Annotated in this window: 225 protein-coding genes, 2 tRNA genes and 2 pseudogenes (2 of these 229 cut by a window edge); 101 read left to right on the top strand and 128 right to left on the bottom strand. The window is 73.4% G+C overall.

Going from position 1 to position 227,689, the window contains the following annotated elements:
* From EV383_RS04915 to EV383_RS04890, 6 genes are all read right to left on the bottom strand, one after another.
* Positions 1–1,322, bottom strand: the 5' portion of a protein-coding gene (locus EV383_RS04915; RefSeq protein WP_242622900.1) for a M16 family metallopeptidase. It extends 10 nt beyond the left edge of the window; only the first 1,322 of its 1,332 coding nucleotides appear in the window; it begins with the start codon at positions 1,320–1,322; the stop codon falls past the left edge of the window.
* Between the two features lie 64 nt (positions 1,323–1,386).
* Positions 1,387–2,658 (bottom strand): aldehyde dehydrogenase family protein, encoded by a 1,272-nt coding sequence (locus EV383_RS04910; protein ID WP_130288800.1) that lies wholly within the window; start codon positions 2,656–2,658, stop codon positions 1,387–1,389.
* A gap of 172 nt (positions 2,659–2,830) precedes the next feature.
* Entirely contained in the window at positions 2,831–4,012 is a 1,182-nt protein-coding gene (locus EV383_RS04905; RefSeq protein WP_165438236.1) for a class F sortase, read from the bottom strand.
* Entirely contained in the window at positions 4,009–4,935 is a 927-nt protein-coding gene (locus tag EV383_RS04900) for a DUF4142 domain-containing protein (RefSeq protein WP_130288798.1), read from the bottom strand. Before EV383_RS04900 ends, EV383_RS04905 begins: the two co-directional genes overlap by 4 nt.
* Positions 4,936–5,047: 112 nt before the next feature.
* A complete protein-coding gene (locus EV383_RS04895; RefSeq protein WP_130288797.1) occupies positions 5,048–5,893 on the bottom strand; it encodes an exodeoxyribonuclease III in 846 nt (281 codons plus the stop codon).
* A 66-nt stretch (positions 5,894–5,959) separates the two neighbouring features.
* The gene (locus EV383_RS04890) at positions 5,960–6,865 is read right to left on the bottom strand and encodes a hypothetical protein (protein ID WP_130288796.1); all 906 of its coding nucleotides are present in this window, start codon (positions 6,863–6,865) and stop codon (positions 5,960–5,962) included.
* Between the two features lie 133 nt (positions 6,866–6,998).
* On the opposite strand from EV383_RS04890, the gene EV383_RS04885 reads away from it, so the two are divergent.
* Together EV383_RS04885 and EV383_RS04880 are read left to right on the top strand one after the other, a co-directional pair.
* Positions 6,999–7,664, top strand: a complete 666-nt coding sequence (locus tag EV383_RS04885; protein WP_130288795.1) for a response regulator transcription factor — start codon at positions 6,999–7,001, stop codon at positions 7,662–7,664.
* Positions 7,661–9,115: a sensor histidine kinase gene (locus tag EV383_RS04880; protein ID WP_242622899.1), complete on the top strand. Its 1,455-nt coding sequence runs from the start codon at positions 7,661–7,663 to the stop codon at positions 9,113–9,115. Before EV383_RS04885 ends, EV383_RS04880 begins: the two co-directional genes overlap by 4 nt.
* A 9-nt stretch (positions 9,116–9,124) precedes the next feature.
* On the opposite strand, the gene EV383_RS04875 is transcribed toward EV383_RS04880, so the two are convergent.
* The 4 genes from EV383_RS04875 to EV383_RS04860 all read right to left on the bottom strand — a co-directional run bounded on the left by EV383_RS04875 (position 9,125) and on the right by EV383_RS04860 (position 13,041).
* A complete protein-coding gene (locus EV383_RS04875) occupies positions 9,125–10,066 on the bottom strand; it encodes a transketolase family protein (protein ID WP_130288794.1) in 942 nt (313 codons plus the stop codon).
* Positions 10,066–10,758, bottom strand: coding sequence for a thiamine pyrophosphate-dependent enzyme (locus EV383_RS04870; RefSeq protein ID WP_130288793.1), 693 nt, complete (start codon positions 10,756–10,758; stop codon positions 10,066–10,068). Before EV383_RS04870 ends, EV383_RS04875 begins: the two co-directional genes overlap by 1 nt.
* A gap of 57 nt (positions 10,759–10,815) precedes the next feature.
* Positions 10,816–11,814 (bottom strand): potassium channel family protein, encoded by a 999-nt coding sequence (locus tag EV383_RS04865; RefSeq protein ID WP_130293903.1) that lies wholly within the window; start codon positions 11,812–11,814, stop codon positions 10,816–10,818.
* Between the two features lie 66 nt (positions 11,815–11,880).
* A complete protein-coding gene (locus EV383_RS04860) occupies positions 11,881–13,041 on the bottom strand; it encodes a saccharopine dehydrogenase family protein (protein WP_130288792.1) in 1,161 nt (386 codons plus the stop codon).
* Positions 13,042–13,247: 206 nt separating this feature from the next.
* On the opposite strand from EV383_RS04860, the gene EV383_RS04855 reads away from it, so the two are divergent.
* From EV383_RS04855 to EV383_RS04830, 6 genes are all read left to right on the top strand, one after another.
* Positions 13,248–14,249, top strand: coding sequence for a sensor histidine kinase (locus EV383_RS04855; protein ID WP_130293901.1), 1,002 nt, complete (start codon positions 13,248–13,250; stop codon positions 14,247–14,249).
* Positions 14,246–15,139 carry a LytR/AlgR family response regulator transcription factor gene (locus EV383_RS04850; RefSeq protein WP_207223437.1) on the top strand — a complete coding sequence of 298 codons (894 nt, stop codon included), beginning with the start codon at positions 14,246–14,248 and terminating at the stop codon, positions 15,137–15,139. The genes EV383_RS04855 and EV383_RS04850 overlap by 4 nt, the downstream gene beginning before the upstream one ends.
* On the top strand, positions 15,136–15,555 hold the full coding sequence (locus EV383_RS04845; protein ID WP_130288791.1) for a hypothetical protein: 420 nt from the start codon (positions 15,136–15,138) through the stop codon (positions 15,553–15,555). The genes EV383_RS04850 and EV383_RS04845 overlap by 4 nt, the downstream gene beginning before the upstream one ends.
* Positions 15,552–17,234, top strand: coding sequence for a sodium/solute symporter (locus EV383_RS04840; protein ID WP_242622897.1), 1,683 nt, complete (start codon positions 15,552–15,554; stop codon positions 17,232–17,234). The genes EV383_RS04845 and EV383_RS04840 overlap by 4 nt, the downstream gene beginning before the upstream one ends.
* A gap of 173 nt (positions 17,235–17,407) precedes the next feature.
* Positions 17,408–17,761 carry a DUF485 domain-containing protein gene (locus EV383_RS04835; protein ID WP_130288790.1) on the top strand — a complete coding sequence of 118 codons (354 nt, stop codon included), beginning with the start codon at positions 17,408–17,410 and terminating at the stop codon, positions 17,759–17,761.
* Positions 17,758–19,380, top strand: a complete 1,623-nt coding sequence (locus tag EV383_RS04830; RefSeq protein ID WP_130288789.1) for a solute symporter family protein — start codon at positions 17,758–17,760, stop codon at positions 19,378–19,380. The genes EV383_RS04835 and EV383_RS04830 overlap by 4 nt, the downstream gene beginning before the upstream one ends.
* 267 nt (positions 19,381–19,647) lie before the next feature.
* On the opposite strand, the gene EV383_RS04825 is transcribed toward EV383_RS04830, so the two are convergent.
* From EV383_RS04825 to EV383_RS04805, 5 genes are all read right to left on the bottom strand, one after another.
* Positions 19,648–23,025, bottom strand: a complete 3,378-nt coding sequence (locus EV383_RS04825; RefSeq protein WP_242622896.1) for an ATP-dependent helicase — start codon at positions 23,023–23,025, stop codon at positions 19,648–19,650.
* Between the two features lie 43 nt (positions 23,026–23,068).
* Positions 23,069–23,899 carry a glycoside hydrolase family 16 protein gene (locus EV383_RS04820; protein ID WP_165438235.1) on the bottom strand — a complete coding sequence of 277 codons (831 nt, stop codon included), beginning with the start codon at positions 23,897–23,899 and terminating at the stop codon, positions 23,069–23,071.
* Between the two features lie 761 nt (positions 23,900–24,660).
* Entirely contained in the window at positions 24,661–25,416 is a 756-nt protein-coding gene (locus EV383_RS04815; protein ID WP_165438234.1) for a glycoside hydrolase family 16 protein, read from the bottom strand.
* 218 nt (positions 25,417–25,634) lie between these two features.
* A complete protein-coding gene (locus EV383_RS04810) occupies positions 25,635–26,138 on the bottom strand; it encodes a hypothetical protein (RefSeq protein ID WP_130288786.1) in 504 nt (167 codons plus the stop codon).
* Positions 26,139–26,172: 34 nt separating this feature from the next.
* Positions 26,173–26,433, bottom strand: a complete 261-nt coding sequence (locus EV383_RS04805) for a helix-turn-helix transcriptional regulator (protein WP_130288785.1) — start codon at positions 26,431–26,433, stop codon at positions 26,173–26,175.
* A gap of 99 nt (positions 26,434–26,532) precedes the next feature.
* Between EV383_RS04805 and EV383_RS04800 the strand changes: the two genes are divergently transcribed.
* Positions 26,533–27,372 carry an LLM class F420-dependent oxidoreductase gene (locus EV383_RS04800; protein ID WP_130288784.1) on the top strand — a complete coding sequence of 280 codons (840 nt, stop codon included), beginning with the start codon at positions 26,533–26,535 and terminating at the stop codon, positions 27,370–27,372.
* A gap of 113 nt (positions 27,373–27,485) precedes the next feature.
* On the top strand, positions 27,486–28,178 hold the full coding sequence (locus EV383_RS04795; protein WP_130288783.1) for a phosphatase PAP2 family protein: 693 nt from the start codon (positions 27,486–27,488) through the stop codon (positions 28,176–28,178).
* A gap of 43 nt (positions 28,179–28,221) precedes the next feature.
* Here the strand turns inward: EV383_RS04795 and EV383_RS31985 are convergent, their stop codons facing one another.
* Positions 28,222–32,145 carry an ATP-dependent helicase gene (locus EV383_RS31985; protein WP_242622895.1) on the bottom strand — a complete coding sequence of 1,308 codons (3,924 nt, stop codon included), beginning with the start codon at positions 32,143–32,145 and terminating at the stop codon, positions 28,222–28,224.
* 497 nt (positions 32,146–32,642) lie between these two features.
* Between EV383_RS31985 and EV383_RS04780 the strand changes: the two genes are divergently transcribed.
* On the top strand, positions 32,643–32,996 hold the full coding sequence (locus tag EV383_RS04780) for an MGMT family protein (protein ID WP_130288782.1): 354 nt from the start codon (positions 32,643–32,645) through the stop codon (positions 32,994–32,996).
* 633 nt (positions 32,997–33,629) lie between these two features.
* Here the strand turns inward: EV383_RS04780 and EV383_RS33245 are convergent.
* The 15 genes and pseudogenes from EV383_RS33245 to EV383_RS04710 form a co-directional block, all read right to left on the bottom strand.
* Positions 33,630–34,088 (bottom strand): annotated as a pseudogene (locus EV383_RS33245) (class I SAM-dependent methyltransferase); the annotation flags it as partial.
* Positions 34,089–34,403: 315 nt separating this feature from the next.
* Positions 34,404–34,823: pseudogene (locus tag EV383_RS31600) on the bottom strand (class I SAM-dependent methyltransferase); the annotation flags it as partial.
* 49 nt (positions 34,824–34,872) lie between these two features.
* The gene (locus tag EV383_RS04770) at positions 34,873–35,895 is read right to left on the bottom strand and encodes an ArsR/SmtB family transcription factor (protein ID WP_130288780.1); all 1,023 of its coding nucleotides are present in this window, start codon (positions 35,893–35,895) and stop codon (positions 34,873–34,875) included.
* A gap of 109 nt (positions 35,896–36,004) precedes the next feature.
* Positions 36,005–36,718 carry a sirohydrochlorin chelatase gene (locus EV383_RS04765; RefSeq protein WP_130288779.1) on the bottom strand — a complete coding sequence of 238 codons (714 nt, stop codon included), beginning with the start codon at positions 36,716–36,718 and terminating at the stop codon, positions 36,005–36,007.
* Positions 36,715–37,881: a uroporphyrinogen-III synthase gene (locus tag EV383_RS04760; RefSeq protein WP_423213684.1), complete on the bottom strand. Its 1,167-nt coding sequence runs from the start codon at positions 37,879–37,881 to the stop codon at positions 36,715–36,717. Before EV383_RS04760 ends, EV383_RS04765 begins: the two co-directional genes overlap by 4 nt.
* Positions 37,882–38,015: 134 nt before the next feature.
* Positions 38,016–38,450: a nitrite reductase small subunit NirD gene (gene nirD / locus EV383_RS04755; protein WP_130288778.1), complete on the bottom strand. Its 435-nt coding sequence runs from the start codon at positions 38,448–38,450 to the stop codon at positions 38,016–38,018.
* Positions 38,447–40,984, bottom strand: coding sequence for a nitrite reductase large subunit NirB (nirB, locus tag EV383_RS04750; RefSeq protein ID WP_130288777.1), 2,538 nt, complete (start codon positions 40,982–40,984; stop codon positions 38,447–38,449). Before nirB ends, nirD begins: the two co-directional genes overlap by 4 nt.
* A 137-nt stretch (positions 40,985–41,121) precedes the next feature.
* Complete coding sequence (locus EV383_RS04745) at positions 41,122–42,003, bottom strand: helix-turn-helix transcriptional regulator (protein ID WP_130288776.1); 882 nt, start codon at positions 42,001–42,003, stop codon at positions 41,122–41,124.
* A gap of 206 nt (positions 42,004–42,209) precedes the next feature.
* On the bottom strand, positions 42,210–42,680 hold the full coding sequence (locus tag EV383_RS04740; protein ID WP_130288775.1) for a (2Fe-2S)-binding protein: 471 nt from the start codon (positions 42,678–42,680) through the stop codon (positions 42,210–42,212).
* Positions 42,681–42,717: 37 nt separating this feature from the next.
* Positions 42,718–45,081, bottom strand: a complete 2,364-nt coding sequence (locus tag EV383_RS04735) for a molybdopterin cofactor-binding domain-containing protein (protein ID WP_130288774.1) — start codon at positions 45,079–45,081, stop codon at positions 42,718–42,720.
* Positions 45,082–45,391: 310 nt separating this feature from the next.
* Complete coding sequence (locus EV383_RS04730) at positions 45,392–46,768, bottom strand: nitrate/nitrite transporter (protein ID WP_130288773.1); 1,377 nt, start codon at positions 46,766–46,768, stop codon at positions 45,392–45,394.
* Between the two features lie 138 nt (positions 46,769–46,906).
* Complete coding sequence (locus tag EV383_RS04725; protein ID WP_130288772.1) at positions 46,907–47,734, bottom strand: TIGR02569 family protein; 828 nt, start codon at positions 47,732–47,734, stop codon at positions 46,907–46,909.
* 80 nt (positions 47,735–47,814) lie between these two features.
* A complete protein-coding gene (locus EV383_RS04720) occupies positions 47,815–50,601 on the bottom strand; it encodes a hypothetical protein (protein ID WP_130288771.1) in 2,787 nt (928 codons plus the stop codon).
* Positions 50,602–50,879: 278 nt separating this feature from the next.
* Positions 50,880–52,052 carry an adenylyltransferase/sulfurtransferase MoeZ gene (gene moeZ, locus EV383_RS04715; protein WP_130288770.1) on the bottom strand — a complete coding sequence of 391 codons (1,173 nt, stop codon included), beginning with the start codon at positions 52,050–52,052 and terminating at the stop codon, positions 50,880–50,882.
* A gap of 78 nt (positions 52,053–52,130) precedes the next feature.
* Positions 52,131–53,201 (bottom strand): alpha/beta fold hydrolase, encoded by a 1,071-nt coding sequence (locus tag EV383_RS04710; RefSeq protein ID WP_130288769.1) that lies wholly within the window; start codon positions 53,199–53,201, stop codon positions 52,131–52,133.
* A gap of 241 nt (positions 53,202–53,442) precedes the next feature.
* Between EV383_RS04710 and EV383_RS04705 the strand changes: the two genes are divergently transcribed.
* From EV383_RS04705 to EV383_RS04695, 3 genes are all read left to right on the top strand, one after another.
* Positions 53,443–54,432, top strand: coding sequence for a hypothetical protein (locus tag EV383_RS04705; RefSeq protein WP_130288768.1), 990 nt, complete (start codon positions 53,443–53,445; stop codon positions 54,430–54,432).
* 2 nt (positions 54,433–54,434) lie between these two features.
* Positions 54,435–56,804, top strand: coding sequence for a heavy metal translocating P-type ATPase (locus tag EV383_RS04700; protein WP_130288767.1), 2,370 nt, complete (start codon positions 54,435–54,437; stop codon positions 56,802–56,804).
* 208 nt (positions 56,805–57,012) lie between these two features.
* Complete coding sequence (locus tag EV383_RS04695) at positions 57,013–57,654, top strand: TetR/AcrR family transcriptional regulator (RefSeq protein ID WP_130288766.1); 642 nt, start codon at positions 57,013–57,015, stop codon at positions 57,652–57,654.
* Positions 57,655–57,744: 90 nt separating this feature from the next.
* Here EV383_RS04695 and EV383_RS04690 read toward each other — a convergent pair whose 3' ends face one another.
* The 3 genes from EV383_RS04690 to EV383_RS04680 are packed head-to-tail and all read right to left on the bottom strand — an operon-like array spanning position 57,745 to position 60,543.
* Positions 57,745–58,665 (bottom strand): alpha/beta fold hydrolase, encoded by a 921-nt coding sequence (locus EV383_RS04690; RefSeq protein ID WP_130288765.1) that lies wholly within the window; start codon positions 58,663–58,665, stop codon positions 57,745–57,747.
* Positions 58,666–58,694: 29 nt separating this feature from the next.
* Positions 58,695–59,618, bottom strand: coding sequence for an AurF N-oxygenase family protein (locus EV383_RS04685; RefSeq protein WP_130288764.1), 924 nt, complete (start codon positions 59,616–59,618; stop codon positions 58,695–58,697).
* A 1-nt stretch (position 59,619) separates the two neighbouring features.
* Positions 59,620–60,543 carry an SDR family NAD(P)-dependent oxidoreductase gene (locus tag EV383_RS04680; RefSeq protein ID WP_130288763.1) on the bottom strand — a complete coding sequence of 308 codons (924 nt, stop codon included), beginning with the start codon at positions 60,541–60,543 and terminating at the stop codon, positions 59,620–59,622.
* Between the two features lie 46 nt (positions 60,544–60,589).
* On the opposite strand from EV383_RS04680, the gene EV383_RS04675 reads away from it, so the two are divergent.
* Both EV383_RS04675 and EV383_RS04670 read left to right on the top strand, forming a co-directional pair.
* Complete coding sequence (locus EV383_RS04675; RefSeq protein ID WP_242622894.1) at positions 60,590–61,318, top strand: TetR family transcriptional regulator; 729 nt, start codon at positions 60,590–60,592, stop codon at positions 61,316–61,318.
* Positions 61,311–61,658, top strand: a complete 348-nt coding sequence (locus tag EV383_RS04670; RefSeq protein WP_130288762.1) for a DUF4873 domain-containing protein — start codon at positions 61,311–61,313, stop codon at positions 61,656–61,658. The genes EV383_RS04675 and EV383_RS04670 overlap by 8 nt, the downstream gene beginning before the upstream one ends.
* A 75-nt stretch (positions 61,659–61,733) precedes the next feature.
* Here the strand turns inward: EV383_RS04670 and EV383_RS04665 are convergent, their stop codons facing one another.
* Positions 61,734–61,961: a DUF3107 domain-containing protein gene (locus tag EV383_RS04665; protein ID WP_130288761.1), complete on the bottom strand. Its 228-nt coding sequence runs from the start codon at positions 61,959–61,961 to the stop codon at positions 61,734–61,736.
* Positions 61,962–62,065: 104 nt separating this feature from the next.
* Positions 62,066–62,740 carry a ferritin-like fold-containing protein gene (locus EV383_RS04660; protein WP_130288760.1) on the bottom strand — a complete coding sequence of 225 codons (675 nt, stop codon included), beginning with the start codon at positions 62,738–62,740 and terminating at the stop codon, positions 62,066–62,068.
* Between the two features lie 464 nt (positions 62,741–63,204).
* Between EV383_RS04660 and EV383_RS04655 the strand changes: the two genes are divergently transcribed.
* The gene (locus EV383_RS04655; RefSeq protein ID WP_130293883.1) at positions 63,205–64,944 is read left to right on the top strand and encodes a DEAD/DEAH box helicase; all 1,740 of its coding nucleotides are present in this window, start codon (positions 63,205–63,207) and stop codon (positions 64,942–64,944) included.
* 23 nt (positions 64,945–64,967) lie between these two features.
* Positions 64,968–66,191, top strand: coding sequence for an Rv3212 family protein (locus tag EV383_RS04650; RefSeq protein WP_130288759.1), 1,224 nt, complete (start codon positions 64,968–64,970; stop codon positions 66,189–66,191).
* A 10-nt stretch (positions 66,192–66,201) separates the two neighbouring features.
* Here the strand turns inward: EV383_RS04650 and EV383_RS04645 are convergent, their stop codons facing one another.
* The 4 genes from EV383_RS04645 to EV383_RS04630 form a co-directional block, all read right to left on the bottom strand.
* The gene (locus EV383_RS04645; protein ID WP_130288758.1) at positions 66,202–66,492 is read right to left on the bottom strand and encodes a hypothetical protein; all 291 of its coding nucleotides are present in this window, start codon (positions 66,490–66,492) and stop codon (positions 66,202–66,204) included.
* 461 nt (positions 66,493–66,953) lie between these two features.
* On the bottom strand, positions 66,954–67,811 hold the full coding sequence (locus tag EV383_RS04640; RefSeq protein ID WP_423213631.1) for a RecB family exonuclease: 858 nt from the start codon (positions 67,809–67,811) through the stop codon (positions 66,954–66,956).
* A gap of 110 nt (positions 67,812–67,921) precedes the next feature.
* Positions 67,922–68,821 (bottom strand): PHP domain-containing protein, encoded by a 900-nt coding sequence (locus tag EV383_RS04635; protein WP_130288757.1) that lies wholly within the window; start codon positions 68,819–68,821, stop codon positions 67,922–67,924.
* 28 nt (positions 68,822–68,849) lie between these two features.
* A complete protein-coding gene (locus tag EV383_RS04630; protein ID WP_130288756.1) occupies positions 68,850–69,404 on the bottom strand; it encodes a PH domain-containing protein in 555 nt (184 codons plus the stop codon).
* Positions 69,405–69,663: 259 nt separating this feature from the next.
* Between EV383_RS04630 and EV383_RS04625 the strand changes: the two genes are divergently transcribed.
* A complete protein-coding gene (locus EV383_RS04625; protein WP_130288755.1) occupies positions 69,664–70,077 on the top strand; it encodes an NUDIX hydrolase in 414 nt (137 codons plus the stop codon).
* Between the two features lie 13 nt (positions 70,078–70,090).
* On the opposite strand, the gene EV383_RS04620 is transcribed toward EV383_RS04625, so the two are convergent.
* A complete protein-coding gene (locus EV383_RS04620; protein ID WP_130293876.1) occupies positions 70,091–70,594 on the bottom strand; it encodes a MaoC family dehydratase in 504 nt (167 codons plus the stop codon).
* 307 nt (positions 70,595–70,901) lie between these two features.
* On the opposite strand from EV383_RS04620, the gene corA reads away from it, so the two are divergent.
* Positions 70,902–72,008, top strand: coding sequence for a magnesium/cobalt transporter CorA (gene corA / locus EV383_RS04615; RefSeq protein ID WP_130288754.1), 1,107 nt, complete (start codon positions 70,902–70,904; stop codon positions 72,006–72,008).
* On the opposite strand, the gene EV383_RS04610 is transcribed toward corA, so the two are convergent.
* From EV383_RS04610 to EV383_RS04585, 6 genes are all read right to left on the bottom strand, one after another.
* Entirely contained in the window at positions 72,005–73,027 is a 1,023-nt protein-coding gene (locus tag EV383_RS04610) for a class I SAM-dependent methyltransferase (RefSeq protein WP_207223436.1), read from the bottom strand. The genes corA and EV383_RS04610 overlap by 4 nt on opposite strands.
* An 89-nt stretch (positions 73,028–73,116) precedes the next feature.
* Positions 73,117–73,644: a general stress protein gene (locus EV383_RS04605; protein ID WP_130288753.1), complete on the bottom strand. Its 528-nt coding sequence runs from the start codon at positions 73,642–73,644 to the stop codon at positions 73,117–73,119.
* Positions 73,645–73,905: 261 nt separating this feature from the next.
* Positions 73,906–75,099, bottom strand: a complete 1,194-nt coding sequence (locus EV383_RS04600) for an acyl-CoA dehydrogenase family protein (protein ID WP_130288752.1) — start codon at positions 75,097–75,099, stop codon at positions 73,906–73,908.
* 231 nt (positions 75,100–75,330) lie between these two features.
* The gene (locus EV383_RS04595; RefSeq protein WP_130288751.1) at positions 75,331–76,242 is read right to left on the bottom strand and encodes a hypothetical protein; all 912 of its coding nucleotides are present in this window, start codon (positions 76,240–76,242) and stop codon (positions 75,331–75,333) included.
* A 172-nt stretch (positions 76,243–76,414) separates the two neighbouring features.
* Complete coding sequence (locus EV383_RS04590) at positions 76,415–77,374, bottom strand: HpcH/HpaI aldolase/citrate lyase family protein (RefSeq protein WP_130288750.1); 960 nt, start codon at positions 77,372–77,374, stop codon at positions 76,415–76,417.
* 156 nt (positions 77,375–77,530) lie between these two features.
* Complete coding sequence (locus EV383_RS04585; protein WP_130288749.1) at positions 77,531–78,427, bottom strand: PhzF family phenazine biosynthesis protein; 897 nt, start codon at positions 78,425–78,427, stop codon at positions 77,531–77,533.
* Positions 78,428–78,492: 65 nt separating this feature from the next.
* On the opposite strand from EV383_RS04585, the gene EV383_RS04580 reads away from it, so the two are divergent.
* Complete coding sequence (locus EV383_RS04580; RefSeq protein WP_130288748.1) at positions 78,493–79,785, top strand: magnesium transporter MgtE N-terminal domain-containing protein; 1,293 nt, start codon at positions 78,493–78,495, stop codon at positions 79,783–79,785.
* Positions 79,778–80,407, top strand: coding sequence for a DUF1003 domain-containing protein (locus tag EV383_RS04575; protein ID WP_130288747.1), 630 nt, complete (start codon positions 79,778–79,780; stop codon positions 80,405–80,407). The genes EV383_RS04580 and EV383_RS04575 overlap by 8 nt, the downstream gene beginning before the upstream one ends.
* On the opposite strand, the gene EV383_RS04570 is transcribed toward EV383_RS04575, so the two are convergent.
* The gene (locus EV383_RS04570; protein ID WP_242623409.1) at positions 80,385–80,795 is read right to left on the bottom strand and encodes a MarR family winged helix-turn-helix transcriptional regulator; all 411 of its coding nucleotides are present in this window, start codon (positions 80,793–80,795) and stop codon (positions 80,385–80,387) included. The two genes, EV383_RS04575 and EV383_RS04570, sit on opposite strands and share 23 nt — an antisense overlap.
* 238 nt (positions 80,796–81,033) lie before the next feature.
* Between EV383_RS04570 and EV383_RS04565 the strand changes: the two genes are divergently transcribed.
* Positions 81,034–82,188 carry an Mrp/NBP35 family ATP-binding protein gene (locus EV383_RS04565; protein WP_130288745.1) on the top strand — a complete coding sequence of 385 codons (1,155 nt, stop codon included), beginning with the start codon at positions 81,034–81,036 and terminating at the stop codon, positions 82,186–82,188.
* A gap of 88 nt (positions 82,189–82,276) precedes the next feature.
* Here EV383_RS04565 and EV383_RS04560 read toward each other — a convergent pair whose 3' ends face one another.
* From EV383_RS04560 to EV383_RS04535, 6 genes are all read right to left on the bottom strand, one after another.
* Positions 82,277–83,533: an aspartate aminotransferase family protein gene (locus EV383_RS04560; RefSeq protein ID WP_130288744.1), complete on the bottom strand. Its 1,257-nt coding sequence runs from the start codon at positions 83,531–83,533 to the stop codon at positions 82,277–82,279.
* A gap of 137 nt (positions 83,534–83,670) precedes the next feature.
* Positions 83,671–84,600 (bottom strand): AEC family transporter, encoded by a 930-nt coding sequence (locus EV383_RS04555; protein ID WP_130288743.1) that lies wholly within the window; start codon positions 84,598–84,600, stop codon positions 83,671–83,673.
* 93 nt (positions 84,601–84,693) lie between these two features.
* Complete coding sequence (locus tag EV383_RS04550; RefSeq protein ID WP_130288742.1) at positions 84,694–85,404, bottom strand: GntR family transcriptional regulator; 711 nt, start codon at positions 85,402–85,404, stop codon at positions 84,694–84,696.
* Between the two features lie 13 nt (positions 85,405–85,417).
* Entirely contained in the window at positions 85,418–86,158 is a 741-nt protein-coding gene (locus EV383_RS04545) for a maleate cis-trans isomerase family protein (RefSeq protein ID WP_130288741.1), read from the bottom strand.
* Positions 86,155–87,000, bottom strand: coding sequence for a maleate cis-trans isomerase family protein (locus tag EV383_RS04540; RefSeq protein WP_423213630.1), 846 nt, complete (start codon positions 86,998–87,000; stop codon positions 86,155–86,157). The genes EV383_RS04545 and EV383_RS04540 overlap by 4 nt, the downstream gene beginning before the upstream one ends.
* 3 nt (positions 87,001–87,003) lie before the next feature.
* Positions 87,004–87,504, bottom strand: a complete 501-nt coding sequence (locus tag EV383_RS04535) for a DUF3830 family protein (protein WP_207223435.1) — start codon at positions 87,502–87,504, stop codon at positions 87,004–87,006.
* Positions 87,505–87,711: 207 nt separating this feature from the next.
* Between EV383_RS04535 and EV383_RS04530 the strand changes: the two genes are divergently transcribed.
* Complete coding sequence (locus tag EV383_RS04530; protein ID WP_130293871.1) at positions 87,712–88,635, top strand: D-2-hydroxyacid dehydrogenase; 924 nt, start codon at positions 87,712–87,714, stop codon at positions 88,633–88,635.
* Positions 88,632–90,041 carry an amidase gene (locus EV383_RS04525; protein ID WP_130288740.1) on the top strand — a complete coding sequence of 470 codons (1,410 nt, stop codon included), beginning with the start codon at positions 88,632–88,634 and terminating at the stop codon, positions 90,039–90,041. The genes EV383_RS04530 and EV383_RS04525 overlap by 4 nt, the downstream gene beginning before the upstream one ends.
* Positions 90,042–90,135: 94 nt before the next feature.
* On the opposite strand, the gene tatB is transcribed toward EV383_RS04525, so the two are convergent.
* The 4 genes from tatB to sigE form a co-directional block, all read right to left on the bottom strand.
* Positions 90,136–90,579 carry a Sec-independent protein translocase protein TatB gene (gene tatB / locus EV383_RS04520; protein ID WP_130288739.1) on the bottom strand — a complete coding sequence of 148 codons (444 nt, stop codon included), beginning with the start codon at positions 90,577–90,579 and terminating at the stop codon, positions 90,136–90,138.
* A gap of 33 nt (positions 90,580–90,612) precedes the next feature.
* Positions 90,613–92,196 (bottom strand): trypsin-like peptidase domain-containing protein, encoded by a 1,584-nt coding sequence (locus EV383_RS04515; protein WP_130288738.1) that lies wholly within the window; start codon positions 92,194–92,196, stop codon positions 90,613–90,615.
* A 115-nt stretch (positions 92,197–92,311) separates the two neighbouring features.
* Positions 92,312–92,959, bottom strand: a complete 648-nt coding sequence (locus EV383_RS04510; protein WP_242622892.1) for an anti-sigma factor family protein — start codon at positions 92,957–92,959, stop codon at positions 92,312–92,314.
* Complete coding sequence (gene sigE, locus EV383_RS04505) at positions 92,956–93,606, bottom strand: RNA polymerase sigma factor SigE (protein ID WP_130288737.1); 651 nt, start codon at positions 93,604–93,606, stop codon at positions 92,956–92,958. The genes EV383_RS04510 and sigE overlap by 4 nt, the downstream gene beginning before the upstream one ends.
* Positions 93,607–93,805: 199 nt before the next feature.
* Between sigE and EV383_RS04500 the strand changes: the two genes are divergently transcribed.
* Entirely contained in the window at positions 93,806–94,432 is a 627-nt protein-coding gene (locus EV383_RS04500) for an O-methyltransferase (protein WP_130288736.1), read from the top strand.
* 19 nt (positions 94,433–94,451) lie between these two features.
* Here EV383_RS04500 and glgC read toward each other — a convergent pair whose 3' ends face one another.
* Positions 94,452–95,708, bottom strand: a complete 1,257-nt coding sequence (gene glgC, locus EV383_RS04495; protein ID WP_242622891.1) for a glucose-1-phosphate adenylyltransferase — start codon at positions 95,706–95,708, stop codon at positions 94,452–94,454.
* Between the two features lie 204 nt (positions 95,709–95,912).
* Between glgC and glgA the strand changes: the two genes are divergently transcribed.
* Positions 95,913–97,073 carry a glycogen synthase gene (glgA, locus tag EV383_RS04490; RefSeq protein WP_130288735.1) on the top strand — a complete coding sequence of 387 codons (1,161 nt, stop codon included), beginning with the start codon at positions 95,913–95,915 and terminating at the stop codon, positions 97,071–97,073.
* A gap of 50 nt (positions 97,074–97,123) precedes the next feature.
* On the opposite strand, the gene EV383_RS04485 is transcribed toward glgA, so the two are convergent.
* From EV383_RS04485 to dapE, 7 genes are all read right to left on the bottom strand, one after another.
* A complete protein-coding gene (locus EV383_RS04485) occupies positions 97,124–97,291 on the bottom strand; it encodes a DUF3117 domain-containing protein (RefSeq protein ID WP_130288734.1) in 168 nt (55 codons plus the stop codon).
* 212 nt (positions 97,292–97,503) lie between these two features.
* Complete coding sequence (locus EV383_RS04480) at positions 97,504–98,097, bottom strand: DNA-3-methyladenine glycosylase I (RefSeq protein WP_130288733.1); 594 nt, start codon at positions 98,095–98,097, stop codon at positions 97,504–97,506.
* Position 98,098: 1 nt separating this feature from the next.
* Positions 98,099–98,608: an SRPBCC family protein gene (locus tag EV383_RS04475; RefSeq protein WP_130288732.1), complete on the bottom strand. Its 510-nt coding sequence runs from the start codon at positions 98,606–98,608 to the stop codon at positions 98,099–98,101.
* Positions 98,601–98,945, bottom strand: coding sequence for a DivIVA domain-containing protein (locus EV383_RS04470; RefSeq protein WP_130288731.1), 345 nt, complete (start codon positions 98,943–98,945; stop codon positions 98,601–98,603). The genes EV383_RS04475 and EV383_RS04470 overlap by 8 nt, the downstream gene beginning before the upstream one ends.
* A 52-nt stretch (positions 98,946–98,997) precedes the next feature.
* Positions 98,998–99,585, bottom strand: coding sequence for an LOG family protein (locus EV383_RS04465; RefSeq protein WP_242622890.1), 588 nt, complete (start codon positions 99,583–99,585; stop codon positions 98,998–99,000).
* Entirely contained in the window at positions 99,582–100,340 is a 759-nt protein-coding gene (locus EV383_RS04460) for an LOG family protein (RefSeq protein ID WP_130288729.1), read from the bottom strand. The genes EV383_RS04465 and EV383_RS04460 overlap by 4 nt, the downstream gene beginning before the upstream one ends.
* Before the next feature lie 5 nt (positions 100,341–100,345).
* A complete protein-coding gene (gene dapE, locus EV383_RS04455; protein WP_207223740.1) occupies positions 100,346–101,440 on the bottom strand; it encodes a succinyl-diaminopimelate desuccinylase in 1,095 nt (364 codons plus the stop codon).
* A gap of 589 nt (positions 101,441–102,029) precedes the next feature.
* Between dapE and EV383_RS04450 the strand changes: the two genes are divergently transcribed.
* Genes EV383_RS04450 through EV383_RS04440 form a run of 3 tightly spaced genes read left to right on the top strand, consistent with a single transcriptional unit; the run spans position 102,030 to position 104,657 of the window.
* Positions 102,030–102,620, top strand: coding sequence for a helix-turn-helix domain-containing protein (locus EV383_RS04450; RefSeq protein WP_130288727.1), 591 nt, complete (start codon positions 102,030–102,032; stop codon positions 102,618–102,620).
* A gap of 53 nt (positions 102,621–102,673) precedes the next feature.
* Entirely contained in the window at positions 102,674–103,618 is a 945-nt protein-coding gene (gene dapD, locus EV383_RS04445) for a 2,3,4,5-tetrahydropyridine-2,6-dicarboxylate N-succinyltransferase (protein WP_130288726.1), read from the top strand.
* A 7-nt stretch (positions 103,619–103,625) separates the two neighbouring features.
* Positions 103,626–104,657 (top strand): CHAD domain-containing protein, encoded by a 1,032-nt coding sequence (locus EV383_RS04440; protein ID WP_242622889.1) that lies wholly within the window; start codon positions 103,626–103,628, stop codon positions 104,655–104,657.
* On the opposite strand, the gene EV383_RS04435 is transcribed toward EV383_RS04440, so the two are convergent.
* The 3 genes from EV383_RS04435 to fdxA are packed head-to-tail and all read right to left on the bottom strand — an operon-like array spanning position 104,654 to position 107,389.
* Complete coding sequence (locus tag EV383_RS04435) at positions 104,654–105,949, bottom strand: MFS transporter (protein ID WP_242622888.1); 1,296 nt, start codon at positions 105,947–105,949, stop codon at positions 104,654–104,656. The genes EV383_RS04440 and EV383_RS04435 overlap by 4 nt on opposite strands.
* On the bottom strand, positions 105,946–107,049 hold the full coding sequence (dapC, locus tag EV383_RS04430) for a succinyldiaminopimelate transaminase (protein WP_130288725.1): 1,104 nt from the start codon (positions 107,047–107,049) through the stop codon (positions 105,946–105,948). The genes EV383_RS04435 and dapC overlap by 4 nt, the downstream gene beginning before the upstream one ends.
* 13 nt (positions 107,050–107,062) lie before the next feature.
* Complete coding sequence (fdxA, locus tag EV383_RS04425; RefSeq protein WP_130288724.1) at positions 107,063–107,389, bottom strand: ferredoxin; 327 nt, start codon at positions 107,387–107,389, stop codon at positions 107,063–107,065.
* 127 nt (positions 107,390–107,516) lie between these two features.
* Between fdxA and EV383_RS04420 the strand changes: the two genes are divergently transcribed.
* A complete protein-coding gene (locus tag EV383_RS04420) occupies positions 107,517–108,539 on the top strand; it encodes a GNAT family N-acetyltransferase (protein WP_242622887.1) in 1,023 nt (340 codons plus the stop codon).
* Between the two features lie 27 nt (positions 108,540–108,566).
* On the opposite strand, the gene EV383_RS04415 is transcribed toward EV383_RS04420, so the two are convergent.
* From EV383_RS04415 to tsaD, 4 genes are read right to left on the bottom strand one after another with little or no spacing between them, the layout of a single operon-like run.
* Positions 108,567–109,394, bottom strand: a complete 828-nt coding sequence (locus EV383_RS04415) for a hypothetical protein (RefSeq protein ID WP_242622886.1) — start codon at positions 109,392–109,394, stop codon at positions 108,567–108,569.
* Positions 109,391–109,828 (bottom strand): hypothetical protein, encoded by a 438-nt coding sequence (locus EV383_RS04410; protein WP_207223434.1) that lies wholly within the window; start codon positions 109,826–109,828, stop codon positions 109,391–109,393. The genes EV383_RS04415 and EV383_RS04410 overlap by 4 nt, the downstream gene beginning before the upstream one ends.
* Positions 109,825–110,730, bottom strand: coding sequence for an N-acetyl-1-D-myo-inositol-2-amino-2-deoxy-alpha-D-glucopyranoside deacetylase (gene mshB / locus EV383_RS04405; RefSeq protein ID WP_130288723.1), 906 nt, complete (start codon positions 110,728–110,730; stop codon positions 109,825–109,827). The genes EV383_RS04410 and mshB overlap by 4 nt, the downstream gene beginning before the upstream one ends.
* Before the next feature lie 51 nt (positions 110,731–110,781).
* Positions 110,782–111,831, bottom strand: coding sequence for a tRNA (adenosine(37)-N6)-threonylcarbamoyltransferase complex transferase subunit TsaD (gene tsaD, locus EV383_RS04400; protein WP_130288722.1), 1,050 nt, complete (start codon positions 111,829–111,831; stop codon positions 110,782–110,784).
* 80 nt (positions 111,832–111,911) lie between these two features.
* Here tsaD and EV383_RS04395 point away from each other — a divergent pair, with 80 nt between their 5' ends.
* Entirely contained in the window at positions 111,912–112,409 is a 498-nt protein-coding gene (locus EV383_RS04395; RefSeq protein ID WP_207223433.1) for a MarR family winged helix-turn-helix transcriptional regulator, read from the top strand.
* On the top strand, positions 112,406–113,707 hold the full coding sequence (locus tag EV383_RS04390) for an MFS transporter (RefSeq protein ID WP_130288721.1): 1,302 nt from the start codon (positions 112,406–112,408) through the stop codon (positions 113,705–113,707). Before EV383_RS04395 ends, EV383_RS04390 begins: the two co-directional genes overlap by 4 nt.
* Positions 113,708–113,773: 66 nt before the next feature.
* Here the strand turns inward: EV383_RS04390 and EV383_RS04385 are convergent, their stop codons facing one another.
* The 7 genes from EV383_RS04385 to typA all read right to left on the bottom strand — a co-directional run bounded on the left by EV383_RS04385 (position 113,774) and on the right by typA (position 123,782).
* Positions 113,774–114,811, bottom strand: a complete 1,038-nt coding sequence (locus tag EV383_RS04385; RefSeq protein WP_130288720.1) for an ABC transporter ATP-binding protein — start codon at positions 114,809–114,811, stop codon at positions 113,774–113,776.
* Positions 114,808–115,893: an ABC transporter ATP-binding protein gene (locus EV383_RS04380; protein ID WP_242622885.1), complete on the bottom strand. Its 1,086-nt coding sequence runs from the start codon at positions 115,891–115,893 to the stop codon at positions 114,808–114,810. The genes EV383_RS04385 and EV383_RS04380 overlap by 4 nt, the downstream gene beginning before the upstream one ends.
* Positions 115,890–116,840, bottom strand: a complete 951-nt coding sequence (locus EV383_RS04375) for an ABC transporter permease (protein WP_130288719.1) — start codon at positions 116,838–116,840, stop codon at positions 115,890–115,892. Before EV383_RS04375 ends, EV383_RS04380 begins: the two co-directional genes overlap by 4 nt.
* Positions 116,833–117,813: an ABC transporter permease gene (locus EV383_RS04370; protein WP_130288718.1), complete on the bottom strand. Its 981-nt coding sequence runs from the start codon at positions 117,811–117,813 to the stop codon at positions 116,833–116,835. Before EV383_RS04370 ends, EV383_RS04375 begins: the two co-directional genes overlap by 8 nt.
* A 138-nt stretch (positions 117,814–117,951) precedes the next feature.
* Positions 117,952–119,685, bottom strand: a complete 1,734-nt coding sequence (locus EV383_RS04365; protein WP_130288717.1) for an ABC transporter family substrate-binding protein — start codon at positions 119,683–119,685, stop codon at positions 117,952–117,954.
* Between the two features lie 262 nt (positions 119,686–119,947).
* Entirely contained in the window at positions 119,948–121,771 is a 1,824-nt protein-coding gene (locus tag EV383_RS04360) for an ABC transporter substrate-binding protein (protein ID WP_130288716.1), read from the bottom strand.
* Between the two features lie 82 nt (positions 121,772–121,853).
* Entirely contained in the window at positions 121,854–123,782 is a 1,929-nt protein-coding gene (gene typA / locus EV383_RS04355) for a translational GTPase TypA (protein ID WP_130293850.1), read from the bottom strand.
* Between the two features lie 87 nt (positions 123,783–123,869).
* Between typA and EV383_RS31035 the strand changes: the two genes are divergently transcribed.
* Complete coding sequence (locus tag EV383_RS31035; protein ID WP_165438233.1) at positions 123,870–124,019, top strand: hypothetical protein; 150 nt, start codon at positions 123,870–123,872, stop codon at positions 124,017–124,019.
* A gap of 299 nt (positions 124,020–124,318) precedes the next feature.
* On the opposite strand, the gene EV383_RS04350 is transcribed toward EV383_RS31035, so the two are convergent.
* Both EV383_RS04350 and EV383_RS32580 read right to left on the bottom strand, forming a co-directional pair.
* Entirely contained in the window at positions 124,319–125,230 is a 912-nt protein-coding gene (locus EV383_RS04350; RefSeq protein ID WP_130288715.1) for a hypothetical protein, read from the bottom strand.
* A gap of 96 nt (positions 125,231–125,326) precedes the next feature.
* Complete coding sequence (locus EV383_RS32580; RefSeq protein WP_278044809.1) at positions 125,327–126,157, bottom strand: NUDIX domain-containing protein; 831 nt, start codon at positions 126,155–126,157, stop codon at positions 125,327–125,329.
* A 115-nt stretch (positions 126,158–126,272) separates the two neighbouring features.
* Here EV383_RS32580 and EV383_RS04340 point away from each other — a divergent pair, with 115 nt between their 5' ends.
* Together EV383_RS04340 and EV383_RS04335 are read left to right on the top strand one after the other, a co-directional pair.
* Complete coding sequence (locus tag EV383_RS04340) at positions 126,273–127,271, top strand: ABC transporter ATP-binding protein (protein ID WP_130288714.1); 999 nt, start codon at positions 126,273–126,275, stop codon at positions 127,269–127,271.
* Entirely contained in the window at positions 127,268–128,053 is a 786-nt protein-coding gene (locus tag EV383_RS04335) for a hypothetical protein (RefSeq protein WP_130288713.1), read from the top strand. The genes EV383_RS04340 and EV383_RS04335 overlap by 4 nt, the downstream gene beginning before the upstream one ends.
* A 700-nt stretch (positions 128,054–128,753) precedes the next feature.
* On the opposite strand, the gene EV383_RS04330 is transcribed toward EV383_RS04335, so the two are convergent.
* On the bottom strand, positions 128,754–128,942 hold the full coding sequence (locus EV383_RS04330; RefSeq protein ID WP_130288712.1) for a hypothetical protein: 189 nt from the start codon (positions 128,940–128,942) through the stop codon (positions 128,754–128,756).
* A gap of 225 nt (positions 128,943–129,167) precedes the next feature.
* On the opposite strand from EV383_RS04330, the gene EV383_RS04325 reads away from it, so the two are divergent.
* Positions 129,168–129,464 carry a 4a-hydroxytetrahydrobiopterin dehydratase gene (locus EV383_RS04325; protein ID WP_130288711.1) on the top strand — a complete coding sequence of 99 codons (297 nt, stop codon included), beginning with the start codon at positions 129,168–129,170 and terminating at the stop codon, positions 129,462–129,464.
* A gap of 14 nt (positions 129,465–129,478) precedes the next feature.
* Here EV383_RS04325 and EV383_RS04320 read toward each other — a convergent pair whose 3' ends face one another.
* Positions 129,479–130,267, bottom strand: coding sequence for a carbon-nitrogen hydrolase family protein (locus tag EV383_RS04320; protein ID WP_130288710.1), 789 nt, complete (start codon positions 130,265–130,267; stop codon positions 129,479–129,481).
* 225 nt (positions 130,268–130,492) lie between these two features.
* Here EV383_RS04320 and EV383_RS04315 point away from each other — a divergent pair, with 225 nt between their 5' ends.
* Entirely contained in the window at positions 130,493–131,599 is a 1,107-nt protein-coding gene (locus EV383_RS04315; RefSeq protein ID WP_130288709.1) for a 3-deoxy-7-phosphoheptulonate synthase, read from the top strand.
* A gap of 81 nt (positions 131,600–131,680) precedes the next feature.
* Positions 131,681–132,079, top strand: coding sequence for a large conductance mechanosensitive channel protein MscL (gene mscL / locus EV383_RS04310; RefSeq protein WP_130288708.1), 399 nt, complete (start codon positions 131,681–131,683; stop codon positions 132,077–132,079).
* Here mscL and EV383_RS04305 read toward each other — a convergent pair.
* Positions 132,076–132,501 carry a PaaI family thioesterase gene (locus EV383_RS04305; protein WP_130288707.1) on the bottom strand — a complete coding sequence of 142 codons (426 nt, stop codon included), beginning with the start codon at positions 132,499–132,501 and terminating at the stop codon, positions 132,076–132,078. The genes mscL and EV383_RS04305 overlap by 4 nt on opposite strands.
* 105 nt (positions 132,502–132,606) lie before the next feature.
* On the opposite strand from EV383_RS04305, the gene EV383_RS04300 reads away from it, so the two are divergent.
* The 3 genes from EV383_RS04300 to EV383_RS04280 are packed head-to-tail and all read left to right on the top strand — an operon-like array spanning position 132,607 to position 135,925.
* Positions 132,607–133,233 (top strand): hypothetical protein, encoded by a 627-nt coding sequence (locus tag EV383_RS04300; RefSeq protein WP_207223432.1) that lies wholly within the window; start codon positions 132,607–132,609, stop codon positions 133,231–133,233.
* The gene (locus tag EV383_RS32575; protein ID WP_207223431.1) at positions 133,230–134,981 is read left to right on the top strand and encodes a hypothetical protein; all 1,752 of its coding nucleotides are present in this window, start codon (positions 133,230–133,232) and stop codon (positions 134,979–134,981) included. Before EV383_RS04300 ends, EV383_RS32575 begins: the two co-directional genes overlap by 4 nt.
* Positions 134,982–135,040: 59 nt before the next feature.
* The gene (locus tag EV383_RS04280; protein ID WP_207223430.1) at positions 135,041–135,925 is read left to right on the top strand and encodes an SAM-dependent methyltransferase; all 885 of its coding nucleotides are present in this window, start codon (positions 135,041–135,043) and stop codon (positions 135,923–135,925) included.
* Positions 135,926–135,932: 7 nt separating this feature from the next.
* On the opposite strand, the gene EV383_RS04275 is transcribed toward EV383_RS04280, so the two are convergent.
* Both EV383_RS04275 and EV383_RS04270 read right to left on the bottom strand, forming a co-directional pair.
* Positions 135,933–136,355 (bottom strand): YunG family protein, encoded by a 423-nt coding sequence (locus EV383_RS04275; protein ID WP_130288705.1) that lies wholly within the window; start codon positions 136,353–136,355, stop codon positions 135,933–135,935.
* Between the two features lie 47 nt (positions 136,356–136,402).
* Positions 136,403–137,872, bottom strand: coding sequence for a ketol-acid reductoisomerase (locus tag EV383_RS04270; protein ID WP_130288704.1), 1,470 nt, complete (start codon positions 137,870–137,872; stop codon positions 136,403–136,405).
* A gap of 89 nt (positions 137,873–137,961) precedes the next feature.
* On the opposite strand from EV383_RS04270, the gene ilvY reads away from it, so the two are divergent.
* Entirely contained in the window at positions 137,962–138,813 is an 852-nt protein-coding gene (ilvY, locus tag EV383_RS04265) for an HTH-type transcriptional activator IlvY (protein ID WP_130288703.1), read from the top strand.
* A gap of 15 nt (positions 138,814–138,828) precedes the next feature.
* Here ilvY and EV383_RS04260 read toward each other — a convergent pair whose 3' ends face one another.
* From EV383_RS04260 to EV383_RS04240, 5 genes are all read right to left on the bottom strand, one after another.
* The gene (locus EV383_RS04260) at positions 138,829–139,326 is read right to left on the bottom strand and encodes a GNAT family N-acetyltransferase (RefSeq protein WP_130288702.1); all 498 of its coding nucleotides are present in this window, start codon (positions 139,324–139,326) and stop codon (positions 138,829–138,831) included.
* Positions 139,327–139,380: 54 nt separating this feature from the next.
* Positions 139,381–139,719: a hypothetical protein gene (locus EV383_RS04255; protein ID WP_130288701.1), complete on the bottom strand. Its 339-nt coding sequence runs from the start codon at positions 139,717–139,719 to the stop codon at positions 139,381–139,383.
* A gap of 101 nt (positions 139,720–139,820) precedes the next feature.
* Positions 139,821–140,426, bottom strand: a complete 606-nt coding sequence (locus EV383_RS04250; protein ID WP_130288700.1) for a hypothetical protein — start codon at positions 140,424–140,426, stop codon at positions 139,821–139,823.
* 87 nt (positions 140,427–140,513) lie between these two features.
* A complete protein-coding gene (locus EV383_RS04245) occupies positions 140,514–140,897 on the bottom strand; it encodes a hypothetical protein (RefSeq protein WP_130288699.1) in 384 nt (127 codons plus the stop codon).
* Between the two features lie 85 nt (positions 140,898–140,982).
* Positions 140,983–142,329, bottom strand: coding sequence for a carboxylesterase family protein (locus EV383_RS04240; RefSeq protein ID WP_207223429.1), 1,347 nt, complete (start codon positions 142,327–142,329; stop codon positions 140,983–140,985).
* Positions 142,330–142,492: 163 nt separating this feature from the next.
* On the opposite strand from EV383_RS04240, the gene EV383_RS04235 reads away from it, so the two are divergent.
* Positions 142,493–143,326, top strand: a complete 834-nt coding sequence (locus EV383_RS04235; protein WP_242622883.1) for an SCO6745 family protein — start codon at positions 142,493–142,495, stop codon at positions 143,324–143,326.
* Here EV383_RS04235 and ychF read toward each other — a convergent pair whose 3' ends face one another.
* The 3 genes from ychF to EV383_RS04220 form a co-directional block, all read right to left on the bottom strand.
* Positions 143,327–144,400: a redox-regulated ATPase YchF gene (gene ychF, locus EV383_RS04230; RefSeq protein ID WP_130288698.1), complete on the bottom strand. Its 1,074-nt coding sequence runs from the start codon at positions 144,398–144,400 to the stop codon at positions 143,327–143,329.
* Between the two features lie 141 nt (positions 144,401–144,541).
* Positions 144,542–145,204, bottom strand: coding sequence for a response regulator transcription factor (locus tag EV383_RS04225; protein ID WP_130288697.1), 663 nt, complete (start codon positions 145,202–145,204; stop codon positions 144,542–144,544).
* Entirely contained in the window at positions 145,201–146,637 is a 1,437-nt protein-coding gene (locus EV383_RS04220) for a sensor histidine kinase (RefSeq protein ID WP_130288696.1), read from the bottom strand. Before EV383_RS04220 ends, EV383_RS04225 begins: the two co-directional genes overlap by 4 nt.
* Positions 146,638–146,923: 286 nt before the next feature.
* Here EV383_RS04220 and EV383_RS04215 point away from each other — a divergent pair, with 286 nt between their 5' ends.
* The 3 genes from EV383_RS04215 to EV383_RS04205 all read left to right on the top strand — a co-directional run bounded on the left by EV383_RS04215 (position 146,924) and on the right by EV383_RS04205 (position 149,814).
* Positions 146,924–147,346: a hypothetical protein gene (locus tag EV383_RS04215; protein WP_130288695.1), complete on the top strand. Its 423-nt coding sequence runs from the start codon at positions 146,924–146,926 to the stop codon at positions 147,344–147,346.
* Between the two features lie 37 nt (positions 147,347–147,383).
* Positions 147,384–148,085, top strand: coding sequence for a GntR family transcriptional regulator (locus EV383_RS04210; protein ID WP_242622882.1), 702 nt, complete (start codon positions 147,384–147,386; stop codon positions 148,083–148,085).
* A gap of 70 nt (positions 148,086–148,155) precedes the next feature.
* Positions 148,156–149,814 carry a long-chain-fatty-acid--CoA ligase gene (locus EV383_RS04205; RefSeq protein ID WP_130288694.1) on the top strand — a complete coding sequence of 553 codons (1,659 nt, stop codon included), beginning with the start codon at positions 148,156–148,158 and terminating at the stop codon, positions 149,812–149,814.
* A gap of 2 nt (positions 149,815–149,816) precedes the next feature.
* Here EV383_RS04205 and EV383_RS04200 read toward each other — a convergent pair whose 3' ends face one another.
* The gene (locus EV383_RS04200) at positions 149,817–150,593 is read right to left on the bottom strand and encodes an enoyl-CoA hydratase/isomerase family protein (protein WP_165438232.1); all 777 of its coding nucleotides are present in this window, start codon (positions 150,591–150,593) and stop codon (positions 149,817–149,819) included.
* 112 nt (positions 150,594–150,705) lie between these two features.
* Between EV383_RS04200 and EV383_RS04195 the strand changes: the two genes are divergently transcribed.
* The 3 genes from EV383_RS04195 to EV383_RS04185 all read left to right on the top strand — a co-directional run bounded on the left by EV383_RS04195 (position 150,706) and on the right by EV383_RS04185 (position 154,076).
* On the top strand, positions 150,706–151,872 hold the full coding sequence (locus EV383_RS04195) for an acyl-CoA dehydrogenase family protein (protein WP_130288693.1): 1,167 nt from the start codon (positions 150,706–150,708) through the stop codon (positions 151,870–151,872).
* A 105-nt stretch (positions 151,873–151,977) separates the two neighbouring features.
* On the top strand, positions 151,978–153,501 hold the full coding sequence (locus tag EV383_RS04190) for a DNA-3-methyladenine glycosylase 2 family protein (protein WP_130288692.1): 1,524 nt from the start codon (positions 151,978–151,980) through the stop codon (positions 153,499–153,501).
* Positions 153,498–154,076 carry a methylated-DNA--[protein]-cysteine S-methyltransferase gene (locus EV383_RS04185; RefSeq protein WP_130288691.1) on the top strand — a complete coding sequence of 193 codons (579 nt, stop codon included), beginning with the start codon at positions 153,498–153,500 and terminating at the stop codon, positions 154,074–154,076. The genes EV383_RS04190 and EV383_RS04185 overlap by 4 nt, the downstream gene beginning before the upstream one ends.
* A 59-nt stretch (positions 154,077–154,135) precedes the next feature.
* Here EV383_RS04185 and EV383_RS04180 read toward each other — a convergent pair whose 3' ends face one another.
* Positions 154,136–154,693, bottom strand: coding sequence for a DUF4232 domain-containing protein (locus tag EV383_RS04180; protein ID WP_130288690.1), 558 nt, complete (start codon positions 154,691–154,693; stop codon positions 154,136–154,138).
* A 275-nt stretch (positions 154,694–154,968) separates the two neighbouring features.
* Between EV383_RS04180 and EV383_RS04175 the strand changes: the two genes are divergently transcribed.
* The 3 genes from EV383_RS04175 to EV383_RS04165 all read left to right on the top strand — a co-directional run bounded on the left by EV383_RS04175 (position 154,969) and on the right by EV383_RS04165 (position 158,162).
* Positions 154,969–156,516, top strand: coding sequence for a DNA recombination protein RmuC (locus EV383_RS04175; RefSeq protein ID WP_242622881.1), 1,548 nt, complete (start codon positions 154,969–154,971; stop codon positions 156,514–156,516).
* A complete protein-coding gene (locus EV383_RS31025) occupies positions 156,513–157,394 on the top strand; it encodes a DUF6542 domain-containing protein (RefSeq protein WP_165438231.1) in 882 nt (293 codons plus the stop codon). The genes EV383_RS04175 and EV383_RS31025 overlap by 4 nt, the downstream gene beginning before the upstream one ends.
* 222 nt (positions 157,395–157,616) lie before the next feature.
* Positions 157,617–158,162, top strand: a complete 546-nt coding sequence (locus EV383_RS04165) for a L,D-transpeptidase (RefSeq protein WP_130288688.1) — start codon at positions 157,617–157,619, stop codon at positions 158,160–158,162.
* An 88-nt stretch (positions 158,163–158,250) separates the two neighbouring features.
* Here the strand turns inward: EV383_RS04165 and EV383_RS04160 are convergent, their stop codons facing one another.
* Positions 158,251–159,213 (bottom strand): 4-hydroxy-3-methylbut-2-enyl diphosphate reductase, encoded by a 963-nt coding sequence (locus EV383_RS04160; protein ID WP_130288687.1) that lies wholly within the window; start codon positions 159,211–159,213, stop codon positions 158,251–158,253.
* Positions 159,214–159,325: 112 nt separating this feature from the next.
* Here EV383_RS04160 and EV383_RS04155 point away from each other — a divergent pair, with 112 nt between their 5' ends.
* The 3 genes from EV383_RS04155 to EV383_RS04145 are packed head-to-tail and all read left to right on the top strand — an operon-like array spanning position 159,326 to position 161,592.
* Entirely contained in the window at positions 159,326–159,889 is a 564-nt protein-coding gene (locus tag EV383_RS04155; RefSeq protein ID WP_130288686.1) for a lipid droplet-associated protein, read from the top strand.
* Between the two features lie 9 nt (positions 159,890–159,898).
* A complete protein-coding gene (gene xseA, locus EV383_RS04150; RefSeq protein ID WP_423213629.1) occupies positions 159,899–161,365 on the top strand; it encodes an exodeoxyribonuclease VII large subunit in 1,467 nt (488 codons plus the stop codon).
* Entirely contained in the window at positions 161,362–161,592 is a 231-nt protein-coding gene (locus tag EV383_RS04145; protein ID WP_130288685.1) for an exodeoxyribonuclease VII small subunit, read from the top strand. The genes xseA and EV383_RS04145 overlap by 4 nt, the downstream gene beginning before the upstream one ends.
* 78 nt (positions 161,593–161,670) lie before the next feature.
* Here EV383_RS04145 and EV383_RS04140 read toward each other — a convergent pair whose 3' ends face one another.
* Together EV383_RS04140 and EV383_RS04135 are read right to left on the bottom strand one after the other, a co-directional pair.
* On the bottom strand, positions 161,671–162,603 hold the full coding sequence (locus tag EV383_RS04140; RefSeq protein WP_165438230.1) for a type IV toxin-antitoxin system AbiEi family antitoxin domain-containing protein: 933 nt from the start codon (positions 162,601–162,603) through the stop codon (positions 161,671–161,673).
* Positions 162,604–162,773: 170 nt separating this feature from the next.
* Positions 162,774–163,673, bottom strand: a complete 900-nt coding sequence (locus tag EV383_RS04135; RefSeq protein WP_130288683.1) for a DUF4245 domain-containing protein — start codon at positions 163,671–163,673, stop codon at positions 162,774–162,776.
* Positions 163,674–163,871: 198 nt separating this feature from the next.
* Here EV383_RS04135 and glpX point away from each other — a divergent pair, with 198 nt between their 5' ends.
* The 4 genes from glpX (at position 163,872) to EV383_RS04115 (ending at position 169,481) form a co-directional block, all read left to right on the top strand.
* Positions 163,872–164,861 carry a class II fructose-bisphosphatase gene (gene glpX, locus EV383_RS04130; RefSeq protein WP_130293834.1) on the top strand — a complete coding sequence of 330 codons (990 nt, stop codon included), beginning with the start codon at positions 163,872–163,874 and terminating at the stop codon, positions 164,859–164,861.
* 65 nt (positions 164,862–164,926) lie between these two features.
* Positions 164,927–166,327 carry a class II fumarate hydratase gene (locus EV383_RS04125; protein ID WP_130288682.1) on the top strand — a complete coding sequence of 467 codons (1,401 nt, stop codon included), beginning with the start codon at positions 164,927–164,929 and terminating at the stop codon, positions 166,325–166,327.
* Positions 166,328–166,477: 150 nt separating this feature from the next.
* The gene (locus EV383_RS04120; RefSeq protein WP_130288681.1) at positions 166,478–167,800 is read left to right on the top strand and encodes an EAL domain-containing protein; all 1,323 of its coding nucleotides are present in this window, start codon (positions 166,478–166,480) and stop codon (positions 167,798–167,800) included.
* A 124-nt stretch (positions 167,801–167,924) separates the two neighbouring features.
* Positions 167,925–169,481, top strand: a complete 1,557-nt coding sequence (locus tag EV383_RS04115; protein WP_130288680.1) for an ATP-dependent DNA ligase — start codon at positions 167,925–167,927, stop codon at positions 169,479–169,481.
* A gap of 26 nt (positions 169,482–169,507) precedes the next feature.
* On the opposite strand, the gene EV383_RS04110 is transcribed toward EV383_RS04115, so the two are convergent.
* A complete protein-coding gene (locus EV383_RS04110; RefSeq protein WP_130288679.1) occupies positions 169,508–170,248 on the bottom strand; it encodes a GntR family transcriptional regulator in 741 nt (246 codons plus the stop codon).
* 154 nt (positions 170,249–170,402) lie between these two features.
* On the opposite strand from EV383_RS04110, the gene EV383_RS04105 reads away from it, so the two are divergent.
* Positions 170,403–171,857, top strand: a complete 1,455-nt coding sequence (locus EV383_RS04105) for a GuaB1 family IMP dehydrogenase-related protein (RefSeq protein WP_130288678.1) — start codon at positions 170,403–170,405, stop codon at positions 171,855–171,857.
* A 214-nt stretch (positions 171,858–172,071) separates the two neighbouring features.
* Here EV383_RS04105 and EV383_RS04100 read toward each other — a convergent pair whose 3' ends face one another.
* Together EV383_RS04100 and EV383_RS04095 are read right to left on the bottom strand one after the other, a co-directional pair.
* Entirely contained in the window at positions 172,072–173,337 is a 1,266-nt protein-coding gene (locus tag EV383_RS04100) for an RNA 5'-3' helicase PhoH2 (RefSeq protein ID WP_242623407.1), read from the bottom strand.
* A gap of 482 nt (positions 173,338–173,819) precedes the next feature.
* Positions 173,820–175,073 (bottom strand): DUF885 domain-containing protein, encoded by a 1,254-nt coding sequence (locus EV383_RS04095; RefSeq protein WP_130288676.1) that lies wholly within the window; start codon positions 175,071–175,073, stop codon positions 173,820–173,822.
* 350 nt (positions 175,074–175,423) lie between these two features.
* On the opposite strand from EV383_RS04095, the gene EV383_RS04090 reads away from it, so the two are divergent.
* Together EV383_RS04090 and EV383_RS04085 are read left to right on the top strand one after the other, a co-directional pair.
* The gene (locus EV383_RS04090) at positions 175,424–175,813 is read left to right on the top strand and encodes a hypothetical protein (protein WP_130288675.1); all 390 of its coding nucleotides are present in this window, start codon (positions 175,424–175,426) and stop codon (positions 175,811–175,813) included.
* A 659-nt stretch (positions 175,814–176,472) separates the two neighbouring features.
* Complete coding sequence (locus EV383_RS04085) at positions 176,473–176,853, top strand: hypothetical protein (RefSeq protein WP_130288674.1); 381 nt, start codon at positions 176,473–176,475, stop codon at positions 176,851–176,853.
* Between the two features lie 126 nt (positions 176,854–176,979).
* Here EV383_RS04085 and EV383_RS04080 read toward each other — a convergent pair whose 3' ends face one another.
* Entirely contained in the window at positions 176,980–177,747 is a 768-nt protein-coding gene (locus tag EV383_RS04080) for an isoprenyl transferase (RefSeq protein WP_130288673.1), read from the bottom strand.
* Positions 177,748–177,882: 135 nt separating this feature from the next.
* Here EV383_RS04080 and trhA point away from each other — a divergent pair, with 135 nt between their 5' ends.
* Complete coding sequence (trhA, locus tag EV383_RS04075; RefSeq protein WP_423213628.1) at positions 177,883–178,551, top strand: PAQR family membrane homeostasis protein TrhA; 669 nt, start codon at positions 177,883–177,885, stop codon at positions 178,549–178,551.
* 19 nt (positions 178,552–178,570) lie between these two features.
* Here the strand turns inward: trhA and EV383_RS04070 are convergent, their stop codons facing one another.
* The 4 genes from EV383_RS04070 to mca form a co-directional block, all read right to left on the bottom strand.
* Positions 178,571–179,176: a hypothetical protein gene (locus EV383_RS04070; protein ID WP_130293830.1), complete on the bottom strand. Its 606-nt coding sequence runs from the start codon at positions 179,174–179,176 to the stop codon at positions 178,571–178,573.
* Positions 179,177–179,292: 116 nt separating this feature from the next.
* Positions 179,293–181,299: a thioredoxin domain-containing protein gene (locus EV383_RS04065; protein WP_130288672.1), complete on the bottom strand. Its 2,007-nt coding sequence runs from the start codon at positions 181,297–181,299 to the stop codon at positions 179,293–179,295.
* A gap of 55 nt (positions 181,300–181,354) precedes the next feature.
* Positions 181,355–181,624: a hypothetical protein gene (locus EV383_RS04060; RefSeq protein ID WP_207223428.1), complete on the bottom strand. Its 270-nt coding sequence runs from the start codon at positions 181,622–181,624 to the stop codon at positions 181,355–181,357.
* A gap of 81 nt (positions 181,625–181,705) precedes the next feature.
* The gene (gene mca / locus EV383_RS04055; protein ID WP_130288671.1) at positions 181,706–182,623 is read right to left on the bottom strand and encodes a mycothiol conjugate amidase Mca; all 918 of its coding nucleotides are present in this window, start codon (positions 182,621–182,623) and stop codon (positions 181,706–181,708) included.
* 459 nt (positions 182,624–183,082) lie between these two features.
* Between mca and greA the strand changes: the two genes are divergently transcribed.
* Positions 183,083–183,568 (top strand): transcription elongation factor GreA, encoded by a 486-nt coding sequence (gene greA / locus EV383_RS04050; RefSeq protein WP_207223427.1) that lies wholly within the window; start codon positions 183,083–183,085, stop codon positions 183,566–183,568.
* Between the two features lie 3 nt (positions 183,569–183,571).
* On the opposite strand, the gene ilvA is transcribed toward greA, so the two are convergent.
* Positions 183,572–184,852: a threonine ammonia-lyase gene (gene ilvA, locus EV383_RS04045; protein ID WP_242622880.1), complete on the bottom strand. Its 1,281-nt coding sequence runs from the start codon at positions 184,850–184,852 to the stop codon at positions 183,572–183,574.
* A 157-nt stretch (positions 184,853–185,009) separates the two neighbouring features.
* Between ilvA and EV383_RS04040 the strand changes: the two genes are divergently transcribed.
* The gene (locus EV383_RS04040) at positions 185,010–185,240 is read left to right on the top strand and encodes a hypothetical protein (protein ID WP_130288668.1); all 231 of its coding nucleotides are present in this window, start codon (positions 185,010–185,012) and stop codon (positions 185,238–185,240) included.
* Positions 185,241–185,266: 26 nt separating this feature from the next.
* Here EV383_RS04040 and EV383_RS04035 read toward each other — a convergent pair whose 3' ends face one another.
* Both EV383_RS04035 and EV383_RS04030 read right to left on the bottom strand, forming a co-directional pair.
* A complete protein-coding gene (locus EV383_RS04035) occupies positions 185,267–186,415 on the bottom strand; it encodes a cystathionine gamma-synthase (protein ID WP_130288667.1) in 1,149 nt (382 codons plus the stop codon).
* Between the two features lie 84 nt (positions 186,416–186,499).
* The gene (locus EV383_RS04030; protein ID WP_130288666.1) at positions 186,500–187,867 is read right to left on the bottom strand and encodes a cystathionine beta-synthase; all 1,368 of its coding nucleotides are present in this window, start codon (positions 187,865–187,867) and stop codon (positions 186,500–186,502) included.
* Between the two features lie 216 nt (positions 187,868–188,083).
* Here EV383_RS04030 and shbA point away from each other — a divergent pair, with 216 nt between their 5' ends.
* Together shbA and EV383_RS04020 are read left to right on the top strand one after the other, a co-directional pair.
* Positions 188,084–188,653 (top strand): RNA polymerase sigma factor ShbA, encoded by a 570-nt coding sequence (gene shbA, locus EV383_RS04025; protein WP_130293826.1) that lies wholly within the window; start codon positions 188,084–188,086, stop codon positions 188,651–188,653.
* A gap of 105 nt (positions 188,654–188,758) precedes the next feature.
* The gene (locus EV383_RS04020; protein ID WP_130288665.1) at positions 188,759–189,979 is read left to right on the top strand and encodes an acetyl-CoA C-acetyltransferase; all 1,221 of its coding nucleotides are present in this window, start codon (positions 188,759–188,761) and stop codon (positions 189,977–189,979) included.
* Positions 189,980–190,044: 65 nt separating this feature from the next.
* Here the strand turns inward: EV383_RS04020 and EV383_RS04015 are convergent, their stop codons facing one another.
* The 4 genes from EV383_RS04015 to EV383_RS04000 all read right to left on the bottom strand — a co-directional run bounded on the left by EV383_RS04015 (position 190,045) and on the right by EV383_RS04000 (position 193,442).
* Positions 190,045–190,485, bottom strand: a complete 441-nt coding sequence (locus EV383_RS04015) for a hypothetical protein (protein WP_130288664.1) — start codon at positions 190,483–190,485, stop codon at positions 190,045–190,047.
* A 45-nt stretch (positions 190,486–190,530) separates the two neighbouring features.
* Positions 190,531–191,943: an MFS transporter gene (locus EV383_RS04010; RefSeq protein ID WP_341273700.1), complete on the bottom strand. Its 1,413-nt coding sequence runs from the start codon at positions 191,941–191,943 to the stop codon at positions 190,531–190,533.
* Positions 191,944–192,189: 246 nt separating this feature from the next.
* The gene (locus EV383_RS04005; RefSeq protein WP_130288663.1) at positions 192,190–193,005 is read right to left on the bottom strand and encodes a Bax inhibitor-1/YccA family protein; all 816 of its coding nucleotides are present in this window, start codon (positions 193,003–193,005) and stop codon (positions 192,190–192,192) included.
* 146 nt (positions 193,006–193,151) lie between these two features.
* The gene (locus tag EV383_RS04000; protein WP_130288662.1) at positions 193,152–193,442 is read right to left on the bottom strand and encodes a hypothetical protein; all 291 of its coding nucleotides are present in this window, start codon (positions 193,440–193,442) and stop codon (positions 193,152–193,154) included.
* Between the two features lie 192 nt (positions 193,443–193,634).
* Here EV383_RS04000 and EV383_RS03995 point away from each other — a divergent pair, with 192 nt between their 5' ends.
* A complete protein-coding gene (locus EV383_RS03995) occupies positions 193,635–193,856 on the top strand; it encodes a hypothetical protein (RefSeq protein ID WP_130288661.1) in 222 nt (73 codons plus the stop codon).
* Positions 193,857–193,904: 48 nt separating this feature from the next.
* On the opposite strand, the gene EV383_RS03990 is transcribed toward EV383_RS03995, so the two are convergent.
* Positions 193,905–194,195, bottom strand: a complete 291-nt coding sequence (locus EV383_RS03990; RefSeq protein ID WP_130288660.1) for a hypothetical protein — start codon at positions 194,193–194,195, stop codon at positions 193,905–193,907.
* Between the two features lie 188 nt (positions 194,196–194,383).
* Between EV383_RS03990 and EV383_RS03985 the strand changes: the two genes are divergently transcribed.
* Together EV383_RS03985 and EV383_RS03980 are read left to right on the top strand one after the other, a co-directional pair.
* The gene (locus EV383_RS03985; RefSeq protein ID WP_130288659.1) at positions 194,384–194,632 is read left to right on the top strand and encodes a DUF397 domain-containing protein; all 249 of its coding nucleotides are present in this window, start codon (positions 194,384–194,386) and stop codon (positions 194,630–194,632) included.
* 27 nt (positions 194,633–194,659) lie between these two features.
* Positions 194,660–195,163 carry a GNAT family N-acetyltransferase gene (locus tag EV383_RS03980; RefSeq protein WP_165438229.1) on the top strand — a complete coding sequence of 168 codons (504 nt, stop codon included), beginning with the start codon at positions 194,660–194,662 and terminating at the stop codon, positions 195,161–195,163.
* A gap of 9 nt (positions 195,164–195,172) precedes the next feature.
* On the opposite strand, the gene EV383_RS03975 is transcribed toward EV383_RS03980, so the two are convergent.
* Positions 195,173–196,234 carry an NAD(P)H-dependent flavin oxidoreductase gene (locus tag EV383_RS03975; protein ID WP_242622879.1) on the bottom strand — a complete coding sequence of 354 codons (1,062 nt, stop codon included), beginning with the start codon at positions 196,232–196,234 and terminating at the stop codon, positions 195,173–195,175.
* Positions 196,235–196,368: 134 nt separating this feature from the next.
* Between EV383_RS03975 and prcB the strand changes: the two genes are divergently transcribed.
* The 8 genes from prcB (at position 196,369) to EV383_RS03935 (ending at position 201,581) form a co-directional block, all read left to right on the top strand.
* The gene (gene prcB, locus EV383_RS03970) at positions 196,369–197,163 is read left to right on the top strand and encodes a proteasome subunit beta (protein ID WP_130288657.1); all 795 of its coding nucleotides are present in this window, start codon (positions 196,369–196,371) and stop codon (positions 197,161–197,163) included.
* 16 nt (positions 197,164–197,179) lie between these two features.
* Positions 197,180–197,695, top strand: a complete 516-nt coding sequence (locus EV383_RS03965) for a protein-tyrosine phosphatase family protein (protein WP_130288656.1) — start codon at positions 197,180–197,182, stop codon at positions 197,693–197,695.
* A 68-nt stretch (positions 197,696–197,763) separates the two neighbouring features.
* On the top strand, positions 197,764–198,234 hold the full coding sequence (locus EV383_RS03960; protein ID WP_130288655.1) for a hypothetical protein: 471 nt from the start codon (positions 197,764–197,766) through the stop codon (positions 198,232–198,234).
* Complete coding sequence (locus tag EV383_RS31020) at positions 198,228–198,407, top strand: hypothetical protein (protein WP_165438228.1); 180 nt, start codon at positions 198,228–198,230, stop codon at positions 198,405–198,407. Before EV383_RS03960 ends, EV383_RS31020 begins: the two co-directional genes overlap by 7 nt.
* A gap of 323 nt (positions 198,408–198,730) precedes the next feature.
* Positions 198,731–199,729: an LLM class flavin-dependent oxidoreductase gene (locus EV383_RS03950; protein ID WP_130288654.1), complete on the top strand. Its 999-nt coding sequence runs from the start codon at positions 198,731–198,733 to the stop codon at positions 199,727–199,729.
* Positions 199,730–199,969: 240 nt separating this feature from the next.
* A complete protein-coding gene (locus tag EV383_RS03945; protein WP_130288653.1) occupies positions 199,970–200,224 on the top strand; it encodes a hypothetical protein in 255 nt (84 codons plus the stop codon).
* Positions 200,225–200,322: 98 nt separating this feature from the next.
* Positions 200,323–200,865, top strand: a complete 543-nt coding sequence (locus EV383_RS03940; RefSeq protein ID WP_130288652.1) for a dihydrofolate reductase family protein — start codon at positions 200,323–200,325, stop codon at positions 200,863–200,865.
* 167 nt (positions 200,866–201,032) lie between these two features.
* Entirely contained in the window at positions 201,033–201,581 is a 549-nt protein-coding gene (locus tag EV383_RS03935; RefSeq protein WP_130288651.1) for a dihydrofolate reductase family protein, read from the top strand.
* A gap of 249 nt (positions 201,582–201,830) precedes the next feature.
* Here EV383_RS03935 and EV383_RS03930 read toward each other — a convergent pair whose 3' ends face one another.
* A complete protein-coding gene (locus tag EV383_RS03930; protein ID WP_130288650.1) occupies positions 201,831–202,610 on the bottom strand; it encodes a methylenetetrahydrofolate reductase in 780 nt (259 codons plus the stop codon).
* A gap of 184 nt (positions 202,611–202,794) precedes the next feature.
* On the opposite strand from EV383_RS03930, the gene EV383_RS03925 reads away from it, so the two are divergent.
* Positions 202,795–203,202, top strand: coding sequence for an ArsR/SmtB family transcription factor (locus EV383_RS03925; RefSeq protein WP_130288649.1), 408 nt, complete (start codon positions 202,795–202,797; stop codon positions 203,200–203,202).
* A 2-nt stretch (positions 203,203–203,204) separates the two neighbouring features.
* Complete coding sequence (locus EV383_RS03920; RefSeq protein WP_207223426.1) at positions 203,205–203,882, top strand: SRPBCC family protein; 678 nt, start codon at positions 203,205–203,207, stop codon at positions 203,880–203,882.
* 260 nt (positions 203,883–204,142) lie between these two features.
* Here EV383_RS03920 and EV383_RS31015 read toward each other — a convergent pair.
* Positions 204,143–204,219: transfer RNA gene (locus EV383_RS31015), tRNA-Leu, on the bottom strand.
* A 91-nt stretch (positions 204,220–204,310) separates the two neighbouring features.
* On the bottom strand, positions 204,311–204,679 hold the full coding sequence (locus tag EV383_RS03915) for a hypothetical protein (protein ID WP_130288647.1): 369 nt from the start codon (positions 204,677–204,679) through the stop codon (positions 204,311–204,313).
* 328 nt (positions 204,680–205,007) lie between these two features.
* Between EV383_RS03915 and EV383_RS03910 the strand changes: the two genes are divergently transcribed.
* From EV383_RS03910 to EV383_RS03895, 4 genes are all read left to right on the top strand, one after another.
* Positions 205,008–205,493, top strand: a complete 486-nt coding sequence (locus EV383_RS03910; RefSeq protein ID WP_130288646.1) for a VOC family protein — start codon at positions 205,008–205,010, stop codon at positions 205,491–205,493.
* A 50-nt stretch (positions 205,494–205,543) separates the two neighbouring features.
* Positions 205,544–205,849, top strand: a complete 306-nt coding sequence (locus tag EV383_RS03905; protein WP_130288645.1) for a hypothetical protein — start codon at positions 205,544–205,546, stop codon at positions 205,847–205,849.
* A 275-nt stretch (positions 205,850–206,124) separates the two neighbouring features.
* Entirely contained in the window at positions 206,125–206,685 is a 561-nt protein-coding gene (locus EV383_RS03900; RefSeq protein WP_130288644.1) for a DUF6932 family protein, read from the top strand.
* Positions 206,686–206,744: 59 nt separating this feature from the next.
* On the top strand, positions 206,745–207,671 hold the full coding sequence (locus EV383_RS03895) for a hypothetical protein (protein ID WP_130288643.1): 927 nt from the start codon (positions 206,745–206,747) through the stop codon (positions 207,669–207,671).
* Positions 207,672–207,750: 79 nt separating this feature from the next.
* Here EV383_RS03895 and cutA read toward each other — a convergent pair whose 3' ends face one another.
* Complete coding sequence (gene cutA / locus EV383_RS33040) at positions 207,751–208,089, bottom strand: divalent-cation tolerance protein CutA (protein WP_130288642.1); 339 nt, start codon at positions 208,087–208,089, stop codon at positions 207,751–207,753.
* A complete protein-coding gene (locus EV383_RS03885; protein WP_130293819.1) occupies positions 208,086–208,691 on the bottom strand; it encodes a helix-turn-helix transcriptional regulator in 606 nt (201 codons plus the stop codon). The genes cutA and EV383_RS03885 overlap by 4 nt, the downstream gene beginning before the upstream one ends.
* A 166-nt stretch (positions 208,692–208,857) precedes the next feature.
* Here EV383_RS03885 and EV383_RS03880 point away from each other — a divergent pair, with 166 nt between their 5' ends.
* From EV383_RS03880 to EV383_RS31960, 8 genes are all read left to right on the top strand, one after another.
* Complete coding sequence (locus tag EV383_RS03880; RefSeq protein ID WP_130288641.1) at positions 208,858–209,280, top strand: plasmid replication, integration and excision activator; 423 nt, start codon at positions 208,858–208,860, stop codon at positions 209,278–209,280.
* Positions 209,281–209,400: 120 nt separating this feature from the next.
* The gene (locus EV383_RS03875) at positions 209,401–209,856 is read left to right on the top strand and encodes a hypothetical protein (protein WP_130288640.1); all 456 of its coding nucleotides are present in this window, start codon (positions 209,401–209,403) and stop codon (positions 209,854–209,856) included.
* A complete protein-coding gene (locus EV383_RS03870; RefSeq protein WP_130288639.1) occupies positions 209,853–210,197 on the top strand; it encodes a WhiB family transcriptional regulator in 345 nt (114 codons plus the stop codon). Before EV383_RS03875 ends, EV383_RS03870 begins: the two co-directional genes overlap by 4 nt.
* Positions 210,198–210,357: 160 nt before the next feature.
* Positions 210,358–211,986: an FtsK/SpoIIIE domain-containing protein gene (locus EV383_RS03865; protein WP_423213627.1), complete on the top strand. Its 1,629-nt coding sequence runs from the start codon at positions 210,358–210,360 to the stop codon at positions 211,984–211,986.
* A 59-nt stretch (positions 211,987–212,045) separates the two neighbouring features.
* The gene (locus EV383_RS03860) at positions 212,046–213,641 is read left to right on the top strand and encodes a replication initiator (protein WP_130293815.1); all 1,596 of its coding nucleotides are present in this window, start codon (positions 212,046–212,048) and stop codon (positions 213,639–213,641) included.
* On the top strand, positions 213,638–213,826 hold the full coding sequence (locus EV383_RS03855) for a helix-turn-helix transcriptional regulator (protein ID WP_130288638.1): 189 nt from the start codon (positions 213,638–213,640) through the stop codon (positions 213,824–213,826). The genes EV383_RS03860 and EV383_RS03855 overlap by 4 nt, the downstream gene beginning before the upstream one ends.
* Complete coding sequence (locus tag EV383_RS31965) at positions 213,826–214,497, top strand: hypothetical protein (protein WP_242622878.1); 672 nt, start codon at positions 213,826–213,828, stop codon at positions 214,495–214,497. The genes EV383_RS03855 and EV383_RS31965 overlap by 1 nt, the downstream gene beginning before the upstream one ends.
* Positions 214,498–214,521: 24 nt before the next feature.
* A complete protein-coding gene (locus tag EV383_RS31960) occupies positions 214,522–215,193 on the top strand; it encodes a tyrosine-type recombinase/integrase (RefSeq protein ID WP_242622877.1) in 672 nt (223 codons plus the stop codon).
* 137 nt (positions 215,194–215,330) lie between these two features.
* On the opposite strand, the gene EV383_RS03845 is transcribed toward EV383_RS31960, so the two are convergent.
* A tRNA-Leu gene (locus tag EV383_RS03845) sits at positions 215,331–215,403 on the bottom strand.
* 89 nt (positions 215,404–215,492) lie between these two features.
* Here EV383_RS03845 and EV383_RS03840 point away from each other — a divergent pair.
* The 3 genes from EV383_RS03840 (at position 215,493) to EV383_RS03830 (ending at position 218,047) form a co-directional block, all read left to right on the top strand.
* A complete protein-coding gene (locus EV383_RS03840) occupies positions 215,493–216,311 on the top strand; it encodes a class I SAM-dependent methyltransferase (protein ID WP_130288637.1) in 819 nt (272 codons plus the stop codon).
* A gap of 153 nt (positions 216,312–216,464) precedes the next feature.
* The gene (locus tag EV383_RS03835; protein ID WP_130288636.1) at positions 216,465–216,830 is read left to right on the top strand and encodes a YciI family protein; all 366 of its coding nucleotides are present in this window, start codon (positions 216,465–216,467) and stop codon (positions 216,828–216,830) included.
* Complete coding sequence (locus tag EV383_RS03830) at positions 216,827–218,047, top strand: RNA polymerase sigma factor (protein WP_130288635.1); 1,221 nt, start codon at positions 216,827–216,829, stop codon at positions 218,045–218,047. The genes EV383_RS03835 and EV383_RS03830 overlap by 4 nt, the downstream gene beginning before the upstream one ends.
* Positions 218,048–218,136: 89 nt before the next feature.
* On the opposite strand, the gene EV383_RS03825 is transcribed toward EV383_RS03830, so the two are convergent.
* Together EV383_RS03825 and EV383_RS03820 are read right to left on the bottom strand one after the other, a co-directional pair.
* Positions 218,137–218,883 (bottom strand): uracil-DNA glycosylase, encoded by a 747-nt coding sequence (locus tag EV383_RS03825; protein ID WP_130288634.1) that lies wholly within the window; start codon positions 218,881–218,883, stop codon positions 218,137–218,139.
* Positions 218,884–218,899: 16 nt separating this feature from the next.
* Positions 218,900–219,853, bottom strand: a complete 954-nt coding sequence (locus EV383_RS03820) for a Ppx/GppA phosphatase family protein (RefSeq protein WP_130288633.1) — start codon at positions 219,851–219,853, stop codon at positions 218,900–218,902.
* A 193-nt stretch (positions 219,854–220,046) separates the two neighbouring features.
* Here EV383_RS03820 and EV383_RS03815 point away from each other — a divergent pair, with 193 nt between their 5' ends.
* Positions 220,047–221,723, top strand: coding sequence for an acyl-CoA dehydrogenase family protein (locus EV383_RS03815; protein WP_130288632.1), 1,677 nt, complete (start codon positions 220,047–220,049; stop codon positions 221,721–221,723).
* A 52-nt stretch (positions 221,724–221,775) separates the two neighbouring features.
* Here EV383_RS03815 and EV383_RS03810 read toward each other — a convergent pair whose 3' ends face one another.
* The 3 genes from EV383_RS03810 to eno form a co-directional block, all read right to left on the bottom strand.
* Entirely contained in the window at positions 221,776–222,288 is a 513-nt protein-coding gene (locus EV383_RS03810) for a DUF501 domain-containing protein (RefSeq protein ID WP_130288631.1), read from the bottom strand.
* Positions 222,285–222,677 carry an FtsB family cell division protein gene (locus EV383_RS03805; RefSeq protein ID WP_242622876.1) on the bottom strand — a complete coding sequence of 131 codons (393 nt, stop codon included), beginning with the start codon at positions 222,675–222,677 and terminating at the stop codon, positions 222,285–222,287. Before EV383_RS03805 ends, EV383_RS03810 begins: the two co-directional genes overlap by 4 nt.
* Positions 222,678–222,819: 142 nt before the next feature.
* The gene (eno, locus tag EV383_RS03800) at positions 222,820–224,115 is read right to left on the bottom strand and encodes a phosphopyruvate hydratase (RefSeq protein WP_130288629.1); all 1,296 of its coding nucleotides are present in this window, start codon (positions 224,113–224,115) and stop codon (positions 222,820–222,822) included.
* 142 nt (positions 224,116–224,257) lie between these two features.
* Between eno and EV383_RS03795 the strand changes: the two genes are divergently transcribed.
* From EV383_RS03795 to efeB, 4 genes are all read left to right on the top strand, one after another.
* Positions 224,258–224,647, top strand: coding sequence for a tetratricopeptide repeat protein (locus EV383_RS03795; RefSeq protein ID WP_130288628.1), 390 nt, complete (start codon positions 224,258–224,260; stop codon positions 224,645–224,647).
* A 208-nt stretch (positions 224,648–224,855) separates the two neighbouring features.
* Entirely contained in the window at positions 224,856–225,689 is an 834-nt protein-coding gene (efeU, locus tag EV383_RS03790) for an iron uptake transporter permease EfeU (protein WP_130288627.1), read from the top strand.
* Between the two features lie 23 nt (positions 225,690–225,712).
* A complete protein-coding gene (efeO, locus tag EV383_RS03785) occupies positions 225,713–226,852 on the top strand; it encodes an iron uptake system protein EfeO (protein WP_130288626.1) in 1,140 nt (379 codons plus the stop codon).
* Positions 226,849–227,689, top strand: partial view of an iron uptake transporter deferrochelatase/peroxidase subunit gene (gene efeB, locus EV383_RS03780; protein WP_130288625.1) — the 5' portion only. The gene runs 473 nt beyond the window's last position; only the first 841 of its 1,314 coding nucleotides appear in the window; the start codon lies at positions 226,849–226,851; its stop codon lies beyond the right edge, outside the window. The genes efeO and efeB overlap by 4 nt, the downstream gene beginning before the upstream one ends.

The raw sequence follows: 227,689 nt of genomic DNA, 5'->3' as shown, positions 1-227,689 counted from the left end.
TCCTCCTGGTCGGGCTGGGCGGCCGGCTCGACGAGCAGGACGGCGCGGCCGGCGCCGCGCAGGCGTCCGGCGGCCCCGGCGATCTGCTCGGGACGCAGTGCGGCGAGCCGTTCCGGCAGCTCGAGTGCGAGCTCGGCGCGGCCGTAGAGCAGCTCGCGGGCACCGAGGCCGAGCATCCGGAACATCACCCGGTCGTCCTCGCGGTGCAGGGCCGAGGCCCAGCGCGCGGACTGGCGCGACAGCTCCTCGGCGCTCGGGCCCTGCGCGGCGAGGCGGTCCAGCTCGTCGTCGACGGCACCGAGCACGCGGTCCGGCTCGACGTCGGCGGGGTGTACCGCGGTGATCGTGAACGTGTCCGGGTCGCGGGCGTCGAGCGGTCCGCCCATCAGCCCGTTCGACGCCGAGACGTCGGTGACCAGGCCGTCGGCGTGCACCAGACGTCGCTGCAGTCGCGCCGCCTCGCCGTCGGTGAGCACCGAGGCGAGCATCGCGTGGGCGAGGTAGGCGTCGGGCTCGGTCGTGGGGTCGGGCACCCGGTAGCCGATCGCCATCGCCGGCAGCGGGGCGTGCGCGTCGGGCACCGACTGCCGCCGCTCGGAGCCGGGAACGGGCTCGGCGAAGCTCGGGCGCTGCGGGGTCGGGCGGAACGGGATGTCGCCGAAGTGCCGCTCGACCAGCGCGAGCACGCCGTCGACGCCGTGCTCGGCGACGTCACCGTGGATCGTCAGCAGCGCGTTGCCGGGGGCGTAGAACGTGTCGAAGAACGACGCCGCGTCCTCCAGGGTGGCCTGTTCCAGCTCGGAGAAGTCGCCGTAGCCGTTGTGCGCGTTCGGGAACGTGTCGTAGAGGACCGGCGGCAGCAGGATCCAGGGGAAGCCGCCGTAGGGGCGGTTCTGGACGTTGAGCCGGATCTCCTCCTTGACGACGTCGACCTGGTTGCGCAGGTTCTCCACCGTGAGCTTCGGCGCGCGCAGCCGGTCGGCCTCCAGGAACAGCGCCCGCTCCAGCGCCGCACCGGGCAGCACCTCGAAGTAGTCGGTGTAGTCCTGGTGGGTGGAGCCGTTGAAGACGCCGCCGGAGGCCTGGACGTGCCGGAAGTGCGCCAGCTTCTCCAGGCTCTCGCTGCCCTGGAACATCAGGTGCTCGAACAGGTGCGCGAAGCCGGTGCGCCCCTCCGGTTCGGAGCGGAACCCGACGTCGACGTGCACGGACACCCCGACCACGGGGGTGGTCGGGTCGGGCGCGATCAGCACCCGCAGCCCGTTGGACAGGGTCGCCCTGTGGAGTTCCAGAGCGGCGGGTTCGACATCGGTCACGGACACGATCTCGACCCTAGCCCGGGGGTCCGACAGCGCGCCGCGCGGAACCGCGCAGGTCCGGGCGCGGCTACTCCGGTGGCAGCACCACGAACTGGCGCAGGCCCAGGTCCTGGTAGGTCACCGGTCCGCGGGGCCCGGGCGTGTGGTCGACGTTGATCCCGGTCTCGGGGAGCCCGAGCAGCTTGTAGCCGTCGAGCAGGCGCGAGGTGGCGTTCCAGAACACACCGGTTCCGGTGTAGCTGTCGATGAACGCCTCGGCGACGGCCGCGTCCGTGGTGCAGATCGTCGCGGCCAGGCCGGAGGTCTCCCGCGCGGCGGTCTGCGCGGCGTCCACCGCACCGTCGACGGGCGCGACGGTCACGTGCGCCTCGGAGCCGGAGTCCAGGGCCCACTCGTGCCCGAGAGGGTGCGCGTGGGGCGGCTCGGACAGGGTGATGCCGCGCTCGTCGAGGACCTTCCGGGCGACCGGGAGCAGCGTGTCCCAGGACGAACGGTCGATCAGCAGCAGGTTGAGACGGTTGCAGACGCCGAGACGGTCGGTGCTCTCGTGCACCAGGCGGGCGGCGGCGTCCGGGTCGGCGGCGCCGTCGAGGTAGAGCACCCCTCCCCCGTCGGCGTGGGCGAGGATCCGGGTGCCGGCGGTCGCGCCGAGCACGGAGAGCTTGCGGGTCACCTCGCCGCTGCCGCGCACCACCACGAGCGGCACCAGGTCGGGCAGCCCGACCAGCGCCTCGGCGCCGGCGTGCCCGGGCAGCGGGACGAGCTGCACGGCCGCGGCCGGGATGCCGGCCGACTCCAGGGCGGGCGCGAGCACCTGCTCGACCAGGGCCGTCGCGGTACCGAGGGCGGCCGCGCCGGTGCGCAGGACGGCGGCGCTGCGGGCCTTGAGCACCTGGGAGGCGACGTCGACGGTCACGTTCGGCCGGGCCTCGAACACCGCGCCGATGACGCCGACCGGGATCCGCCGCTCGAACACCCGCTCGCCGGTCTCCAGCGTCCGGACCGGCCACTGCACGGGCGGCTCCGGGGTGTCGGCGAGCACCTCGAGCTGGGTCGCGATGCCGGTCAGCCGCTCCTCGGTCAGCCGTAGCCGGTCCAGCAGGCCCGGGGCCATACCGTTCTGCTCGGCGGCGGTGACATCGGTGTGGTTGACCTCGAGCAGCGTCGCCTTACGCTCCCGGATCAGCGTCGCCGCGGCGCGGAGTGCGGCGTCGACGGCGGCACCCCCGGCCGCGCGCACGGCCGGGGCGGCGGCGCGGGCCCGCTCGGCGGCGGCCCGGACGGCCGCGAACTCCGGGGCCTCGGTGCTGGCGGGGGACGACGTGGTGCCGGTACTCACGGTCGCTGAGCCTACCGACCCCGGCCACGGGTCCGGGTCCCACAGCCGGTCACCGCACCACGACCGCGAGGGCTCGCCGGGACCAGCTCGTCCACCCGGCGGCACACACCGTCGGCGCACCGCACACACCGTGCACGCTGTGTGCCGTGGACCGGCGGTGTGTGCGGCCGGGTCAGGGTGCGGGGGTGGGGGCCGGAGCGGGCGGTGCGGCGGGGGCCGGGTCCGGGACGGCGTAGACGACGATGTTCGACTCGTAGCTGCGGGCGGCCGGGTCGAAGCGGCCGCCGCAGGTGATCAGGACCAGTTGCGGGGCGCCGTCGCGGCGGAAGACGTCGCGCGGGAGGTCGTACTTGCCGTACTCGCGCCGCGCCGCGACCCGGAACGCCGCGGTGCGGCCGGTCGCGTCGCGGATCAGGACGGGTTCGCCCTCGGTCAGCTGCGGCAGGATCGACAGGACGCCGACGCCCTGGGTGCGGGAGTCGACGTGCCCGGCGATCACCGCGCTGCCGCTCGCGCCCCCGGGCAGCACCCCGGGCGCCCACCAGCCGACGGTGCGGACCTCCTCGGGCACGACCATCCCGCCGGACGGATCGGTGCCGACGGCGTCGACGGGCGCGGTGACGGCGCGGGCCGGGAGCTCCAGGGCGGCCGGCAGCACAGGCGTCGGCGCCGGTCGGGCGTCGGCGGGCTCGGGCAGCGGGTAGACCGGGCCGAGCAGGCCGGGCTGTGCCGGGGCCAGCGGAGACGGGGGCTGCGGCAGGGCAGCCGGGACCGGGCGTCGGGGCACCGGTGCAGGCGTCGGGTCGTCCAGCACGGACCTCTCGTCCGCAGCCTGTGCACGCGCCGACGGGTCGGTTCCGGGAGCCGGGAGGGCGGGGACCGGGCCACCGCCGGGGATCGGACTGCCAGGTATCGAGCTGCCGGGGACGGCCGGGCCGGTGGCGGCTCCCGCAGCGGGAGCGACCGCACCGGGCGGTCTCCCGCCGGGAGCCTCGCCACCCGGGGCGGCGTCGGTGCGTGTGACGGGGAGGCCGGAGCCTGCGGGGCCGCCGGGCGGGCCGCCGGACCCGGAGCCGTCGAAGCCGCCGTTCAGTCCGGCGACGCCGGTGACCGGCGGTGCGCTCCCCGGGCGCACCAGGAGCTCGTCCAGTCCGGAGAGGACCGGGATGTCCTCGGCCAGGGGCCGGGAGGCGGTGGTCGTCGTCCCGGGGAGGGAGCCGACGTCCTGTGCGACGACCTCGCGGTCGTCGGAACCGTACAGATGGAGCAGGACGCCGGCGCCCAGGAAGATCACGCCGAGGAGCAGCAGGAACAGCGCTCCCCGGTTCCCCGGGCGCCGGCGTCGGTCGCTCACGCCTTGGAGCGGCGCAGCCACATCCCGGCGGCGGCGATCAGCGCCAGGCCGAGGCCCCCGAACGCGATCGGCAGGACCGGGGCGCCGGAGTCGGCGGCCTGGCCACCGGTGCCGGCGTTCACGGCCGGGCCGCCCTTGCCGTCGGACGAGCCGGAACCGGCCGCACCGGAACCACCCTGACCGGCGCCCGCGCCACCCTGACCGGCGGCACCGTTCTCGCCACCCGCACCGGCGGCGCCGTTCTCGCCACCCGCGCCCGCGGCCCCACCGGCGGCGGCGTCGCCACCGGCCTGGTCGCCCCCGGCGGCGGCGTCGCCACCCGGGGTCGCCGCACCGGCCGCGGCCGCGGCCTCGTCGAGCTTCTTCCCGAGCTGGTCCAGGTTGGCCAGCTGCTGCTGGGCCTGGGCCTTCTGGTCCTCGGGCAGGCCCGGGATGTTCAGCAGGCCGGTCGCCTGCTCCTTGAGCTTCGCCTGCTCGGCCTGGGCGGCCTGCAACCAGCCCTGGTCGAACTGCTCGCCCGTGCGGCCCTTGATGTCGTCGAGCTGCGCCTGCTGCTCCGGGGAGAGCTGGTCGGGCAGCGAGACGCCGACGGCGGACGCGAGCCCGCGCAGCTTCTGGTCGATGCCCTGGCCCTCGGACTGCACCTGCGGCGCGAGCTCCTTGACCTTGTCGCCGACACCCTGGGCGACCCCGAGGCCACCGAGACCGGCCAGCCCGAGCGCGGACTGGTGGGCGTTGCCGAAGGCGGCCTTCGGGTCACCGACGCCCGGGATCGACGGCAGGTCGGTCGGCAGGTTCGGGACGGCCGGCGCTCCACCCGAGCAGGCGGTGACGCCCACGAGCGCGAAAGCGGCCACGGCGGCACCGGCCGCATAACGGCCGTTCTTCTTGGTCATCTGGTTCCCCCGACGGTTGCGATCCACGGCCGGTGACTATCAGCGTTAGCCCATACGGTGCAACTTCAGTCCCACGACCGTAGACCGGAAGGCGGCAGGCGGGCTGTTCGGTCGCGCGAGCGGCGTCAAGGCCGACCGCTCACCGCTTGCGCGGAGCGGGCGCGCTCGGGGGCGGGACGACCGGGCCGATGTCGCCGTCCGGGGCCTCGTCGAGGTCCAGCATCACCGGCGCGTGGTCGCTGGGACCGCTGCCCTTGCGGGCCAGCCGGTCCACCCACACCGCGGCGCGGCGCTCCGCAGGGCCGGAGCCGGCGAGGATGAGGTCGATCCGCATGCCCTGGTCCTTGTGGAACCGCCCGGCGCGGTAGTCCCAGTAGCTGAACGCGCGTTCGTCGGGCCAGCGCTCGCGCATCACGTCGCGCAGCCCGGGCTCGCACAGCGCGGCCAGGGCGGCGCGCTCGTCCGGGGTGACGTGGGTGGCGCCGTCGAAGGCGGGGCGGTCCCAGACGTCGTCGTCGGTGGGGGCGATGTTCATGTCGCCGGCCACGACCGTCGACGACGGGTCCCCCGCCACGACGAGGTCGCGCAGCGCGGCCAGCCAGCGCAGCTTGTAGGCGTAGTGCGGGTCCGACGGCTCGCGCCCGTTCGGCACGTAGACCGAGGTGACGCGCAGCCCGCCGCAGGTCGCGGTGACGGCACGGGCCTCGGCGACGCCACCGAACTCGGGCTCGTCGGGCAGCCCGCGCACGACGTCGTCGAGACCGACCCGCGACAGCAGCGCGACCCCGTTCCAGCGGCCCTGGCCGTGGTGGGCGACCTCGTAGCCGCGCTCGGCCAGCGGCCCGCCGAGCTCCTCGGCGAAGTCGTGGTCGCCGAGCTTGGTCTCCTGCAGGCAGACGACGTCCGGTGCCCGCTGGTCGAGCCAGGGCAGCAGGCGGGGCAGCCGGGACTTCGCGGAGTTGACGTTCCAGGTGGCCAGACGCACGCCCGCGACCCTACGGACACCGCTCCGACCGGTCCCGGCGGGCGGGACCGGCCGTCGGGACCGAGCTCAGCGCCCCGGCTCGGGCAGCGTCTGCATCTGGTCGGCCCGCAGGACGGTGCCGTTCGCGGTCGCGACGCCGGTGAACTCGGCCCGGGTGCCGACCGAGGGCTTGGTGGTCAGGCCGGTGGTGTCCACTGCGGTCGTCAGGCCCGAGGACCCGACGACGGTGGCCCGCGCGCCGACGAGCAACGTGACGGTGCCGCTCACCCGGGCCCGCGGCGTCTCCACCGAGGCGGCGACGGCGTCCGCGCCGGTCCCGGAGACGCGCACGACGACGCGCTCCCCCGGCGTCAGCGCGGTGAGCTCGGTGGTGACGCCGCGCACACGGGTGCGGTCGTCGGTGCGGATCGGGACGTCACCGGCCCCGTCCCGGGCGACGACCAGGGTGCCGGCGCCGACCGACCGGACGGCGCCGACGACCGCTCCGGCGTCGTCCCCGCGCCCGGCTCCTCCGGGACCGCGGTCGCCCCGGCCCTCACCCCCACGGCCCTCGCCCCCGCGACCCTCGCCGCCACCACCGGGACCGCCACCACCGGGACCGCCGCGACCACCCGGGCCGCCGTCGAGTCCGCGCTGCTCGGAGGCGAGACCCGGACCGCCGCGCCCCGGCCCGCCGTCCCGGCCACCTCCGTCGCGACCACCGCCGGGGATCAGCAGCAGCGCCAGGACGCCGCCGACCACGAGCAGGGCGAGCACCAGACCGGCCCCGATCAGCCGTCGTCCGGTGACCCGCGGGACCCGGCGCCACCGGCTCCGAGGGGCGGCCGACACGGGCGTCGCGGCGGGGGTCGCAGTCGTGGGGGCGTCGGCACCGGCGGCCGTCGTCGGGGTGTCCGGTCCGGCGGGCGGGGCCGGGGTGGGGTCGACCGGCCCGGTGGCGCGGTCGTCGGGTCCGGGGGTGGGCGTGCTCACGAGATCCTCCGTCGTTCCTCGGACGCCACTGCGTCCTCGTCGGAGACCGAGACTGGCGCGCCCGGCTGAGCGGAACCTGAAGCTCCCGCGGGCCTTCAGGTGATCTTCAGGCCGGTCGGCGGAGAATGGGGACGTGGGTGCACGGGTGCTGGTGGTGGAGGACGCGGAGACGATCCGCGCCGCCGTCCTGGCCGGGCTCAGCGGGGCCGGGATGGAGGCCACCGGGCGCCCGGACGGGACGACGCTGGAACGCGACCTCGCCGACTTCCGCCCGGACATCGTCGTGCTGGACGTGATGCTCCCCGGCCGCGACGGGTTCGCCCTGCTCGAGGTGATCCGCCGGACCGGCACCGCGGGCGTGGTCATGCTGACCGCCCGCGACGAGGTCGACGACCGGTTGCGTGGCCTGCACGGCGGCGCCGACGACTACGTCGTCAAACCGTTCGCCCTCGCCGAGCTGACCGCCCGGGTGACCGCGGTGCTGCGCCGCACCGGAGCCGCGCCGGGGGTCGTCGAGATCGACGACCTGGTGGTGGACGTGCCGGCCGGGGTCGTACGCCGCGGCGGCGAGCCGGTCGAGCTGACGGCCACCGAGCTGCGGCTGCTGGACTACCTGGTCGCCCAGCGCGGGCGGGTGGTGAGCAAGGCGCAGATCCTGAACCGGGTCTGGGGCTGGACCGACTACGACCCGAACCTGGTCGAGGTGCACGTCTCCGCGCTGCGCCGCAAGCTCGGCGAACCGCGGCTGCTGCACACGGTGCGCGGCATCGGCTACGTGCTGCGTGCGGACCCGCCGTGACGTCGCTCCCGGACGGGTTCCGGCGCGCGGCGCGTACCCGGACCGAGACCCTGCGCGCCGGGTCGTTGCGGACCGTGTCGCTGCGCCGCCGGGTCACCGCGTCCAGCCTGCTGGTGCTGGCGGCGGTGCTCCTGGCGGTCGGCGTGCTGACCGACGTCCTGGTCGCCGCGCAGACCCGGTCGGACCTGCAGTCCCGGCTGGAGGGACGGGCGGCGACGGCCGTGCAGCTGGCCGGGCAGGGCGTCCGCGGTGCGGAGCTGGTCCGACGCGTCGACGGGCCCGGCGTACGCGTCACGCTGACGACGACCACCGGCGCGGTCTACACCTCGTCCGGGCAGGGCGTCGGCCCCGGACCGGACCGCGACGGCCCGCCCTCGCGGCGCGGCGGGAACGGTGCCGGCGGGGACGGCCCGAACGGAGGCGGGGCGAGCGGGGGCGGCCGGGAGGCCGACCGGGTGGTGCGGGCGACCCTGGCCGACGGCTCCGTGATCGTCCTGAGCGCCGACTCCGACCAGATCTCGTCGGCCCAGCAGCGGCTGCGCCGGATCCTGCTCGCGCTCGGTGTGGCCGGACTGGTCGCGGCCGGGCTGGTCACGCTGCTCACCACACGGCTCGCACTCGCTCCGCTGGACGACATGACCGGGCTGGCCCGCTCGATCACCCGCGGCGACCGCGGCGCCCGGCTCGCCCCCGCCCGCACCGACACCGAGCTGGGCCGCGCCGCCGCCGCGTTCGACGACATGCTCGACGAGCTGGAGGGCGCCGAGTCGACCGCGCGGGCGTCCGAGGCGCGGACCCGGCAGTTCGTTGCCGACGCCGCGCACGAGCTGCGCACGCCGCTGGCCGGCGTGCGTGCCGCCGCCGAGGCCGCGCTCGACCCGGAGCTCCCGGCCGCCGACCGCGACCGGCTGCACCTGTTGCTGCTGCGCGACACCCAGCGCGCCGCCCGCCTCGTCGACGACCTGCTGGCGCTGGCCCGGATCGACGCCGGCATCGAGCTGCACCCGGTGCCGGTGGACCTGCTTGACCTCGCCCGCGGCGAGGTCGAGCGGGCCGGGCTGCTCGCGCCGGGTCTGGACGTGCGGGCCACCGGTGACGCGGTCCTCGTCCCCGGTGACCCGCAACGTCTCGGCCAGGTACTGGCCAACCTGCTCGACAACGCCCGCCGCCACACCCCCGACGGCGGCACGATCACCGTCGCGGTGACCGGGCCCGGCTCGGTGACCGTGACCGACACCGGCGCGGGCGTGCCCGAGGCCGACCGGGAGCGGATCTTCGAACGCCTCGTCCGGCTCGACGACGCCCGCTCCGCCGACGCCGGCGGCGCCGGTCTCGGGCTCGCCATCGCCCGCGGCATCGCCCGTGCGCACGGCGGGGAGCTGACCTGCGTCGACCCTCCGCCGGGCGCCGGGGCCGCGTTCCGCCTCACTCTCCCGGCCGGCCCCTCGTGAGCCGGAGGCTCACGGGTGCAGGAAGTCGATGACCGAGCGGCGGATGCCCTCGACGTCGATGCCGTGCGCGGCGTCGTGCTGCTCGCGGGTGCCGTAGCGACGCAGCTCGTCCGGCCCGACGCCGAGGCCCAGCGTGCGGTGCCGGATCCCGCCCAGCGCCCGGGAGACCTCCGCGGTGGAGGTGTCGCGCAGGTACGGCTCGACCAGCACGACGTCCGGTGCGCCCAGCGTGCGGCGCAGCGTCCCGGCGTCGAACGGGCGGACCGTCGAGGCGTAGAGCACGGTGACGTCGAGGCCGTCGACGGCGGCGAGCGTGCGGTCGGCCATCGGCCCGACCGCGACGACCGTGCCGCGGCTCCCCCGTCGCAGCACCGACATCCTCCCGTCGACCGGTCCGGGGGCGGCGTTGGAGAGCCCGTCGAGCCGGATGTAGATCCGGTCGTCGCGGCGTAGCGCGTCGCGCAGCATCTCCTCGGCCTCGTCGGCGTGCCCGGGCACGTGCACCGTCCAGCCGGACAACGTGTCCAGCAGGGCGACATCGCGCTGCCCGAAGTGCGTCTCGCCGCCGGCCGGCCAGCCGTAGGACCCGCCGGCCGAGACCAGCACCGCGCCGACGTCCTGGTGCCCCAGATCGAGCTTGACCTGCTCGTACGGGCGCTCCAGCAGGAACGGCGCGAACGTGTGGACGATCGGGCGCAGCCCGGCCAGGGCGAGCCCGCCGGCCGTCGAGATCAGCAGCTGCTCCCGGATCCCCAGGTTGATCACGCGGTCGCGCACCGGCGCGACCTTCTCCGGGTCCAGGTAGGAGGCGCCGATCTCGGCCAGCACCACCGCGACCCGCGGGTCGGCGGCGACGAGCTCGGGCAGCAGGCCGTAGAACCGGTCCCGCGCGTCCGGCGGCGGGCCGTCGTCGAGGTGCGCGTCGGTCTGTTCGATGGTCGCGGTGCTCATCAGGACTCCTTCGGCTCGACATGGGCGACGACGGCGTGCGGCCGGTCGCCGGGAGGATCGCTCGTGAACGCGCGGTACAGGGCGTCGTGGTCGCGACCGTCGACGTCGGTCGTCGACCAGCCCTCGACGGCGAAGCGGGCGGCGATCCCGCCCGGCCAGCCCTGCGAGGCCGACGCGTTGTCGATCACCACCGCGGAGAGCCGGTCCAGCCCGGCCCGTCCGGCGTACTGGACGGCCTCGATGTTCGAGCCCTCGTCGAGCTCGGCGTCACCGACCAGGACGACGGTGCGCGCGTCGCGCCCGGTGGCCCGCAGCCCCAGCGCGGTGCCCACGGCCAGGCCGAGGCCGTGCCCGAGCGAGCCGGAGCCGATCTCCACACCGGGCACCAGCACCCGGTCCGGGTGGTGCCCGAGGCGCGAGTCCCACTCGCCGAACGTGTCCAGCTGCGCGTCGTCGAGGAACCCGGCCGCGGCGAGCACCGCGTAGTAGGCCATCGGGCCGTGGCCCTTGGACAGCAGGAACCGGTCGCGGTCCGGGTCGTCCGGTGCCCGCGGGTCGATCCGCAGCACTCGGTCGTAGAGCACCCACAGGACGTCGAGTGTGGACGTCGCGCTGTGGTCGTGCTTCTCGTCGCCGGTCATCCGGGTCATCAGGCCGGCGAGGTCGTCGTAGGGGCGTCTCGTGGTCGTCATGGGACCACCCTGTGAGCTGAACCCGGCTTCAGGTCAAGAGCCCCGGACGGGTGGTCGTCAGTCGTCCTCGACCGGGGAGGCGCGGCGCACGTAGAGCAGCTGGTCCCCGCGCTCGAGGGAGTCGACGGTCGGTGCGTCCACCCGGTGCAGGGTGTCGCCGCGGACGACGCCGAGCACGATGTCGGGCAGGTGCCGCGGCGAGCCGCCCACCTCGTTCGGCTCCACCGAGCGCTGGCTGATCGCGAACCCGGCGTCCGGGGTCAGCAGGTCCTCCACGACCTCGACGACGGCCGGGGACCGCGTCGCGACGCCGAGCAGGCGACCGGCCGTCTCGTCGGAGACGATCACTGAGTTGGCGCCGGACTGGCGCAGCAGGTGCACGTTCTCCGACTCCCGCACCGCGGCCACGATCGCCGCGGTCTCGGACAGCTCGCGGGCGGTGAGCGTGACCAGGACCGCGGTGTCGTCGCGGTCCAGGGCGACGATCAACGTCGTCGCCTGGTGCACGCCGGCGATCCGCAGGACCTGCGAGCGGGTGGCGTTGCCGGAGACGGTGACCAGCCCCAGCCCGGACGCCACGTCGAGCCGGGCCCGGTCGGTGTCGACCACGACGATCTTCTCGGGGTCCACCCCGTCGCCGAGCATCGTCTCCACGGCGGCCCGGCCCTTCGTGCCGTAGCCGACGACGACGGTGTGCTCGCGCACGCGCGACCTCCAACGCTGGATCCGGAACGACTGCCGGGAGCGCTCGGTGAGCAGCTCCACGGTCGTACCGACGAGGACGATCAGGAACAGGACCCGCAACGGGGTGACGACCAGGATGTTGATCCCGCGGGCCACCGGGGAGACCGGGACGATGTCGCCGTACCCGGTCGTGGACAGCGACACCGTCGCGTAGTAGAGAGCGTCGAGCAACGAGATCGGCCCGGCACCGTTGTTGTCCAGGTAGCCGTCACGCCCGAAGTAGACGATCAGGGTGGTGGCCCCGAGCGCGCCGAGCGCGATGACGAGGCGGTTGACCAGCGAGCGGACCGGCCCGGCCCGCTGGTCGGGCATCTTCAGCGCCCCCGTGACCTGCGGGTCGAGGGTCGTGAAGCGTGAGGAGCCCAGCACCGGCGAAGGCTAACGCCCGGTCGGTCCGGGCGTGGCACCCGAGTCCGAACCGTTGCCGGCTCCCGTCTCCACGATGCCCGCGGTCGCCGCCCCGGCCGTGAGCTCGTCCAGACCGAAGGCGCACACCGGGTCCAGCGCGCCGGTCCCGCGCACTCCGTGCTCCGCGGCGCGGGTCGCGCCCCAGGCCAGCAGGTCGGCGGTGATCGCGTAGGCGTCCGGGGAGACGAGCCGGGTGCGGGCGAGCAGGGTGCCCGCGTCGTCGAAGGCCTCGGCGACGAAGTGCGACGTGCTGCGCGCCAGGTTCTCCGCGTCCGGCGCCTCGGACGCCCGCCCGGCCGCGAGCCCCGCCAGCCCGGTGACCGCCCTGCCGAGCGCGGGCACCCGGGACAGCCACGGGGTGAGGCCGCTGGCGGCGTGCACGACGCCGCTGGCCTGGCCGAACCAGCCGAGGTAGACGTCGACGACCCGCAGGCCCGGCTCGAACCGCGGCAGCGCGAACTGCTCGGCACCACCGATGGTCACGCCCGGGCGCGGACGGCCGTTGACGTCGAACGTCCGCATCCGGACGCCGGCGGCCTCGCTGCGCAGCTCGCCGTCGCGCCAGGCGTAGACGGGCTCGGCCGCGACCCCCACCAGCGAGTTCAGGGTGCCGCGGGAGAACGGCTGGCCGCCTCCACCGCCCGAGATGAAGTAGCCGACGTCGACCCGCGCCGGGGTCCCGGCCCTGCGGGCGTCCCGTACGGCGAGGGCTCCGGCCAGCACGCCGGGGACGTAGTCGTTGCCGAAGGCGGTGAGCAGCGCCGCGCCGGAGCGTTCCGCGGCCGGGCCGTACTGCTCGAAGACCCGGCGGATGAACGGCGGCTCGCCGGTGGAGTCGAGGTAGACGGCACCGGCCGCGACCGCGGCGTCGACGGCCGCCCCGCCGAACCGGGTGAACGGCCCGACCGTGCTGACCAGCACGTCCCCCGCCCCGACCAGGGACCGGACCGACGCCGGGTCACCGACGTCGGCGACCGCCGTCTCCAGGCCGCCGAGGCGGGCGGACAGGGCGTCGAGCTTCCCCCGGCTGCGCCCGGCCAGTACCGGCGTTGCTCCACGTGCGACCAGCGACTCCGCCACCCGGGCGCCGGTGTATCCGGTGGCTCCCAGCAGGACGATCCGTACCGTCATCCGCGCGAGGCTAGTGGTCGGGGTCGCGCCCGAGGAGGACACGTGGCGTGTCACACCGGCGGCTCTAGAGTGAGGGGGTGCCGACGGTGGACGACGAGGACGGCGTGCGCACCGCGCCCGCGGACCCCGCACCCGCGGGCCGTCGTCCCCGGGGCCGGTTGACCCGCCGCGCCCGGGCCGCGCTGCCGCTGCACCGCCCGGATCCGATGGACGTCCTCGACGCCGGCGTCGCGATCACCACGGGGCTCGCCGACGGACCCGCCGGCGACGGCGCCCCCGCCGCCCTGCACAGGCTGGGCACCCTCGTCGGGGCCACCGCGGTGGGGCTCACCGGCCCGGACGGGCCACCGGCCTGGTGGGGTCCCGGACAGGACGACGGCACCGAGCTCGCTGCCCGCGCCGCCGCGACCGGGCGCCGGGCCACCGACCGCGACCGGGTCGCGCTGCCGCTGCGGGTGGCCGGCGCACCGGGCGGGGTGCTGGTGCTCGGCGGGCCGGTCTCGTCGGGCACCGCGCGCCGCGCCGCGGCCTGGGTCACCGACGCCCTGGAACGCGCGCACCTGCAGGCCGGGGCCGCCGAGGCCGACCGCGCCCGGCTGCGCACGCTGCGCGCGGAGATCTCCCCGCACTTCGTCTACAACGCCCTGACCACGATCGCCTCGTTCGTGCGCTCCGACCCGGCCCGGGCCCGCGACCTGCTGCAGAGCTTCGCCGAGTTCACCCGGCACTCGCTGGCCGCCCGCGGCGACTACACGACGCTGGCCGGGGAGTTCCGCTCCGTCGAGGCGTACCTGACGCTGGCCCGCGCGGTGCTCGGCGACCGCCTGAAGGTGCAGGTCCGGGTCGCGCCGGAGGTGCTGCCGGTACCGATCCCGGTGCTCGCGCTGCAGCCGCTGGTGGAGAACGCCGTGCAGCACGGCGTCGAGCGCGCCGAGGGCGGCGGCACCGTCCTCGTCAGCGGCGAGGCCGAGGGCGGGGTCTGCGTGATCGCCGTCGAGGACGACGGCCCGGGGATGGCGCCCGAGCACGCCCGCGCGGTGCTGGCCGGGACCGCCGAGGGGGCGGGGCTGGCGCTGGTGAACGTGGACCGGCGGCTGCGCGCCGTCTACGGGGCGGGGCACGGCCTCGTCGTCGAGACGGCGGAGGGCGCCGGCACCCGGATCGTGCTGCGGATCCCCCGCTTCCAGCCCGGGGTGGTGGTCCCGTGAGCCCGTCCGATCCGGGTGCCGCGCCGCTGCGCGTGCTCGCCGTCGACGACGTCGCCCCCGCCCTCGACGAGCTGTGCGCGATGCTCGGCGACTCCCCCGACGTCGGTGAGGTCGCCCGCGCCGGGGACGCCGTCGCCGCGCTGCGGCTGCTGCCGACCGGACGCTTCGACGCGGTGTTCCTCGACATCACGATGCCCGGGATGAACGGCCTGGAGCTGGCCCGGGTGCTCTCGGCGATGGCCGAGCCGCCGGAGGTCGTGTTCGTGACGGCGTTCGAGGAGCACGCGCTGGCCGCCTACGGGCTGGGCGCGGTGGACTACCTGCTCAAGCCGGTCGGGCAGGACCGGCTCACCGAGGCGCTGGCCCGGGTCCGGCGGCTCGGCGGATCGCGCGGGCCCCGCCCGGCGCCCGCGGCACCGGCCGCTCCCCCGGCGCGGCCCGCGCCCCCGGCGCCGCGGGTGGACGAGCTCGCGGTGGTCCCGGTCGAGCTCGGCGGGCGCACCCGCTACCTGCGCCGCGACGACGTCCGGTTCGTGGAGGCGCACGGCGACTACGTGCGGCTGACCACGCCGTCCGGGTCGCACCTGGTGCGGATCCCGCTGTCGCGGCTGGAGGAGCACTGGTCGCCGCACGAGTTCGTCCGGGTACACCGCAGCTACCTGCTCGCGCTGCCCGCCGTCGTCGAGCTGCGCAGCGACGCCGGCGGCGGGCTGCTCGCCCACACCGACGCCGGTGACGTGCCGGTCAGCCGTCGCCATGCCCGTGAGCTGCGGGAGCTGCTGCTCGACGCCGCCGCCCGCGGCACCCTGGGCTCGCACGTCTCCGGCGGGCCGCACACCGGCGGGCCCGCCGGGCAACCCGCCGGCGGGCACCCCGGAGCGGACCGGTGAGCCGGCCGCGGCGGGTCTCGGTCACCGCCCCGGACGGCCCGTCCCCGGCGCCCACCCCCACCCGGCCGGTCGATCCGCTCGCCGCCGACCCCGCCGCCCTGCAGACCGCCCGCCGGATCCGGCGGGCCCAGCTCCGCCGCGCCGCGACCACCGTCGCGCTGGGAGCGGTGCTGCTGTTCGGCGTGCCGGTGCTGCTGCGACTCGCCCCCGACCTGGCCGCCGTCCGCCTGTTCGGCCTGCCCGGCGGCTGGCTGGTCGTCGCGATCGCGCCCTACCCACTGCTCGCGGCCCTGGCCTGGTGGCAGATGGCCGGCGCGGAACGCGACGAGCGGAGCCCCGGACCGGTCCCCGGCGACGGGTCTCCGGCACGGGGCGACGGGGCGGGCGGGGCCGACGAGGTGGGTCGGGCCCGGTGACCGGCGCCGCCGTCGTCGCACTGGTGCTCGTCACCGTGCTGATCGGTGCACGCGGCGTGGCCGCGATGCGGACGACGTCGGACTTCCTGGTCGCCTCGCGGCAGACGTCGCCGCTGCTCAACGCGGCCGCCGTGTCCGGGGAGTACCTGTCCGCGGCGTCGTTCCTGGGCGTCGCCGGGCTGGTCATCAAGGAGGGCACCGGCGCGCTCTGGTACCCGGTCGGCTTCACCGCCGGTTACCTGCTGATGCTCGCGCTGGTCGCGGCGCCGATGCGGCGTACCGGAGCGCTGACCGTGCCCGGGTTCGCCGAGGCCCGGCTCGGCTCGCCGCGGCTGCGCCGGTTCAGCGCGATCGTCGTCGTCGTGATCGCCGGGCTCTACCTGGTGCCGCAGTTCGTGGCCGCCGGGCAGCTGCTCACGCTCGTCTCGGACGTGCCGTACTGGGTCGGCGTGGTCGTCGCCGGGGCCGCGGTGTCGATCACCCTGGCGCTGGGCGGGATGCGCGCGGCCACCTACGTCCAGGCGTTCCAGTTCGTGCTCAAGCTCCTGCTCTTCGCCGGTCCGGCGATCTGGCTGCTGATCGTGGCCGGGCCGGAGCTGCGCGGGCAGATGGCCGCGCCGCCGGAATTCACGACGTTCACCCGCGACACCGACGTCGACTTCCGCCTGGACACGACGCTGGTGCTCCCGTCCCCGCTGGCCGTCGTCGTCGACGGCGAGCCGCGCGCCCTGGGCGCCGGGCCGCACCCCGCCACCGCCGACACGGTCTGGACGTTCCCGGCCGGGGCCCCGGTCCCCTACGTGGCCGGAGCGGCCGAGGACCTGCCGGTGCCGGGCAGCGCCGCCTGGGGGGTGCCGCTGCTGGGCACCGGGAGCGACTCCCCGCTGCTGGCGACCTGGTCGGTCCTGGTGGCCACCGCGCTGGGCACGATGGGCCTGCCGCACATCATCGTCCGCTTCCACACCGCACCGGACGGGCGCGCAGCCCGCCGGACCGCGGCGATCACGGTCGGCCTGCTCGGCACGTTCTACCTGTTCCCGATCGTCTACGGGCTGCTCGGCACCGTCCTGACCCCGGAGCTCTACCTCTCCGAGGGCACCGACACCGCGGTGGTGATGCTGCCCGGACGGGTCGCCGGGGACGGGCTCGCGTCGTCGATCGTGACGGCGCTGCTGGCCGCCGGGGCGTTCGCGGCGTTCCTGGCCACCTCGCTCGGGCTGCTCCTCGCGCTGGCCGGGGCGCTCGCGCACGACCTGATGCCCTCGGGCCTGCGCCGGCTGCGCCTGTCCGCGCTGGCCGCCGCCGCGGTGGTCGTCACCGCGGCGTTGTTCGCCTCGCGGGTCGACGTCAGCGCGGCCGTCACGTCGTCGTTCGCGGTGGCGGCCTCGACGTTCTGCCCGCTGCTGGTGCTCGGCATCTGGTGGCGGCGGCTCACCGCGCGCGGGGCCCTGGCCGGGATGACGGCGGGGCTGCTCGGCTCGCTCGGCGCGATGGCACTGGCGGCCGTTCCGGGGTCACCGGTCCCCGCGGGGGGTACGGTCGCCCTGCTGCTGTCCCAGCCCGCGCTGTGGTCGGTACCGCTCGCGTTCGTGATCATGATCTCGGTGTCACTGACCGATCACGCTCCGCCATGGGCGGAGGCTACGATGCTCCGGCTGCACCTCGCAGACCGGCGTTAGTCGAATCGTGTCAAGACCGTTGGTCGCGCAACGTTGCGATCGACGCCACTCTGGTCCACCGTTCGTCTCAATCGCCGGTTGTGTGGCGTGAGCCGCTTTCGCGGCGACCGATCGAGGCCTTTTCCTGAGCGCACCCGCGCGGTGAGAAGCCCGGGAGATGCAAGGAGGCATACGTGAGTACCACCGAGTCCACCGACGATCCGCCGGCGCCGTCCGGCTCCACGGACTGGACGGCCGTCCAGGCGAGCCCGGACTTCCAGCAGCTGCGCAAGCGCCTGCGCGGGTTCGTCTTCCCGGTCACCGCCGGCTTCCTGGCCTGGTACCTGCTCTACGTCCTGCTCGCGAGCTACGCGCCGGACTTCATGGCGACCCCGGTCCTGGGCAACATCAACATCGGACTGATCTTCGGACTGCTGCAGTTCGTCTCGACGTTCGCGATCACGATCACCTACATCCGCTTCGCCGACCGGAAGCTCGACCCGCTGTCGTCGAAGATCCGTGACGAGATCGAGGGAGGTTCCCGATGACGCTCGCCCAGTCCTCCCTCGAGCAGGCCAGCCCGGTCCTCAACATCTCGATCTTCATCGCGTTCGTGGTGATCACGCTCGGGATCGTGATCTACGTGAACCGTCGCGCGTCGTCGACGGCGTCGGACTTCTACACCGCCGGCGGCGGCTTCTCCGGGCCGCAGAACGGCACCGCGATCGCCGGTGACTACCTGTCCGCGGCGTCGTTCCTCGGCATCGCCGGCGCGATCGCGCTCAACGGCTACGACGGCTTCCTCTACTCGATCGGCTTCCTGGTCGCCTGGCTCGTCGCGCTGCTGCTGGTCGCCGAGCTGATGCGCAACACCGGCCGTTTCACCATGGGTGACGTGCTGGCGTTCCGGATGAAGCAGCGGCCGATCCGGGCCGCCGCGGCGACGTCGACGCTCGTCGTGTCGTTCTTCTACCTGCTGGCCCAGATGGCCGGTGCCGGTGGCCTCGTGTCGCTGCTCCTCGACATCAAGGGCGGCCTCGGGCAGTCCATCGTGATCGCGGTCGTGGGTGCGGTCATGATCGCCTACGTGCTGATCGGCGGCATGCGCGGCACGACCTGGGTCCAGATGATCAAGGCGGTGCTGCTCATCCTCGGCGCCCTGATCATGACGATCTGGGTGCTGGCGCTGTTCGGCTTCAACTTCTCCGCGCTGCTCGGCGGAGCGGTGGACCGGGCCGGTGCGGCCGGCGAGGCGCTCCTCGCGCCCGGCAAGCAGTACACGAACAAGATCGACTTCATCTCGCTCGGCCTCGCCCTGGTGCTCGGTACCGCGGGCCTGCCGCACGTGCTGATGCGCTTCTACACGGTGCCGACGGCCAAGGAGGCCCGGAAGTCGGTCGAGTGGGCGATCTGGCTGATCGGCCTGTTCTACCTGTTCACGCTCGTGATCGGCTACGGCGCGGGCGCGCTGGTCGGCCCGGAGGAGATCCGGGGCGCACCGGGTGGTGTGAACTCCGCGGCCCCGCTGCTCGCCCTCGAGCTGGGCGGTCCGGTGCTGCTGGGCATCATCTCCGCGGTCGCCTTCGCCACGATCCTCGCGGTCGTGGCCGGCCTGACGATCACGGCGTCGGCGTCGTTCGCGCACGACGTCTACATCAACGTGATCAAGAAGGGCCAGGTCCAGGACGAGCAGAAGACCGAGGTCCGGGTCGCCCGGATCACCACGGTCGTGATCGGCATCGTGGCGATCGTCGGCGGCATCGCGGCCAACGGGCAGAACGTCGCCTTCCTGGTGGCGCTGGCCTTCGCCGTCGCGGCCTCGGCCAACCTGCCGACGATCCTGTACTCGCTGTTCTGGAAGCGGTTCAACACCACCGGTGCGCTGTTCAGCATCTACGGCGGTCTGGCGAGTGCGATCATCCTGATCGTGTTCTCCCCCGCCGTGTCCGGCAAGCCGCCGACAGCCTCGACGAAGTCCATGATCCAGGGCGTCGACTTCTCCTGGTTCCCGCTGGAGAACCCGGGCATCGTCTCGATCCCGCTGTCGTTCGTCCTCGGCATCGTGGGCACCTACGTCGGGCAGAAGCGCCACGACGGCAGCAAGTTCGCCGAGATGGAGGTCCGGTCCCTGACCGGCGCCAACATCGCCAAGGTGTCCTCGCACTAGGCACGCACGCGGCGCTGCTCGTCCGAGCCCGCGTCCCGCCCCGGTCCACCGGGTGCGGGGCGCGGGCTCGCTGCGTGTCGGAGCCGGCCGGCGCGTCGCCCGCCGAGCGTCACGTTCCGGTCCCCGCGGCCGCCATGTCGTGACACTCGGCGTGGCGGTGCCGAACGAGCGTCACGATGTGGTCGTAGCGATCGCCATCTCGTGACTCCCGACGAGACGGAGCTCGACGACGGGCCGCGCACCGGGCCGCGCCGGAACCCGATCGACCTAGCTCGCGACGCGGGGCACCGAGTTCAGGAGCGCGTGCAGGCCCTCGGCGTCGAGGAGGTCCGCCGGGCGGAGCGTGACGTCCGGGCGCACGTAGTGGAACGCCGCGCGGACCCGTTCCGGCGGCACGCCCTGCAACGCGGCCCAGGCCAGGCGGTAGGCGGCGAGCTGCACGCCCACGGCGCGTTCGCGATCACCCTCGGGCGGGACGCCGGTCTTCCAGTCGACGACCGTCCAGCCACCGTCCGGGTCGGCGAACACGGCGTCCATCCGGCCGCGCACGGCGACCCCCGCCACCACCGACTCGAACGACACCTCCACCTCGATCGGCACCCGGTCGGCCCACTCCGATCGCAGGAACGCCTCCTGCAGCTCGATCAGCGCGTCGTCCCCGGCACCGTTGTCGTCCGCGGCACCGGGCAGCTCGTCGAGGTCGAGCAGCTGGACCGCGCCGAAGCGCTGCTCGAGCCAGGCGTGGAACGCCGTGCCGCGGCGGGTGTGCGGGTTCGGCGGGAGCGGCACCGGGCGGCGCAGGCGGATCGCGAGCGCGTCCGGGTCGTCGGCCAGCTCGACGAGCTGGCTCACCGAGACCCGCCCGGGCAGCAGGACGGTGGGACGCCGGGCGGCCGCGGCGCGCTCGGCGAGCAGCACGTCGACGTCGGCCGCCCAGCCCTCCGGATCCTCCTCGACGACGTCCACCGGCTCGGCGGGCATGTCGAGGCTGAGCTGGTCGGGCGAGGTCCTGCGCCCGCGCCGGGGCGGGGCGGGGCGGGCGCGGCGGCGCAGTGCCTCGCGGACCAGGTCGGCGCCGGCGCGGACGTCGGTGCCGCGGTCGCCGAACGGGTCGGGCGGCCAGGGCGCGGTGTGCGTCGTGCCCAGGGCCGGGTTGCCCGAGTCGGGGTCCGGCGGCGGGGCCCAGTGCTCCAGCAGGCCGACCTCGGAGCCGCCCGGACCCTCCAGGGTCTCGGCGATCTCGGTGAGGAACACCGAGGGCTCCTTGGGCTTCTCCCCGGTCGCCGGCCAGCGGTGCCCGGAGACCAGCAGCGTGTGCTCGGAGCGCGTGAGCGCGACGTAGAACAGCCGTCGCTCCTCGGCCAGGCGACGGTCGTCGAGGGCCTCGTCGTGCCCCTTCATCGCCAGCTCCATCTGCTTGCGGTCACCGCCCGGGGGCAGGTACAGACCGGGCAGGTCGTCGGCGTCGCCACGGAGCGGGACCGGCAGGTCGGACGGGTCCTTGAGCCAGCTGCCGGACATCTTGCGGCCCGGGAACACCTGCGAGACCAGATGCGGGACGGCCACGATCTCCCACTCCAGTCCCTTGGCCGCGTGCACGGTCAGGATCTGCACCCGGTCCGGCGCGACCTCGATCTCGCCCGGGGTCAGCCCGTCCTCGGCCTTCTCCGCGGTCTCCAGGAAGTCCAGCAGCGCCGGCAGCGTGGCGACCTGCGCGCCGGACGAGAAGTCCGCGACGACGTCGGCGAACGCGTCGAGGTGCGCCCGACCGGCCGGGCCCGGCCTGGCCGCGGTCTCCACGTCGAGCAGCAGCACCCGCTCGGTGTCGGCGACGAGGTCCGTCAGCGGCGCCGAGGCCCGCGCGCGCAGCAGCGACAGCTCCCGGCCCAGACGGCGGATCCGGTCGAAGCCGGCCTCGGAGTAGCGCGAGGGCTCCCCCGGGTCGTCGAGCGCGTCGACCAGACCGGCCTGCTCGGCGTGCTCCCCCGGCAGCGCCCCCAGGGCGAGCTCCTGCGGGCTCAGCGGCCCGGGCTTCGACGCCGGCCGCGGGACGAGCTCGCGGGCGCGGGTCCACAGCGCGGCGAGGTCGGCGACGCCGAGCCGCCAGCGCACGCCGGTCAGCAGCCGCACCGCGGACGGTCCGGCCAGCGGGTCGGCCACCACCCGCAGCGCGCTGACCAGGTCCCGCACCTCCGGGGTGTCGAGCAGCCCGCCCAGGCCGACGACCTCGACCGGCAGCCGACGCGCACGCAGCGCCGCGGCCAGGGCGTCCATGTCGGCGCGGCGGCGCACCAGGACCGCCGCCGTCGGGGGCTTGTCCCGCTCCTCGGCGAGAGAGTGCCAGCGCGACGCGACGCCGTCGGCGACCCACTCCACCTCCGCCGCGACGTCGGGCAGGAGCGCGGCCCGGACGTCACCGGGCCCGGCCTTCGGCGCCGCCCGGAGCTCGCCGACCTCGATCGCGCCCGGGCCGGTGCGCAGCTCCTCGGAGACCCGGTTGGCCAGGGTGAGCACCTCGGCCGGGTTCCGGAAGCTGGTGAGCAGGCCGTAGACGTCGGCCGGGTCGCCGTGGCGCGTCGGGAAGTCGGTGCGGAAGCGGGCCAGGTTGCCCGCGCTCGCCCCGCGCCAGCCGTAGATCGACTGGCAGGGGTCACCGACCGCGGTGACCGAGCAGCCGTCCTGCGGGCTCGGGCCCTCCCCCGGGACCGTCCCGAACAGCGCGCGCAGCAGCACCCGCTGGGCGTGCCCGGTGTCCTGGTACTCGTCGAGCAGCACGGCGCGGAACTGGCCGCGCTCGATCCGCCCCACCTCGGGATCCGCCTCGGCGATCCGGGCGGCCAGCGCCATCTGGTCGGCGAAGTCCATCGCCTGCTCGGACTGCTTGCGCGCGGCGAACTCCTCGACCAGCGGCAGCAGCTCGCAGCGCATGTTCTGGGCGGCGATCCAGCCCTTGTAGGTCGCCGACGGCTCGGCCCGCTGGCCCTTCCCGCGCGGCGCCCGCTCCAGCGCGGCGATCATGTCCTGCGCCAGCCGGCGCACGTCGCGCGGCTCGGCCAGGTGCTCGCCGAGCTCGCCGGACAGGGCCAGCAGGTAGCCGGTGACGGTGGCCGGGACGCGGTCGATCTCCAGGTCCGCCGCCCAGCTCGAGACGACCCGGTGCGCGAGCTGCCAGACCGCCGTCGGCCCGAGCAGCCGCGACGCCGGTTCGGCCGGCAGCCGCAGCGCGTGCTCGGAGACCAGGCGTCCGGCATAGGCGTGGTAGGTCGACACGGTCGGTTCCCCGGCCAGCAACGCCGCCCGGCGTCCCCCTCCGGGATCGATGTCGTCGAGCAGACGAGAACTCGCGAGGCGGCGCAGGCGGGACCGCACCCGGGTACCGAGCTGCTGGGCGGCCTTGCGGGTGAAGGTCAGGCCAAGGACCTCCTCGGGCATCGCCTGACCGGTCGCGACCAGCCACACGACCCGGGCCGCCATCGTCTCCGTCTTGCCCGCACCGGCGCCGGCCACGACGAGCGCGGGCCCGATCGGGGCGGCGATGACGGCGGCCTGCTCCTCGGTGGGTGCCGGAAGCCCGAGCGCGGCCGACAGCGCCGCGGGGGTCAGTCCCCCCGGCGCCGGGACCAGGACGTCGGTGCTCGATGTCACGCGAGGTTTGTACCCCCCGGCACCGACAGTTCCGTCCCCGGGACTACCGGTCGACCCGGTAGACCCGCGCCCAGTCGACCTGCAGCCGCACCTGGTCCGGCGTCGTCGCGTCCGGGCCGGGGATCCACTTCTGCGCGGGCCCCTGGTCGAGCTGGATGCACAGGTGCATGGGCTTGGTCGGGATCGCGCGGCGGTCGGTGATCTCCCACTTCTTCACGCCGTCGACATACCAGGTGATCCGGTTCGGCAGCCACTCCATCGCGAACGTGTGCCACTGCGTGAAGTCGCCGACCGTCTCGGTGGACAGGATGTTGTTCGCCTTTCCCCAGTGCACGAACGCGGTCGCCGCGCGACGGTCGTCGTAGGGGATCTCCATCATGTCCAGCTCCCCGTCGTCGGGGAACCGCTCGGAGTCCGGCCAGAGCAGGATCGCCGGGCTGTACCCGCGGCCGACATCGGTGCGGGCGCGGAACTCCCAGCGCCCGTAGCGCTGGCCGGGGCGCATCGAGATGCCACCGGACGTCCCGCCGTTCAGACGGGGCTTGGCCGTGATCGTCAGCAGGCCGTCGCGCTGGGCGACCGCGGACGGGCGGCGCAGGCCGTTGCCGAACGCGCCGATCGAGTTGTAGGTGCTCCACCGGCGGCCGTCGACGCGCCCGGCGTCGAACTCGTCGCCGCCGGTCCGCTTCCACTTCACCGGCGGCGGGCCGGGTGGCGCGGGGGCGGGCCGGGCGGCGACCGGGGCCGCGAACGGGGTCTCGGCCTGGTCCGGGGGCACGGCCACCGTCCACGCGAGCCCGGCCAGGGCGCTGAGCACCAACGCCGTCGCACCGGCACTGCGGGCGACCAGCCGTCGACGACGGCCGCGGGTCACGGGGGCGGGCGCGGGCCGCGCCGGGGAGACCAGGCCCGACGGCCGCCGTGGGGCGGGCGGCGGTTCCACCCGACCGGCGCGGGCCGGGGACGGCGTGGACGGGAACGCTACGGCGGGGGACGGCGCAGCAAGGCTCCGGGACGGAGACGCCGGCCGCAGGGCGACGGTCGCCACCGATGACGACGGAGCCGCCTCCGGGACGGCGGCGGGCGACCGGACCGGCCCCCGCGGCTCCGGCGCCGCGTCCGATACGGGACGCGGTGAGACAGGACCCAGTACGCCAGGACTCGGTTCGACCGGCTGCGGCCCGGCCGGGCGCGACTCCGCCGAGCGCGACTCCGCCGGGCGCGACTCGGCGGAGCGGGGCTCGGCCGGGCGAGGCTCTGCGAGGCGGGGCTCGCCCGCCGGCGGCTCAACAGGACGGGACCCGGAAGGACGGGACCGGGCCGACACGGCGGTGGCCGCGACGATCGGGGAGGACAGCAGGAGACCGGGACCGGGGGCGTGGCCCTCGGGGACGGAATCGTCGGTCGCACGCGCGGACCGGGCCGGGAGTCGCTGTGTCGCCACCGACGAGCCGGTCGGCTCGGGAGCACCGCGGTCGGACGCGGTACCGACGGGTGCAGGTCGGCCCGGCAACCGGGTGGTGAGCTCGTCCCGCATCACCGGTGACGATACCGAGTTGACGATCTTGCTCGGTCACCCCGTCGGACGACCCCGGACCGGCCCGTCTGCTACCCGGAGTCAGGACGGCCCCGGGATCAGCCCCGCTTCGAGATGCGCGCCCAGTCGACCTGCAACGTCACCTTGTCCGGGGTGCTCGCGTCCGGCGCCGGCATCCAGTTCGTCGCCGGGCCCTGGTCGAGCTGGATGCACAGGTGCATCGGCGTGGTCGGGATGACCTTCTTGTCGGTCGTCTCCCACGCCTTCACGCCGTCGACGTACCAGGTGATGCGGTCGGGCAGCCACTCCATGGCGAAGTCGTGCCACTTCGTGAAGTCCCCGGCCCGGCTGGTGCCGACGATCCGGTTGTCCGCGCCGTAGTGCACGAACGCGGTCGCGGCGGTCCGCTTCTCGCTGGGGACCTCCATCATGTCCAGCTCCCCGTCCTCCGGGAACTTCTCGGAGTCCGGCCACAGCAGGATCGCCGAGCTGTAGCCCTTGCCCGCCGAGGTGCGGGCGCGGAACTCCCAGCGGCCGTAGAGCTGACCGGCGCCCATCGCCATCCCGCCGGACGTGCCGCCGTTCAGGCGCGGCTGCGCGGTGATCGTCAGCAGGCCGTTCCCCTGGCTGATCGCGGACGGGCGGCGCAGGCCGTTGCCGAACGCGCCGACCGAGTCGTAGGTCTTCCACGTCGACGTGTTCAGCGCCGGGGCGTTGAACTCGTCGCCGCCGGCCGGGACCCAGCCGGTGGGCGCGGCCTGGGCGGTCGGGGCGAGCACCGCCAGTGCGGCGAGCGCGGCGGCGGCGATCACCCCCGCTCCGGTACGACGGGAACGCAGCGGACGAGGGCGCACGACGGACTCCTTCGCACACCGGGTGGGGGCGACGCGCCCGGGTCGGGGAGGTGGGCGCGATGGGGAGAGCGGCCGGTGGCGAGGGAGAAGATACCGCGACCCGATCTCGTCCCCATCACGGCGAACCACTATTACTGCAGGTCACGGTCATAACGCCGACGGTCACGGAACGATATCTCTGTGACCGCCGAACGGACTTGCTGAATGGACTGAACGGCCTATCGGGCCGCGATGTCGTCCACGGCGGACTCACGGCGGCGCGTGCGGATCTCCGTCCAGCCCATCAGTCCGAGGACGAGTACGGCGCCCGCCACCGCGCCCCAGAGCGTCGAGGCACCGAACCCGTCGTCGCTCCCGCGCACCAGCAGCCCGGCGGCCATCGTGAGGACCAGGACCAGGTAGGGCACCATCCGCCACCGCGCCATCCGCGTCCCCTCGGTGCCGCGGACCCCGAGCTTCTCCGCGTAGACGATGCAGACCAGCGACGGCAGACCGACGATCCCGATCACGACCATGACGTAGGGCAGCGCCGGCGGTCCGCCGATCCAGATCATCGCCGCCGCGGCCGCCAGCCCGAGCCACAGCATCAGCTGGAACCCCACGGCCGACGCCTCGTTCCAGACGTCGCGGCGGCGCTCCTCGCGGTAGAACGGGTTGCCCAGGTCGCCCACCGCACCGGCCGCCCGGACGAACCACCCGTCGCGCTGCATCTCGTCCTCCATCACACGTCCTCCCCTGCCACGCCTCGGCGCGGCCTCACTCCGATGACCCGGCCGCGTTCCCCGCGGTCCGGCCGACCTCCGCCTCGGACCCGAACAACCCCTCGACGGTGCCGCCGAGCGCCCCGGCGACGGCCAGGGCGAGATAGACCGACGGCGCGTAGTCGCCCGCCTCGACGGCCACGACGGTCTGACGGGTCACGCCGACGTGCCCGGCCAGCTCGGCCTGTGTCATGCCGGCCGCCGTCCGGGCCGCTCGGACGGCGTTGCGCCGTCCCCTCGCCGATGTCCGTCCCACGCCGTCGAGTGTCAAGGTTACCGGACATCATGTCAAGTACACCGGACATCAGCACGGCTCCCAGGGAATACGGGCGGGCCTGCGAGCGTCCTAGGGATCATGAGTGTGGAACTGGGCCGCTACGGCATCTGGCAGCACGCGGGAGTCCTGACCCCGGAGCTCGCGCGCGAGATCGAGTCCCTCGGGTTCGGCGCGATCTGGCTCGGCGGGTCGCCTCCCGGCGACCTGTCGATCGCGGAGTCGCTGCTCGACGCGACCGACCGCATCGCCGTCGCGACCGGCATCGTCAACATGTGGTCGACGCCGGCGGACGAGGTCGCGTCCTCCTACCACCGGATCGAGGCGAAGCACCCCGGCCGTTTCCTGCTGGGCGTGGGCGTCGGGCACCCGGAGGCGACCAGTGACTACACGCGTCCGTACGCCACGGTCGTCGAGTACCTGGACGCGCTCGACGCCGCCGACGTCCCGGTCGCCGGACGGGCGCTCGCCGCGCTCGGCCCGAAGGTCCTCAAGCTCTCCGCCGAGCGGACCGCGGGCGCACACCCCTACCTGACGACGCCGGAGCACACCCGCGAGGCGCGCGGGATCCTCGGCGACGGCGTGCTGCTCGCCCCCGAGCACAAGGTCGTCCTGAACTCCGACCCGGCGGCGGCCCGCGAGATCGGCCGTCCGGCCGTGCAGAAGCCCTACCTGGGCCTGCGCAACTACGTCAGCAACCTCAAGCGTCTCGGCTGGGCCGACTCCGACATCGCCGACGGCGGCAGCGACGCCCTGATCGACGCGCTCGTCGCGCACGGCGAGCCGGACGCGGTCGCGGCCCGGCTCGACGAGCACCTCGCCGCCGGCGCCGACCACGTCTGCGCGCAGATCCTCACCCCGAAGGGTGCCGACCTGACGCCGGACCTGCGTCGTCTCGCCGGGGCCCTCGGCCTGGGCTGAGCCCGCACCGGTCACCCGGCCCGGCGCCGTCCGGTCACGAAGGTTGATGAAACCCGTGTGACGGTCGGCGTTGGGCCGTCTGGGGCGTCCCGGTTCTCGGTAGCCTCGTCCCGGTGCGCCACGCCCCGGTCCCCCTGCTCGGACCGCTGCGTCGTCCCGCGCCGTTCGTGGCCGGAATCGCGTTCGTCGTCTTCGCCGCGCTCGGCCTCTGGTACTCCGGTGATGCGGACGCGGGGCGGGTCGACACCCATACCGAGAACGCCGTCGACGCGGTCACCGGGTCGCACTGGCGGTTCTTCGGCCGGGTGATCGAGTTCGGGTCACCGCAGTTCGTGGTGCTCGCGGGCGGCCTCCTCGCCGGGCTGTGCCTCCTGCTCGGACGACGCCGCCTGGCCGTGCTGGCGATCGTCGGCCCCGGGCTGACCGGTCTGGCGACGACGTTCTTCAAGCCCCTGTTCGGCCGCACGATCGGCGACACCGCCGGGTTCGCCTACCCGAGCGGGCACACCGGCGGCGCGACGTCGATCGCGCTGGTCGCGGCGTTGCTCCTGGTCAGCCTGATCCCGGCCGGGCGCGGGGCCGCGCTGACGCTGGTCGGGGCGGCGGCGCTGGTGGCCGGCGGCGCGGTCGGCGCCGGGATGGTGACGATCGGGGCGCACTACCCCACCGACACCGTCGGCGGGTTCTGTGTCGCCCTCGCGCTCGGGCTGGGCTCGGCGCTGGTGATCGACGTGGTCGCGGACCGCCGCGCCGAGCGGAACCGGCCGATCCGGATCAACCCCGGGCCGCCCACTCCCGCACTGTGACTCCCCGGTCCCCTCTCCGCACGCCCCTCGACGGCCGCCCCGTTCAGTCCGAGAGCACCGAGCGGCCGGGTTCGACGGCCGGACAGCTGGTCCGCACCGGGCAGCGGTCGCAGTCGGGCCCGACCCGGGCGACGAACACCGCGCCGGACGCGTCGTCGGCGCACTGCAGGACGACGTCACGCCACTGCTGAGCGGCCTCGGTGTCGAGCGGCTCCTGCGAGGGTTCCTTGGGCGCGCCGGTGGCCTTGCGGTCGGCCAGGAACACCAGACGCGCCCCGCCCGGCTGCACGCCCGACCCGACCAGGTCGTCGAACGCACCCAGTGACGCAGCGAGCTGGTAGACCGCGAGCTGCGGGTGCTCGGCCGCCTGCTTGGCCGGGGTGGCGGTCTTGCCCGTCTTCACGTCGACGACGACCGGGCGCCCCTGCGCGTCGGTCTCCAGCCGGTCCACCCGGCCCCGCAGGCGGACGCGTCGGGCGGCGGTGGCGGCTTCCTCCGGGTCCGGGTCGTCGGGGTGGTCGCCGTCCAGGTCGAGCTGCATCGGCTGCTCGACCGCGACGAGCGAGAGACCCTGCTCGCGGCTGTCGCGCACCCACTCGTCGAACGCGGCGAGCATCGCGCGCACCCGCTCCAGCTCGCGACGGCCGAACCAGGGCGCCCCCGCGTCGAGCCGCGCCCACGCCGAGCGCAGCGCCGACTCCAGCTCGGACGGGTCCGCGCCGGCCGCCTTGGCCTGCACGAGCGCGTGCACCAGCGACCCGGTCACGGCGGACAGCGCGCTGGTCTCGTCACCGCCGTGGCGCTGCAGCACCCAGCGCAGCGGGCAGGACGCGATCGTCTCGACGTCCGAGGGCGAGACCGGGACGAGCTCGCCGGGCGCGCGCAGCGGCTCACCGCTGGAGAGATCGGCGAGGCCGTACCAGTCGTCCGGGTGCGCGCCGGGCACGCCGTCCGCGGCGAGACGGGCCAGCTGCGTCGCCGCCCGCCGGCGCCGCGCCGCCAGGTCGGGCACCCCGTGGTCGGGGACGGCGACGACCCGGCGCAGCTCGCCGACCAGCTCGGGGAGCACCAGCGACCTCCCCGGGCGGTGCACGGCACGGGCCTCGGTCGCGTCGGCCGGGCGCGGGTCGAGCTCGTCGAGGAAGCGCGAGGGCTGCTCGTCCTCACCCTGGATGCCGCTGACCAGCAACGACTCCTTCGCCCGCGTGCAGGCGACGTAGAAGAGCCTGCGTTCCTCGGCGAGCAGCGGCGCCACCCGGGACACCGTCGCGTCCGGCTCGGCGACGCCCGCGACGAGGTCGACGAGCTGCTCGTTGCCGAGCAGGCTGCCCCGCAGGCGCAGGTCCGGCCACTGGCCCTCCTGCACGCTCGGCACGGCGACCACGCGCCACTCCCGTCCGCGCGCGGAGTGCGCGGTGGTCAGCTCGACGGCGGTGTCGCGCGGGGCCTGGTCGGCGAGCGTGTCGCCGGGGAGCTGCTGGTCGGCGATGTAGTCCAGGAACCCGGCGACGTCGGCGCCGGGCAGCCGGTCGGTGTAGCGCGCGGCGGCGTCGAACAGCGCCATGACGGCGTCCAGGTCACGGTCCGCCGCGGCTCCGGCCGGACCGCCCCGGGCGCTGGCCTCGCTCCACCGCCTCGCCAGCGTGGTGCGCCGCCACACCCGCCAGAGCACCTCCTCGACGCTCTGACCCTCGGCGATCGTGCGGGCGGCGGTGTCGAGCAGCGCACCGATGTCGCGCAGCGGCGCGGTCTCGGCCGCGGGCAGCGCTACGAGCGGGTCCGGACTCCCGGACGCGGCGGCGCGCAACGCCTCGACCAGCAGCGGATCGCTGCTCGCGGCCTCGACGTCACTGCCGTCGAAGGGGGTGACGGCGGCGAGGACCCGTGCCGTGGGCGACGCCGGACCGGCGTCGGTGTCCCGGTCGACCGGGACCACCCCGTCGACGGAGCCGGTGGCCCGGCCGGGGGCGCCGCCGGGTCCGACGACCGAGGCCGAGCCGTCACCGGCGCCGACAGGCCGACCCTCGGCCGAGCCGTCGCCGATCCCGGCGGCCGGGCCAGAGCCGTCGCCGGTCCCGGCGGCCGGGCCGAAGCCGTCGCCGGTCCCGGGGGCGCGGCCGTCGCCGGGCGAAGGCTCGTCTCCTGAGCCGGGCGAGTCCTCCGGCGCGGTCGTGGCGCGGGATCCCGCGGCGTGCAGACGCAGCAGCCCACGTCGCAGGCGGCGCATCCGCATCGGGTCCCCCGACCCGAGCGGAGAGGTCAGCAACGCGACGGCCAGGTCGGCGTCGATCGCCGACGGCCGGCCCGCCCCGCGCAGGATCAGCAGCAGCGGGACGACGGCGGGCTGGCGCGACAGCGGCAGCTCGTCCGGCGGCGCCGCGATCGGGACGCCGGCCGCGGCCAGGGCCCGGCGCAGCGCGGGCAACGTCCGCCGGGCCGACCGGGACAGCACGGCCATCTCGGCCCAGGGGACGCCGTCGACGAGGTGCGCCCGCCGCAGACGGTCGGCGATCCACCCGGCCTCGGCCGCGGCCGAGCCGAACACCCGGACCTGGACCGCCGCCCCCTCTGGATCGGCCGCGGAGGAATCGGTCACGGAGGGATCGGGCGCTGAACCATCGGCCGTGGATGAGGCGGCCGCGGAGGGGGCGGGCGCGGAGGGGGCGGGCGCGGAGGTGCCGCCCGGCGAAGAACCGGCCGCGGACGGCGCCGGGCGTTCCCCCACCTGGGACGGCTCCGGCCCGGATCCGTCCGGCGCGATCCCGTCGTCGACGGCCGGTCCCGCCGGATCGATGCCCTCGGCCGGATCCGGCGGCCCGGCGACGTCCTCCGCCATGTCGTCGTCGGTGTCCGGACCGCGGCGGTTGCGACCCGGACCGGCTCCGGGCAGCTTCCCGGCCAGTCGCGCCCCGGCGGCGCGGACGGCGTCGGTCTGGCGGTGGTCGACGGTGAGCACCTCGGACGGCGCGTCGACCGCATTCAGTCCCTGCGGGTCGGCGCCGCGGAAGGTCAGGACGGCCTGGTCCGGGTCCCCGGCCAGCAGCGTCACCTGCGCGGACCCGGCCAGGACGCGGACAAGCTCCATCTGCTGCGGGTCGAGATCCTGCGCGTCGTCGACGAGCAGGTGCCGCACCCGGGCCCGTTCCCGCGCGCGCAGCTCGGGGTCGGCGGCCAGCGCGTCGAGTGCGGCGGACACCAGCTCGGCGGAGTCCAGCGCGGGCGCGGTGGCCTGGGGCGCGCCCCGGCCGGCGGCTCCGCGCAGCAGGATGACCTGCTCGTAGGTGCGGAAGAACGTCGCCGCGGCCACCCACTCGTCACGGCCGTGGGTCCGGCCGATCTCGTCGAGCTCGTCCGGGCCGAGCCCGCGTTCGGCCGCACGCAGCAGGAGCTCGCGCAGCTCGGCGGCGAACCCGGGCAGGCCGAGTGCCGGGTCCAGCCGCTCCGGCCAGCCCGAGCCCGGGACGCTGCCGTTCCAGTTCGCGATCTCCCCGGCCAGCAGCTCCCGGACCACGACGTCCTGCTCCGCGCTCGCCAGCAGCCGCGGCGGCGGGTCCTCGTGCTGCGCGGCATGCAGGCGCAGCACCCCGAACGCGTAGGAGTGCACGGTGCGCACCAGCAGCTCCCGCGACGTACGCGCGGCGAGCCCCGTGCCGTCCTGCGGGCCCGACGGCGCGAGCATCGGGATCAACCGGTCCCGCAGCTGCGTGGCCGCACGCCGGCTGCCGACCAGGAACAGGAGGTTCTCCGGCGGCACCCCCTCCCGGATCCGGCGGGCCACGGCCTCGAGCAGCAGCGTCGTCTTCCCCGTGCCGGGGCCGCCGAGGACCCGTAACGGGCCGTGGTCGTGGTCCAGCACCCGGCGCGCGGGCGCCGACCATCGTGTCGCGGGCGCGAGCAGTTCCGGCGCGCGGACGAGCCGCGGTCCGGACGTCGACGCCTGCTGCGCGGCGGTGCGGGTGGATGCCACGTCCAGGATTCGACCACGCCGCCCCGACAGTTCCGCCCTCCCCGGGCCCCGCGTCGCCGATCGCACCCCCTTCCCCGGCGGGAGGTCACCGACGCGCCGGGCCGGCCCGTGGCCGGACGCCCGGCGGTCCCGGTCCGCGGTCGGCGGCCGGGGACGCCGAGTGACGCGTGATGGCCCGGTCCGGTCGCTTCGGCCACCATGACGCGCCACTCGACGGCCCGTCGGCCCGGCAGCCGGAGACGTCGTACCGCGGCGGCGCCCGAGTGACGCGGGATGGCTCCCACCGGGCTCGTCGAGCACCGTGACGCGTCGCTCGACGGTCCGTCGGCCCGCCCGCAGGAGACGTCATACCGCGGCGGCGCCCGAGTGACGCGAAGTGGCTCCGACCGGGCTCGTCGAGGACCGTGGTGCGTCACTCGCCTCCGCCGGCGGCGGGTCCGGTGGGTTGTCGGTGGGTGGTGGGACGATCGGGGTCGAACTCGCGGAGGAGGGGCGGGATGGACGAGGAGACGCTGGAACGCGTGAGGGACGTGGTCGCGGCGATCCCGCCCGGGCAGACGCTGAGCTACGGCGAGGTCGCGGGACGCGCCGGGATCCGGTCGGCGCGGCTGGTCGGACGGATCCTGTCCGAGGACGGCCACGATCTGCCGTGGCACCGGGTCCTGCGGGCGAACGGCACCTCGGCGCCACACATCGCACAGGAGCAGGCCGCCCGTCTGCGGGCCGAGGGCGTGCTGATGGTCGACGGCCGGCTCCCGCCGGAGCACCGGCGCACCCCGTCCCGTCGCCGCGGCGCCACCGGTGAGGGCCGTCCCCGATCGGCACCCGAGACGACGGACCCGGGCGTCTGACCGGGCCGCACCGCAACCGACCTCGCGCAGAGCACCCGATCGGCGTCCCACGGGCGGCGGCCGTCGGGCGGTGCCGTCGGGCGGCGGCCGTCGAATGCGGCGACCGAGTAGCGACGACCGGGCTTCGACGTGGTCAGCAACCGGCTGTCCCCGCGCGGTCGGCACGCGGTCGACGTGTGCCGCTGCGGGACGCGCGCCCCGCATCGCACGGTCCGGCCAGCGGCGCCGTCGAGAGTCACCTTTCGGCGAGACCGGTCGCCATTCTGTGACGATCGGTGCCCGACTTCGGGGAGCGTGACGCCGAGTGTCACGACATGGCGACCTGAGCAGCAATGTCGTGTCGCTCGACGGGCAATGCCATCTCACGCCATCGAGCGGCCTCATGTCACAGGGTCGACCACCGCCGGGTCAGCTCGCCGGGCCGACCTCCCGCAACATCGGGAGTCACGTTCCGGCGAGACCAGTCGCCACGTCGTGACGCTGGGCGGCCCGCCCCGGGCAGCGCTGCATCGAGCGTCACGAGTTGGCAGACGCATCGACCACTTCGTGACGCTCGGCGGCCGGACTCAGGCAGCGCTGCATCGAGCGTCACGCCCAGGCGATCCCGACCGCCATTTCGTGACGCTCGACCGGTCAACCGGAGTGGGGTGGCGGCAGCGGGCCGGGGCGGGTGCCGATCACCACCGTCGAACCCAGATCGTCGTCCTCGACCACGCGCGCGCGGAGGCCGTGGGCGGTGAACACCCCGGCGAGGACGGCGGACTGCTCCCGGCCCGTCTCGATCAGCAGCGATCCGCCCGGTGCGAGCCAGCCCGGGGCCGCCGCGGCGACGCGACGGGCGACGTCCAGGCCGTCGGCGCCGCCGTCGAGCGCGACGCGAGGCTCGTGGTCGCGGGCCTCCGGGGGCATGGTCGCGATGGCGTCGGTCGGCACGTACGGCACGTTCGCCACCAGCACCGACACCCGGCCGCGCAGCTCCGCGGGCAGCGGGGCGTCGAGGTCTCCCTCGTACACGTGACCACGGAACGGAGCGAGGTTGCGCCGTGCGCACGCCACCGCGGCCGGGTCGATCTCGGCCGCATGCAGCTCGATCGGGACGCCGCCCGGACCGGCCGACTCCGGACCAGCCCACCCCGAAACAGCCGCGCCCGGGACAGCCGACTCCGGACCAACCGACCCCGGGGCGGCCAACTCCGGGACGGCCAACTCCGGGACGGCCGCGCCCGGGACGGCCGGCTCCGGACCAGCCAACTCCGGGACGGCCGCGCCCGGGACGGCCGCGCCCGGGACGGCCGGCCCCGGGGTGGCCGGCCCCGGGGTGGACGGCCCCGGGGTGGACGGCCCCGGGGTGGACGGCCCCGGGGTGGACGGCCCCGGGGTGGACGACGACCCCGTGTGGAGCGAACGGAGAGTCGAGGCCACCGCGGCCCCGATCGCGCCGGCGCCGCAGCAGAGGTCGACCACGATCGGCATCCGGGGCCCCGGTGTCCCGACGCGCACCGCGGGTCCACTCCGGTCGGGCATGGCCGGCGGCAGGGACGGCGGGGAGGCGGTCGGCGAACCCAGCAACGCGACCGCCTCGTGCACCAGCGCCTCGGTCCGGCGTCGCGGGACGAACACCCCGGGAGCCACGTCGATACGCAGCCCGCCGAACTCCGCCCATCCGAGGAGATGCTCCAGCGGAAGTCCCTCGACCCGTCGTGCCACCAGGGAGTCCAGTGCGGCCTCATCGGCGGCGGCCTCGAGGAGCAGCGCCGCCTCGTCCTCGGCGAACACGCACCCGGCCGCGCGCAGCCGCGCCACGACAGGCCCCGCGTCCACGTTCATCGGCCCATCATCGCGGCCGGACGAGCCGCGCCGGCGCCGAGGCCGTCGCTCAGCCCGTCGGACCCGTGCGCGGACGGGCGGGCAGACGCCGCGGTGTCGACAGCGGGGGACGCAGCGGGAGGTCGGACACCCCGTAGAGCTCCAGCAACCCGGTCCCCCGGTCGGTCCGCTCGACCACCGTGTGACGGCCCTCGCGCCGCCGCGAGACCAGCCCGTCCGCGACCAGGGCGGAGATCTGGTGGGTGGCCGTCGCCGGGGCGAGGCCGACCGCCGAGGCGAGCCGCGACATCGTCCACGGCGTCCCGAGCAGGCGCAGCAGCGTCGCGCGGACCGGCGTCAGCAGCGCGGCGAGACCGCCCTCGTCCTCACCGGCCGGCACCGGGGCCGGGTAGCCCAGCCACACCAGGCCGGGGCGGTCCAGGTTGCTGATCGAGACGTCCACACCCGACAGCAGCGGTGCGAGCACGACGGTGTGCCGGCTCGCGTCGACGTCGGTGCCCTCCGGGTCCGGGAACTCCAGCGCGCCGTCGACCATCCGCCCGCGCGGGTGCGCCTGGGCGAGCACGATGTCGAGGGCCCCGCGCGCGGCGGCCGTCCCGACCCGTTCGATCTCGCGGCCGCGGCGGCGGTCCTGCGCCTGCCACACCGGCTCGACCAGGCGCCACACCGTCTCCAGCGCCGCGGCGGTGTCCCCGAGCCAGCGCCGCGCGGCCCCGGCCACCTCCGACCAGTGCGGGGGCGGGTCCCCGGCGTAGGTGAGATCGAGATCGGCGTGCAGGTCCTCCGCCGACATCGACCGCAGGCGCTCCAGCTCGTCGGCGACGGTGGTGTCGCGGTCCGGCGCCGCGGGGGTCAGCGCCTCCGGCGCGACCGAGCTCCCGGGGACGACCAGGCGGGACACCGCGTGCAGTTCCGCGCCGGACCACCGGTCCCCCACCGCGGGACGGCCTCCGCGCATCCGGGCCGCAGCTGCGGCGCAGGCCAGGGCCAGCACGCTCGTGTACGGATCGACGGTGACGCGCACCGTCGCCCCGGGATGGATGCGGACACGGCTGACCGTCCCGGCGTTCATGGTCCCCCTCACCACCACCACCGCCCGACCGGCGGCGCCCCACCGTCGACAGTAGCCGGGACCACCGACGATCGTCCGGGGATTCCCGGGGGCCTGGCGCAAAGAGGCGTCAGGCGGCGAGCGCGGCGGAGCGGGCGGCCGACCGGTAGCGCTGCAGCACCGTGCCGACGACGTCCGGGTGCACGCCCAGCGGCTCGGCCACCACGTCCGCACCGGACGCGCGCAGGCGCTCCTGGAACACCCCCGGCGCGAGCAGCCAGGACGCGACCGCGACCCGGCTCTCCCCGGCCCGGTGCAGCCCCTCGACCAGCGCGGAGACGCCCGGGTGCCCGGTCGCGGCGAACCCGACCCGGACCCTGCGACCCACCGACACACCGAGCATCCGCGCGGCCCGGCGGACCTCCGACACCGCGCCCGGGTCCGAGGACCCCGCGGCGGCCAGCACGACGGCGTCACCGGGACGGTGTCCGGCCAGGCGCAGCCGGTCGAACGCCGCGGCGGCGAGCCCCCGGTCCGGCCCCAGGGCCGGCGTGACCGGGAACCGCTCCGGGTCCGCGCCCGCCTCCCGCAGCTGCGCCGGCAGGTCGTGGCGCACGTGGTAGCCCGCGGCGAGGAACGCCGGCAGGACGACGGCGCCCCGGTGGCCCTGCGCGGTCAGCCCGGCGACGGCCTCGCCCACGGTCGGGCCCCGGACGTCGACGTAACAGACCCGCACGTCCAGACCGGGCTCGGCGGCCTCCGCCGCGGCGGCGAGCCCCCGGACCACGACGTCCGCGGCGGGGTTGCGGCTGCCGTGCGCGACCAGCAAAAGCGGGGGCCTCATCGCCGTCCCCCCTCGTCCGTCCGGTTCTCGGTCGTGCAGTGCCCGCCGAGGCCGGTCGCCCCGGTGCCGGGCTCCAGCGCGAGCCGGTAGCCGCGGCGCACGACCGTCTGCACCAGCCCGGGCTCGCCCAGGGCCGCCCGCAGGCGGGCGATCGCGTTCTCCACGGCGTGCTCGTCGGCCGCCCCGCCGGGCTGCGCGGCGAGCAGCTCGGAGCGCGGCACCACCCGTCCCGGACGCTTGGCCAGCACCCGCAGCAGCGCCATCGGCGTCGGCGGGACCGGGCGCAGGACGCCGTCGACCAGCACGGCGTGGCCGCGCAGCTCCAGCTCGTGCGACGCCACCGGGAGCCGACGCGCCCGCGTCGGCGCCGCCGACTCCAGGGTGCGCACCATCGCCCCGAGCCGGGAACGCTGCGGCTGCAGGGTGGGCACGTCGAGCGCCTCCAGCGGCGCCGCAGTCACCGGGCCCACGCACAGCGCCAGCACCGGACCGCGCAGCGCGGCGACGAGATCGTCGTGCACGCCGAGCTCCCCGGCCCGGGCCAGCAGGCCGGCCGCGGCGGGTGCGCTGGTGAACGCGAGCATGTCGATGCCGCCGGACAGCGTAGACGCGATCAGCCGGTCCAGCGGGGCGATGTCGAGCGGCGGGGCCCAGCGGTACACCGGGACCGTCACGACCTGCGCCCCGGCCATCTCCAGCGCCTCGACGACGTCGGGCAGCGGCTCTCCGTGCAGCTGCACCGCGATCCGGCACCCCTCGACGCCGCGTTCGAGCAGGTGCTCGAGCACCTCCGCCGTCGACTCCGACTCCGGCGACCACGCGTCCACCAGCCCGGACGCGCGGATCGCGCCGCGCGCCTTGGGCCCGCGGGCGAGCATCTCGCAGCTCCCGAGCGCGGTGAGCAGTGCCTCGCCGAGGCCCCAGCCGTCGGCGGCCTCCATCCAGCCGCGGTAGCCGATGCCGGTGGTCGCGACCGCGATGTCCGGCGGCTCGGCGATCAGCGCGCGGGTGGTCGTCTCCAGGTCGGCGTCGTCCGCGAGCGCGACGATCCGCAGCGCGGCGCCCTGCTGGATCACCGCGCCGCGGCGCTCGAGCATGGTGGCGAGCTCCTCGGTCCGCCGGGCCGCGGTGATGCCGACGGTGAACCCGGCCAGCGAGGGCACCGGTTCGCCGCGCACACCGGTGGCGGGTGAGCGTTCCTCGTCCGACTGTGCGGCCACGGGGCCTCCGTTCCTCCGGCCGGGGACGGCGCGGGAACGGGCCGGGAGGTGGTGCGTCGTCGCCCGGGTCCGGGCGGTCACCGTAGCCCGATCGCCACGTCGCCGCCGTGCACCCGGGTCTGGTAGACGCCGAGCGTGACCGACGGGTCGTCGAGCGCCCGCCCGTCGTCGAGGCCGAAGGCCTGCTTGTGCACCGGCGACGCCACGGTCGGCACGCCGCCGCGGTCGCCGACGATGCCGCGGGAGATCACCGCCGCACCGGTGTAGGGGTCCACGTTGCCGACGGCGTGGAGCACGTCGCCGTCCATCCGGAAGATCGCGACCTGGGTGTCGCCGACGAGCGCCGCCGCCCCGCGTCCGGGCTGCAGCGCCTCCAGCGGGCAGATGTACAGCCAGCCGGTGACCTCGGTCCCGGCCCGCGCCGCGGGCCGGGTCTCCGGCGACCGGCGCGGCTCCAGGGCCGGATCGGAGGCGACGGTGGCGGGGTCGGTGAGAGCTCGGGTGACGGTCATGAGTGCACCTCCGGTAGGCCGATCAGGACGGGCTCGTTATTGCGGGGAGCGGGCACGTTCTGCCCCCGCTCGGTGACGAAGCTGATCGAGGGGTCCGGGGTGTCCGGGGCGTTGACGAAGGACACGAAGCGCGACAGCTTCTCCGGGTCGTCGAGGACCCCGCGCCACTCGTCGGCGTAGGAGTCGATGTGGCGCGCCATCGCCGCGTCGAGGTCGGCGCCGATGCCCAGCGAGTCCTCGACGATCACCGCGTACAGGTGGTCGAGCCCGCCCTCCATCGCCTCGATCCACGGCGCGGTGCGCTGCAGACGCTCGGCGGTGCGCACGTAGAACATCAGGAACCGGTCGATCGTACGGACCAGCGTCGCGGTGTCGACGTCGGCGACGAGCAGCTCGGCGTGGCGCGGGGTGAACCCGCCGTTGCCGCCGACGTAGAGGTTCCAGCCGGTCTCGGTGGCGATGATCCCGAAGTCCTTGGACCGGGCCTCGGCGCACTCGCGGGCGCAGCCGGACACGCCGGACTTGATCTTGTGCGGGCTGCGCAGGCCGCGGTAGCGCAGCTCCAGCTCGACGGCCAGGCCGACCGAGTCCTGCACGCCGTAGCGGCACCAGGTCGTCCCGACGCACGACTTCACCGTGCGGAGCGACTTGCCGTAGGCGTGCCCGGACTCGAACCCGGCGTCGACCAGACGGCGCCAGATGTCGGGCAGCTGCTCCACCCTGGCGCCGAACATGTCGATCCGCTGCCCGCCGGTGATCTTGGTGTAGAGCCCGAAGTCGCGCGCGACCTCGCCGATCACGATCAGGCCCTCGGGCGTGACCTCGCCGCCGGCGATCCGCGGCACGACGGAGTAGGTGCCGTTGCGCTGCATGTTCGCGAGGAAGTGGTCGTTGGTGTCCTGCAGCGTCGCGCGCTCGCCGTCGAGGACGTGCTCGTTGTAGAGCGTGGCCAGGATCGAACCGACGACCGGCTTGCAGATGTCGCAGCCCAGGCCGGTGCCGTGCGAGGCGACCAGCGCGGAGAACGACGTGATCCCGGCCCCGGCGACGATCTCGAACAGCTCGGCGCGGGAGTACGCGAAGTGCTCGCAGAGGGCCTTGGAGACCTCCACGCCCTGCTGGGTGAGGATCTTCGCCAGCGTCGGGACGCAGGACCCGCACGTCGTCCCGGCGCGGGTGCAGGCCTTGAGCGAGGCGACGTCGTGGGCGCCGTCGTCGATCGCGGCGCACAGCGCGCCCTTGGTGACGGCGTTGCAGGAGCAGATCTGTGCGGAGTCCGGCAGCGCGCCCGCGTCCGGCTCGGCGCCACCGGAGGAGATCAGCGTGACCGGGTCCTCGGGCAGCGCCGCCCCGACGAGGGGGCGCAGCGAGCCGTAGCGCGAGGCGTCCCCGACCAGGACGCCGCCGAGCAGGGTGGACGCGTCGTCGGAGACGACGAGCTTGGAGTAGGTGCCGGCGACGGGGTCGTTGACGACGATCTCCAGCGCGCCCTCGGCCGTGGCGTGCGCGTCGCCGAAGCTGGCCACGTCGACCCCGAGCAGCTTGAGCCGGGTGGACATGTCCAGCTCCTCGGGCGTCATCCGGGCGTCGCCGCCGAGCAGACGGTCCGCGACGACCTCGGCCATCGCGTAGCCCGGCGCGACCAGGCCGTAGGTGCGGCCCTGCAGCGCGGCGCACTCCCCGATCGCCCAGACGTGCTCGTCGTCGGTCCGGCAGCGGTCGTCGACGAGGACGCCGCCGCGCTCCCCGACCGCGAGGCCGTTCTCCCGTGCCAGGGCGTCCGCGGCACGGATGCCGGCCGAGAACACGACGAGGTCGGCGTCGAGCTCGACGCCGTCGGACAGGCGCGCGACGAGACGGTCGCGGTCGGCGGAGATCCCGTCCACCGAGACCCCGGTCCGGACCTTCAGGCCCTGTTCCTCGACGAGCGAGCGCAGCAGCGCACCCCCGCCCTCGTCGACCTGCACCGGCATCAGCCGCGGCGCGATCTCCACGACCTGCGGCGAGAGCCCGAGCAGCCGCATCGCGCGCGCCGCCTCCAGGCCGAGCAGCCCACCTCCGACGACGACGGCCGATCGCCGCCCGGGCGCGGTGCGCGCCACGGCCGCGGCGGCGGCCTCGGTGATCGCGTCGAGGTCGTCGAGGGTGCGGTAGACGAAGCAGCCGGGCAGGTCCTTGCCCGGGACCGGCGGGACGAACGGGGTCGAGCCGGTCGCGAGGACCAGTGCGTCGTAGCCGAACGACGCGCCGGACGCGGTCCGCACCGTGCGGGCGTCCCGGTCGACGGCGGTGACGGGGTCGCCGAGGTGCGTCGCGACCAGCGGGTCGGCGCGCAGGTCGTCGTCGGGGAGCCGCAGCTCCTCCTCCGACTTCCCGTCCACGTACGACGACAGGGCGACACGGTCGTAGGCGCGGCGGGTCTCCTCGCCGAGGACGGTGACCTGCCAGGTCCCCTCGGTGTCCCGGTCACGGAGCGCGGACACCAGCCGGTGCCCGACCATCCCGTTGCCCACAACGACGACTCGTCTGCTCACCCCGGTGACGGTAGGAACCGGTCATTACATCGACGCGACCCGTCGTGACGTCGACGTAACGAGCCGCTCACGAATCGGGCCGGAGCGCTGTGAGTGGCCCTGACCTGCGACGACGGACGGGGTGGCTCCGGTCACCCCTACGGGACGAGCCCGAGCCTGCGCGAGCGCACCACCGCCTCGAACCGGGTGTGCACACCCAGCTTGCTCATCGCGCCCCGGAGGTAGGCCTTCGCCGTCTCCGGCTTGATGCACAGCCGGGCCGCCGTCTCGGCGTTCGTGCAGCCGAGCGCGACCTGTGAGATCACGTCGATCTCCCGGGGCGAGAGCGTGATCCCGTGGTCGGCGGCCTGCTCCGCCGTCGCCGTCCGGGTGCCGACGTCGGCCAGGCGCTGCGACACCTGCGAGACCCGCTCCGCCAGGCCCGTGTCCGGGATGAGCTGGGCGACGGCGCGCAGCTCGGCGTGCAACGAGCGGATCTCCTCCAGGTCGGCGACGTCGCGGACGTCGCCCGGCGACGCCGACGCGACGACCTCCGCCTCCCGCATCCGGCGTCCGACCTCGTCCCGGACCGTCAGCTCCATGCTCAGCCGGCGTCCGCAGGACACGAGCGCGGCCTTGCCCCGGTCGCCCAGGGTGACGTTCTCCCGGGTCGCGCCGTAGATCAGCGCGGCGGTCCGGCCGCGGACGACGAACGGTGCGGCGGCGACGGCCGAGAGGCCCTCGGCCGTGACCCACTCGTCGTAGTCGTGGGTGATCGAGTCCGCGGAGCGGTAGTCGTCGACGGCCGCGGGACGGCCCTCGGCGATGACCCGGCCGCCGAGGCCGGAGCCCGCCCGGATGCCGAGCCCGTGCAGGTGCGTGGTCCGGGTGCCCAGGAACTCGCTGAGCTCGGCGGTGGCGCCGTTGTCGACCAGTGCCCCGAACGCGATCGGGAGACCAGAGTCGGTCTGGACCGCGCGCAGTGCGGCGCGGAGTGCGGGCCGCGGGTCCACGCCCGCGTCCGTCGTCGACTTGCCCATCGGAACCGTCCTTGGTCCAGGGAGCGGGTGACGCAGCTCACCCGCGCCGCCGCGGGAGACGATAGCGCCCGACGGCGCGCCGGCTCCGATGAGGACACCCCGGAGCCGGCGCGCCTGCCGGTGACCCTCCGGCTCCCAACCCGACGGAGGACGTCACCGGCGACCCGCCCGCGGTCCCCGAAGGGAGGGACCGCGGGCGGAACACCTCACATGTTGTCGGCGCCGACCTTGATCGCCTCACGGATGCGGTTGTAGGTACCGCACCGGCAGATGTTGCGGATCTCGTCGAGCATCGAGTCGTCGATGTCGCGGCCCTCTTCCTGGCACTTCCGCACCAGCGCCACCGAAGCCATGATCTGGCCCGGCTGGCAGTAGCCGCACTGCGCGACGTCCTTCTCGATCCAGGCCTCCTGCATCGGGTGCAGGGTCTCGCCGTCGGCCAGGCCCTCGATCGTGGTGATCTCGTCGGAGTCTCCGATCGCGCCGACCGGCACCGAGCAGGGGTTGAACGCCTTGCCGTTGATGTGGCTGGTGCAGGCCTTGCAGACGTTGATGCCGCAGCCGTACTTCGGGCCGGTCACCTTGAGCAGGTCACGGATGACCCAGAGCAGCCGGACGTCGTCCTCGACGTCGACGGTGACGGTCTCGCCGTTGAGCTTGAAGGTCTGAGTGGGCATGAAGGCTCCTGAAAGGGTGTTCGCGTCGTGTCGGGGGTCAGGACGCGAAGTCGAGGCCGTCGGTGGGCGACGGCGGGACCGGCGGCACGGTCGGGTACGGCTCGAACGGCAGCGGGTCCTTGTGCAGGATCGGGAAGTACTCCGGCACCGTCCTGGTCGCCCGGGCGTAGGCACAGGCCACCGCGGCAGCGCTGGCGGCGACGCCGAACTCCCCCGCCCCACCCGGCTCGGGAGCCTCCGAGTCCTCGACGACGATGATGTTCATCTCGGGCGGGGTGTTCCACTGCCGGGTGTAGAAGTAGTTGTCCCAGCTCGCCTCGACGAAGTGGCCGTCGTCGAGGTGCATGCCGGCGGTCAGCGCGATCGCGATGCCGTCGTTGATGCCGCCCATCATCTGCGCCTCGTAGCCGCGCGGGTTGATCACCAGGCCGGGGTCGACGACGTAGGTCACCTTGGTGACGCGCGGTCCGGTGCGGGCCTGGCGGATCTGCCGGTTCATCGTCTCCGGGCGGCAGTCGATCTCGACGACGGCCACCGCCACGCCCTTGTACTCGATGTGTGTCGCGATGCCCTGGGCGGTGCCGGGCTCCATCGACTTGCCCCAGCCGGCCTCCTCGGCCGCCCGGTCGAGTGCCTTCTTCCAGCGGGTCTGCTTGATGCACTCCGACCGGAACTCGTACGGGTCGCGGCCCATCTTCTCCGCGATCCGGTCGACCATCAGCTCGCGGGCGACGCAGACGTCGGGCGAGTAGACGTTGCGCGTCGCCTGGGTGTTGAAGCGCATGTCCACTTCGTTCAGGAACCGCGTGTTGGCCCCGAAGTTGTACGGCGTGAGCTGGGTCAGCTCGAAGATCGCCTCGGAGACGCCGAGGTTGCCCAGCGGGGCCTTGGCGGCGGCGGCGCTGATCGGCTCGCCGAGGCCGGGGTTGTTCTCGGCCGCGACGCTGGTGTGGCGGAGCTCGAAGCTGAGCACCGTGTCACCGCTGACCTGCGCGCGGACCCGGGAGGTGCACATCGGGTGCGTGCGGCCCTGGCGGGAGTCGTCGGCCCGGGTCCACATGAGCTTGACCGGCTTGCCGACCTTCTGCGAGACGACGGCGGCCTCGAGCGCGGCGTCGAAGAACAGCTTGCGGCCGAACGACCCGCCGCCCTCGATGACGTAGAACGTGACCGCGTTCTGCGGGATCCCCAGCGCCTTCGCGATCTCGTTCTGGGCGACGATCGGGTTCTTGGCCGGGCCCCAGATCTCGGCGCGCCCGTCGCGCACGTCGGCGACGGCGCCGTTGGGCTCCAGCGAGGAACCGCTGCGGAAGTAGAAGACGAACTCGCCCTCGATCGTCTCGCCGACACCCTGCGGCACGGCCAGCGGCAGCTCGCCCTGGCGCACCTTCGCCAGGATCGAGTCGTCGTTCTCGCCTTCGACGGTGCCGCCGTCCCAGGACACCTTCAGCGCGTTGACCGCGTCGATGCACTGGCCGAACGTCTCGGCGCGCACGGCGTACCCGGTCTCGACCTCGACGACGTCGGTGACGCCGGGCATGGACCGGACCTCGTCGAGGTTCTCGACGCCGGTCGGGGCGCTGTTCAGGCCCGGGCCACGGCAGATCACGGTCGGCAGCGCGTCCGGGATCTGCAGGTCGATCGCGAACTGCTTCGCGCCGGTGACCATGGCCCGCGCGTCGGACTTCGTCCGGGACTTGCCGATGACGGTGAAGTCCTTGTTCTCCTTGAGCACCACCTCGGCCGCCGTCGTGACCGGCGCGGCCGCCTTCGTGGTCAGCTCGCCGAAGGGCAGCGCCTCACCGTTCTGCCCGATGATCGCCCCGGCCCGGCTGGTCAGCACCGACTTCTCCTGGCCCAGCTGGGCCGCGGCGGCGTCGAGCAGCGCGCCCTTGGCGAGGGCGGCGGCCACCCGGATCGGGGTGTACATGCAGAAGATCGTCGCCGAGCCGCCGGTCAGCTGATTGACGACGAGCTCCGGTCGCGCGTCGGCGAGGGTGACGATCACCTGGTCCGGGTCGAGGTCCATCTCCTCGGCGATGATCATCTGCGCCGCGGTCATGATGCCCTGGCCGTTGTCCGAGCGGGGGATCGCGAACGACACGGTGCCGTCGGTGTTCACCTCGACCCGGATCAGGTTCGCGGTCGGGCGCATGGCGTCGCGCAGCGCGTCGAGCAGGTCGTAGAACTCGGGGGTCTGCGGCGACGAGGGCAGCGCCGACGCGGACGCGGTCGGAGTGCCGACACCGTCGAACAGGGTCTGGCGTCCCATTTCCGCCGCCACGACGAGCGTGGGCGCGGCGATCAGGTAGCCGAGGAACTTCCTGCGGCTGACGCCGCTGCGGGGCTCGTCGCCACTGCGGACGTCGAGCGTGGTGGTGGGCGCGCGGTGAGCGGGCATCGTTGTCCTCTCGAAGGGCTCCCGGCCGGGCCCCGAGGGGGAGCGTGACCCTGACCGGAAGTGCTTGGACCGGCCAACGACGCCCTGAGTGGACGGTGACGCGCCAAACCTCCGAAGCAGGACCAATCGGCCTACGGCACTACTCCGTACGGATGATGATCGACCTGCGGATCTGAGGCCCGCCTTATCAGTGGATCAGCAACCGGAAGGCCCATCGGCCCGCAGCTGCGGAGATCGCCATCGTTGTGAGACCACCCACATCCGGGGGTGGCCGGCCGACGCCGCCACCCCCGGGTCGCGGGGTCACCGTTCAGACGCGCGCGAGCGCCACGTCCCCCCGGTCCGCCCCGGCGCGCTCGGGGCGCAGGTAGACGGCCCAGGTCACGACGAGACAGACCACGTAGAACGCGAGGAAGCTCCAGAACGCCGGCGCGCCGGTCTTCGCGACCATGAAGGACTCGCGGAACGCGAGGTTGATGAACAGGCCGCCCAGCGCACCGACCGCGCCGACGATGCCGATCACGGCGCCGGAGACCCGTCGCGCCATCGCCTTCTCGGCCTCCTCGTCGGCGCCGTTCGCGATGTTCGCCCGGGCCCGGCTCGTGAAGATCGCCGGGATCATCTTGTAGGTCGAGCCGTTGCCGATGCCGGTCAGCGTGAACAGTAGGACGAACCCGACGGTGAAGACCAGCAGGGAGTCCGCGCCCGACGCCGCGATGATGATCCCGGTCGCCACGGCCATCGCCGCGAAGTTCCACAGCGTGACCCTGGCTCCGCCGTAGGAGTCGGCCAGTCGCCCGCCCAGCGGGCGGATCAGGGAGCCGATCAGCGGGCCGATGAAGGTGACGGCCGCGGCCTGCAGCGGGGTCCGGCCGAACTGGTTCTGCAGCACCAGGCCGAACGCGAACGAGTACCCGATGAACGAGCCGAACGTCCCGATGTAGAGGAACGACATGATCCAGGTCTGGCGGTCCTTGCACGCCTCGGCGAACGCCCCGGTGTCGTTGCGCACCGCTCCGATGTTGTCCATCCGCATCCAGGCCAGCACGGCCGAGACGACGATGAACGGCAGGTAGATCGCGATCAGCAGGCGCGGCGAGCCCGCCCCCGCGGTCGCGATGACCAGCAGCCCGAGCAGTTGCACCACCGGCACGCCGAGGTTGCCACCGCCGGCGTTGAGCCCCAGCGCCCAGCCCTTCAGCCGCTCCGGGAAGAACGAGTTGATGTTCGTCATCGACGAGGCGAAGTTGCCGCCACCGACGCCGGCGACCGCGGCCACGACGATCAGCGTCGTGTACGAGACGCCCGGCTCCATCACGATCATCGTGAGGATCGCCGGGACGAGCAGCAGCGAGGCGCTGACGATGGTCCAGTTCCGGCCGCCGAAGCGGGCGACCGCGAACGTGTAGGGCAGCCGCAGCACGGCGCCGACCAGCGTCGGGACGGCGACGAGGAAGAACTTCTGCGCCGCGGTGAAGCCGTAGTCGGGGCCCATGAACAGCACCAGGACCGACCACAGGGTCCAGATCGAGAACCCGATGTGCTCGGAGAAGATCGACTGCCAGAGGTTCCGGTTCGCGATCCTCTTCCCGGTCCGCTCCCAGAAGTCGGTGTCCTCGGGCTCCCAGTGGTCGATCCAGCGGCCGCCGAGCCGCCGGCTCTCGGGTTCCGGGGTGGTTGCGGTCACGAAGGGGCTCCCTAGGAAAGGCGTCGATCAGGTACGCCGAACCGTAGGAAGTCCCGGTTGCCCGGATGTGGCCCCGCGTGACGTCGCGGAAAACCCTCTCTCACACACCGTTCATCCGGGTGTGAGAAGCGGTGCGCATCACAGACGCGTGCTGACCAGCCCCGCGACCCGTTCCAGGCCACCCAGCGACGCCGCCGTGGCGTCCGGGTGCTGGGCGTGCAGGGCCAGGCGGTGCAGGACCGCCCGCAGCAGCGCCTGCGGCCACTCGGGCAGCTCCGACCAGCGGTCCATCAGCGCGTCGTCGGCCCCGCCCCAGGCGATCGCGTCGACGACGACGACCGCGGCCGCCCACTCCGCCGGACGCCAGAACGGCACCAGGTCGAGCACCGCGGGCACCCCGGACCGGTCGAAGAGCATCGCGCCGAACAGCTCGCCGTGCACGACCTGCGGGGTGAGCCGGATCGGGCGGCGGTGCGCGGCGAGGTCGGCGAACAGCTCGCCGCCGGTCAGCGGGTCGAGGTCGAGGCGGACCTCGCCGAACGCGGCGGCCGCCGAGCGGGACAGCAGGTCGTCGCGGTCGTCGAGCAGGCGCGGGCGCAGCACCGTCGCAGTGGCGGCGTGCAGGCGCAGGGAGGCGGCGACGACGTCGTCGTGGCGGGGCTCGGACGTGCCCGCGAGGTGACGCGACGCCGCCCAGCCGGCGACGACCCAGCGGCCGTCGCTGGAGCGCACCGGGCGGGCCAGCCGGACGCCGTCGACCTCGAGGTTCTCCAGCACCGTGGCCGACCACGCGGCCACGACGTTGTCCGAGACCGGGCGCAGGAGGACGTCACCGCAGTGCCAGGCGCGTTGACCGGCCCACACGACGGGCCGTGGGACGGTCTCGCGCACCCCGAAGGCGACGCGGACGTGCTCGGGCAGGGCGCTCGCGGTCGGTGCGGGCGCGAGCGGGCGGACTGCTGTCACGGGCCGGACCGTACCCGTGCCCGACCCGGGGGCACAGGTGCCACGCGGGACGGGCGCCGATCTCCACCGGCCGTACCGGATCAGGCGTCGCCGCCGGACGCGTACTCCTCGTACGAGCTCCCGGACGACCCGCTGTCGCCCGAACCCTTCTCCGACCCTCCGTCGGAGGACCCCCCGGAGGAGTCCGACGAGCCGCTTCCGGAGTCGCCCGAACCGCCGTCGGAGCTGCTCGAGCCGCTTCCGGAGCCGCGCTCGCCGGAACCGCCGCCACTCGACGCCCCGGACTCCGAACCGCCGTCGCCCGACGAGCTCGACTCCGAACCGCCGTCGCCGGACGAGCTCTCCGAGCTGCCGCTCCCGGAACCACCACCCTCGGAACCGTCGCTCCCGGAACCGCCGCTCCGGGAGCCGCTGCCGGACCCGCTACCTCCGGAACCACCACCCTCGGAGCTGCTGCCCTCGGAGCTGCCGCCCTTCGAGCTGCTGCCCCCGGAGCCGCCGCCCTTCGAGCCGCCGCCCTCGGAGCTGCCGCCACTCGAGCCGCTGCCCTCGCTGCTCCTGCTCCCGGAGCCGCTGCTCGTCGTAGCACCCGCCCCGGACGAGCCGCCCGACCCGCTCTCGCTGGAGCTGCCGCCACTCGCGCCGCCGGAGCCGGACGACGCACCACCCGAGCGCGACTCCGCCGAGCCGCCCGAGCCGCCCGAGGAGGAACCGCCTTGCTCGGCCGAGCGGTTCGCCATCTCCTCGGCGATCTGGCGGTCGGCCTCCTGCAGGACGGGCCGGGCGGCCTCGGCGCCCATCGCCGCCTCGACGTACGGCCCGGCGACCGCGCTGGCCAGACCGGTGCCGGCGGGGGCCGGCGGAGTGGTCCCGGATGTGCCCCAGCCACCCTCCCGGCCGCCGTTCCCCTGGCCGACGATCTTCCGGGGTGCGACGGGCGCGGCCTTCTCCGGCGCCGTCTCCGTCGGCGTCGACCGGTCCTTCGGGGTCGCCCGGTCCTCCTTCGGGGAGGTCTCGGCCTTCGGGGTGTCGGCGTCCTTCTCGCCGGAGCGGTCACCGCCCTTGCCGCCGAGGATCGGGGCGTCCTTCAGCAGCCCGCCGCCGGAGTCGGACGCCTCCTTCTTCTCGCGGCCCTGACCGGCGCCGTCCTTGCCGCCGGTGCTCCTGCCCGCGTCGCCCCTGCCTGCCGTGTTCTTGCCTGCGTCGCCCCTGCCTGCCGTGTTCTTGCCTGCGTCGTCCTTGCCTGCGTCGTCCTTGCCTGCGTCGTCCTTGCCTGCGTCGTCCTTGCCTGCGTCGTCCCTGTCGCCCTTGCCGGTCAGGCCGTCGACGGCACCGCCGACCGCCCCGGCCGTCTGCCCGACGACGCCCTTCGGACCACCGGCGTCGGCGGGCGCGACGGTGTCGGCCGGCTTGTCGCCCGCCTTGTCCCCTGCCTTGTCCCCTGCCTTGTCCCCTGCCTTGTCCCCCGCCTCGCCGTCCTTCGGTGCGTCCTGGGCCCGCGTGCCGGCCCCGTCGTCCTTGCGGCCGCCGCCCGTGAGCTTCTTGACCCCGTCCGACGCGCCCTGGACCGCACCGCCGAGGACCTCCGCCGGCCCGGACCTCTTCTTCTCGCCCGCCCCGTCGCCGGAGGGCTTCGACCCGGCCGCGGCGCCACCGGCCTTCGCCCCGTCGCCGGCCTTCGCCGCCCCGTCGCCGGCCTTCGCCGCGCCGTCGCCGGGCTTCGCGTCACCGGCCCCGGGTGCGGCGTTCTCGGTGCTGCGCGGCGCGGTCTCGTCGCGGGGACCACGCGGGTCGGGCGGGCCGCTCGTGGTGACCCGGCCGGACTCCCGGTCGCCGCTGTTGTCCCGGCCACCGGCGAGCACCTCGGGACGCGACGGCACCGGGGACGGCGTGGGCGAGCCGGGCTGCTCGCCCCGGGCCAGCGCGAGCACGTCGCCGGAGACCTTCTCGGTCTCCTCCGGCGCGCCCGGCAGGGCCGATCGTCGGGCCTGCGCGACGCCGTCGTCGAGCGTGCGCAGCTCCTCACGCTTGGCCTCGCGCTGGCGTGCCCGCATGTCGCGCTGCTCGTCGAGAGCGGCGATCGCGGCCGCCTGGTCGGCGCTGCGCTGACCCGGCGGCGGCAGCTCGGCCACCACCTCGTCGAGCTGGGCGAGCTGCTGGTCGGCGAGGGAGAGCTCGTCGCCCGCCCGCTGCAGCGACCGGTACGCGTCGAGCTGCGAGGTCAGCGTCGCCTTCTGCTGCTGCAGGACGGCCCGGCGCTGCTCGAGGCGGCGGACCGGGATCGGCTGCGTCGCCACCGCGCGACTCGGGTCGGCCTGCACCTCCTTCCAGGCCTTCTCGGTGCGGCTGATCGTGTCGAGCTGCTCGTCCAGCGCGGTCAGCGCGACGCGCGCCTGGCCCTCCCACTCCTGGGCCGTGAGCTCGCGGGGTGCCGCCGTCGGGGTGGGCTCGGAGTCGGAGCCCGCGCTGAGCGCGTAGCCACCGGCCAGGACGGCGGTCGCACCGATGATCGCCAGGGTCCGGCGGTGCCGCAGCAGGTTGCGCGGCGCCGACAGCGCGGCGGACACCGGACGGCGGCCCGGCCGTGTACCTGCGGACGGCCGGGCCGCGACGACCGGCGCGACCGTCACCGCACGCGCGGGCCGCGACGTGGGCTCGGGCTCCGGTGCGGGCTCGCGCAGCCAGGGCAGCGTCTCGGCGAGCCTGCGGTCCCCGTCGGACTGCGCGGCGGCCCGCCGGGCGTGCCGGGCGGCGGCGCGGTGCGCGGCGGTGCAGTACCGGCGCTCCGGACGTCCGGGCACGATCTCGATCAACTCGTCGCAACCCGGTAGTGCGCACTCCCGTACCGATGCCGTGCCCTGGTCCACCGCAGCCCTCCGCCCCTGAGCTCTCCCACGGCGGAGCGACCACGTCCCGGATCGCCGGGCGCGCTGCAACTGCCACCGATTCGCCACACCCTTGTCGCGGTAATCGGTGCCAACGTTTCGCCATGCGGCGCAGTTACAACGACGAACGGAACTGTTTCACCTGATCAGAGTAATCGGTATCCACACTGCGCGACGAAACTGATCAAGTACCGCACGGACGGCGACGGCCGCCGCCCCGCGGGAAGGGGACGACGGCCGTCGACGGTGGTGGGTCGGGATCAGTACGTGGGCAGCGAGGGGTCCACCTGCTTGGCCCAGGACAGGACGCCGCCGCCGACGTGCACGGCGTCGTTGAAGCCGGCCTTGTGCAGCGCGGCCAGCACCTCGGCCGAGCGTCCGCCGGACTTGCAGTGCAGCACGACCGGCTTGTCCTGCGGGATCTCCGAGAGCGCCGCGCCGGACAGGATCCGGTCCTTCGGGATGAGTGTCGAGCCGGGGATGCTGACGATCTCGTACTCGTTCTGCTCCCGGACGTCGATCAGGGCGAAGTCCTTGCCCGCGTCCATCATCGCCTTGAGCTCCTTGGCGGTGATGGTGCTGCCCGCGGCCGCGGCCTGGGCGTCGTCGGAGACCGTGCCGCAGAAGGCCTCGTAGTCGATCAGCTCGGTGATCTTCGGGGTCTCCGGGTCCTTGCGGATCCGCACCTGCCGGTAGGTCATCTCCAGCGCGTCGTAGATCACCAGACGACCCAGCAGCGGCTCGCCGATGCCGACGATCAGCTTGATCGCCTCGTTCACCATGATCGAGCCGATGGACGCGCAGAGCACGCCCAGCACGCCGCCCTCGGCGCAGGAGGGGACCATCCCGGGCGGCGGCGGCTCGGGGTAGAGGTCGCGGTAGTTGAGGCCCTGCCCGTTCGGGGCGTCCTCCCAGAACACCGAGGCCTGGCCCTCGAAACGGAAGATCGAGCCCCAGACGTAGGGCTTGCCGAGCAGCACCGCGGCGTCGTTGACGAGGTACCGGGTGGCGAAGTTGTCCGTGCCGTCCAGGATCAGGTCGTAGTCGCGGAAGATGTCGAGGACGTTCTCCGACGTCAGCCGCTCGTTGTGCAGCCGGACCTCGACGTTGGGGTTCGTCTCCTTGATCGAGTCGCGCGCCGACTCGGCCTTGGGCCGGTCGATGTCGGACTGACCGTGGATGATCTGACGCTGCAGGTTCGACTCGTCGACCACGTCGAACTCGACGATGCCCAGCGTGCCCACACCGGCCGCGGCCAGGTAGAGCAGCGCGGGGGATCCGAGACCGCCCGCGCCCACGACCAGGACCTTGGCGTTCTTGAGCCGCTTCTGCCCGTCCATCCCGACGTCGGGGATGATCAGGTGACGGCTGTAGCGGCCGACCTCGTCCTTGGTCAGCTCGGCGGCCGGCTCCACCAGCGGCGGTAGCGCCATTGTTCAACTCCTCGCAGAATCCGTGCGGTCGCCGGGACCTCGGGTCCCGGTCGGCTCTCCCCTGCTGGAACGCGGGGCTCAGCCGCAATCTTCCCGCACGGCGCCGCTCGACCAACGACCCTGCTCCTGGGCGTCCCACGCACCGGCCGTCGCGCGCGCCACGAGCTCGGGGACCTCCATCTGCGCGACGTGCCCGACGCCCGGGATCAGGAGCAGCCGCGCGTCCGGCAGCGTGGTCACGGTCCGCCGTGCCAGCCGCGCGGTCACGATCCGGTCCTGCTCGCCCCAGATCACCATCGTCGGCACCCGGGTGCGGGCGGCGCGCGTCCACGCCTCGCGCCCGGCCCAGAGGCCGAGCAGTCCCAGCGTCGCACCGTCGGAGGCCTCGGCCGCCCACGGCAGCGTGGCGCGGTGCGTGGCCTCGGCGACCAGCTCGTCCAGGCGCCGGGCGGACCCGCGGGCCGGGTCGGCGAAGCAGAGGTTGACGACCTTCTCCGCCCGCGAGCGCAGCGGCTCCTCGGCGAGCGCGCGGCGGGCCGAGCGTCCCAGGCCGGGGACCATGGCCAGCGCCATCCGCGGGTCGGACAGGCGGCGCGGGTCCGGGCGGCGGTCCGGCATCGCGGGCGAGACCAGCGTCAGCGAGCGCACCAGCTCCGGGCGGCGCGCCGCGACCGTCATCGAGATGAGCCCGCCCAGGGAGTTGCCCACCAGGTGCACCGGGCGGCCCCGACCGGCGATCCAGCAGAGCAGGGCGTCGGCCATCGCGTCCGGGGTGTACTCGCGCAGCGCGGTCGGCTCGGAGAGCCCGAACCCCGGCAGGTCGACGGCCGTCCCGGTGACCCGCGGCGAGAGCATGCCCGCCAGGTCCGTCCAGTTCGTCGACGAGCCCGCGAGCCCGTGCACGTAGACGGCCTCCGGCAGGTCCGGGGAGGCCCCCGGCGTCTCCCGCACGTGCAGCGCCACCCCGCCGGAGACGACCGTGCGTCCCGGCCACGGCGCCTGCATCGGGTCGATCCGGCCGAGCGTGGCCTCGTCGGCCAGGTCGGCCTCGTCGGGGCGCACCCCGGCGAGACCGTCGGGACGGGCGCCGGCGAGACCGTCGCCATGGGTGGCGGGACGGTGAACGACCGGTGTCGAGCGGAAGGCCATCCGACCATGATGACGTGTCCGGCACCCGTCCGTGGAGGCCGGGTGATCGATTCCTCACCTCCCGGACGGGTCCGGATGGGATACCCCCCTATAGTATGTCGATACACCCGATCGGGTCGCGGCCTATCCGGCGCGGCGATCGGGCGTTGTACCGGGAGTGGGAACCGGTGCGACGGACCGGACCCCGGCGGTCCGCTCGAGCGGACGGCACCGGGGCAGGCGGGAACGGGACGGAGGAACGATGGCGGGCACGGCGGCCAGGCTGGGCGGCTTCGCGATCGCGATCGCGGTGGTGTTCGCCGGCGGTTCCGCACTGGGCGGTGCCGTCGGCCCGACCCCCACGCGCACCGTCGCCGACGTCGGCGGCTCGGGCAGCGGAGCGATCGGGGGCACCGACCCGAACCACGCCGGCGACCACTCCTCGGGCGACCACTCCTCGGGTGGCCCCGCCCTCGACGCCACCGCACCCGGCAGCGCCCCCGCCGCCGCTCCGGCCGACCCCGAGGCCGCGACCATGGGCCTGAGCTCGACCCGGGCCGGCTACTCCCTCGTCCCGACCGTCACCTCGCTGCCCTGGCAGGAGCCCACCGAGGTCGCGTTCACGATCACCGGCTCGGACGGCGCGCCGGTCCAGCGGTTCGTCGGCGCCCCCGGGGAGCAGATGGACGCGGCCGTCGTCCGCCGCGACGACGCCGGCTACACCCGGCTGCGCGCCACCCTCGGGCCCGACGGCGTGTGGCGGGCCCCGGTGACGTTCCCCGGCGCCGGCGTCTGGCGCCTCTACGCCGGGTTCGACCCGATCGGCGGCCCGGCGCAGATGGACCTGGGCACGGACCTGTTCGTGTCCGGGCCGTTCGGGCCGTTCTCGTTCACCGGCGAGCAGCGTTCGGTGCAGGTCGGCGACTACCAGGTCCGTCTCGACGGCGGTCTGCTGGCGGGCGGCGAGTCGCGCGTGTTCGCGACCGTGAGCCGCGACGGCGTCCCGGTCACCGACCTGGAGCCGGCGCAGGGCTCGTTCGGCTCGATGGTCGCGGTCCGCCAGGGCGACCTCGCGCGGTTCCCGCTGCGCCCGGAGGTCACCGGCGCGGCACCGGACGCGCGGTCCGGACCGGGGGTGGCCTTCGTCGCCGACATCCCGTCGACCGGAAGCTACCGGCTGTTCCTGACGTTCACCCATGACGGCACCGAGCACGCCTGCGAGTTCACCGTCGGCACACCAGCAGGGAGTTGATCATGAGCACGGTCACCCCGGAGCGTCCGGAGGCCGACCTGCAGCGCGTCGAGCTGCTGATCGGCGGCATGACGTGTGCGTCGTGCGCGAACCGCGTCGAACGCAAGCTGAACAAGCTCGACGGCGTTGCGGCGACGGTCAACTACGCCACCGAGAAGGCCGAGGTCCACTACCCGGACGCGCTCGGCACCGACGACCTCGTCGCGGCCGTGCAGGCCGCCGGCTACCGGGCCGAGCTGCCCCCGCCGCCCCCGTCGTCGGCCGACGAGCCCGCCGACCCCGTCCCGGACCGCGCCGAGATCCACGTGCAGGACCTGAAGCAGCGCGTGGTGGTCTGCGCGCTGCTGGCCGTGCCGGTGGTCGTGCTGTCGATGGTCCCGGCGCTGCAGTTCACCTACTGGCAGTGGATCTGCCTGACGCTGACCGCGCCGGTCGTCGTCTGGGGCGCGTGGCCGATCCACCGGGCCGCCGCCACGACCCTGCGCCACGGCTCGGCGAGCATGGACACCCTCGTCTCGCTGGGAACGCTGGCCGCGCTGGCCTGGTCGCTCTACGCGCTGTTGCTGGGCACCGCCGGGACGCCCGGGATGACCCACCCGTTCAGCCTCACCGCGTCCGGGATGGACGGCTCCGGGCAGATCTACCTGGAGGTCGCGGCCGGGGTGACGCTGTTCATCCTGCTCGGCCGCTACGCCGAGGCCCGCTCCAAGCGCCGGGCCGGGGCCGCGCTGCGCGCTCTGATGGAGCTCGGCGCCAAGGACGTGTCGGTCCTCGACGGGAACGACCGCGAGGAGCGCGTGCCGGTCGACCGCCTCGCCGTCGGCGACCGGTTCGTGGTGCGCCCCGGCGAGAAGGTGGCCACCGACGGCGTCGTCGTCTCCGGCACCTCGGCGCTGGACGTGTCGATGCTGACCGGCGAGTCGGTACCCGTCGAGGTCGGCGAGGGCTCCCCCGTCACCGGCGGCTGCGTCAACGCCGGCGGCCGGCTGGTGGTCCGCGCGACCCGGATCGGCGCGGACACCCGGCTGGCCCGGATGGCGCAGCGGGTGGAGCAGGCCCAGAACGGCAAGGCCGCGGTGCAGCGCTTGGCCGACCGGGTCTCCGGCGTGTTCGTGCCGATCGTGATCGTGATCGCGGCCGGGACCCTGGGGTTCTGGCTGGGCTCCGGCGCGCCGGCGGCGCAGGCGTTCACCGCCGCCGTCGCCGTGCTGATCATCGCCTGCCCGTGCGCGCTGGGCCTGGCCACGCCGACCGCGCTGCTCGTCGGCACCGGGCGCGGCGCCCAGCTCGGGATCCTGATCAAGGGCCCCGAGGTGCTGGAGTCCACGAAGGCGATCGACACCGTCGTGCTGGACAAGACCGGCACGATCACCCGCGGCGAGCTGTCGCTGGTGTCGGTGCACACGGGCTACGGCCAGGACGAGACCGAGGCGCTGCGGATCGCCGGGGCCGTCGAGAACGGCTCCGAGCACCCGGTCGGTCGCGCGATCGCCGCGGCCGCGCGCGAGCGCACCGGTGAGGACCTGCCCGGCGTCGCCCAGTTCGAGAACCGCCCCGGCCTGGGCGTGGCCGGCATCGTCTCCGAGCTGCGCGAGGCCGGGCCGGTGACCGACCCGGTCGAGCCGGTGCCGACCGCGGCCCGGGAGGACACCGTCGTCACGCACGCGGTGCTCGTCGGGCGTCCGGCGCTGCTGGCCGAGCACGACGTCGAGATCCCGGAGGGGCTGCGCGCGGCCCAGGCCGAGGCCGAGGAGGCCGGGCACACCGCCGTCGTCGTCGCGTGGGACGGGCACGCCCGCGCGGTGCTCGCCGTCGCCGACACCGTCAAGGAGACCAGCGCCGAGGCGATCCGCGGGCTGCGCGACCTGGGCCTGACGCCGGTGCTGCTGACCGGCGACAACGCCGCCGTCGCCCGCACCGTCGCCGCCGAGGTCGGGATCGACCCGGGCCCGGACACCGTGATCGCCGAGGTGCTCCCCGAGGACAAGGTCGCCGCGGTGGAGCGGCTGCAGGCGCAGGGACGGGTGGTCGCGATGGTCGGCGACGGCGTGAACGACGCCGCGGCGCTGGCCACCGCCGACCTCGGGCTCTCCATGGGCACCGGCACCGACGTCGCGATCGAGGCCGGTGACCTGACGCTGGTGCGCGGGGACCTGCGCGCCGCCGTCGACGCGATCCGGCTCTCCCGGCGCACCCTGGCCGTGATCCGCGGCAACCTGTTCTGGGCGTTCGCCTACAACGTCGCCGCGCTGCCGCTGGCCGCCGCCGGGCTGCTGAACCCGATGATCGCCGGTGCGGCGATGGCGTTCAGCTCGGTGTTCGTGGTGACCAACAGCCTGCGGTTGCGCCGCTTCCGCAGCACCGTCGGCTGACGGCCGCACTCACCGGCCGCGGTCGGTGACGCCGACCACCACCACGCCCGCGTCCCGCGGGGCCCGTCCGGGCGACGCGCGCGGCCACACGGCGTTAGGAATCGGGGCCTACCGACGAGTAGGGTGCGGGGACACCCGGCCCGGTGATCGTGGCCCGGCGTTGTTCGGTGCAGTCTCCGGCTGCAGTGTTCTTCTGAAGGGCGGCGCGATGACCGGAACCTCCACGCCTCGCGGCGCACGGCTCTCCCGCGGCGCACGGCGGGCCCAGCTTCTGCTGGCGGCACGCGACGTGTTCGCCGACCAGGGCTACCACGCCGCCGCGATGGACGACATCGCCGAACGGGCGGGCGTCAGCAAGCCGGTGCTCTACCAGCACTTCCCCGGCAAGCTGGAGCTCTACCAGGCGCTGCTGACGACCTACGCCGAGGAGCTCGTCGAGCGGGTCTCCGTGGCGATCGAGAAGACCTCGGACAACCGCGCGCGGGTGAACGCCGCCGTCGCGGCCTACTTCGACTTCGTGGCCGGCGAGGGCAAGGCCTACCGGCTCGTGTTCGAGTCCGACCTGCGCGGCGACCCGGAGGCCGCCTCGCTGGTGGAGAACGCGCTGACCCGGTGCATCGACACGATCGCCGACGCCGTCACCGACGACGCCGGGCTGGACCGCGACCGCGCACGGCTCCTCGCCGTCGGGCTGGTCGGGCTCAGCCAGGTCGGGGCCCAGTACTGGCTCGACTCCGACCAGCGCGTCCCGCGCGACGAGGCCGTCGCGCTGATGTCGTCGCTGGCGTGGCGCGGGATAGCGGGCTTCCCGCGGATCACCGGGATCCAGGCCGACGAGCAGTCCGCCTGACCCATCCGCACGACCCCGCGCTCCGGCGGGCGGCCCGGTCGTCGCGGGAGTCCGGCGACGACCGGACCGTCCGGTCCGGGTGGGGAACGTCTACAGGGCGTCCGCCGGGCGCTCCGACGGCGCCGCGGCCGCCTGCCGGGCCAGTGCCGCGATCCGGGTGGCCACACCGCCGACCCGCTCCACCGGCAGCATGTGCCCGGCGTCGGGGAAGATCGTCATCGACGATCGCGGCAGGTGCTGCCGGATCCGGTGGGTCAGCCGGGGCGGGGTCAGCCGGTCCCGGGACCCGACCATCACCTCGACCGGCATGTCCGCGAACGCGGCCAGCGCGGCGTCGCGCTCGTGCGTGGTCAGGGTGGGTGTGAACCCGGAGACCGTGGTCGGGCGGCACCCGGCGATCGACTCGCACGTCAGGCGCAGGGCCTGCGGGCCGGGACGGCGGCCGAGCAGCATCGCCCGCATCCCCGGGCGCATCAGCAGGGGGTGACTGGTCAGCTCGCGGCGCTCGGTCCAGCGCGGGCTCGACTCGACCCGCTGTTTGCCGGCCAGGAACGCCTGCGCCGGGCGCCCGTGCAGGCCCAGCGTCGCCGCACCGCCGAGGCCGCCGCTCGCCGTCGCCACCAGGGCGACGCCGCGGACCCGCTCGGCGATCAGCTCGGGGTGGCGCTGCGCCAGCGTCATCACCGTCATACCGCCCATCGAGTGCCCGGCCAGCACCAGCGGCCCGGACGGGGCGGCCTGCGCGATCACCTCGGCCAGGTCGTCGGCGAGCTGCTCGAGCGTCATCGACGAGGACGGCGTGTCGTCCGAGCGACCGTGCGCGCGGTGGTCGTAGCGGACCACCCGCGGCAGGTTCCCGTGCCCGCTCACCAGCCGGTCCGACACCGGAGCCCAGCACCGCTCGTCGAGCGTCCAGCCGTGCGCCAGCACCACCGTCACCGGGGCGGAGACCGGGCCGGACTCCCGTACGTGGAGCCCGGTCCCGTCGCGGGTGACGATCCGTCGTGTCATGCGTGTTCTCCGTGCTCCGATCAAGGGGCTCAGATCAGGTGCGCGCGCCGCCAGAGAATCTCCGTCGGCCCGCCCATGATCTTCTGCTCGCGCAGGAACGGCACCAGCTTGCGGGCCGTCCAGCGCTTCATCTCCTGGTGGTGCGGGTTGTTCCGGGCCGCCTTGGCGCCGACCTTCGGGTCGATCCCGACGCTGCGGTAGACCTCGGGGTGGATCAGGTTCGCCGCGACGACGGTGGCGATCCGCGCCGTGAGGTAGTTGCCGATCGCGCGCTGCACGCGTCCGGTCCTCGGCATGATGCGCTGCAGCTCCTCGCGGGCGTAGCGGACGTGCCGGGCCTCCTCCGTCACGTGGATCTTGTTGATCATCCGCGACAGCGGCTGGACGCGCTCGTCGCGCATCCCCTCGCGCTGGAGCTGGTCCAGGATCTCCTCGACGAACAGCGTCCCGGCGAACATGGCCGGGCCGTAGCCGACCGTCTTGAACAGCCGGCCCAGGTTGTGGGTCAGCGCCTTCGGCGCGTAGTCCGGGACGCCGTAGCGCTCGGTGGCCTTGGCGAACATCATCGAGTGCCGGCACTCGTCGGCGATCTCGACCAGCGCGTACTGGATGTGCGCACGGCGCGGATCGCGGTCGTAGGCGTAGCGCAGCAGCATCTGCATCAGGATCATCTCGAACCAGAGACCGATCCGGGCGACGCTGCAGAACTCGTGGATGGTCAGCGTGACCCGCTGCTCCTCGGTGAGGTTCTCCCAGAGTTCGGTCCCGTAGAGCGAGCAGCGCTCCGGGACGATGCCGTACTTGCCCTCGACGAGCGGGGCGTCCCAGTCGATGTCGATCGAGGGGTCGTAGGACTTGTCCACCGACGAGCGCAACAGCCGCTCGGCCGTGGCCTCCCGGTCGCCGAGGCGCGCCTTGCTACCGGTCTTCTCGGTCGTGGTGGGGGCGCTCATGTCAGGCACTCCTGTCGGCGGCGCCGACGGCGGTGCCGGCGTCCCTGCTGGTCGGCGTGGTCGAAACGGGGGCGGTCGCGGCGGGGACGGTCCGGCCGGTGAGGCGGCGGACCAGGTCGGCGGCGGCCGGGGCGGAGTCGAAGTGCCCGGAACGGGCCTTCGCACGCAGCTGCCGCACCACCGCGGCACCGACGACGCCGGGCAGGTGCTTGCCGGCCCACAGCTCGAGACCGCCGAGGCGGGTCCCGGCGGTGTCGCGTGGCGGCCTGGCGCTGGTCAGCGCGCCGACCACGGTGCCGACGATGTCGTCGACCTCCTCGCGACGGACCTGACCCTCCAGCGCCAGGCCGACGGCGTGGCCCTCGTCGTGGATCGGGGTGCGGACGTAGCCGGGGTACACCGTCGAGACGGCGACCTCGGTGCCGTACTCCAGGCGCAGCGCGTCGGCGTAGGCGGTCATCCCGCGCTTGGCGACGCTGTAGGCGGAGACGAACGGCAGCGTCAGGTAGGCCAGCTCGCTGGCGACGAACACGACGCGGCCCTTGCCCCCGCGCGCGTCCTTGCCCGCCAGCAGGGTGGGCAGCGCGGCCGCGGTGACCCGCCAGGCGCCGAGCAGGTTGACGTCGATGACGCGCATCGCGTCCGGGTTCAGCGGGCCGCCCGCGTCGTTCGGGGTACCGATCCCGGCGTAGTGCACGACGGCGTCGAGGCCCCCGAGACGGGAGACGGCCTCGTCGACGGCGGTGGTGACGGCCGCGTCGTCGGTGATGTCGCAGGCGATCACGTGCGGACCGGCGGCGCGGTCCAGACCGATCACGTGCGCGCCCAGCTCACGCAGCCGCGCGGCCGTCGGCTCGCCGAATCCACCGGCGGCACCGGTGATCAGGACCCGGCTCCCGGGACCGATCCGATGTGCACCCGACACGTCAGCCTCCTTGCTGTTACCGGCGGTAACTGTTACCACTGGTAACGTGCCTCAGGACAGCAGGGATGTCAAGCCGGACCGCCAGGACGCGCGGGACCGTCGCCGGGCCGAGCGGCGGGCCGAGATGGTCGCCGCCGCGATGGACGCGGTGCGCGAGCACGGGCCCGGGGTGTCGATCGCCCAGATCGCGGCCGCGGCCGGCATCACCAAGCCGGTCCTCTACCGCCACTTCGACGACCGCGCGGACCTGCAGCGCGCCGTCGGCACCGCGTCCGCGGAGATCCTGATGAGCCGGATCTGGCCGACCCTGGCGATCGAGGCGGAGCCGGTCGAGCACGTCGTGGCCATCATCGACGCGTTCCTCGCCGGGATCGAGGACGAGCCGCAGCTGTGGCGCTTCGTCGTGCACAACCCGGCCGAGCCGGCGGCCGGGGCGGAGATCGTCGACGACGTCCGCAGCCAAATCGCCGCCCTGCTCGCGACGATCATCGGCGAGCGCCTGCGCGCGGAGGGCCGCGACTCCGGCGGCGCCGAGGCCTGGGCCTACGGCCTGGTCGGGATGGTCCAGTCGGCCGGGGACTGGTGGCTCGACCGCCGCACGATGAGCCGCGACGCGCTCACCAACTACCTCACGACGCTGATCTGGGGCGGGATCGCCAGCGTGGCCGGCATCGACTCCCCCACCGCCGCCGCCGACGTCCTGCGCCTGGTCCCGGACCCGGTGCCCGGACCCGTCACCCCGGAGAAGACCGAGAAGGAGGCCACCGATGGCTGAGCGGACCGCGACCGCCCCGGTCACCGAGCACGACGACGAGGAGGGCTACACCGGCCCGGCCACGGTCGTCCTGGACGGCGAGGAGGTCCCCGTGCAGGTCCGCCTGGAGTGCCGGCACGAGCCGTTCGACGGACGGGTCCACTGGTCCGGCCGGGTCCTGGTGAACGCGCGGCTGACCGAGCTGGTCGGGAACGGCGGCGCGGACGTGGAGCTGCGGACCGGTGCGCACTCCGCGCCGGGCAGGCTCTCCGAGCCGGACATGTGGGACCGGTACCGGGTCACCGGCGTCGGGCACCCGCCGTTCGCCCTGGACGAACCGCCGGAACCCGAGACGGACTGAGCCCCGGCACGCGCGGACACGACGACGGCCCGGTCACCACGTGGTGACCGGGCCGTCGTACTGCCGTGGGGTGGCTCAGCCGCCGAGGCCGAAACCGACCTTGCGCTCGTCGGTGCCGATCTCGACGTACGAGATCCGCGCGACGGGGACGACGAAACGGTTGCCCTGGTCGTCGGTCATGTCCAGCAGACCGGTGTCCGACTTGAGCGCACCGCTGACCTGCTCGACGACCTCGTCCGGCGACCGGTCGCTGGACACCACGAGCTCCCGCGGGCTCTCCGCGATGCCGATCTTGACCTTCACCGGTGGACCTCCTGAAACACACTGCTGGATGCCTGTCGACCGCCAGGCTAGTCCAGTCGGGGCGATCTCGACGGTCACCCCGGTTCGCCGTGGGCGAACCGGAGTCAGGACAGGCCGAGCCGCGACATCCGCTTGCCGTGGTTGGCCTGCACCTTCTTGATCAGGTTCGCGATGCCGCCGAGGTCGCCCGAGCCGCGGACGATGAACTCGGCCAGCTCGTCGCGCTCGGCCACGATGCGCTGGGCCTGGGTGACCGCCTCGCCGAGCAGCCGCCGCCCCCAGAGGGCGAGGCGGTCGCGCTGCTGCGGGTTGACCGCGCACGCGGCCTGCACCTCGCGTTCGGCGAACGCGCTGTGGCCGGTGTCGGCCAGCACCTGCTGCACCAGCTCGCCGGTCCCGGGGTCCACCCAGCCGGCCACCTCGCGGTAGAAGTCCGCGCCGAGACCGTCGCCGAGATAGGCCTTGACCAGGGACTCCAGCCAGCTCCGCGGCGCGATCGAGGCGTGGTAGGAGTCCCACAGCGCGACGAAGGGCGCCATCGCCTCGGACACCGCGACCCCGGTCCGGGCCAGGTGGTCCTCGATCAGGCGGAAGTGCCCGATCTCCGCCGCGGCCATGGCCGAGAGCTGCGCGCGACCGGCCAGGGTGGGCGCGGCGCGGGCGTCCTCGGCCAGCCGATCGAACGCGGAGAGCTCGCCGTAGGCCAGCACCCCGAGCAGGTCGACCATCGCGCGGGCCGGACCGCCGGCGTCGGCCCCGGCACCGGCATCCGTCCTCATGGCCGCCACCCTAGACGTCCGCGGGCGCTCCGCATCCGGACGCGGCCCGCGCCCGCCCGGCGCCCGCGGACGGGCCGCCGGTCCCCCGCGTGTCGCACCGTGCGGGCAGGTCGGAGGGGGTCGCCGCGGGTGGGCCCGGACACCGTCGTCCCCGGCCGGGGCCCCGGCGGGTACCATGCAGGTGCACGCCACACCCAGCCGGGAGCGACGTGCCCACCGCGCGGGACCGGGTAACGGGTCGAGCAGTGCTCCGAGCACTGGGACTCACCGCCCCGCACACGACCTGGTGCGCGCAGCGCCTCGGCGGCTCTCCCACATGAGGCCTCACGGCCCGCGTGGTCGACGAGCCCGCCACCGGCTCCTGTGCGCGGAGAGAGGCGATCACCCTGTCCGCCCCGAACGACACCCCCGAAGACTCCTCACCCGGGATCGACCCCGGGTTCGAGGACACCGGCATCCCCGCGATGATCCGCGACGAGCCCACCGAGGCCCCGGCCGACGAGAAGCTCCCGCCGACGTTCGCCGAGCTCGGCGTCCGTCCCGAGATCGTCTCCGCACTCGCCGAGAACGACATCGTCCGCACGTTCGCGATCCAGGAGCTGACGCTCCCGCTGGCCCTGGCCGGCGAGGACTGCATCGGCCAGGCGCGGACCGGCACCGGCAAGACGCTGGGCTTCGGCGTCCCGATGCTGCAGCGCCTCACCCCGCCCGGTGAGCGCCCCGCCGCCACCGCCGAGGGCGAGGCCGCGGACCGCACCAAGGACGTCCCCCAGGCCCTCGTCGTCGTCCCGACCCGCGAGCTGTGCGTGCAGGTCGCCCGCGACATCGCCGCCGCGGGCAAGAACCTCGGCGTGCGCGTCGTGGCGATCTACGGCGGCCGTGCCTACGAGCCGCAGCTCGAGGCCCTGCGCAAGGGCGTCGACATCGTCGTCGGGACGCCGGGCCGGCTGCTCGACCTCGCCGAGCAGCGCCACCTGGTGCTGGGCCGGGTCAACGCCCTGGTCCTCGACGAAGCCGACGAGATGCTGGACCTGGGCTTCCTGCCCGACGTCGAGCGGATCCTGCGCATGCTCCCCGAGGAGCGGCACACGATGTTGTTCTCGGCCACCATGCCGGGGCCGATCGTGGCGCTCTCGCGGCGCTTCCTGAACCGCCCGACCCACATCCGCGCCGAGGAGTCCGACCAGGGCTCCATCCACGAGCGCACCCGCCAGCTGGTCTACCGGGCGCACGCGATGGACAAGGTCGAGCTGGTCACGCGCGTCCTGCAGGCCAAGGACCGCGGCCTGACGATGGTCTTCGCCCGCACCAAGCGGACCGTCCAGCGCGTCGCCGACGACCTGGCCGAGCGCGGTTTCGCCGCCGCGGCCGTGCACGGCGACCTGGGCCAGGGTGCCCGTGAGCAGGCGCTGCGCGCGTTCCGCGCGGAGAAGGTCGACGTGCTCGTCGCGACCGACGTCGCGGCCCGCGGCATCGACGTCACCGGCGTCACGCACGTCCTGAACTACCAGTGCCCCGAGGACGCCAAGACCTACATCCACCGGATCGGCCGCACCGGCCGCGCCGGGCGCGAGGGCGTCGCGGTCACGCTCGTCGACTGGGACGAGATGCCCCGCTGGAAGATGATCAGCGACGAGCTCTCGCTCGGCATCGACGAGCCGGTGGAGACCTACTCCACCTCCGACCACCTGTTCTCCGACCTGGAGATCCCGGCCAAGGCGAGCGGCCGGCTGCCGGTGGCGAACCGGACCCGCGCCGGCCTCGAGGCCGAGTACATCGACTCCGAGGGCGACCACGGCAGCAAGCGCCGCGACCGCGACAGCGGCGGCCGCGGTACCGGTGGACGTGGCGGTGCCGGCGGTCGCAGCGGGGACGGCGAGGGTGACGGCGAGAGCCGCCGTCCGCGTCGCAACCGCTCACGGTCGCGCACCCGTGGCGGCGTCTCGGTCGAGGCCGGGGCCTCCCCGTCGGCCGGCGGTTCGAACGAGGTGTCGGCCGGGTCGGGCGAGGGCTCCCCGGCCGCGTCGAACGGCGACTCCGGCCCGTCCTCCGACGGCGGCCAGGGCTCCGAGGGCGGTGCGGCCAAGCCGCGTCGCCGTCGTCGTCGCGGGCGTCGTTCCGGCGGCGCACAGGGCGAGGGCACTCCGGGCGGTGGCCCGGGTGGCAGCGGCTCCGACGGCGACGCCGACGCCGCGGCCAGCTGACCGGACGGTCCTCCCGCTCCCCCGTGCTGCGGTCCCGCCTTCCCGCACCCGAACGACGTCACCGCGGCGACCATCTGGTCGCCGCGGTGCTCGTCGTGTTGCTGGCCGGGGTCGCGATCCTCTACGCGGTGCAGAGCCCGGCGGCGAACACCGAGTCGGTGACCGCCGCGGCGCCCGCCGTCGCCCCGGCGCCGGCCGGAGCCGTGCCGGACGGGTTCACCGAGCTGTGGCGCGCTCCGAGCCCGGCCACCCCGGCCCCGATCGCGGCCGGTGACGGCGTCGTCGTGGCCGGTGGCTCGACGGTCTCCGGCCGCGACGCCCGGACCGGGCAGGAACGCTGGAGCTACACCCGCGACCTTCCGTTGTGCACGGTCGCGTCGGCGTTCGGCCGGGTGCTCGCCGACTACCGCAACGACGAGTACTGCAGCGAGCTCACCGCACTGAACCCGTCCACCGGCGCACGCGGACCCGCCCGCACCCTCGACGTCCGTCCCGGGACCCGCCTGATCGGTGACGGCCCGCTGCTGGCCACCGGGCCGGACTACCTGGAGACGATGCGCTCGGACCTGGTCCGGACCACCGAGTACGGCAACGTGCGCGCGCTCGAGGAGCCGGGCGACCAGCCGAGGACCGGGTGCACCTACTCCTCGTTCGCCGCCGGTGGGGGCCGGGTCGCGGTGGCCGAGGACTGCCCGTCGGACGCCTCGCAGCGCCTCACCGTCCTGCGCCCGGACTCGGCCAAGGGCGACCAGCCCGCGGCGGACTCGTCCGCCGAGCTGGGCGTGCGCGGCGCACAGGTGGTCGCCGTCGTCGCCGACCGGGTCGCGGTGCTGCTGCCCGGCGAGCCGCGGCTGCTGCTCCTGGACCGCTCCGGCAGCCGGATCGGGGAGTTCCCGCTGGCCGTCGGGTCACCGGTGTTCACCCCCACCGACGGCGTCGCCCGGGTGACCCGCGACGACGGCGACCTCTACTGGTGGACCGGCGCCGCGACGGTCGCGCTCGACCGCACGACGCTCGAACCGCTCTGGACGCTGCGCGGCACCCTCGGCCCGGGCGTCCCCTACGGCGACCGGCTGCTGGTCCCGGTCCCGGGCGGGCTCGCCGACGTCGACCCCGCCACCGGGGCCTCCCGCGCCACCGTCCCCGTGGACCGGGCGGGCTGGACCGGGGCGGTACAGGTCTCCGCCCAGGGATCGGTGCTGGTGGAGCTGCGCGGTCAGGACGTCGTCGCGCTCGGGCCGCGCTGACCCGATCCGTTCAGAGGAACCAGGCCAGGCCCAGGACGAGCGCGGCCGTCCCGACCACCACCGCGGCGGCCAGGGAACCGGTGCGGTCCGGACGGCGGTCCGCGAGACGCTGACCACCGACGGCCACCACCGCGCCGACGAGGTGCCAGAACACGGTGAACCCGCCCGGGCCGGGAACGCCCCAGTCGTCGCTGAACAACCACACGCCGAACAGGCCCAGGGACAGCACCACGAGCCCGCCGGCCAGCACCCCGGCCAGCCCCCGCAGCATCCGGTCCCAGAACGGCAGGGACGCCCTCACGGCCCGGTCCGGCCCTCGCCCGCCCCGCTCCCGGCGCTCGCCCGGGTCCGGACGCCCGTTCCGGTCGGAGGCGCCGCGGCGCGCATCGGTGCCGGACCCTCGATCGCCGCGCTGCGGACGGCGGGGGGCGGCGGGACCGCCCCAGCCCTCCTCGACGTCCCAGCCCTCGGAGGCCGGTCGCGGTCCGCCGTCGGCGCGCCGCACCCGGGCGTGCCGCCCGGACCCGTCGGCCCGGCCCCGATCGGCACCCCACGGATCGGAGCCCGGCCGCCCGCCACCCCGCGGATCGGCACCGTGCGGATCGGCACCGCGCGGATCGGCACCGCGTCGATCGGCGCCGCGTGGATCGACACGGGGCGGATCGGCACGGGGCGGGTCCGCACGGGGGCGGTCACGAGGTCCATGACCGGACGGCCGGCGGTCCGGGGGCAGGCGGTCGGGCGGCAGGCGGTCGGCGGCGCTCACGGGGCGAGCAGCGCCCACGGCTGCGGCTCCTCGACGGCGGCCCGGCCGGCCGGGCAGTTGCGGCGCACGGTGCAGGTGCCGCACTGCGGTCCCGTCCGGACCGGGAACAGCGCCTCCGGGCCGCCCCCGGCCTCCAGCTGCGCCGCGGCCGCGGCGGAGTCGGCGGCCTGGGCCTCGGCCCGTTCCCGGTGCGCGCGCAGCGACGCGTCGTCGTGCTCCCATGCGGCGACCTCGCCGGTCGGCACGTGGTGCAGCTCGACGCGGCGGCACGGGCGGCGCAGGACGTGCTCGGTGGCCATCGCATAGAGGGCGAGCGCCTGCGAGTCGCGGGCCCGTCCGTCGTCGGGCACGCCGCGTCCGGTCTTGTAGTCGACGATCACGGCCCGCCCGTCACGGTCGTCGATCCGGTCGACCCGTCCCTCGACCAGCAGGGACCCGACCGGCGCCACGACCCGGCGTTCCAGGGCGAGGGGCTCGTCGTCGCCGTCCGGGCCGGTCGCGACGGCGGCGAGCCACTCCCGCGCACGCTCCCGGTACTCGGCGATCTGCGCGGCGTCACGGAAGCCCTCGTCGGACCAGTTGCGGTCCACCAGCGCCGCCGCGGCGGCCGGCGTCCGGCTCCGCGGGGGCAGGTCGAACAGGGCGCGCAGCGCGAGGTGCACGACGGCGCCGAGCGTGGTGTGCGCCCAGGCCCCGCCGCGGGCCGGTGCGGGCCGGTCCAGGTAGAGCATCCGGAACCGGCGCGGGCAGGAGTCCCACGTCGCCAGGCGCGCGGGGGTCACGCGGTGCAGGGCGGGCGCGGCGAAGGCGTCGTCGAGGAGGTCGAAACCCAGCTGTTCGGATCCCGCACTCACTCCGACGAGCTCCGTCCGCAGTCGGTCGTACCCACCGGTGCCACGGTACCGGTCCGCACCGGCACGACCACGGGCCGTGCGCGATCGCGACCGGCCGCCCCCGGCGGCCGCTACCGGCGGGCCGGGGCCCCGACGACCTCGACACCGGTCGCCTGCGCGACGAGCGCGGAGTAGACCTCCGGGTCGGTGGTCTCGGCCGCGATCGGGGTGGTCTTGTTCGTGCCGTGGTAGTCGCTGGACCCCGTACCCAGCAGGCCGTGCTCGGCGACCAGGGCGCGCAGCAGCTCCCGGTCCTCCGGGGCGTGGTTCGGGTGGTCGACCTCGACCCCGCCGAGGCCGTGCGCCACGAGGTCGACCAGCACCGACGGCTCGATCACCGTCCCGCGCTTGCGGGCCAGCGGGTGGGCGAACACCGGCACCCCGCCGGCCGCGCGGATCATCTCCACCGCCGTCTCCACGGCGGTGTCCGCGCGCGGCACGTAGTAGGGGCTGTCGTTGTGCAGCAGCTTCGCGAACGCCTCGTCGACCGAGGGCACGACACCGGCCTTGACCAGCGCACGGGCCAGGTGCGGGCGCCCGGCCGTGCCGCCCTCGGGCAGGTAGGAGAAGACGGTGTCGACGTCGACGGGGTACCCGTCGTCGGCCATCCGCCCGATCATCGTGTGCAGCCGGGTCACGCGCTCGTCGCGCAACCGGGACTGCTCGGCCGTGATCGACGGGTGCTCCGGGTCGAACAGGTATCCGAGCAGGTGCACCGAACAACGCTCCTCGCCCTCGCGCCCGGTCGGGCTCAGGCACGAGAACTCGGCGCCGCGCACCAGCGTCAGCCCGGGCGGGCACGCGGCGACGGCCTCGTCCCAGCCGCCGGTGGTGTCGTGGTCGGTGATCGCCACGACGTCGACGCCGGCCGCCGAGGCGGCCGCGACCAGCTCCGCCGGCGAGTCGGTGCCGTCGGAGACGTTCGAGTGGGTGTGCAGGTCGATGCGGGGGCGAGCGTCGGCAGAGGCCACCACCGGACCCTAGCCGTCGATCAGCGGCTCAGCGCCGCCAGCGCGGCTTGGCCAGCATGCCGGTCGCGCGGGTCTTGCCCTTCTCCCCGAACACCAGTTCCGAGAGCGCCTCGTAGATCTCCTCCGGCCGCGGCATGAAGTCGATCTGGTTCAGCGCCTGGATCTGGCCCGCGGACTCCACGACCATCGTCCCGTAGCCGAGCATGCGTCCCGAGAGCGTGCGCCGGAACGTCAGGTCCGTGACCTTGCCCAGCGGCATCATGCCCACGTTGTGCACGATGATGCCCTGGGCGATCATCACCCGTTTGTCGGTGATGACGATCCGTTCGATCCACCACAGGATCGTGTTCGCGGTGAACCGCAGGACCGCCACCAGCGACAGGTAGAACGCCAGGTTGTCGATGATGACGTCGACGTCCGGGGACGCCCGGCCGTCCAGCACGCTCTCGACGACGACCATCGCCACCAGGAAGAACAGCGTCTGCCAGATGTGCTTGGCCATGACGGCCCAGTGCTGGCGGACACGGATGACGCGCCGCTCCGTGGGGAGCAGGTACTCGTCGATCTCCCGGGGGGCGAGCACGGTCAGAACAGGTTGGTGAAGAACACGGTGACCGACTGGGCCGCGTTGTAGAGGATGTTCCCGATGTTCTGAACGGAGTTCGAAGCGCCGTTCGGGTTCGTCAAGATCAAGAAGACAACGAGGGCCACTGCGAGAAGTGTCAGAACTCTCTTCACGTAAACCCGACCACCGTTCAGCCCGTAGGTACTTGCCCGTTCAGTCGTACCGGACGGCCCTCGTTGAACGGTACCGGCACGCGGGCAGCGTACCGTGGCCCCGCATGACCGAGGGTAGCCGACACGTCCCCTGTGTGGGGGGAATCTTGTTCGACGCCGACGGCCGTCTCCTGCTCATCCGGCGGGGCAACGAGCCCGGTCGTGGACTCTGGTCGGTCCCCGGCGGCCGGGTCGAGTCCGGTGAGGACGACCACACCGCCCTGGTCCGGGAGATGGCCGAGGAGACCGGGCTGAGCGTCTCCGTCGGGCCGCTGGTCGGCTCGGTCGAACGCGGGCGCTACCGCATCGCCGACTACCTGTGCTCCGTCGAACACCCGGACGGCGCAGCGGGGTCGCTGCGCGCCGGCGACGACGCGACCGACGCCCGCTTCGTGGACGCCGCCGCGTTCGCCGCACTGCCGCTCGTCGAGGGCCTCACCGAGACCCTCGACGGCTGGGGCGTGCTGCCCCGGATCTGACCGGGGCCGGTTCTCAGACGTTCGGCGTCGGGCGGCCGGGCTGCTCCCCGCCGCGGGCCTCGCCGTAGGACTTCTTCGGGATCATCACCTTGCGGCGGAAGGTGCAGACGACCGTGCCGTCCTGCTTGTAGCCGCGGGTCTCGACGTACACCACGCCCCGGTCGTCCTTGGACTTCGACTCGGTCTTGTCCAGGACCTCGGTCTCGCCGTAGATCGTGTCGCCGTGGAACGTCGGCTTGGTGTGCTTGAGCGACTCGACCTCGAGGTTCGCGATCGCCTTGCCCGAGACGTCGGGCACCGACATCCCCAGCAGCAGCGAGTAGATGTAGTTGCCGACCACGACGTTCTTGCCGAAGTCGGTCGTCTCCTCGGCGTAGTTCGAGTCCAGGTGCAGCGGGTGGTGGTTCATCGTGATCAGGCAGAAGAGGTGGTCGTCGTACTCGGTGACCGTCTTCCCGGGCCAGTGCTTGTAGACCGCACCGACCTCGAACTCCTCGTAGTAGCGACCGAACTGCACCGTCCATGCCTCCATCACTCGACCGTCATGTTGCGGGAGTAATCTATCCGGTGGCCCGGAACGGGACGGCGGTGTAGTGCGCACGGACCGACGTGATGTCCGTAACCGCCCGTCCCGGCGCGACGATCGAACGAGCAGGAGGTGAGCGCGGTGTCGATGACACCGGTTGGCAGTACGTACCGCCTCCCGAGCTCCGCGCACACCGGCTGACAAGCACGGGCGCGCCGGACGGGGGGCGTAGATCGTCTCCGCCCAGGTGGTGCCCCGGATCCCGGGGCGCCGCGCCCGTCCCCGCAAGGAGGGCCTCGTGCCGCCTCTGTCCTACCTGCGTCCCGCGATCCGTTCCGCGGGCCACCGCGCACGACTGACCGGGCGCGCCGCTCCCGGTGAGTCCCCGAAGCTGCGGGTCCCGCTCTCGGCCTACGTGGTCGACTGCGCCGTCTACGTCGACGGCGAACGCCTCCCCGGGCGGTGGACCCACGACGAGGCGATCTCCGAGGTCCGCGAGCGCGGCGAGGGGTTCGCCTGGATCGGCCTGCACGAGCCGACCGAGGACCAGATCAACGGCATCGCCGAGACCTACGGGCTGCACGAGCTCGCCGTCGAGGACGCGGTGCACGCGCACAACCGCCCCAAGCTCGAGCGCTACGACGAGACGCTGTTCATGGTGCTCAAGACCGTCCGCTACGTCGGGCACCGCGACCCGACGGCGGCGACCGAGATCGTCGAGACCGGCGAGGTGATGGCGTTCCTGGGCCGCGACTTCGTGGTGACCGTCCGGCACGGGCGCCACTCCGGCCTGCGCGACGTCCGGCGCCGGCTCGAGGAGGACCCCGAGCAGCTGGCGCTGGGCCCGTCGGTGGTGCTGCACGCGATCGCCGACCACGTCGTCGACACCTACATCGACGTGGCCCGCGAGATCGAGGGCGACATCGACGAGATCGAGGCCGAGGTGTTCTCGCCGAAGTCGACGATGGACCCCGAGCAGATCTACGTCATGAAGCGCGAGATCCTCGACCTGCGCCGCGCGGTGATGCCGCTGGTCGGGCCGATGCGCAAGCTGTCGGAGGGCTACAGCTCGCTGATCCCGCACGACGTGCGCAGCTACTTCCGCGACGTCGACGACCACCTCGGTGGCGTCGCCGAGCAGGTCGCCGGGTTCAACGAGCTCCTGACCACGCTCGTCGACGCGGTCCTGGCGAAGATCAGCATGCGGCAGAACAACGACATGCGGAAGATCACCGCCTACGCGGGCCTGATCTCGGTGCCGACGATGGTCGCCGGCGTCTACGGCATGAACTTCGACTACATGCCCGAGCTGCACTGGAACTTCGGCTACCCGATGGTGCTGCTCGTCATCGCCGTGGTCTGCGGGCTGCTCTACCGCAACTTCCGCCGCAACAACTGGCTCTAGACGTCCCGGTCCCCCGGCTTCCCGCCGTCGACCGGCGGGACGCCGTGCGGCGGGGTCGGCGCCTCGGGATCGGTGTCCGCGGGGTCGGTGTCCGCGGGAACGGTGTCCGCGGGGACGGCCGGTGCCGGGGGGTCCTCGGCGTAGCCGGCGTCCTCCGGGCCGCCCTCCTGCTCCGGGGTCACCGCGGCCTCCTCGCCGGCCTCCTCGGGGTTCGCCGGTGCCTCCGGCAGCCCCGCCCACTGCGGCTCCGCGGCGGCTCGGGCGGCCCGGCGCTGCCCGACGACGTCCGGCTCGTCGGGGCGGCGGCCCAGGAAGGTGTGCACGACGTGCTGCTGCCAGCCCGGGACGGTCTGCACCCGGACGTCCTCGAAGCCGGCGCGCCCCATCCGGTGCGTCATCGCCTCGACGCCGTCGGCGCTGTGCACGCGCTGGGTGCGGTAACGCTGCAGCTCCGCCGAGCCGGACCGGATCCGCGCCATCGGGATCAGGTAGGACCACGAGGCCAGCGACCAGCGCATCCGGCTGCCCATCCGGTCGGCCACGGCGTAGTCGTGCACGGCCAGCGGCGCACCCGGCTTGAGCAGCGACAACAGCCGTCGCAAGCCGATCTCGGCGTCGGGCAGGTTGCTGACGAGATAGGCGGCGAAGATGCCGTCGAACGGCCCGTGCACGCCCGCCTCGGCGAGGGTCTCCAGCCGCGTGTGCACGAACTCGACGTGCGGGGGCCAGTTCTTCTTCCGCGCCACGGCGATCATCTCGGTGGAGGCGTCCACCGCGACGACGGTCGCGCCGGGCGCCGCGTCGAGCAGGGCCGCCGTCGACGCCCCGGTGCCGCACCCGACGTCGAGCAGCCGCAGCGCGGACCCGCCGCGCAAGCCCATCCGGTTCGTCGACATGCGCAGGTGCGCGTGGTAGCCGGGGATGGTCTTGAGGAAGCCGTCGAACCCGGCCGCCCGCCGTCCGTACGCCCGATGGACGGTGGCCGGACGGATCGCCTCCGGGCGCTCGGATTCACTCACGCCTGCGATCCTGGACCATCCCGGCCGCGTACCGGTAGCAGGCGCGCCCGAGTCCTACCAGCGGGTGAACGCGCGTTGGGACGAGTAGGTCAGCGCCCCGCGGGCGGCGGGCTCATCGCCAGCTTGGCCAGCAGCTCGCGAGCCTGCTCGGCGTTGCGCGGCTCGCACAGCACGTCGTAGCGCCCGGCGACCATCTGGCTCGCCGACTGGAAGTCACGACGCCCGGCGCTCGCCCGGTAGCCGACCGCGGCGAAGACCATGCCGAAGACCGCACCGCTGACCAGGCCGACCAGGATCGGCACGAGGCTGCCCGGGGTCGCGGTCGAGAAGAAGCTCAGCAGCAGACCGACGAACAGACCCAGCCACGCCCCGGACGCCGCGCCCGAGGCCAGCACGCGGCCCCACGTCAGGCGCCCGATCACGCGCTCGACCAGCATCAGGTCGACGCCGACGATCGTCACGTCGCGGACCGCGAAGTCGGAGTCGGCCAGGTGGTCGACGGCCCGCTGCGCCTCCTCGTAGGTGGCGTAGGAGCCGATCGGCCACCCGGTGGGCGGGGTCGGCAGCTGGGGCAGTCCCGGCGCGGTGCGCGCGGGCCCGCCGAAAGGTGTGGACATGAGGCCCTCCGCGAGATCTCGGTCGTTCGTCTGTGACGTCTCACCCGGTACAACGCCCGGACCGGGACACGAGTGCCCCAGGGTGCCGCAGCACACGTGGGCCGGACAGGGCCGACCGTGGCCGTCCGGGTGAGGACGCCGCGATCGTATCCCCCGATCAGCCCAGTCGCCCGTCCGGTTCGTCCCGGTCCAGAACGCACTCATGGCGCTTCCGTTCCATGTCTAGGGACGAAAGCGCCATGAGTGCGGGGTGCGGAAGGGTCAGCGCAGCTTGTAGTCGCGCAGCAGGCCGCGGGAGATGATCGTCTTCTGAATCTCCGACGTGCCCTCGCCGATGAGCAGGAACGGGGCCTCACGCATGAGGCGCTCGATCTCGTACTCCTTGGAGTAGCCGTAGCCGCCGTGGATGCGGAACGCCTCCTGGGTCACCTCGGAGCAGTACTCCGACGCGATCAGCTTGGCCATGCCGGCCTCGACGTCGTTGCGCTCGCCGCGGTCCTTGAGGCGCGCGGCGTTGACCATCATGTGGTGCGCGGCCTCGACCTTGGTGCCCATCTCGGCGAGCTTGAACGCGATCGCCTGGTGCTGGGCGATCGGCTTGCCGAACGTGGAGCGCTGCTGGGCGTACTCCGCGGCCAGCTCGAACGCCCGGACCGAGATGCCGCAGGCACGGGCGGCCACGTTCACGCGGCCGACCTCGACGCCGTCCATCATCTGGGCGAAGCCGCCGCCGCGCTTGTGGCCGAGGATGTTCTCGGCCGGGACGCGGTGGCCCTTGAACACCATCTCGGTGGTGTCGACGCCCTTGTAGCCCATCTTGTCGATCTTGCCCGGGATGATCAGGCCGGGCGCGACCTCGCCGTAGCCGACCGGCTTCTCGACCAGGAACGTCGTCAGGTTCTGGTACGGCTTCTCGGCGCCCTCGTCCGTCTTGACCAGGACCGCGGTCAGCGTCGACGTGCCGCCGTTGGTCAGCCACATCTTCGCGCCGTCGATGACGAAGTCGTCGCCGTCGGCCACGGCCTTGGTCTTGATCGCGGCGACGTCGGAGCCGAGGTCGGGCTCGGACATGGAGAACGACCCGCGGGTCTCCCCCAGCGCCATCTGCGGGAGGTACTTCTGCTTCTGCTCCGGCGTGCCGTGGTGCATCAGCATGTAGGCGACGATGAAGTGCGTGTTGATCACGCCGGAGACGCTCATCCAGCCGCGGGCGATCTGCTCCACGACCAGCGCGTAGGTCAGCAGCGACTCGCCGAGGCCGCCGTACTCCTCGGGGATGGTGAGGCCGAAGAGCCCCATCTCCTTCATCCCGTCGACGATGTCCTGCGGGTAGGCGTCGGCGTGCTCCAGCGCCGTGGCGTGCGGGATGATCTCCTTGTCCACGAACGTGCGGACGGTGGAGAGGATCTCTTCCTGGATGTCGGTCAGACCGGCGGTCTGGGCAAGCCTGGCCATAAGGGCGCTCCTTCTCACGGCGGTGTGCGGACTTACCGGGCAGTATCCCCAATGCCTCCGGCCCACGGGCGCCCCCACGGGGTGGGATGGGCCACGCCGCGCCGGCACGGGCGGGGACACCCGGGCGAGGGGCACCGCACACACTTGACGGGCACCACACACACCGCCGGCGGTGTGCGCCGTGACGTGGCGGTGTGCGCGATCGGTCCGACGCTGCTTCGACGCCGTCGGTCACACGGGACGGTCGAAGCTCCGCCGCAGGCGCGCGGCGACCGTGGGGAAGTCGGGGATGTCGTCCCAGCACCAGCGGACGACACCCCAGCGCCGGTCACGGACGGCGTCCTCGCGCCGCTTCTCGGCGAACAGCACGTCGCCCGCGGTCTGCCCGGGACGCAGCAGGCGGCCGTACTTGATCTCGCCGTCGAACTCGGCGACCGTGCGACGCTCCGGCCAGGCGAAGTCGACCGTGGCGATCCACTCCCCGCGCTCCGAGCGCACCTCCCACTGCAGCTGCGGCGCCGGGATCCCGTTCCGCGCCATCGCGACCCTGCTCCGGGACTCCCCCGGGCCGTCGGCGCGCTCGTCCGCGAACGCCAGCACGCGTCGCGCGACGGGTGCGCCCGGCCATCGCGCCATCGACTCCAGCGCCGCCTCCAGCTCCGCGCGCCGGGCGTACTCCCCGAACAACGCGGAGTCCGCCACCACCACGGCCGCCTCGAACGCCACCGTCCGGGCGAGGTCGGCGACGGTCCGGGCCACCGACGTCGTCCGGGCACCGCCGACGTCCACGACGTCGTCCTCCCGGAGAGGGGCCGTGTGCACGTGCAACCGCGTGCCGCGACGGCCACCGGTCCGGCCCGGCCGGGTGACGTGGACGAGATCGAGCGGAACGCCCCACACCGTCAGACCGTGCAGCAGGGCGGCGGACACGTGGCTGAGCACCGCATCGCCGGTCAGCTCGGCCGAAGCCGCACGAGCCCGCAGGAGGTGGCGCGCCTCCCGGTTCTCCGGCAGTGCACCCCGCAGGTAGCGACCGCGCCGGATCGGGCTCAGCTCGCCCGTCCCGAGCATCCGACGGACCTCGTGGTCGGCGAACCCGCTCGCCCGCAACCGCTTCCTCGGCAGGATCTCCGGTGTCTCCACGCCGGGAGCATCCCGACCGCGCGGCCCCCAGGGGCTCATTCCGCCCAACCCCGTCACACCCGCACATCCGGGCGGGGTTACGACCCCCGGGACGCACACCGGCCGGTCACCGCACACACCGTGGGCGATGTGCGCCGTGACCGTCCGATGTGTGCGGTGGCCGGGGTGTCGCTCAGGACTCCGGCGGGGTCCACTTCTCGCCGCGGGTCATCCCGGCGGCGCGGCCCTTGCCGGAGATGACCAGGGCCATCTTGCGGCTGGCCTCGTCGATCATCTCGTCGCCGATCATCGCCGAACCCTTCTTGCCCCCGGCCTCGGAGGTGAAGTACTCGTAGGCGTCGAGGATGTTCTCGGCGTGGTCGAAGTCGGCCTGGGCCGGGGAGAACGTCTCGTTCGCGGCGTCGATCTGGCCGGGGTGCAGCACCCACTTGCCGTCGAAGCCCAGCGCGGCCGAGCGGCCGGCGACCTTCTGGAAGGCCTCGACGTCGCGGATCTGCAGGTACGGGCCGTCGATGGCCTGCTTGTCGTGCGCCCGCGCCGCCATCAGGATCGACATCAGGATGTGGTGGTAGGCGTCGCCGACGTCGTAGCCGGGCGGCTGCTCACCGACGACCAGGGACTTCATGTTGATCGAGGCCATGAAGTCGGCCGGGCCGAAGATGATCGTCTCGACGCGCGGGGAGGCGGTGGCGATCGCGTTGACGTTCGTCAGGCCCAGCGCGTTCTCGATCTGCGCCTCGATGCCGATCTTGCCGACCTCGTAGCCCAGGGACTTCTCGATCTGGGTCATCAGCAGGTCCAGGGCGACGACCTGCTCCGGGGTCTGCACCTTCGGCAGCATGATCGCGTCGAGGTTCGCCCCGGCGCCCTCCACGACCTCGGTGACGTCGCGGTAGGTCCACTCGGTGGTCCAGTCGTTCACGCGGACGACGCGGATCTTGTCGCCCCAGCCGCCCTCGTTCAGCGCCGCCACGATCGTCTTGCGGGCGTCCGGCTTGGCCAGCGGCGCGCACGCGTCCTCGAGGTCCAGGAAGACCTGGTCGGAGTTCAGACCACGGGCCTTGTCGATGAACTTCTGGCTGGACCCGGGCACGGCCAGGCAGGATCGGCGGGCACGGAGGGTGGTGCTCACAGGCGGGGCTCCTCGTCGAGTTCTCCTCGTCCGACGCGGCACGCGTGGGCGCGCGGACGACTGACTGGCAGTGATGCTGGCATGTCCGCCGTTCGGACGCCCCGCCCAGGTGATTGGTTTCTCACCCAGCCGAGGTGGGCCGGGGTTACCGACCGGTCACTTCAGATAGGGCCGGTCGCCGGGCCGGGCCGTCAGCTCGCCGCGCGCGATCGGCACGACGTTCCCGCCGACCCAGGTCGCCACGGCCGCGCCACCCTCGGCCCGCACCCACGCGTGGAGGGTCGAGGGCCGTCCGATCTCGGCACCCTGGGCGACGGTGAACCCGTGCGCCTCCTCCGGGCCGACCAGTCCCCGGTCGGCCAGGAAGACCCCGAGCGCCACCGCGGCGGACCCGGTCGCCGGGTCCTCCGCGACGCCGACACCGGTCCCGAACATCCGCAGGTGCACCTGCCGGGCGTCGGGGTCGACGGAACAGACCACCAGGCCCAGCGCGGTGGTCCCCCCGGTCACCGCACGCACCGCCGCCGCGTCGCAGACCGCGCGGGCGACCGCGTCGTCACGGACGAGCAGGAACCCGTAGTCGACACCGGCGCCGGCCACACCGGGAGCGGCCGCGCCGTCGACGTCGTCGGGGTCGAGACCGACCGCGGTCGCCAGCAGGCCCGCGTCCAGGTCGTCGCCGACCGACGGCGCACCTCCGGTCACCCGCGCGCCCAGCTCGTCGACCTCCACCGAGAGGAGCCCGGCCCCGCACTCCTGGACCCGGTCGCCCAGCGCGATCACGCCGTCGCGGGCGAGCACCCAGCCCGTCCCGACGCTCGGGTGCCCGGCGAAGGGCAGCTCGCGGGCCGGGGTGAAGATCCGCACCCGGTAGTCGGCGGAGGGGTCCGTCGGCGGCAGCGTGAACGTCGTCTCGGAGAGGTTGAACTCGGTGGCGATCGCCTGCATCTGCTCGCCGGTCAGGTCGTCCGCGTCGCGGACCACGGCCAGCGGGTTGCCCGCGTAGGGACGGTCGGTGAACACGTCGACCACGTCGTAGTGGAGTCCGGACATGGCACCGCACCCTACGCACCCCGACACGATCCGCCGGGTCGTCGCGACCGCTCTAGGCTGCGGGTATGGCAGCGTCCCGGGTCTTCGTCGCACGTATGGCCGGGCTCGCCGTGTTCGGTCCGGACGGTGAGCGGATCGGCAAGGTCCGCGACGTCGTCGTCGCCCTGCGGGTGGACGCCAGCCCGCCGCGGGTGCTCGGGCTCGTCGTGGACCTGTCCAGCCGGCGGCGGATCTTCGTACCGATGCTGCGGGTGGCCGACGTGGACCCGGCCGCGGTGACGCTGGCCACCGGCTCGGTCAGCCTGCGCCGCTTCGACCAGCGTCCGAACGAGACGCTCGTGCTCGGCCAGCTGCTCGACTCCCCGGTGACGCTGCGGGACTCCGGCGAGGTGGGTGTGGTCGTCGACGCCGCGATCGAACCCACCCGGACCCGGGACTGGGCGATCGGACGCCTGGCCGTGCGCACCGGCCGCACGGGCCGTCTCACGCGGCGTCGCGGGCACGTCGACGTCGTGGCCTGGTCGGCCGCGCAGGGCCTGGGCATCTCCGACCGGCAGGGCACCGACCGGCTGCTCACGGTGTTCGAGACGATGCGCCCCGCCGACGTCGCGGCCGCACTGTCCGAGCTGCCGCGCGAGCGCCAGCGCCAGGTCGTCGACGCCCTCGACGACGAGCGTCTCGCCGACGTGTTCGAGGAGCTCTCGGAGTCCGACCAGCGCGTCCTGCTCGGCTACCTGCACTCCGAGCGCGCCGCCGACGTACTGGAGGCGATGGCCCCCGACGACGCCGCCGACCTGCTCGGCGAGCTGCCCGACGAGGAGGCCGGACGGCTGCTCGAGCTGATGGAGCCCGACGAGTCCGAGCCGGTCCGGCGGCTGATGCGCTACGAGTGGAACACCGCGGGCGGCCTGATGACCCCGGAGCCGATCACGCTGAACCCGGACGCGACGGTCGCCGAGGCCCTGGCCCGCGTCCGCAACCCGGACATCCCGCCCGCGCTGGCGAGTATGGTGTTCGTCTGCCGCCCGCCCTCGGCCACGCCGACCGGGCGGTACCTGGGCTGCGTGCACGCCCAGCAGCTGTTGCGCGCGGCGCCGTTCGAGCTGGTCGCAGGCATGGTGGACTCCGAGCTGCCCCAGCTCGGGCCGGACGCGTCGCTGGGCGAGGTGACCCGCTACTTCGCCACCTACAACCTGGTCGCCGGACCGGTCGTCGACCCGCAGGACCACCTGCTCGGCGCGGTGACCGTCGACGACGTCCTGGACCACCTGCTCCCGGTCGGCTGGCGCGACCACGAACCGAGCCCGATCGACACCCACCCGATCGACACCCACACCGCGGAGGTGGCCGATGCCTGAGCCGGCACCCGGACGACGGCTCGACCAGCCCCTGGTCGGCCGTCGGCGGTTCGAGGTCGACCCGGACGGGTTCGCGCGCCTCTCCGAACGCGTCGCGCGGTTCCTCGGGACCGGACGGTTCCTGGCCATCCAGTCCGTGGTCGTCGTGGTGTGGATCGCGCTGAACCTGGTGGCCTGGCAGATCCGGTGGGACCCCTACCCGTTCATCCTGCTCAACCTGGCCTTCTCCACCCAGGCCGCATACGCCGCCCCGCTGATCCTGCTGGCCCAGAACCGGCAGGACGACCGGGACCGGATCGCCCTGGACGAGGACCGCCGCCGCGCCGAACGCACGAAGGCCGACACCGAGTACCTCGCCCGCGAGCTCGCCGCGCTGCGCCTGGCCGTCGGCGAGATGGCGACCCGGGACTACCTGCGCGGGGAGATGGAGAAGCTCTCGTCGCAGATCCAGACCGCGCTGGCCGAGCACGGATCCCCCGAGTCCGGGCAGCGTGAGACGGGGCAGCGCGAGTCGGGTCAGCGCGCGGCCGGGCACCGGCGCGGGCACGCCAAGGAGCGCGGGCACGCCGGCAACGGCCGGGGCGACTCCACCCGTGGGCTCAGGGGGCCAGCTTCCGGCTGATCTTCTCCAGCGCGGACAGGTCGGACTCGTCGAGCGCGTCGGCGAAGTGCGCGCGGATCCCGCGCAGGTGGGTGACCGACGCCCCGCGCAGCCGGGACAGGCCGTCCTCGGTGAGCTCGGCGGCGACGCCGCGGCCGTCGTCGGCGACCCGGGAACGGCAGACCAGCCCGGAGCGCTCGAGGCGGTCGACCAGGCGGGTGACCCCGGAGCGCGACAGCAGCACGGCGTCGGCCAGCTCGGTCATCCGCAGCCGCCGGCCGGGCGCCTCGGACAGCTGGACCAGCACGTCGTAGGCGGCCAACGACAGCTGCTGCTCGGTCTCCAGCTCGGCCTCGAGCGCCTTGGTGATCGTCGCGTGCGCCCGCAGGAAGCTGCGCCAGGACGCCAGCTCCGCGTGCGTCGGGACGACCCTGCGACCCGTGGCGGCGCGCGCACGCCCGTCGGTCCCCCCACCGGGCGTGTCGACACTCTCACTCACGCCCGTGAATGCTACGGACACGCGGCGGGCATTCTGCGGACACGTAGCATGGGTGTGTCGCGGCGCGGGTCGAACAGCGTCGACACGGCCGTGACGGCCCGCTCCACCACGGGCCATCCGAGTAGCAGGAGAGGTTGTACCCCACCGCATGTCCGTCATCGGCAACACCAGCACGGGGACCATCGAAGAGGCCGTGCGCGCGGCGCTGGGCAAGGTCGAGGACCCGGAGATCCACAAGCCGATCACCGAGCTGGGGATGGTCAAGAGCGTCGCCGTCTCCGCCGCCGGTCTGGCCCAGGTCGGGGTCTACCTGACCGTCGCCGGGTGCCCCATGAAGGACACGATCACCAAGCGCGTGACCGCGGCCGTCATGGACGTCCCCGGCATCACCGCCGTCGAGGTCGAGCTCGACGTGATGAGCGACGAGCAGCGCACCGAACTGCGCCGCGGCCTGCGCGGCGACTCCGAGGAGCCGGTCATCCCGTTCGCCCAGCCGGGCTCGCTGACGCGGGTCTACTGCGTCGCGTCCGGCAAGGGCGGGGTCGGCAAGTCCTCGGTCACGGTCAACCTCGCCGCCGCGATGGCGCGTAAGGGACTCAACGTCGGCGTCGTCGACGCGGACATCTACGGCCACTCGGTGCCGCGGATGCTCGGCTCGGCCGACCGCCCGACCAAGGTCGACAACATGATCATGCCGCCGCAGGCGCACGGTGTGAAGGTCATCTCGATCGGCATGTTCGTCGAGGGCAACACCCCCGTCGTCTGGCGCGGGCCGATGCTGCACCGTGCGCTGCAGCAGTTCCTCTCCGACGTGTTCTGGGGCGACCTCGACGTCCTGCTCCTGGACCTGCCCCCGGGCACCGGCGACATCGCGATCTCGACCTCGCAGCTCGTCCCGAACGCGGAGCTGCTGGTGGTCACCACGCCGCAGCAGGCCGCGGCCGAGGTCGCCGAGCGGGCCGGGTCGATCGCCCTGCAGACGCGTCAGCGCCTGGCCGGCGTCGTGGAGAACATGTCCTGGATGGAGATGCCCGACGGCACCCGGATGGACATCTTCGGCTCCGGCGGCGGGCAGGTCGTGGCCGACTCGCTGACCAAGAGCATCGGCTCGACCGTGCCGCTGCTGGGCCAGATCCCGCTGGAGACCCGCCTGCGCGAGTGCGGCGACTCCGGCACGCCGATCGTGCTGTCGGACCCCGAGGCCCCCTCGGCGAAGGCGCTGCTCGGCGTGGCCGAACGCCTCACCACCCGCGCCCGCGGGCTGGCCGGGATGAGCCTGAACATCTCCCCGGTCTCCAAGTAGCACCCCGCGCACTGATTCGGACGGGTTCCAACGAGCGGCACCCTCGTCGCACAGGTTCCGACGAGGGTGCCGTTCGTTGCGTCCGGGGTCAGGACAGGGCGTTGTTCAGCGCCTTGGTCCAGAGGGCCAGGCCCTCGTCGACCTGCTCGGAGGTCACGATCAGGGCCGGGATCATGCGGACGACGTTGCCGTAGACGCCGCAGGTCAGCAGCAGCAGACCCTGCTCGGCGGCGGCGGCGTGCACCTTGGCGGCGGTGGCGCCGTCCGGCTTGCCGTCGGCGGTGACGAACTCGACGCCGACCATCAGGCCGATGCCGCGGACGTCGCCGATCGCGGCGATGCCCTGTGCGGCGTCCCGGACCCCGGCGACGAGCTTCTCGCCCTGCACGCGGGCGTTCTCGACCAGGCCCTCGGTGAGCACGACGTCGAGCGTGGCCAGCGCGGCGGCGCAGGCGACGGCGTTGCCGCCGTAGGTGCCGCCCTGCGAGCCCGGCCACGCCTTCTCCATGATCGCCTTCGGCGCGGCGATCGCCGACAGCGGGAAGCCGGAGGCCAGTCCCTTGGCGGTGATGATGACGTCGGGGGTGACGCCCTCGGCGTGCTGGTGGCCCCAGAACTTGCCGGTGCGCCCGAAGCCGGTCTGCACCTCGTCGACGATCAGCAGGATCCCGTGACGGTCGGCGCGCTCGCGCAGGCCCTGCAGGAACGCCGCCGGGGTCCGGACGTAGCCGCCCTCGCCGAGCACCGGCTCGATGATGAACGCGGCGACGTCGGAGGCGGGCGCGGTGCTGGCCAGCTGGCGGTCGAGCTCGGCGAGGCAGAACGCGACGGTCTGCTCCTCGGTCCAGCCGTAGCGGTAGGCGAAGGGGTACGGCGCGAACGTGACGCCGCCCATCATCGGGCCGATCCCGGCGCGGATCTTGGCACCGGACGTGGTGAGCGCGGCGGCACCCATCGTGCGGCCGTGGAAGCCGCCGTCGAAGGCCATGATCAGCGGACGGCCGGTGGCCTGGCGCGCGAGCCGGACCGACGCCTCGACGGCCTCGGAGCCGGAGTTGGTGAAGAAGACCGAGTCGATGCCGTCGGGAAGGACCTCGCCCAGCTTGTCGGCCAGCTTCAGCAGCGGCTGGTGCATGACGGTCGTGTACTGGCCGTGGATCAGCGTCGCGACCTGGTCCTGCGCGGCCTTGACGACCTTCGGGTGGCAGTGGCCGGTGCTGGTGACGCCGATGCCGGCGGTGAAGTCCAGGTGGCGGCGGTCCTCGGTGTCGTAGATGTAGACACCCTCACCGCGCGCGGCCTGGACCGGGGTGGCCTGCTTGAGCAGGGGGGACAGCTGTGCCATGTGTCGGGCTCCTGGAACGCGTCGTCTACGGGGCAGGTTGTCGAGTTGTCGACAATCCGATGTAAGCACGTTGCAGCGGCCACCGGCAACCCTCGTGCGCGGATATCGCTGCCCTGGCGACGATTTCCGCGCACGGGTCAGGTGAGCAGGGCGACGGCGACGAACAGCACCGGGACGGCGAACACCGTGCTCGTCAGCGCGGCGTCGCGGGCCAGGACGACGCCGCGGTCGTAGCGCACGGCGTAGCCGAACACGTTCTGCGCCGTCGGAAGCGACGCGCACACCACGACGGCGAGCAGTGCCGGGCCGGTCACTCCCAGGAGCAGCGCGCCGACCACCCACGCCAGCAGCGGGTGCACGACGTTCTTCAGCGCCACCGCCGACCACAGCGACACCGCCGTCTCCCCCGCGCCCGGCCGCGCCGCCCCGTTCAGCGAGATCCCGAACGCCAGCAGCATCGCCGGCACCGCCATGTCCGCGATCAGCCCGATCGGCGCCGCGACCGGCTCGGGGAGCACGAACCCGGCCCCGGACACGACGAGCCCGGCCGCGGTGGCGATCGCGATCGGGTTCCGCAGCGGCGCGACGACTGTGCGCAGCACCGACGGCCGTTCGCCTCCCGAGCCGTCCGGGAGCACGTCGAGCAGCGTGGTGAACACCGGCGTGAGCACGGCGAGCTGAAACAGCAGGATCGGCGCGACGGCGGCCGCGTCGCCGAGCACGTAGACCGCGATCGGCAGCCCGAGGTTGCCGGCGTTGACGTAGCCCGAGGCCATCGACCCGACCACGACCTCCCCCGCCGGGCGTCGCCGCAGCAGCCCGATCGGCACGAACAGCAGGCAGGCCAGCGAGCTCGTGACGGCCGTGACGACCAGGGCCGAGGAGAACACCGCACCGATGTCGGCCCGGGCCAGGGTGGTGAACAGCAGTGCCGGCGTGGCGACGAAGAACGCCGTGCGCGACAGCACCCGCGTCGCGTCCGGGCCGAGCAGGCCGGCCCGCCCGACCAGGTAGCCGACCGCGACGACGACCCCGATGACGAGGAAGCCTTCGAGCACGCCGGTCACGTCGGGCCAGCGTACGGACGCCGGGACCGCCCGACGGTCGTCGTGGCGAGAAGCACCTCCCGGCGGGGCGGGCCGCCGCCCCGGCGACGGAGGTCAGGCAGGGACGGTGGGCGGCGTCCCCGGGGCGGACGCCCCGCCCGGCATCGCGGCCAGGATCCGGGTGACGGCGTCGGTCATGTGTGCCTCGAGCGTGGTCACGAAGCGGGCCTCGTCCCCGTCGCGCACGGCGTCGCGCAGGATCTGGTGCTCGGCGAGCAGGTCCGGCGCCGGGGGCCCGGTGTCCTGCAGGGCGGCCAGGCACATCCGCGTCTCGACCAGCAGCGAGTCGGTCATCCGGCGCAGGCGCGGGCTCCCGGACGCGGCGACGAGCTCGGCGTGGAAGTCGTGGTCGGCGTCGGCGAGGGCGACGGCGTCCCCGGCCCGGGCGGCGGCCTCCATCGCGCCGAGCGCCCCGGTGAGCCGGACCGCGGCCGCACCGCGGTCCCCCGCCAGCACGAGCAGCGCGGCGGCCCGCTCGACGGCGGTGCGGGCGATGTAGACGTCGAGGACGTCGTCGGCGTCGAGCTCGCGCACGAACAGCCCGCGGTGGCGTTCGCTGCGCAGCAGGCCCTCCGCGACCAGGCGTTGCATCGCCTCGCGCAGCGGGCCGCGGCTCACCCCGAGCCGCCCGGCCAGCTCCACCTCGCCGAGCTGGGTGCCGGGCGGGAACGTCCCGCGCATGATCGCCGTCCGGATCCGGTCCGCCACGATCTCCGCGGTGGAGCGCCGGCTGACCGGTTCCAGCTCACTCACGTCCAGTCCCATGTCGCCTCCCCGCTCACGCCGCCGGCGTGGAGAACAACGTCCCCAGGCCCGGCCGCACGACGTCCGCACCGGCCAGCCGCAGGCCCTGCCACATGCTGACCTGGTTCGCGGTCAGCACCGGCTTCCCGACGCGGGCGTCGAGGGCGTCGAGCAGGGCGACGGTGTGCAGTGCGGTGTCGGGCAGCAGCACGGCCTCGGCGTCCGGGGCGTCGGCGGCGACCGCCGCCGCGAAGTCCAGCACCACCTCGCCGGGCAGGGTGCCCACCTCGGCGGCGGTGACGATGTCGCGGGCGGACACGGTCAGCACCGTGATGCCGTGGTGGGCGAGGAAGTCGACGAACCGCGCGGCGATGTCGGGCGGGTAGGTCGCCCCCAGGGCCACCCGGGAGACGCCGAGCCGCTGACATGCCTGGACGAACGCGAACGACGTGCTCGACGCCGGCACCCCGGCCACCGCCCGCAGCGCCGCGACCTGCTCGGCCGCGCCGTCGGGGCCGAACACGAAGCTGCCCGACGTGCACGCCCAGACGATCGCGTCGAGCGGCCCGAACTTCTCGGCGAGGGTGCGTGCGCCGTCGGCGAGCACGTCGTCGCCGCCGATGTCGAGCAGGGCGTCGACCCGGTGGGCGTCGGTGCGCATCTCGGTGTGGACCAGGGGCAGCGTGGCGCCGTCGCTCAGGAGCGCCTCGGCGCGCGGGTAGTCGTCCTCGGCGGAGAAGCCGGGGTAGAGGATCCCGACGGTCGTGCCACTCATGTTGTCGACAATCCTACAGGCGGCGCGGGGACGCAAGTCCGTCCGTCACCGGGCTCCCACGCCGCGAGCAGCGCCCCACCGCCCACGGCCGCACGGTCGATCTTGCGCAGGGCGTCCCACATCGTCACCTGGTTCGCCGTGATCACCGGCTTGCCGAGCGCCTGCTCGAGGGGCTCGATGACGTCGTAGGTGGGCAGGTTGGTGCAGCTGATGAACAGCGCCTGCGCCTCCGGCCGGTCCACGGCGCGGACGATCTCCACGACCTGGGCGTAGGTGGTCCGCCAGATGTTGCCGATCAGCCCGAGCCCTTCGCTCGCAACCGTCTCGACGCCGTGGTCGGCGAGGAAGCCGACGAGCCGGTCGGTCACGGCCTGGATGTAGGGCGTGGCGATGGCCAGCCGCCGCACCCCGAGCACGGCGAGGGCCTCGATCAACGCACCGGACGTCGTCGACGCCCGGGGAGCGCCGGCGTCGAGGATCGTGCGGTGCAGCACGTACTCGGCCGCGGCCCCGGCGACGAAGCTGCCCGACGTGCAGGCGTAGCTGACCACCCCGGGACGCGGGGTGAGGACGTCGCGGGTCGCGCGGCGCACCGGGCGGCGGTCGGCGATCGCCTCGGCCATGTCGACGGTCATCGGCGTGGTCAGGAACGGCATCCGGGTCAGGTAGAGCGAGACGTCCTCGGGCGTCCAGCGCCACAGCTCCCGGTCCAGCGCGAAGTCGAACGGCGCGATCATCCCGATGCCCGGCGCGTCGACCAGCTCGTCGTCGGCCCGGCTGCGGGCGTGCCGGAGCCCGCCCGCCGGCTCGTGGGTGCGCCCGACGGACAGCTCGGCGGGCACCGCTCAGCCCTCGAGACGGGAGTAGACGAGCCGCTCGCCGACGCTGCCCGAGCGCCACACGTCGTGGCACGCCGTCGCCATCGCGTCGAGTCCCTCGGTGATCGAGGCCCAGACGTTGGCGACCACCCAGCCGACGTCGCCGTTGAGCAGCAGGTTGTTGCGGCCGTAGAAGATCGCCAGGTCGATCCCGCCCGCCTCGGCGTCGATGCCCTGGTCGTCCTTGAACGAGGCGTCGAGCATGCCGCCGTGGAAGTCGAAGTAGCAGACGTCGCCGGGGATCGGGGTCACGGTCGGGTTCTCCTGCCCGATCCGTGGGCCGAACCGCGGGACGATCGTGTAGACCTCGTTGCGGGCGTACTTGGCGTGCTGCGCGTCGCCGCCCATCGGGCCGTCGGCGAGTGCTTCCCAGACCGCGGTGCAGGTCCGGGGCGCCTGCTTCTCGAGCAGCTCGGCCACGCAGGCGACGCCGCGGCGTTCCAGCTCGATCCTGATCAGTTTGGACACGGGAGATCCCCCTGGAAAAGAACGGGTGTGTGGGTGACCTCTACCGCTCGTGAGTCGCACCGGCACCGAACGCAGCAGATTGTTGACAATCTTAGGAGCGCTTCCTAGCGTGTCAACCTCCCCGTCCGCGCCCTCTGAGAGGATCATCGATTGGCCATCCCCGCAGGTCAGGACGCTCTCACCATCACCGTCCTGCACGGCGAGGACATGCCGCCGGGCCTCTCCGAACGCGTGGGTGACGCACGTCTCCGGTTCGCCGACGACTCCACGCTCGCCGACGCGCTACCCGGGTCCGACGTGCTGCTCACGTGGAACTTCCTCTCCGACGCCGTGCGGCCGGCCTGGGCGACGGGCGGCGAGGGCGTGCGCTGGGTGCACACCGCCAGCGCCGGCGTCGACCGCGTCGCGTTCCCGGAGCTGCTGGCCTCGGACACCACGCTGACGAACTCGCGCGGCGTGTTCGACGTGCCGATGGCCGAGTACGTGCTCGGCGCGATCCTCGCCTTCGCCAAGGACCTGCCGACCTCACTGCGCCTGCAGGACGCGGGGACGTGGCGCCACCGCGAGACCGAACCGATCGCCGGGCGCACCGCCGTCGTCGTCGGCAGCGGACCGATCGGGCACGCGATCACGTCGCTGCTCCGGGCCGCCGGGCTGCGCGTCGAGCTGGTCGGGCGCACCGCCCGGGACGGCGTCCACGCCTTCGACGCCCTGGACGGGCTGCTGCCCGAGGCCGACTTCCTGGTCCTCGCCGCCCCGCTGACCGACCAGACCCGCGGGCTGCTGCACCGGGGCTCGATCGCGCGGATGCGCGACACCGCGCGGGTGGTCAACGTCGGGCGCGGACCCCTGATCGTGCAGGACGACCTGGTCGACGCCCTGGCCGCCGGCCGGATCGCGGGTGCCGCGCTGGACGTCTTCGAGACCGAGCCGCTCCCGGCGGACTCGCCGCTGTGGGCGATGGGCAACGTCATCGTCTCCCCGCACATGTCCGGGGACATCGTCGGCTGGCGCGACGCGCTGGTCGACCTGTTCGCCGAGAACCTTGCGCTCTTCCGGGACGGCCGGGAGCTGCGCAACGTCGTCGACAAGGCCCGTGGATACGTGAGCACCTCCGGAGGACACTCGTGAGCGACCCGACCACCGCGGATCTCAGCGCGACCGAGCTGCTGGCGGGCTACCGCTCCGGGGAGATCTCGCCGGTGCAGGCCACCCGGGACGCGCTCGACCGGATCGAGGCCCACGACGGCGCCGTCAACGCGTTCTGCCTGGTCGACGCGGACTCCGCACTGGCGCAGGCGAAGGACTCCGAGGCGCGCTGGCAGGCCGGGGAGCCGGTCGGCCCGCTCGACGGCGTCCCCACCTCGATCAAGGACGTGTTCCTGACGATCGGCTGGCCGACCCGGCGCGGCTCGACCACCACCAGCGCCGAGGGTCCCTGGGAGGTCGACGGCCCGCCGGTGGCCCGGGTCCGCGAGGCCGGTGCGGTGCTGATCGGCAAGAACACCACGCCCGAGCTGGCCTGGAAGGGCGTCACCGACTCCCCGCTGACCGGGGTCACGACGAACCCGTGGAACCCGGCGCTGACCGCGGGCGGCTCGTCCGGGGGCAGCGCGGCGGCGGTCGGGCTCGGAATGGGTCAGCTGTCGATCGGCACCGACGCCGGTGGCTCGGTGCGGATCCCGGCCGCGTTCACCGGCACCGTCGCGCACAAGCCGACCTACGGCCGGATCGCGCACTACCCGGGCAGCCCGTTCGGCACGCTGGCCCACCCCGGCCCGATGACCCGCACCGTCGCCGACACCGCACTGCTGCACGACGTCATCTCCCGGCCCGACCCCCGGGACCCGTGGGTGCTCGACGTGCCCCGCGAGTCGGCCTACGAGCGCCTGGCCGGTGGGGCGCAGGGCCTGCGGATCGCCTTCTCCCCCACGCTCGGCTTCGCCACCGTCGACCCCGAGGTCGCCGGCCTGGTGGCGGCCGCGGTGGAGGTGTTCACCTCCCTCGGCGCGACCGTCGAGATTGCCGACCCCGGCTTCGCCGATCCGGTCGAGCCCTTCGAGCTGCTGTGGAACGCCTCCGCGGCGAAGTCGCTGGAGCCGATCGGGGCCGAGGGCCGCGCGCGGATGGACCCGGCGCTGGTCGCGGTCGCCGAGCGCGGCGACAAGGTCGGTGCGGTCGACTACCTGAGCGCGATGGCCGTGCGCAACGAGCTGGGCACGCTGATGGGGCAGTTCCACACCGAGTACGACCTGCTGCTCACCCCGGCGCTGCCGATCACGGCGTTCCCGGGCGGGCTGGAGGTGCCGGAGGGCTCGGCGAACCCGCGGTGGTGGTCGTGGACGCCGTTCACCTACCCGTTCAACATGACCCAGCAGCCGGCGACGAGCGTGCCGTGCGGGTTCACCGCCGCCGGGCTCCCGGTCGGGCTGCAGGTCGTCGGGCCGCGGCACGCCGACGCGACCGTGATCGCCGCCGCGTACGCCTACGAGCAGGCCACCGAGCACCACCTGCGCCGCCCGGCCCTGCTCGGCTGAGCGGACCCGCCCGCGCACGCGGCCGCGGTCGCGGGACGACGGCGGGCGCGCACGAGGGACGTCCAGCGGGTCGAGCGCCCCGGAGAGCTGCGGATCAGGTGGCGTCGGGGTCGATCGGGGGGCGCTCGCCGGAGTTCAGCGGGGCCTGCGCGGCGGGCGCCGTGGGCGGGGCGGCGGAGGCACCGTTCGCGGAGGCACCGTTCGCGGCGCTGCCGTTCGGGGCGCTGCCGTTCGGGCCGGGGGCGTAGCCGTTCGGCTTCGTCGGCCCGTCGTCGTCGCTGAACAGGGTGCGGGTGATCGCGGTCTTCGGGTTCAGGTTCCGCAGGCTCCGCAGGTCGTTGAGCGGCTGCTGGAGCGAGTCGAAGTCCGAGCCCATCTCGTTCTTGAGGTGGTCGCGGGCGCCGGTCGCGTACTCCTTGACCTGACGGATCGTCTTCCCGACCCATGCCGCGGCCTCGGGCAGTCGTTCCGGCCCCAGGATGAACAGGCCGGCGACGACGAGTACGAGGATCTCGGGCCAACCGATGTTCTCGAACACGTGACCCAGACTACGCAGGCCCCGGAGCGGACATCACTTCGTCCCCAGGGTCGCGGTCACGGTGAGCGGGCGCCCCTGCCGAACGAGCTCGACCGGGACCTGTTCACCCGGCTGGTGCTCCCGCACGGCGACGACGAGCTCGTCGGCCCCGGCGATGGAGCGACCCGCCACCTTCACCACGACGTCGCCGTCGGCGATCCCGGCCGTCGCGGCGGGCCCACCGGCCAAGACGTTCTGGATCTGCGCGCCGTCCGTGGCGCCGTCGGTGACCGAGCGGGCGTTCACGCCGAGGTCGGCGTGGGCGACCCGGCCGGTGCGGATGAGCTCCTCGGCGATGGCGCGGGCGTCGTCGATCGGGATCGCGAAGCCCAGCCCGATCGAGCCGCCCTGCCCGCCGCCCTGCTCGGCGCCGAGGCTGCGGATCGCGGTGTTGATGCCGACGACGGCGCCGGTGGAGTCCACCAGCGGGCCGCCGGAGTTGCCGGGGTTGATCGCCGCGTCGGTCTGCACGGCGTCGATCACCGCGTCCCCCGCGGAGCCCTCGGGGTCGAGCCGCACCGGCCGGTCCACCGCGCTGACGATGCCGACGGTGACGGTGCCGGCCAGGCCCAGCGGGGAGCCGATGGCCATCACCCCGTCGCCGACGGCGAGCTCCGACGACCGCCCGATCGGCGCGACCGTCGGGTTCACGACGGGGACCTTCACCACGGCCAGGTCGGTCATCGGGTCCGCGCCCACGACGACGGCCGGAACGCGCGACCCGTCGGAGAACACGGCCTCGATCGTGCCCTTGGCCGGGCCGACGGCCGGCGCGACGACGTGGTCGTTGGTCAGCACGTAGCCGGCCGGGTCGATCACCACGCCGGAGCCGGTCCCGGCCTCGTCGCCGACCTTGGTCTCCAGCGAGACGACCGAGGGCAGCAGCCGCGACGCCAGGTCGGGCACCGACCCGGGCGGGCGTTCCTTGGCCTCCTCGGCCGAGGCGAGCGTCGCGCCGGGCTCGGTCAGCCCGTCCGCACCCTCCGCGGTCCAGTGCCCGACCAGGCCACCGATCCCGCCGACCAGCAGGGCCAGCACGCCGAGCAGCGCCAGCGCCTTGGGCTGCACGCGGTCGCCGAAGAGCACCTCGCGCACGCTGAGCCGGGCCCCGGCCGGGCGCTGCGGCTCCGGCGCCGGGTCCTCGGCCAGAGCCGGGGGTGCGGCGGTGACCGGGGTCTGCGGGCTGCGCCACGGGTCCTGCGCCGAGCCGCCGGCCCAGAACGGGTCGTCGCCGTCACCGGCCGGGTGGGCGTGCCCGTTGGTCGCGGGGCCGCGCTGCAGGGTGTCCACCGCGCCGTGCGGGCGGCCGAACGCGCGGGCGACGGCCGTCGTCGGGGGCGGGGCCGAGGGGGTCTTCGCCGGGGCGGACGCGGACGCGCGGTCGAACGACTCGGCGACGCCGTCCGGACGGCCGAACGCGGCCCGGTCGGACGGGTCGACCTCGGGCCGTTCCAGCGGTGCCGGGGTGAGCCGCGGCGGCTCCCCCGTGCTCGTGCCCTGGTCGGCGGGCGCGCTCGTGCCCCGGTCGGCGGGCGGGTCCTGCGGGGTCCCGGGACGCTCCCGGTCGTCGTCGCTCATCGTGGGACGGTTCCGGACGGGAGGGTTCCGGGCAGGGACGGACGACACACGGTCTCAGCCTGCCCTGTCGGTGGTGAAGTCCGCGTTCGCGGGCCCGTGCCCGGGCCCGGCGGGGTCACGGTGACGGCGGGAGGCTGACGTTCTGCATCGCCGGCCGGGGCGGGGCCGGGGCCGGTGTCGTGGGGGTCGGCGGTGCCGACGTCGACGTGGACGCGGCCGGCGCCGAGGTGGGCCGGCGGCCCTGGTCGCGCGGGGCGGGGGCGAACCGTGCGACCGGGGTGGCCCCGGTGAACGTCGCGGTGCTCCCGCCGGGGGTGGCGGTGGTGAAGCCGGAGGCGGGCAGGCCGAACGCGATCGCGCCGAGGGCCAGCCCGGACACGGCCGCCCCGGCACCGATCCGGCGGCGGCGGGTCCGGCGTCCCGGGGTGGTGGCCGGGCGCAGCACCGAGACCATCTCGCCGTCCGCGGTCACCGCGAGGCCCGCCGGCGGCGGGGGCAGCTCCGTGTCCTGCGGGATCGAGCACAGCGACGACATCAGCGACGTCGGGAGCGTCGGCGCGTTCGCGCACCGCAGCTCGGAGCGGGCCTTGCGCTGGTCGACGACCTCGGCCGCGCAGTCCACGCAGTGCTGCAGGTGTCGTTGTGCACGCCCGTGCGGCCCCGGGGCGAGTTCGCCGTCGACATAGGCGACGACCGCCTCCGGGGTGAGGTGGGCTTCACCCCAGTCGGGGGCGATCACCTGGAACCGTCGGTGTTCGGTCACGACACCAACTCTGCCACCGGACGTGCCGTTCCTGCCACGTCCCCCGTCATGCCTCCCGCCATGTCCTCCGCGCGGTGGCGCTCCAGCGACGCGCGCAGCGCGGTGCGGCCGCGGTGGATCCGGCTGCGCACGGTGCCCAGCTTGACTCCGAGCGTCGCGCCGATCTCCTCGTAGGACAGGCCCTCCACGTCGCAGAGCACGACCGCGACCCGGAAGTCCGGGGGCAGCTCGTCGAGGGCGGCCTGCAGGTACGGGTCGAGGTGGGTCGCCGAGAAGACGTCCTCGGGCTCCGGGCCACCGCCGGGCAGGCGGTCGGTGTCCTCGGGCAGGCCCTCCATGCGCAGGCGGGCGCGGCGGCGGACCATGTCCAGGAACAGGTTCGTGGTGATCCGGTGCAGCCAGCCCTCGAAGGTGCCGGGCTTGTAGGAGGCCAGCGAGCGGAACACCCGGATGAACGTCTCCTGGGTGAGGTCCTCGGCGTCATACGGGTTGCCGCTCAGCCGGTAGGCGAGGCGGTAGACCCGGTCGGCGTGCGCCCGGACGATCTCGTCCCAGCTGGGCGGCGTCCAGTCCGCGCCCTCTCCCGGGAGGGTGGCCGTGGCACCGGTTCCCGTGGAGGCGACTGTGGAGGAGCGTTGATCGGGCATGACAACAGCGTGCCCCGGCGGGATGAGGAACATGTGAAACCCGTCTGAGAGAAGCCTGTGAATCGCGATCGATCCGGATGTACGTATCGATCCCTCGGATATCGGCCGTGTATCGATACGGCGAACAGGTGCCGCGAATCATCCGGCATTCGTGGGCGTGTGCTCCCCTGCGCTACTCCGACCCGGTTAATCTCTGCCCATGACCACCCCCGCGGAGCAGGCCGCCGAGGCGTACCTCGCCGAGGACGAGGGTCTGGCGCGCACGCGGGCTGCGGGAACGGCGGCGGGTGCTCACCCGATCAGCCCGGCCGGTGGCGCCGCACTGGCCGTCCTGGCCGCGACGGTCTCCGCGCGTGCCGTGGTCGAGATCGGCACCGGCGCCGGGGTGAGCGGGCTCTACCTGATGCGCGGGATGGTGCCCGACGGCACGCTGACCTCGATCGACGTGAACCCGGAGCTGCAGCGGACGGCGCGTGCGTCGTTCCTGGCCGCCGGGGTCGGTCCGTCCCGGCTGCGGCTGATCAACGGGATGGCGCTCGAGGTGCTCCCCCGCCTCACCGACGGCGGCTACGACCTGGTCGTCGCCGACGCCGTGCCGGCCGAGTACCCCTGCTACCTGGCCGAGGCGATCCGGTTGCTGCGACCGGGCGGGATCCTGGTGCTGGAAGGCGTGCTCGACGGCGGCCGGGTGGCCGGTGACGCCGCCGGCGACAGCCCCGTGACCGCGGCCCTGCGCGAGGTCACCGAGCAGGTCCGCGAGGACGAGCGCCTGCTGTCCGCGCTGCTCCCGGTGTCGGACGGGATGCTCTGCGCCGTCCGCCGCTGAGCGGCCCGGCGCCCGGCCCCTACTGGGCGGTGACGCCCTTGCCCAGCACGACGACGCCGCCCGGGCTGACCGTGTAGCGGGCCCGGTCGGTGTTCAGGTCCACCCCGATCAGCGCACCGGGTGGGACCACGACGTTCTTGTCCAGGATCGCGCGCCGCACGACCGCGCCGCGGCCGATCCGGGCGCCCGGCAGCACGACCGAGTCCGAGACCTCCGCGCCGCCCTGCACCATCACGTTCGGGCTGATCACCGACCGGCGCACGATCGCCCCGGAGATGATCGTGCCGGCGCCGACGATCGAGTCCTGCGCGATGCCGCCCTCGACGAACTTCGCCGGCGGCAGCGCCGGGGTGGCGGTGCGGATCGGCCAGCGCATGTTGTAGAGGTTGAAGATCGGGTGCACCGACACCAGGTCGGTGTGCGCGTCGTAGTAGGCGTCGATCGTCCCGACGTCGCGCCAGTAGCCGGCGTCGCGCTCGGTCGCCCCGGGCACCCGGTTCTCGGCGAAGTCGTAGACGTGCGCGGCACCCTGGGCGACCAGGGCCGGGATGATGTCGCCGCCCATGTCGTGGTCGGAGTCGTTGTTCTCGGCGTCGGTGCGCAACGTGTCGAGCAGCGCATCGGTGGAGAACACGTAGTTGCCCATCGAGGCGAACGTGACCTCGGGGTCGTCCGCGACGGCCGGCGGGTCGGACGGCTTCTCGACGAAGTCGGTGATCTTGCCGGACTCGTCGGCGGCGATGCAGCCGAACGCCTTCGCCTCCGCGCGCGGCACCCGGATCCCGGCGACGGTCACGCCGGCGCCGCTCTCGATGTGCTGGGCGATCATCTGCGCCGGGTCCATCCGGTACACGTGGTCGGCGCCGAAGACCGCGATGTAGTCCGGCTGGTCGTCGTAGACCAGGTTCAGGCTCTGGAAGATCGCGTCCGCGCTGCCGGTGTACCAGCGACGCCCGAGCCGCTGCTGCGCCGGGACGGTGGTGATGTACTGGTCCAGCACGCTGGACAGACGCCACGTCGTGGAGATGTGGCGGTCCAGCGAGTGCGACTTGTACTGGGTCAGCACGCAGATGCGGTCCAGGCCGGCGTTGACCAGGTTGGACAGCACGAAGTCGATCAGGCGGTAGTTCCCGCCGAACGGCACCCCCGGCTTCGCCCGGTCCGCCGTCAGCGGCCAGAGCCGCTTGCCCTCGCCACCGGCGAGCACGATTCCCAGCACGTTCGCCGAGAGCTGGCCCGACGCCGACGACGGGCGCACCCCGCTCATTGCGGTCATCGCAACCCCCGCTCTCGATCCGGCCGCGCCGTGAGGTCTCTCGTCGAGGACCTGCGCGACCCGGATGAAACCCTAGTGCCACACCCCGCTCCCGGCCAGCGGCGAACGGACCATGTCGATCATCGGCCACCTGCCGGCCATCTGTGTCGGGCACCGCGTGCCGCCGGGCTGTCCCGCCGCGGGCGCAGGCGTTACCGTCGCCGCGTGCGCGTCGGCCTGTTGACCCGGGAGTACCCCCCAGACGTCTACGGCGGGGCGGGGGTGCACGTGGAGTACCTGGTCCCCGCGCTGCGCGAGCTCGTCGACGTCGACGTCCACTGCTTCGGCGACGCCGGCGCCCCGGCCCGCGACGGCGTCACCGTGCACCCGGTCCCGGCCGAGCTGCGGGGCGCGAACGCGGCCCTGACCACGCTCGGGACGGACGTGACGATGGCCGCCGCGCTGGACGGCTGCGACGTCCTGCACTCGCACACCTGGTACGCCAACATGGCGGGTCACCTGGGCAAGCTGCTGCACGGACGCCCGCACGTGGTGACCGCGCACTCGCTGGAGCCGCTGCGGCCGTGGAAGGCCGAGCAGCTCGGCGGCGGCTACCGGGTGTCGTCCTGGGTGGAGCGCACCGCCTACGAGGCCGCGGACGCGGTGATCGCGGTGTCGCACGGGATGCGCCGCGACGTGCTGGCCGCCTACCCCGACGTCGACCCGGAGCGCGTCCACGTCGTGCACAACGGGATCGACACCGAGTTCTACCGTCCCGACGACGGCCGCGACGCCGTCCGCGCGGCCGGGGTGGACCCGGACCGCCCGTCGGTGGTCTTCGTCGGGCGCATCACCCGGCAGAAGGGCCTCGCGCACCTGGTCGCCGCCGCGCACCAGGTGTCACCGGAGGCGCAGATCGTGCTGTGCGCGGGCGCGCCGGACACGCCCGAGCTCGAGGCGGAGATCGAGCGGGCGGTCGCCGAGCTGTCCGCGGGCCGCTCCGGCGTCGTCTGGGTGCGCCGGATGCTGCAGACAACGGAGGTCCGCCAGCTGCTCTCGGCGGCGACGGTGTTCGTGTGCCCCTCGGTCTACGAGCCGCTCGGGATCGTCAACCTGGAGGCGATGGCGTGCGGGACCGCCGTCGTCGCCTCGGACGTGGGCGGCATCCCCGAGGTCGTCGCGGACGGCGACACCGGGCTGCTCGCCCACTACGACGCCGGCGACACCGCGCGGTTCGAGTCCGACCTGGCCGCCGCGATCAACGAGCTCGTGGCGGACCCGGACCGGGCCGCCCGGATGGGCGAGCGCGGACGGGAGCGCGCCGTGCGGGAGTTCGCCTGGGCCGAGATGGCCCGCCGCACGGTGGAGGTCTACGACCGGCTCTGACGCCCCCGCCCGATCCCCCGTTTCTTCCCCCTGGTGATCGGTGGTGCGGCTCAGCCGCAGGTGGCGTTCAGGGCCTCGCCGAGGTTCGTCGCCTCTTCGGGGGTCATCTCCACGACGAGACGACCTCCGCCCTCGAGCGGGACCCGCATCACGATGCCCCGGCCCTCTTTGGTCACTTCCAGGGGGCCGTCGCCGGTGCGGGGCTTCATCGCGGCCATTCTCGTTTCCTCCGTGGTGTGACAGTGATCGATTCCGCCGACCGCGTGTCTGAAGGGAGCGCGCCGGTCGCCGGTGGCTCCATTGTCCCCCATCGCCCGAGGTGTGGTGCAACCGAGGCGATCACGACTCGGCAGCGTTCACGCAGCGCAACGGCTCGGACGCACCCTGATGGCGATCACGTGGACGGCGCCGGTCGCGGGCACCGGGGACGTCACGCTGCGTCGGCCCGCCAGCAGTGCGCCACGTGGTCGTCGACGAGGCCGGTCGCCTGCATCAGCGCGTAGCACGTGGTCGGGCCGACGAAGCGCAGCCCGCGCCGCTTGAGCTCCTTGGCCATCGCGGTGGACTCGGGGGTGACGGCGGGGACGTCGGCCAGGCCGGCCGGGCGGACGTGCGTCGCCGGGTCCGGCGCGAACGACCACAGCAGCTCGTCGAGCGGGGTGTCGAGGTCGAGCACGGCCCGGGCGTTGGCGATCGCGGCGTCGATCTTGAGCCGGTTCCGGACGATGCCGGCGTCGGCGAGCAGGCGGGCGCGGTCGTCCTGACCGAAGCGGGCGACCTTCTCCGGATCGAACCCGGCGAAGGCCTCCCGGAACGCGGGCCGCTTGCGCAGGATCGTGATCCAGGACAGCCCGGACTGGAACGCCTCCAGGCTCAGCCGCTCGTACATCGCGGCGACGCCGTGGACCGCGTGACCCCACTCCTCGTCGTGGTAGGCGACGTAGTCCGGTGTGGAGCCCGCCCATTCGCAGCGGCCGCGACCGTCGTGCGGGTCGTAGGGGCCGGCGTCCGGCGCGTCGACCACCTCAGCCGCCGTTCCCGGCCCGGCGAGCCTCCTCGGCCCGGTAGCGCTCCTCGGTCTGGCGGGCCATCTTGCGCAGCGAGCTCGCGACCCCGGCACGGAACGCCGGGCGCACCAGCGGCCAGCCGGCCCGTCCGAGGGCGCCGAACGGGACGTCGAGCAGCTCGGTCCAGAGGAACCGGCTGCGGCGCGGGCCGAGCTCGACGACGGCGAACACGCCGTCACCCTGCACGACGCTGCCGGTGTGGGTGACGACGGCGCGGCGCGGCCCGCCCGGCTCGTCCGCCCACTCGGTGATCTCCATCGTGTCGGCGACGCCCAGCGGGCCGATCCCGGTCACCGCGCGCAGCGTCGACCCGACCGAGCGCCCGTCACCGCCGGTGAGCTCGACGGTGGTGCCGAGCATCCAGTCCGACTGCCCGGGCCAATCGGTGACGGCCCGCCACAGGTAGTCGGCGGGCACCCCGACGTCGACCGGGACGGTCAGCTCCTCGCGACTCGCCGCATTACTCATCCCGGACTCCTTCGGTGCGCATCCGCGCGATCGTCGTCTCCAGCCGGGTCACGTGCGCGACCAGCTCGCGGCGGTCGGCCTGGACCCGGTCCAGCTCGCCGGCCAGGCGGTCCAGCGCCCAGTCGACCTCCACCATCCGGTATCCGCGCACGACCTGCTGGAAACGCAGACCGCGCACGTCCGCCCCCTGCACCTCGACGGCCGGCAGCCGGGTCGGTGTGGCGTCCGGCGCGAGCGGCGCCAGCTCCTCGCCCCGGCCGAACACGGCGGCGGCCGCCACGAACACCACCGCTGCGACGACCGCCAGGACGAGCAGGTAGATCAGAGCGGTCCCCATCCCGCCATCGAATCACGAGGGACCGACATCGTGTGCCGACGCGGGCGGCGCGTCACCCGGGGGTGACGCCGGCCGGTACGCACGCGTCCAGGGCGGCCGTCACGTCCGTGACCACACGCAGGCGCTCCATCGGCCCGCGTCCGGCGAACCCGCGCCCGGTCAGCCCGGCGACCCAGTCCAGCAGGCCGGTCCAGTGCCCGTCCGGATCGAGCAGCACCAGCGGCTTGGTGTGCAGGTCGAGCGTGCCGGCCGTCCACACCTCGAACAGCTCCTCGCAGGTGCCGATGCCACCGGGCAGGGTGAGGAACGCGTCCGCGCGGTCCTCCATCCGCTGCTTGCGCTCGCGCATGGACTCGGTGACGACGAGCTCGTCGGCGTCGGTGTCGGCCCACTCCCGCTCGACCATCGACCGCGGGATGACGCCGACCGTCCGCGCGCCACCGGCCCGGGCCCCGCTCGCCACCGCGCCCATCATCGACTTCTTGCCGCCGCCGGAGACCAGCGTCCAGCCGCGCGCGGCGATCCCGCGCCCGACGGCGTCGGCGAGCTCGACGTAGTGCGGCGCGATGCCGTCGGAGGACGCGCAGTAGACGCAGACCGAGAACCCACCGTCCGGGGCGCCCCCGTTCCGCGTGCTCAATGCGCCTCCTCCCATGCGTGGTACGCCTCGTGCACGACGTCGACGGCGTCGTCGATGTCGTCGGTGAGGTGCAGCAGGTCCAGGTCCTTCTTGCTGATCTTGCCCTCGCTCACCATGGTCTTGGCGACCCAGTCGTAGAGCCCGCCCCAGTAGTCCTTGCCCAGCAGCACGACCGGGAACTTGGTGACCTTCTTCGTCTGCACCAGGACCAGGGCCTCGAACAGCTCGTCGAGGGTGCCGAAGCCGCCGGGCAGGCAGATGAAGGCCTGCGAGTACTTCACGAACATGGTCTTGCGGGTGAAGAAGTAGCGGAAGTTGATGCCCTGGTCGACCCAGGGGTTGAGCCCCTGCTCGAACGGCAGCTCGATGCCCAGGCCGACCGAGAGCCCGCCGGCCTCGGAGCAGCCGCGGTTGGCCGCCTCCATCGCGCCCGGGCCGCCGCCGGTGATCACGGCGAAGCCCGCTCCGGCGAGCCGCGCGCCCAGCTCGCGCCCGGTCTCGTACTCCGGGGACCCGACCGGTGTCCGGGCCGAGCCGAACACCGTCGCGGCGCGGGGCATCTCGGCGAGCATGCCGAAGCCCTCGACGAACTCGGCCTGGATCCGCAGGACCCGCCACGGGTCGGTGTGCACCCAGTCGCTGGGGCCGCGGGAGTCGAGCAGACGCTGGTCGGTGGTGGTGGCCTCGTTGCGGTGCTCGCGGCGGAGCACGACCGGGCCCCGCAGCTTCTCGGCCGGGTGGTTCTCCTGCGTCATGACCGTCAGCGTAGTGAGGCCCGCTCGTCCGGCCCGTCCGCGCTCAGGTAGCGGCGCAGAACGTCCGCACAACGGGTGACGGCGGCCTCGGCGACGTGCTCCTCCCGGGTGTGGGCGAGGTTCGGGTCGCCGGGACCGTAGTTGACGGCCGGGATGCCCAGCGCCGCGAACCGGGACACGTCGGTCCAGCCGTACTTCGCCCGCGGCACCGCCCCGCTGGCCCGCACGAAGTCCGCCGCGGCCGGCGCGGAGAGCCCGGGCAGGGCGGCGGCGGAGAGGTCGGTGACGGTCAGCTCGAACCCGTCGAACACCTCACGGACGTGCGCCAGCGCCGCATCGGTGCTGCGGTCCGGCGCGAACCGGAAGTTCACCGTGACGACGCACTCGTCCGGCACGACGTTGCCCGCCACGCCGCCGGCGATCCGCACCGCCTGCAGCCCCTCCCGGTAGACGCAGCCGTCGATGTCGACGTCGCGCGGGGTGTAGGCCTGCAGTCGCGCCAGCACGTCGCCGGCGTGGTGGATCGCGTTGTCCCCGAGCCAGGACCGCGCCGAGTGCGCCCGCCGCCCGGACGTCCGGATCTCCACCCGCAGCGTCCCCTGGCAGCCCGCCTCCAGCGCACCGTCGGTCGGCTCCCCGAGCACGGCCAGGTCGGCGACCAGCCAGTCCGGGTGCTCCCGCTCGATCCGGCCGAGCCCGTTGCGCACGGCCTCGACCTCCTCACAGTCGTAGAACACGCAGGTCAGGTCGACGCGCGGGGCCGTCAGCGTGGCGGCCAGGTGCGCGAACACGGCGTCGCCGGCCTTCATGTCCGAGGTCCCGCACCCGTGGATGACGCCGTCGGCCCGCCGGCTCGGCACGTTGTCCGCGATCGGCACGGTGTCCAGGTGCCCGGCCAGCAGAACCCGCTGCGACCGGCCCAGGTTCGTCCGCGCCAGCACCGCGTCACCCGAGCGCAGCACCTCCAGGTGCGGCGCCTGCGTCCGCAACGCCCGCTCCAGGGCGTCGGCCAGCACCCGCTCCTCCCCCGACACGCTCGCGACGTCCACCAGCGCCGCGGTCAGCGCCACCGGGTCGGAGGTCAGGTCCAGTTCGGGCAGCGTGCTCGTCACCGCAGCGACGCTACCCACCCCGTACCCCGCTGCCGGGCCGGGCCGGGGGTCCGACGGGGCCGAGATCCGGGGGCAGCCCGGGCAGCCTCAGCGGCCTCGGCGCCCCGGTCCGGCCCTCGAGCACAGGTCTCGGGGCTCGCTTTGCCATGCACACCCCCACGCGTCCAGGCCGCAGTCTCGACCGGTCGAAGCGTCGAGATCTGCGCCCGGAGACGTCCACGGAGCCGGGTCCGACAGCTGAGATGCGGCCAGTGGTCGGGTGAGCTGAATCGGAGGACCACCGGCGTCATCTCACCCGTCGTGGACGGCCAGGACTCGGACGTCCGGAGGCGGAGACCTCCCGGACGCACCGGCGTGCGCACGGCAAGCGCGTCTGGACGCACCGGCGTGCGCACGGCAAAGCTCCCCCGGACGCACCGGTGTGTGCATGGCAAAGCGCGCCGAGAAGCCGGTCCTCGGCGACCTCGGGCCGCCGAGCGCCGACACGCGGGCGACGGCTGTCCACAACCCGGACCATCCGTCCACAGGTCGACGAGTGATCCGTCCGAGGAGACGCTCCGGCCGCATCGTGGATCGCATGACCGACGAGGTGGACCCGGCGCCGGATCCGCGGCGTCCGGGCGGGGACGGGATCGCGTACCCGGATCCGGCGGGCCTGTGCCGCGCCGTGCGCCGACGGGCCGATGCGAGCCAGCGGGAGATGGCCGAACGCACAGGGTTGTCGCGGTCGACCATCGCCCGGATCGAGTCCGGGAAGCTGATCCCGAGCCTGTCCGTGCTGAACAGGATCCTGGTCGAGACGGACCTGCTGCTGGTCGCCGTGGACCGGAACGGCCGGGTGGTCGCCCCGATGGAGGATCCGCCGGACGACGACCTGCGCGACGGCGCCGGCAAGCGGTACCCCTCGCACCTGGACACGATCGTGGACCCGGAGCCCGGCGAGTGGTGGGCCTCGATCTACGGCATGGCCCACCCACCCGAGACCTACCACCGTGACCGGGAGAGGCGGGACGTCCAACGTGCGCGCAGCCAGTGGGAGGTCCGGGTGGCGCGGTTGCGGGCCGCTCCGCCCCCGCCGACGGTCGAGGCCTGGCTGCGACGGCGGGCGCGGCAGCGAGAGCTCCGGGAGGCGCGCCGGCGGGCGGGGTGGCCGGATCAGGACTCGTGACGTGATCCGCCCGCGCGGGTCGGGTGGCCGTGCAGCAGGTAGTTTCGGCGCCTGTGAGCACCGAGTACCGCCGCGAGGGCGCTTCCGGCACCGGCCTGGCCACCGTCACGTCCGAGGGCACCGTCCTCGACGTCTGGTACCCGGCCCCGCAGCTGGCCGGAGCGGAGAGCTCCGCCGGTGACCCGACCGCCGATCTCGAGGCGCTGACCGGCACCGACGACGACCGGGGCGTGAGCACCCGGGTGGTCCGCACCGAGATCACGTCGCTGTCCGAGCCGCCCGCCGACGCCGCCGACGCGTACCTGCGCCTGCACCTGCTCAGCCACCGGCTGATCGCCCCGCACCAGGCGAACCTCGACGGCCAGTTCGGGCTGCTCGCCAACGTCGTCTGGACCAACCACGGTCCGTGCGCGGTGCCCGGTTTCGAGCTGGTCCGGGCGCGGCTGCGCCGTCGCGGGCAGGTCACCGTCACGCACGTGGACAAGTTCCCGCGGATGGTCGACTACGTGCTCCCGACCGGCATCCGGATCGGCGACGCCGACCGGGTCCGCCTGGGCGCGCACCTGGCCGAGGGCACCACCGTGATGCACGAGGGCTTCGTCAATTTCAACGCCGGAACGCTCGGCGCCTCGATGGTGGAGGGGCGGATCTCGGCCGGCGTCGTCGTCGGGGACGGGTCCGACCTGGGCGGCAGCGCCTCGGTCATGGGCACGCTCTCCGGTGGCGGCAAGGAGGTCATCTCGATCGGGAAGCGCTGCCTGCTCGGCGCCAACGCCGGCATCGGCATCTCGCTCGGTGACGACTGCGTCGTCGAGGCCGGGCTCTACGTCACCGCCGGCACGAAGGTGACGCTGCCGGACGGCTCGACCGCCAAGGCCGGGACGTTCTCCGGCCGGGACGGGCTGCTGCTGCGCCGCAACTCCGTCACCGGCACCGTCGAGGTGCTCCCCCGCACCGGCGACGGCATCGCCCTCAACTCCGCCCTGCACGCGAACTAGGACGACCGTGACCACCTCCTCGCCCGTGACCAGCGACGCGCCGGGTGACACGCCCACGAGCGACGACGCGCCCGACGCCCAGCACGGCTCGCAGAACGGGCTCCTCCGCCTGGAGGAGCTCCCGGACCCGATCACGGCCGACCCCGGCGCCCCGGCGGTGCACCACGTCCGGGTCCTGCTGGACAAGCGCCTGCGGTCGCTGCTGCTGCACGACCCGGGCACCCGCGCCGGCGTCGACATCGAGGACCTGCACCAGATGCGGGTCTCGGTGCGCCGGATGCGGGCCGCACTCAAGGCCGCCCGCACGCTGCTCGACGCGCAGTGGGCGGACGCGCTGCGCGCTGAGCTGGGCTGGCTCGGGCGAGCACTCGGGCCGGTGCGCGACCTCGACGTGATGATCGCCCGGCTCCGCGGCGAGATCACCGAGCTGCCCGCCGCCGAGCGCGCGGCCGGGGACCGGCTGGTGGCCCACCTGGAGGAAGAGCGCGGGACGGCCCGGATCGCGATGATCGCGGCCCTGGACGACGAGCGGTACGCGACGCTGCTGCGCCGGCTCGAGGCCGTCGTGCGCGACCCGTTGCCGGAGCCGGAGGAGGGGCTCGCCCGCCCGGAGCTGATCGACCTGGTGCGGGCCGAGGCACGCAAGCTGGACAAGGCCGTCCGCCGCGCCGGCGAGGACCCGCCGGACATGACGCTGCACGACCTGCGGATCCGCACGAAGCGGCTGCGCTACACCGGTGAGCTGGTGGAGCCCGCGATGCGCGACGAGAAGGGCCGTCGCACGAAGTCGGCGAACCGCATCCGCAAGACCCTCGCCGCGTCGGCGGAGCTGCAGGAGGTGCTCGGCGACCACCAGGACGCGTGCGTGGCCGAGCACCGGATCCGGCGCCTGCTCGACGACCTCGGCGACGCCCCGGACGCGCACGTCGTGTTCGTCGGCGGTCGGCTGGTCGAGCGTGAGCGCGCCCGGGCCGAGGAGCTGCGGCGTCAGTGGTGGGCGGCCTGGCAGACGCTCAACGAGCGGGCCGGCTCCCTCTAACAGACCTCGTCGACGGGACGGCCCGCGTCCTCGGAACGCGGGCGGTCACCGATCCTCCAGATCGCCCCGGCCTGCAGCGTCGCCGACGCCAGGACCAGCACGATCGCGGCCGGGAAGCCCCCGGTGAGGTCGATCAGCAGGCCCATCGCCAGCGGGCCCAGCCCGGCCGCGAGGTAACCGATCCCGAGCGCGAACCCGGAGACGGCCGCGCTGCGGGCCGCGTCCGGGGTGCGCCAGGCGATCACGGCCAGGCCCAGGGAGAACCCGGCCCCGACGCCGATCCCGATCAGTGCCGCCCAGATCCACGGCGCGACCGTCGTCGCGCCCGGCAGCAGCAGCGTCCCGAGCGTGCCGGTCACCCCGCTGGCCACCGTGACCGACGCCCAGAACCGCCAGCGCCGACGCCGCTCGGCGACCGCCGGCATCACCAGCGCGGCCGGGATCTGGGCGATGCTCCACACCGACAGCAGCAGCCCGGCGCGCTGCGGGCTCCAGCCATAGGACTCGTAGAGCGGGGCCAGCCAGGTCAGCCAGCCGTAGAAGATCCCCGACGACCCGGCGAGGTAGCAGGCGATCCGGCGCGCGAACGGGTCGTGCCAGGGCCGTGAGCGCGCCTCGACCGCCGTAGTGGCGGGGGCGGGGGCAGCTCCCGGAGGCGGCCCGGCACGACCGATCCGTGCCGCGACCGGAACCCAGACCCCGAGCGCCAGCACCGCCGGGACGGCCCACACCGCCAGCGAGAACGACCACCCGCCCAGCCCGACGGCCAGCGGCACCGCGACCGCCGACGACACCGTCGCGCCGATCATCATGGAGACGACGTAGGCCCCGCTGACGGTCCCGGCGCGCTCGGGCAGGTGCTCCTTGACCACGCCGGTGATCAGCACCCCGGCGGTGCCGATACCGAACCCGACCAGCACGCTGCCGCCGACCAGCGACGGCAGCGCCGCGATCCCGCGCAGGAGGCTGCCCAGCGCGATCAGGCCGACGGCGCCGCCGAGCAGGCGTTCCCGTCCGAGCCGGGCGGCCAGCGGGGACGCGGTGAACGACGCCAGCGACATCGTCAGCACCGCACCCGCCTGCACCAGGCCGGCGGCGCCCGCGGACACACCGAGCTCGTCGCGGGCGGTCTGCAGCAGCGGCGGGTACCCGGCCAGTGCGGCGCGCAGATTCGCGGCCAGGGCCAGGACGCCGAGGAGCACCAGCCACGGCGGGACGCGGGGCGGCACCCCTCGACCGGTCGCGGAACCCGTCGCCCCGGGACCGGCGGCGGCGGAGTCCCGCGCGGTCATGACGCGCCGAGGCGGTCCGCGGCCGTATCGATCCGCTCGTCGGAGGCGGTCAGCGCGACCCGGACGTGCGACGAGCCGGCGGGGCCGTAGAACTCACCGGGCGCGACGAGGATCCCGCGCTCGGCCAGGCGCGCGACGGTGGTGCGGCAGTTCTCGCCCTCGGTGGCCCAGAGGTAGAGACCCGCGGCCGAGTGCTCGATCTTGAGGCCGAACGCCTCCAGCCCGGCGCGCAGACGGGTGCGGCGCGCCTCGTAGCGGGCGGCCTGCACGGCGACGTGCGCGTCGTCGGAGACGGCGGCCGCCAGCGCGGCCTGCACCGGCCGCGGGACGATCATGCCGGCGTGCTTGCGGACCTCCAGCAGCCCCGCGACCAGCGCGGGGTCACCGGTGACGAACCCGGCGCGGTACCCGGCCAGGTTCGAGACCTTCGACAGCGAGTGCACCGCGAGCAGGCCGGTGTGGTCGCCGCCGCAGACGTCGGGGTGCAGCACCGAGAGCGGTGCCGGGTCTGCGGCTCCGGGCAGGCCGAGGTAGCACTCGTCGGAGGCGACGACCGCCCCGCGCTCGCGGGCCCACGTCACGACCTTGCGCAGGTGCTCGACCGGCAGCACGCGCCCGGTCGGGTTCGACGGCGAGTTCAGCCACACGAGCCGCACGCGTCCGGGCCCGGCCGCGGTCAGCCCGTCGGACCGCACGGAGTCGAGACCGGCCAGGCGGGCGCCCACCTCGTAGGTCGGGTACGCGAGCTCCGGGATGACGACGCCGTCGCCGGGCTGCAGGTCCAGCAGCGTCGGCAGCCACGCCACCATCTCCTTGGACCCGATCGTCGGCAGCACCGCGACCGGGTCGACCCCGGACACGCCGAACCGGCGCTCCAGCGACGCCGTGACGGCCTCGCGCAGATCGGCCGGTCCGTGCGTCGTCGGGTACCCGGGCTCGGTCGACGCGGGCCCGCACAGGGCGTCGCGCACGACGTCGGGGACCGGGTCGACCGGGGTGCCGACGGAGAGGTCCACCAACCCGTCCGGGTGGGCGGTGGCCCGCTCGCGTGCGGCGCCGAGGGAGTCCCAGGGGAAGTCCGGGAGTGCTCTGCGTGTCACAGGTGCCGGGGGCTCACTCGTCGTGCGACTGCGGGGGCAGGCTGGCGGCCGGCTCCACGTCCTTGTCGGTCTTGCCGACCTTGGAGGCGCCGCCGGGCGAGCCGAGCTCGTCGAAGAAGTCGACGTTGGCCTTGGTGTAGGCGGCCCACTGCTCGGGGACGTCGTCCTCGTAGTAAATGGCCTCGACCGGGCAGACCGGCTCGCAGGCGCCGCAGTCCACGCACTCGTCGGGGTGGATGTAGAGCATCCGGCCACCCTCGTAGATGCAGTCCACCGGGCATTCCTCGATGCACGCCTTGTCGAGCAGGTCGACGCAGGGCTCGGCGATCACGTAGGTCACTTCGGTGGTCCTCCACTCGGGTTGCGAACACCCCCGGAAAAATGTGGTGGTGAGGTGTCCGGTCAACTACGACTACCGGCAGGTTAACCCGCGTACCTCGCGGGGGCAGGAGAGAGGTGCGCCTCAGTTGGAATCCACCCAGCGGTTCGACGACCGGCTCGCAGCCCTGGTGGGGCAGCGTGTCTCGCTGCGCAGGCGGATCTTTGCCGACGGCGGGCCGGGGCCCCGGTTCACCGACGCGGTCGGGGACCTCACCGAGGCCGGCGACGGCACGTTCGTCGTGCACGCCCGGTCCGGCCCGGTGACGGTGGATCCCGACGACGTGGTGGCGGTCCGTGCCGTCCCACCGGCGCCGCCGCGACGGCCTTCCTGGGCCGCGGTGGGCCGTCTGGAGCAGCTCTGCGCCGACGCCTGGCCGCCGGTGGCGCGACGCGACCTGGGCGGCTGGCGCCTGCGCGCGGCGGACGGGTTCACCCACCGCGCGAACTCCGCGCTGGCCGCCGCCGACCCCGGGATGCCGGTGACCGACGCCCTGGCCGCGGTGCGCGCGTTCGCCGCCGAGCACGCGATCCCGCCGGTCGTCGCGACACCGGAGGGCTCGCCGTGGTCGAACCGGGTGCGGGAGGCCGGGTGGGCGCTCGAGGCCGGCTGGGCGCAGGGCTCCGAGGTGGCGGCGCTGGTCGCGGACCTCGGCGCACTCGCCGGCGCCGCCGGACCCTCGGACGGCGCCCTCGACGTCGCGTTCGACGCCGTCCCGGACGTGGCGTGGTGGGACCTGTTCGGCGAGGGCCCCGACGACCCCGGTGCCGCGGCGCGGGAGCGGGTGCTCGTCCCCGGGCCGGACGGTCCGGAGTCGGGGTTCGGGCTCGCCCGCCGTGACGGCGACGTGCTCGGCGCCGTACGGGCGACCGTCGTCGACGACCATCTGTACCTGTCCCGGCTGCACACCGACCCGTCGGCGCGACGGACCGGCGTCGCGGCCCGGCTGACCGCGGACGCCGCGGCGTGGGGCCGGGCGCGGGGTGCGCGGTTCGCCGTGCTGCAGGTCGCCCTGGACAACGAGCCGGCGCGGGCGCTCTACGCACGGCTGGGCTGCACCGAGCACCACCGTTACCACTACCTGGTCCCCGGCCCGGACGCGACGGCGTGACGCGAATGGGCCCCGGAGACCTGCGGGTCAGGCCTGCGCGAGCCCCCGGTGGACCAGCCACTTGCGGCCCGCGCGGGCCGAGCGCTTGAGACCGGACCACTCCCCCAGGTACTTGCCGACCACCCCGACGACGGGCAGCAGGCCCAGCCACTCGTGGTAGAAGCGACCGTGCGGGCGCTTGTCCAGCTCGTCCTCGACCGACCACAGCGCCCGGCCCAGCCGCCACACCGTGGACCCGACCCGGCGCAGCGTCGTCCCGGCGCCCTGACCGCCGCCGTGCAGGTCACCGGTCAGCTCCGCCGCCGCCGCGTCGGCGGCCGCGTCGTCGGAGGCACTGAGCTTCTCCGCCGGGACGATGTCGCGCCGGAACAGCACCGACGCCAGCAGCGAGACGAGCTGCGGCTCGTCGTGCACGCCGTGCTCGCCGGCCACGGCGACCAGCAGCAGTCCCTGCCCGGCCGCGCCGACCGCCGAGGACACCGGCAGCGTCCGCGCCAGCGCGCCGCCCAGGCCCGGGATGGCGGCGATCAGCGTGGTGAAGCGCCCGACCCGGTAGACCCACCAGTGCTCGCGCGCCTCGACGTCCATCGCCGCCCAGGCCGAGGTGCCGGGGACCTGCACCGACGCCAGCGCGTCGAGGATCTTGTCCGAGAGCTTGCGCTCCTCCGGCTCGACGTCGGTGCCGGTGACGGCGTCCGGGCCGACCCGCGACCGCAGGCCGAACGGGTCGGTCTCGCGCAGGCCGTCGAGCACCGGCCGGGTCGCCCGCACGAACGGGCGCAGGATGGTGACGATGGCGTCGTCGCTGATCGGGCCGTTGCTGCGCGGGTGGTCTCCGGAACGGGTGTCGGTCACGATCGGGCCTTCCTGGTGGTGGTCTGCGGCCCGGTACCGGCGCCGAGTCGTGCATCGGCAGCCTGCTCGGCCAGGCGCTCGACCGCCCGCCGGAAGCAGACCAGCCCGACCGCGACGCCGGTGAACAGCAGCAACGGCGTCTGCCACGCCAGCGAGCTCCCGGACACCAGCGGCAGCAGCACGTCCCCGCCGGGCCCGAGGGCACCGACGACGGCGGTGGTCAGGAACCAGACGAGGATCGGCGCGGCGGCGCCGCCGACGCTCGGCAGGACCTCGACGGTGGCGCGGACCAGCCACGGCATGGTCAGCAGGATCATCAGCGTCCCGAGCGGGACCGGCACCGGTCCGATGTAGAGCGACTGGAAGATCAGCTCCAGCACGGCCAGCAGGACCGAGAGGACCAGCAGGGCGACGATCATCGGGGCTCGGGTCACGGGTCGATCCCTTCGAACAGGTCGGTCTCGGCCCGGCCGCCGCGGTCGGTCACGAACCCCGGTCCCGCCCCGGCGAGCACGAACTCCTCGACCCCGAGCAGCGGCTGGGCCACCTCGTTGCTCATCGCGTAGGCCACGAACCCCGGCTCCTCCGGGTCGTTCCAGACCGAGATCTGGGTGGCGTGGGCCCGCATCGCGGCGATCCGCGCGGCGCGCACCGGCGTCACGTCGATCCGGGTCGTCACCTCGGCGTCCGCGACGCTGGGCAGCTCGTCCGGCTCGGGCTCGGTGAACGGCAGCCCGGACCGGCCGGCGAGACCGGCGATCCCGGCGTCGAGCTCGGACCGGGACTGCACGGCGTAGTACAGCTTCGCGACGACGTCCGGGCGGGCGGCGGCCGCGGCGGCGCAGATCTCGTGCACGCGCACGTGGTCCGGGTGGCCGTACCCGCCGTCGTCGGCGTACCCGACGATGACCTGCGGGCGCACCCGGTCGACGACCTCCAGCAGCTGCGCGAGCTGGGTCCCGAACGGCCCCGGGGCGGCGAACGCGCGCGGGTGCAGCTCCGGCGGGAGCGCGGCGCGGGTGCCGTGCCCGGCCAGCACCATGCCGCTGTCGCGCCACCGCCCGGTGCCGCCCAGGAAGAGGTGCTCCGGCGATCCGAGGGCCTCCAGCGCGCCCGCCAGCTCACCGATCCGGTAGCCGCCGAGCTGGTCGGCGTGGTCGGGGGCGAGCCCGGCCAGCTCGGGCGGGATGACCTCGCCCTCCTCGCCGAGGGTGGCGGTCACGACGGTGACGTCGGTCCCCGGGTCGGCCGCGTAGCGCGCGATGGTGCCGCCGGTGGTCAGCGTCTCGTCGTCCGGGTGGGCGTGGACGAGGAGCAGTCGTCGGTCGGCGGGCACGTCGCGGAGCTTACGAGGTGATCACGGGTGCGGCCGTGCCGGGAGCACGAGTCACACCGGCTGCGGGACCGGCACCAGCGCGCCCGTGAGCTCCACCGACGGGACGGCGGTGCTCGCCAGTCCCGCGGGCGGCACGTCGGCGCGCACCAGCAGGTCGCCGAGCGCGGCGATCATCGCACCGTTGTCGGTACACAGGCGCGGGACGGGGACGCGCAGGGTGATGCCGGCGCCGGCGCAGGCCGTCTCCATCCCCTCGCGCAGGGCGCGGTTCGCCGCGACCCCGCCGACCATCAGCAGCGTGTCCGACTCCTGCTCCCGGCATGCGCGGACGGCCTTGCGCACCAGCACGTCGACCACCGCCTGCTGGAACGACGCGGCGACGTCCGGCACGGCGAGCGCGCGACCGGCGTCGTGGGTGGCCTCCACGTGCCGGGCGACGGCCGTCTTGAGGCCGGAGAAGGAGAACCCGAAGGGCGCGTCGCGTGGGCCGGTCATCGGGCGCGGGAACGCGACCGCGTGCGGGTCGCCCTCCAGCGCGGCCTTCGAGATCGCGGGGCCACCGGGATAGGGCAGGCCGAGCAGGCGGGCGACCTTGTCGAAGGCCTCCCCCGCGGCGTCGTCGACGGTGTCGCCGAGGTGGACGACCGGGTCGCGGGCCAGGTCGCCCATCGACAGCAGCGACGTGTGCCCGCCGGAGACGATCAACGCCACGCAGCGCTCGGGGAGCGGCCCGTGCTCCAGGACGTCGACGGCGGCGTGCCCGGCCAGGTGGTGCACCCCGTGCAGCGGCACCCCCAGCGCCGTCGCGTACGCCTTCGCCGCGGCCACCCCGACGTGCAGCGCCGGCGACAGACCGGGCCCGGCCGTCACCGCGACGGCGTCGACGTCGGACAGCGACACCCCCGCCCGCTCGACGGCCATCCGCACCATCGGCACGACGGCGCTCACGTGCGCCCGCGCCGCCACCTCCGGCACGACCCCGCCGAAGCGGGCGTGCTCGTCCGCGCTGGAGGCCAGCCCGTCCCCGAGCAGCACCCCGTCGGCGACGAGACCGGCCCCGGTCTCGTCGCAGGACGTCTCGATCCCCAGCACCAGCGACACGCCGACCAGTGTTCCACCGGCCGCTCGTGGCCTGCGCGCAGCCGCTCCACCATTCCTGACAGTGCTGTTATATTAGCGCTGTGACGAACGCGGCGGCCGGCGACGACCCGACCCTCGAGAGCGCACTGCGTCCGCTCAAGGAGCTCCTCGACGGGCTCGACGGCGAGATCTCCCGCCTCTACGAACGGGAGGGCGTCACCGGTGTGCGGCCGCGGTTCACGATCGCGCTGATCCGCCTGCGTCACCGCGGGCCGATGACGGTGAAGGCGCTCGCCGCCGAGATCGACGTGACGCACTCGGCGATGAGCCAGACCGTCACGGCGATGCGGGGCGAGGGCCTCGTCGCGACCACGCCCGGCCCCGACGCGCGGACCCGGCAGGTGGAGCTGACCGCCGAGGGCCTCGCCCTGGTCCCGTTCCTGGAGGCGGAGTGGCGGGCGACCGAGCAGGCCTTCGCCGAGCTTCAGGCCGAGCTGCCCTCGTCGCTGCAGACCTGGATCGACGCCATGACGGTCGCCCTGGCGCGCCGAAGGTTCCTGGACCGCATCACCGAGAAGCTCGACCAGCCCGGGACGTGAACCGCCTGGACCGGGTGCTGGACCTGCGCCCGCTGCGGCACCGCGACTTCCGTCTACTGTGGATCGGGACGACGGCGCAGATGCTCGGCGGCCGGGTCGCCGTCGTCGCGGTGCTCGTCGACGTCTGGGAGCTCACCCGCAGCCCGCTGAGCGTCGGAGCGATCGGGCTGGTCACCGGCGTCGCGACCGCGGTCTTCGGGCTCGTCGGCGGCACGCTCGCGGACACCGTCGACCGGCGCGGGGTGATCCTCGTGACGAGCGCCGGGGCCGCCCTCGCGGCCGCGCTGCTGGCGACGCAGTCGGCGGCGGGCGCCGGGTCGGCGGTCCTGGTGCTGGCCGTGGTCGGCCTGCAGACGGCGTTCGGCTCCCTGGGCTGGTCGGCCCGGCGGGCGTTCCTCACGACGGTGCTCCCCGTCGGCCGGGTCCCGGCCGGGGTCGCGCTGGGTCACCTGAGCGCGCAGGCCGCGACGCTGGCCGGCCCCGCGCTGGCCGGCGTCGTGATCGCGCGATGGGGCACCGGAGCCGCCTACGGCGCGGACGCGCTGCTGATCGCGGTCTCGCTGCTCGGCGTCGCCCGGCTGCCGCGGAGCCGGCCGTCGGCACCGGTCGTCGTCACGGCGGACGGACGGGCGGTGGCCGGGGCGGGAGAACGGCGCTCGATGATCGCCGCGCACCTGACGGCCGGGTTCCGCGCGGCCACCGACGGTCTGCGGTTCGTCCACCGGCGCCCCGTGCTGCGCGGCGCACTGGCCTCCGATCTCGCCGCGACCGTGCTGGCCATGCCGGTCGCGCTGTTCCCGGTGCTCAACCAGGAGCGGTTCGGCGGCGACCCGCGCACGCTCGGCCTGTTCCTCTCCGCGATCGCGGTGGGCGGGCTCGTCGCGGGGGTCACGTCCGGTCCGGTTACCCGGTCGGCCCGGCCGGGGCGGGTCGGCCTCGTCGCCGCGGGCGTGTGGGGTGTCGCGCTCGCCGGGTTCGGCCTCGTCGACGGCCTGGTCCCCACGCTGGTGTTCCTGGCCGTGGCCGGGGCGGCGGACACGATCTCGGTGATCTCCCGCGGCGGTCTGGTCCAGCTCGCGACGCCGGACTCCTACCGGGGCCGGGTGAGCTCCGCCGAGTACGTCGTCGGGGCCGGTGGACCGGGTATCGGCGACGCGCGGGCCGGAGCGGTCGCCGGTCTGTTCTCGGCGTCGACGGCGGCGGTCACCGGCGGGCTCGCGTGTGCGGTCGTGGTCGCCGGGATCGCCGTCGTCAGTCCGACCCTGCGCCGGTGGCGGGTCCCCGACCGGCCTTCGTGATCGACTCTCGTGGTCACATCCGTGCCACCGACGGCACGGATGTGACCCACAGATCGATCATCCGCCTCAGAGCAGCGAGCGGGCCTCCGCGAAGTGGCACGCCACCGGGTGCCCGGTGCCGCGGTCGGTGAGCTCCGGGATCTCGTCGGTGCACCGCGACTGCTGCGACGCGTCGAGCTCGGTCGCGAACTTCGGGCACCGGGTGCGGAACCGGCAGCCGCTGGGCGGGTCGGCCGGGCTGGGCAGGTCCCCGACCACCGTGATCCGCTCGCGCGCGCGTTCCCGGCGCGGGTCCGGCAGCGGGATCGCCGAGATCAGCGCGTGCGTGTACGGGTGCGCCGGGGAGGTGAACAGCTGCTCGGCCGGTCCGGTCTCGACGATCCGGCCCAGGTACATCACCGCGATCCGGTCCGCGATGTGGCGCACCACGGACAGGTCGTGGGAGACGAACAGGTAGCTCAGCCCCAGCTCGGCCTGCAGCTCCTGCAGCAGGTTCAGCACGCCGGCCTGGATCGAGACGTCCAGCGCCGACACGGGCTCGTCGAGCACCAGCAGCTTCGGGCGCAGGGCCAGCGCGCGGGCGATGCCGATGCGCTGGCGCTGCCCGCCGGAGAACTCGTGGGCGTACCGGTTGCCGTGCTCGGGCTTGAGCCCCACCGTCTTCATCAGGTCACGCACCTGCTGGCGCCCGCCGGCGTCGTAGAGCCCGTGGATGCGCAGCGGCTCGGCGATCAGCTCGCTGACGGGCATCCGCGGGTCCAGCGACGCGTACGGGTCCTGGAAGACGAGCTGCATCTCCCGGCGCAGCGCGCGCATGTCCTTCGCGTTCGTCGACGTCAGCTCGCGGTCACCGAACCGGACCTCGCCGGACGTGGCCGGGATCAGGTTCAGCGCGACCCGCGCCGTCGTCGACTTGCCGCAGCCGGACTCCCCGACCAGTCCGAGGGTCTCCCCCTCGGCCAGCTCGAACGAGACGTCGCAGACCGCGTGCACCTGCCCGACCGTGCGGCGCAGCAGTCCCCCGCCGCGGACCGGGAAGTGCTTGACGAGGTTGCGGGCCGAGAGCAGCGTCCGGGTCCCGGTGTTCGTTCCTGCGGTGCTCATGCCTGTCCCTCCGCGGCCTGAACGAACTCGCCGAGCGCCTCGGCGTCGACGGCCGTCGTGTCGAACACGTCGTCCGGACGCGCTCCGGAGACCTCCGACGAGTGGTGACACGCCGCCCGGTGGTCGTCCCCGACCGACTCCAGGACCGGCTCGGTCTCGTCGCACTCCGGTGTGGACAGTGGACAGCGCGGGGAGAACGGGCATCCCGGCGGCATGTTCACCACCGACGGCGGCGACCCCGGGATCGGGGTGAGCCGCTCGGCCTGCTGGTCCAGGCGCGGCAGGCTGCCGAGCAGGCCCAGCGTGTAGGGCATCCGCGGGGTGTAGAAGATGTCCTCCACCGAGCCGACCTCGACCAGCTTGCCCGCGTACATCACCATCACCCGGTCGGCCTGCCCGGCGATGACGCCGAGGTCGTGGGTGATCAGCACCATCGCCGCACCGGTCTCGGCCTGGGCGGCCTTGAGCGCGTCGAGGATCTGCGCCTGCACGGTGACGTCCAGGGCCGTCGTCGGCTCGTCGGCGATGATCACGTCCGGGTCGTTGGCCATCGCGATCGCGATCACCACGCGCTGGCGCATGCCGCCGGAGAGCTCGTGCGGGTACGAGCCGACCCGCTGCTCCGGGTTCGGGATCCGGACCGTGCGCAGCAGCTCCACCGCCCGCTCGAGCGCCTGGGCCTTGGTGACGTCGCGGTGCGCGCGGACGGCCTCGGCGATCTGCGCCCCGACCGTGTAGACGGGGTTCAGCGACGTCATCGGATCCTGGAAGATCATCGCGATCCGGTCGCCCCGGATCCCGTTGAGCTGCTGCTCGGACAGCGTCAGCAGGTCCTGCCCGTCGAACGTGATCGAGCCGGTGACCGTCGCCGTCCTCGGGAGCAGTCCCATCACGGCCATCGACGTCACGGACTTGCCGGAGCCGGACTCGCCGACGATCCCGAGGATCTCCCCGCGGCGCAGCGAGTAGTCCACGCCGCGCACGGCGCGTACCGCTCCGTCCGAGCTCGGGAACGTGACGTTGAGGCCGGACACCTCGAGCACGGTGTCCGTCGTGGCCGGGGTCGGCGGGGCGGGGCTCACTGGCGCACCTTCGTCTGCTGCGGGTCGAACGCGTCACGCAGGCCGTCGCCGATGAAGTTGATCGTGAGCGCGATGATGATGATGAACAGGCCGGGGAAGTAGAACAGCCACGGCCGGGTGGTCAGCGCCGTCTGGGCCTCGCTGACCAGCAGGCCGAGCGAGGTGTCCGGAGTCTGCACGCCGAAGCCGAGGTAGGACAGCGCCGTCTCGAGCAGGATCGCCAGGGCGACCAGGATCGTCAGGTTGACCAGGATCGAACCCAGGGCGTTCGGCACGAGGTGGCGCAGGATGATCCGGGTGTCGGAGGCGCCGAGGGCGCGGGCGGCCTCGATGTACTCCTTCTCCCGCAGCGACAGCACCACGCCGCGCGCGACCCGGGACACGTAGGCCCAGTACAGACCCGCGATGACCAGGCCGATCAGGTACCAGGTACCGCCGAAGTTGTTGGCGAGCATCGCCGCCACCGCGATCAGCGGCAGCGTCAGGATCAGGTCCGCGATCCGCATCATGATCGTGTCGACGCGCCCGCCGAAATAGCCGGCGACCGATCCCCACAGCGTCCCGACGATCGTCGCGAGCACGGCCACCATGATCGACACCTGGAGCGAGATCCGGGTCCCGCCGAGGACCTGGGCGAACTGGTCCTTGCCGACCGCGTCCGTACCGAAGGGATGGTCGAACGACGGCGGCTGCGAATTGTCCGGGGTGATCTCCCCGACGTCGTAGCGCCACAGCGCCCCGCCGACGTAGGCCAGCAGGATCAGCAGCACCAGCACGACGAGGCTGATCATCGCCGCCCGGTGCTGCAGGAACCGGCGCAGGACGAGCTGGCCCTGGCTGCGCTCGGCGACGGTGAACTCGCGGTCCGCCGGCCCGGTCGCGCCGGAGCCGGCGGTCCCGCCGGGTGCCGCGTCCACAGGATCGTTCGTCTTCGTCGTCTCAGACATAGCGGATCCTGGGGTCGAGGACGCCGTAGAGCAGGTCGGCGAGCAGGTTGAAGCCGATCACGATGACGGCCGTGACGAGGAGCCAGGACGAGACCGCGTACGTGTCGTACCGCTTGATCGACTCGAGCAGGAAGTCGCCCAGCCCCTTCCACTGGAACACCCGCTCGGTGACCACCGCGCCACCGAGGATGGTCGCGATGTCGAGCGCGGTGACCGTGGTCAGCGGGATGAGCGCGGTGCGCAGGGCGTGGCGGACCATCACCGTCCGCCCGGACAGGCCCTTGGACCGGGCGAGGCGCACGTAGTCGGAGTTCAGCGTCTCCAGCATCGACGCCCGGACGAACCGGCTCCATGCCGCGTAGGAGATCAGCGCGAGCGCGATCGTCGGGAGCACGAGGTGCCCGGCGATGTCCCCGACCTGCGCCCAGAACCCCCTCGGCGGCGGGATCGACGTGGCCCCGATCGTGTAGATGGCCTGGGTGCCGACCGCGCTGTTGAGCTCGATGCCGCCCTGCTTGAGCAGGATCGCCAGCCAGAACGACGGCATGGCCAGGAACAGGAACCCCAGGAACGTCGCCGTGTAGTCGGACTTCGAGTACTGCTTGACCGCGGTGTAGACGCCGACGACGACGGCGAGCACCAGCGCGATGATCATGGCCAGCAGCACCAGCCGGATGGTCACCCAGAACCGGGTCCCGAGCTCGGTCCCGATGTCCTGGGTGGAGATGACCGAGGGGCCGAACTGCCCGGTGAACAGTCCGCCGAGCCAGGACAGGTACCGCGGGATCAGCGGCGTCTCGAGGTTGAGCCGGGCGGTCTCGGCCGCGATCACGTTCGGCGGAGCGGGCGGGTTCTTCTCCGTCAGCGGCGTGAGCGGGTTGCCGGACAGCGTGCCCAGCCAGAACACGAGGAACGACGAGACGAGCAGGACCGGGATCGAGATCACGATCCTGCGCAGGGCATACGTGAGCATCAGGGATGTCTCCGACGCGTGGTGGTGACCCGGCCGGGCTCGTGGCCGGGCGCGAGGCCTTCGGGTGAGTGTGGCAGCCCGAGCAGCCGAGGGCCCGGCCCGCGACGGATGGTCGCGGACCGGGCGCCGGGCTCGGTGCTACTGGGTCCGCAGACCCCATTCGGCGACGTTGTACATCGGGCCGTCGAGCGTGGCGTTGCCGCGCACGTTGGCGACCGTGTTCTGCTGCGCCAGGAGCGTCGGCTTCTGGTAGATCGGCAGCACGTAGGCGTCCCCGAGGATGATCTCGTCGGCCTGGTTCAGCTGCTGGCCGGCGGCCGCCTTGTCGGTGCTGTTGGCCGCGGCGTTGATCAGCTGGTCGGTCTTCGGGTTCTGGTACTTGCCGTAGTTCGACCCGGAGTTCGACAGCCACAGCTGCTGCGCGCCGCCGTACGGGAACGGCGACTGCACCCATGCGAACACGATGATGTCGTAGTCACCGGAGCTCGTGGTCTTGCCGAGGCTGTCGGTGGGCTCGACGTTCACGGTGACGCCCAGCTGCTTGGCGTACTGGGCGAACAGCTCGCACTCGTTCTGGCGGATCGAGTTGCCGACGGTGTAGCGGATGCGCAGCGGCGGCACCGCCTGCCCGTTCTTGGCCAGCGCGGTCCCGACACCGGTGTAGCCGGCCTGGGTCAGGATCTGCTTGGCCTTCTCGATGTCACCGGAGCCGTACCCACTGGCGGTCAGGTTGTCCTTGTACTCCGGCTGCTGCGGCAGGAACATCAGGCTGTCCAGCGGCTTGACCTCGGGGTTGAACTGCCCGACGGTCTTGGCGATGATGTCCTGCCGGTTCACGGCGGTGTAGAGCGCCTGCCGCAGCGCCTTGTCCTTGAGCGGCGCGCTCTGCAGGTTGAAGTCGAAGTGCTCCCAGGTCAGGCCGAGCTGCTGGGTCTGCGACACGTTCGGGATCTGCTGGATCTGGTTGACGATGTCGACCTGCGGCTGCGGGTAGACGACCTGGACCTCGTTGTTCTGCAGGGCGATCGGCTCCTGCGTGGCGTCGGTGATCACCCGCATCACGAGACGCTCCAGCGTCGGCTTGGTGTCGCCGTACCACTTGGGGTTCGGGACCAGCGTCAACGCCTGGTTGTTCTGCCAGTTCTGGATCTTGTACGGGCCACCGGTGTAGGTCGGCACGTTGGCGCCGAGCCAGGTGAACGACGACGCGAGGCCCTGCGGGGTGTTCAGGTCACCGTGCTGGGCGGCGATGTGCGCCGGGTAGAGCGGGGCCGCGGAGCCCCAGAAGCTCTGCCAGTCGGTGTAGGGCTTGGCCAGCGTGACCGTGACGGTCTTGCCGTTGTCCGACCCGACCACGTTGGTGATCTGGTCGTAGCCGCCGTTGCCGGCCGTCTCGCACTCCGGGCAGGTCTTGGGGTTCTGGACCTTCCAGCCGTAGACGAAGTCGTTCGCGTCGATCGGCTTCCCGTCGTCCCACGCCGCGTTCGGCTTGATCTTGTAGACCAGCGTGGTCGGGTTCGTCTGGTCCGCCGAGACCATCAGGTTCGTGTTCAGCGCCGACTTGAGGTCGGGCGTCGTGCCGAACGTGTAGGGCAGGAACGCCTTCGTCGCCATGCCCGTCTCGAACACGTTGCCCTCGGACGAGATCACGTTCCAGTTGTCGATGTTCTTCTCGATCGCGAACGTGATCTGCCCTCCCTGCTGAACCTGGTCCGCCGGGACCGTGTTGCATGCGTTCAGGTTCGTCGGGCAGTCCGCGAGATTACCGCTGGCCAGGGCGCTGCCGCCCCCGCCGCCTCCACCGCACGCGCTCAACAGCAGCGTGACGGCTCCCCCCACAGCGACGGCGACTGCCGCCTTGGTTCCCCTCATGTTCCAGCGTGCCTCTCGGTTCGGAGGGCGCCCGGTGCGGCGCCCGTTCAGGACTCGGGCGGGCTCCCGGATGTACTGCCGGGTAACTCGCCCCGACGCACGCTAGGAACCTCTCTCCCCCAGCACGAGACCTGCGGGCGATCGTGACCAAAGGGTGACCGACGGGCGACGTAACGGGGTCGCGTGGTCGGCCGAGTGTGACAACGGGCCGACCAGGCATACCGGACGACCCGACCGCCGGCCGCCCGGCCGGGCGGCCGGGTCAGCGGTCGGGACGGTCCGGCTCGGCCCAGCGCTGGGCCCCGGTGAACGGCCCGGTCGACAGCGGCCCGGGCCGCACCTTCGTGGCCGCGTCGGTGGCCGGGGTGCTGACCACCAGCCCCTGCGACTGGTAGAGCGGCAGGGCGGGCAGCTGGGTCCACAGGATCCGCTCGGCGTCGGCGACCGTCGCCGGGTCGGCGGGCCCGGCCCGGAGCTGGTCGAGCAACGGCTGCAGCGCCGGGAAGCAGGACGACGCCGGCGAGTCGGCCGGGACGCCCGCGGCCGGGCAGCCGTAGTCGGAGTCCAGACGCGGGCCGACCGCGCCGGTGGCCTCGCGGGGCGCGACCAGCACGTCGACCGCGACCGGCGTGGTCGGGGCGGCACTCGTCGTGGGCGCCCCCGCCGTCGTCGGCGCGGCGGAGGTCGACGTCGGGGTCGACGGGGCGGGCGTGGACGGTGCCGTCGTCGGAGCCGGGCCGGCCCCGCCGGGAGCCGGGGTCGGCGTGGTCGTGGGGGCGGTCGGGACGACCGTGGACTGGCTGAACAGGTCCGCCGCGGGCGGTGCGGCGACGGTCGCGGCGACGCCGCCGGCGCGCAGCTGCGCGGCCACCGTCTGGGCCACCCGGACGTCCTCGGGCCGTTCCGCGGCCGCACCCACCACGACGCTCAGCGGGCGCCCGGCGAGCTGCCAGGTGCCGTTGCCACCGCGTACGTACCCGGCCCCGCCGAACGCCGCCGCGGCCGCGGCCGGATCGGGGCGGGCCGGGGCGCCGGCGGGGGCGCTCGCCACGTACCCGGTGTCCGACGGCGCGGCGCCGAACGCGTCCACCGGGACGGCCTGCGGCGCGACTGCGGCCCGGATCGCCTCCCGGTTCAGGGTGGCCGCGACGCCCTGCCGGACCCGTGGGTCGGCGAGCACGCCGCCACCGGTCCGCAGCGCCAGCTGCTGCACGGCCGGGCGCGGCGCTCGCTGCACGGTCGGCGGGGTGGCCAGGGCGGCCAGGGCCCGCGTGACCTCGGGGCGCGCGTCCGGCAGGGCGAGGTCGACGTCGTGGTTCGCCAGCGCGGTCGGCAGCACCGCCGGGTCGATCCGGCGCAGGATCATCTCGTCGACGACGGCCGGTGTCGCCCAGTACGGGTCGCTGCGGGCCAGCAGGATCTCGCCGCGGACCCGGTCCACGCTCATCACCCGGAACGGGCCGCCGGACGCGGGCACGCCGTTGATCAGCGGGCCGGTCCAGCCGCCCGGGGCGTCCTTGAGGATGTGCGCCGGGAGCAGGCCGGAGAACAGCTCCTGCCAGTGCGGGTACGGCTCGTCGAACACGACGTCGACGGCCTTGCCGCCGGCCCGCGAGCGGACGTCGGAGATCGCCCGGTAGCCGGCCGCCCCGATCGTCCCGGGCTGGGTCCGCATCTGCTGCCAGAGGTAGACGAAGTCCTCGGCCGCGATCGGCGCCCCGGACGACCAGGAGGCCGCGACGTTGAGCTCGTAGCTCACGGTGAACGGGTTCTCCGAGGTCACCTTCGCGCTCGTGGCCACGGTCGGGTCGAGCTGCAGCGCACCGTTCGCGTCGGGCCGGAAGACCGACGGCAGGGCGAGGGTCGCGATCGCCGTCGTCACCGGGGACTGGTGGGCCCGCAGGTGCGGGTTGAAGCCCGGTCCGATGTCGTCCACGCCGGCGATCACCTGGGTCGGGGTGGTGATCGGCGTGGTCGGCGGCGGCGGGGCCGGCGCGGGGGCCGGGATCGGGTCCGCGGAGCATCCCGCGAGCACGGCCAGCAGGACGGCCAGCAGGAGCAACCGAGCGGGACGACGGGCGATCACAGGACGCAGTATCCCCGCAGACGACGGAACGGCCGGGGTGCACCCCGGCCGTTCCGTGTCGTCGTGCGTCGCGTACCCCGCGTCAGGAGTTCGCGGCGGCCTTGCTGCGGGCGCGCGTGCGGGCCCGGGTGTGCGAGTCGAGCTCGGCCTTGCGCACCCGCACGTTCTGCGGGGTGACCTCGACGCACTCGTCGGTCGCGCAGAACTCGAGCGCCTGCTCCAGGTTGAGCAGGGTCGGCGGGATGAGCTTGACCAGCACGTCGGACGTCGACGAGCGGATGTTGGTCAGCTTCTTCTCGCGCGTGATGTTGACCTCGAGGTCCTCGTTGCGCGTGTACTCGCCGACGACCATGCCGTTGTAGACGAGCGTGGTCGGGCCGACGAACAGCGTGCCGCGGTCGGCCAGCTGGTCGATCGCGTACGGCGTGACGGGGCCGGAACGGTCGGAGATCAGCGACCCGCGGTGACGGGTGCGCAGCTCGCCGACCCACTGGCCGTAGCCGTCGAACACGTGGCTGGCGATGCCCGCGCCGCGGGTGATCGTCAGGAACTCGGTGCGGAAGCCGATCAGGCCGCGCGAGGGCACCCGGAACTCCATCCGGACGCGGCCCTCGCCGTGCACCATCTCGATCATCTCGCCCTTGCGGGCGGCGAGGAGCTGGGTGACGGCGCCGAGGCCGTCCTCCGGCACGTCGACCGAGAGGTGCTCGAACGGCTCGTGCACCTTGCCGTCGACGATCTTCGTGACGACCTGCGGCTTGCCGACGGTGAGCTCGAAGCCCTCCCGGCGCATGGTCTCCACCAGGACGGCCAGCGCCAGCTCGCCGCGGCCCTGCACCTCCCAGGTGTCCGGGCGCTCGGTCGGAAGCACGCGGATGCTCACGTTGCCGACCAGCTCGGAGTCCAGCCGGTTCTTCACCAGCCGGGCGGTGAGCTTCTTGCCGGGCATCGGGTCGCGCCCGGCCAGCGGCGAGGTGTTGGTGCCGATCGTCATCGAGATGGCGGGCTCGTCGACGTCGATCCGCGGCAGCGCGACCGGCGACGACGGGTCGGCGAGGGTGTCGCCGATCGTCACGTCCGCGATCCCGGCGACGGCGACCAGGTCACCGGCGTGGGCCTCGTCGGCCGGGACGCGGGTCAGCGCCTCGGTCTTCATCAGCTCGGTGATCTTCACGCGCGGCATCGAGCCGTCCTCGCGGCACCACGCGACCGACTGGCCGCGGCGCAGGACACCGGCGCGGATGCGGCAGAGCGCGATCCGGCCCAGGAAGCTCGACGCGTCCAGGTTCGTGACGTGCGCCTGCAGCGGGGCGTTCGGGTCGTCGTCCGGCGGCGGGACCTCGGTCAGCATCGTCTCGAACAGAGGCGTGAGGTCCTCGGCGTCGGGCAGCTCGCCGTCGCCCGGGCGAATCCGGGACGCACGGCCGGCGCGGCCGGAGGCGTAGACGACGGGCAGGTCGAGCAGCTTCGCGGTGTGCGACTCGTCGAGCTCGAGCTCGTCGGCCAGCTCGAGCAGCAGCTCCAGCGACTCGTCGACGACCTCCTCGATGCGCGCGTCGGGCCGGTCGGTCTTGTTGACGACGAGCATCACCGGCAGGCCGGCGGCGAGGGTCTTGCGCAGCACGAAGCGGGTCTGCGGCAGCGGGCCCTCGGAGGCGTCCACCAGCAGCACGACGCCGTCGACCATCGACAGGCCGCGCTCGACCTCACCGCCGAAGTCGGCGTGGCCGGGGGTGTCCACGACGTTGATCGTGTAGCCGTTCCACGCCACCGCCGTGTGCTTGGCGAGGATCGTGATGCCCTTCTCGCGCTCCAGGTCCCCGGAGTCCATGATCCGGTCGACCGGCTCGGCGCGTTCCCCGAACGCGCCGGACTGGCGCAGCATGGCGTCGACCAGCGTCGTCTTGCCGTGGTCGACGTGGGCGACGATGGCGACGTTGCGCAGCTCCGGGCGGGTCGCGCCGGCTGCTCCGTCGGGCTCGGCCTCTGGGCGCGGGACAGCGTCGGCCAGGGCAGAGGAATGGTTCGTGCTCACAACACACGGTATCCCGGCGCAACCATGGACTCCCCGCTGCGGTCAGCTTAGGCTGACCTCGTCATGGGCAAGGTGAAGAAGAAGTGCTGTCGGTCCAAACCGAAACGATGCAAGAACTGTCCGGTCGTGGCCCTGCGGCTGCAGAAGATCGACAGCAAGGGGCTCAGCGGTAAGGAGCTCACCCGGGCGGTCAAGGCCGCGCGGATCTACTGAGTCCTGCGGACCCTCGTCCTGCGCTCCGACCTGCGCCGATACGGCCGGGTCGAGTGCAGGCCCGTCCGCGCGGCTCCGGTGTGGCGCCCGCGCGCCCCGTGACGGTGACGGGTGCGGGCACGCGTCATCGTGACCGCTCGCGACGTCGCCGGCGGCGTCCCCGCATCCTGCGCCCCGTCATCCGTCGTTCACATCCGGCATGACCGGAATCACACTGTCGGGTGACCCTCAGCGGTCGTTCTCACCCCGATCTCACCTCCCCGGGTTCTCCCCCAGCCGTTCGCGATCGTGAACGCGCCTCAGCTCGCGGCGGCACCGGCCGGGGCGGTCGGGCCATCGGACACGGCGCGCAGGATCTCCTCCAGCACACCGGCCGGACGGGCCGTCAGCTCGCCGGGGTCGACGAGCAGCATCCGCCAGCCCTGCCGGCGCAGCACCGCGCGCCGCCAGCGGTCCTCGGCGTCGCGTTCCGGGTCGCGCGGGACCGTCCGGTCGTGCACGGCGACGGTCACCCGCACGGCCGGGAACGCCAGGTCCAGGCGCAGCCCGGCGACGGTGTGGTCGCGGGCCCACCCACCCACCCCGGCCGAGCGCAGCAGCCCGCACAAGCGGTGCTCGGCCGCGGCCACCGCACGCCGCGCCGCGTCGGCGAGCAGCCGGCCCGCCGTCGACGACCCGTGCGCGCCGAGGTTGCGGGCGTGCGCGGCGGCGAGGTCGTCGACCGGCATCCGCCCCGCCAGCGCCCGGTCCAGGAACGCCGGACCGTCACCACCCCGCTCGACGGCGGTCTCCAGCACGGTGAGCGCCGGTGCCGTGACCCGGATCCCGCGCACGGTCCGGACGTCGGCGCCGTCGAGCTCGCGGCGCCGGACCGAGACCCCGGGGCGCGGACGCGGGCAGCGCCGCCGGGGCACCGTCACCCCGACCACCGCGGGCGCTTCCGCCACCAGCCCCTGCCACCAGGCCGCCGCCGCACCGCTGAGGACGGCGCCCTCCCCGGCCCAGGCCAGGGCGGCGCGCACCCGTGCCTCGTCGGTGTCGTCGAACCCGCCGTCGCGGTAGACGCGGGGGTGCACCGGATGCCAGCGACGTGTCGCCAGCCGCCGGTCGACGGCGTCGGAGGACAGGCCCGTCGCCCGCGCCTGGTCCCGCGTGATCACACCGGCCTGACGCAGCAGCGTCGCCTGCAGCCCACCCTCGATGTCGCTCATACGGATTGGACCGCGCCCGGGGCGATCCGGTTCCACCGATCTACAAGATCTTCGATCGGGAACCGCCCGCCGCGGCCGTCCCGACCCGTCGTGGGCTCAACCGTCCAGGAGCGCGCGCAGGTCGTCGAGCAGGGCGCGGTCGGCGTCGAGCCAGGCCAGCGCGGCGAGCTCGGCGGCGCCGACCCACCGCAGCTCACGGTGCTCGCGGGCCTGCGGCTCCGGTGCGCCGGGAGCGAGCTCGGCGCGGTACACACGCAGCACCCGCCGTCCGATCGGCAGGTCGGTCCCCACCCGCTCGCCGACCACCACCTCGGTGCCCATCTCCTCGGAGCACTCGCGGCGCAGCGCGTCGGTCTCCGACTCCCCCGCCTCGACGCCGCCGCCGGGCACCTCCCAGCGCCCGGCCAGCTCCGGCGGGTAGGAACGGCACGCGGCGAGCACCCGGCCGTCGCGGACCAGTGCCGCCCCGACCACGACCGGTGCCCGGCCCAGCAGCGCGGCCCGCTCGGCGAGGACGGCACCGCGGGCGTCGAGCACGCGGCGGCCGAACCGCCTCAGCACCGGGTCGGCGATCTGGCCGAGCCGGCCGAACGGGCTGGTCCAGGTCATCTCGTCGGTGACGGTGGTCGGTCCCTGCTCCGGCCCGGTCAGGGTCGTCGCGTGCCGCAGCGCCGCCGCCGGGCCACGGGAGAGCTCCGACCACAGGCCGCCGGCGTCGGCACGGCTGATCCGGGTCCGGCAGGCCGCGAACCGCCCGAGCCGTCCCGGCAGCCCGACCCGGATCTCGTCGCCGGCCACCAGCAGCCGGACCGGCGAGGTGAACACGACCCCGACCCGGGCGATCGCCGCGGCCGCGGCCCCGGTGTCGCGGAGCAGGCCGGCGACGGTGCGCCGCGGGGCGTCGATCACGGACGTGGAACGCAGCACCGGCACGGACCGTGATCGTGCCAGCGCCGGGCGGGTCCCGCCGAACTCCGCCCCGGCCGGGCCGACGGGCGCCAATCTCCCCGAACCGGCCCGCAGACGACGACCGGTCGTCAGCATGAGCGGCGTGTACTCGACCGACCCCGCCGCGGGCGCCGCGCTGCGCGATCCGGGCACCGTCCCCCGCCCGGCCGCCGCGCGGACGATCGGACTGCGCCGCGCGTTCGGGCCGGTCGTCGCCGTCGACGGGGTGGACCTCGACATCCCGATGGGCGCCGTGCTCGGGCTGCTCGGCCCGAACGGCTCGGGCAAGACGACGTTGATGCGGATGCTGCTCGGTCTCGTCCGGCCCACCTCCGGCGCGGTGGAGCTGCTCGGACGGCGGGTCCCCGACCTCGCGCACGAGGTGCTGCCGCACGTCGGGGCGATGATCGAGGGCCCGGCGTTCCACCCGCACCTGACCGGGCGGGCCAACCTGACGCGGATCGCCGCCGCGGAGCCGCTGCTCGACACCCCGCGGATCCCCGGCGCCGTGCGGGCCACGCTGCGCCGCGTCGGGCTCGACGAGGCCGCGGACCGCCGCTACCGCGACTACTCGCTCGGCATGAAGCAGCGCCTCGGCCTGGCCGTGCCGCTGCTGGTGCGCCGCCGCCTCGTCGTCCTCGACGAGCCGACGAACGGCCTCGACCCGGCCGGCACACGCGACGTCCGGCAGATCATCGCCGAGATGAACGCGGCCGGGGCGACGGTCGTGGTCAGCTCGCACCTGCTCAGCGAGATCGAGGCGACCTGCTCGCACGTCGCGGTGCTGCAGTCCGGGCGCCTGGTCGCCTCCGGTGAGCTGCGCACCCTGCTCGACTCCGGCCCGGGCGCCCTTATGGTCACCACGCCGGACACCGCCCGCGCGGTGCACGCGCTGCAGGGCGCCGGGATCGACGCGGAGATCGGCGGCGGGATCGGCGGCGGGCCCGGTCCGCAGGTGCACGTCGCGCCCGGGCCGCCCGCCCCGGACGTCGTCGCACTGCTGGTCCACTCCGGCGTCGCCGTGCACGCGGTCGCCCGGCCCGCCGCGCGGCTGGAGGAGCTGTTCGCCCGGCTGACGGAGGGACCGCGATGACCACCGGGAACCGGTCCGTCGGCCGCCCCACGTCCGCGCCGCTGGGCCGGCTCCTCCTCTCCGAGCTGCTGCTGACGGTGCCGCGGCCGCGCACCGCGGTCACGCTCGGCGTCGTCGCGCTCGTCCCTCTGCTCGTCGCGACCGGGCTGGCGTCGCTGGGCGGGGAGAGCTCGTTCGTCCTGTCCGCGCTGCTCGTCAGCACGTCCGAGTTCGCCGCGTTCAGCCTGGCCGTCCCGGTCGTGCTCGTCGCCGCGGACGCGTTCGCCGCGGAGCGCGCGCACCGCACGCTGGACGCGCTGACGATCGCCCCGGTCGGCCTCGGCCGGATGCTGGTGCTCAAGGCGACCGGGATCGTCGCCGTCGCCGCGCTGACCGCCGCGACGACGACGGTCATCGCCCTCGTCGCCGGGCTGGTGGCGCTCGACCTCGGGCCGTTCACGTTCGGTGCGACGCTCGGCCGTGCGCTGGTGATCGCGCTGTGGACGACCGGGCAGCTCGTCGGGCTCGGGATGCTGCTGCTGCCGCTGTCGGCCCTGAGCAGACGCCCGGCCACGGTGGCCGCGACCGGGCTGGCGGTGGCGATGGCCTCGGCGATGGCCGTGTTCCTGCCCGGCCGCCTCACACCGCTGCTTCCGGCGGGGAGCTGGAGCAGGGCCGTCACCGGCCTGAGCCGGGTGCCGATCGACTGGTCGGTGATGGGCTGGACGACGCTGCGGGCGGTCGTCTACGCCGTCGTCGGCGCCGGGGTGACGGTCTGGCTGCTCTCGCGCCGCGACGCGTGAGACCGACTGCGCAGCACATTCGACCGATCCTGACCCGCGGCCGATGTGGCCGGGTCGCCGCACCATGCCCAGAAGGCTCGCAGCTTGGCCGTGTCCGGGTCCCGTGGGCCGCTGTTCGGCTCGGCGACCGTGTACCCGAGCTCCTGCAAGACCCGCATTGCCTCGTCGGGTGCGTCGCGCACCAAGGTAGCGATCTGACGGCGGCGCCACCTCTTCCGGCCCTCGCAGATGACCTCATCGGCGCCGTCGCACCGGTCCACATTGAACTCAGACAGGACGAACTGGAGAAAATCTTCGAGACACGGCCGCATCCGCGACCCGCCGACCGGGAAATGCAGCTTGGAGAACTCTCCGGAGTGCGATGGGTTGGCGATCGTGAGCAGCCGCGTCGCGGTGCCGCGTTCGGTTGCCGAGTTCGCGTAGTTCGAAATCCGAGCGTTCTACAGCCAGATAGGCCCCGGATGTGTCTGCCGTGCATTGATATGTGATGCGTAACGAAGCGATCGGCGCGCCGTTCTTGCACAACGCCACGAGGCCGTGCGGTGCCGCGACCCGAATTTGGTAGCGGCCCGGCTCTGGTGCGGTGTCGACCAGGACCTGTCTGGCGCCGACCGCCGCGTCGTCCGGGACGGGCAGACTCCGTCGAGCAGATCCTGCAGTTCCTGGCCGAACGCAAGCGCCTGCGCGCCGACGTCAACCGTCACGCACGATCCCCCAGCAGGAAGTCGATCCCCTCGAGTTCCAGCAGGAGATCTCGTTCGTCCGGCGTGAGAGCACCCCGGTCGGCTCGTGCACGGACGGTCAGCTCGTCGGGAACCATCAGATCGACGATCTCGCTGCGACGGGTGAGTAGTTCCTCGCGCGTGTGCTTGACCAGTTTCGCGTTCATGATGTCCTCCCCGGATCTATCTGCAAGTTGAGCACGAAACACCGACAGTCTCGGACGCGACCTGCACCCGAGACCAGCGAACTCACCCACTCGGCCCCGTCTTCGCCGAGCACCGGCCGGCACTCGGGAATGTTCCTGGTCGCCCGCCGCTCGATCCGGGGGCGACGACCGTCGACCCGGCGAACCGGTACTGCGCGAGCACCGACGGTGCGCCACGATGGCGCCATGGCCGCCCTTCTCGACGACGACGCCGTCCGTACCGCCCTGCAGGACCTCCCCGGCTGGGAGCGGGACGGGGACTCGATCGTGCGCACCGTCCAGCTGTCCGACTTCGTCACCGCGATCGGCGTGGTGGACCGGGTCGCCGAGGACGCCGAGTCCGCGGAGCACCACCCGGACATCGACATCCGCTACAACACGGTGACCTTCCGGCTCTCCACGCACTCCGAGGGCGGGCTGACCGCGAAGGACACCGACCTCGCCGCGACGATCTCGCAGCGGGTCGCCGCCGCCGGCGGCTGATCCCCGGCCCGCTCTCAGAAGCGACGGTTGGCCAGCACCGGGATCTGCTCGCGGACCTTCTCGGCGTGCCCGGGGTCGACGTCGACGACGAGCAGCCCCGGCTCGGCCTCCAACCCGTCCACGACCTCGCCGCGCGGCCCGGCCACCAGGCTCACGCCGATGCCGGTCGGGGCCTTGCCGTGCTCACGGCCCAGCGTCGTCGGGTCGGCCTGGTCGCACGCCACGACGTAGGACCCGGTGTCCAGCGCGCGGGCCCGCACGAGCAGCTCCCACTGCTCCCGCTTGCCCTCCCCCGCACCCCAGGACGCGGGCACCAGGATCACCGTCGCGCCGCGGTCGGCGAGCAGCTGGTAGAGGCCGGGGAACCGGACGTCGTAGCAGGTCGTGAGCCCGACCGCGGTGCCGTCGACGCCGATCGCGACGGGCTCCTGTCCCGGCGCGACGGTGTCGGACTCGGCGAACCCGAACGCGTCGAACATGTGGATCTTGTCGTAGTGCGCCTCCACCCCGCCGCCGGTGGCCAGCAGGGTGTTGCGCACCCGCCCGTCGCCGGACGGGGTGAACATCCCGGCCACGACCGTCACGCCGGTCTCCGCGGCGACCTCACGGACGCGGCTCGCCCACGGCCCGTTCAGCGGTTCGGCGACCGGGCCCAGCTTCACCCCGAAGCAGCACATCGTGGCCTCCGGGAACACGACGAGCCGGGCACCGGCCTGCGCGGCGGCGCGGGTCCGCCTCTCGACCTCGGCGAGGTTCTCCTGCGGGTCCGGGGTGGACGAGATCTGGGCCAGTGCGATCCGCATGCGACCGGTATACCCCCACCGGCTCACCGGCACGCACCTCTGGACACCCCACCGCGCGACGTGGTTATGATCGCCCCGTGCTGCAGCGTGTGTACTGGTTTGGCGAGCCGGCCCGGGATGGGTCGGACCGCGCCACGCTGCTGCGCTGACCTCCATCCCTCGAGCCGGAACCCACGGGCCGGCTCGGGCGAGGTGTTCTGAGGCGGTCCGGGAGAGGACCACCCGATGTCCCCGTCCCTACTGGACACCCATCCCCTGAACGACGCCACCCTGAACGACGCCACGCTGAACGACGCCACGCTGAACGACCGGCGGATCGCCCGCGTCTCCCCGCTGCTCTCCCCCGCGCTGCTGCGCCAGGAGCTGCCCTGCGAGCCGCCCGCGTCCGAGACGGTCGCCCGCGGCCGTGCCGAGGTCACGCGCATCCTCGACGGTGACGACGACCGTCTGCTGGTCGTCGTCGGCCCCTGCTCGGTGCACGACCCGGCCGCCGCGCTCGACTACGCCCACCGCCTCGCCGCGCACGCCGCCACCGTCGGTGACGCGCTGTGCATCGTGATGCGCACCTACTTCGAGAAGCCGCGCACCACCGTCGGGTGGAAGGGCCTGATCAACGACCCCGGCCTGGACGGCACGTTCGACGTGAACCGGGGCCTGCGCACCGCACGCCGGCTGCTGCTCGACATCTCCGCGCTCGGCCTGCCGGTCGGCTGCGAGTTCCTCGACCCGATCACCCCGCAGTTCATCGCCGACACCGTCACCTGGGGCTCGATCGGCGCACGCACCGCGGCCAGCCAGGTGCACCGCCAGCTCGTGAGCGGGCTGTCGATGCCGGTCGGGATCAAGAACGGTACCGACGGCGACGTCGGCGCGGCCGTCGACGGGATCCGCGCCGCGGCCGCGTCGCACGTGTTCATGGGCGTCAACGCCGACGGCCTGGCCGCGCTCGTCACCACGACCGGGAACCCGGACGCGCACGTCATCCTGCGCGGCGGCACACGGCCCAACTACTCCGCCGCCGACGTCGACGCCGCGGCGGTGAGCCTGCGCGCGGCCGGGCTCCCGGAACGGGTGATCGTCGACGCCAGCCACGGCAACAGCGGCAAGGACCACGTCCGCCAGGCCGGGGTCGTGCGCGAGATCGCCGATCGGATCGGCGACGGGGAACGCGGCGTCACCGGCGTGATGATGGAGAGCTTCCTGCTCGACGGGCGTCAGGACCTCGGCCGCGACCTCGACTACGGACGTTCGGTCACCGACGCCTGCCTGTCCTGGGAGACCACCGCGGAGCTGCTCGACGGGCTCGCCGCCGCGGTGCGGTCACGCAGATGAGTACGTGCGGGATCGTGTACTGCGACGACGTTTTCCTGTCACCCTGACGCGCAACGTGGACGATCGAGAAGGGGACCGGCAATGCTCAAGGGTTTCAAGGACTTCCTGTTGCGCGGCAACGTCGTCGACCTCGCGGTCGCTGTCGTCATCGGTGCGGCTTTCACCGCGGTCGTCACGGCGTTCACGACGGCGTTCCTCAAGCCGTTGATCCAGCTCGTCTCCGGCGGCGGTGAGCTCGCCGGGACGTTCGTCGTCAACGACGTGTCGTTCGACTACGCCAGCTTCATCAACCAGGTCATCACCTTCGTGATCACCGCGGCGGTCGTGTACTTCCTGGTCGTCTACCCGCTCAAGGCGATCCAGGACCGGCGCCGCCGCGGCGAGGAGGCGGGACCGTCCGAGCCGACCGACGTCGAGCTGCTGATCGAGATCCGCGACCTGCTCAAGGAGGGCCGGACGAGCGGCCGCGACCAGGTCTAGGCGCGGATCTCGATCACCGACTTCGTCACCTGCGAGCGTGCGACGAGCCGGTCGCCGACCGTCGCCGTCGCGGTGAGGAAGCCCAGCCGGCGCGTCCGGCGCTCCAGGAGAGCCGTCACCAGGACCTCCTCGCCCTCCTTTCCGGGGCTCAGGATCTGGGTCGAGATGTGGTGGGTGACGGCGTGCTCGGTCGACGCGAGCTCGGGCAGCAGCGCGAGGAACGCGGCCAGCTCGAGGATCGCGCCGAGCGCGCCGGCGTGCAGCGTCCCGCCCGGGTTGATGGCGAGCCCGGTGACGGGGAACAGCAGGCCCGCCGTCGGGTCGGAGGGGTCGGCGGGACGGGCCTGCAGCGCGTGCTGCAGCGGGATGTCCAGCGCTCGCGCCGCACGTCCGGAGACGCCTGCCGGATCGTCGTGCTGCATTCACCCAGGCTAACGAGCGGTTAGGCCGGGCGGTCGATTGTGCTCACCGGCGTCCGGACGGAAACCTGAGCCGCCCGGCTCGAACGGCGGACGAGGGGTACGCGTGTGAGTACGACAGTAGTGATCATCGTCGTGGTGGTCGTGATCGTGCTGGTCCTGGGGGTCATCCTGCTGATCCGGCAACGCCGGGGTGCGCACCTGCGCGAGCAGTTCGGTTCCGAGTACGACCGCACGGTGGAGGAGACCGGCGACCGGCGCGAGGCCGAGAAGGCGCTCGAGGAACGCCGCGAACGACGGGAGTCCCTGGACATCCGTCCACTGCCGCCGGAGCAGCGCGAGCAGTACCGGCAGCACTGGGCACGTCTGCAGCAGGCGTTCCCGGACGACCCGGGCGGCTCGGTGCGCAACGCCGACGGTCTCGTCGTCGCGATCATGCGCGACCGCGGGTACCCGGTCGAGAACTTCGACCAGCGGGCCGCCGACGTCTCGGTGGACCACCCCGAGGCCGTCGAGCACTACCGGGAGGCACGCCGGATCGCCGAGGCGCACAACGCCGGGCGGGCGAGCACGGACGACCTGCGGGTCGCCGTGACGTCCTACCGCGCGCTGGTCGACGCGCTGCTCGACGACGGCGGGACGGACCGTCCGGGCGACCGCGACGGGAACCGCGGACGGGCACACCGCGACCCGCAGCCGGGCCGTGACACGCAGCAGGACGGGGGACGGCAGTGAGCCAGCAGGATCGCGACGGCGGGAACGACCCCGACGCGTCGCGCACGACGCAGCATCCGGCACCGGAGTGGGCCGACCTGTCCGATCTCGACGACGGCACCGCCCGCGGCGGTGACCCGCTCGCCCCCGGTGGTGGCTCGCGCAGTGGGGACCACACCGGAGGGGACTCCCGTGACGCGGGCCCCGGAGGGGACGACGCCGGGCGACACCGGTCCGGACCGGACCGGGAGGACCCGCGGTATCGCGGCGGGGAGCACGGCGGCTCCGGACGGGAGGAGCTCGGGCGCGACGACCGCGGGAACGACGCGGGCGCGCCCGCCCGGCCCGGGGGCCCGGATCTGACACCGGGAGCGCACCCCGAGTTCGACGACCCCGGGTACGGCGGCCGGCAGAACGGCCCGGTCGGAGGCCCCGGCGCCGAGCGCTACCCCGACGGTCCCGGCCGGAACGAGCCGACGGCCGGACGTCCCGGGCCCGGTGGGCCCGACCCCCGGCAGGCGGGCCCCGGACCGGGTGGCCCGGGCCCCGGAGGACCGGGTCCGGGCGGGCCGGGGCCTCGGGACGGTGGACCCGGCCCGGGTCAGGGCGACCCGTCGTACGGCGGTCCGGGTCAGCGCGGCCCCGGCCAGGGTGATCCACGACGGGGCGGCCCCAGCCAGGGCGATCCACGACAGGGCGGCGCCGGGCCGGTCGGGTACGCCGGCCCGGGACCCGGCGGTCCGGGCGGGTATCCGGAACAGGGTCCGGGCGAGCAGCGCGGGCAGGGCGGCCCCGGTGGCCACCCGCGTCAGGGGCCCGGCCCGGGCGGACACCCGGGCCCGGACCAGGGGCCGGGCGGACGCGGCCCGGACCAGGGCGGGCACCTCGGCCAGGGCGGACCTCCCGGCCAGGGCGGGTATCCCGACGCCGGACCGGGCGGCGGCGGCCGGCCCGGATCGGGAGGTCCGGGCGGCCCCGGCGCCTACCCCGGTCGGGGCGGCGACCCACGCCGCGGCGCGGGTCCCGACGACCGTCACGGGTACGACTCCGACCTCGGAACCGGGCCGGGTCGCACCGCGACCCCGCCCGGCGGCTACGACCCGCGGCAGGAGCAGCAGCGCCCGTCGGGACCGGGCGGTCCGGGCGGACCAGGTGGTCCGGGTGGACCCGGCGGCGGCCCGCAGGGCGACTACGCCGACCCCGCCCGCGGACGGATTCCGGCTCCTCCCGGACATCCGGAGTACGACGGACCTCCCGTGCGCGACCCCCGGCACGACCCGGGCGCGCCCGACCAGGGCCGCGGTGATCTCGCACGAGGGAGCGGGCTCGAGAACGACGGGCCGGGGCGGGAACGTCCCGGGCAGGGCGGGCCCGGCACCGGGGCGGGAGCCACCGCCGCCGGGGCCGGGGCAGTCGCCGGAGCGGGTGCGGCGGCCGGCGCCGGCGCCACCCGGGCGGACGCACCGGGCAGTGCGGGCGGTCCCGGGACACCGGGCGAGGAGCCGGTCCGGGTGATGCGCCCGCACCGGGCCGAGTCGTTCCGTGACCGGTGGGACGCCGTGCAGGGCACGTTCGTCGACCGGCCCCGGGAGGCGGTGGAGCAGGCCGACGAGCTGGTCGGTGACCTGCTCGAGGAGCTGTCGTGGATGTTCCGCAACCAGCGCGCGGACCTGGAGCAGTCCTGGTCCGAGGAGCAGGACTCCACCGAGAACCTCCGGGTCGCGCTGCGTCGCTACCGGGAGTTCTTCGACCGTCTCCTGTCGATGTAGTCCGTCGACGGAGCGGCCAGCCGTGGTGGCCCTCCGGGAGGAAGAGCATGATCGTCGACATGACCGACGTGCGACTTCCTCCCGGAGTGGGCTGGACGGCCCTGCTCACCGCCTACGCCCGCGCCCAGGAGCAGCGCCGGGCCGATCCCCTGTTCGACGACCCCTGGGCCGGGCCGCTCATCGGGACCGCGCTCGGCGCCACCGGTGGCGAGCTGCCGCGCCTCGGCCCGGCCCGCGACGACGGCACCTCGGTGCTGTGGGAGATGTTCGGCGCCTACTTCGCCGCCGGACGCACCCCCTTCTTCGACGACCAGGTCCGCGCCGGGGTCGCCGACGGCGCGGAGCAGGTCGTCCTGCTCGCCGCCGGGATGGACGCCCGCGCCGCGCGCCTGGACCTGCCGGAGGACGTGCGCGTGTACGAGGTGGACACCGCACCGGTCCTGGACTTCAAGGCCGCCGTGCTGGGCGGGACCGGCACGGACGTCCGCCGCCGGACACCCGTCGTCGCCGACCTGCGCGAGGACTGGCCGTCCGCACTGGCGGGCGCAGGCTTCCGTCCCGGACGCCCGACCGTGTGGATCGTCGAGGGCCTGCTGATGTACCTCGACGCGCAGGCCTGCGACCGGCTGGTCACGACGGCGCGCGAGGCGAGCGGCCCGGGCAGCCGGATCGCCGTCGAGTACTTCCGCCGGATCCCGGAGATGGACAGCGTCCCGCCCGTCGACGAAGCCGAGAAGGAGGCGTTGGAGCTGATCCTCGGACTGTTCCGGTCCGGCCCGTCCGCCGACCCCGCGACGTGGCTCGGCGGGCTCGGCATCACCCCGGCGCAGGTCACCGAGGTACCCGACGAGCTGCGCCGCCTCGGCCGCCCTGTGCCGGCCGTCCTGGATCTCGAGCTCACCACGGACCCGATGCGGATCTGGCTGGCCGCCGGCACGTTCTGAGCCTTCCTCACCCGATCGCACCGAGCACCCGCTCGCGCAGGAGCTCGTACTGCGCGGCGCAGCGGCGGGGCCGACCCGGCGGACGGTCCACCACACGCGGGAGCTGCACGATCTCGTCCGGACCGAACTGCTCGCGCGTCAGGTCGAGCTCGCGCCCGCCGGGCAGGCGGTTCCACCAGTGGTAGCCCTGCCACCGGCCGTCGGACCACCACACCTCGGCCAGGAGCAGGTCACCGCCGAACAGGTCGTGCACCGTCAGCGCCGTCGGTCCGCACTGCCCGCGCGCCGGATTGGCCGGTGACCACGCGTCGGCGTCGCTGTCGTCGCACGTCTCCCGCGACCAGGCCGCCCGCACGGCCCTCTCCACGACGGCGAGGTCCGGCGCCCCCGACCGGGGCACCGGACCGTCGCGCACTGCACTCGTCGTCATGGGCGGGAAGGTAGGCCCGACCCCCGACAGTTCCGGGTCCTCCCTGCTCAGGCCACCGAGATGTCGACGGCCGGGCGCAGCTTCGCCGCCGCGGCGAGGGCCTGGTGCACCGGGTTGGCGGTGAACGCCTCGACGAGCCCGGTGTCGGCTGGGGCGTCGACGGCCGGGAGCACGACCTGCTCGTAGGCGGACTGGAAGCGCGGGCCCCAGCGCCGGGTGCCCAGCCGCGCGGTGCGCGAGCAGTGGTCGACCATGTGGGCGATGTCGCGGGCGTGCATGTAGGGCAGCAGCGAGTCCACGGCCTCGATCACCGACTCGTTGACGATCTCCGACCACGCGTGCCCGCGGGCGGCGAGCTCGTCGACCTGCGCGGTCATGGTGGCCACGAACAGACCGGCCGTCAGCGGGTCGATGGCCAGGTCACGGGTGCCGCGGCGAGCGCGGACCTCGTTCCCGGCACGCCACATCGCGGTGCCCCCGATCCGGCTCAGCGGCCGGTCGGCGAGGCGCTGCTCGGCCAGGATCACGCTGCGCAGCTCGGTGCCGTCGGCGACCTCGTCGTAGATCTCGGCGACCAGGTCGCGGGCCGGTGCGTAGGCCGCGGTGTAGGCGCGGTCGAACGCCGCGGTGTCGGCGCACGCGGCGCGGACGGCGGACAGACCGTCGCGGGAGATCGTCGCCGCGATCGGGCCGGTGACGTTCTCGCAGGAGCGCTCGTAGGCCGTCACCGGGTCGTCGCCGGCGAGCAGGAAGTGCCGGTGCAGGCACTCGACGAGCCCGTGCACCGCACCGAGCAGGATCGCGCGCTCGCCGACGATGTCGGAGAGGTACTCGTCGCGCAGGGTGGTGGCGAACGTGTACGGAGAGCCGAGCGCGACCGACCAGCCGAGCGCGACGTCTCCTGCCCGCCCGTCCGGGTCCGCGTGCACGGCGATGCTGGAGTTGATCCCGGCCCCGTCGACGTCGACACCCTGGAGGTAGAGCCGCCGCACCGAGTCCCCCATCCCCTTCGGGCAGACGGCGATCACGGCGTGCCCGGGCGGGAAGTCACCGCCGGTCGCGCGCAGGTGCCCGAGCAGGAACCCGTGCGAGAGCCCGATCACCGCACCCGGCTTCAGCACCGCGAACACCTCCCGGTGATGCGCGGCGAGCGCGGCGTCGGCGATCAGGAGGATCACCAGGTCGCTGGTCGCGGCGACGTCGAGCCAGCCCCCCAGCGTCCCGTCGGCCTCGGTGAAACCGTGCGCGCGGGCGTCGTCGGCCGAGGACGATCCGGGCCGCAACCCGACCGTGACGGTGATGCCGGTGCCGTCGAGGGAGTCACGCAGGTTCTGCGCCTGCGCCCGGCCCTGGGGCCCCCAGCCGAGGACGCCGATGCGTTCGATCCCGGCGAACGCGCCGGGCAGCAGTCCGAACAGATGGCGCCCGCCGCGCAGGATCGTCTCGGTGCCGCCGGGCACGGCCATCGTCTCGGTCGTGAACACGGAGGAGTGCAGGTCGCTCGTCGTCGAGGTCATGGGACGCAGGTTCGGCGTCGCGGAGCCGTTGCGGCAAGCGCATCATGTGCAGCGGTGTGTTGCAGGAACCGGAAGGCACAGGTGCGGGCATGCGGGACGAGCGTCGCGACCTCGAGCTGTTCCTGCACCTGTGCGAGACGCTGAACTTCGGCCGCACCAGCCTGGACCGTCACGTCAGCCCGTCGACGCTGACCCGGACCGTCCAGCGGCTGGAGTCCGACGCCGGGGCGACGCTGTTCGACCGCGACCCGCGCGGGGTCTCGCTGACCGCCGAGGGACAGCGCTTCCGCGAGTACGCCCGGGCCTCGGTGCAGCTGTGGCGGGACTACCGGGACTCCGGGCTCGAGCCGGCCGAGCTGTCCGGGACGCTGAGCCTGTTCGCGACCGTCACCGCCTGCCAGGCCCTGCTGCCGGACCTGCTCGCGCCGCTGCTCACCGCCCACCCCGGCGTCCGGCTCGACCTGCGCACCGGCGACGCGGCCGCCGCCCTGGCCCGGCTCGCCGAGGGGGAGGTCGACGCCGCCGTCGCCGGGGTCCCGCCGCGGCTGCCGGACGGGCTGACGAGCCGGACCGTCGCGACCACCGACCTCGTCCTGGTCACCGCGCGCGGCCGGGAGGACGACGCCCTGGACGGCCCCTTCGTGCTCCCGCCGCGCGGGCTGGTCCGCGACGCCGCCGAGAAGTGGCTGCGCCGTCGTGGGGTCCGCACGCCGCGGGTCGTCGCGGAGCCGGACGGGCACGAGGGCCTGCTCACGCTCGTCGCCCTGGGGTGCGGGACCGGCATCGTGCCACGGCTGGTGCTCGACACCAGCGCGGTGCGCGACCGTCTGGCCGTCGTCGAGGCGGACCCGGCGCCGGAGCGGTTCACGATCGGTCTGTGTGCGCGCCGCAACGACCTGCGACGGCCGTTGGTCGCCGCGCTGTGGGCCGCGGCGGGGTGATCGGGAGGCGGGCGCTCAGCGGCCGATCGAGGGTGACACGGCGATCACCCGTTCCATCCGCCGCTCGACCATCCCGTCGGCGACGCCGGTGACACGGCCGTGGTCGATGAACCCGTGACGGCGGTACAGGCCGCTCGCGACGTCGTTGCCCTCGACGACGTGCAGCGCGACCCGGAAGGCCCCCTGCTCGTTCGCCCAGTCGACGACGGCGCCGACGAGCGCGTCTCCGACGCCGTGCCCGCGGGCGAACGGCGCCACCCAGAGCGAGAGCAGATCGGAGATGCCGACGGCGTCCGGCGGCATCCCGCACACCATCCCGGCGGGGCGGCCGTCGAGGTCGGCGACGATGCACCGGCCGGGGGTGTCGAGACGTTCACGCCACTGCGGCTCGGTCGCCCCTACCCAGTCGGAGAGCTTGGAGTGGAACGCCTCGGGCGCGTCGGCGAGCGAGGCCAGACGCAGGTCCCTCCACTGCTTCCAGTCGTCGACCGTCAACGCACGCAACACGATCACGATCGACCCTCCCGGATCTCACCCTGCCAGGACGGCGAACCTAGCAGCGTCCGATCACGGAGGCGATGCGGTCACTCCGGTCACGCGTCGACCGCGCATGACGAGCACCGGCCACACCGACACCGCGCCCACGACCACGAGGGCGGCGACGCCGACGAGGACCTGCTGGTCCGGATGCCCCCGGACCAGCAGGGTGACCAGGAGAGCCAGGAACAGCCCCAGGCCGACCGGCGCGCGGTCGATCCCCCTCCCCCGTCCGGTCACCGTGCCGCGACGGCGCAGCCACGACACGGTCCGGACGATCAGTAGGCAGAAAGAGACCGCGAGAACCAGCCCGACGACGGCGTCCGGCCAGCCCCACACCGGGGCGACGTCGGCAGGTCCGGTCGGCACGCGGCGCCCCCTCCACCCTGGTCACAGGCATTCCTCGTCGGCTCGTCGAGAAAACTGCCAGAGCGGAGGGAGCGCGTCGTCCCTCAGATTCGGTATAGCGGTCAGCCGCCGAGGCCCGGCATCGTGGGCAGCATCGGCGCCGCGGCGAACAGGTCGAGGTACATCCCGCCCGCGACGAGCAGGCCGATCACGCCGAGGACCGTGCCGCCCAGCGCGACCGCCTTCACCAGGTTCGACGTGTCGGGCCGGCGTCCGCGGGTCGCGAGCAGGACGGCGCCGACGATCACGGCCAGCAGCGCGAACGTGCCGTTGACCAGGGCGACGGTGCTCCACGGCGAGCCGTAGAGGGCCTCGATCTGGTCGATCTGACCGCCGGTCGCAGCCGTGATCTGGCCGAGCAGCTCCTGGCGGGCGCGCATCATGTCGCCGAGCGAGGTCCCGGTCAGCGACGCCACCCCGAGACCGGCGCTGACCAGGGCCAGCGCTCCGGTGACGAAGCTCCCGGACGAGTCCGGCGTGATCGTGGTGGACGCGTCGGCGGTGGCCGTCGTCCCGGTGGCCGTCGGCTGGGTGGGCGTCGTCCCGGTGGCCGTCGTGTCCGCGTCCGGCTTCCCGGCCGCCGCCGTGTCGGCGACGGCCGTGTCCGTCGTCGAGGTGTCGTCGTCGGTCGTGGCGGTCTCCGTGTCGGTCGTGCTGTGGGATGCCATGGCCGGACCGTACGTGATACCCACTCGCCTCTTTCGATGCCCCTGACGTGGGAGGACGGGCGACGGTCCGGGCGCCGACGACGGCCCTCAGTGGACGGTCGTGCCCGACCGGCGGGCCGCCACGAGCAGGTACACGAACACCGCCGGGAGGGCGACGAGGACCGGGACCACCACGGCCCAGAACGCCACACCGAGGCCGGTGGAGTCGGTGGCCATCCGGACGACGAACAGGACCGCACCGGCCGCGGCGATCGCCACCGGCCAGATCAGCGTGCCGATCCACTTCTGGGTCCGGGTCCAGCGCGGCCCCTCCCAGAGCATGACCAGTCCGACGATCCATCCCACGACGGGGATCACGAGGGAGCCGAAGTAGAGCGTCAGCACGGTGCCGGCGTCGTACACGATCTCGCCGGTCGTGCGGGTGGGCTGCGGGGTGGCGGGACGGTCGTCGACCGCGAGTGCGTTCGTCATGCCGTAGACGATCTCTCCCCGACCCCCTCCGGCACATCGGAGCGCGGGATGAACTCCGGACTCCGACCAGGGTCGTAGACGCCGGTCAGAGGTCGTCGAGATCGAGGAAGCCGGGGACCGCGACCGGCTCGGCCTCGCCGGTGCGCGCGAAATCGGCCCAGACCCGTCGCAGCTCACGGCCGCGTTCCTCGACGTCGGACCACGGCGCCCCGGCGATCAGCGCGGCACCGTCCCACGACGACCGCGTGCCGAACAGCAACGGGAGGTCGACCATGTGCGCCCCGACGTAGGGGCTGCCCGGCGCGCCCCAGCCCAGGACGTACCGGTACCCCCGCCCGCCCCCGCGACGGTGACGACGGGCGAACTCGCCGGCGGCGTCGGCGTAGACCCTGCGGGTGGTGGCCCGGACGATCCGGTCACCGATCAGGCGGCCGAGCACCGGGAGGTTCAGGACCCGGTCGAGGGCGGGCAGCATCGACACGAACAGGGCCGTCTCCCGCGAGGTGGTCCCGATCAGGACGTCGACGTCCGGCGCGACCGCCAGCCATGCCTCGTCGAGGTCGTCCTCGGCCGGCAGCGGCGCGTGACCGTACTGGGTGCCGAACGGCATGGCCGCCTTCAGCCCGGAGATCCCGGACTCGCGCACGACCCTGCCTCGCGCCGCGACGATCTCGTCGGCCGGCGCGTCAGGGTCGAGGTCCCGGGCGACCGCGGCCATGGCCCTGCTCATGCCGGCGCGGCCCCGGGAGATGCCCAGCGGGGCGCTCTGGACGATCGCGCGCCGGAACAGCCCGCGGGTGCCGTCGGCGATCATCAGGTGCGCGATCGCGTCACCGCCCGCGGACTGGCCGAACAACGTGACGTTCCCCGGGTCGCCGCCGAACCCGGCGATGTTGCGCCGGACCCACCGCAGGGCCTCGATCTGGTCGAACAGCCCGAGGTTCGCCGGACGGTCGTCGACACCGAGGTAGCCGAACAGCCCGAGGCGGTAGGTCACCGACACCACGACGACGCCCTGCTCCCGCACGAGAGGGGCGACGTCGAAGACGGGCGCGTCGCCGGCACCGGAGGTGTAGGAGCCGCCGTGGATGAACACCATCACCGGCAGCGCGTCATCCGCGCCGGCGGTCGCGGGCACGGTCACCGACACGCGCAGGCAGTCCTCGTCGGCCTTCAGCGTGCCCTGCGGGTCGAGCAGGAGCCGGTCCAGCAGCTCGACCGGCTCCTGGGGACATGCCAGCGACCACGACGTCGCGTCGATCGGCTCGCTCGCCCGCGGCTCGGGCACCGGGTGGTGGAACCGGGCCGCGGTCGCGTAGCGGATGCCGGTCGCGCGCAGGACGCCGTCGTCGCGCCATCCGAGGACCGTCCCCGCCGGGACGTCCCACCGCGGTGCGTTCTCCTCGACCGGACGCAACTCGTCGACCTCCACATCGTCGGTTCTGCGCTGTGCACGGGCCCCGGCGGACGACCCCGCGGTCTCGCGGCCCGGGCAGCATCATCATCGGAATCCGCCCGGTCCACGACCCGGGAGGGTCACCGGCCTCCACCCGACGGGACCGATGAGTCCGGGGCGACCACCGGGTCAGATCAGCATGCCCACCACCGGAACCGCCCGCCGTATGTTCGAGCTCCTGGAGCCGATCTGCCTGGTCACCTACTTCGCCGACGAGTCCGACGACGCACTCGCCGCGCTCGGCCATCGCACGTACTGGGACGGCTACTTCGCCGCCCGCGCCGCACCGCTGGGACGGGTGTCGGCGCAGATCGTGCACGCGGCCTTCTACAGCTTCGCCGACGGCGAGGCCGCGCGGCACATCCCGAGCGCGTGGGAGACGGTCCCGCCGGAGGTCTCCTTCGACGCGTGGCGACGGGGCAGCGCGGCGTCCGTACGACGGATCCTCGGCGACGATCTGGCCGACTCCCCCGGCCTGGCGCGGGCCGCGGAGCTGGTCACCCGGGCCGCGACGAGCGCACCCACGAACGGCCGGGTGCTCTACGCCGGGTGGCGCACCCTCCCGGTGCCGACCGACCCCGTCACCCGGCTGTGGCACTCCGCGACGATGCTCCGCGAGCACCGCGGCGACGGGCACGTCGCCACCCTCCTCGGAGCGGGCATCGGCGGCGCGGAGGCCCACGTGCTGACCGCGCTGGACATGGGCATCCACCCGCCGGAGTCGTTCGGGCGCATCCACCACCTGCCGAAGGATCACCTGGCCGAGGTCATGGCCGGGCTCCGCGAGCGCGGTCTCGTCGACGCCGACGGCCGGTTCACCGACGCCGGCCGCGAGACCAAGCAGCGGATCGAAGCCCTGACCGACGAGCTCGCCGCCCCGCCCTACGACGCCCTCTCCGCCGACGAGCTCGCTGAGCTGATCGAGCTGCTGGAGCCCCTCACCGCAGCGCTGGTGGCCGCGGGATCGCAGTGATCAGACGTTGAAGCGGAACTCGACCACGTCGCCGTCGTGCATGACGTAGTCCTTGCCCTCCATGCGCACCTTGCCGGCGGCCTTGGCCGCACTCATCGACTTCGCGGCGACGAGGTCGTCGTAGGAGACGATCTCGGCCTTGATGAAGCCGCGCTCGAAGTCGGTGTGGATCACCCCGGCGGCCTGCGGGGCGGTGTCGCCCTGATGGATCGTCCAGGCCCGGGACTCCTTCGGGCCGGCCGTCAGGTAGGTCTGCAGGCCGAGCGTGGTGAACCCGGCGCGGGCCAGGGCGTTGAGGCCCGGCTCGTCCTGGCCGATCGACTCGAGCAGCTCCAGGGCGGACTCGTCGTCGAGCTCCAGGAGCTCGGACTCGACCTTCGCGTCCAGGAACACCGCCTGCGCGGGGGCGACCAGCTCGGTCAGCTCCTTGCGCTTGGCCTCGTCGGACAGGATCGCCTCGTCGGCGTTGAAGACGTAGAGGAACGGCTTCGTGGTGAGCAGCGTCAGCTCGCGCAGCGGCTCCGAGTCGACGCCGGCCTGGAACAGGGTCTTGCCGTCGTTCAGGATCGCGGCGGCCTGCTGGGCGGCCTCCAGCGCGGGGCGGCGGTCCTTGTTGGTCCGCGCCTCCTTCTCCAGCCGGACGAGTGCCTTCTCCAGCGTCTGCAGGTCGGCGAGGATCAGCTCGGTCGCGATCGTGTCGATGTCGCTCGCGGCGTCGATCCGGCCGTCGACGTGCACCACGTCGGAGTCCTCGAAGACCCGCACGACCTGGCAGATCGCGTCGGACTCGCGGATGTTGGCCAGGAACTTGTTGCCCAGACCGGCGCCCTCGGACGCGCCCTTGACGATGCCGGCGATGTCGACGAACGACACCGTGGCCGGGACGACCTTGGCCGAGGAATGGATCTTCGCCAGCTCGTCCAGGCGCGTGTCCGGCAGCGGCACCACCCCGACGTTGGGCTCGATCGTGGCGAACGGGTAGTTCGCGGCGAGGACGTCGTTGCGGGTCAGTGCGTTGAACAGCGTCGACTTGCCGACGTTGGGCAGACCGACGATGCCGAGGGTGAGGGACACGGGCGCCCAGGGTAGTCGTGTCCCCGGAGCAGTGGCCGCCCGGCCGTCGACCGCGCCGTCGGGCGGGGGCGGAGGGTCAGAGCTGCATCGTGCCGGCGGAGGAACTTCTCGACGACGCCGGCGGCCCGGCCGGGCCGGGGCTCAGCCGCCCTGCTCCAGGCGGTAGCCGGTGCCGCGGACGGTGGCGATCCGGTCGGCGCCGAGCTTGCGGCGCAGGTAGCGCACGTAGACGTCGACGACGTTGGACCCGGCGTCCGCGTCGCCCCACACCAGGCGCAGGAGCTGCTCGCGGGACAGCACCTGCCCGGGGTGGCGCAGGAACGCCTCGGCCAGGGCGGACTCGCGCGCGGAGAGGTCGACCGTCTCGCCGTGCACCGACACGTGCCGGGTGCGCAGGTCGAGCTCCAGGCCGTGGAAGCCCAGGACGTCGCGGTCCGGCGGGCGGGCGCGGTCGAGCCGCAGCCGGACGCGGGCCAGCAGCTCCTCGAACTGGAACGGCTTGCGCATGTAGTCGTCCGCGCCGCCCTCCAGGCCCGCGACCGTGTCGTGCACGCTGTCGCGCGCGGTCAGGATGATCACCGGGATGGTGCTGCCGGTCGCGCGCAGGCGGCGCAGGACGTCGAAGCCGTCCATCCCGGGCAGGCCGATGTCGAGGACCAACAGGTCGAAGTCGCCGGTGACGGCGTGGTCGTGGACGCCGGGACCGTCCGGCACGACGGTCACGGTGAACCCGTTCGCGGCCAGCCCCTTCTTCAGGAAAGCCGCGATCCGGGGCTCGTCCTCGGCGACCAGGATCCGGCTCACCCGGTCCCCCCGGGCAGCACCAGCGTGAACGTCGCCCCGTGACCGGGGGTGCTCTCCAGCTGCACCCGTCCGCCGTGCGTCGTCGCGATCGCCTCCACGATGGACAGTCCAAGGCCCGCCCCCTCCGAGCGCGGCCCGCTGTCGCCGCGGGCGAAGCGGCGGAACACCCGCCGCCGCTCGGACGGCTCGACGCCCGGACCGCTGTCCGCGACCCAGATCCGCAGGTCGCCGGCGGCGAGCTCGGAGCCGAGCGCGATCCGGTCCCCCGGGCCGGTGAACCGGGTCGCGTTGTCGGCCAGCGCGATCACCGCCTGGGTGATCCGCTGCCGGTCCATCCGGATGCGGGCGTGCGCGAGCGACTCGAGGTGCCAGTCCCGGTCGGCCAGCGCGGTGAGCTTGTCGAACAGGTCCCGGGTCAGCTCGGCGACGTCGACCATCTCCGGGCGCAGCAGCGTCACCTGCTCGGCGCGGGTCAGCGAGAGCATGTCCGAGACGAGTCGGTTCATCCGTTCCAGCTCGTCGTCGACCAGCTCGACGGTGTCGCGGACGTCGTCCGGGTCGTGCGGGTCGACGACGCCCAGGTGCCCGCGGACGATCGTGATCGGCGTGCGCAGCTCGTGCCCGGCGTCGTCGACGAACCGTCGCTGGGCGAGCACGCCGCTCTGCACCCGGTCCAGCATCGCGTTCAGGGTGCGGGCCAGCTGGGCGATCTCGTCGGTGGGCTCCGACCCGCGCTGCGGGACGCGGCGGGACAGGTCGGTGCCGGTGATCGTGCGGGCGGTCGCGGCCACGTCGCGCAGCGGGCGCAGGATCCGCCCGGCCACCAGCCACGCCGCCCCCGCGGTCAGCAGCGACGTCCCGAACCCCACCAGCAGCATCAGCCGGGCCGCCTCGTTCGCGAACTCGTGCTCCTGCTCGGCGAAGTAGCCGACGACGATCACGCCCCGGCGCGGGTCCCCGGCCAGCCCGACGGGCAGCGCCGCCCACCGGACCTCGCCGGCGTCGGTCGCGTAGCTGCCCTCGGCGCGCCGGGTCACCGAGCCGACCATGTCGGTGAACCGCCGGTCGTCGCGCAGCAGCACGGTGGGGCTGAGCCGGCGCGACTCCCAGCGGAAGTCGCCGTCGAGGTAGCCGAGGAACTTCTCGTTGGGACGGGCCAGGTTCGCCGCGATCACCGACCGCAGGATCTCGTCCACCGAGTCGTAGGGCTCGCCGGTGGTCGGGTTGATCCCGGTCTCGGTGACCCGCGCGAACTCGGCGATCTCGGAGGTGAGTGCGGTGTCGATCCGCTTGTCCGTCTCGTTGATCAGCAGCAGCCAGGTCACCAGCGTGACGACGGCGAGTGAGGCCAGGACGAGCAGCAGGACCCAGGCGATGATCCGGGTGCGGGCGGCGGTCGCCCGGCCCGCCCGGCGGTCGGCCGGGCCCGGCATCGTGGTCGTGACCGGGACGGACGCGTGATCGATCGAGATGCCGGCCTCCTGTTCGGTGATCCCCTCGTTTCATGATCCCGCATCCGGCGCGACGGCATCGGCCCGCGTCGCGTGACAGAGGCGACGGACAGCCACCGACGTTGGTCCGAGAGGAGTACGGCATACTGCCGCCATTCGCCGATGTGACTCACCGTGTGCACGAGCCCGCGATCGTCGTCACCTGGTGAGACCAGACCGAACCGCACTCGGGTGACCGTGAGGCATCCGGAGACCGATCGGGAGAACCATGCGCCTGCCGGGTGTGCACGTCCTGCTGACCGCCGGGGTCGTCGCGGTCACCTCCATCGGCACGGTGACGGCGTTCTCCCTGACCGGCGCGGCGACGCCCGCGCCCGCCCTCCCGCCGGCCGCACCGCCACCCGCCGCGAGCGCGCCGGACGTCCCCGCACCGCCGCTGCCGCTCCCGCCGCCGAGCGAGGCGCCCCGCCCGGTCGTCGAGACCTCCGAACCGACGACGGAGACCACCGAGGCGGCGCCCCGCAGTACGGCGGAGGACGAGGAGCCCGACACCCGGGCCGAACGCCGGGCGGAGCGACGCGAGCTGCGGGAGCAGCGGCGGGCCGAGCGGGGCCGCTCGGACGACCGCTTCGACGATCAGGTCGAGTACGCCTGCCAGGAGGGCTACGTCGACGAGGAGTACTGCCGGTAACGTCGCCGCCCGGGGATCGGCGACGGGGGTGGACGACGTGGACGACGCTGCCCCCGGCGACGCCCGGCGCCCCCTGGCCCGCGACGACCGGCAGCTGAGCGAGCGGGTCGCCGGCCACCTGCGCGAGGCGATCATGGCCGGCGAGGTGCAGGCCGGGGAGTTCGTCCGGACCGAGCACCTGGCCGAGCAGCTCGGGGTGAGCGCGACCCCGGTGCGCGAGGCGCTGATGATCCTGCACAGCGAGGGCGCGGTGCGCTGGGAGCCGCGGCGCGGGTTCCGGGTGGCGCCGCTGAGCCGCGGCGACGTCGCCGACCTGTTCTCGGTGCAGGCGTTCATCGCCGGTGAGCTCGCCGCCCGCGCCGCCGCCGCACTGCCGGACGGCGAGGTCGACCGGCTGCGCGAGGTCCAACGCTCGCTGGAGGTCGCCGCCCGGGCCGGGGACGCCGCCGGGGTCGACCGGCTCAACCACGAGATCCACCGCACGATCAACCGCGCCGCCGACGCCCGCCGGATGACGACGGTGCTGCGCACGCTCGTGCAGTACGTGCCGCTGGGCTACTTCGGCCAGGTCCGCGGGTGGGCGGACGCCTCGCAGCACGACCACGGCGCCGTCCTCGACGCCCTGGAGCGCCGCGACGCCGACGCCGCGCGGGAGGCGATGGCCGCGCACGTGCGGCACATCGGAGGGCTGCTCACCGAGCACCTGGCCGCGCACGGCGCGCTCGACGACCGCGTCTGAGAGCCCTTGCGCGATTCTATAGAAGCCGGGCAGCCTCACCCCTGATCACCGGCTCACCGTGGAGGCACCGATGCAGGGTCTGATGTTCGACAGCCAGCTGCTCCTGCACTCACTGCTGTGGCGCACCGAGCGGCTGTTCGCCGAGAAGCAGATCATCACCCGGCTCGGCCCCGGCGAGTACCACCGCTACACCTACCGCGACTTCGGCAAGCGGGCCCGGCGCCTCGGTGACGCACTGCGCACGCTCGGCGTCGAGCCGGGCGACCGGGTCGGCACGCTGGCCTGGAACCACTGGCGCCACCTCGAGGCCTACTTCGGCGTGCCCGGCATCCAGGGCGTCCTGCACACGATCAACCTGCGGCTCTCGCCGTCGCAGCAGAAGTTCACGATCGACAAGGCCGAGGACCGCTTCCTGCTCGTCGACACCGACCAGCTGCCCGGCGTCGCGGCGTTGTTCGAGCTGGGTCTGTCCAGTGTGGAGGCGGTCGTCGTGCTGGACGACGCCGTGCCCGCGCACGACCTGCCGGTGCCGGTGCACGCCTACGAGGACCTGCTGGCCGTGGCCGACGAGGACGCGCAGTTCTCCGAGTTCGACGAGAAGACCGCGTCGGCGATGTGCTTCACCTCCGCGACGACCGGCGACCCGAAGGGCGTCGTCTACTCGCACCGGGCGATGGTGCTGCAGGCGATGTGCCTGGCCATGCACGACAAGCTGAACATGGCCGAGCGCCAGATCTGGCTCGAGGTCGCGCCGATGTTCCACTGCAACGGCTGGAACATCCCGCACACCGCGCTGCTGCAGGGCGCGACGCTCGTCCTGCCCGGCGCGCACCCGACGCCGGGCGACTACGTCGACATCATCGAGGACCTCGGCGTCACCGGCATGAACGCCGCGGTCACGATCGGGACGATGATCCGCGACGCCGTCCGGTCGTCGGACCGGGAGCGTGACCTGTCCACGCTGGACACCCTGTGGCTGGGCGGGCAGGCACCGTCGAAGGCGGTCATGAAGTGGTTCCGCGACACCTACGACACCGAGGTCATGCAGGGCTACGGCATGACCGAGAACTCCCCGCAGATCTGCTTCTTCGCGCTCAAGTCCACCCTGGAGGACGGCAGCGACGACGAGATCTACTCGCTGCGCCAGACCCAGGGCCTGCCGATCCCGCTGCTGCAGATCAAGGTCGTCGACCCGGTGACCGGGGAGGAGCAGCCCTGGGACGGCGAGTCGATCGGCGACTTCCACGTCCGCTCCCCGTTCACCGCCAGCGAGTACTACCGCGACGAGCGCACGAAGGACTCGATCGTCGACGGCTGGCTGCGCACCGGCGACGTCGGCTGCATCGACCCCGAGGGCTACGTCCTGCTCAAGGACCGCTCCAAGGACCTGATCAAGTCCGGCGGCGAGTGGATCTCCACGATCGACCTGGAGAACGCGCTGATGCTGCACGGAGGCGTCGCCGAGGCCACCGTCGTCGGGATCTCCGACGAGAAGTGGCTCGAGCGCCCGCTCGGGGTCGTCGTCGCCTCCGACCCGGCGTTGACGGCCGAGGACCTGCGCGCGCACCTGCTCGGCGAGGGGTTCGCGAAGTTCTGGGTGCCCGACGAGTTCCTGTTCGTCTCCGAGGTGCCGAAGACGAGCGTCGGCAAGTTCGACAAGAAGGCGATCCGCGGGGTGGTCGCCGACGACGGGGTGGCCGGCGCCCGGGAGCGGCTGCTCCCGTCCTGAGGTCAGCGCCCCCGGTAGACCGGGTCGCGCTTCTCGGTGAACGCCGTCGAGCCCTCGACGGCGTCGTCGGTGCGCAGGACGTCGAGGAAGTGCCGGAACTCGTTCGCCATCGCCGCCGGCTCGTCCGTTCCCAGTCCCTCCAGGACCGACGCCCGCGCGGTGCGGACGGCGACCGGGCCGCGGGCGGCGATCCGGCGCGCCAGCGCGACCGCCTCGTCACGCAGGCTCTCCAGCGGCACGACCCGGTTCACCAGCCCGACGCGGTGCGCCTCGGCCGCGTCGATCGGGTCGCCGGTCAGGATCATCTCCATCGCCAGCCCGAGTGGCACCGACCGCGGCAGGCGGACCGTCCCGCCGGCGCCGGGGATGATCGCCCACTTCGTCTCCGCCAGCCCGATCGTCGCGTTCGGCGAGGCCAGGCGGATGTCGCAGGCCAGTGCCATCTCGCAGCCGCCGGCCAGCGCGTGCCCGTTCACCGCCGCGATCATCGGCTTGGTGCGCTCGACCGCGGTGAACCCGCCGAAGTTCCACGGCGGCGTCTCCCCCGCCCGCACCCGGTCCCGGAACGACGGGATCAGCTTCTTCAGGTCCGCCCCGGCGGAGAACGTCGAGTCCCCGGCCCCGATGAGCACCGCGACGCGCAGGTCGTCGTCGGCCTCGAACCCCGCCACCGCGGCACCGAGGGCCTCGTTGTGCTCGGGGTCGAGGGCGTTGCGCGCCTCCGGGCGGTTGATCGTGATGACGGCGACGTGACCGTCGCGCTCGACGTCGATGGGCAACAGGGCTCCTTCTCCAGTGGTGACGCAGATCGTCGTGCCGGACTCTAGAGGGGACCCGCTGCAGGATTCTATATTCTGTAGAGAATGCCGTAGCCAGAGCCGAGGAGACGCGATGTCCGAGCTGAGCACCGAGGAGCGCGCCGTCGTCGACACGGTGCGGGAGTTCGTCGACCGCGAGGTCCGTCCCGTGGTCCGCGAGATGGAGCACGCGAACGAGTACCCGGAGAAGCTGATCGAGCAGATGAAGGGGCTCGGCATCTTCGGTCTCGCGATCCCCGAGCCGTGGGGCGAGGCCCCGGTGTCGATGCCCTGCTACGCGCTCGTCACCGCGGAGCTCGCGCGCGGCTGGATGAGCCTGGCCGGGGCCATGGGCGGGCACACCGTCGTCTCCAAGCTGATCCTGGAGTTCGGCACCCAGGAGCAGAAGGACCACTACCTGCCGAGGATGGCGACCGGCGAGATCCGGGCCACGATGGCGCTCACCGAGCCCGGCGGCGGCTCCGACCTGCAGGCCATGTCCACCCACGCCGACCGCGACGGCTCCGGGGACGACGCCGACTTCGTCGTCAACGGCTCCAAGACCTGGATCACGAACTCGCGCCGCTCCGGGCTGATCGCGCTGATGTGCAAGACCGACCCGCACGCCGAGCCCCAGCACAAGGGCGTGTCGATCCTGCTGGTCGAGCACGGGCCCGGGCTGACGGTGTCCCGCGACCTGCCCAAGCTCGGCTACAAGGGCGTCGAGTCCTGCGAGCTGTCCTTCGACGACATGCGCGTGCCGGCCACCGCCCTGCTCGGTGGTGAGGAGGGGCGCGGGTTCGCCCAGATGATGAAGGGCCTGGAGACGGGCCGGATCCAGGTCGCGGCCCGTGCGCTCGGCGTCGGGCGGGCGGCGCTGGACGACGCGCTGCGCTACGCCCAGGAGCGGGAGAGCTTCGGCAAGCCCATCTGGCAGCACCAGTCGATCGGCAACTACCTCGCCGACATGGCCACGAAGATCACCGCGGCCCGGCAGCTGATCCTCTTCGCCGCCGACAAGTACGACGCCGGGCAGCGCTGCGACATGGAGGCGGGGATGGCGAAACTGTTCACCTCCGAGGTCGCGATGGAGATCGCGCTGAACGCGGTCCGCATCCACGGCGGGTACGGCTACTCCACCGAGTTCGACGTCGAGCGGTACTTCCGCGACGCCCCGCTGATGATCGTCGGCGAGGGGACGAACGAGATCCAGCGCAACGTCATCGCCGCTCAGCTGGTCAAGCGCGGCGGCCTCGACTGACCCGTGCGCGGATATCGCTGCCCTGGCGACGATATCCGCGCACGACCCCCGCGACGTCCGATTCCCGCCGGAGGACTGTCGGTGGCGGATGGCACAGTTCCTTCCGTGCCGCTCGACCACGACCGTTGCCACCGCGCCGTCACCTCGCGTGACGCGCGGTTCGACGGGCAGTTCGTCACCGCGGTGCGCACCACCGGCATCTACTGCCGGCCGTCCTGCCCGGTCCCGCCACCCCTGACGCACGACGTCGACTTCCTCCCCACCGCCGCGGCCGCGCAGGCCGGCGGGTACCGCGCGTGCCGGCGGTGCCTGCCCGACGCCGTGCCCGGGTCGCCGGAGTGGAACGTCCGCGGGGACCTCGCGGCGCGGGCGATGCGCCTGATCGGGGACGGGACGGTCGAGCGGGACGGGATCACGGGCCTGGCCGCGCGTCTGGGCTACTCGGCGCGGCACCTGAACCGTGTGCTCGGCGAGGAGCTGGGCGCGGGGCCGCTCGCGCTGGCCCGCGCGCACCGGGCGCACACCGCGCGGCTGCTGGTGGAGACGACGTCGCTGACGATGGCCGACGCCGCGTTCGCGGCCGGGTTCTCCAGTGTGCGGCAGTTCAACGACACCGTCCGTGAGATCTACGGGGTGCCACCGAGCACGCTGCGCGCCGAGGCGGCGCGCCGTGGCGGTGACGTCGCCGGTGCCGCCGGCCCGCTCTCCCTGCGCCTCCCCTACCGGGATCCGTTCGACCCGCACGGCCTGCTCGCGTTCTTCGACGCCCGCACGGTCGACGGCGTGGAGTCGGTGCGCGACGGGACCTACCGGCGCACGCTGCGCCTGCCGCACGGACCGGCGACGGTGGCCCTGGACCTCGTCTCCGCCCGGGGCGCGGTCGCGGCGACCCTGCGCCTGACCGACCTCCGCGACCTCGGCCCGGCCGTGGCGCGGCTGCGCCGGATGCTCGACCTCGACGCCGACCCGGAGGCGGTCGACGCCGTGCTCGGCGCGGACCCGGCGCTGGCCCCGTCCGTGGCGGCGGTGCCGGGAATCCGGCTGGCCGGCTCCGTCGACGGGGCCGAGACGGCCGTGCGGACCGTGCTCGGTCAGCAGGTCTCGGTCGCCGCGGCGCGCACGGCGGCCGCCCGGATGGCGACGGTCCTGGGCGACCCCCTTCCTGCGGAGCTCGGGTCGCCCGCCGGCGACCGCGACGAGCCGTCCCTGCTCTTCCCGACGCCGGCGACGATCGCCGAGCGCGGGCACGAGGTCCTCACCGGACCGGCCCGGCGTGTCTCCACCGTGATCGGTGTGTGCGCCGCGATCGCCTCCGGGACCCTCGTCCTCGACCCCGGACGCGACCCCGACGAGCTGCGCGCCGAGCTGGTCGCGCTGCCCGGGGTCGGCCCGTGGAGCGCGGGGTACCTGGCCATGCGCGTGCTGGGTGACCCCGACGAACTTCTGGCCTCCGACCTGGCGGTACGCCGTGGCGCCGAGGCCCTCGCACTCCCCGGTGACGCGACGGGACTTCATGCCCGCTCCGCGCGCTGGTCGCCCTGGCGGTCCTACGCCGCCACCCACCTGTGGAGAGCCGCGGCGGCACGGTCCGCCCCCGCTCCCGCACCCACACGCCGGAGGACGGCATGACGAACACCCTCTCCACCCCCGACACCACGACCACCCCGGACGCCGCGGCCACCGACGCCGCGGCCGGGACGGCCCACTGGGCGACCCAGGACACCCCGATCGGCCCGTTCACGGCCGTCGTCGACTCCGGGGGCGCGGTCCTCGCCTCGGGCTGGACGACCGAGCTGGGCGAGCTGCTCCCCCAGGTGCACCCCTCGTTGCACCCGGGAGAGCTGGTCTCCGGAGACATCGGCCCCGTCGCCGAGGCCGTCGCCCGCTACCACGACGGCGACCTGACCGCGATCGACGCGATCGCGGTCCGGCAGCGGTCCGGTGAGTTCCTGACCCACGCCTGGGACGTGCTGCGCACCGTCGAGCCCGGCACCCCGGTGACCTACACCGAGTACGCGACGCGGGCGGGACGCCCGAAGGCGGTGCGGGCCGCGGCCGCGGCGTGCGCACGGAACGCGGTGGCACTGTTCGTGCCCTGCCACCGGGTACTGCGTACCGACGGCTCCCTCGGCGGGTTCCGCTGGGGGCTGCCGGCGAAGCGGTGGCTGATCGACCACGAGGCCGCCCGCTCCCGGACGGCGTAGTCCCCCGTCCAGGGGTCCGGGGCCCGGTCCGGCCGCGCGCGGGACCGGGTCCCGGGCTGTCAGACGCCGGGCTGCACGGGGCCGATCGCGGTGCCCGCGTCGACCTCCATGTACCCGCCGGCGGCGCCCTCGCCCGGGATCACCGCGCCACCGGGTGCCCGCAGCGAGAACGACGCCGTGCCGGCGACCGCCCCGCCCGCGGAGTTCGGCACCTGGATGTCGAAGTGCACCGGGGCGCCGGGACCGAACGCGACGGGCACCGTCTGGTCGCCGTAGGTCGTGGCGTCCACCCCGATCGGGGTCTGCCCCTTGGTGAACAGGACGCCGGTCGGCGATCCGGCGAGCGTGCAGGCCGACGTACCCGGCGCGGCGACCAGGGTGACGCGGTAGTGGTGGTGCCCGGAGCTGGCGACGTCGGGCGCGATGGTGCCGCGGTAGTTCGCCGGGCGGCAGGCCGACGGCGCCGTGTCGGTCCCGGCGACGGCCGCTGCCGTCGCGACCGGTGCGGCGCTCCCCGCCGGGGCCGCGGAGGCGGCTCCTGCGGTCAGGGGTGTCAGGATAGCGGCCGCGGCGATGCCGGTGGCGGCGAGGGCGCGGGTGACGATCGTGTTCTTCATCGGATGGACCTCTTTCGCTTCCGCTCTGGACGCTGACACCTGGTGAGACGGCCCGGGTCGCATTCGGGATGCTTCTCTGTCCGATGCGTCATATCCGGGCAACCCCCGGTCGCATCGCCCGTCTCCACCTGCGCCGACCGGTAGACATCCGACCGGGTGACGGCGTGTGCGCGGGGCACGGAAGCGCTGGTGGGACCGCATTCCGGCGGGATCGCGGCGGCCGCATCCGGCGCGGCGGGACCGAAACTGTCGGTGCCCCGGTGCACCCTGACGGCGTGGATCTCACGAGCATGATCGTCGGCCTGGTGGCCGGGCTCCTGGCCGGTGCCGGGGTGGCCTGGCTGCTCGCCGGCGCCCGGCACCGCGAGGCGGCCGCCGAGGCCGCGCGGGCGTCGGCGAACGCCACCGCGACCACACGGGCCGACGCCGCGGGCCTGCGCGCCGAGCGGACCGGGCTGATGGAACGCATCGAGGACCTGCACGAACAGTTGGAGCAGGCGACCACGCGGCTGCGCCGGGCCGACTCGGACGCGGCGTCGTTCCACGCGGCGCTGCAGGCCGAGCGGGAGGCCCGCGCCGAGAGCGAGGCCCAGCAGGTCCGGCGGGAGGCCGAGCTCAAGGACTCCTTCGCCGCGTTGTCCCAGGACGCGCTGTCCCGCAACAACGAGCAGTTCGTCGCGCTGGCCGAGAGCCGGCTCAAGGAGGTCACCGCGGCCCTGTCGGCGAAGGCGCAGGGCGACGAGACGGCGCGGGCCAAGGCCGTCGAGACGCTGCTGGACCCGCTCAGTGCGGCGCTGGGCCGGGTCGAGGGTCAGCTGCGCACGGTGGAGAAGGAGCGCGAGTCGGCCTACGCGGGGCTGCGCGAGCAGGTCCGGCACATGGCCGACAGCTCCGAGCGGCTCGGCACCGAGACCAAGGCCCTGGTGAACGCGCTGCGCGCGCCGCAGGTGCGCGGGCGGTGGGGTGAGCTGCAGCTGGAGCGGGTCGCCGAGCTGGCCGGGATGGTCGAGCACTGCGACTTCTCCACCCAGGTCAGCGCGGCCGGCGAGGACGGCGGCGTCCGGCCGGACATGGTGGTGCGCCTCTCCGGCGGCAAGCAGGTCGTCGTCGACGCGAAGGTCCCGTTCGCGGCCTACCTGGAGGCGGTGGAGAGCCGCGACGCCGACGTCCACAAGACCAAGCTGGCCGCGCACGCCCGCCAGCTGCGCGCCCATGTGGACCAGCTCGCGGCGAAGGCCTACTGGGAGTCGTTCGAGCCGACGCCGGAGTTCGTCGTGCTCTTCGTGCCGGGCGACCCGTTCCTGGAGGCGGCGCTGCAGGCCGACCCGGCGCTGCTCGAGCACGCCTTCGGCCGCAACGTCGTGCTCGCCACCCCGACGACGCTGATCGCGCTGCTGCGCACCGTCGCCTACGGCTGGCGGCAGGAGGCACTGGCCCGCAACGCCGCGCAGGTGCACCGCCTCGGACGGGAGCTGCACGGCCGGCTCGCCACGATGGGCACGCACGTCGCCAAGCTGGGGCGCAGCCTGGACTCGGCGGTGGACAGCTACAACCGCACCGTCTCCTCGCTGGAGGCGCGGGTGCTGGTGACGGCGCGCAAGTTCACCGAGCTGCAGGTCTCCGACACCGATCTCGTCTCCCCGGAGCTGGTCGAGGGCGGCCTGCGCGGGATCTCCGCGCCGGAGCTGGTCGCCTCCGCGGGCGACTCCCTGGTCTCCCTGGAGGATCTCGCGCAGGCGAGCCGGGAGCGCCCGGACGCCGACGACTCACCCCCGGACGGGTCCCGGGAGGACCCCGACGTACGGGCTACTCTGAACCGGTGACCGACACCCGCACCGCGTCGGCCGGGCGGACCGCCTCCACCCCGCCCGGCGGGCGCACCGGTTCGTCCCGGCCCGCCCGGCGGACCGGTAAGGCCCCCGCCGGATCGTGGCCCGTCCGCGAGCGATCGCTGGTCAAGCCGGTGCTGGGGATCCCGCCGCTCGCCGCGGTCGGGCTCGCGGTCGGGCTGACCGCCGTCGGTGTGGTGGCCGACCTGCTGCGTCTCGGCACCGTCGGCGCGATCTTCGAGGTCGGCTACTTCCTCGGCTGTGTGCTGGCCGTGGCCTGGGTACGCCGTCGCAGCATCTTCGTGCCCGCCGTCCAGCCGCCACTGATGCTGGCCGTCGTCATCCCCGTGATCGCCGTCCTCGTCGGCGCTCCGACGCCGGAGGCCGGCGCCACCGAGCACCTGCTGATGGCCGGCGCTCCGCTGATCAACGCGTTCCCGGCGATGGCCGTCACCACCCTCGTGGTGCTGCTGGTGGCCGGGTTCCGGCTCGTCCGCCAGCGGACCGGGCCCGACGACGCGGTCGGGCAGCTCCGGCGCCGTCTCTCCGGGAGCCGCTCCGAGAACGCGGCACCCGACGGGGACACCGGACGCGAACGGCCGTCCGGCCGGACGACGACCCGGCCGGACCGGGCACGCCCGACAGCGGCCGACACCGCGACGAGCGCGGCGGACCGCGCGTCCGCACGGGGCCGGGGACGGCGCACGAGCGCGCCGGAGACCGGGGCCCGCGCGACCGGGGCCCGCACCTCGGGCGCCTCCGTCCGCGCCGCGTCGGGCCGCCCGGCACCGCGCAGCGGCACCTCGCGTTCGACGACCGGATCCACCCGGGCCGACGAGCCGTCCCGTCCGCGCCGGCCCCGCCGCGGCTGACGGCATCCCCCGGCCGTCACTCCCGACGCCCCGATCCGCCGCACCGACCGGACCGCCCGTCGCGCCGCTCGTCGTGCGATGCGGCGTTCGGCGCACGACCCCCGATCGGGTAGAACTCGTCAGGAAACGGACGCAACCCCCGAGCGGCCCCGGACGTCACACCATCGGGAAGGCGACGACCGTCGCCGACACCCGACGTCGCCCCGGCAACCCAGGAGAACGATGAGCAACGCCCACCACAGCCGTAGGCCACGACCCGCCGTGATCATCGCAGCGCTGGTCGGAGTCCTCGCGGTGGTCGGCGCCGGCACCGCGCTCGCCGGCTCGCCCGCCGCCCAGGCGTTCAAGGACCAGCCGCTGGTCCCGGGGACACCCTGCACGGTCACCGCGAAGGCCTGTGTCGACCTCGACTCGAAGCGGTCCTGGCTGTTCAAGGACGGCAAGATCATGCGCGGACCGGTGCCGGCCGCGACCGGCGGCCAGGGCAAGCTGACGCCGGTCGGGCACTCGCTGCGGGTCTACCGCAAGGAGGCCGACCACAAGAGCGGCGAGTACAAGGACAAGCAGGGCCGCCCGGCCGCGATGCCGCTGGCCGTGTTCTTCCAGGACGGCGGCATCGCCTTCCACGAGGGCAACACCGAGACCCCGTCCGGCGGCTGCGTGCGCCTGGCCCGCCCGGACGCCCAGGCCTGGTTCGACTACCTGCAGATCGGCGACCAGGTCCAGGTCGTCTCGGCCAAGCAGGTCACCGCGGACCGCGCCGCCTGACCCACGTACGACACCGCACCACCCCGCAACGACGAAGGACCCGGCTGAGCCCCTGTCAGCCGGGTCCTTCGTCGTTCGCGGTGTCCTTCTAGCGGGCGGCGGCCCGGTTCGGGCGCAGCTCGCGCGGCAGCGAGAACGTCAGCGTCTCCTCGGCCGTGTCGATCTCCTCGACCGAGCCCCAGCCGCGCTCGGCCAGGTGGTCGACGACGCCGCGCACCAGCACCTCGGGCACCGAGGCACCGCTGGTCACACCGATCGTGCCGACACCCTCGAGCCAGGCGTCGTCGATCTCCTTGGCGTAGTCGATCAGGTAGGACGCGCCGGCGCCGGCGGTCAGCGCGACCTCGACCAGGCGCACCGAGTTCGACGAGTTGCGCGAGCCGACGACCAGGACCAGGTCACAGCGCGGGGCCATCGCCTTCACCGCGACCTGGCGGTTCTGGGTGGCGTAGCAGATGTCGTCGGACGGCGGGTTCTGCAGCGCCGGGAACTTCTCCCGCAGCGCACGCACGGTCTGCATCGTCTCGTCGACGCTCAGCGTGGTCTGCGACAGCCAGACGACCTTCTCCGGGTCACGGACGGTGACGCCGTCGACGTCGGCGGCGGACTCCACGATCTGGATGTGCTCGGGCGCCTCGCCGGAGGTCCCCTCGACCTCCTCGTGGCCGTTGTGCCCGACCAGCAGGATGTCGTAGTCCTCGCGGGCGAAGCGCTTGGCCTCCTGGTGCACCTTGGTGACCAGCGGACAGGTCGCGTCGATGGTGCGCAGCTCGCGGGCCTTGGCCTGCTCGCGCACCGCCGGGGACACCCCGTGCGCGGAGAACACGACCATCGCCCCCTCGGGCACCTGGTCCGCCTCCTCCACGAAGATCGCCCCGCGGTCGCTCAGCGTCTCCACGACGTGCTTGTTGTGCACGATCTCCTTGCGCACGTACACCGGCGCACCGTGCTGCTCGAGCGCCTGTTCGACGGCCTCGACCGCCCGGTCGACGCCCGCGCAGTAGCCCCGTGGCTTGGCCAGCAGGACCTGCTTGTCTCCCGATCCGGACATGCCTCCACCCTACGGACGTCCGCGGCACCGGTCAGCCGGACGTGAGCGGTCCGACCCGCGTGGTGACCCACCCGACCTGCCAGGAGATGCGTGACAGGGAACAATGGCGCGCATGACACCGCTGCCGTTCCCCCTGCGGATCGCCGCGGGCCTCGTCGTGACCGCCGTCGAGCAGGCCCGGGAGCTACCGCGGCACGCCGTCGAGTTCCCGGTCACCGCCGTGAGCCAGGCACTGCAGGTGTCCATGCGCCTGCAGCAGACCGTCACCGAGCTGGCGATCAAGGGCGACCGCGCGCTGGGCACCCTGCGCCCCGCCGAGGACGTCCCGAGCTGGGCGACCTTCGACGACGACCTGCCGCCCCTGACCGACCCGCGCCCGCGCAACGGCGCGAGCACCGTCTCCGAGCTGCGGCCGACGACGAAGGTCACCGACATCCCGGTCGCCCGCCCGCCGCGGCCCGCCGCCCGTCCGGCTCCGTCGGCCGACCCGGCGGCGACCGCCCCCGAGGCGCTGCCCGAGTACCCGACGATGACGATCCCGCAGCTGCGCGGCAAGCTCCGCTCTCTCACCCTCGACGACCTCGCCGACCTGCTGGCCTGGGAGACCTCGCACGGCAACCGCGACGAGTACGTCACGATGCTGACCAACCGGATCTCGACGCTGTCCCAGAAGTAGGGCCCGGAAGTGAGTGCACCCTCCTCCCCCACGTCGGAGGAGACGCCCTGGCCGGTCCGCACGGTCGCCCGCAAGATCGCCGAGTGGGTGGACCGGCTCGGCGCCGTCTGGGTCGAGGGGCAGCTGGCGCAGGTCACCGCCCGGCCCGGGTCCGGCACCGCGTTCCTGGTGCTGCGCGACCCGGCCGCCGACGTGTCGCTGCAGCTCACGGCGCCGTCGTCGCTGGTGCGCGACAACGGTGGCGCGGTCGTCGAGGGCAGCCGGGTGATCGTGCACGGCAAGCCGTCGTTCTACCTCGGGCGCGGCACCCTGAGCCTGCGCGTGGACGCGATCCGCGCCGTCGGGCTCGGTGAGCTGCTGGCCCGGATCGAGCGGCTGCGACGGCTGCTCGCCGCCGAGGGACTGTTCGACGCCGCCCTCAAGCGCCGTCCGCCGCTGCTGCCGAACCGGATCGGGCTGATCACCGGGCGGGCCTCGGCCGCCGAGCACGACGTCGTCTCCAACGCGACCGCCCGCTGGCCCGGGGTGCGGTTCCGGATCGAGAACACCGCCACCCAGGGCGGGCTCGCCGTCGGGCAGATCGTGGACGCGCTCGGCGTGCTCGACCGCGACCCGGAGGTCGAGGTGATCGTGCTGGCCCGCGGCGGCGGCAGCGTCGAGGACCTGCTGCCGTTCTCCGACGAGACGCTGTGCCGCGCCGTCGCGTCCTGCCGGACGCCGGTGGTCTCCGCGATCGGGCACGAGCCGGACACCCCGCTGGTCGACCACGTCGCCGACCTGCGGTGCTCCACCCCGACCGAGGCCGGGCGCAGCCTGGTCCCGGACCTGGCCGAGGAGACCGCGCGCATCGCCGGCCTGCGGGAACGGTCCCGGCGGGCGCTGTCCGGGTGGGTCGACCGCGAGGAACGACGGGTCCGCGACCTGCGCGCCCGGCCGGTCCTGGCCCAGCCCCTGCGGATGTTCGACCGGCACGAGCGCGAGGTGGCCGACCTGCGCGCCACCGGGCACCGCGCCGTCCTGCGCCGGTTCGACCGGTCCTCGGCGGAGCTCGAGCACCTCACGGCCCGGCTCACCGCACTCGGGCCGTCCGCCACGCTGGCCCGCGGGTACGCGATCGTCCAGCTCGCCGGCACCGACGGCGTCCGGCCCCTGCTGCGCTCGGTCTCCGAGGCCCCGGCCGGGACCGCCCTGCGCATCCGGGTCGGCGACGGCGCGATCGCGGCGACGTCGGACGGCCCGGAGACGGCGGACGGACGTCCGGCCGCGGGCGACCCCACCACCGACGGCTCCGCGGCTCCCGGCCCGGACGACACGGGCACGGGTGACACCGACCCGGCTCCCGCTCGCCCGCGACGCACCCGGAAGACTCCGGCCGGAAACACCACGTCCAGGACCACCACGCCCGGGGACACCCCGTCCGACGACACGGCCCCGGCCGGCCCGGCCCGGCGGACCAGGAAGAAGGCGAGCGGGTGAGCACACCGCAGAGGACCCCCGTCGAGAAGCTCGACTACGAGAAGGCCCGCGACGAGCTGGCCGAGGTCGTACGCGCCCTCGAGGTCGGCGGCCTGGGCCTGGACGAGTCGGTCGCCCTCTGGGAGCGCGGCGAGTCCCTGGCCCGCCGCTGCGAGCAGCAGCTCGCCGGCGCCCGCGAACGCGTCGAACAGGTCCTGGCCGAGTCCGAACCTGAGTCCGACTCCTGACGCGACCTCACACGGGGTCGGCGCACTTCACACGCCGTACAACGCTTGTGAGGTGCACCGAACCCATGTGAAGTGTCCTCAGTCGAGAAGCCTGCGCAGGTGAGCGGCCGTCGTGGCGAAGTCGTCGATCTCGGACCAGGTCCATCGCGCCACGCCGAGGCCTTCCCGGCGCAGGGCGTCCTCGCGGCGCTTCTCCTCGAACACGACCTCGCCCGGTGACTGCCCAGGGCGGAGCATGCGCCCGTACTTGACCTCGCCGTCGAACTCGCCGACCACCGGCGGGTCGCCGTCCCACCAGAAGTCCACCCTGGCCAACCATTCGCCGTCGGCGTCGTGGACGTCGCGCTGCAGGTCCGGCGTGGGCAGGCCGATCCGGTGGATCGTCACGCGGCTCCGGGACTCCCCGGCACTCTCGCTCCGTCCGTCGGCGAACCGGATCACCCGCTCCGCCGCCGCGTTCCCGGGCCGTCTCCGTCCACGCCCGACCGCGCGGCACAGGTCCTCCGGCGTGACCCCGGGCAGCCGGAGGGCGGCGTCGGCGACCGCGACGGCCCGGTCGAAGGGCACCGTCCGGGCCAGATCGGCGACCGTGCGCGGCACCGACGTCACCGAGACGCCGTCGAGGACCTCGATCTCGTCGGGTTCCAGCGCCGCCGAATGCAGGTGCAGGTCGGCGCCGACCCTGCCGCCGGTACGACGAGCACGGGTCACGTGCACCCGTCGCAGCGGGATCCCCCAGGGGTCGAGCCCGTGCAGCACGGCCGCCGACACGTGGCTGACCACCACCGAGGGCTCCAACCGGCAGAGCGCCCCGCGCACGGCGACCGCGTGCCGGGCCGCCCGCTCCGTCACCGCCGGAACGTTCCCGTCCGGCCCCGCGGGCAGGTAGACACCCCGCCGCAGCCGGATCAGCTCGCGATCGGCCAGGGCGCGGCGTATCTCGACGCCGCTGACTCCTGCGGCCAGGAGGTCGGCCCGGCGCACCGGGTCGGCACCCGTCCAGAAGTCCACGGTCCGAGCATCGCCCGCACGACGTCGGTCGCCCCCGGGAACCACGAACCTGTGGACAGCCACGTCAGGATGTGGACAACCCGGCCCCCACGGACCTCACACGGCGTCGGTGCACCTCACACGGCGTGGAACACCTGTGAGGTGCACCGGACCCGTGTGAGGTGGGCAGGTCAGTTCGTTCCGCCGCCGGTAGGGGGGGGGCGGGCCCGGATCGTCGCTTCGGCCAGGGTGCGGAACTCGTCGTCGTTGCCGCTGCCGGTGATCAGGAGTCTGGTCGGTGTCGGTGATCCGGGCGTCGGGACGGCGGTGACACGGAACGGTTCACCGCTGCCGGAGCGGTAGGTGACCCAGTTCAGGCCGGCCGCGGGGGTGACGCCCTCACCGGTCGGGACGTCGGTGCCGGCCTCGGTGCGCAGGAGGTTCTCCTCCGTCGCGTCGCTCTGCACCAGGCGCAGGTAGCGGCCCTCCCCGGTGACGAAGCCGACCCGGACGGCGGTGCCGCCGCCCACGACCTCGCCGCGGTCGGTGGAGTTCGCCCGCCACCCGACGGCCGGCACGCGCAGCGGGAACGTCGAGATCTTCGCGTACTCGCCCAGCCGCGCCGGGGCGTCGACGGTGGGGCCGGCGTTCGGGTCGATCGTCGGCCCGGCCGGGGCGAACGTGCAGGACCGGGTCACCCCGACCAGCAGCAACGCGATCGGGATCAGGATCAGCAGAGCCCCGAGCATGTCCTTCATCCGGGTCTCGGTCCGGCCCGGCTTCTGCATCGGACGCGGACCGATGCGGGGACGCGGCCTCGGCGTACCCCCCGTGGGGGCGGCGTCCGCATCCGTCGACGTCGCCGCACCGGAGCCGGCGGGGTCCGGACCACCGTCGCCACCGCCGGGAGCCGGATCACCGGCGGCGACCGCGGACCGGTCGGACGCGGACGTCTCCTCGGCCCCGACGGACGCGGAGGTGTCGCCGGACTCGGTGGACGCGCGGGGATCGGACTCGGAGCTCACCCCACCATCGTCGCGCAGGCCCGGCCCGGCGGCACGCAGACCCGTCGCCGCGGTGACGCGGGGCATGGCGTCGGTCGCTCATCGCTCCACCGGCACGCCCGATCTGCCAGGATCGCAGGCCGGGGCCACCTTCGGCCGACCACACCAGGCCGTGCCGACCACCGCGGACCCCGAGCGAAGGAGACGCCCGTGACCCAGTCAGCGCAGTCCTCGACCATTGCGGCCCCCACCCGACGGCGGGAGGCCCCCGACCGGAACCTGGCGATGGAGCTGGTCCGGGTGACCGAGGCCGCGGCGATGGCCGCGGGGCGCTGGGTCGGTCGTGGCGACAAGAACGGCGGTGACGGCTCCGCGGTGGACGCGATGCGCCAGCTCATCGGCACCGTGACCATGCAGGGCGTGGTCGTGATCGGCGAGGGCGAGAAGGACGAGGCGCCCATGCTGTTCAACGGCGAGCAGGTCGGCAACGGCCAGGGCCCCGCCTGCGACGTCGCCGTCGACCCGATCGACGGCACCACGCTGATGGCCAAGGGGATGCCGAACGCGCTGGCCGTGCTCGCGGTGGCCGAGCGCGGCGCGATGTTCGACCCGTCGGCGGTGTTCTACATGGAGAAGCTCGCGGTCGGGCCGGAGGCGGCCGACGCGATCGACATCCGCGAGTCGGTCGCGGAGAACATCGGCCGGGTCGCCGAGGCCAAGAAGTGCGACGTCGCCGCCGTCACGGTGTGCGTGCTGGACCGCCCGCGGCACGAGAAAATCGTCGACGAGATCCGCGCCACCGGCGCCCGCATCCAGTTCATCACCGACGGCGACGTGGCCGGCGCGATCGCCGCGGCCCGCCCGGACAGCGGCGTCGACATGCTCTACGGCATCGGCGGCACCCCGGAGGGGATCATCACCGCGGCCGCCCTGAAGTGCATGGGCGGTGAGCTGCAGGGCCGGCTCTGGCCCAAGGACGACGAGGAGCGGGCGAAGGCCGTCGCCGCCGGGCACGACCTGGAGCGGGTGCTGACCACCGCCGACCTGGTCCGCGGGGACAACGTGTTCTTCTGCGCCACCGGCATCACCGACGGGGCGCTGCTGCGCGGCGTGCACTACCAGCCCGGTGGTGCGACCACCCAGTCGATCGTGATGCGCTCGAAGTCCGGGACGGTGCGGCTGATCGACGGCCACCACCGGCTGACCAAGCTCCGCGAGTTCTCCACCATCGACTTCGACGGATCCGACGACCACGACGTCCCGCCCCTGCCCTGACCCGGTGGTGTCGTGGTCGTCACGCCTCCCTGCGGACCGGTGCGGGTGAGGCCAGACTCGGCGCCATGAGCGACGAGTACCGCATCGAGCACGACACCATGGGCGAGGTCCGGGTCCCGAAGGACGCACTGTGGCGGGCCCAGACCCAGCGCGCGGTGGAGAACTTCCCGATCTCCGGACGGGGCCTGGAGCGCGCCCAGATCCGCGCGCTCGGCCTGGTCAAGGGCGCGGCGGCGCGGGTGAACAAGGACCTGGGCGTCCTCGACGCCGACAAGGCCGACGCGATCGCCACCGCCGCGGACAAGGTGGCCGAGGGCGGCTACGACGACCAGTTCCCGGTGGACGTGTTCCAGACCGGCTCCGGGACGTCGTCGAACATGAACGCCAACGAGGTGATCGCGAGCCTGGCCGGGCGGGCCGGCGTCGAGGTGCACCCGAACGACCACGTGAACGCGTCGCAGTCGTCGAACGACGTGTTTCCGACGACGATCCACGTGGCCGCAACCGAGGCACTGTCCACCGAGGTGGTCCCGGCGCTGGAGCACCTGGCCGCGTCGCTGCGCCGCCGCGCCGAGGACTGGGCCGAGGTCGTCAAGGCCGGGCGCACGCACCTGATGGACGCGGTGCCGATCACGCTGGGCCAGGAGGCCGGGGCGTGGGCGAGCCAGGCCGAGTACGGCGCGGCCCGGGTCCGGGACGCGCTGCCCCGTCTGGCCGTGCTGCCGATCGGCGGCACCGCCGTCGGGACCGGGCTGAACGCGCCCGACGGCTTCGGCGCCGGCGTCGTGGAGAAGCTGCGCGCCGCGACCGGGCTGGACGTCCTCAGCGAGGCGACCGACCACATCGAGGCCCAGGGCTCGCGGGACGGGCTGGTGGAGGCCTCGGGCGCGCTGCGCACCGTCGCGGTGTCGCTCTACAAGATCGCCAACGACCTGCGCTGGCTGTCCTCGGGCCCGCGCACCGGTCTGGCCGAGATCCACCTGCCGGACCTGCAGCCGGGCAGCTCGATCATGCCCGGCAAGGTCAACCCGGTGATCTGCGAGGCGGCGATGATGGTCGCGGCGCAGGTCATGGGCAACGACGCGACCGTCGGTTTCGGCGGCAGCCAGGGCAACCTGCAGCTCAACGTGATGATGCCGGTGATGGCGCGCAACGTGCTGGAGTCGGCGCGGCTGCTGGCCAACGCCTCGCGCCTGCTCGCGGACAAGGTGATCGACGGGATCGAGGCCGACGTGGAGCGCACGCGGGAGTACGCGGAGTCCTCGCCGTCGATCGTCACCCCGCTCAACGGGTTCATCGGCTACGAGGAGGCCGCCTCGATCGCGAAGCAGTCGCTCAAGGAGCGCCGCACGATCCGCGACGTCGTCATCGAACGCGGGCACGTGGAGTCGGGGAAGCTCACCGAGGCCCAGCTCGACGCGGCCCTGGACGTACTGGCGATGGCGCACGGGCAGAAGAAGGTCTGAGAAAGGCCGGTCACCCGCCGCACCGGAACGGGTGCGGCGGGTACGTCCATCCGCCGTTCATCGTCGGTTACCCGTTCGGACGATCTCCTCGTGACACAGTGTCGATCATTTGGTCCGCTGCTCCACGAATGCGCCGAGGGTGATCGTCCGATGAACGACGACAGGTTCACGTTCGAGCCGGTGTACGACCTGCACACCGCGCGCGTGTCCGGGTTCTCGATCGCCCCGGCCCGCCCGCAGGACGCGATCGGAGCCCGCGCACGCGGCACCGGCTGGAGCGCCCGCCAGATCGCCGAGGTCGACGCCGGGACCGCGGTCTCCGCCGTCGCGCTCGCCCGACGGCTCGACCCGGGCGCCGCCGTGCAGGTGCCGGTGGCCGCGGACACCGTGGTGCTGGCCCGGGACCGGCTGCGCGCGATGCTGACGGTCGGCGGGACCGCGCCGATGCTGGAGATCGGCCCGGCGCTGGCCGCGGCGCCGGTCGACGAGCTGGTACCCGCCCTCGCCGAGCTGCGCGGGTGGGGCTTCCGGATCGCGCTGGACGGGATCGGCCGTGGCTTCGGGCTGGACCTGCTGCTCGTCGCGCGTCCGGACGTCGCCGTGCTGGAGGAGCACCTGAGCGCACCCGGGTCCGCCGCCGTGGTCCGCGCGGTGTGCGGGGTGGCCGCGGCCAGCGGGGTGCGGGTCGCCGCGACCGGCGTCGCGGACGCCGACGCGCTCGGCGCACTGCACGCCTGCGGCGCACGGCTGGCCCGGGGACCGCTGCTGGGCACACCGCGGGCGCGCCCGGTGGTCGAGGGGTCGACGCCGCCGGAGCTGTTGTCGCTGCTCACCGCCACCGCGCCGCACCGCAGCCCCTCCGCCGCGCCCTCCCCGGGGCCGGCGCCCTCGCCGCGGCCGACGCCCTCCCCCGCTCCGCGGATCGGCGCGGTGCCGGTCCCGGTGCGCGCCCTCGCGTCCGCCGCGCTGACGCTGCCCGACGACGCCGTCGCCGACGTCGCCCGGACCGCGCTGGCCGACCGCCCGGACGCCGGGGGAGTGGTGCTGCTCGACCCGCGCCGACGGCCGACCGGCTACCTGGAGCGCAGCCGGTTCCTGCTGGCGATGGCCGGGCCGTTCGGGCACGCCCTGTGGGCCGCGAAGCCGGCGATCACCATGGCCGACCCGCCGCGTGTGGCCGACGAGCGGATGCCGCTGCCGGCGGCGATGGAGGTGAGCCTGGCCGGTGACCGCTCCCGCGGCTACGACGACCTGGTGCTGGTCGGGCCGGGCGGCGCGTGCACCGGGGTGGTCCCGGTGTCCGAGCTGTGGCGGCGCTCGATGCGACGCACCGACGTCGTCCCGCCCCCGGGGAACACCGGACCGCCGAACGCCGGGACGGGTGGTGGCCCCCGCGTCGCCCCGCACCCGGTCGCCGGATCGCTGCGCCGTCACCCGGGTGACGGGCCCCTGCGCGAGGCCCGCAGCGCCTGACCCCCGGCGCCCGACCCACGAAACCCGCCCCCTCCCGCGTCCGCTAGCCCGATGCCCGGCGCCCGACCTGCGGCGGGGCCCGCTCGGCGGGCGAAATGTCGGTGCCCGCTGCTTCACTGCTCCCATGCTGTTCTCCGACGTCGTCGCGACCTCCGCCGCCGTGGGCGCCACCCGCTCGCGCAAGGAGAAGTCGGCCGCTCTCGCGGCGGTGCTGGGCCGGGCCGCCCCGGAGGAGGTCGAGCCGGTCACCGCATGGCTGGCCGGGGACCTGCGCCAGGGCCGGATCGGCACCGGCTGGCGGACCCTGTCCGGTCTCGACGCCGAGGTCGCGGCCGAGCCGTCGCTGACCGTCGGGAGGGTGGACGCGACCCTCGACGACCTCGCCGCCACCTCCGGCACCGGGTCGGCCGCTCGGCGGCGCGACCTGCTGGCCGGGCTCTACGGCACCGCGACCGCCGACGAGCAGCGCTTCCTGCACCGGCTGCTGACCGGCGAGCTGCGCCAGGGCGCGCTGGAGGGCCTGATGGTGGAGGCGATCGCGGCCGCCGCCGAGGTCCCGACGGCGACGGTGCGGCGGGCGTTCATGCTCTCCGGGCGGCTGCCGGGCACCGCCGTCACCGCGCTGACCGGCGGCGCCGAGGCCCTGGAGGTCGTCGCGCTGGAGGTCGGACGCCCGATCCGGCCGATGCTGGCGAGCCCCGGCGACTCCCTCGACGCCGCGCTGGCCGGCCTCGGGCCCGAGGTCACGGTGGAGCACAAGCTCGACGGCGCACGGATCCAGGTACACCGCCGCGGCGACGAGGTCCGGGTCTGGACCCGCACGCTGCGCGAGATCACCGACGGCGTCCCGGAGCTGATCGCGCAGGTCCGGGCACTGCCGTGCGAGACGGTGGTGCTCGACGGGGAGACCCTGGCCCTGGACGACGACGGCCGCCCGCGCCCGTTCCAGGACACGATGAGCCGGTTCGGGTCCGACGGGCCGGACGGTCAGGGCTCCGAGGCGATGCTGAGCCCGTTCTTCTTCGACCTGCTCCACCTCGACGGCACCGACCTCGTCGACGCCCCGCTGGAGCAGCGTCTCGACGCTCTGGCCGGGCTGCTCGCCGGGGACGCCCAGGCGCCGCTGCGGATGCCCGGCGCGCGGCGACCGTCGGCGGAGGAGGCGGCCGACGTGCTGGAGACGGCGCTGGAGTCCGGGCACGAGGGCATCGTGGTGAAGGCGCTCGACGCCCCGTACGCGGCCGGGCGGCGCGGGAAGGCCTGGCAGAAGGTGAAGCCGGTGCACACCCTCGACCTGGTCGTCCTCGGCGCGGAGTGGGGCTACGGGCGGCGCACCGGCAGCCTGTCCAACATCCACCTCGGCGCCCGGGACCCCGACGGCGGCGACCCGGTGATGGTCGGTAAGACGTTCAAGGGCATGACCGACGAGCTGCTGGCCTGGCAGACCGCGACGTTCCCGGAGTACGCGCGGGAGGACGGTGACGGGGACGGCGGCGGGCACGGCGTGGTGCTGCTGCGCCCGGAGCTGGTGGTCGAGATCGCCCTGGACGGCGCACAGCGCAGCACCCGCTACCCCGGCGGCGTCGCGCTGCGGTTCGCCCGCGTGCTGCGCTACCGCCCGGACAAGACCCCGGCCGAGGCCGACGACCTGGAGGAGGTGCGCCGGCTGCTGAGCACCTGAGCGGCTGCTGAGCACCTGAGCGCGCGTCAACCGGCCGGGCGGAGCGTCCCGGCGCGCGGCACGTCGGAGCGGATCCGGAGCACGGCGCCGTCGAGCACCCGGCCCGACGGGTCGAAGGTGGTCTGCTCGACCCCGACGAGGTCCGAGCCGGGCGCGACGCCGAGGAGCTCCGCGACGGCCGGGTCGGCCGGGATCCGGCCGCCCCAGGTGTCGGTGCGCCCGCGACGCAGACCGGCATCGTCGAGCAGGGTCTCCCAGGACCCGCGCATCGGGATCCCGATCAGGTCACCGGCCTCCGGGTGCACGACGTAGTGCGTCTCGACCGCGGACGGGACACCGTGGTGCAGCACGAGGAACTCGATCCGCAGGCACGGGCTGCCCGGCCCGACGTCGAGCCATGCGGCGAGCGGGGCCGGCGCGGCGAGACCGGACCGGTCCAGCACCCGGGAGCCGACCGGCTCGACCGACGGATCGACGGCCCGCAACACGGGCGGGGCGGGTGGCGTGGGCACGAACCCGGCCACCTCGTAGGTCGCCTGCTCGTACCTCGACGACGTGCCGCGGACCACTCCCTCGGCCGCGAGGAGGCCGAGTGCCTCTCGGACCGTGGACCGGCTGGCGCCGAAGCCGACCATCAGCTCGCCCTCGCCCGGCACCCGGCCGTCCGGGAAACGCCCACCGGAGATCGCCGCACGCAGCAGGTCCCGCAACCGTCGGACGTCCTGCGCGTGCGTGACCGAGGACGATCTCGGCGACGGCACCGGCATGTCCACGACGGTAGGCCGCGCCGGTTGCCCGGCCGTTCCTCCCAGGTGTCCAGCAGATGACGCCGGACCGGGACGGTGGTCACACGGACCGGGACGGGTTGCGACCGTCACGACGGTGCACGGGAGCCGTCGTGGCGCGTAGAGTCCGCTCACCGTGCGCTTCCTCCACCACGACGCCGGTTCCGGCGACGCCCCGGCCGCGGATCTCACCTACGACGACGTGTTCCTCGTCCCGCGGCGCTCGTCGATCACCTCGCGCTTCGACGTCGACCTGACCACGGCCGACGGCACCGGCGCGACGGTCCCGGTGGTCGCGGCGAACATGACCGCGGTGGCCGGACGGCGGATGGCCGAGACCCTCGCCCGCCGCGGCGCGCTGACCGTACTGCCGCAGGACGTCGCGACCGACGCCGTCGCCGAGATCATCTCCTGGATCAAGTCCCGCGACCCGGTCTGGGACACCCCGCTCGTGCTGCGCACCGGCGACGCGGTGGCCGACGCGCTGAACCTGCTGCCCAAACGGGCGCACGGCGCGGTCGTGGTCACCGACGAGGGCGGACGTCCGGTCGGCACCGTCGACGAGGCCGCCTGCGCCGGGGTCGACCGGTTCACCCGCCTGTCCGAGGTGCTCGACCCGTCGCCGCTGACGCTGCCCGTCGGGACCCCGCCGCGCGAGGTGTTCGAGGCCCTCGACGGCCGTCGCGCCGCGCTGGGTCTCGACGACGAGGGCCGCCTCGCCGGGATCCTCACCGGCATCGGCGCGATCCGGGCCGGGATCTACTCCCCCGCCCTGGACGCGTCCGGGCGCCTGCGCACCGCGGCCGCCCTGGGGATCAACGGCGACGTCGCGGTGAAGGCGAAGGCGCTGCTCGACGCCGGCGTCGACGTGCTGGTCGTGGACACCGCGCACGGCCACCAGGACAAGATGCTCGACGCGCTGGCCGCGGTGCGCCGGGTCGTCGACGAGTCCGGGGCGGGCGTGCCGATCGCCGCCGGCAACGTCGTCACCGCCGAGGGTGTCGCCGACCTGGCCGCGGCCGGGGCGGACATCGTCAAGGTCGGCGTCGGGCCGGGCGCGATGTGCACCACCCGGATGATGACCGGCGTCGGGCGCCCCCAGTTCTCCGCGGTCGCCGAGTGCGCCGCGGCCGGCCGGGAGCACGGCGCCGCGATCTGGGCCGACGGCGGCGTGCGGCACCCGCGCGACGTCGCCCTGGCGCTGGCCGCGGGCGCGTCGTCGGTGATGATCGGGTCCTGGCTGGCCGGGACCTACGAGTCCCCCGGCGACCTGCTGCGCGACGAGCACGGCCGCGCCTACAAGGAGTCGTTCGGGATGGCGTCGAAGCGGGCGGTGGGTGCGCGCACCCGCGGCGACAACGCGTTCGACCGCGCCCGCAAGGCACTGTTCGAAGAGGGCATCTCCAGCTCCCGCCAGCGCCTGGACCCGGACCGCCCGGGTGTGGAGGACCTGCTCGACGAGATCTGCTCCGGTGTCCGCTCGGCCTGCACCTACGCCGGCGCTCGAACGCTCGACGAGCTGCACGAGCGCGCCGTCCTGGGCACCCAGACCACCGCCGGCTTCACCGAGGGCACCCCGCACGGCGGCTGATCCCGCCCCGGACGTGTCCCGGAGGGTCCCCTCGCTCCCCCGGCGGCCCCGGGGGTTCCCCTCGGGACGGGGCAGCTCCCCGGGCGGTCCCGGGGGTTCCCCTCGGGACGGGGGCGGGCAGGGCCCTGGTCCCCGACGGCACCCTCGCGACCCGGGGAAGCAGGTCGACGAGGGTGCCGCCCGGGCATTCAGGGCGGGGTGTCTCCGAGCACGGTCAGGAGTTCGGGCCCTCCAGCATCTCGGTCACCAGCGCGGCGATCGGGCTGCGCTCGCTGCGGGTCAGCGTGACGTGGGCGAACAGCGGGTGACCCTTGAGCTTCTCGATCACCGCCGCGATGCCGTCGTGCCGGCCGACCCGCAGGTTGTCCCGCTGCGCGACATCGTGGGTGAGCACCACCCGCGACGCGGCACCGAGCCGGGAGAGCACCGTGAGCAGCACGTTGCGCTCCAGCGACTGCGCCTCGTCGACGATGACGAACGTGTCGTGCAGCGACCGGCCGCGGATGTGGGTGAGCGGCAGGACCTCGAGCAGGCCGCGCGCGACGATCTCGTCGATCACGTCCTGGCTGACCACCGCGCCGAGGGTGTCGAACACCGCCTGCGCCCAGGGCCCCATCTTCTCGCTCTCGCTGCCCGGCAGATAGCCGAGGTCCTGGCCACCGACCGCGTAGAGCGGGCGGAACACCACGATCCGGCGGTGCTGCTGGCGTTCGAGCACCGCCTCCAGCCCGGCGCACAGCGCGAGCGCCGACTTGCCGGTACCGGCGCGGCCACCCATCGAGACGATGCCGACCTCGTTGTCGAGCAGCAGGTCCAGCGCCACCCGTTGCTCCGCAGAGCGGCCGTGCAGGCCGAACGCCTCCCGGTCGCCGCGGACGAGCTTGACCCGCTTGTCCGCGGTCACCCGCCCCAGCGCCGACGACGCCCCCACCAGCCGCAGGCCGGTGTTGCAGGGCAGGTCACGGGCGGCGTCGTGGTCGATCACGCCGTCCCGGAACAGGGTGTCCACGTCGTCGGGGGTGACCTCGATGTCGGCCATGCCGGTCCAGCCCGAGGACAGGACGTCCTGGCCGTGGTACTCGTCGGCGTCCAGACCCACGGCCGCGGCCTTGACCCGCAGCGGCATGTCCTTGGTGACGAGCACGACCTCGCCGTGGACGGTCGGGTCGGCCCGAAGGTTGAGCGCGCAGGCCAGGATCCGGCTGTCGTTGGAGTCGGTCCGGAAACCGGCCGGGAGCACCATCGGGTCCGAGTGGTTGAGCTCGACGTGCAGGGACCCGCCGGACTCGCCGATCGGGATCGGCGCGTCCAGGCGTCCGTACTTCACGCGCAGCTCGTCGAGCTGGCGCAACGCGGTGCGGGCGAACCAGCCGAGTTCGGGGTGGTGGCGCTTGGCCTCCAGCTCGGAGATCACGACCAGGGGAAGGACGACCTGGTGCTCGTCGAACCGCAGCAACGACCACGGGTCGGACAACAGCACCGACGTGTCGAGGACGTAACAGCGGGCGGGGGTGCCTGACGGTGCGTCTGCGCTCGAGGAGGATCCGGTCGGGGCCGGGGACTCCGGGGTGAGGGCGGGACGACGATCGGTCACGGGTGCTCCCTCGCGGACGCGGCACCGCGTCCACTTCTGCGCTGGGCCGGCCGGCCCTGATGCGGGACGCGTCGGCTCGTCGAAGGACCGTCAAGGTCCTCCGGCCGGCACGCCCGCGAGGGCCGGGTGCCGGCCCTCTCGGGTGCGTGTGACACCACGTTCAGGGCCTCCCGGGCGGAACGCATCGGGTACGTACCGCCGACCCGGACGCTACTAGTGGTCACCCTGGTGCGGTCAACAGCAACTTGCTGTGACGAGTGGAAGGTGAACCGCAATGGCACAGTGGTCACCGACCGTTCATCGTCCGTGAAGCACCGTCCGACGTCTCGATCATGTAGAGAGCCACGTCCGGTCGGCGACCATCCGGCCTAGCCGGTCGGACCACCTGCAGCACTGCCGGGAACCGTTGCTGCACAGCCCCGGCCCCCGCCGTGGGCGAGGTCGCGCTGCAGGTCGGCGGGGGTGACCGGCTCGTCGAGCAGGCTCCGCAGGTTCGCGACCGGGTCGGTCCCCGGCCGGGCGAGCCAGGCCGCGACCAGGGGACGCCCCTCGGCGTACGTGGTGGCGTAGGACCGCCACTGCGGGTGGTCGAGGAACGACAGCATCCGCCGCGCCCGGCCGTCGTCGACGACCAGCCATCGGGACAGGTACGCGGCGACCTCGTCCGGTCCGGCCCCGTCGCGGTGGCGCATCAGCGCGGCGTCCTGGCGGACCCGGCCGAGCATCGTCAGCGCCGACTCGACCTCCTCGGCGAGCGCCCCGTCGACGTGCAGACCGACGCCGTCGAGCACCCGCTGCGCGACCGCGCCCCAGCCCGGCCCCGGCAGCACGTCCAGCGCGGCGTCGGCCATCCCCTCGGCGAGCAGCCCCTGCGGGCTGTGCACCAGGCGCAGGCGCAGCTCGGGACGGTCGTCGGCGGCGGCGACGGAGCGGCAGTTCTGGGTGTGGTGCCCGGGGTAGGCCTCGTGCACGACCAGCGGGAGCAGCTGCCCGCGGCGCAGGCGCGAGCTCCCGCTCACCGCGATCCGGCTGCGGTACCCGCCGAGGTGGCGGGTGAACGCGGTCCAGGGACGGTCCGGGACGACGTCGAGCTCCACGCTCTCCCCTTGCGGCAGCGCGATCACCCGGCCGGTCCGCAGGCGCATCTCCGCGGTCATCGCCGCCACGGCCGCGTCCAGGCGCTCCGGCGGGATCCGGTCGCGGTCGCGATGGTCGGCCATCCGGACGTCCAGGGCGCCGGGGCCCGGCAGCAGATCGTCCAGACGTCGGTGGGCCTCCCGGTAGACGTCCGGGTCCCCGGCCCGGGGTGGCACCCCGTAGCTGGCGAGGACCTCCTCGTCGAACGGGACCCGCTCCCCGGTGACGATCCGCAGCCGGCACTCCAGCGCGTTCAGCTGGGCGGCGACGAAGCGCTCGCGTCGGGGAGGAAGGCCCGCGTCGGGAAGCTCCCGGGACAGACGCCGGGCCTGCCGCAGGAGGACGGCGGGGTCCGGTCCCGGCTCGTCCGCGACGTGGCGGCGCAGGGCCGTGTCGGCCACCGGGCCGTCGAGGACCCCCGGGACGAGCCGGTCCAGCCGCAGCGCCAGCAACGTGACGTCACGGAGCAACAGCGGACGGGCCACGAAGGGACTCTACGACCCTCCGCGCGGCCGCACCCGGGAGCGAGCCGGCCGGGCCGTGCGGGCCCCACGACCGGCACCCGCCCGCGGTACGCGTCCGTTCGGGCGATTGTGACCACGGAACGTCACGACGACATCGCCGTCGCTCCCCGACGGAACGGACACCGAATTCCCCGAAGTGGGGAGTATCCACACCCAAAGTAATGGTGTCGCCCAATGGTGTTGTGGAATTTGGACGCCTTGGATCCACGGGATAGATTGTGCTCAGTCGGTGCGGGCTCCCCCTCTCTGACAACGCACCGACAGGTACGAGACCGGCTTCGGACGGTCTCAAGACTCAACTGGAGTAAACTGTGCTGAAGAAGGCTGGAATCGTCGTGGCGGCGTCTGCCGCATCCCTGCTCGCGATCAGCCCGCTGGCCTTCGCCGGCGACGGTGGCCACGACGGCCACGGTGACAAGGGGGGCCACCACGGCGCCGCCAACGTCATCGACAAGGACTCGAAGGGCCTCGTCTCCGGCCTGAACGGGAACAACGTCAACGTGCCGATCCAGGCCTGCAACAACAACATCCCGGTCAACGTCCTGGGTGTGCAGGTTCCGGTCGAGGACGCGTCCGCGCTCAACGGCGTCACCGGCGCCCTGGGCATCCTGGGCGAGGCCAAGGCCAAGAGCGGCGACTCGACCACCGACCAGTCGGACAACTGCGGCCAGGACTCGGGTGCCGGCGACAGCATCGGCTGAGTTCGAAACCCGTAGGGTTTTCTGAAAAAGCCCCGGAGCATTGCTCCGGGGCTTTTTCGTGCGCTCATGAGGGCGCCTTTCGTCACCATTCCGTGGTCCCCCGCCGGGGTGGTCCCCAGGCCACAGAGACACGATCCGCGGTCCAGGGTCGGAATCGATCGCTCGACCAGGTGTGACGACGACCGCCGTCGGGCGCCGGCCACGTTTGCCGACCACACTGCGTGATGATCGACGCGTGCGACCGGCCCGAGGCGTGCGACCGGCCCGGGGCGTGCGACCGGCCCGGGGCGTGCGACCGGCCGGCGGCGTGTGACCACCCCGCAGTGCGTGACCGCCCCGCGCCGCGGCGTGCTCGTTCGTCCCAGCGGTACGGGGACCACTCGGGGGTGCGGACAGGACTGTTCGGTCCTCCGTCCGATGAGCCGAGACGGCTAACCGCCACGGGGTCACGCCGCACTCCCATGCGCGCCGACGCATTTCCCCAGGTACACGAATCGACCACCGAACACAGAAAAAAATACGGAGGGTCAGTTTGTGTAGCGGATGGTTCACCGGTTAGGTTGAACGCAGTCGGTGCGGGCTCCCCAGTTCGAGCACCGACAGGTACTGAGAGTGTGGTCGCACCCGACCTGCTCTCCATACTCAAACAGGAGACCACTGTGCTGAAGAAGGCTGGAATCGTCGTTGCCGCGGGCGCCGCGACCCTGCTCGCGGTGAGCCCGCTGGCGTTCGCCGGCGACTCGGGCGAGCACGGCGAGGGCGGCAGCCACCACCACGGCGCCTCGAACATCGCGGAGAAGAACAGCAAGGGCTTCGTGAACATCTCGGGCAACAACCTGGATGTCTCCCCGCAGCTCTGCGGCAACGTGGCCAGCGGCAACAACCTGATCCAGGGCGTCCTGGGCCTGGCCGCCAAGGACCAGCTGATCAAGTCCGGCGTCGAGAACAACCAGGACCTGAGCAACAACTGCTCCAACTCGTCGCAGGCCGGCGACAACGTCTCGCAGAGCGAGGGCGGCTCGGACTGGGGCTCGAAGTAGTCCTCGGCTCAGCACACACGGAACAGGCCCCGGGATACGTCCCGGGGCCTGTTCTCGTCCAGAAGAAGAATTGCTCGGAAACGTATATAACGAGCGACTCGGCCGAAGGTTACGGTCGACTTCGGATCAGTTTCCGAAACGTCGGTGGCGGGCCGCGAAGTTGCGCAACGCACGCAGGAAGTCGACCCGTCGGAACTCCGGCCAGTAGGCCTCGCAGAACCAGAACTCCGAGTGCGCCGACTGCCAGAGCAGGAACCCGGACAGGCGCTGCTCGCCACTGGTCCGGATGACGAGGTCCGGGTCCGGCTGGCCGGACGTGTAGAGGTGCTCCGCGATGTGGTCCACGTCGAGGGTCTCGGCGAGCTCCTCGATCGTCCGCCCGGCCTCGACCGCGGTCAGCAGCATCTTGCGCACCGCGTCCGCGATCTCCTGCCGGCCGCCGTAGCCGACCGCCACGTTGAGCTGGAGCCCGCGACGGTCCGACGTCCGCGTCACGGCCGCTGCCAACCGCTCGGCCAGCTCCGCCGGGAGCAGCTCCATCGCCCCGACCACCCGGAGCCGCCACGGGGTCTCCGGGCCGGACAGGTCGTCGACGACGCCCCCGATGATCTCCAGCAACGGCTCGAGCTCACGGGGTGAGCGCGTCAGGTTGTCCGTCGAGAGCAGGAAGATCGTCACGATCTCCACCCCGGCCTCGGAACACCAGCCGAGCAGGTCGGCGATCTTGGCGGCGCCGGCGCGGTGGCCGTCGTTGACGTCCACCAGCCCGGCGTCGCGCGCCCAGCGCCGGTTCCCGTCGAGGATCAGCGCGACGTGCCGCGGGCTCTCCGCGCCGTGGAGCTGACGCAGGATCCTGCGCTCGTACACCGAATAGAGCAGGTCACGAACGGCCACGCACCCGACCCTAGTCTTCGGCCGTCCACCGGTCGGGTGGACCGTCGTGCCGATGCGTCACCGGCGGCACCCCGGGGTGTGGCGTACGCCCGGACCGGCCCACCACCGCAGGTCACTGACGTACCGTCGGCAATCGTGACCACGACGGCCGTCGCAGCGCCCCCGAAGCCCCGCATGCGGGGATGGCTGCACCTGTGGAGCCTCGTCGCATCCGTCTTCGCGTGCGCGACCCTGGTCAGTGTCGCCGGCGCGCTGGTCGGCACGTCGGCGGCGCTGGCCACCGCGGTCTACAGCCTCACCACGTTCGGCCTGTTCGGCGTCAGCGCGCTCTACCACCGCCGGACGTGGGTCCAGGTGCGCCACCGCACCGTGATGAAGCGCCTCGACCACTCGATGATCTTCCTGTTCATCGCGGGCACCTACACGCCGGTCTCGGTGCTCGCGCTCGCGCCGGAGACCGCCACCTGGGTCCTGATCGTGGTCTGGGCCGGTGCGCTGGGCGGGGTAGCCCTCAAGCTCGCCTGGCCGCACGGCCCGGCCTGGGTCGGTGTCCCGATCTACATCGCGCTCGGCTGGGTGGCCGTGTTCGTCCTGCCCGACCTGATGCGCAACGGGGGCGTCGCCGCGCTGGTCCTGCTGCTCGCCGGCGGCGTGCTCTACACCGTCGGCGGCGTCATGTACGCCCTCAAGCGCCCGAACCCGTGGCCCGCCACGTTCGGGTACCACGAGTTCTTCCACGCCGCGACGGTGCTGGCCTGGCTCTGCCACCACGTCGCGGTGTGGCTGGTCCTGTTCGCGGCATAGCCGGACACCGGCCGGGGCCTCAGCCCTCCTTGCCGCCCTCGGATCCGTCCGGCCCGTTGGCCCGCAGGTCGTCCACCCGCGCCATCGCCGTGCGCAGCTCGGCCAGCCAGTCGTCGGCGTGCTGCCCGACCAGGCGCACCGCCCAGCTCAGGGCGTCCGACCGCGACCGCGCCACCCCCGCGTCGACGAGCGTGTCCAGCACGATCCGCTCCGGCTGGCGCAGGCGTGTCATCACCGGCACCGACGCCGTGGTGAACAGCTCGCTCGTCCCACCGATCCGTGCACCCCAGGCGACCTTGCGCCTGTAGCGGCCCTCGGCCTGCTGGGCGATCTCGATCCGCGCGTCGCGGGTGTCCTCCCGGTACCGGGAGATCCGCCCGGCCTCAGCCGCCGCGGCGTCGGTCCGGCCCGCGTCGGTGTCCGGGTACTGCGTCTCCAGCGGGGGCAGCTCGCCGACGACGACGATCTCGTCCCGGTCCGCGGTCACCTCCGGCGCCCCGGTGAACCAGTCCCCCGGCAGGCGGCCCGCGAACCAGGCCGCCACGTCGTCGGTCGGGGGCAGGTCGGCCTGCTGCCAGCCTCCCCGTCCCGACCCGCGTCCCGATCCCGGCCAACCCCGGTGCATCCGTCCCGTCATCGGTCTCTCCCGTCGCCCATCGCATCTCCTGCAGTGATTACATAATTACACTCTTCCGGTGCGACGGGTGTTCGCCCACGGAGGACGCGGGCGGGCGGGGCGGTTCAGGCGGGACGCAAGAGGGCGGCGAGCTCGTCCGGGTCGGTCACCGGGCGGTCGCAGACGAACCCCCGGCACACGTAGGCGGCGGGGACACCGTCGACCAGCCCCCGCCCGTCGAGCAGCGGGACCCCGGCCGTCCCCGGCTCCCCGCCCACGACGACGGTGCCGCCGGGCGCGTCCCGACGCGCGCGGTCGAGCAGCGCCGCCGAGTCCCCGACGACGGCGACCTGCAGCGGTCCCGCCTCCATCGCCTCGGCCGCGGTGAGCCAGTGCCCGGTGAACCGCGCCGCTCGCGGCAACACCGCACCGATCGTGCTGAGCGCGGTCTCGGCGGCGTCGCGGTAGTCCGACGAGCGCTCCGGAGTGGTCAGCACCGACGCCGTCAGCAGCGCGTTGACCAGTGACGACGCGCCGGCCGGGGTCGCGTTGTCGGTGATCTCCCGCGGGCGGTGCAGGAGCTCCTCGGCGTCGTCGGCGGTGTCGAGGTAGACACCCGGCCGCTCCGGGTCGGCGAAATGCTCCAGCGTGGTGGCGAGCAGGTCCTCGGCGGCGGACAGGCGCGCCGGGTCCCCCGTCGCCTGGTGCAGCGCCAGCAGGGCCTCGACGAGCAGGGCGTGGTCGTCGAGCACGCCGGCGGCGGCACCCACCACCCCGTCGCGCGACGAGCGCCGCAACCGGCCGTCGACGACGTGGCTCGAGAGCAGCAGGTCGGCGGTGCGCCCCGCCTCGTGCACCCAGTCCGGGCGTCCGAGGGCGCCGCCGGCCTCGGCCAGGGCGAGCACGGCCATCGCGTTCCAGGCGGTGACGACCTTGTCGTCACGGGCGGGCTGCGGGCGGGTGTCGCGGGCGGCGAGCAGCGCGGCGCGGATCCGCTCCCAGCGCGGCGGGTCGTCCGGGTCACGCAGCAGCTGCAGGGTGGAGCTGCCGTGCTCGAACGTGCCCGCGGCGGTGACGCCGAGCAGGTCCGCGGCCCAGGCGCCGTCGTCGTCGCCGAGGACCTCGCGCAGCTGGTCCGGCGTCCAGGCGTAGGTCAGGCCCTCGACGCCGTCGGTGTCGGCGTCGAGCGCGGAGGCGAACCCGCCCTCGGGCGTGCGCAGGTCGCGCATCAGGAACTCCGCCGTCGCGACGGTGACCCGGTGCGCCAGCGGCGAGCCGGTGCGACGGGCGAGGTGGGCGTAGGCGCGCAGCAGCTGGGCGTTGTCGTAGAGCATCTTCTCGAAGTGCGGCACCACCCAGCCGGCGTCGACGCTGTAGCGCGCGAACCCGCCGGCGAGCTGGTCGTACATCCCGCCGCGGGCCATCGCCTCGCAGGTCCGCGACGCCAGGTCGAGGGCGGGCCCGAACCCGGTGCGCTCGTGGTGGCGCAGCAGGAACTCCAGCACCATCGACGGCGGGAACTTCGGCGCGCCCCCGAACCCGGCGTTCTCCGGGTCGAACTCGCCGGCCAGGATCTGCACCGCGGCGTCGAGCCGCTCGTCCCCGATCGTCGCCGGCTCCGGCGACGCGGCGGCCTGCGCGGCCAGCTTCTCGGCGATGTCGCCCGCGGCGGAGCGGATGCGGTCGCCGTCCTGCGTCCATGCCGTCGTGACGGCGTCGAGCACCTGCCGGAACGAGGGCATCCCGTGCCGGGGCTGCAGCGGGTAGTAGGTCCCGCACTGGAACGGCTCTCCGTCCGGGGTGAGGAAGCACGTCATCGGCCAGCCGCCCTGGCCGGTCATCGCCTGCGTCGCCGCCATGTAGACGGCGTCGATGTCCGGGCGCTCCTCGCGGTCGACCTTGATCGCCACGTACTCGCGGTTGACCTGCTCGGCCGTCGCCGGGTCCTCGAACGACTCGTGCGCCATCACGTGGCACCAGTGACAGGCCGCGTAGCCGACCGAGAGCAGGACCGGGACGCCGCGTTCACGGGCGGCGGCGAACGCCTCGGGCGACCACTCCCACCAGTCGACGGGGTTGTCGGCGTGCTGGAGCAGGTACGGGCTGGTGGCCGAGGCGAGCCGGTTGGACATGCCGGTCACCCTCCCAGAGGGCCCCGACCGTCGCCGGACACCTGACGGCGGCCGGTCAGGACCGGTCGGAGCGGTCCCCGGTCCCGGCCGCCGCGGGGCCGTCGGTCTCATCGGCCGGGTCGAACGACTCCGGCAGCCGCTTGATCCGGCCGCTCATCGAGCGGATCAGCACCACGGTGGCGATCAGCAGCAGCAGGACGACGACGAGCCCGACCGGCGAGGAGTTGCCGAACTCCGGGCCCTTGCCGGGCGGCGGGGCCGGCTCCTGTGCGGGTACCAGGACCGACGACTGCGACGCCGGCACCACTCCCGTGTCGACCAGCACCGCTGTCGCCTCCCTCGTCCGAGATCCGGCCGGGCGCAGCGCACCCGATCACCGAACTCCCAGGTTACGCCGTACGTCCGATCAGCCCGCGCGGCGCTGCTCGGCGAGCTCGCGGATGCCGGCGAACAGATCGTCCTCCGGGAGCGTGGTCTCCACCAGCGACGTCACCAGCTCGTAGTCCTCGGTCGGCCAGACACGGGCCTGCATGTCCAGCGGCGTGTGGAACCAGCGGCTGGTCGGGTCGATCTGGGTGGCGTGCGCCCGGAGCGCGTCGTCGCGCTGGGGGAAGAACTCCGCGCAGGGCACCTTCGTCGTGACGCGCGTACCCGGGTCCGGACGGTCGGAGTTCCAGTTCGCCAGCCACTCCTCGTAGGGCGACTCCGCCCCGGACTCCAGGATCGCCTCGTGGAACGCGAGGATCCGGGCGCGGGAGAACCCGTGGCCGTAGTAGAGCTTCAGCGGCTGCCACGGCGCACCGGCGTCGGGGAAGCGCTCCGGGTCGTTCGACGCCTCCCAGGCCGCCATCGACACCTCGTGGGTGCGGATGTGGTCCGGGTGCGGGTAGCCGCCGTTCTCGTCGTAGGTGATCAGGACGTGCGGGCGGAACTCGCGGATCACCCGGACCAGCGCCTCGGTCTGCTCCTCGAGGTCGCCGAGCGCGAAGCAGCCCTCCGGCAGCGGCGGCTTGGGGTCGCCCTCGGGCAGCCCGGAGTCGATGAAGCCCAGCCAGCGGTGCGCCACACCGAGGATCTCGGCGGCGCGGGCCATCTCGGCGCGGCGGACCTCGCCCATGTTCGCGATCACGTCGGGCCGGTCCATGGCCGGGTTCAGGATGCTGCCGGCCTCACCGCCGGTGCAGGTCACGACCATGACGTCGTGGCCCTCGGCGACGTAGCGGGCGCTCGTGGCCGCACCCTTGCTGGACTCGTCGTCCGGGTGCGCGTGCACCGTCATCAGACGGGGCCGCTCACCGGGGGCGAGGACGTCGGTCGGGGTCATGGAGGCGGGATCCTTTCCCAGGTCTGACGGCCGGACGTCGCCGGTGACGGCGACGCGGCAATCTTGGCAGAGGGGTCCGACGATCCGCCTGCGAGTGCGGACCCGAGCGGCTCCCCGAACCACTCCAACGTCGTCCCGGGCCCGGATCTTCCCCGCCGCACGCGCCCGCGCGGTCAGCGGTGGACCGGCGGCGCCGACGCGACCGCCGGACGGCCGCCACAGTTCTTCTACCTGCAACGATGCCGGCCCCGGGAACTATTGCGACGCACCGTCCGTTGGACGAAAGGCTGCGACGAGCGGCCCGTCCCGTGATAAGGTGAACCGCACACGGCCCGCAGGCGGGTCGTGTTTTTCCTTACTCGGGGCTGGCCGCCCGGAGCAGCACCGACGCGTGTCCGTACGCGCTCTGCGCGCTCGGACGGCGTCATGGTGCCCTGTTTCCCTGGAGGAGTGATGACGGTGACGGATACCCAGGCGACCTGGTTGACCCAGGAGGCCTACGACCGGCTCAAGTCCGAGCTGGACGGGCTCATCGCGAACCGGCCCGTCATCGCCGCCGAGATCAACGCCCGGCGCGAGGAGGGCGACCTGAAGGAGAACGGTGGCTACCACGCCGCCCGCGAGGACCAGGGCCAGCAGGAGGCCCGGATCCGCCAGCTGCAGGAGCTGCTGCGCACCGCCCAGGTCGGCACCGCCCCGAGCAGCAACGACCAGGCATCCCCCGGCACCGTGCTGACGATCCGTTACGACGACGACGACAGCGAGAAGGTCCTGCTCGGCTCCCGCGAGGAGGGCAGCCACGGCGACCTGCAGGTCGTCTCGCCGAACTCCCCGCTCGGAGCGGCCCTGCTCGGCGCCAAGCCGGGCGAGACCCGCGAGTACCAGCTGCCCGACGGCGGCAACATGAAGGTCAGCCTGGTCGCGGTGGAGCCGTTCACCGGCTGATCGTCACGATCTCCCGTCGCGGGCCCGGCCGTTCTCGGCCGGGCCCGTTCCGGTTCCCGGACGTCCTCCCCCGGTGACGGTCACGACGTCGCCGGCGGCCTCGAGCTCGGCCACGATCCGGTCGCAGTGCTCGGCGCCGCGCGTCTCCAGACTGATCTCGACGTCGACCTCTCCGACCGGGATCGGTCCGCTGACCCGCGAGTGCGCGACGTCGGTGACGTTCGCGCCGAGCCCGCCGACCCGGGCCAGCAGCGACGCCAGCGACCCCGGCCGGTCGGGCACCTGCACGCGCAACGTCAGGTAGCGCGACGCCGCGACCAGGCCGCGCTGGATCACCTGCAGCATCACCAGCGGGTCGACGTTGCCGCCGGAGAGCACCGCGACGATCGGCCCGGGCCACCGGGCCGGCTCCTCCAGCAGCGCGGCCACCGGCGCCACCCCGGCCGGTTCGACGACCATCTTGGCCCGCTCCAGGCAGTGCACCAGCGCCCGGGACAGCGCGTCCTCCCCGACCGTCACCAGCTCGTCGATCAGCGAGCTGACCTGCGAGAACGTCGTGTCACCGGGACGTCCGACGGCGATCCCGTCGGCGATCGTGCGCATTCCGGTCACCGCGACCGGCTCCCCCGCCGCGAGCGAGGCCGGCCAGGCCGCGGCCCCGGCGGCCTGCACCCCGACGATCCGCACGTCCGGGCGGCGGGCCCGGATCGCCGCCGCGACACCGCCGAGCAGGCCGCCGCCGCCGGCCGCGACGAGCACCGTGGCCACGTCCGGCACCTGCTCCAGGATCTCCAGCCCGACCGTCCCCTGCCCGGCGATGATGTCCGGGTGGTCGAACGGGTGCACGAACACCGCACCGGTCTCCCGGGCGAACGCGGTGGCCTCGGCGACGGCGTCGTCCACGGTCTCGCCGCGCAGGTGCACCACCGCGCCGTAGCCGCGGGTCGCGTCGACCTTCGGCAGGGCCGCGCGCTCGGGCATGAACACCGTCGCGCTCACCCCGAGCAGCCGCGCGGCCAGCGCGACGCCCTGGGCGTGGTTGCCGGCGCTCGCCGCGACCACCCCGTGCTCCCGCTCGGCGGCGGTGAGCCGGGCGATCCGGGTGTACCCGCCGCGGATCTTGAACGAGCCGGTGCGCTGCAGGTTCTCGCACTTGAGCCACACCGGGGTGCCCGTCAGCTCGCCGAGCGCCCGCGCGCCGGCGATCGGCGTGACCCTCACGACGCCCTCGAGCAACGACCGCGCGGCCTCGATGTCGGCCAGGCCGACCGGGGTCGCCGGCACGGGCACGGCCACCCGTTCCGCTGACGAAGTGGTGGGACGAGCAGCCATACCAGCCATCCTGACATCCGCCCGGTAACCTCGGCAGAACTCGCCGTGTGCGGCTCCGAACACCGCACCGGACCGTACGGATCCCCGGGTGTCGGGCGGAAGGACGCTGATGACGCGGCTGCGGACCACCGCACCACTGCTGGTCGCCGCCGGGCTCGCGGCGCTGGCCGTGGTCACGGTGCGCACCGCGGGCTGCGACGAGCCGGCGCACTACGCCCTGCTGCCCGACGGCGGTTCCGTGCTGGTCGGCGGCTGCATCGAGCCCGGCGACCTGATCGTCCCCCCGTCGCCCGCCCCGCCGGCGGCGGCACCGGAGGCCCCGGTGCCGTCGCGCAGCTGAGCGCGGCCGGCCGCTCGTAGGACGGGTCAGGCGCTCGCGGCGTCCAGGGCCGAGCGCAGGTCGTCGAGCAGGTCGTCGACGTCCTCGATCCCGACCGAGAGCCGGACGAGCGAGTCCGGGACCTCGAGCATCGACCCGGCCACCGACGCGTGCGTCATCTGGCCCGGGTGTTCGATCAGCGACTCCACCCCGCCGAGCGACTCGGCCAGGGTGAACAGCTTCGTCGACGCGCAGATCGTCAGGGCCGCCTCGCGCCCGCCCGCGGCCAGGAACGAGACCATCCCGCCGAAGCGGCGCATCTGCTTGGCCGCGACCTCGTGCCCCGGGTGCTCGGGCAGGCCCGGGTAGAGCACGGTGCTCACGGCCGGGTGCGCGGCCAGCAGCTCGGCGACGCGCTCGGCGTTGTCGCTGTGGCGCTCCATCCGCACGGCGAGGGTCTTGGCCCCGCGCAGCGTCAGGTAGGCGTCGAACGGTCCGGGGACCGATCCGACCGAGTTCTGGGTGAAGGAGATCCGGTCGGCCAGCTCGTCGTCCGAGGTCACCAGCGCACCGCCGACGACATCGGAGTGCCCGCCGATGTACTTCGTCGTCGAGTGCAGGACGACGTCCGCGCCGAGCGCGAGAGGGGTCTGCAGGTACGGCGAGGCGAACGTGTTGTCGACGACGAGGCGGGCGTCGCCGGAGTGGGCGACCTCGGCGAGGCCCGCGATGTCGGCGATGCCCAGCAGCGGGTTCGTCGGCGTCTCGCACCAGACGACCTTCGTGGTCGGGCGCAGCGCGGCGCGCAGCGCGTCGAGGTCACCGAGGTCGACGGCGGTGTACTCCACGCCCCACCCGGAGAGGACCTTGTCCACCAGCCGGAACGTGCCGCCGTAGGCGTCGTGCGGGATGACGAGGTGGTCGCCCGGGCGCAGCAGGATCCGCAGCAGCGTGTCGGTGGCGCCCATGCCGGAGCCGAACGCGTGCGCATGCCGACCGCCCTCCAGCGAGGCCAGACACTCCTGCAGGGCCGTCCGGGTCGGGTTGGCACTGCGCGAGTACTCGTACCCGCCGCGGGTGCCGCCGACGCCGTCCTGGGCGAACGTCGAGCTGGTGTGGATCGGTCCGATGACCGCACCGGTCGTCGGGTCCGGCTCCTGGCCGGCGTGGATGGCGCGCGTGGAGAAACCCTGCATGGTCCGAAACGCTACGCCCGCCGCCGTGACGGGGCTGCGAGAGTCCCGCCACGGTCGTGCGACGCCCGTCCGCGGCCCCGGCGGCTACCCGTTGCCGAGGAACGACAGCACGTCGGAGCGGGTGACCACCCCGGCCGGCTTGCCGTCGACGAGCACCAGCGCGGCGTCCGCGGTCGCGAACGCGGTCATCGCGTTCTGCAGCGACTCCCCGGCCCCGAGCGTCGGCAGGTTCTTGGACATGTGGTTCTCGAGCCGGTCCGAGAGCTGGGCCCGGCCGTTGAACAGCGCGTCGAGGATGTCCTTCTCCACCACCGCACCGGCGACCTCGGCAGCCATCACCGGCGGCTCGGCCCGCACGACCGGCATCTGCGAGACGTTGAACTCCCGCAGGTAGAGCACGGCGTCGGCGACCGTCTCGTTCGGGTGCGCGTGCACGAAGTCCGGGATCGAGCCGTCCTTGCGGCGCAGCACGTCTCCGATGGTCGCGCCCTCGGTCGGGGGCAGGAACCCGTAGCTCGACATCCAGCCGTCGTTGAACACCTTGCCCAGGTAGCCGCGGCCGCCGTCGGGCAGCAACACGACGATCACCGAGTCGGCCGGCGCCGACGCGGCGACCCGCAGCGCGGCGACGGTGGCCATCCCGCAGGAGCCGCCGACCAGCAGCGCCTCCTCCTGGGCCATCCGGCGGGTCATCTCGAACGAGTCCGCGTCGGAGACGGCGACGATCTCGTCGCAGATGTCCTTGTCGTAGGTGCTCGGCCAGAAGTCCTCGCCGACCCCCTCGACCAGGTACGGACGTCCCGAGCCGCCGCTGTAGACCGAGCCCTCCGGGTCCGCGCCGACGACCTTCACGCGGCCGCCGGAGACGTCCTTGAGGTAGCGGCCGACGCCGCTGATCGTGCCGCCGGTGCCGATCCCGGCCACGAAGTGCGTGATCTTCCCTTCGGTCTGCTCCCAGATCTCCGGGCCGGTCGTCGCGTAGTGCGACTCCGGGTTGGCCTGGTTCGCGTACTGGTTCGGCTTCCAGCCGCCCTCGGTCTCGCGGGCCAACCGGTCGGAGGTCTGGTAGTAGGAGTCCGGGTGCTCCGGCTCCACCGCCGTCGGGCACACGACGACCTCGGCGCCGTAGGCCTTGAGCACGTTGCGCTTGTCCTCACCGACCTTGTCCGGGCAGACGAAGATGCAGCGGTAACCCTTGCGCTGCGCGACCATCGCCAGCCCGACACCGGTGTTGCCCGACGTCGGCTCCACGATCGTGCCGCCCGGCTTCAGCTCGCCGGAGGCCTCGGCGGCCTCGATCATGCGCAGCGCGATCCGGTCCTTCACGCTGCCGCCCGGGTTCAGGTACTCGACCTTCGCCAGCACCAGCGGGTCGAGACCCTCTGCGACCGTCCCCAACCGGACCAGCGGGGTGTTGCCGACCAGGTCGACGACGTGTTCCACATAGCGCATGGGTCAATCGTCGCACCCCGCGGCGTCGGGTGGACCGTGACGCCCCCGACGTGGCGGGGTGCCGAGATCGGGATCGTGGCGCTAGAGTTCGCGTCACCCCATCCCCATCCGGTTCACCCCTCCCCGTCCCGGCTTCGAAGGAGCACTCCGGTGCAGCGCGACCCGACCGCGTCACCGCCGTCCCCGGCCTCCGCGCGGGCGCAGGCGGACGCCGATCTGGACCTGCTGCTCGCCCGCCTGGCCCTCGCCGCCGTCGACGGCGACCGGAACGCACTGAACGAGCTGCTCGCCCGGACCGGGCCGGTCGTCGTGCGCTACTGCCGTGGACGTCTGGGCGGACGCGCGGTCGGCATCACCACCCCGGAGGACGTCGCCCAGGACGTCCTGATGGCCGTGTGCACGTCCCTGCACCGCTTCCGCGACCTCGAAGGCCCGTTCCTCGCGTTCGTCTACGGCATCGCCCGGAACAAGGTGGCCGACGTCTTCCGGGCGGCCGCGCGGGACCGCAGCGACCCCGTCGAGGAGATCCCCGAGCGGGCCGACGACGCGTCCGGCCCGGAGCCGTCCGCGCTGGCGCTCGCCGAGAAGGACATGCTGCGCGAGCTGCTCGACGAGCTGCCCGCCCAGCAGCGCGAGATCGTCGTGCTGCGGCTGATCACCGGCCTGTCCGCGGAGGAGACCGCACGGACCGTGGGGTCCACCGCGGGCGCCGTCCGCGTCGCCCAGCACCGGGCGATGCAGACGATGCGCCGCAGCCTCGCGGCGCGGCCCCGCGACGACCCGTAGGCGGTCCCCCGCCGGGTGAGGCGACGATCGTCACTCCCGCACCCCAGGTTACTCGCGAGTACAGTCATTGCGACGACATCTCCCGAGACCCGGAGGAGGACGACGATGCCCGAAGCCGTGATCGTCGCCGCGGCCCGATCGCCGATCGGCCGCGCGAACAAGGGATCCCTGGCCGGCATGCGCCCGGACGACCTGACCGTGCAGATGGTGCGCGCGGCCCTGGCCCAGGTCCCGGAGCTGGACCCGACCGAGATCGACGACCTGATGCTGGGCTGCGGCCTGCCCGGGGGCGAGCAGGGCAACAACCTCGCCCGCATCGTGGCCGTGCAGCTGGGCTACGACACCGTGCCCGGCACGACCATCACCCGCTACTGCTCGTCGTCGCTGCAGACCACCCGGATGGCGCTGCACGCGATCAAGGCCGGCGAGGGCGACGTGTTCGTCTCCGCGGGTGTCGAGACCGTGTCCCGGTTCGCCAAGGGCACCTCCGACTCCTGGCCGGACACGCACAACCCGCTCTTCGCAGACGCCGAGGCCCGCACCCTCGCCACCGCGCAGGCCGGCTCGGAGACCTGGACCGACCCGCGCACGCTCGGCGAGCTCCCGGACGCCTACATCGCGATGGGCCAGACCGCGGAGAACGTGGCGCGCGCCGCCGACGTCAGCCGTGAGGACATGGACCACTTCGCGGTCCGGTCGCAGAACCTGGCCGAGAAGGCGATCGCGAACGGCTTCTTCGAGCGCGAGATCTCGCCGGTGACCCTGCCCGACGGCACCGTCGTCAGCACCGACGACGGCCCGCGCGCCGGCACCACCTACGAGGGTGTCTCGCAGCTCAAGCCGGTGTTCCGCCCGGACGGACGGATCACCGCGGCCAACGCGTGCCCGCTCAACGACGGCGCCGCGGCCCTGGTGATCATGTCCGACACCAAGGCGAAGCAGCTGGGCCTGACCCCGCTCGCGCGGGTCGTCTCGACCGGCGTCACCGGGCTGTCCCCGGAGATCATGGGTCTCGGGCCGGTGGAGGCCTCGAAGCAGGCGCTCTCCCGTGCCGGGCTCACGATCGGCGACATCGACCTCGTCGAGATCAACGAGGCGTTCGCCGCGCAGGTCCTGCCCTCGGCGCGGCAGCTGGGCGTCGACGAGGAGAAGCTGAACGTGCACGGCGGCGCGATCGCGCTCGGCCACCCGTTCGGCATGACCGGCGCCCGGATCACCACCACGCTGCTCAACGGCCTGCGTGCCCGCGACGGGCGCTTCGGGCTCGAGACGATGTGCGTCGGCGGTGGCCAGGGCATGGCGATGGTGCTCGAGCGCCTGAGCTGACCCGTTCCACCACGTTCGGTCGCCGCGTACCCGGTCCGGGTACGCGGCGACCGTCGTGTCGGGGGTCAGGCGGCCGCCGGGCGGTCCAGGGCGATCCCGGCCTCCTCGACCGCGGCCTCGGTCCGCAGCCGGGCCAGGTCGCGGTCCGGGTCGAGCGCCCCGGCCGTCCCGCCCGCCACGACCGCCGCCCGCAGCGGCGGGTCCGGGATCCCGACGGCGTCGCACACGTCGAGCAGGACGTCGTCGTAGGCGGCCAGCAGGGCCGTGCGGCGGACCCGGGTCGTGGCCGGCGGGCCCCGCCGTTCGGCGTGCAGGCGGCGCAGGTTCCGGACCAGAGACTCCAGCGGTGCCCGCGTCGCACGGGCCTGCGGAGCGGGGCGCCACCGTTCCCAGAGCACCTGCACCGCACGGGGCAGGCGCAGCACCAGCCACAGCAGCACCGCGGGTGAGAAGGCGATCAGCGCGAACAGCACGACGCCGGTGAGCACCGACCGGTCCCCGGTCACGCCGGTGATGCTAGACGTGATCCGGCCCACACACGACCCGGCGGGCTAGCGCTGTCCGGCCGCCACGAGCTCCCGTGCCTCCTCCTCGGTCGCCACCGCGGGCTTGGAGCCCTCCAGCGGCCTGCCCGCGGACTCGACGAGGAAGTAGCAGCTGACCAGGCCGACGACGCCGGCCGCGATCAGGTAGTAGCCCGGCCAGTTGAGGTCGCCGGTCAGCGTCACCAGCGCCGCGATCACGGTGGCCGCGGTCCCGGCGAAGGCCGAGACAAACAGGTTGAACGTGATCGACAGCCCGCCGTAGCGGATCTCGGTCGGGAACAGCGACGGCAGCGTGGACGGGCAGATCGAGGAGAACATCACGAGCGTGAGGCCCATGATCAGCAGGCCGCCCATCTGCCCGAACAGCCCGGACTGCAGCAGCAGCACCGACGGCAGGCCCAGCACGACCAACATGATCGAACCGGTGATCAGGAGCGGCTTGCGGCCGATCCGGTCGCTGATCCGCCCGAGGAACGTGATCACGACCATCAGGATCAGCAGCACACCGATCTGCAGCAGGTTGGACGTCGTGCTGGAGACGCTCTCCAGGCCGGCGTCGCGCAGCGTCCCGGTGGTGTAGGTGGGGACGTAGGCGGTCAGCACGTAGTTGGTGACGTTCCAGGCGACGATCAGGCCACCGGCGACGAGCATCGCGCGCCAGTGCTTGGTGAAGATGAGCTTGAAGGCCTCGCCGGTGGGGGTGCCCTCGCTGCTCTCGGACTTGTCGAGCAGCTCCTTGAACGCCGGGGTCTCCTCCAGCTTGTTCCGCAGGTAGAGCCCGACCAGGCCCAGCGGAAGAGCGAGCAGGAACGGGATCCGGAAACCCCAGCTCAGCAGATCCTCACGCGGGAGGAAGAAGACCAGCGCCGTCGAGATCGACGCCCCCAGCGCGTATCCGGTCAGGGTCCCGAACTCGAGCCAGCTGCCGAAGAATCCGCGTTTCTTGTCGGCGGAGTACTCCGCGATGAACGTCATCGCACCGCCGTACTCACCACCGGTCGAGAACCCCTGGATCAGCCGGATCACCAGGACCAGCAGCGGTGACGCGATGCCGATCGCGGCGTAGCTGGGGACGAGCCCCAGCAGGAACGTGCCGGCCGCCATCAGGATGACCGTGATCGAGAGGACCTTGGTCCGGCCGATCCGGTCGCCCAGCGGGCCGAAGAACAGCCCGCCGATGGGGCGGACCAGGAAGGACACCGCGAACGTGCCCAGCGCGAACAGGGAGGCGTTCGACCCGGCGCCGGAGAAGAAGACCTCCTGCACCGAGGACTCGACGAGGTAGGAGTAGACGCCGAAGTCGTACCACTCGGTGACGTTGCCGATCGCGGCCGCAGCGACGGCCCGCTTCATCGTGGCGTCGTCGGTGACGATGACGTCCCCGATGTCCTGTGGTCCTGCGGCAGCGCTTCCGGCCACGTGATCCCCCCTGAGCTCGCGGTCCGGGGGACGTTAATCCGGGAAATGCGCTCCGTCGAATCGGCCGACCATTGTGCGCATTTATGTATTTAAAGTTCGCTTGACGAACTATGTCTGATTACTCCCGGAACGACGAACGCCGCGGACGAACGGAGCACGAGGGCTCCGTCGTCCGCGGCGGTGGGCCGGAGGGGGCGATTCCGGCCCGCCCCGGTCACGAGGACCGGGAGTCGGGTACCGACGCTGCTAGTCGCCGCGCAGGTAGCTGAGCAGGCGCAGGATCTCGATGTAGAGCCAGACCAGCGTCGTCATCAGGCCGAAGGCGATGTACCAGGCGAACTTCGCCGGGGCACCGCCGCGCACGGCCTGGTCGGCGGCGTCGAAGTCCAGCAGGAGGCTGAACGCGGCGACACCGATGATGACCAGGCTGATCAGGATCGACAGCGCACCGCCGCTGCTCATCGGGTTGCCCGGGAAGAAGATGTCCCCGACGAACCGTGCGAGCACCAGGACCATGACGCCGATCAGGGCGCCGATCATCCACTTAGTGAACCGCGGGGTCACCTTGACCGCGCCGGTCTTGTAGACGATGAGCATGCCGACGAAGACACCGACCGTGCCGAGCAGGGCCTGGAAGCCGATGCCCCTCATGTTGTCGATCTGTTCCAGCATCCCGGCGATGCCGCCGAGCGCCACGCCCATCAGGGCGGAGTAGGCCAGGACCGTGCCCGCGTTCGCCCAGTTCGGCTTGAAGGACAGAGCGAACGACAGGATGATCCCGATCAGGAACGCGGGGAGCGCCAGGATGTAGAGGCCGCTCAGGGCGGTGAGCGTGCCGGCGACGATGGCGAGCCCGCCACTGACCGCCGTCTTCGTGACGATGTCGTCGATCGTGATCGGTCGGCCGCCGCTCCCGGCCCGGCCGTAGCCGACCTGCGACGCCTGGGTGTCGGCGTAAGCGGACGCGCCGCTCATCAGCCCACCCTGGTTGCCGAACGAGGCGTACCCGCCACCCTGCCCGCTGGGCAGGTTGCGGAACGCCGGGTTGCTGGTGGAGCGCACCTTGATCCTCCTCGACGTGCGGCGAGACACCGATGGTGACGGGTCTCTGTCCTCTTCAACGTCGAGGACCCGCCGGTGGTTCCCGTCCTGGTAAAAGAAAATTTACCGCGTCGGCCGGACGGGGCGGCACCCTCGTCCGGTGAGGATCATCGCAGGTCGGAGCCGGGGGCCCGGCGGCCGCGGTCGGGCCGCTCCACGATCGGCAGTCCCCGGGTCACCGGCGGGATGTCGGGCGTGGTGTCGGTGACGGCGTCGCGGTCCAGCGGCGCGGCGCCCCGCAGCTCGGAGCGGATGAGCCCCGGCCATCGCCCGACCGCGGCGATCCCGGCCGCCGCGGCCCGGCGCCCGGGCCGGCTCAGCGCGGCGACGACCACCAGGACGACGACGGCGATCAGCACCACCGTCGACGTGCCGTCCAGTCCGAACAGTCCGGGCACGGTGCCTCCGTCTCCCCCGGTCGCCGGCGCGACCGGATCGCTCGTGGGCATCCCCCCGGATCACTGCCCCCTCGGTGGTCCAACGAGCACGGGCCGGGCCGGTCACCGTCGAGGAGCAGACACTCCGTCTACAGTTGCGGGCCCGGGCCGTTCGTCGTGGCCCGGCCGGTCGGCGAAAGGTACGAGCTTCCGATGTGGGCCTTCTTCTCCCGGCGGCTGCGGATGTGGCTGCTGTTCGCGATCGGCGCCCCGATCCTGGCCTGGCTCCTCGGCCGCCTCGGCGACATCGTGGAGCGCCGGCGAGGCCCGAACGGGTTCAGCCGCGTCCTGCACACCGCCCGCGGCTGGCTGCGCCGGCGGACCCGGGGACCGCTGTCGAAGCGCGACCGCGACCCGCAGCTGCCGGCTCGCTGATCCCCGCCGGGGTCCTGACCGGGCTCGGACTCAGACTCGGGCCCGGGCTCAGGTGAGCAGACGACGGCCCAGCCCGCGGGTCCGGCCCCGGCGTGACGAGCGCTCGGGTGCCCGGCCGATACCGCCCAGCTCCGCGCAGCGGGCGCAGCGCGCGCCGTCCGGTTCCACCATCGGGGCCGGCGAGATGAGGTGCCCGCACAGGGCCTCGTAGCGCCCCATCCGCGCCGCGTGCGACGAACAGAGCTCGACCTCGGTGACGATGTGCGCACGGTTGTCGCGCACCGACGTCAGCGTGACGAGGTCCTGGCCGGACGCCGGACCGGTTGCCCCGCCGTTCACGACGGGTCACCCGGTGACGGGTTCCATCGGGCGTAGCGGCGCATCTGACGTACTCCCCGTTCCCTCGACTCTGCTCCATCGTGGCTAACGCATCCGGCGGATGCAAGAGCGGATGCACGGTCGTTTGTTACTGTGCGCGACGAATCGGGTGCCCCTCGGCGTCCCGCGGACGATGGTCGGAGGTACTCGTGGGCCAGCCCAACGGCGTCCCGGCGGCCGCGCTCGGCCCGGTCACGTGGCGCCGCAGCTCCGGCGGCGGACCGGACGCCGAGAGCGTCGAGTTCGCCCTGCTCGACAACGGTGACGTCGCCGTCCGCAACGCGCGGGACCCCGACGGCCCGGCGCTGGTGTACACCCCGGCCGAGATCTCGGCGTTCGTGCACGGCGCCAAGGCCGGCGAGTTCGACGACATGGTGGCCGAGCCGCGGGACGGGTGACGGAGCCCACGCCCGATACTGGTCGGCGTGCCGCGCTACCCCGCAGAGCTCCGCACCGGCCGTCTGAGACTCACCCGCACGTCCCGCGCGGACCGCGACGCGCTCGTGGCCCTGGACCTCGACCCGTCACAGCACCCGTTCTCCACCCCGCCGACACCCCGGCAGGCGCGGGCGGCCGTGCGCGGGCACCGGATCCACTGGTGGCGCCACGGGTTCGGGTGCTGGACGGTGCGCACCCGCGACGGCGGTCCGGTGGTCGGTCTCGGCGGGCTGACCCTGGCCTCGGACGGCACGCGTCACCTGCTCAACCTCGGCTACCGGCTGCACCCCGCCGTGCGCGGACTGGGCCTGGCCACCGAACTGTCGCGCCGGGCGCTGGAGCACGCGGCCGCGGCCGGGCCCGGGCTGCCGATCGTGGTGCTCACCCACCCGTCGAACGAGCCCGCGGCGCGGATCGCCGAGCGTCTGGGTTTCGCGCCCGACCACCCCGAGCACGGTCGCGTGCTGTGCTACCGGCTCTCCCCCACCTGAGCCTGCCCGTCATCCGAGCAGGTCGCAGGCCTCCCGCCACATCCGCGCGACGATCTCGCCGGCCGGCTCCTCGACGGCCAGGGCCGCGCTCTGCCCGGCCCAGAGGTTCACCCGGTCCACCCGGCCCGGCTCCCCGGCGCGGTAGCGCGCGACGAGCCGGCGCTGGTGCGGGTACGGCGCGGGCGAGGGCGCCCCGGGCTCGCGCCAGGCCAGCACGTAGTCCGACGGCGCGGCCCGTCCGAGCCGCCCGGAGTAGGCGCGGGTGGTCACGGTCGCCTCCGGCGCGAGGCCGTCCAGGGCCGCGGACCAGTCCTTCGCGATGCCGGTCTCGGGGGCGCGCAGCAGCGCTGTCCCGACCTGCACCGCGCTCGCCCCGAGGGTGAGCGCGGCGGCGACGCCGCGCCCGTCGGCGATCCCGCCGGCGGCGACGATCGGCACCCGCAGGTGGTCGGCCAGGCGCGGGAGCAGCGCGAACAGCCCGACCTCGGTGGCCTCGGCCGCCGCCGGGTCCACGCTGCCGCGGTGCCCGCCGGCCTCCATCCCCTGCGCGACGACGGCGTCGGCGCCGGCTTCCTGGGCGGCGAGCGCGTCGTCGAGGGTGGTGGCGCAGGCGAACCAGGCGATGCCGGCGTCGTGCAGGGCGCGGACGTAGGCGGGGTCGTAGAGCCCCATGATCGAGGAGACGACGGTGGGCCGGGCCGCCAGCATCGCCGCGCACTGCTCTGCGAAGTCCGGGGCCGTGCCGCCGACCTCGCCCGCGGTGCCCAGCCCGTCCAGGAACCCGGCGGCGGTGGAGATCAGGGCCGGGTCGTCGTCCGGCGGGTCCGGGATCCACAGGTTGAGCTGCACCGCCCCGTCCGAGCCCTCGCGGAACCGGCGCATCCAGTCCGCGATCCGTTCCGGGGAGTCCTGCAGGACCCCGGCCCCGCCCATCCCGCCGGCCTCGGCGACGGCGATCGCCAGCTCCGGCGGGCAGGCCCCGGCCATCGGCGAGGACACCACCGGCACCCGGAGACCGAACCGCGTACAGAACTCCTCGGCCCGCGCCCGGGGCCCACTCGGCTGCGTCACGTGGTCGAGTCTGCAAGATCCGCGCGCGCCGCGGAACCCGGCGGGTGGACCGGGACGGGTCACGAGGGCAGGATCGGAGGCGACTCCCCCGACGCGAAGGAAGCACCCGCGATGCGCACGACCCCGGCCGCCGCATGACCTCGTTCCTCGAGTACCTGCGCGACAACGCACCGCAGATGCTGCCCGGCGCGCTCCCGCGGGACCCGTCGCTGCGGGTGACCCAGGACCTGCGCGCCCCACACGGCACGACGATCGTCGCCCTGCGCTGGGCCGACGGCGTCCTGCTGGCCGGGGACCGCCGCGCGACCCAGGGCAACGAGATCGCGCAGAAGGACCTGGAGAAGGTCCTGGTGGTCGACGACTTCTCCGCGGCCGGGTTCGCCGGCTCGGTCGGGCACGCGCTGTCGATGCTGAAGATGTTCGCCGCCGAGGTCGAGCAGTACGAGAAGATCGAGGGCGCACCGATCAGCCTGGGCGGCAAGACCCGCCGGCTGTCGACGATCGTCCGGGAGAACCTGCCCGCCGCGATGCAGGGCTTCGTCGCGATCCCGCTGTTCGTCGGTCACGACCCGGCGGAGCCGGACCCGGAGCAGGCGTTCCGGATCGTCTCCTTCGACGCTTCCGGCAACGCCGTGCGCGACCGGACCGGCTACGAGTCGATCGGCTCCGGTTCGGTGTTCGCGAAGGGTGCTCTGAAGAAGCGCCACTCCCCGTCGGCGGACCGCGCGGGCGCGGTGTCGGCCGCGGTCAACGCCCTGTGGGACGCCGCCGACGACGACTCCGCCACCGCCGGCCCGGACCTGACCCGGTCCTTGTTCCCCAACGTCATCCTGGTGACGGCGCAGGGCACCGAGATCGTGCCGGACGCCGAGATCCGCGAGGCGACCGAACGCCTGCTCGCCGAGCGCGAGCGCCGTCCCGGCGGCTGAGGGGCACGTTCCGGTCGTGACCCGCGACGCCACCCTGACCGGAGCGATCCGGCTGCCGGACGGGACGCCCGTCCGCGGTCGCGGCCGTCGCGAGCCGGTGCCCGACGGCCCGCTCCCCGACCACGGTCTCTATCCCGGACGACCGCCGGACGGCCTCCGTCCCACGCTGTTCGGTCTCGTGCCGATCGGGAGGCGTAGGACCGGGTGGCTACCGGACTGGCCGTCGGAGTGGGTCGACTGGCCGGACTTCCGCACACCCCGCGACGACGAGCGGGCCGCCGCCGCGATCGCCCGCGCCTACGTCCTCGCCCGCGACGGCGGCCGCGTCGAGGTCGCGTGCGGGGGCGGCGTCGGCCGGACCGGGACGGCGCTCTCCTGCATGGCCGTCCTCGCCGGTCACCCGCCCGGAGACGCCGTCGGCTGGACCCGGCGGAACTACCGGCCCCGAGCCGTGGAGACCCGTGGTCAGCGACGCTGGGTCGCCTGGTTCGCGGCGCACCTCCCCCGTATCGACGGCCGGTCGTCCGGCTGAGCATCAGGGGCGGAAATGTCGGTGCCCCGTCCTATCGTCGGCGCCCACCGAGGTGAGGAGCGCCGACGATGACCGACGAGCCCGACGCCGTCATGGCCGAGATCCTCACTGCCGTCGAGCTGTCGCAGGGCGGGCACGCGGCGGCGGCCCGCGAGCGCTTCGACGCGATCTGGGACCGGATCGGACCCGACGGAGACCCGTTCCACCGCTGCGTGCTGGCCCACTACGCGGCCGACGTCCAGACCGACCTCGACTCCGAGCTCCGATGGGACCTCCGCGCGCTGGAGGCCGCCCACCGGACTGACCCCGAGCGGGCCCGCCGGCACCATCCGTCGCTCGACCTGGCGGGCTTCTACCCGTCGCTGCACCTCAACCTCGCCGACGTCCACCGCCGCCGCGGCGACCGGGACCGTGCGCAGGAGCACCTGGACCGGGCACGGGAGACGGTCGGGAGACTGGACGACGACGGCTACGGACGGATGATCCGCGACGGCATCGCACGCTGCGCGGCCCGGCTCGCCGAGGAGTCCCGATGCTGAGCGGGGCCCTCGCCGACCGGCTCCGTGACTCCGATCCGGCGCTGCGGTGGGCGGGCGAGCCGTCGAAGTGGCTGACCCTGTCCGGGACGCGGGTCCTCGACTGGTCGAATTCACGCGCGCCCGCGTCCCGGTCGCGCGTGAAGGCCGCGGCGGTCCCGTCGCGCCATCGGTAGGGGTAGACGGTGATGCCGCGGTCCGCGGCGACCGTGAGCGTCGTGGTGAAGCTGAGCACGTCGACGACGACCGCCACGTCACAGCCCGGACCGATCGCCTCGGCGCCCGTCGGGCCCCAGTCCAGGCGCAGCGGGTGGGCGGTCTGCCGGTGCGCGTCGTCGACCTCGCCCACGGGATGAGGGTGGGTCTCTGCGGGGTTCTCAGGGCAATCGACTTCCGGTTAAGATCTCCGTCACATGTGATCGGCCGACACGGCGCGCCAACGTGTCGTGTGACCTCGGCGAATGCACCTCACATCTGTACGGCAAGGAGGCCGTTCTCCATGAAGCTCGCTCTGTACCTGCCGAACTTCCGAGACAAGGTGACGATCAAGGAGCTCGAGGACCTCACCGACCTCGCCGAGGAGCTCGACTTCGACTCCGTCTGGACGCTCGACCGGATCGTCGTCCCCGAGGTCTCGGACCACGAGGGCCTTCAGTACTCCTTCGGCATGATGGACGGGCTCCCCAACGCTCTGCCCGTCACGTCGCGGGGCCAGTGGTTCCAGGGCTACCCGCTGCTGCCGTGGCTCGCCGCGCGGACCTCGAAGGTGCGCATCGGCCAGAGCATCATCGACACGCCGTTCCGCTCGCCCGGAGTGCTCGCCGCGGAGCTGGCCACCATCGACCACCTGTCGAACGGCCGCCTCAACGTCGGCCTCGGGTCCGGCTGGATGCCCGAGGAGTTCGCCGCCGCGAGCGCCGCGCACATCTTCCCGAAGCGTCACAAGCACGTCCGCGAGACGATCGAGATCCTGCAGGGCGTCTGGGCGGCCGAGAACGACCACTTCGAGTACCACGGCGAGTTCGCCGACTTCGAGCTGTGCGGGTTCGGCGCGAAGCCGCTCCAGCAGCCGCGCCCGCCGATCTTCATGAGTGGGCTCAAGGACCCGCTGCGCTCGGCGAAGCGCATCACCAAGTACGACCTCGACGGCTGGATCGGGATCCAGGACTCGCCGGAGGGTCTCGCGCGCTGGCTCACCGCGATCGACGAGCAGTTCGAGGAGATCGGCAGCCCGAAGCGGTCGAAGGACCTCGAGATCAGCAGCATGATCTGGACGGTCATCACCGACGAGGACACCGACCAGACCGTCAACGGCGTCGCGTCCAACCTGCTGGTGGGCTCCGAGAAGCAGGTCACCGACCGGCTCAAGGCCTACAAGGAGGCCGGGATGACGATGCCCCTCATCTGGCCGCCGTTCGCCGACGTCCCGGTCTCGAAGACGCTCGACGACCTCAAGCGGATCAAGAACGACATCATGCCCAAGGTCAACGCGATCTGAGGCCGTGACGGCCGGCTCGACCGGTCGCAGGACGGTGCCCGGTGCGGGGGTTCGAGCCCCGCACCGGGCACTTTCTCTTGGGAGGCGATATCGAGGAACCCGGCTGGGCCGACCAGTGGGAACCGCGTCGCGCAGCTGACGCGGATCCTGGACACCCCACTGCGTTCGACCGGAGGTCACGACCCCCGCGCGGTGGGTCGAGGATGGTCTCGCGGAGCGAGAACTTCTAGTCTCGGTTCCGTGTCGCGCATCGTGGTGGCCTCGAAGTACGTCCTGTCCGACTACCCGGGCATGCGTGCCGGAAGGATCTATGCGGGGAAGCCGGACCTGACCCGGCATCCCAATGCCGAGACACATGTCGTCGAGGGCCCGGACGCCGTCGAGACCCTGTGCGGCCGGCCGCGCGCCGACTTCCCGCACGAGTTCGCGGACGGCACGACCCTCGGCAAGAGGGCGGACCCCTGCGCCGTCTGCAAGCCCGCGGGCCCGGCCTGACGCAGCGGGCGGCCTGCTGCGGACCGGAGGACGCCGACATCGGGCCCGATTCCTCGCCGGCGGCGATGAGTTCGTGATGTGTGCACGGTCTGGCCTGCATGAGTGATTCCGATGCCGGGCCGGGCAAGGTCGTCGTGAACAGGTCGATGTCGCTGGACGGCTTCATCGCCGGACCCGACCACGCGATGGACTGGATCATCGAGTACGCGACGGAGTACGCGTTCCCCGAGGTCATGGAGGCCACCGGCGCCATGTTGATCGGTCGTGGCACCTACGACGTCAGCAGGCGGATGTCGGCCGAGGACACCTCCTACGACGGAGGGCCGGTGTTCGTCCTGACCCACCGGCCGCCGGACGAGCCGGACCCCGGGGTCACGTTCCTGACCTCCGACCTCTCGGACGCCGTCACCACCGCGCGCGCCGCCGCTCAGGGGAAGAACCTGGAGATCCTCGGGGCGGACCTGGCGAGCCAGTGCCTGCACCGCGGTCTCGTCGACGAGGTTCTCGTGTACGTCCTGCCGGTGCTCCTCGGCGACGGTGTCCGGTTCTCCACACCGGGCATCGGGCGGATCGACCTCGAACCGATCGGCGACAGCCGGTCGGGACCGGTGACGATGCTCCGCTTCCGCGTGCGGAGGTAGGTGGAGGTGACACCCGTGCGTTCGCGGCCGACGATTGGATGGTGGCCCCTGTTCGGGCTTCGATGGGCCGAGTTCGCCGACGGTTCACGCCGCCCTCCGACGATGACTTCTCGCTGCCGACGAAGTCTCTATGGATGAACCTGCACCCGAGGCGAGGGCCGATCTCCATGAGCTTCCTGTACACATCGCACTTCATGACCCTCGACGGTGTCGTCACCGACCCCGACGTCTGGCACCCCCGCTTCGTCTCCGACGAAAGCATGAACCGTCTGCTCGAGGAGATGGACGCGACCAGCACGACCCTGATGGGCCGCACCACCTACATCGAGTTCGCCTCGTTCTGGCCGACCCAGGGCGACGACTATCCGATCGCGCGAGCCACGAACGCGATCTCGAAGCACGTGGTCAGCCGCACCCTGACCGACACGGACGCGACCTGGGGCGACACCACCGTCCTGCGCGGGGACCCCGTCGAGGAGACCGCGGCGCTCAAGAAGGAGCAGGACGTGATCGGCGTTCACGGCAGCAGCACGTTGACCCGCTCCCTGTTGGACGCCGGATTGGTCGACGAGGTCCGGATCACGCTCGACCCGGCGATCGTCGGCTCCGGTGAGCGCCTCTTCACCGACGGCGTAGCAGCGGCGGATCTGGAACTGATCGACGCGACGACCTACCCGCTCGGAGTAGTGCAGCTGACCTACCGTCCAGCCCTCTGACGTCGGACGTCGTCGCCCCGGCACCGGCAGCGAGGCTGGTCAGGAACCATCCCGCCGGATCGAACGGGGCGCCCGCCGCAGGATCCGCTGCCAGGCGGTACTGCGCCGCATCTCCGAGACGATCCGCGCCGAGGGCTCGCCGGTCGCACGCTCGACCCGGCACCTGATCGAGGCCCGTCGCGCCCCGTCCCCGGATCGCCGTCGCGCCTGCGGAGGAGCCGGGTGCGCGGAACGTCGGCGCGGGCTGAGCTACAACCATCGTTCGAGCTGCGCCGCCACCTCCCGGAACCGGCTGACGGGAACGAGGTGCACCCCGGCGAACGCTCCGGTGCCACGCAGCGCCTGGATCTGTTCGCACGCCGCGTCGACGCCTGCGGCCGGGCTGCTCGCGACACGGTCGACGAGGTCGTCGGGGATCTCGATGTCGGGGATCGAGGCCCGCAGTCTCGTCGCCATCCCGGCACTCGCGAGAACCATGACGCCGGCGTACACGGGCAGGTCGGTGGGGTTCGCCTCGCGCCACCGCAGGAACGCGTCGACGGAGTAGCCGACCTGGACGAAGATGAAGTCGGCCGCCTGCTTCCACCCCGCCATCCGACGACGATGACCGGCGGTCACCCCGAGCCGGAAGGGCTCGACGCCCGCGAACGGAGCCTGGTCGGTCGCCGCACGCGCTTCCTCGATCATGGCCCGGACGGTCAGCTCCCCGGTGCGATCTCCGACCGACGGCTTGTCGCCCTGGACGAAGAGGAACTGGTCGACCCCGTAGGCGGCGGCGGTCAGGAGATCCCGCCGGAAGCCGAGCAGATTGCGGTCACGGGAGTTCACGCAGGCGATGCTGCTCCCGCCCATGGCCTGGACCTCGTTGGCCACCGCGATGCTCGACACCGTGGCGCGACCGATGTGGTTGTCGGGGATCAGGAACGAGTCCGACACCGGGCTCAGGACACCGATCTGGTGGCGTGCGTGCTTCAGATCGGGCCTCGTCGGCGGCTCGATCTCGCAGATGACGCGGAATCCATCGGGCATGGCCCGACGATAGGGCTCGCACCACCCGAGGATTCGGGTTTCGAGGGCCGGAACGTCGATACGAGTTCGCTACGACGGTTGATCCGGGCCTCGCCGACGGTGCCCCGCGCACCACGACGAACCGAAGGCAGCACAGTAATACCGGGATTGACTTATATAAGTCATCACCGGTACAACTTCCCTCGTGCACGCGTTCGACATCCTCGGCGACCCGGTACGGCGACGAATTCTGGAGCTGCTCGCCGACGGCGAGCGGACGTCCGGCGCGATCACGGACGTGATCCGGGCCGAGTTCGGACTCTCCCAGCCCGCTGTCTCACAGCATCTGCGCGTACTGCGTGACAGCGGGTTCGCGTCGGTGCGGGCTGCGGGCGCACGCCGGTTCTACGCCGTCGAGGCCGCGCCGCTGAGCGAGGTCGACGCGTGGTTGGACCGGTTCCGCCGGTTGTGGGATCAGCGCCTCGACGCTCTGGGGACCGAGCTGGCCCGGGGCCGACGTGCAGCTCGGAACCAGGCCGGTGACGAGCCCACCCGACCGGCCGAGTCCAGCACCGATGCAGACAAACCCGATTCATCAGCGAAGGGGACATGACGATGAAGGATGTACTCGACGAACTGGCCGCCGCCCGCCGGAAGATGGGCACGGCGACCCTGCCCGCCGGCGAGGCCTACACGATGGAGCTGAGGCGCCGCTACGACGCGCACCCCGACGACGTGTGGGACGCCATCACCAGCCCCGAGCGGCTGAGCCGCTGGATGAAGCCGGTGACCGGCGACCTGCGTCTCGGCGGAGCATTCGAGCTGGACGGCGGCGAGCACGGCGAGATCCTCCGTTGCGAGCCGCCGCGCCTGCTGCGGGTGTCCTGGATGTTCGGGCCCGGGGCCGACGAGTGGCCGGGCACGAGCGAGGTCGAGGTGCGCCTGTCGCCGGGCCCGGCCGGGGATACCGAGTTCGAACTGGTCCACGCCGCGGCCGTCGGGGAGCCCATGTTCCCCACCTTCGGCCCCGGTGCCGGCGGCGTCGGCTGGGACCTGCACCTCCTCACCCTCGCCGGGTTCCTGGACGACGGCGTGGTCCTCGACCACGAGGAGTTCCCGGCATCGCCCACCGGACACGAGTTCAGCCGGCGCAGCGCCGCGGCCTGGGGCGAGGCCCACCTGGCCGGCGGCGGCGAACCGGCCCACGTCGCGGCCGCGGTCGAGGCCACCACCGCGTTCTACGTGCCCACCGGGGACGCGTCGGCCTCGGCGAGCGGGTCGACGCCGAGCTGACGAACCGGCGGATCCTGCCTGCAACCAGGCCTGACGATCGAGGTAGGCCAGCAGCTCGGTCTGGGCGTCTGTGCCGGCGGCGGAGTGGGCGCCGCGGAGTAGCTCTCACCGAGGCCTCGGAGAGCCCGATCGTGGCTGAGACTTCGACACGTATTCGGCACGGACACCCGCTAAGCAACGGTACGGGCCGGACACAGTCGGACAGGGCGCCGACGCCGAATTCGTTCTTGCTGATCAGGGGCTGATTCTGCTGGTCCGGGTGGTGTGCCCTCGGTGGGACTCGAACCCACACTGTGACCCTTTTAAGGGGAGGCCCTGCGCACCCTGTTCGATGGCCCTGACCTGCAATAGTTCCGTCGCCCGGTCGGTCCGGTCACAAACTTCAGCACGTATTCGGCACGGGGATCGACGAACGGTGCGGGTGACGGCTACGCCGTGTCGGCGAGTTGTTTTGCCTTGGCGAGGCGCTCGGACACAGTGGTATCGCCTCGACCAGGTGGACACGCTCGGAGGTATCGCTCGAGAATCGCGACCTCTGCGAGGTGGTCGCGTTGGCGCCGGTAGATGACGGCGGCTCGCTTCGTGTACCCAGGCGGAGGGTCCATGGTCTTAATCGCGGCGGCCCGTTCAGCGGCAGCGATGATCTCCAGCAGCAGAGTCAGTGACTCGTCGTCTCGTCGCTGCTTCCGCAGCTCGTCAAGGTGTGGGACCCACTCGGTGAAGTGTCGTCCACGAACCTGTCCCGCGGCTTCGACAGCAGCATTGATCTTCTTAAAGTCGGGCAGATCTGGTGCCATCGACGCCAAGCTAGCGGGTGGTCGCGCGGGGTTCGCTACCCCACTCCCCTGCCTGGTGGTGATCTCCTCGCGGCGCGGGCTTGCCCCTGCCGGGCCGAGGGGCGGGGTGCAAGGTACTCAGTCCCGCCTTGTGCCCCGCCCCTCGGGCTGGCTGCCGTCTCGGCGCGCCGTGAGGAGATCACCACCCACGCCACACTCCCCCTGATCTCCGAAGCGGTGTCGGGTGTGGGCAGCGCCCACCATCTCTTCGAGGGCGACAATCTTGTGAGGCCGTGCCGGATATGCCCGTCTGCCCGCTACGCTCGGCGGACTCGTGAAGGGGGCCGACATGACCAACGTGTCGCAGGAGACCACGGTGACGTGCGGGTGTTGCGGCGCTCCGAAGCCTCCGGACGAGGTGGCGCGGCTGAGCCATCACCCCGAGATCGCGGTGTGTGGCGGCTGTGTGCACGGCATGGCCGGTCGGCTGGCGAACCGCCCATCGATCACGCCGATCTTCCCGGTGCACGACATGCCGGCAGCCCGGGAGTTCTGGACCCGTGCGGGCCTACAGGTCGAGGAGTACAGCCCGGAGTACGCGTTCGTCATGTTCGGCGACGCGGAGGTGCTGCATCTGGATCTGCGGGCCGAGCTCGACCCGGAGCACAACGCCGCGGCGGTCTACATCCACATTCCCGATCCCCACGACTGGCACGCCCGCCTGAAGGCGCAGGGCCTGCCGGTTAGCGACGTCGTGGTCGAACCGTGGGGAATGATCGAGTTCAGTGTGAAGGACCCGAGCGGGAACCTGATCCGGATGGGCCGCAACGATTGAACCGCTGCTGGCCCGGGAGTGTCGCTACCCGCGCCGGGCACCATGTAGAGATGCGCGTTGAGCTTCTGGTCGTGACGGACTGCCCGAACGAGCGCCCGACCTTCGAGCGTCTGCGCCAGGCCCTCGACGACGCCGGACATGAGGACACTCCGATCGCGGTCCGCATCGTCACCGAGGACACGGTGGGCTCGATCCCGGCGTTCGCGGGTTCCCCGACGGTCGTGATCGATGGCGCCGATCCGTTCGCCGAGCAGGTCTCGCCCGGAGCGGGTCTGTCGTGCCGGGTCTACCGATCCGCAGCTGGGATGGCTGGAGCACCGTCGCTGGACGACCTGAGCCGTGCTGTGGCTCGCTGAATGCCTCCGGGATAGGCGTTCGTCCCGTGGCAGTGGGGCCGGGTAGCCGGACCCGACGCCGCGAACGGGCCGGAGGTGTAGTGAGCGAAGCGGCGGGGCCGGCGTGGCCGGCCCCGCGCCGCCGGAGGCGGCGCCTTGATCCCCTAGAGGCGGATTCGGCACGTCCGGTGAGGTGCGTCACTACTGGGCACGGAGAACCCGATCGCTGCCCGTGGCTAACAAGACACCGCTCGTGCACGACTCCATATCCGTGGACGTGTTGGAAAGGCGCGGGCGTGCTGCCTGAGCTGGTCGTGAGCGAAGACGACGAGCAGCAGTTCGTCCTGCCGTGGTCCGAGGAGCCGTGGCCAGCGACCTGGCAGGAAGTCGAACGCACGTTCGGGACGACAGATCATCGACGGTCGCTACTGAGTCTCGCCTCGTCTCGCCTGTTTGAGCTCCAGGCAGCAGGCATACCGATCTACGCGGCGTGGATCAACGGCTCCTTCGTGACCGCCCGGGAGCACCCGAACGACATCGACGTCGTTGTCCTGATCGACGGTGATCGTTCCGCCGCCAGCCGCGAGGCCACCGGCCTGAGCCCAGCAGCGTGGCTGGACGCAACCCACGTTCTTCGGAATGCCCGATACGAACGTGGCGGGACGGCTGCCGACCATCGCTCGGACTTCCGGTTTGTGACGTTCTATGCAGAAGAGGCCCGCTGGACAGCAACAGCCCAGGACGAACTGGATCACTGGTTTACGGTTTGGTCTCGTCTCGAGGTTGGACCACGGGATCGATCGGGGCGGGGCAAGATGGTGGAGGACGCGAAGGGCTTCGTAGAGGTGAGGTGGTGAGCGTGTCGGGTGTCGACCGGCCCACCTTTCGGCGCGCTGGGCCGCGGAGGCGGGGCGAGGTGGCCAGCCCGCAAGCGGATCTTGCCGCCTACGACGAGCTCCTGCGGCGCGTCCCATCTGACTACCCGGGGCTGCCGCTCATGCTCCAACGACGCGAAGAGCTTTCGCAAGCTGTCGTTGGTCCGCCTGCGACACTAGAACTACATCTCGATGGCGGCGACGTTATCGGCCACTCAACCTCAGCTAGACCACTTTCGAACTTCGTTCGCTATTTAGACGAAGCAGTCAAGGAGCTGGCAAAAAGCATCGCGGGGATTGGAAAACTCTCGGGATCCCTTCGGGTTACACCCGGATTCGGGAGCGTTCTACTCACAATATCAGCCCCACAGATTTCCGCTGATAGCGGAGCCGCACTCGACATGGCCGCGGAACGTATCGAGGTAGACGGCCTACGGAAGCTAGTTGCCCTAATGGCTATTGCGGCAGCCGACGACGACCCCACGTCCTCAGAGCTGAGCGCAGCCATGTTTGACTTAAATCCCGCATCTCGTAGATCAGTCGCGCAATTCGCGAAAGCCACAGCTGATGCAGAGTACGAAGTTTCCGGCAGCTGGAGCGACTCGCGGAACGGAACGGTACAGGTAAATATGGGGCTCGCGGCAGCCAAACGTCTGCGTCGCACTGCAAGCGAAACCGTTGATCAAGTCGAGTATACGACGATCACAGGCACTGTCGATGGCTGGGAATGGTCGACGTCGCGCCTCTCGTTCGCTCCCCGTACCGGAAAGACGTTTAGAGCATCCGTGCCGGAGCGCCTGTCACGTACCGTGGCATCACTTATTTCTGATCGCGAGCTGACAGTTGCAGCGCGTTTTGCGGTACACGAGAAGGTCGCACGAGGAAGTTCAATGGCGACAAAACGGGCTTACACTCTCGAGGAGATCGAGGTCAAGGGAGAGCAAGGCGACCTGCGGGATGAGGAGTAGCTCGCAACCGGTCGGAGTCAAGCAAGAGCTGCAAGAACGTCTCTCCGCCGACTCCGTTTTAGAGGAGAGAAGGATCTGATCAGCCCTGCCGGGTCTCCGCCGCAATCCACTCAAGATAACGCGGGTTACCGTCATAAATGGGACGAGCACTCACGCTCGGCACCATATAAGGGTGATCTTTCTCGGCGCGCTCTACTATCCTCGCAACAAGCGACCGTCTCGTATGCAGCGCCACACGCCCCTCGGTGCGTTCGCGCAATTCACCGTCCCACCGGTACGCAGATCGCACTGGCTCAAAATTGTGTGCATTAGATGCCAGTCGATCAGCCACGAGAGATCTGGCGAATTCGTACAGCCATTCCGGGTCAGGCGCGGTGACAACGACTTCGCACAACTCAATCTGCCCGCCGGTGATCATGCGATGCCGCCTCGCACTGCCACAAGCTCAGACATCGCCCGCTCAGAATCTTTAGCAGTCTTACCCATGGTTGCCCAACCGGTCATAATATTGTCGTCGTAGCCGAGCCCCACCCATCGACCGGTAAACTCGATTCCGTGAGGGTGCATGGCCAGAAACATCGTGCCCTTCGACCGAACAGCCCCGTCAGCCGCCGCGTACCAGCCGGTGAGAATCTGGTTGTCCCAGAGGCGCAGCTCGCCTGACCACAAATAGCCACCCTCTGCCTGACTGAGTCCACGCTGAGTTGCGGCAATGTGCACGAGGTCGCCCTCCTGACGCATGCGCACAGGCTGCGTGGCGACCTTCTCGACGCCGTCGCGGGTCGTCTGCCATGACGCCCACCAGTCTCCACTCAGCGAGACGCGCCCGGGCGCGCGGCCGGCCAGCTCGCTCACCGACACCCCGAGGGCGTCGGCGATGGTCAACGCGACCGACAGCAGCGGCTGCTGCTCCCCCGCCTCGTAGCGACGAATCTGCCGGGTGTCGACGCCGGCCACCCGCGCCAGGTCGGCCTGCGACATGCCGAGATCCGCTCGACGCCTCCGGATCACTTCGCCCATTTCCACGCACCCCATCGTCGTAGGACTTCCTAGTCCTTGACAACCGGACTAGTTCGCCTCATTGTAGGACTTGTTAGTCCGCAACAGGGGCGGGCAAGTCCGCTCCGTCGGTCTGACCTCGGCACACCCGACCGTGTCGCCGAGCAACCCGAGGAGGGCGCCAGTCATGGCGATCAAGAACAAGTTCCCCGTCGCGATGGGCGACGTGTTCCCCCACGGCGCGTTCGTGGTGTCCGAGGTCGAGCCGGTCCGGGACTTCGACAAGTCCTCCCCCGGCCGCCCGGTCCAGCAGACCGACAAGGAGACCGGGCTGCCGGTGTGGTCGGTCTCGGTCCTCGACGCCGACCCCGAGGCCCGCCGCACCGACAAGACGGTCACGGTGAAGATCGCGGCACCGCACCAGCCGGTCCCGCCCGAGGCCGCCGCAGGGCTGCCGTTCCGCCCGGTCGAGTTCGACGGCCTCACCGTCACCCCGTACGTGCAGGAGACCGGAGGCCGGCCCCGCGTCGCCTACAGCTTCCGCGCCGCCGGGATGCGCGCCCCCGGCCACCAGCGCCCGGCCCCGGGCAAGAACCAGGACGCGGCCTGAGCTGCCACTCACCCACCGCGTCAGGTGGAGGGAAGCCCGTCCGTAGCGGGCTCCCCTCCGATCTTCCTCGCCCCTCGTAGCCCTGCCAGGCACTAAGACTCGGAAGGACACCGAGCGTAGATGCACACCTCCCTACCCCGTCATGCCCACACCACGACCGACCCCACCGACGCCCAGGTCGTGCCGGTGGCCCGTCTCGTCGAAGCCGGCCTCCGCCGCACCAGCCGCGCGATCCGCGACACCGCCCGACCCTCGGCCGGGGACCTGCTCGCCCACGCCGCCCGGGCCCGTCGGCTCGCCGAGCTCCACACCCGCCGGGCCCGCTGGTGGGCCATTCTGCAGCGCGACACGGCCACCAACTACGCGCCGGTCGTCTACGTCCAGGCCGTCGTCACCGCGGTCATGGAGAACGAGCGCCAGGCCCGCTACTGGACCGACACCGCCGACGACTGGCAGGCCCTCGCCGACGGCCGACCCACCTCCGACGTCGCCGGGGCCATGTCCAACTGGGCCGACCTCGGCCTCACCGACCCCGCCGCCCCCGGGCTCCCGGACACCTCGGCGGTGGCCCGATGAGCGCCCCGAGCCAGGGCCGGCCGGTGCTGCGGCTGGTCCCGATCACCGACCCCACCGCCGCAACGACCGATGTCCGCTGGCGGGATGACGCCGCGTGCGCCGGGCTGGACACCGAGCTGTTCTTCCCCGTCGACGACCGCGCGGCCTCGGTCGAGACACCACGTCGGGTGTGCCGGGGCTGCCCGGTCCGCGCCGCCTGCCTCGCCGACGCGCTCGCCACGGAGGACCCGGCCCGGCGCTACGGCATCACCGGCGGTACCACCCCCGGCGAGCGCCGGACTCTGCACCGCGCCGGGCTCACCATCACCACCACCCCGGCCGCCGGAGGTGACGTCGCATGAACGCCACCAAGCCGACCCGCCCGACCCGGTGCGAGGTCTGCCGGACACCGCTCCACGAGCGCCCCGACCCACGTCGCCGCCGGTGCGCCGATCACCTCGACCAGCTCGCACTGGTCCCGCTGTCCACCGTCCGCACCGCCCGTGGCAAGGGAGGCCGAAAGTGATCACCGCTGCTGCCTCACCGGCCGATGTGCCGCTGTCGGTCAACCAGATCCTCACCGTCGGCGGCGCCCTGGCCGCGGTCACCGTCTACCTGCTCTACAAGATCGGCCATTACCTCGCGAAGGTCCTGGAAGCCCTCGCCACCGCCGCGGTCGTGTTCCTCGCCCTCTGGTTCGCCGCCAAGGGCCTCGTCCTCGCGGTCGTGTGGGCGGTCCGGCACTGGCGCACCACTACGACAGTTGCCGTGGTATCGGCGTGGTGCTGGTGGTGGGGCTGGCTGTCGCTGCTACTCACCCTCACCGCCGTGACGGTCGTGCTCGGGGTGTGGCGGGTCACGTCGCTGCCCTCGTTCGACCACTGGGCCGGACGTCACCTGCGCTCCTGGTGGCAGCGCTGGCTCGTCTACGCACCCCGGATGCCGCGCTGGCTGCGCTCGGTCGGCCTCACGGTCCCCGACCGCGGCGGGGCCACGGTCATCCAGGTCAACCCGCTGCGCCGCACCGCCACCGCCCCCCGGGAGCGACCGCGCCGCGACCAGCTCCCCCGCATCCTCTCGGTCCGCTCCGGACCCTCGTGGGACGAGGTCAAGGTCCGTCTGGTCGCCGGGCAGACCCCGGAGGACTTCGACACTGCCGCCCGCGCCCTCGCGGTGGCTCGCGGGGTGAACCGCTGCCAGGTCCGCGAACTGAGCCCGAACGTGGTGTCGATCGACTACCAGCGCCGCAACCTCCTCGACGCCGTCGTCACCGCACCCGACCTCGACGCCATGGCCGGCCTCCCCGGGGACGCGATCGACCTGGACCGGGTGCTGTCCGGAGCTACCGAGTACGGCACACCGTGGCGGCAGTCGATCCGCGGTAGCCACACCCTGATCGGCGGCGCCACCGGGGCAGGCAAGGGCTCCCTGATGTGGACGCCCCTGCTGTCGATCGCCCCGGCCATCCGCGACGGCCTGGTCCGGGTCAATGGCATCGACCCGAAGGGCATGGAACTGGCCTACGGCCGCGACGTGTTCCACCGCTACGCCGTCACCAGCAAGGACGCCCTGGCCCTGCTCGACGACCTGGTCGAGCAGATGGAAGCGCGCAAGCGCGAGCACGCCGGAACCACCCGCCTCGTCCCGATCACGACCGAGACTCCGTTGGAGATCGTGGAGTTCGACGAGATCGGCGCCCTGCTCCGCTACGTCGGCGACCGCAAGACCCGCGAGGCCATCACCGAACGCATCGCGCTGCTGACCACCCAGGGCCGGGCGCTGGGGTTCACCGTCCGCGGTTACGTGCAGGAGCCGACCAAGGACACTGTCCCGGTGCGGGAGTTGTTCCCGCGCCGCATCTGCCTTCGCGTGGCCTCCAAGAGCCACGTCGGGATGGTCCTGGGCGATCAGGCGTACGACCGGGGTGCGTGGGCGAACCGCATCGGCGAGTCCGAACCCGGTGTCGGCTACCTGTTCGGGGAAGGCGTCCGCGAGCCCCTGCGCGTGCGCGCCGCGTGGGTTCCGGATGACGCGATCAAGGCCCTAGAACGGTTCGTCACCGCCCCCTCGCCCGACCCGGCCCGCCGCCCCGCGCCGGTGCTGCCGTTCCGCCCCGGCACACCCGCACTACCCGCCGGAGGTGCCGCGTGAACGCCGCGACCGGCACCGAGCCGATCGACCAGGAGAAGCTCACCCGCGCACAGAAGGCCATGCTCGCGCTCTCGAACGAGGTCGCGACGCAGCTCGCCGAGGACCACGGCGTCTGCATCCGGCCGCTGGCCATGCGCCGCATCGACCAGAGCAGCGGGCGGGTCGACGTCGTCCCCGTCCCGTGCGGGTCCACGCGGGAGGACCAGTGCCGCCCCTGCGCGGAGAAGGCCCGACGCCTGCGCATGGTCCAGTGCCGCGAGGGCTGGCACCTCGAAGACGAACCCATCGTCAAACCCGCCGACCCCACCGCCGCGCAGAAAGAGCTGATGACGGTCCGGGCGGACCTGCACGCCGCCTACACCGACGCCCGCGCCAAGGGCGACGACGCCGAGTGCGAGGAGATCCGCGAGACCGTCGCCGAGGTCGACCAGGAGCTGCGCGCACTCGGGGTCCGCGGCCGCCTGGCCCCGCTCGACCCGACACCCCAGACCGTGCGCCGCTCCACCCGCCGACGGCAGGACGCACCGAACCTGCCCCGCCGCCCGGTCGAGAACCGCACCCTCGGACGGGTGTTCGGAGGGAAGTACCGCCCCTCCACGTTCCTCACCCTGACCCTCGACACGTATGGGCGGGTGGACAAGCACGGCGCCGCGCTCGACCCGGACACCTACGACTACCGCCGCGCCGCCCGCGACGCGATCCACTTCCCGAAGCTGCTGGACCGGTTCTGGCAGAACACCCGCCGGTGTGTGGGCTGGGACGTGCAGTACTTCGGGACCGTCGAGCCGCAGAAGCGCGGGGCACCGCACTTCCACGCCGCCATCCGCGGCACCATCCCCCGCACCGAGCTGCGGGCGATCACGGCTGCGACCTACCACCAGGTGTGGTGGCCGCACCACGACGAGATCGTCTACAGCGGGGACCGGCTCCCGCGCTGGGACCACCACCACAAGGCGTTCGTCGACCCCGAGACTCGCGAGCCGCTGCCCACCTGGGACGAGGCCACCGACCCGGACGCGCTCGCGGCTCCGGCACACACAGTGGTGTTCGGGCCGCAGGTCCACGCCAAGGGCATCCTCGGCGGTTCTGAGGAGGCTGGACGGCACATCGGCTACCTGACCAAGTACCTCACCAAGTCCGTCGGGCAGGCCGCCGGCCTCGACGAGTCCGCGACGTCTCGCCAGCGGGAGCACGCCCGCCGCCTGGCCGCCGAGCTGGCCATCACGCCGTGCTCGCCGCGCTGCCCGATCTGGCTGCTCTATGGCATCGAGCCCAAGGGCGCCCGACCCGGGACGACGCCAGGGCAGTGCAAGGGCAAAGCGCACAAGCCCGAGCACCTCGGCATCGCCGGGCGCCGGGTGCTGGTCTCGCGGAAGTGGTCCAACAAGTCGCTCTCGGACCACCGGGCGGAGCGGACGGCGTTCGTTCGGCAACTCCTTGACCGGGCCGGGGTGCAGCCCGCCTATGCCGTCGACGACGGCCCGTTCAGCTGGGAGACGACCAAGCCCGGGGACTCGGACGTGCCTCCTCGCACGGTGCTGCTGCTCCATGCGATCAACCAACGGAGCCGATGGCGCGCGGACTACGACGCCGCCGTCCTGGCGACAAGCGACGCCCCACCCGACCGTTCGGCAACTGAGGGAGCAGCGGCATGACGAAGACGACGGAGCGGCTGACGGTCATGCAGGTGTGCGCAGAACTCAGGATCTCGCGGTCAACGTTCTACGAGTGGCGGGCGAAGAACCGGGCCCCGCGGTGCATCAAGCTCCCCAACGGTGACCTGCGGGTCCGTCGTGCGGAGTTGGAGCGCTGGCTCGATGCGCACGAGGAGGCAGCCTGATGGAGACCTCCTACGACGTGCGGATCTGGAAGGTCGAGGTGTACTCGGGCGCACGGACCACGACGCACACAGTGAAGTGGTCGGTTGCTGGGCGACGCTGGCGAGTCCCGTACAAGACCGCGGCTCTGGCTGATGCTTTCCGGTCCGAGCTGCTGGTTGCTGCGCGGCGTGGCGAGGCGTTCTCACTGGACACCGGCCGTCCGATGTCGATGGATCGCTCCGAACGGCGCGTCGGGTGGCTCGCGTTCGCCCGGGACTACGCAGCGATGAAGTGGCCGCACCTGGCTCCGAACTCGCGGCGCAACACGGCGCGGGCGCTCACCAACGCCACTTTCGCGCTGATCACGAGTGAGCGAGGCCGGCCGGACGACGCCACGTTGCGCAAGGCTTTGACCGCGTGGGCGTTCAACGTCCGGGCCAGCACGAATGCCGCGCCGCCAGAGCCGATTGCGCGTGCGTTGGCATGGCTGGAACGGAACACCCGTGAGGTGGGTGACCTGGCCGAACCGGCCGTCGTACGCGCTGTCCTGGACGCATTGACGGTGCGTGGCGACGGCGGCCGTGCAGCCCCGGCCTCGATCGCTCGGCAACGTGGCGTCGTGGTCAACCTCGGCGAGTACGCGGTGGAGCGTCGGCTCCTGACCCGCAACCCGGTGACCGCGATTGCGTAGAAGATCCCGCGCACGGTGAAGACGGTGGACAAGCGAGCCGTCGTCAACACCGTTCAGGCCCGCGCCCTGCTGTCCGCCGTGGGCAGTCAGAAGCCGAGCGGCCCGGGCCTGGTCGCCTTCTTCGGCCTGCTCTACTACGCCGCCCTCAGGCCGGGCGAGGCTGTGACACTCCGCGCCGCTGACCTCCAACTTCCAGCTGAAGGCTGGGGCGAGCTGCTGCTGACCGGCTCTACCCCGGAGGCCGGCGCTTCCTGGACCGACAACGGCCGGCGCCGCGAGGAGCGGGAGTTGAAGCACCGGGCCCGCGGTGAGACCCGCTCGGTCCCGTCTCCCCCTCCGCTCACCGCTCTGCTGCGGGCGCATCTCGCCGAGCACGGCACGACGCCGGATGGCCGGCTGTTCCGCGGTGTCCGCGGTGGTGATCTCCCGGAGGGCACCTACTGCCGGGTATGGCGGAAAGCTCGCGCGAGCGCTCTCACCGAGTCGGAGGCCGCTTCGCCGCTCGCCCGACGCCCCTACGACCTCCGCCACGCCGCGGTGTCGACATGGCTCAACGCGGGCGTGCCCTCGACCCAGGTCGCCGAGTGGGCCGGGCACAGCGTCGCCGTCCTGCACCAGATCTACGCGAAGTGCATCGTCGGCCAGGAGGACGCCGCCCGGCAGCGGATCGCCGACGCCCTTGGGGCTACCCCGTGAGCGACGGAACTTCGGTACGTATTCGGTACAGCCACCCGCCGAGCACCGGTCAGGGCCGGGTACGACCGGACAACATCATCTCGGCTTCGTCGGGTGTAATCGCTGGTCAGAGGGGTATTCTCGACGTGGAAGGGGGGTGCCCCCGGTCGGACTCGAACCGACACTGGGACCCTTTTAAGGGGCCTGCCTCTGCCGTTGGGCTACGAGGGCGTCGCGACAGCGTAGCCACCGCCCACATCACGGGCCCGGGGGCGCACAATGCCGGACAGGGTGTGGTGGCGGCTCGCGGGGAGGTCGGCGTGACCACGGAGAAGGTGGATCTGCGGGGCGCGGCGGCGACGCTGTTGATGACCCTCTACATGCGGGCGTTCGACGCCCGCTCGCGGCGGCCGATCCTGGGCGACCGGTACGCGCAGGAGGTGCTCGACCGCGTCGAGTACGACTTCGCCACGCTGCACCGCTTCACCGGCGACGCCTCGGCGATCGTGTGCCGGGCCAAGCGTCTCGACGAGTGGACGACCGAGTTCCTCGTCGCCGAGCCGCACGGGCAGGTGCTGCACCTGGGGTGCGGGCTCGACAGCCGCCCGCTCCGGGTCCGGCCGCCGCGGACGTGCCGCTGGATCGACGTCGACCAGCCCGAGGTGATCGACCTCCGCCGGCGGCTCTACGACCTGCCCGACCACGTCGAGACCGTCCCGGCCTCGGTCACCGACGAGGGCTGGTGGGACCAGGTCTCGACCGACCGTCCGACGCTCGTGGTCGCCGAGGGCCTGCTCATGTACCTCCCCGACGACGACGTGCGGGCCCTGGTCGACAGGGTCCGGCAGACGCTGCCGCGCGGGCTGCTGGCCTTCGACGCCGTCGCGCCGTGGACGGTGACCGTCTCGAAGTGGACGCCGGAGTTCCGCGCGGTCGGGACCCGCTTCCACTCCGCGTGGGACCGGGGCACGTTCGAGTCCCGGCATCCCTCGCTGCACCGCCTCGACGACGTCTCGGTCTACGACATGGCCGCGCTCGCCGAGCCCCGGCTCTGGCTGCGCCCGGCGTTGTACGTCGCCGGCGTCCTGCCGCCGATGCGGGACTCCATGCGCCTGCACCGTTACCGCTTCGGGTACTGAGAGAAGCTCGTCGGAACGAGCATCGAGACCGAGGATGGCGGCGCCCGGTGTGTCCGGCAGGATCGCGCGCCCAGGATGTCGAGAACGCACGGACGGTTCCGGCCACGGGTCGACGGGCCACCATCCGGGCGCCCGCGCGACGAGGGAGCACCGATGAAGTACCTGCTGATGATCTACGACAACGCCGACAGCCGGGAGCTGTTCGCCGGTGAGCAGGGCGCACCGCTGATGGCGGAGATGGACGCGCTGTTCGCCGAACTGCAGGAGTCCGGCGAGCTGATCAGCACCGACGCGCTCGCCGACCCGTCGAACACCAAGGTCGTGCGCGCCCCGGACGTCACGGCACCCGTCGTCACCGACGGGCCGCTCGCGGAGGCCAAGGAGCACTTCGGCGGCTACCTGGTCATCGACGTCGCGTCCGAGGCCCGGGCGGTCGAGGTCGCGGCCCGGTTCCCGAGCACGCGGTTCACGCCGATGGAGGTCCGGCCGATCCTGGGGGACGCGGGCGAGGAGATGTGACCGCGGCCGTCGAGGACCTGCTCCGCACGCTCGCGCCGCAGGTCCTCGGCGCGCTCGTCCGACGCCACCGTCAGTTCGACGCCTGCGAGGACGCCGTGCAGGAGGCGCTCCTGGCCGCCACGACCCAGTGGCCGGTCGAGGGCGTCCCGGACAACCCGCACGGCTGGCTGGTGGCCGTCGGGTCCCGGCGGCTGATCGACGCCGTGCGCAGCGAGAGCGCGAGCCGTGCCCGCGAGGAGCGACTCGCCGTGATGGACCCGCAGCTCGCGCCGTCACCCGACGACGAGCCGGCCGCGGCCGACGACACGCTGACCCTGCTCGCCCTGTGCGCCCACCCGTCGCTGTCGGCGCCGTCGCAGCTGGCGCTCACCCTGCGCGCGGTCGGCGGGCTCACAACGGCCGAGGTCGCGGCCGCGTTCCTGGTCCCCGAGGCCACGATGGCGCAGCGGATCAGCCGGGCGAAGAAGACGATCCGCCAGGCCGGGGCGACGTTCACCCCTCCCCCGGACGACGAGCGCGACGCACGCCTCGCCGTCGTCCGCCAGGTGCTCTACCTGATCTTCAACGAGGGGTACACGGCGTCCTCGGGTGCCGCGCTGGCCCGCGCGGAGCTGACCGTCGAGGCGATCCGGCTGGCCCGCCTCCTGCACGCGCTCCTCCCCGGCGACGGCGAGACGACCGCGCTGCTCGCGCTCATGCTGCTCACCGACGCCCGCCGCGACGCCCGCACCGGGCCGGACGGCGACCTGGTCCCGCTGGCCGAGCAGGACCGGTCGGCCTGGGACGCCGCGGCGATCGCGGAGGGGGTCGCCCTGGTCGAACGGGCGCTGGCGGCCGGGGTGCCCGGGCCCTACCGGCTGCAGGCCGCGATCGCCGCGGTGCACGACGAGGCCGCGACCGCCGCCGACACCGACTGGCGTCAGATCGTCGGGCTCTACGAGCTGCTGGGACGGGTCGCGCCCAGCCCGGTCGTCACGCTCAACCACGCCGTCGCCCTCGGTGAGCTGCGCGGACCGCAGGCCGGGCTGGAGCTGCTGTCGTCCCTGGACGACGACGAGCGCATGACGGCCGGGCACCGTCTGGCCGCGGTGCGGGCGCATCTCCTGGAGCGGGCCGGTGACCACGACGCCGCCCGCGAGCAGTACCGCGAGGCCGCCCGCCGCACGTCGAGTGCACCCGAACGTCGCTACCTCGACGGCCGCGCCGCCGCCCTCTGACCGGTGGTGGCCTCGGGGTGTGCAGAGCAAAGCGCGCTACAGACCTGCGCGCCCGCGCGCTACAGACCTGGGCGCCACGGACCTGGGCGCTACAGACCCGCCGCTCGGGCCGTCTCGGCGAGGACCGTCTCCAGCATCGCCGGGGTGAGGCGTCCGGTGAACGTGTTCTGCTGGCTGACGTGGTAGCAGCCGAGCAGCTGCAGCGGCTCGCGGTCGTCGCGGGCGGGAGCGAGCTCGACGTGGGCACCGTGGCCGAACTTCGGCTGCGGGCGCGGGATCGTCCACCCCGCCCCGGCGAGCACCGGCAACACCGCCTGCCAGCCGAAACCGCCCAGCACCATCACCGCGCGGACGGTCGGTGACAGCAGATCGAGCTCGCGTTCGAGCCACGTGCGGCAACGGTCGCGCTCGTCGGTCGTCGGCTTGTTCGCCGGCGGCGCGCAGTGCACCGGCGCGGTGATCCGCACCCCGCGCAGGGCCAGGCCGTCGTCGATGTGTGTGGCGGTGGGCTGGGTGGCCAGGCCGACGGCGTGCATCGCGGCGTAGAGGACGTCGCCGCTGCGGTCGCCGGTGAACATCCGCCCGGTGCGGTTCGCGCCGTGCGCGGCCGGGGCCAGGCCGACGATCAGCATCCGCGCATCCGGCGGGCCGAAGCCGGGGACGGGCCGTCCCCAGTAGGTCTCGTCGCGGAACGCGGCGCGCTTCTCGACCGCTACCCGTTCCCGCCACTCGACCAGCCGCGGGCAGGCGCGGCACTCCGAGACCCGCGCGTCGAGCTCGGCGACGGTGTCCGGTGCCGCCGCCGCGGCGGGGTCGGCGGGAGAGGGTCGGGGCACGGCTCGGTCGACCGGCTCAGGCGATCGAGCGGGCGATGCCGTCGAGGATGTCGTGCTCGGAGACGACGACCTGCTCGATCCCGGCCCGGGCGTGCAGCTCGTCGGCCAGTGCCTCGACCACCAGCGAACCGGCGCCGATCACGTCGACCCGCCCCGGGTGCAGCGACCCGTGCCTCTCCCGCTCCGGACGCGACGAGGTGATCAGCATCTGGGCGACCCGGTGCAGGTCGTCGCGCGACAGGCGCGAGAGGTGCACCGACTCCGGGTCGTACTCCGGGAGCTCCTGCCCGATCGCGGACAGCGTGGTGAGCGTGCCGGCGACGCCGACCCAGGTGCGCGCCGTCTCGATCGGGACCGCGGCGAACGCCTCGTCGAGGATCCCGGAGGCGACCTCGCGGGCCTGCGCGATCTGGGCCTCGGTGGGCGGGTCGTCGGGCAGGCAACGCTCGGTCAGCCGAACGCTGCCGACGTCGACGGAGCGGGCGGCGGTGACCGTCGCGGTGCCGTTCTCGAGGGTGCCGATCACGACCTCGGTGGAGCCGCCGCCGACGTCGGTGACCACGAACGGCCCGTCGTCGGGGTCCAGGTCGCCGACCGCGCCGACGAACGACAGCCGCGCCTCCTCGTCCCCGGAGATGATCTCCGCCTCGACGCCGAGGGTGTCGCGGACCATGCCGAAGAAGTCCTCGCGGTTCGACGCGTCGCGGGTCGCCGAGGTCGCGACCATCCGGATCCGCTCGGCGCCCTTGCGGCGTGCGGCGACGGCGTAGTCGACGAGCGCGACGCGGGTGCGCTCGAGCGCCTCCGGGTCGAGACGGCCCGACTTGTCGACGCCCTTGCCGAGCCGCACGATGCGCATCTCGCGGTGCAGGTCGCGCAGGTCGACCGCGCCGTCGAACGAGGTCGTGACGTCGGCGACGAGCAGGCGGATCGAGTTCGTCCCGCAGTCGATGGCGGCCACCCGGGACATCGCACTCTCCTCGGCGGTTCGGGGAACGGTTGCCGTGATCACGGTACGCGGACCGGTGGTGGGGCCGGCCGCCCAGGCGGGGCTCCGGGCAGGTGTGTTTCGGGAAATCGCTCACGAACTGACACGTCTCGTGAGCGAATTTCCCGGACTCGACCCCCGGGAAGGAGCGCCGGCGCAAGTTACTGTTCGGTACATGACGGAGCAGTCGGTGCGCCCGCAGCCGGATTCCCTCACCACCCCGGCCGGTCCCCCACCCGGCACGGACCTCGGCACGCACGCGGTGCTCAACCAGGTCCCGCCGCGCGCCGACGGCGACCTGCTCTCCGCCGACCCCGCGCTGCTCGAGGCCGTGGCGCGCGAGGGCGGCGACGCGGACGCGCTGCACGCCCTGGCGGCCGTCGTCGGGACCGAACGGTGGCGCGAGCACGCACGCCTGGCCAACCTCCATGAGCCCGTCCTGCGCACGCACGACCGCTACGGGCACCGGATCGACGAGGTCGAGTTCCACCCGTCATGGCACGAGCTGATGCGCACCTCGGTCGAGTACGGGCTGGCCGCCGCACCCTGGCGGGCCGCACCCGGTAGCGGCGCGCACCTCGCACGGGCGGCCGGCTTCTACCTGACCTCGCAGGTCGAGCAGGGACATCTGTGCCCGATCTCGATGACGTACGCGTCGGTGCCGGCGCTGCGGCACGCCCCCGATCTCGCGGCCGCGTACGAGCCCGGGTTGACGGCGCAGCTCTACGCACCGGGTCTGGGCGACCCGGCGAGCAAGGCCGGCCTGCTCGCGGGGATGTCGATGACCGAGAAGCAGGGCGGATCCGACGTCCGCAGTGGGACCACCGTCGCGTCCCCGCAGCCCGACGGCAGCTACCGGCTGACCGGGCACAAGTGGTTCACCTCCGCCCCGATGAACGACCTGTTCCTCACCCTGGCCCAGGCGCCGGGCGGGCTGACCTGCCTGGTCCTGCCGCGGGTGCTGCCGGACGGCACACGCAACGCGATCCGTCTGCAGCGTCTGAAGGACAAGCTCGGGAACCGGTCGAACGCGTCCTCGGAGCTGGAGTACGACGGCGCGATCGGGTGGCGGGTCGGCGACGAGGGACGCGGCGTCGCGACGATCATCGAGATGGTCTCGATGACGCGTTTGGACTGCGTGCTCGGCTCCGCCGCGACCACTCGCGCCGCCGTCACCGAGGCCGCGCACCACGTCGCGCACCGATCCGCGTTCGGGCGCCGGCTCGCCGATCAGCCGCTCATGCAGTCCGTGCTCGCCGATGTCGCGGCCGAGTCCGAGGCGGCGACGATGCTCGCGCTGCGCCTGGCCGCCGCCGTCGACCGCGGCGAGACGGCGCTGCTGCGGCTGGGTCTACCGGTCGCGAAGTACCTGGTCTGCAAACGCACCCCGGCGCTGGTCGCGGAGGCACTGGAGTGCCTGGGTGGCAACGGCTACGTCGAGGACGGACCGTTGCCCCGGCTCTACCGGGAGGCGCCGCTGAACTCGATCTGGGAGGGCTCGGGCAACGTCACCGCCCTGGACTCGCTGCGCGCCGTCGCCCGCGAGCCCGGCGCCGTCGACGCGGTCCTGGCCGAGGTGGACGCCGCGGTCGGGGTGGATCCGCGCTTCGACCGGACGGTGGCCGCACTGCGCTCGGAGCTGGCGGCACCGGAGGAACGACGCGCGCGGAGGCTGGCCGAGCTGGCGGCGTTGTGCCTGCAGGGATCGTTGCTGATCCGGCACGCCCCGGACACGGTCACGTCGACGTTCCTGGACGCACGCCTGGGCGACGGCGGTCCGTTCCGCACCGCGGGCACCCGCCCCGGCTCGCACGCCGCCGTCGTCCTGGAGCGGGCGACGCCGCACGCCTGAGACCCTGTGAGCGGTTATCGCTGCCAGGGCGACGATATCCACGCACGGGTCGTCAGGGGGTCGCGCATGGGCCGGGGCCCCACCACTGGCCGACCTCGTCGAGGGCCTCGTCGCCGAACGGGTTCACGCCCGGCCCGGCCGCGAGCGAGTGCGCGACGTGCACGTGCAGGCACTTCACCCGGTCCGGCATGCCGCCGGCGCTGACCTCGGTGCCCAGCGACTCGATCGCGTTCCGCTCGGCCAGGTAGGACTCGTGCGCGGCGGTGTAGCGGGCGGCGAGCTCCGGGTCCTCGGCGAGCCGCTCGGTCATCTCGGCCATCCGCCCCTGTGACTCCACGGTGCCGAGCTTCGAGGACAGGCGCGAGCAGGTCAGGTAGTACAGCGTCGGGAACGGCGTCCCGTCCGGCAGCCGCGGCGCCGTCTGCACGACGCTGGGCAGCCCGCACGGGCAGCGGTGCGCGACCTCGCGGGCGCCGCGCGGGACGCGTCCGAGCTGGGCCGCCATCGCATCCCGGTCGGCGGCGGAGACGCCGGGAGCAGCGGGCGCGTCGGGGTTCGTGCTCATCGGTTCGCCCCTCCCGAGACGTCGGTCCACAGTGTCCGGAACCACGGCACGCCGGGCTCCGCCTGCCCGCTCTCCGGGACCGGGGCCGGCGGGGTCGGGAGCTGCACGATGTACGGCGTCTCCCCCGGTGCGACGTAGCCCAGACGGGTCCGGGCCTGCGCCGCGACCTCGGCCGGGTCCGAGAGCGTGTCCCGCTGCGCAGCCAGGGCGGCCACCTCGGCCTGCAGCGCTTCCTGCCGGGCGGTGACCCGGGCCAGCTCCTGGCGCTGGGACACGTAGTTGTGCAGCGGGACGGCGACGGTCAGTGCGAGCGCGCAGACCACGATGGCCAGGATCGCCGCCCGCTTGGTCGACGACAGTCCCAGCAGGCCCGTGGTCCGCGCGACCACCTCACCGGCACGGGAGCGGGCGCGCGTCAGCCGCGGCCTGCCACCGGAGGGATGCTGCGGACGGGCCGCACGCGGACGCGTGCCACCGGCGGCGGGACGGCCTCGACCGTCCCGCACCGCCGTCCGCTGATCCCCCATGTGCCTACTTCCCCTCGGGCACCGAGTACCGCGGGAACGCCAGCTCGCCGTTGTAGCGGGCGGCGTCGCCGAGCAGCTCCTCGATCCGGAGCAGCTGGTTGTACTTGGCCACCCGCTCGGACCGGGCCGGGGCGCCGGTCTTGATCTGGCCGCAGCCGGTCGCGACGGCGAGGTCGGCGATCGTGGTGTCCTCGGTCTCGCCGGAGCGGTGGCTCATCATGCAGCGGTAGCCGCTGGAGTGGGCCAGGGTCACCGCGTCCAGGGTCTCCGACAGCGTGCCGATCTGGTTGACCTTGACCAGCAGCGCGTTCGCGGCGCCGCGGGCGATGCCGTCCTCGAGACGCTCCGGGTTGGTGACGAACAGGTCGTCGCCGACGATCTGGACCTTGTCCCCGATCGCCTCGGTCAGCGCGACCCAGCCGTCCCAGTCGTCCTCGTCCAGCGGGTCCTCGATGGACACCAGCGGGTAGGCGCCGACCAGCTCGGCCCACACCTCGGAGAGCTTCTCCGAGGTGAGCTTCTTGCCCTCGTAGGCGTACTTGCCGCCCGAGTGGAACTCGGTCGCGGCGACGTCGAGCGCCAGCACGATGTCGGTGCCGAGGGTGAAGCCGGTCTTGTCGATCGCACCGGCGATCAGGTCCAGCGCGCCCTTCGTGCCGCCGGCGACGTCCGGGGCGAAGCCGCCCTCGTCACCCAGACCCGTCGCGAGGCCCTTGCTCTTCAGCTCGGCCTTGAGCGCGTGGTAGACCTCCGCGCCCCAGCGCAGCGCCTCCCGGAACGACTCGGCGCCGATCGGGGCGATCATGAACTCCTGCACGTCGACGGACGTGTCCGCGTGCGCGCCACCGTTGAGGATGTTCATCATCGGGACGGGCAGGACGTGCGCGTTGGAGCCGCCGATGTAGCGGAACAGCTCCAGCCCGGACGACTCCGCGCCGGCCTTCGCCACCGCCAGCGACACCCCGAGCAGCGCGTTCGCGCCGAAGCGGGACTTGTCGCCGGTGCCGTCGAGGTCGACGAGGCGCTGGTCGACCAGGCGCTGGTCGACGGCCTCCATGCCGGTCAGCTCCGGCCCGATCTCGTCCAGGACCGCCGCGACGGCCTTCTCCACACCCTTGCCGCCGTAGCGGTCCGCGTCGCCGTCGCGGAGCTCCACGGCCTCGTGCTCACCGGTGGACGCGCCGGAGGGGACCGCCGCCCTGGCGAGCGTCCCGTCGTCGAGCGCGACCTCCACCTCGACCGTCGGATTTCCTCGTGAATCGAGGATCTCGCGCGCCCCGACCTGCTCGATGACCGCCACCGTCACTCCTGTTCCACGCGTGTGTCCGGGTCCGGTGCGCCAGCCTAACCGCAGGCTGTACCGATCCGGCGCAGAAGGCGCGCGAGCGCGGAGATGTCAAGCCTCGCGATTCGCGTGGATCACACCTAACGTGGGGGTGACCATGAGCAGCAGACCAGCAGCCGAGGAACTGGTGGCCTCCTTCCGGCGGGCCGAGATGCTGCTCGCCGACCGCCGTCCGCTGGACGCCCTGTCGGCCCTCGGCGCGGTCGTGGAGAACCAGCCCAACGACGCGTCGGTGCACCTGCTCGCCGGGCGCGCCTACTTCGACTCCGCCCAGCTGCGACGGGCCGAGTCCTCTTTCGAGAAGGTCCTCGATCTCGACCCCTCGGACCACTACGCCCGCTTCGCGCTCGGGAAGACGTTGCAGCGCCAGGGAAGGCTGTCGGCGGCGGTGACCCAGCTGAAGATGGCGGCGGCGATGGACCCGCGTCCGGAGTACCAGGAGGCGCTCGGCGAGGTCCGGGCCCGGATCGCGCTGTTCTCCGAGTAGCTCTCCTCCGAATCCGGACAAACAGGCACGAACCTGACCTGCGGAAACGCCGGGATCGTGACGCAGGACCCAGAGCGGTATCACTCCGGTCGGTGACCCTTCCGGAATCGGCCGTGGCGAGGCTAGCCTCCCGAGCGGGAAGCGCACCCTCACCGCAGGACACGGCTGCGCCACCCGCACATCCGTGTTCGTGGTGGAGGAGGCAACGGTGCTCGGGAACGCACTCATCGGGCTGCGCGAAGGGCTCGAGGCGTCGCTCGTCGTGGCGATCCTGGTGGCCTTCCTGGTCAAGACCGACCGTCGCTCGGAGCTCCCCCGGGTCTGGATCGGCGTCGGCATCGCGGTGCTCGTCAGCATCGGCGTCACGCTCGGGCTGACCCTGGCCCAGCAGGCGCTGACGTTCGAGGCGCAGGAGACGCTCGGCGGGACGCTGTCCATCGTCGCCGTCGGCTTCGTCACATGGATGATCTTCTGGATGCGCTCGCACGGGCGGACGCTGTCGAAGGAGATCGAGGGCAAGCTCGACTCGGCGATCTCGATGGGCCCGCTGGCCGTCGTCGTCGTCGCGGCACTGGCCGTCGGCCGGGAGGGCCTGGAGACCGCCGTCTTCTTCTTCGCCGCCGCGCAGGCCGCGGGCGAGACGACGGGTCCGCTGATCGGCTTCCTGATCGGCATCGCGATCGCGATCGCGCTCGCCTACCTGATCTACCGCGGCGCCCTGAGGATCAACCTGGGGAAGTTCTTCACCGTCACCGGGTTCCTGCTGGTCTTCGTCGCCGCGGGCATCCTCGCCTACGGCGTGCACGACCTGCAGGAGGCCGGGATCCTGCCCGGCCTGACCACCCTGGCCTTCGACGTCAGCGCCGCGGTCCCGCCGGACTCCTGGTACGGGACGCTGCTCAAGGGCGTCTTCAACTTCTCCCCGCAGACCACCGTGCTCGAGGCCGTCGTCTGGGTCCTCTACGTCGCGGTCGTCCTCACCCTGTTCCTGCGCCCGGCCCGGCGGCCGGCCACCTCGCGCAACGCCCCGACCGCGGCATGACCGCACCGTCCCCGAGGAGAACCATGTCCCGCCGTATCCCCGCCGCCGTCCTGACGGCCGGTGCAGCCGCCGCCGTGCTGGCCGGCTGCACCTCCACCGCTCCGGCCGACAACGCGGGCGGCGGCGGGCCGATCACGGTCAACGCCACCGACACCGCCTGCGAGGTCTCCTCGACCACCGCGCCCGCCGGGAAGATCTCGTTCGACATCACCAACGCCGGCAGCAAGGTCACCGAGTTCTACCTCTACGGCGAGGGCGACCGGATCATGGGCGAGGTCGAGAACATCGGCGCGGGCCTGTCGCGCAACCTGATCGTCGAGGTCCCCGACGGCGGCACCTACACGACCGCCTGCAAGCCCGGCATGGTCGGCGACGGCGTCCGCGCCCCGTTCACCGTCACCGGCAGTGCCGCGCGCCAGGTCGACCAGAACACGAAGCTCGCCGAGGCCACCGCCGGGTACAAGCGTTACGTCGACTCCCAGGTCGGCGCCCTGGTGCCGAAGACCCAGGAGTTCGTGGACGCCGTCAAGGCGAAGAACGTGGAGCAGGCCAAGGCACTGTTCCCGGTCTCGCGCACCTACTGGGAGCGCATCGAGCCGGTCGCCGAGTCCTTCGGCGACATCGACCCGAAGATCGACGGCCGCGAGGACGACGAGCGCGACCCGGGCGTCGGCTTCACCGGCTACCACCGCCTGGAGAAGGACCTGTGGGTGACCGGGCTGCAGCCCGACTCCCCGGCGATCGCGGACCGGTTGCAGGCCGACATCGCCGACCTGGCCAACCGCACCAAGACCGTCGAGCTCACCCCGGTGCAGCTGGCCAACGGCGCCAAGGAGCTCCTCGACGAGGTCGCCACCGGCAAGATCACCGGCGAGGAGGACCGCTACTCCCACACCGACCTCTACGACTTCAAGGCCAACGTGGAGGGCTCGCAGGCGGCCATCTCGGCGCTGCGCCCGGTGATCGACGAGAGGAACAAGGCGCTGGGCGCGACGCTCGACGCCCGCTTCGCCGACGTCGAGAAGCTGCTGGAGAACTATCGCCAGGGTGACGGCTTCGTCCTCTACACGTCGCTGAACGAGGACGACAAGAAGAAGATGACCGCCGCCGTGGACGCGCTGGCCGAGCCGGTCAGCCAGGTCGCCGGAGCCGTCACGGCGTGAGCGAGAACCCCCCGGACACCTCCGAGCCGTCGCCGTCCGCGGCGCCGGCCCAGGGGGACGCGACTCCCACCACCACATCCGGCGTCTCCCGGCGCCGCCTGTTCGGCCTGGCCGGCGCCGGTGTGGCGCTGGCCGGCGCGGGCGCGGCGGCCGGTTACGGCGTCGCCGAGGCCTCGGCCGGGCCGGCCACCGGCGTCGTCCCGTTCCGCGACACCCACCAGGCCGGGATCGTCACCCCGGCCCAGGACCGCCTGCACTTCGTCGCGCTCGACCTGTCCACCACCGACAAGGCCGCGGTGCAGGACCTCTTCAAGCGCTGGACCGACGCCGCCGAGCGGATGACGTCCGGCGGCGAGGTGACCGTGAACGGCGCGGTCGGGCTCAACCCCCAGTCCCCGCCGACCGACACCGGCGAGGCGCTCGGGCTGGCCCCGTCGTCGCTGACCCTGACGTTCGGGATCGGCGCGTCGCTGCTGACCAAGCTGGGGCTGACCGACAAGCGGCCACCGGCGCTGATCGACCTGCCCCGGTTCACCGCCGACCAGCTCGAACCGGCCCGCTCCGGCGGCGACATCTGCATCCAGGCCTGCGCCGACGACCCCCAGGTCGGGGTGCACGCGATCCGCAACCTGGTCCGGATGGGCTTCGGCACCACCGAGGTGCGCTGGTCGCAGCTGGGGTTCGGACGGACGTCGTCGACGTCGACCGAGCAGGCGACCGCGCGCAACCTGTTCGGGTTCAAGGACGGCACGAACAACCTCAAGGCCGAGGAGCCCGCGCTGCTCGACGAGCACGTGTGGGCACAGGGAGCCGACGGCTCGGACTGGATGGCCGGCG

The sequence above is a fragment of the Pseudonocardia sediminis genome (assembly GCF_004217185.1).
Taxonomy (GTDB): Bacteria; Actinomycetota; Actinomycetes; order Mycobacteriales; family Pseudonocardiaceae; genus Pseudonocardia; species Pseudonocardia sediminis.
Note: the sequence above shows the minus strand (reverse complement) of the source record. Positions and strands in the feature narration are given on the sequence as shown.

Excerpts from the sequence above, each read along its gene's own strand:
- EV383_RS04875 (WP_130288794.1), bottom strand. The coding sequence starts at position 10,066 with ATGAGCACCGCGACCATCGAACAGACCGACGCGCACCTCGACGACGGC.
- EV383_RS04870 (WP_130288793.1), bottom strand. The coding sequence starts at position 10,758 with ATGACGACCACGAGACGCCCCTACGACGACCTCGCCGGCCTGATGACC.
- EV383_RS04865 (WP_130293903.1), bottom strand. The coding sequence starts at position 11,814 with ATGCCCGACCAGCGGGCCGGGCCGGTCCGCTCGCTGGTCAACCGCCTC.
- EV383_RS04860 (WP_130288792.1), bottom strand. The coding sequence starts at position 13,041 with ATGACGGTACGGATCGTCCTGCTGGGAGCCACCGGATACACCGGCGCC.
- EV383_RS04855 (WP_130293901.1), top strand. The coding sequence starts at position 13,248 with ATGGACGTCCTCGACGCCGGCGTCGCGATCACCACGGGGCTCGCCGAC.
- EV383_RS04830 (WP_130288789.1), top strand. The coding sequence starts at position 17,758 with ATGACGCTCGCCCAGTCCTCCCTCGAGCAGGCCAGCCCGGTCCTCAAC.
- EV383_RS04810 (WP_130288786.1), bottom strand. The coding sequence starts at position 26,138 with ATGGAGGACGAGATGCAGCGCGACGGGTGGTTCGTCCGGGCGGCCGGT.
- EV383_RS04800 (WP_130288784.1), top strand. The coding sequence starts at position 26,533 with ATGAGTGTGGAACTGGGCCGCTACGGCATCTGGCAGCACGCGGGAGTC.
- EV383_RS04780 (WP_130288782.1), top strand. The coding sequence starts at position 32,643 with ATGGACGAGGAGACGCTGGAACGCGTGAGGGACGTGGTCGCGGCGATC.
- EV383_RS04770 (WP_130288780.1), bottom strand. The coding sequence starts at position 35,895 with ATGAACGCCGGGACGGTCAGCCGTGTCCGCATCCATCCCGGGGCGACG.
- EV383_RS04765 (WP_130288779.1), bottom strand. The coding sequence starts at position 36,718 with ATGAGGCCCCCGCTTTTGCTGGTCGCGCACGGCAGCCGCAACCCCGCC.
- nirD (WP_130288778.1), bottom strand. The coding sequence starts at position 38,450 with ATGACCGTCACCCGAGCTCTCACCGACCCCGCCACCGTCGCCTCCGAT.
- EV383_RS04745 (WP_130288776.1), bottom strand. The coding sequence starts at position 42,003 with ATGGGCAAGTCGACGACGGACGCGGGCGTGGACCCGCGGCCCGCACTC.
- EV383_RS04740 (WP_130288775.1), bottom strand. The coding sequence starts at position 42,680 with ATGCCCACTCAGACCTTCAAGCTCAACGGCGAGACCGTCACCGTCGAC.
- EV383_RS04735 (WP_130288774.1), bottom strand. The coding sequence starts at position 45,081 with ATGCCCGCTCACCGCGCGCCCACCACCACGCTCGACGTCCGCAGTGGC.
- moeZ (WP_130288770.1), bottom strand. The coding sequence starts at position 52,052 with ATGGCGCTACCGCCGCTGGTGGAGCCGGCCGCCGAGCTGACCAAGGAC.
- EV383_RS04710 (WP_130288769.1), bottom strand. The coding sequence starts at position 53,201 with ATGGCCTTCCGCTCGACACCGGTCGTTCACCGTCCCGCCACCCATGGC.
- EV383_RS04705 (WP_130288768.1), top strand. The coding sequence starts at position 53,443 with ATGGCGGGCACGGCGGCCAGGCTGGGCGGCTTCGCGATCGCGATCGCG.
- EV383_RS04700 (WP_130288767.1), top strand. The coding sequence starts at position 54,435 with ATGAGCACGGTCACCCCGGAGCGTCCGGAGGCCGACCTGCAGCGCGTC.
- EV383_RS04695 (WP_130288766.1), top strand. The coding sequence starts at position 57,013 with ATGACCGGAACCTCCACGCCTCGCGGCGCACGGCTCTCCCGCGGCGCA.
- EV383_RS04690 (WP_130288765.1), bottom strand. The coding sequence starts at position 58,665 with ATGACACGACGGATCGTCACCCGCGACGGGACCGGGCTCCACGTACGG.
- EV383_RS04685 (WP_130288764.1), bottom strand. The coding sequence starts at position 59,618 with ATGAGCGCCCCCACCACGACCGAGAAGACCGGTAGCAAGGCGCGCCTC.
- EV383_RS04670 (WP_130288762.1), top strand. The coding sequence starts at position 61,311 with ATGGCTGAGCGGACCGCGACCGCCCCGGTCACCGAGCACGACGACGAG.
- EV383_RS04660 (WP_130288760.1), bottom strand. The coding sequence starts at position 62,740 with ATGAGGACGGATGCCGGTGCCGGGGCCGACGCCGGCGGTCCGGCCCGC.
- EV383_RS04655 (WP_130293883.1), top strand. The coding sequence starts at position 63,205 with ATGATCCGCGACGAGCCCACCGAGGCCCCGGCCGACGAGAAGCTCCCG.
- EV383_RS04625 (WP_130288755.1), top strand. The coding sequence starts at position 69,664 with ATGACCGAGGGTAGCCGACACGTCCCCTGTGTGGGGGGAATCTTGTTC.
- EV383_RS04605 (WP_130288753.1), bottom strand. The coding sequence starts at position 73,644 with ATGTCCACACCTTTCGGCGGGCCCGCGCGCACCGCGCCGGGACTGCCC.
- EV383_RS04600 (WP_130288752.1), bottom strand. The coding sequence starts at position 75,099 with ATGGCCAGGCTTGCCCAGACCGCCGGTCTGACCGACATCCAGGAAGAG.
- EV383_RS04585 (WP_130288749.1), bottom strand. The coding sequence starts at position 78,427 with ATGTCCGGACTCCACTACGACGTGGTCGACGTGTTCACCGACCGTCCC.
- EV383_RS04580 (WP_130288748.1), top strand. The coding sequence starts at position 78,493 with ATGGCAGCGTCCCGGGTCTTCGTCGCACGTATGGCCGGGCTCGCCGTG.
- EV383_RS04575 (WP_130288747.1), top strand. The coding sequence starts at position 79,778 with ATGCCTGAGCCGGCACCCGGACGACGGCTCGACCAGCCCCTGGTCGGC.
- EV383_RS04565 (WP_130288745.1), top strand. The coding sequence starts at position 81,034 with ATGTCCGTCATCGGCAACACCAGCACGGGGACCATCGAAGAGGCCGTG.
- EV383_RS04560 (WP_130288744.1), bottom strand. The coding sequence starts at position 83,533 with ATGGCACAGCTGTCCCCCCTGCTCAAGCAGGCCACCCCGGTCCAGGCC.
- EV383_RS04550 (WP_130288742.1), bottom strand. The coding sequence starts at position 85,404 with ATGGGACTGGACGTGAGTGAGCTGGAACCGGTCAGCCGGCGCTCCACC.
- EV383_RS04545 (WP_130288741.1), bottom strand. The coding sequence starts at position 86,158 with ATGAGTGGCACGACCGTCGGGATCCTCTACCCCGGCTTCTCCGCCGAG.
- EV383_RS04530 (WP_130293871.1), top strand. The coding sequence starts at position 87,712 with ATGCCGCCGGGCCTCTCCGAACGCGTGGGTGACGCACGTCTCCGGTTC.
- EV383_RS04515 (WP_130288738.1), bottom strand. The coding sequence starts at position 92,196 with ATGAGCGACGACGACCGGGAGCGTCCCGGGACCCCGCAGGACCCGCCC.
- sigE (WP_130288737.1), bottom strand. The coding sequence starts at position 93,606 with ATGCCCGATCAACGCTCCTCCACAGTCGCCTCCACGGGAACCGGTGCC.
- EV383_RS04500 (WP_130288736.1), top strand. The coding sequence starts at position 93,806 with ATGACCACCCCCGCGGAGCAGGCCGCCGAGGCGTACCTCGCCGAGGAC.
- glgC (WP_242622891.1), bottom strand. The coding sequence starts at position 95,708 with ATGACCGCAATGAGCGGGGTGCGCCCGTCGTCGGCGTCGGGCCAGCTC.
- EV383_RS04485 (WP_130288734.1), bottom strand. The coding sequence starts at position 97,291 with ATGGCCGCGATGAAGCCCCGCACCGGCGACGGCCCCCTGGAAGTGACC.
- EV383_RS04475 (WP_130288732.1), bottom strand. The coding sequence starts at position 98,608 with ATGAGTAATGCGGCGAGTCGCGAGGAGCTGACCGTCCCGGTCGACGTC.
- EV383_RS04470 (WP_130288731.1), bottom strand. The coding sequence starts at position 98,945 with ATGGGGACCGCTCTGATCTACCTGCTCGTCCTGGCGGTCGTCGCAGCG.
- EV383_RS04460 (WP_130288729.1), bottom strand. The coding sequence starts at position 100,340 with ATGACGCAGGAGAACCACCCGGCCGAGAAGCTGCGGGGCCCGGTCGTG.
- EV383_RS04450 (WP_130288727.1), top strand. The coding sequence starts at position 102,030 with ATGACCGACGAGGTGGACCCGGCGCCGGATCCGCGGCGTCCGGGCGGG.
- EV383_RS04435 (WP_242622888.1), bottom strand. The coding sequence starts at position 105,949 with ATGACCGCGCGGGACTCCGCCGCCGCCGGTCCCGGGGCGACGGGTTCC.
- EV383_RS04385 (WP_130288720.1), bottom strand. The coding sequence starts at position 114,811 with ATGAGCACCGCAGGAACGAACACCGGGACCCGGACGCTGCTCTCGGCC.
- EV383_RS04375 (WP_130288719.1), bottom strand. The coding sequence starts at position 116,840 with ATGTCTGAGACGACGAAGACGAACGATCCTGTGGACGCGGCACCCGGC.
- EV383_RS04370 (WP_130288718.1), bottom strand. The coding sequence starts at position 117,813 with ATGCTCACGTATGCCCTGCGCAGGATCGTGATCTCGATCCCGGTCCTG.
- EV383_RS04365 (WP_130288717.1), bottom strand. The coding sequence starts at position 119,685 with ATGAGGGGAACCAAGGCGGCAGTCGCCGTCGCTGTGGGGGGAGCCGTC.
- EV383_RS31035 (WP_165438233.1), top strand. The coding sequence starts at position 123,870 with ATGGGCAAGGTGAAGAAGAAGTGCTGTCGGTCCAAACCGAAACGATGC.
- EV383_RS04350 (WP_130288715.1), bottom strand. The coding sequence starts at position 125,230 with ATGAGCGACATCGAGGGTGGGCTGCAGGCGACGCTGCTGCGTCAGGCC.
- EV383_RS04340 (WP_130288714.1), top strand. The coding sequence starts at position 126,273 with ATGAGCGGCGTGTACTCGACCGACCCCGCCGCGGGCGCCGCGCTGCGC.
- EV383_RS04335 (WP_130288713.1), top strand. The coding sequence starts at position 127,268 with ATGACCACCGGGAACCGGTCCGTCGGCCGCCCCACGTCCGCGCCGCTG.
- EV383_RS04330 (WP_130288712.1), bottom strand. The coding sequence starts at position 128,942 with ATGAACGCGAAACTGGTCAAGCACACGCGCGAGGAACTACTCACCCGT.
- EV383_RS04325 (WP_130288711.1), top strand. The coding sequence starts at position 129,168 with ATGGCCGCCCTTCTCGACGACGACGCCGTCCGTACCGCCCTGCAGGAC.
- EV383_RS04320 (WP_130288710.1), bottom strand. The coding sequence starts at position 130,267 with ATGCGGATCGCACTGGCCCAGATCTCGTCCACCCCGGACCCGCAGGAG.
- EV383_RS04315 (WP_130288709.1), top strand. The coding sequence starts at position 130,493 with ATGTCCCCGTCCCTACTGGACACCCATCCCCTGAACGACGCCACCCTG.
- mscL (WP_130288708.1), top strand. The coding sequence starts at position 131,681 with ATGCTCAAGGGTTTCAAGGACTTCCTGTTGCGCGGCAACGTCGTCGAC.
- EV383_RS04305 (WP_130288707.1), bottom strand. The coding sequence starts at position 132,501 with ATGCAGCACGACGATCCGGCAGGCGTCTCCGGACGTGCGGCGCGAGCG.
- EV383_RS04280 (WP_207223430.1), top strand. The coding sequence starts at position 135,041 with ATGACCGACGTGCGACTTCCTCCCGGAGTGGGCTGGACGGCCCTGCTC.
- EV383_RS04275 (WP_130288705.1), bottom strand. The coding sequence starts at position 136,355 with ATGACGACGAGTGCAGTGCGCGACGGTCCGGTGCCCCGGTCGGGGGCG.
- EV383_RS04270 (WP_130288704.1), bottom strand. The coding sequence starts at position 137,872 with ATGACCTCGACGACGAGCGACCTGCACTCCTCCGTGTTCACGACCGAG.
- ilvY (WP_130288703.1), top strand. The coding sequence starts at position 137,962 with ATGCGGGACGAGCGTCGCGACCTCGAGCTGTTCCTGCACCTGTGCGAG.
- EV383_RS04250 (WP_130288700.1), bottom strand. The coding sequence starts at position 140,426 with ATGGCATCCCACAGCACGACCGACACGGAGACCGCCACGACCGACGAC.
- EV383_RS04245 (WP_130288699.1), bottom strand. The coding sequence starts at position 140,897 with ATGACGAACGCACTCGCGGTCGACGACCGTCCCGCCACCCCGCAGCCC.
- EV383_RS04235 (WP_242622883.1), top strand. The coding sequence starts at position 142,493 with ATGCCCACCACCGGAACCGCCCGCCGTATGTTCGAGCTCCTGGAGCCG.
- EV383_RS04220 (WP_130288696.1), bottom strand. The coding sequence starts at position 146,637 with ATGCCGGGCCCGGCCGACCGCCGGGCGGGCCGGGCGACCGCCGCCCGC.
- EV383_RS04215 (WP_130288695.1), top strand. The coding sequence starts at position 146,924 with ATGCGCCTGCCGGGTGTGCACGTCCTGCTGACCGCCGGGGTCGTCGCG.
- EV383_RS04205 (WP_130288694.1), top strand. The coding sequence starts at position 148,156 with ATGCAGGGTCTGATGTTCGACAGCCAGCTGCTCCTGCACTCACTGCTG.
- EV383_RS04195 (WP_130288693.1), top strand. The coding sequence starts at position 150,706 with ATGTCCGAGCTGAGCACCGAGGAGCGCGCCGTCGTCGACACGGTGCGG.
- EV383_RS04185 (WP_130288691.1), top strand. The coding sequence starts at position 153,498 with ATGACGAACACCCTCTCCACCCCCGACACCACGACCACCCCGGACGCC.
- EV383_RS04180 (WP_130288690.1), bottom strand. The coding sequence starts at position 154,693 with ATGAAGAACACGATCGTCACCCGCGCCCTCGCCGCCACCGGCATCGCC.
- EV383_RS04165 (WP_130288688.1), top strand. The coding sequence starts at position 157,617 with ATGAGCAACGCCCACCACAGCCGTAGGCCACGACCCGCCGTGATCATC.
- EV383_RS04160 (WP_130288687.1), bottom strand. The coding sequence starts at position 159,213 with ATGTCCGGATCGGGAGACAAGCAGGTCCTGCTGGCCAAGCCACGGGGC.
- EV383_RS04155 (WP_130288686.1), top strand. The coding sequence starts at position 159,326 with ATGACACCGCTGCCGTTCCCCCTGCGGATCGCCGCGGGCCTCGTCGTG.
- EV383_RS04135 (WP_130288683.1), bottom strand. The coding sequence starts at position 163,673 with ATGCCCCGCGTCACCGCGGCGACGGGTCTGCGTGCCGCCGGGCCGGGC.
- glpX (WP_130293834.1), top strand. The coding sequence starts at position 163,872 with ATGGAGCTGGTCCGGGTGACCGAGGCCGCGGCGATGGCCGCGGGGCGC.
- EV383_RS04125 (WP_130288682.1), top strand. The coding sequence starts at position 164,927 with ATGAGCGACGAGTACCGCATCGAGCACGACACCATGGGCGAGGTCCGG.
- EV383_RS04120 (WP_130288681.1), top strand. The coding sequence starts at position 166,478 with ATGAACGACGACAGGTTCACGTTCGAGCCGGTGTACGACCTGCACACC.
- EV383_RS04115 (WP_130288680.1), top strand. The coding sequence starts at position 167,925 with ATGCTGTTCTCCGACGTCGTCGCGACCTCCGCCGCCGTGGGCGCCACC.
- EV383_RS04110 (WP_130288679.1), bottom strand. The coding sequence starts at position 170,248 with ATGCCGGTGCCGTCGCCGAGATCGTCCTCGGTCACGCACGCGCAGGAC.
- EV383_RS04070 (WP_130293830.1), bottom strand. The coding sequence starts at position 179,176 with ATGCACCGGGGTTGGCCGGGATCGGGACGCGGGTCGGGACGGGGAGGC.
- EV383_RS04065 (WP_130288672.1), bottom strand. The coding sequence starts at position 181,299 with ATGTCCAACCGGCTCGCCTCGGCCACCAGCCCGTACCTGCTCCAGCAC.
- mca (WP_130288671.1), bottom strand. The coding sequence starts at position 182,623 with ATGACCCCGACCGACGTCCTCGCCCCCGGTGAGCGGCCCCGTCTGATG.
- EV383_RS04040 (WP_130288668.1), top strand. The coding sequence starts at position 185,010 with ATGACGCGGCTGCGGACCACCGCACCACTGCTGGTCGCCGCCGGGCTC.
- EV383_RS04035 (WP_130288667.1), bottom strand. The coding sequence starts at position 186,415 with ATGCAGGGTTTCTCCACGCGCGCCATCCACGCCGGCCAGGAGCCGGAC.
- EV383_RS04030 (WP_130288666.1), bottom strand. The coding sequence starts at position 187,867 with ATGCGCTATGTGGAACACGTCGTCGACCTGGTCGGCAACACCCCGCTG.
- EV383_RS04020 (WP_130288665.1), top strand. The coding sequence starts at position 188,759 with ATGCCCGAAGCCGTGATCGTCGCCGCGGCCCGATCGCCGATCGGCCGC.
- EV383_RS03995 (WP_130288661.1), top strand. The coding sequence starts at position 193,635 with ATGTGGGCCTTCTTCTCCCGGCGGCTGCGGATGTGGCTGCTGTTCGCG.
- prcB (WP_130288657.1), top strand. The coding sequence starts at position 196,369 with ATGACCTCGTTCCTCGAGTACCTGCGCGACAACGCACCGCAGATGCTG.
- EV383_RS03960 (WP_130288655.1), top strand. The coding sequence starts at position 197,764 with ATGACCGACGAGCCCGACGCCGTCATGGCCGAGATCCTCACTGCCGTC.
- EV383_RS31020 (WP_165438228.1), top strand. The coding sequence starts at position 198,228 with ATGCTGAGCGGGGCCCTCGCCGACCGGCTCCGTGACTCCGATCCGGCG.
- EV383_RS03950 (WP_130288654.1), top strand. The coding sequence starts at position 198,731 with ATGAAGCTCGCTCTGTACCTGCCGAACTTCCGAGACAAGGTGACGATC.
- EV383_RS03940 (WP_130288652.1), top strand. The coding sequence starts at position 200,323 with ATGAGTGATTCCGATGCCGGGCCGGGCAAGGTCGTCGTGAACAGGTCG.
- EV383_RS03935 (WP_130288651.1), top strand. The coding sequence starts at position 201,033 with ATGAGCTTCCTGTACACATCGCACTTCATGACCCTCGACGGTGTCGTC.
- EV383_RS03930 (WP_130288650.1), bottom strand. The coding sequence starts at position 202,610 with ATGCCCGATGGATTCCGCGTCATCTGCGAGATCGAGCCGCCGACGAGG.
- EV383_RS03920 (WP_207223426.1), top strand. The coding sequence starts at position 203,205 with ATGAAGGATGTACTCGACGAACTGGCCGCCGCCCGCCGGAAGATGGGC.
- EV383_RS03915 (WP_130288647.1), bottom strand. The coding sequence starts at position 204,679 with ATGGCACCAGATCTGCCCGACTTTAAGAAGATCAATGCTGCTGTCGAA.
- EV383_RS03910 (WP_130288646.1), top strand. The coding sequence starts at position 205,008 with ATGACCAACGTGTCGCAGGAGACCACGGTGACGTGCGGGTGTTGCGGC.
- EV383_RS03905 (WP_130288645.1), top strand. The coding sequence starts at position 205,544 with ATGCGCGTTGAGCTTCTGGTCGTGACGGACTGCCCGAACGAGCGCCCG.
- cutA (WP_130288642.1), bottom strand. The coding sequence starts at position 208,089 with ATGATCACCGGCGGGCAGATTGAGTTGTGCGAAGTCGTTGTCACCGCG.
- EV383_RS03885 (WP_130293819.1), bottom strand. The coding sequence starts at position 208,691 with ATGGGCGAAGTGATCCGGAGGCGTCGAGCGGATCTCGGCATGTCGCAG.
- EV383_RS03880 (WP_130288641.1), top strand. The coding sequence starts at position 208,858 with ATGGCGATCAAGAACAAGTTCCCCGTCGCGATGGGCGACGTGTTCCCC.
- EV383_RS03875 (WP_130288640.1), top strand. The coding sequence starts at position 209,401 with ATGCACACCTCCCTACCCCGTCATGCCCACACCACGACCGACCCCACC.
- EV383_RS03870 (WP_130288639.1), top strand. The coding sequence starts at position 209,853 with ATGAGCGCCCCGAGCCAGGGCCGGCCGGTGCTGCGGCTGGTCCCGATC.
- EV383_RS03860 (WP_130293815.1), top strand. The coding sequence starts at position 212,046 with ATGCTCGCGCTCTCGAACGAGGTCGCGACGCAGCTCGCCGAGGACCAC.
- EV383_RS03855 (WP_130288638.1), top strand. The coding sequence starts at position 213,638 with ATGACGAAGACGACGGAGCGGCTGACGGTCATGCAGGTGTGCGCAGAA.
- EV383_RS31965 (WP_242622878.1), top strand. The coding sequence starts at position 213,826 with ATGGAGACCTCCTACGACGTGCGGATCTGGAAGGTCGAGGTGTACTCG.
- EV383_RS03835 (WP_130288636.1), top strand. The coding sequence starts at position 216,465 with ATGAAGTACCTGCTGATGATCTACGACAACGCCGACAGCCGGGAGCTG.
- EV383_RS03820 (WP_130288633.1), bottom strand. The coding sequence starts at position 219,853 with ATGTCCCGGGTGGCCGCCATCGACTGCGGGACGAACTCGATCCGCCTG.
- EV383_RS03815 (WP_130288632.1), top strand. The coding sequence starts at position 220,047 with ATGACGGAGCAGTCGGTGCGCCCGCAGCCGGATTCCCTCACCACCCCG.
- EV383_RS03810 (WP_130288631.1), bottom strand. The coding sequence starts at position 222,288 with ATGAGCACGAACCCCGACGCGCCCGCTGCTCCCGGCGTCTCCGCCGCC.
- EV383_RS03795 (WP_130288628.1), top strand. The coding sequence starts at position 224,258 with ATGAGCAGCAGACCAGCAGCCGAGGAACTGGTGGCCTCCTTCCGGCGG.
- efeO (WP_130288626.1), top strand. The coding sequence starts at position 225,713 with ATGTCCCGCCGTATCCCCGCCGCCGTCCTGACGGCCGGTGCAGCCGCC.